Consider the following 230,686-nt stretch of genomic DNA (forward strand, 5'->3'; position numbering starts at 1 on the left):
AGAAAGAGGTCTAATAGTACAATTGGTTATTTGTCGCCATTGCAATTTGAACAGTTGTACTACGAAAGTGCAGCTTAGCTAAGTGGTGTCCACTTTCTTGACAGAAGAGCATATCGTCTCTTATTTGGTGCGATAGGACGGGTTAGACACAGATAGAAGCTTCTATGGACTCTTATTTCAGGTCAAAAGTGTGAATAGGGTTGGTTTCGGGGAAATAGAAGCCTGGAAAGACTCTTATTTGGAATGATTTAGCCAGTTTTGCAGAAATAGAGGCTCTTAAAGACTCTTATTCGATGCAAAGCCAAGGAGCTATATTGTGCAAAGTTAGCCTGCCAGTTGTTTTTCACAATTAGAAGTTTAGTTTAGGAAAGAGGTGCCCATCATGTTAGCCAAAAGAATTATACCTTGCCTAGACGTCAAGGATGGCAGGGTGGTCAAGGGCGTTAATTTCGTTAATCTGCGCGATGCAGGCGATCCGGTGGAGCTGGCAGCGATTTATGATAAAGAGGGCGCGGATGAACTGGTGTTCCTCGATATTTCGGCTTCGGTAGAGGGACGGGCGACGATGGTAGAGGTTGTCCGTCAAACGGCAGGAGAGATTACGATCCCTTTCACCGTTGGCGGCGGCATTTCCAGTGTGGACGATATGAAACGCCTGCTTCGCGCCGGAGCAGATAAAATCGGGATCAACACAGCGGCGGTTCGTAATCCTCAGCTCGTTTCGGATGGAGCGCGGAAGTTCGGTTCCCAATGTATTGTCGTTGCCATTGATGCGAAATTTAATGCAGAGTGGGGCGAGTGGGAAGTGTTCACGCATGGCGGACGCAACGCCACTGGCATTAAGACATTGGAGTGGGCGAAACGTATGGAAGAGCTTGGCGCAGGAGAAATCCTGCTTACTAGCATGGATGCGGACGGGACGAAGGACGGCTTTGATTTGAAGCTAACGCGTGCCGTGTCCGAGCTGCTCACGATTCCTGTGATTGCTTCCGGGGGAGCGGGCAGAGCGGAACATTTCTACGATGTATTCACTGAAGGCAAAGCCGATGCAGGGCTGGCGGCAACTATTTTTCATTATAAAGAGTTAACGATTCAAGGGGTCAAAGACGACCTTAAAGGTAAAGGGGTTGAAATCCGATGACATTTTCAATAGATCAGATTACTTATGATGCGCAGGGTCTTGTACCTGCCATCGTACAGGACGCAGTCAGCAAAGAAGTGCTTATGCTTGCTTACATGAATAGCGAGTCATTGCAGCGCACGATACAAACAGGTGATACTTGGTTCTGGAGTCGTTCCCGCGGGGAGCTGTGGAACAAAGGGGCAACTTCCGGTCATACGCAAAAGGTGAAATCACTGCGTTACGACTGCGATGCAGACACGCTTCTGGTTCTCGTGGAACAAGTGGGACCTGCTTGCCACAATGGTACTTATACGTGCTTCACAGCTAACATCCCTCTAGAAACACAAGGTTCTGCACAAGAAGATGCACCTACTGCCTCTGCTGGTGATCGTTTCGCGATCCTTGGCGAGTTGGAGGCTGTTATTGCTTCGCGTGACGCTGAGCGTCCTGAGGGCGCTTATACAACGTACCTTTTCGAAAAAGGTGTCGATAAGATTCTCAAAAAAGTCGGCGAAGAAACAGCCGAAGTGATTATCGCAGCCAAAAACAAAGATAACGATGAGCTTCGCTATGAAGCGAGTGATCTTATTTTCCACTTAATGGTCCTTTTACGTAATAATAAATTGCCTTTGGATGATATAATGAAAGAGCTGGCCAATCGTCACGTCAAAAAATAAATAAAAACGACCTGGAGTGAATTCACGATGTTGATTGATTATCATACACATCATGTGCGCTGCGGTCACGCCTCCGGGGAACTGGAGGAATACGTCAAACGCGGCATCGAGATCGGGCTCACACAGTTGGGGCTTTCGGATCATATGCCGCTTTTGCATGTGGACCCTGCGACTTATTGGCCGGAAATGGCCATGCCGATGGAAGAGCTGCCTCGCTATGTAGAGGAGTGTCTGCATCTTAAAGAGAAGTACAAAGATCAGATTGATATCCGTGTCGGGCTAGAAGGCGATTATATCGAAGGCTATGAGACGCAGATTGCCGCAATCATCCAAGCGTACCCATGGGACTATGTTATCGGTTCTGTCCATTTCCTTGGCGAGTGGGATATTTCTGATTTTAGGCAGCTAGCGGGTTGGGATGGCAAGGATATTTACGCCGTTTATACCCAATACTACGAGGCAGTGAAGAAAGCAGTCCGAACCGGACTGTATGACTATATCGGTCATATAGATATGATTAAACGATTTGGTTACGTCCCGGATCGTGATACATGGGAGCTTGAGAAGGCGGCACTGGACACTGTGAATGAATATGGGCTTGCCATCGAGCTGAATGCTTCTGGCTTGCGCCATCCGTGTAAAGAGATGTTCCCGAGCCGCCGAATGCTGGAATATTGTCATAAGGTGGGAATTCCACTCACGATAGGTTCGGATGCGCACCAGCCGGATCGGTTGTCCCAATATTTGGACGAAGCTAGGGAACTCTTGAAATCCGTTGGATTTAACGAAATAGCCACATTTTCTGCCCGAAAACGACATCTTGTGACTTTTTAATTTCGACATGTTTCATGTATAATGAGTAGGAACTGTATAATCTATTTAATGAACCTTCGGAGGTAACCATTAACCATGCATAGCGACAATGTTAAAATCTTTTCCGGATCTTCGAATCCGAAGCTTGCGGAACGTATTTGTAAAGAGCTCGGCCAGCCGCTTGGACAAATTAAGCTTTCCCGTTTTAAAAGCGGAGAAATTTACTGTCTTTACGAAGAAACGATTCGTAACTGTGACGTATTCCTGGTACAAACTTTTTCCCATCCAATTAATGAGCATATGATGGAACTTCTAGTCATGATGGATGCGGCGAAAAGAGCTTCTGCAAGAACGATCAACCTTGTCATCCCTTACTATGGTTACTCTCGTCAAGAACGTAAAGCTGCTCCCCGTGAGCCGATTTCTGCTAAATTAGTAGCTGACTTGTTCAGTGCAGCAGGTGCAACTCGTGTTGTAACGATTGACCTTCATGCACCTGCGATTCAAGGCTTCTTCAATATTCCGGTGGATCATCTGACAGCTCTCGATCTTATCAGTGATTGCATCAAGAAGAAAAACTTACCTAACCCGATCATCGTATCTCCAGATGCGGGACGTGCGACAACCGCTGAAAAAATGGCGAACATTCTCGATGCGCCATTCGCGATGATGATTAAAAAACGCCCAGAACACAATGAGTCTGTGATTACTCACGTCATTGGTGATGTTGTAGGACGTACGCCGATCATTATCGAGGATTTGATCGATACCGGCACGACGATTGTCAATGTTGTTGAGAGTCTGAAGGAAAGAGGAGCGCATGATGTATATATCTGTGCGACACACCCTGTATTCTCCGGACCTGCCTTGCAGCGTTTAGATCACCCTAGCATTAAGGAAGTCATCATCACGGACTCCATTGCGATTCCGGAAGGACATTCCGATAAATTCAATGTGCTTTCAGTAGCACCGCTATTGTCAGATGCGATTCGCATTATCAACGAAGGCGGATCCCTATCTTCCCTCTTCAAATACGGCGGCGTATAAGCGGAAGCTTAAAAAATCGCCTTTGAAAACGAAGGTTACTCTGGAAGTAGCTCGGCGTCGAATCTTGAACGAAATCCGGGAACTGTGGTACTCACGTAGGCTTACCTACGCTCCGTTCCTCGTTCCTCGGATTTCGTTCAACCTTCTCGGTTTTGAAAGCCGACTTTTAAAGCCACTATTGCACAAGGGTCTAGAGCGGAGATTAAGACCAGAACTATAGACCAGATCTTACCTTCGGATTATGTTTTTGGCTTCCAAGCGATCTATGGTATAATTTGAGTGTAATCAAATTGCCGGAGGTGTCTTGCTATGGAAAAGATTAAGCGTGTGTCCGAAGCGCCAAAGCCTAAAGTTATCTCAATTAACATGGATGCCGCATTCTTTTTCGAGAGAGCGGTTCAATCTTTGGATCGGTTTCATTATGATAAGGCATTGAAATATTTCCGGCGAGCTGCAGAGTATGAGCAGGATAACCCTGTGAATCACTGTAATCTCGCAGGAGTTCTCTCCGAAATGGGCAATTATGACGAGTCGAACCAAATTCTGCAGCATGTCCTTGATACGATCGATCCCGAGATGACGGAATGTCACTTTTATATGGCAAACAACTATGCCAACATGGAAAATTTCGAGCAGGCCGAACAAGCGTTGGTTCGATATTTGGAAACTGACCCAACAGGTCAATTCATGGATGAGTCCGAAGAAATGATGGAAATGCTGAGCTACGAGCTTGAACGTCCCGCCCCTCTCACTAGCATTAAGAGTCGAGAAGGGCTCTTCGAGCATGATAAAGCCCGTGCGCTTCTCGAAGAGGGGAAATTCGCTGAAGCTGTGAGGCAGTTAGAGAAATTGGTGAAGAATCAGCCTGATTTCACAGCTGCCCGCAACAATCTGGCCCTTGCTTATTACTATATGGGTCAGTTTGAGAAGGCGATGGAAACGATTCGTGCGGTGCTCGACATCGATGCCGGAAATCTGCATGCACTATGTAACATGGCCATTTTCCATCAGCATTTCGGTAACAAGGAGGAGTTAGCTGAGCTAACATCTCTATTGTGCAAGACGTTTCCTTTTCAGCAGGATCATGTGTTCAAGCTTGCTACAACAATGGGTATCCTTTCTGAGCATGAGAAGGCATACCACTTGTTTAAGCGACTGCTTAAAGCAGGAGACGGGACAGCAGACCCTTGCCTCTATCATTACGCAGCGGTAGCAGCCAGCCACATCGGTCGATTCGGCGAAGCTTACCGTTATTGGAAACAAGCCGAGAAGCTTGATCCTGGTGCCGAAATCTCCAAGTTTTATTTGGAGCAGCTGCGCTCACGCGAGAAGGTCGAAGGGCCGCTAACGTGGAGCTATCATTACCATCTGCCTTTCGAAGAGCAGTTTAGGGTATTGGAGAAATCCACGCAAGGAATCCCAGACCAATTGAAGAAAGATCCATTAGTGCGATCCTCCTTCTTCTGGGCTTTACGCCATGGTGATATCGAGACGAAGCTGCAGGTGATCCAAGCGTTCGGCTTAATTGCTGATAATGAAGTGAGAGATGCTTTGCAGGATTTCATCCTAGATCGTCAAGAGGATGACTATTTGAAACGAGTTGCTATTTTCGTGCTCCGCAGCATGGGGATCCGAGAGTCACTTCCAGCTTATCTTGAGAATCAAGAGATTACGGTGGAGGCCTCTCCATACTCGCCGCATTTGCCTATTTGGGATGCCAAATGGCAGAGTGTGATGGAAACGGCGCTATCGCATATGCACAAACGCTATGATATGGTTCAACAGTATGATTTGGAAATTCTATGGGTTGAATTTCTAACGAAGGTCTACCCGGGCGTGCCTAAGATTCATAAATCCGAGGGCTGGGCGGCAGCGTTAGAATATTTGATCGCCAAAATGCATCGCCGAGCTATTTCCTACCAGGAAGTATCTACACGCTATGGCGTTACAGTCTCGACAGTAAGCCGCAATGTAAAGTTGATTGATGACACGTGCGGTTTACGTGAGAAAATGGAAGCTATTTTCAACAAATTCACGAGTATTTGATAGCCAGTCTTTTGCCTTGTCAAAAGACTTGGCTTTCATACATAAATAAAGCGGCGGTTTCAACTGCTCGCATGGAAGCACAATAAAGCGGAGCATACGAAGGCTGTCTTGCTGAAGCAAAACACAGGCGATGCTTACGTAGATAGCTTTCCTGAGGAAAGCACCTAGGAGGGAAACCATATGTACAAATCAGTCGTTGTAGGAACAGGACCATCCGGTCTAACAGCAGCCATTTATTTAGCGCGAGCCAACCTTAGCCCACTCGTTATTGAGGGGCCAGAGCCAGGCGGACAGCTTACCACTACTACCGAAGTAGAGAACTTCCCCGGCTTCCCTGAAGGGATTATGGGTCCTGAATTAATGGAGAATATGCGTAAGCAAGCAGAACGTTTCGGCGCCGAATTCAAAACCGGTTGGGTGAACTCTGTTGAGCTGACGAATCGTCCGTTTAAACTGCAAGTTGAAGGTCTTGGCGAGATCGAGACAGAAACACTGATTATCTCCACAGGTGCTTCTGCCAGATTGCTGGGAATTACCAATGAAAGAGAAAACATCGGACGCGGCGTAAGTACTTGCGCAACGTGTGATGGCTTCTTCTTCCGCGGCAAAAAGATTGTTGTTGTTGGTGGCGGTGACTCCGCCATGGAAGAGGCGAATTTCCTTACTCGCTTTGCTTCGGAAGTTCGCTTAGTCCACCGTCGCGATGAACTTCGCGCTTCGAAGATTATGCAGGACCGTGCTCGCGGCAACGAAAAAGTGAAATGGGCACTGAATAATACACCGCTTGAAGTTGTAGCTGGTGAAAAAGGTGTAACAGGCCTGAAGGTCAAAAATAACGAAACCGGTGAAGATGAAATCATCGAAACGGATGGTATCTTTGTAGCTATCGGCCATACACCGAATACGAAGTTCTTAGGTGGACAAATCGATACGGATGAGCAAGGCTATATTATTGTGAAGCCAGGCACGACGGAGACGAATATCCCTGGTGTATTTGCTTGTGGTGACGTGCAAGACACGAAGTATCGTCAAGCGATTACAGCGGCAGGAAGTGGATGCGCAGCTGCCCTGGAAGCTGAGAAGTTCCTAGAAGGCAACATCGTACACGATTGGAGCCAGTCGCTGTAAGTGGTCTGAAGTCTTTACAGCAAACGTGGAGGGCTAAACTCTCCACGTTTTCTCATTTCTTTGGAGCTGTTGAATCTTGACCAGTTTACAGGCTTGACTTATAGTTGGAACAGGAGCATAAGTAAACCCCACAAAGTGACACTGTGACTCTTCGAAGCATATTCCATCCGCAGCGACGATAGCTCGCTCGGCGTTTAAACTTTCCGCTTAAAGCCGCTAAGCTTCTTCGACTTACTTCGATGGGAGTTTATACATTACTTTGCGGGGACCCCGGAAAATGTCCGAAAATTATATGAATATTCATGAGGTGACCTTGCAATGTCAGATCAGATTTATATCGGTGTAGATTTAGGCGGTACGAATATCAAAGTGGGTATCTGCGACGAGCAGGGGAAACTGCTGCAAACGTTTGAAGGCCCTACAGGCGCGGAGAATGGTTCTGATTTTGTAATTGAGCGAATTGCGCAGTATGTACGCCAAATTGTCGAAGAGTCTCCGTTTGATTGGGAGCAAGTGGCTGGTATTGGCGCAGGTTTAGCCGGATTCATGGATATTCCGGAAGGCTTCGTCAAATTCTCTCCAAATTTGCTATGGCACAATGTCCCTGCGAAGAAAATGCTGGAAGAATTTCTTGGTAAGACAGTTAAGATTGACAACGATGCCAATGTAGCTGCTCTAGGTGAAGCTTGGGCAGGCAGCGGAGCAGGAATTCCAAATGTGGTTTGCTATACACTTGGAACAGGTGTTGGCGGCGGGATTATTATTAACGGGAAAATTTATCAAGGTTCTACGGGTATGGCTGGAGAGCTGGGGCATATGTCCGTTGTGCCAGACATTGAAGCGATTCAGTGTGGATGTGGACAAATGGGTTGTCTAGAAACAGTTTCATCAGCGACAGGCATCGTTCGTATGGCTAATGAAGCGGTTGAACGCGGCGAGAAAACGTCATTAGCTCTTCATGAGAAGATTGAAGCGAAGCATGTCTTCGATGCAGCCAAGAGTGGAGATGAAGTATCCCTGCGCATCGTGAACCGTGCTGCATATTATATTGGACGTTCGATGGCTGCGATGGCTGTTATTATTAACCCGCAACGATTCATTATCGGTGGTGGTGTTTCTAAAGCAGGAGAAATTTTATTCCAACCGATTCGTGAAACCTTTAAGAAATACACGCCAGAGACAGCTTCTGAAGGTGTTGAGATCGTTCCTGCAACACTCGGTAACGACGCGGGCATTGTAGGCGCTGCTGGTTTGAATTTAAGATAGACGTAGTATGTACAGTTCGTATGGTTAGCGAATCTGAGTTGGCCTGCGAGAAGCACTCCAAAGGAAGGTGTCATTCATGGAAGAAAACCACCCTTTAGCGAAACTGGTCATAATTACAGGAATGTCAGGTGCAGGTAAGACGATTGCCGTACAGAGTCTAGAGGATCTAGGATTCTTCTGCGTCGATAATCTACCTCCTGTGCTGATTCCTAAATTTGCTGAGTTGATCGAGCAGTCGATGGGGAAAATCGGCAAAGTGGCACTGGTGATTGATTTGCGAGGGCGTGAATTTTTCACTGCACTTCAGGAGTCGCTTCGTTATATTCAAGAGAATTACACGCTTAGTTATGAAATTCTATTCCTAGATGCTACCGATGCGACGCTAGTACAGCGTTATAAGGAAAGTCGCCGCCGTCACCCGTTAGCTCCCGATGGAGCGCCGCTTGAAGGTATTGGTCTTGAGCGTAAACTGCTTGAAGAGCTGAAAGGCTTAGCCACACAGGTTATTGACACAAGCACGCTTAAGCCGGTGCAGCTTAAAGAAAGAATTATTTCCAGGTTTACCAATTTGGAAACAAACCGCATATCTATAAATGTAATCTCCTTCGGATTTAAGTATGGTGTCCCTATTGATGCTGATTTAATCTTCGATGTTCGCTTTTTACCGAATCCGCACTATGTGGAACAGCTTCGACCGCAGACAGGTCAAGATCCCGATGTGTATGACTACGTGATGAAGTGGAGCGAAACACAAGAGTTCCTGAATAAGCTGCTCGATATGCTGCATTTCTTAATGCCTCAATATAAGAAAGAAGGCAAGAGTCAGGTTGTTGTAGGCATAGGTTGCACTGGTGGTAAACATCGATCCGTCGCCATCACGGAATACCTCGGTAAGGTGATGGGGAACAGCGAAACCGAAACCGTGCGTTTGAGTCATCGAGACGCCGAGCGGGACCGTGTATAAGCAGTCCTACGATTAAGAGGGTGAAAGAAGTATGGAACATGTTGAATTACAACGCAAGCCCAGAATAGTCGTTATTGGCGGTGGAACAGGTCTTTCGGTTATGCTTAGAGGATTGAAGGAGAAGCCGGTTGATATTACAGCCATTGTGACGGTAGCGGATGATGGAGGAAGCTCAGGCATTCTCCGGAATGAATTGCAGATGCCGCCCCCAGGTGACATTCGCAGTGTGCTAACGGCCCTTGCTGATGTAGAGCCCTTGCTGTCGCTTATTCTGCAATACAGATTTCAAGTGGGTACAGGTTTAGCTGGACACAGTCTGGGAAATCTAATACTAGCAGCACTTACGGATATTACAGGTGACTTTGTAACTGCGGTTCAAGAGATGAACCGGGTATTTGCTGTCCGAGGTCGGGTGCTTCCCGCATCGAATCAAGCTATCGTGTTGAAAGCGATCATGGAAGATGGTACCTTAGTCGTAGGCGAGTCCAAGATTCCAAAAGCGGATGGACGCATCAAGCGTGTATTCATCGAGCCGGCTAATGTGACACCGCTAGCTGAAGCCGTTCAAGCTATACGCGAAGCAGATGCTATATTGTGCGGCCCCGGTAGTTTATATACCAGCTTGCTGCCAAATCTGCTTGTCCCAGGGATCGCGGAAGAGATTGTGAAATCGAATGCTGTAAAGTTGTTCATCTGCAATGTGATGACACAGCCAGGCGAAACCGACGATTACTCGGTCAGCGATCATCTGGATGCCATTTATGATCACCTAGGCCAACATTTGTTTGACTATGTGATTGTGAACAACGGGGAAATCCCTCCGCAAGTTCAGGCGAGATATGCGGAAAAGGGTTCGAAAGCGGTTCATTTGGACCTAGAAGAAGTCACGAAGAGAGGGTATCGGATTATTGCTGATCGACTCGTGCTATTTCGTACCTACCTTCGTCATGATGCAGAGAAATTGAGTGACCATATTTATCAGCTCGTCGAAAGCTGGATGTTAAGGAAGAAGTGAGTCCCTTGTCCTTTGCGGCAACAACCAAAAAAGAATTAACGCTAATTACAGATGCGGAAGCATGTTGTGAGAAAGCGGAGCTGTCGGCTTTGATTCGAATGAATGGATCTGTGCAGTTAACCAGCCAACGCGTCGTACTTGATATCTCCACCGAAAATGCAGCTATTGCTAGGCGGATATATACGCTAATCAAAAAGACGTACAAATTACACACGGAACTGCTCGTGCGTAAAAAAATGCGTTTGAAGAAGAATAACGTGTACATCGTTAGAGTTCCTGGTCAGGTTCAAGAGCTCCTCAGTGATCTGAAAATTGTTTCCGAAGGGTTCATCTTCACCACGGGAATTAACAAAGAGATCATTCGAGGCAACTGCTGCAAACGGGCCTATCTTCGTGGGGCATTCATGGCTGGAGGCTCGGTGAATAATCCCGAGGGTTCTTCTTATCATCTCGAGATTGCTTCGATTTACGAAGAGCATTGTAAGGCATTGTCACAGCTTGCGAACAAATTCGATTTGAATGCCCGCTGCATCGAGCGCAAAAAAGGTTTCGTCTTGTATATCAAGGAAGGCGAGAAGATCATCGAGTTTCTAAGTATCATTGGGGCACATCAAGCGCTTCTGCGCTTTGAGGATGTCCGGATCATGAAGGATATGCGTAACTCGGTGAATCGCATTGTCAATTGTGAAACAGCGAACCTCAACAAGACGATTGGTGCTGCTGTTAGACAGATCGAAAATATCCGCCTCCTGCAAAGGGAGGTTGGACTGGATAGCTTGCCTGAGAAGCTAAGAGAGGTTGCCGAAATAAGACTTCAGCATCCCGATCTGAATCTCAAGGAAGTTGGCGACATGCTTAAGGGCAGCGTAAGCAAATCCGGCGTCAATCATCGTCTGCGGAAAATCGACGAATTGGCTGAAAAACAGCGGAATTCGTAGATAAGAAGCCCCTGTACAGCGCATCTATAAGTTTTTCTCATTTTTTCTAGTGTACTTCGGGGAAAAATGCTATAATGTTAAAACATAGGGTATAGCACTGTTATCAATAGTAATTCATATAAGCTCCATATTAGGGGGAATTAGTTCCATGTCCAGACGTCCAGTCGTTGTGAAGTTGAGAACAGGACTTCATGCCAGACCTGCGGCATTGTTTGTTCAAGAGGCGAATAAATTTTCATCCGAGATCTTTGTTGAGAAGGATGAAAAGAAAGTGAATGCGAAAAGCATCATGGGAATTATGAGTCTTGCGATCAGTACAGGGACCGAAGTCTTCATAAGTGCAGAAGGTTCGGACGCCGAGCAGGCTGTAAACGCTTTAGTCACATTAGTTAGCAAGGAAGAATTGGAAAACCAATAATCCTTCAAAAGCTTCCTCTCGAGGAGGCTTTTTTGCGAGTGAAGTGGCCGTACAGTAGAGTAAAGTTTAATAAGTGTCAAATTTGTTAACAATTAGGGAAATTAGCAACCTTTTTCTCTTGTCGACGTCTAATGTACGTGGCTGGCGGAGGAAAGGGCTATTTGCCGTTTCTGCCGTGCTGCATTCAAATGTTAAAGGAGCCAGAGAAGAGAATGAAATTGAATTCGCTAAAAAAAGAGGTTACCCTCCTGCTTGCGTTCATCGTGTTTCTTGCTAGTACGATAACAGCGCCGGCAGCTTACGCGGTATCGACAAGCTCGTCCTTCATTTTACTTTATATCGATAAGTCAGAAGCTTTCGTGAATGAGGAGCAAATCCATTTGGAGTCTCCGTCTACGATAATCAATGGAAGTACATTTGTCCCTGCTAAGTTCCTTGGGGATACAATGGGTTTCAAGGTGGAATGGAATGATGCTTCGCGGACCATTCAGATGACCCCTCCGGGGTACAACATCGTTCTAGATGCTGATCATAAGACCGTTACGACCAATGGGGTAGATACGCCTTTTAACTCGGTTGCTGCGATCGTTAATGGAAAGCTTCTGGTGAAGCTAACATGGTTAGCAGACTATATGGGCGCGAAGTATAAATATAACAACGAACTTCGCCGAGTGGAAATCGTACACTTTAAGACGCCTGAAGGCATCTACATTGACCAGGATAGTAACTCCAGACCTGTAGCTAAGTTTACAACAGCAAAGCCTACATACCGTCTTGGAGAGCCTGTGAAGTATCTCGATCTTAGCTATGATCCCGATGCCGAAGGTATTGCGTCCTATGATTGGGCAGGTAATCAGGAAGCCTTTTTCAAACCAGGTAAATATCCGGTTACTTTGACGGTTAAAGATGGTCACGGACATGTAAGTAAATTGTTCAAAAGCTTTGTAACGGTGGTTAATGAACCTTATTTGACTGAAGTGGAATACCCGATTTATATGAAGCCGGTTGGTGGTTTCATCAAGTCAGACTGGGGCACGATTTGGGCTCATTTCAATGAGATGGCTCCTTTGCCTAAGAAAGTAACCGAAGTTCCAGGGCGTACGCTGCTAGTGAGTGACAGTCCGGAGGAATTTACAGAGAGTGGTATTCTGTACCGCGATAACATTAATGGTAAGGCGCGACTGTATGCCGATCACATCAACGGTACGAAGCAGAAGATGACCATGGCGATATTCGCAACGAATAACTCGGATAAACCAGTTAAGATCAAGACAACGAATAAAGGAGAGGTGTATCCCTCCGTTTATGCGAATTTGATCGGTAGCGAAGCGTCCGTAGACTTCCTTCTAGGCAATGTGTATACGGACGAACTGACGGTGCCTCCTCATGAGACTTACGTGTATGCAAAGCTTCCGGACTTCTATCCGGGACAGGGTGTGAACTTATTTTATGATGTAGAAACAGACGGTGAGCTGCAAATCTCATTCGGTGTGACGGATCGCATGCTGACGCCAACGATAGCGCAGGAGCTTCCGTTGTTGGGCTTCACAGGCCACGTACGCGGGACATTCCCGACATCGGAAATTAAATGGGATATAGACGCAACAAGCTTCACGAAAACGTCGGTACTAACGATTGGTGATAATAAGACGGATCCGTTCGTTAAAGGGTATGACGTGATGCGTAAGCAGAATGTGGAGAACGGCGGTAATTATGGCGTGGTCTATAAAATCCATGCGGATAAGCCGCGCAAAATGGCTGTTATGATTATGGCCAAAGGCGGTGTGTTCAAAGGACCATTCAAAATAAACGGTGAAATCATTCCGGTTCCTTATTCCGGTGTCATTACAGCATTTGACGGAATGGAAGTGCTAGCTCGTACAACAGGTACGGAAGACGCGTTGGAAATCGAGTTCACGCCTCCGGCAGGCTCGGCATTCCCGATTGACCTGATTTTCTATCCATTGGATGAGAAGAAATAAGATAAGTTTGAATAGATAAGAGCCTTTGGAGAATCCAGTGTTGCATAACACTAGTGTCTCTGGAGGCTCTTTTTTTCGAGCTTACGGCGGCGGTGAGAAGGGGAGAGTGGGGAGATCCAATAAAAAAACCAGCCGCACAACCGCTCATTTGAGCAGTCACTGCAGACTGGTTTTTATTTTACAAATTAGACGCGCTCGATGACTTTATCGATGAGTCCGTATTCGGCCGCTTCCGCAGCACTCATGAAGTTGTCGCGGTCTGTATCCTTTTCGATGCGCTCGAAAGTTTGACCCGTGCGCTCTGCTAGGATTTTGTTCAGGTTGTCTCTCATTTTCAAAATACGCTTAGCGCGGATTTCGATGTCTGAGGCTTGACCTTCAGCACCACCAAGTGGTTGGTGAATCATAACTTCGCTGTTAGGCAAAGCGTAACGTTTGCCTTTGGCACCTGCTGTGAGGAGGAATGCTCCCATAGAAGCAGCCATACCAACGCAGATCGTGGATACGTCTGGTTTAATGAACTGCATCGTGTCAAAGATGGCCATACCCGCTGTAATGGATCCGCCAGGGCTGTTGATGTAAAGCGAGATATCTTTATCAGGATCTTGTGCGGCCAAGAAAAGTAGCTGAGCAATGATGGAATTAGCCACAACATCGTTGACACCCGTGCCTAAGAAAATAATGCGGTCCTTCAGCAAGCGAGAGTAGATGTCATACCCTCTTTCACCGCGCGCGTCCTGTTCGACGACCATAGGAATAAAACTCATGAGAATGACCTCCTTGGGGTGGGTACATGGTTTAAAAGATGGATACGTGGAGTCAATGTGATCATAGAATAATGAAATTGATCTCCTTTGTACATACTGTTTACAGTATCTACAAGTATGATAACGAAAAAACCTCTGAAGGTCAAGAAAGGTCAAACTAACAATAAAAAAAATCAGCAAGGATGCTGATTTTGGCCAATCTTGTACTGATTCTGCTGTAATTCTTAGGAACGCGCCCGAAAGGAATCGAACCTTTATCTCAGGCTTCGGAGGCCTACGTCATATCCATTGGACCACGGGCGCATAAAAAGTTAAAAAGTGAAGCAAGGGTTATTATATGTCAGACGCCCAGAAAAAGCAAGACAGTAAGCCCTTTCAGCCCATATTAGTGAAAAATGTTTGAACAAATGTTGAATCTGGAAACAGAATTGGTTATAATGAAATAGTAAGCTATCAGAAAGCATTCACGCAGAACAATCTTCAGTGAATTCCTCTTTCTGATTTGGGAATTGGGTAAGGAACTTTTTTTTCGCCCGGGTGGGACACAAAATGTATACCCGGGACATAAAACGTCCATCGACGGATCAGGAGCGTTATAAGTCGTCATATGAGAGAAATTCTTGACATTCAGAAACAGCTCTTGCCGGATCTCATGGACATCATGAAGAAGCGGTACTCGATTCTACATCATATCTTAGTCTCCGGTGTTGTCGGACGCAGAACGTTAGCTTCTTCGCTCGATATGACCGAACGCGTGCTGCGCGGGGAAGTTGATTTCCTTAAGGAGCTTGGACTTCTCGAATCGGATGCAACAGGGATGAAGATTAGTGAATCGGGTCGTCAATTGCTTGAGGACATGCAGCCCATCATTAAGATGGCGTTTGGATTAACGGACTTGGAGGAAAGTATTGCTAAGTCATATGGCATCTCGCAAGTGATTGTTGTTCCTGGTGATTCTGACACTTCGGTATTTACGAAGAAGGAGCTAGGACGTGCAGGTGCAGCAGCACTCCGCAAGTACGTGTCCAAAGATGATATCATCGCTGTAACCGGCGGATCTACGATGGCGCAGATTGCCAATAACCTGGCGATATCCTCATCGATGAAAGGCAGCTGGTTCGTACCGGCTCGCGGTGGACTTGGTGAAAGTGTGGATATGCAGGCGAACACCATTGCTTCTATTATGGCCAAGAAAACAGGCGGTAAATACCGATTGCTGCATGTACCGGATCATCTCGGGGAGGAAGCGTATCAATCGCTTATCCAAGATCCGCAAATTCAAGAAGTTGTTGACGCTGTTCGCAGTTGTCGCATCGTTGTACACGGTATCGGGGATGCTATGGTCATGGCACGCAGACGTAAGGTCGACGCTGAGACGACACGCAGTCTGGAATCCGAGGGTGCTCTCGCAGAGGCGTTAGGATACTATTTTGACCGCCAAGGAAATGTGGTTCACAAGATGCCAACGGTAGGACTTCGTCTGGAGGATCTTCAGCGCATTGAAGTCGTCATTGGTGTAGCCGGCGGGAAGAGTAAAGGGGAAGCGATCGCTTCCGTGCTTCGTCACGGACAGGAAGATGTTCTTGTGACCGATGAGGCAGCAGCTTTGGAAATTATGAAACATGTTTAACGAAGACGAAAGACATCATAACGTATGCCTTCATCAGCAGCGTTTTGAAATATAATTATTTATTTAATCTTAGGAGGAATTGGCTATGACAACAAAAGTAGGTATTAACGGTTTCGGACGTATTGGTCGTAACGTATTTCGCGCAGCTTTGAACAATTCAGAAGTACAGATCGTTGCAGTAAACGATTTGACTGACGTTAAAACATTGGCTCATTTGCTCAAATATGACACAACTCACGGTAAACTAGACGCTACAGTTGAAGCTGGTGAAGGCGAATTGATCGTTAACGGTCGTTCCATCAAAGTTTTTGCTGAGCGTGACCCTGGGAACCTGCCTTGGGCATCTGTAGGCGCAGAAATCGTTATCGAATCTACTGGTATTTTCACAGCTAAAGAAAAAGCAGCCCTTCACTTGAAAGGCGGAGCTAAGAAAGTTATCATTTCCGCTCCAGCTTCCGACGAAGATATCACAATCGTACTTGGTGTGAACGAAGATAAATACGATCCAGCAGCTCACACAATTATCTCCAACGCTTCTTGTACAACAAACTGTCTGGCTCCTTTCGCGAAAGTTATCAACGATAGCTTCGGTATCGTAAAAGGTATGATGACAACTGTTCACTCTTACACAAATGACCAATCCGTGCTTGACGTTCCTCATAAAGACCTTCGTCGTGCTCGCGCAGCAGCTGAGAACATCATTCCTTCCAGCACTGGTGCAGCAAAAGCAATCGGTCTTGTTCTTCCTGAACTTAAAGGCAAATTGAACGGTATGGCTATGCGTGTTCCTACACCTAACGTATCCGTTACTGACTTGGTAGTTGAATTGAAAGTTAACGTAACAGTTGACGAAGTAAACGCAGCTCTGAAACAAGCTTCCGAAGGCCCTCTTAAAGGCATTTTGAATTACACGGAAGATCCGCTTGTATCCAGCGACTTCAATGGTGACCCAGCTTCCTCCACAATCGATGCTCTTTCCACAATGGTAGTTGGTGACAACATGCTGAAAGTGGTTTCCTGGTACGATAACGAGTGGGGCTACTCCAACCGTGTTGTTGACTTGGTAGCTTTCATCGCTAAAAAAGGTTTATAATTTACTAATCACAGATGTGAAAACACATGAAGGGGAGAAGAGATTCTCCTCTTTATGTGCGATTTACCCTAGAAAAGGTTGACAGGAAGTATACCCTACAAGGAGAGACTTTGAGCTCCGCTCAAAGATCCCTATATTACGTTCAGGAGGCTTTGACCTATGAGTAAGAAAAGTGTTCGCGATGTTGAAGTAGCTGGTAAAAGAGTATTTGTTCGCGTTGATTTCAACGTACCTGTAGAAAATGGTCAGATCACTGACGATACACGGATCAGAGAAACACTGCCTACGATTAAATTTTTAGTCGAAAAAGGTGCGAAAGTCATTCTTGCAAGTCACTTCGGACGTCCAAAAGGTCAAGTCGTTGAAGAATTGCGTTTAACACCTGTGGCTGCAAAATTGGCCGAATTGCTTGGTCAATCCGTGATTAAAGCGGATGTATCCGTTGGCGAAATCGTTAAAGCGCAAGTAGATGCTCTTGAAAATGGTGACGTTCTCTTGCTTGAAAACGTTCGTTTCAATGAAGGCGAAGAGAAGAATGATCCTGAATTGGCAAAAGCTTTTGCCGAGCTTGCAGACCTGTTCGTCAATGATGCATTTGGTGCAGCTCACCGTGCGCATGCTTCGACAGAAGGAATCGCACACTTCATTCCTGCGGTTTCCGGCTTATTGATGGAGAAAGAACTTGATGTTCTAGGTAAAGCATTGAACAACCCAGAGCGTCCTTTCACAGCCATCGTTGGCGGATCCAAAGTGAAAGACAAAATCGCTGTCATTAACAACCTCCTGAACATTGCAGATAACGTCCTTATTGGCGGCGGTCTGACATATACATTCCTGAAAGCACAAGGTCACGAAATCGGTAAATCTCTCGTGGATAACGAGAAACTCGACCTAGCGCTTAGCTTCATCGAGAAAGCCAAAGAAAAAGGCGTTAACTTCTTGATTCCAGTTGATATCGTAGTTGCTGATAAATTCGGCGCAGATGCGAACACACAAATCGTTGGCGTTGACGGCATTCCTGCTGATTGGGAAGGTATCGATATCGGACCGAAAACACGTGAACTATACGCAGACGTTATCGCGAAATCCAAACTAGTTGTTTGGAACGGACCGATGGGCGTTTTCGAAATCGAGCCTTTCTCCCATGGTACACGTGCCGTAGCGCAAGCTTGTGCAACTACTGAGGGTTACACCGTTATCGGTGGTGGCGATTCCGCTGCAGCAACTGAGAAATTCCACTTGGCTGAACAAATGAACCATATGTCCACAGGTGGCGGAGCTTCCTTGGAGTTTATGGAAGGTAAAGCATTGCCAGGCGTAGTAGCCTTGAACGATAAATAATGATTTTCACACAGTGAATGCTTACGATGCCAGTTATTCTGGCGAATAACTTTAAGGAGAGCCTATCCAATGAGTAGAAAACCGATTATCGCGGGTAACTGGAAAATGTTCAAAACCGTTTCCGAAGCTGTTAGCTTCGTGAACGAAGTAAAAGGCAGCACAGTGGAAGGCGTAGAAAGCGTAATTTGCTCTCCGTTCACGAACCTGCCAGCTCTAGTTGAAGCTGCAAAAGGTAGCGATGTTCATGTAGGCGCACAAAATCTGCATTTTGAAGACAATGGCGCGTTCACAGGTGAAATCAGCGGCGTTATGCTGAAAGATCTAGGCGTAGAGTACGTCATTATCGGTCACTCCGAGCGTAGAGCTTATTTCGCTGAGACAGACGAAATCGTGAACAAGAAAGTCGTAGCGGCTTTCAAACATGGCTTAACTCCAATCCTTTGCGTAGGCGAGAAGTTGGAAGAGCGCGAAGCGGGTCAAACGAAAGATGTTTGTAAAGTGCAAACAGAAGCAGCTTTTGCTGGTCTTAGCGCAGAGCAAGCAGCGCAAGTTGTTATTGCTTATGAGCCAATCTGGGCTATTGGTACAGGTAAATCTTCCACTGCTGAAGATGCACAAGATGTTATCGGCTACATTCGTCAGCTTGTGAGCGGTCTATACGGCGCGTCCGTAGCTGATGCGGTTCGCATTCAATACGGCGGCAGCGTGAAGCCGAACAACATTGCTGAGTATATGGCACAGCCTGACATTGACGGCGCACTTGTAGGCGGAGCGAGCTTAGAGCCAGCTTCCTACATCCAGCTTGTCCAGGGGGCGAAGTAACATGTCCAGACCGAAACCGGTAGCACTCATCATTCTCGATGGCTTCGGACTCCGCTCAGAAGAGCAGGGGAATGCGGTTGCTCATGCCAAAAAGCCTAACTACGACCGTTATTGGTCGAGTTATCCACATACAACACTTACCGCTAGCGGTGAGGCCGTAGGTTTGCCGGAAGGCCAGATGGGGAATTCTGAAGTGGGACACCTGAACATCGGCGCAGGCCGTATCGTTTATCAGGATCTGACGCGGATTTCCAAATCGATTCGTGATGGTGAATTTTACGATAATGAAACGATTCTAGGCGCATTTCATCATGCAAAAGAGAACGGAAAGAAACTGCACCTCTACGGACTGCTCTCCGATGGCGGGGTACATAGTCATATTCAGCATTTGTTCGCTTTGCTGGACTTGGCTAAAAAAGAACAATTTGATGATGTGTACATCCATGCTTTCTTAGATGGCCGCGACGTGGCTCCCGATTCTGCAAAGAGTTATATGGCCAGCCTGCAGCACAAAATCATGGAAGTCGGCGTAGGGCATATTGCGACCGTTCAAGGCCGCTATTATGCGATGGATCGCGATAAACGTTGGGAGCGGACGGAGAAATCCTACCGTGCCATGGTTTATGGCGAGGGCCCTGCTTACACAGATCCAATGAAAGCTATTGTTGAATCCTATGAGAAATCGATCTTCGACGAGTTCGTTATGCCAACGGTTATCGTTGGTGAGGACGGCAAGCCGGTAGGTCTTGTAGAATCAGGGGATGCTGTGATCTTCTTCAACTTCCGCCCTGACCGTGCGATTCAGCTATCGCAAGTCTTCACGAATGAAGATTTCCGCGGTTTTGACCGTGGTCCTAAAGCAGCTAAGAACCTGTACTACGTATGTCTGACACTGTTCAGTGAATCCGTAGACGGCTTCGTTGCCTACAAGCCTAAGGATCTGGACAATACCCTCGGAGAAGTGTTGGCTCAGAATGGTCTGAAGCAGCTTCGCGCAGCGGAAACTGAGAAATATCCGCACGTGACGTTCTTCTTCAGTGGTGGTCGGGATGCTGAATTGCCAGGTGAAACGCGTCTTCTCATTCCTTCGCCGAAAGTAGCTACGTACGATTTGCAACCAGAAATGAGTGCATATGAGTTGGCAGCTGCAGTAGTTAAGGAAGTCGAAGATGAGCGTCATGACGTGATCATTCTCAACTTCGCTAACCCTGACATGGTAGGTCACTCCGGTTTGCTGGAGCCTACGGTGAAAGCAATCGAAGCAACAGATGCTTGTCTAGGTCAAGTTGTAGAAGCGATCCTCGCCAAAGGCGGCGTGGTGTGCATTACAGCCGATCACGGGAATGCAGATGTTGTTACGAATGCAGATGGATCACGCAATACAGCACATACAACGAATCCTGTGCCTTTTATTGTTACGGACAAATCTGTTACACTAAGAGACGGCGGAATTTTGGCAGATATTGCCCCAACGATGTTAGACTTCTTAGAGGTTACACAACCGGAACAAATGACCGGGACAACCATCATAAAGCGCTAATTAAACCATAATATTAAAGGAGTGTTTTCTAACAATGACGATTATTTCTGATGTTTATGCACGCGAAGTATTGGATTCCCGCGGTAACCCGACAGTAGAGGTAGAAGTATATCTAGAGTCCGGCGCTTTCGGCCGCGCTATCGTACCTTCAGGCGCTTCCACAGGCGCATACGAGGCTGTTGAGCTTCGTGATGGTGACAAAGGCCGTTACCTAGGTAAAGGCGTTCTGAAAGCCGTTGAGAACGTAAACGAAATCATCGCTCCTGAAATCATCGGTCTAGATGCGCTTGATCAAGTTGGCATCGACCACAAAATGATCGAGCTTGACGGTACTCCTAACAAAGCAAAATTAGGCGCTAACGCAATCCTAGCTGTTTCCATGGCAGTAGCTCGCGCAGCTGCTGACGCTTTGGATGTTCCACTTTACGTATACCTTGGCGGATTCAACGCTAAGACGCTTCCAGTTCCTATGATGAACATCATCAACGGCGGGGCACATGCCGATAACAACGTTGACGTTCAAGAGTTCATGGTTCTCCCAGTAGGCGCGCCTACATTCAAAGAAGCTCTTCGCATTGGCGCTGAGATTTTCCATAGCTTGAAATCCGTATTGAAAGAAAAAGGCCTTAACACAGCTGTTGGCGACGAAGGCGGGTTCGCTCCTAACTTCACTTCCAACGAAGAAGCAATCACTACCATCCTTACAGCCATTGAAAAAGCTGGTTACAAACCAGGTGTTGATGTATTCTTGGGTATGGACGTAGCTTCCACTGAGTTCTTCAAAGATGGTAAATACCACCTTGAAGGCGAAGGCAAATCCTTCACATCCGCTGAGTGGGTTGACTTCCTTGCTGCATGGGTTGATAAATATCCAATCATCACAGTTGAAGATGGTTGTTCCGAAGACGATTGGGAAGGTTGGAAATTGCTTACTGAGAAATTGGGCAGCAAAGTACAACTGGTTGGTGACGATCTGTTCGTTACGAACACTGAGCGCCTTTCCACTGGTATCGAGCAAAACATCGGTAACTCCATCTTGGTTAAAGTTAACCAAATCGGTACACTTACTGAGACTTTTGATGCGATCGAAATGGCAAAACGCGCTGGTTATACAGCGGTTATCTCCCACCGTTCCGGTGAGAGCGAAGACAGCACAATCGCTGATATCGCTGTTGCTACAAATGCTGGTCAAATCAAAACAGGTGCTCCGTCCCGTACGGACCGTGTAGCGAAATACAATCAACTTCTTCGTATCGAAGACGAGTTGTTCACTGTAGCTCAATACGCTGGTAAAAAAGCATTCTACAACTTGAGAAACTTTAAATAATATAAATCGTAGTAAATAATTAAATAATTCCGGTGGGGGTCTGCTGTATGAGCAATTGGGTGAAAACTATTTTATTTCTGATAGGTTCCGCGTTGCTCACGCACTGGATCCCTTCTTCTTTTTTTCGCAACATCGACACGATGGTTCATGAGTTTGGGCACGCAGTAGTCACTTTGGCACTATCGGGAAAAGTGATGTACATTGAGCTCTATCAGGATCATAGCGGGGTTACTTATTCATCAATTACGAAGCAATGGGCAATCATCCCGGTAGCCTTAGCAGGTTATATAACCGCCTCGCTCTTTGCGTGGTTCCTGTTCTCAGCTTATTCGAGGGGCAAGCAGCGTTTAGGTTTGCAGGTTATGATTCTCCTATCTGGTCTCTCGTTAATATTGTTCGTGCGAAATGGTTTTGGAATCACGTTCTTAGTTGGCTTCATTGCTCTGACGATCATTATTTTGGCGCTTACGCCCAAATGGTTAAGTGATTTCTATTACTTATTGCTCGCTTTCTTATGCTTGGAAGAGTCTGTATTTGGCCCATTCTCTCTGATCATCTATGCATGGGGCAATGCACGGCAAGCGGGTGATGCCACGAATCTGGCACTGCATACCGGTATTCCGGCTATAATATGGGCCGTTGGCTTCACACTATTTGCTTTGTTGTGTGCGAAACAGGCCGTGCAAGCTTTTCTGGGACGTAACAAACGTGCTAGGAGCTCTAGCCGACAATCACCAACACCGTCCTACCGTGACTAGAAGGGGAATCACTAGGGTGCCTCTTTGTTGTATTCTAAGACGAACTGTGTTAAAATACTCATGCTAGTTGTATAAGGCAAAGAACAGGCAATTGGGGTGCTAATAACATGGTAATCTTTATGAAAATTTTGTTAATCATAGCTTCGGTTGGATTAATTGCGATTGTACTTTTACAAAAAGGTAAAAGCGCAGGTTTGTCCGGTGCCATTTCCGGTGGTGCAGAACACTTATTTGGTAAGCAAAAAGCACGCGGTTTGGATCTATTTTTGTCCCGTTTTACTATGGGGCTTGCTGCTGCATTTTTCATTCTATCCATTGTCGTAGCATACGTAGTGAAGGCCTAACACACATAAAACGATAACAGCAGGGGAAATCTACTCCTGCTGTTTTTTCATTTTAAACGGGTGTTAGGAGTAGGAGCTGGTTACCATCGAGAGCAGAATTTACAAGTCGACAGAACCATTCTTTTGGTCAGGAAGTGGAGATAATCAAGAGACAGGCATATTGATGATCCATGGATTCACGGGGTCGCCCTCGGAGTTTAGACGGATTGGATATGTGCTCAGAGATGAAGGTTACACCATCCAAGCTGTAAAGCTTCCAGGACACGGCACCTCACCCGAAGAAATGATACGAACCGGATGGACGGATTGGTATGGGCATGTGCTGGAGAGTTATGACGAGCTTGCAGCTAAATGCAAAAGCGTTATTGTTATGGGACATTCCATGGGCGGACTGCTCGCCTTGAAGCTGGCTGTGGAACGTCGTGCGGCTGGCGTTATTTCGCTGGCTACGCCTATTTTTCTGACATCAAGGAAGTCGGCGCTGGCCGTACTGCTGCAATATTTTATCAAATATGTAGCCAAGAAGCCCAAACAAGTCTCCACGTTATTAGATGAGTCATGTGCATATACCAAAACGCCGATTCGTTGCGTAGTAAGCCTGCGCAAGCTGTTAAAACAAGTGAAAAGCTTGCTGCCTCAAGTCGAAGCACCGATATGGATCGGTCAAGGAAGCAAGGATGGTGTGGTCCATCAGGAAAGCGCAGCGTTTTTACATAAGCGCATTAGTTCCCAAGTGAAAGAACTTCGTTATTACCCAGAGTCATCCCACGGAATGCTGCTGGATCAAGAGAGAGAGCTTATCTATGCCGATATTACTGCGTTTATCCTTTCTCTGAAAGTGGCATACTATGGAGTAAAGGAAGCAAGTACGGCGAATTAGAAAGCTAGGCTCAACAACAACAAGAAGGTGAAGAGAGTATGATCACAGATAAAGAAATCATAAGTTTGATGCAAGAAGAGGCTTATAAGCCTATGTCCTATAAAGAGCTTGAAAAGCATTTTGGGATTGAAAGTGCGAACGAGTTTAAGGATTTTATTAAATTGTTAAATCAATTAGAGGAAAGTGGGCACATTGTCAGAGGCGGAAATGACCGCTACGGCGTTCCTGAACGAATGAATTTGGTGAGAGGTAAGCTGCAAGCTCATGCCAAAGGCTTCGGTTTCTTAATTCCAGATGATCGGGATCACCCGGACGTATACATTAATGCGCATGATCTAAACACCGCGATGAATGGCGACATTGTTTTCGTGAAGATAACCGCAAGGAGTCAAGGCGGAGGCCGGCTTGAAGGGGAAGTCGTGCGAGTTATTACGCGTGCGAATACGCAAATTGTTGGCGTTTTTCAGAGTCAGGAGACGTTTGGGTTCGTGATTGCGGATGATAAGCGTGTGTCTCGGGATATTTTCATCCCTCAGCATGCCTTCATGGGAGCTGTTACGGGGCAAAAAGTCGTCGTCAAGATTGTTAACTATCCAGAGGGACGTTCTGCGGCTGAAGGGGAAGTTATCGAGATTCTTGGCCACAAAGATGATCCAGGCGTCGATATTTTAGCAATCGTACGCAAACACCAACTGCCAGAGGCTTTCCAAGAGGGCGTGTTGGCGGAGGCAGATGCGGCACCGGATTCCATTACGGAAGCAGAAATTATTGATCAAGGACGCCGCGATCTTCGTTCCAAGCGCATTGTAACGATTGATGGTGAAGATGCGAAGGACTTGGATGACGCGGTAAATGTGGAGCTACTGGAAAACGGGAATCTTCGTTTGGGCGTGCATATCGCCGATGTGAGTTATTATGTGCGGGAAGATACTGCGCTTGATATTGAAGCTTATAATCGCGGCTGCTCCGTGTATTTGACTGATCGTGTTATTCCAATGCTGCCCCATAGATTGTCAAACGGAATATGCTCGTTGAACCCTCGTGTAGATCGATTAACGATGTCTTGTGAGATGGAGTTCGATGAGGATTTGAAGCTGGTGAACCATGAAATTTTCACGAGTGTTATTAAAACTAGTGAACGTATGACATATACGAATGTGCGTAAACTTCTGACAGGTGAAGCGGAGCCAGAGATTGTCGAGAAATATGACTACTTGATGGAAGATTTCAAACGAATGGAAGAGCTGGCTGCAAGGCTGCGTTCCAGACGGATGAAGCGGGGGGCGATAGATTTTGACTTTGAGGAGTCTAAAATTATCGTCGATGCCGAAGGCAAGCCTACGGATATTGTGAAAAGAGAGCGTTCCGTCGCCGAAATGATGATCGAAGAGTTTATGTTAGCCGCCAATGAAACGGTTGCTGAGCATTTTTCATGGTTGAAAGTGCCTTTCCTTTACCGTGTCCATGAAGACCCGGATGCTGAAAAGTTGATGAATTTCATGGAGTTTGTGACGAACTTCGGGTACTCGGTTAAAGGTAAAGGGAATTCGGTACATCCACGGGCTTTGCAGGCGCTATTGGAAGAGATTAAAGGAACTCCTGAAGAGACGGTTCTTAGTAAAATTATGCTTCGCTCTATGAAACAAGCACGCTATGATGCGCAGAGTTTGGGGCATTTTGGTTTGGCGGCGGAATTTTATTCTCACTTTACATCGCCAATTCGTCGTTACCCCGATTTAATTATTCATCGGGTGATTCGCGAGGTGCTGGAAAGCGGCGGTACGTTATCCGATAAGCGTCATGAATATTTGTCTTCGCGGATGAGTGATATTGCGCAGCAATCCTCAGAACGTGAGCGAGTTGCCGTTGATGCTGAACGTGAGACGGAGGCGCTGAAGAAAGCTCAATACATGCTGGATAAAGTCGGCGAGGAATTCGAAGGTATTATCTCCAGTGTTACCGGTTTCGGTATGTTCGTTGAGCTCGACAATACGGTTGAAGGCCTGATTCGCCTTAGCGATTTGACCGACGATTATTACAATTTCCATGAGCGACAGTTTGCTCTCATAGGTGAACGTACGTCCAAGATCTATCGAATCGGCGATGAGATCAAGATTCGTGTTGCTCGTGTCAATATGGATGAGCATACGATTGATTTTGAACTGCTAGATATGAAACCTCGCAAAGAGGGCGGGTTTAATCGCGGCGGAGGAAGTTCAAACCGCGGTGGAAAAGCTCCATTTAAGGGCGCGGCTGGTTTTAAAGGTTTCCGCGGGGGGGCCGATAAAGGCAAACCTAGTAAAGGCGGATTTGCCGCTAAGGGTAAAGGCGGCTATGCGAAGGCTCAGGGCTCTGGTGCTGCTGGCGGAGAGCGCAAGGAAAGAACCGGAGGTTCGGTTGAAGGTAAGGAAAGAGCTGAAAGAGTAGGTCAAGGCAAGGAAAGAGCTGAAGGTCAAGGGCGCGGAGCGGGACGTGCTGCAGGCGGCGCAGCTCGTAGAATAGAAGCCGCAGCGCGTACTGAAGGTGGAGCAGGGCAAGGGCGCGGTGAAGGCGCTGGGCGCGTAGAAGGCGGAGCAGGACGTGCAGAGGGTGGAGCAGGACAAGGCAAAACCAGGCGCGGTAAGGCAGGGAGCACGCCGTGGAGCGAGAGGCGCGGCAAAGGTGGATCTGGCCGCGGCAAAGCGGGCGGTCCTAAGCTGAGCGAAGGCGGCAGCTTGAGCGCAAGGCTTGAATCTGTCGGCGCGGGGCGGACAGAGAGCGGTGTTGCCCGCGGCGAAAGCAAGCGCGGCCGCGGAGGGATTGCGCTTGGGGGCGAAGCCCAAGCGGGTGGCGGTTCGCCTGCTGCTGAGCGCAGCACAGGCGGCAGTGATTGGGCGAGCGGCGTGAACGCGCTCGCCAAGGGTGGTCGTCGTCGGAGTGACGACGGCGATGGCAGCAAGAAGCGGCGGAGATAACGCCGCTTCTTGCTTTTCCGCCTTGATCTTGCTACAATAGGATGCACATTGTAGCAGTATTTACCTGCATTGAACGTGCGGGAGGAGGATCTCACGTGGCAACGAAAAAGGCAGATGGCAAACTACTCGCCCAGAACAAAAAGGCTTCACACGACTACTTTATTGAAGAAACGTATGAATGCGGTCTTGTCCTGACCGGCACGGAGATCAAATCCTTACGGGCAGGTAAAGCAAACATAGGCGATAGCTTTTCGACTATTCGCAATGGCGAAGCATTTGTACACAATATGCACATCAGTCCTTTTGATCAAGGCAACCGAAGCAATCCGGAAGATCCAACACGGACGCGGAAGCTGCTCTTAAAAAAGGCGCAGATTGCCAAGATGCTAGGGCAGGCGAAGCAAGAAGGTTATACCCTCGTTCCACTGAAGGTATATATCCGGAATGGTTATGCTAAGCTTCTCGTTGGGATAGGCAAAGGGAAAAAGCAGTTCGACAAGCGTGAATCTGCAGCGAAAAAGGATGCACAGCGAGACATTCAACGTGCTCTGCGTGAGAAGCAGAAGATTGCCAGATAGGTGGTCTACCAATACTGGAAGGCAACTCCTCGACTTCCATGAACGTAGTCGTTCATTTTTCATCAGCATGTGTTATACTAATTTAGCAGCAAAGATTTGAAAGCAATTTGGCTCAAATGATTATCCTGCTTTTCTTTTACCTTCACCGTCTCTGACGGCAACGAAGGCAATCCGGGGGTGTTCTTGGATTCGACGGGGATAGTTTGGGCACGGGTTGCGGGTAGTGGGGCCGCGTCCACTATAAAACGCTAAAGCCTATTAAATGGCAAAACACAACAACCTTACGCTTTAGCAGCTTAATAACCTGTTAGCGTGCTCCTCCTCAGCATCGCCCATGTGACTGGGATAGGGGCTCAACTATAGTGGGATACGACGTTTGGTCTCCGCCTGGGGTCGGACGTAGGAAGACAATCAGGCTGACCCAACGCATAGCCGGTTACGGGGCGATGCTCGGGTGACATCAAAACTGTGACTACACCCGTAGATGCCTGTGTGGCGATATTTTCGGACAGGGGTTCGACTCCCCTCACCTCCATACAATGAAGAAGCACCCGAGAGGGTGCTTTTTTCATTGTACGGGATTCGGGAGGAGAACCCCTCGAGGGTTCAGTCCGCGTGGACTGGAGCGTGAGCGGAGGGAGCACGGCATTGAAATGTACCGCTAGGGTTGTCGTCGGTGAGTTGCTTCGGAGCAAATTAAATGGACATTTCAATCCGCGCGGAATGAGGTGCAGAAGAACATCTGCCAATAACTGTATCGACATTTTCTGAGAATATATGATATCATGTAGTTCTTGATAAAGTGGTAACGTGCTAAAGTCTTTGATACAAATGTTAAAGGTGGAGTTGGAGTTTATGAAACGATTGGCAACGATGGCATTAGTAATTACGGCGGCAATTTCTCTAATTACAGGATGTTCGAGTTCAAAGGGTAACGCAGGTGACGCGAAAAAGGTAGTGATCGGCATTGATGATAAATTTGCGCCGATGGGTTTCCGAGATGAGAAGAATGAAATCGTCGGTTTTGATATCGATTATGCGAAAGCAGCTGTTGAAAAAATGGGTACAACGGCAGTTTTTCAACCGATTGACTGGACAACCAAAGAATCAGAGCTGAACAGCGGCAGGATTGATCTCATTTGGAATGGATATACGATTACAGACGAGCGTAAAGGCAAAGTTCTTTTTACTAAACCTTATTTGAAAAATGCGCAGGTGGCTGTCACGCTGGCTAAATCCAATTTCGCCAAGCTGGATGATCTGAATGGTAAAGTTGTAGGGCTTCAATCCCTCTCTTCTGCAGCAGACGCATTGAACGGGAGTCCGTTAAAATCCAAAGTCAAGACCGTTACGGAGTATGCCGATAACGTACTAGCTCTAAACGATTTGAAGATTGGCCGCATTGATGCGGTGATCATTGATGAAGTTGTCATTAAGTACTACATGTCCAAAGAAAAAGGAAGCTTCAAGCTGCTTGGTGAATCGTTAGCTCCTGAAGAATACGGGATTGGCGTGAAGAAAGGCAACGAGGCACTGCTTCAAAAGCTGCAAAAAGCGCTTGACGAGATGAACCAAGACGGCACGGCTGCTAAAATTTCGCAAAAGTGGTTTGGTGAAGATAAAGTATTGAAGTAAACGTAATCGAAGAAGATAAGGCAAAATCGGATTTCTTTTGGGAAATCCCGTTTTTGTTTTTGGGGGTATGTTTTGATGTCAGCTGATTATTTCACTTCGATGGTCATCCCTATGCTGGAAGGGGCCCAAATGACGATCCTTTTGTTTTTAATTGCCATTGTGGTGTCCATCCCTTTGGGCTTTGTCCTTACATTGGCCGTGAAAAGCAATAACCGACCGATTGCGGGGCTCGCTAATACGTATATTTATATCATGCGCGGAACGCCGCTCTTGCTGCAATTGCTCGTGATATGCTTCGGACTTCCCATGCTGCCGGGGATCGGACAATATCTGGTGCTGGACCGATTTACCGCTGCTTGTTTAGGTTTTATTCTGAACTATGCGGCTTATTTTGCCGAAATTTTTAGAGGCGGTTTGCTTGCGATTGATAAAGGACAATATGAGGCTTCGCAGGTGCTAGGCTTTAGCAAGTGGCAAACCATGCTGCGAATCATCCTGCCTCAAATGTTTCGAGTCGTCTTGCCTGCAGTATCCAATGAGTCGATTACGCTGATTAAAGATACCGCGCTGCTTTATGCTGTTGCAGTTCCGGAGTTGCTTCATTTTGCCCAGACAGCGGTCAATCGTGACTTCTCCATCATGCCTTTCTTTATCGCGGGCATTATTTATTTGGTTATGACACTTCTGCTAACTGTGTTTTTTAAATGGCTGGAGCGAAGATTTAAATTTGAATAAAAGGGATGGCGCGTGTGGCAATCATTGAAGTAGCTAACCTCAGTAAGTCATATGGCGAGTTGAACGTGTTGAAGCAAATGACGTTTCAAGTGGAAAAGAAAGATGTTGTTGCAGTTATTGGTCCTTCGGGTTCCGGCAAAAGTACGATGCTCCGAAGTCTTATTCATCTTGAGCAGATTAATAGCGGCACGATTCACATAGCAGGAGAGGTATTGGTCAAAGATGGAATCTATGCCAAGCCCTCTGAAATCAAACGGATCACCCCCAAGATGGGGATGGTGTTCCAACATTTTAATTTGTTTCCTCATCTTACCGTGAGAGAAAATTTGGAGCTCGCTCCGCGAATTGTTAAAGGCGAGTCGATGACCGGATTTCGAAAACGAAGCTTGGAATTGTTGGAAAAGGTTGGACTCTCCGAGCGGGCATTGGATTATCCGGCTAAGCTTTCAGGGGGCCAGAAGCAGAGGGTTGCGATTGCCCGAGCATTAATGATGAACCCCGAAATCCTATTGTTCGATGAACCTACCTCCGCCCTCGACCCTGAATTGACGGGAGAGGTGATGCAGGTGATGAAGAACCTCGCAGAGGAACACATGACGATGATCGTTGTGACCCATGAAATGGGCTTCGCCAGAGAGGTAGCGAATCGGGTTATGTTTATGGATAAAGGAGAAATCGTTGAATCCGGCTATCCGCAGCAGCTTTTTACAAATCCGAAGTTTGATCGGACGAAGGCTTTCTTGAATGTTGGTTTGGCACAGCAGTGATGGTGGGAAAGGTTTAACGATTGAAAAAGCACCCGATGAGGGTGCTTTTTTCATTTTCAACATGCGTGGCTACTTGCGAGGGAATAGATATGGGGCCAATCCCATTGCAATTACTTGATGCCCCCGATCATTTGGATGGATAGGCAAAGATCCGCTAATTGCATCTTCAATCTTTCCTTTTTGATAACCATAAATAAGATCTGCTTGTTTTCCTTCAAACCACGTATGAACGGGAACGATAGTTGCATCGTAACTTTGGGCGAGCTCGTTCGTTAAATGATTTAATCGGGCTATCGACTCAACCGCAAGAGGACTGTTCGGAAATGGATTGTACTGCGTGCAGCAAATAATTCGGGCATGGCTGCCATTTTTTATTTGCGATAGAATAGCACATACATTTCGCTTATAGTTGGTTGCAATTTGTTTTACATTTAATGGTTGCTGGTTTCTAAATGAAAACAGTGCCGCGTTGGCTAAATCCACACCTCCGATCCATATAGAAACAACAGCAGATTGTCTAATCATTGAGGCACCTTGCCATATCACCGCATCTAATAGATCGTAACTGCTCCAACCAGGCCGGGCCAATACATACCCAGTTATCTTACGGGAGCGTGAATTTAAAGTAGATATGGTCAATTGGGGATAGGCCTTTACCAAAGAGGAGGCATTTTCCCCAAATGTAATGGAATCTCCAAGAGCTGTATAGATCAAAACCTATCACCAACCCCACTCATAATCATGCATACACCTGGAAATCGAGAAATGCTACTATACCAGCTTTTCAGACTTCAGCAGCATTTCTCGTAAAATGGTTGCGACTCGACTTTTGCTGTTCTTTGCTTTCTTTTTTATCCGTCGTAATGATTTTTTGTGTGCATGGGTATTATTTTGTTGAACGAACTGCATGGCTGAAATTTGCAGTGTTTTCTTTAACAACAGTGCTGACGAACGTGTTAACTTAGATCGAATTCCCCTGCGCAATACCCTTAGCGTATTTTTGTAGGCCTCGAAATCCTCCGATGGAGGTAATAGAGCGAATAAATTTAACGAGGAGTCATTGAATCCGTAGGTTTCAAACATGATTTTCAAATTTTCAGTATTTATAATATTTCCTCTGAAGTAGTTTGGATGTTCCTGGTGATATCCGACAACCTCCTTTATGCAATAAAAAGGGACCTTCAATTGATGCAGCCTGTAACCAAGGTCCCAGTCTTCGAGTCCATAGAGTACAAACCGTTCATTGAATCCTCCAATACGAGTCAATTGGCTGCGTCTGATCGACACACAACGAGTAACGAGTAACATCCAAGGAGCAACATCCGTTTTGGCAAATTGCTTTTTGACATTTGGGGGTACTCTTGTGGGGATAACCACTTTTGACAATGCATCCGTTTGATGAAGGATATCTTCTGGCGTTATTAGCGGAATAATTTCATTCGCTGCTTCAAAGTCCGCATTCCATAAGTTGGATTGTGTAACTCTGTTGCGAAAATGTTCTTTTTCCTCAGGGGAAAAGTCAGGGTAATAATGGGTATAAGCATCATCCCACGAGTGAGGAATGCCTGAAAGCACGGCCCTGGGATATTTGCGATGATAACGGCTCACAATTCTAATGAATTCAGGTAAAACCAAAAAGTCAGCATCACAAAAGATGATGTATAACCCTTTCGCATGGCGCAGCCCCAAGTTTCTAATGGCAGATCGGCCGCATTGTTCCTGATGGGATACATAGATAAGGGGGTAGGATGCTTGGAAGCCTTCGACCATTTCCTTCGTTCCATCTGTAGAACCGTCATCAGCAACAATCACTTCGAATTGATGCTTCGGATAAGTTTGTGTTTCAAATGAAACGAGCGTGAGCAAAAGCTGCTGGGCTCTATTAAAGGTTGGAATGATAATACTGTAGCGGATAGCCAATGTGATCTCCCCCGACCGTTTTTTAGAAAACCCTTAAATAAGATAAAATAATTACAATATATTCAATGACTTTAGCATGGTATAGACAAACATCCTTTAGGGTTCGAAAAAGGTTTGGATTATTAGGGAAACATTTGAAGAGACACTATACAAGTGTCTCTTTTGCATCTATAATAGACCAAAATTCCACTCAGGTAATTTTTGTAAATGAAATGAATCAAATGGCTGGGGTGAAATTTAGTTTAACAGTCAGGGGTTGAATTGAATGAACAAAATCCGTCTACTTAAACCTTCTATGGAATTCCGTGATCAGTATTTATCGTTCTATCAAGACTGGATCAGCAGTGGTGAAGATATCGTGCCTTGGGTTGTTGAAAAAGATCCCAGCGATTTCCATGCAATGTTAGAATTTCTCTATTCGGAAGACAGCGAAGAAAAATTAGTCACTTCTAATTGGGTGCCCCATTCAACCTACTGGTTATTAAATGAAGAGAACTTTCTAGTGGGGGCTGTAAACATTCGTCACCGATTGAACCAAAAGCTTCTAAATTGCGGTGGTCATATTGGTTATGGCATACGGCCCTCCTTTAGACGAAAAGGGTATGCGAGTGCCTTACTACACCAGACATTACAAATAGTGAACGCGATGGGCTTGGATAAAGTACTAGTGGTTTGCGATAAAGGCAACATAGGTTCTGAGAAAACAATTCTCAAGCAGGGTGGCGCCTTTGAATCGGAGTTTATCGAAGATGATGGAAATATTGTTAGGAGATTCTGGATTACATTAAGAGGGGAAATCGGCACTTAAAAAAATGAAGAAGCACCCAAGAGGGTGCTAAAAATGGAGTATTTGTTATTAAGGATTGGCTATGATTTTACCATTTTGCCACTCAAATTCATATTCAAATTGTTCGGTAGAGCTATAAAGTTCTGGTGAGTACGGACGGACAATATGATTCTCTGATGCTTTGACACCTAATGCAGATAGGGATAACATACAGGCAAACACAAGAATTATTTTTACTGTCATATTTTCGATGCCTCCGCCACAATAAGATAGCTCAATTGTAGGGTACATATGTAATTGGAGTATTATCACTAAGTAAATAACTTGTTTACAAAAAGGGAGAGGGGTCATGGTAGCGGTAAATAGAATCAACGTAGTATCCGGTATCATATAGTTAGATAATTAGGATTATCATGGAAATATCAGAGAGAATAATGGAGTTGTAGATATGAGAATAAAGTCATTAACGATTTTATATTTTTTATTAGTTTGTTGTGTAATTGCACTTAGTGGTTGCGAACAAACGCAGTCCAATGGCGTACCAAACGAGAAGCCAACGGAGACAAAATTGGACCTATGGACTCCAACCCATGTGGAGGCCTCACAGATTCCTGTAACTTTTACTTATACATCTAATAAGAAAGCAAGTTATGTTGTCGATTTACTTGTTAAACCGGAAGGTTCAACTGAGTATCGTAAGGCCACATTAGATGGGAATTCTTCTTTTGAAAGTAAAGAAGGAGAAAGTGAGTTCACTGTTTCATGGGCTAAGGAAAAAGATGCGATTAAGGCAGACCAATGGGTGGACCTCCGATTAACAACCACCGATAAAGATGGGCATACAACGAGTTCTGATCTTAATCGATTGCGTTTTGAATCGCGGGAGACCATGCGTAATCATGTTCAGAATTATTTGATTTATTATGGCAAATGGACTGAAGCGTTAATTGATCAAGCAAGGCAGAAGTATCAATTGGTTATTTTAGATACGCGCAGCGGCATTTCACCTAAGCAAATAGCCAAGATTCGAGCGGGAAAGGATCCGCATGATGCTTCGGATGATGTAATCGTCTTAGCTTATGTTTCAATAGGAGAAGATCTTCGGACAGCGGGAATGAGCCCAGATGACATGAAAAAGGATGCGAGATTCGTACTAGATGGATCTGGTCCATCTACGGATCCGCGAGCAGGAGCCCCTTTTCCCAAAGGCAGCGACGTTCCAAAGGATATTGATTTGAAGGGGAAAGCGATAAATGGAGGATTTGCTCCCTTTTATCTGAATGATAATTTCGTGACTTTCGGTACGATCGGGAAGGCGGGAACGCCAGACTTTAATACGAATTTCAAAGCTGCTTTTGTAAATCCCGGGCACCCGGAATGGTTTAAAGCGTTGCTCGACATGAAGCTTCAAACGGATAAGGTATCGGGAATCAAAGAACTTTTGACCCGTGATTCCAGTCAAGGTTATGGTTGTGACGGGTTGTTTTTGGACACTTTGGATACGGCGGCTCCAAACTCTTTTACCGATGCATCCAGTTCTAATCAAGGTCAATTTGAGTGGGTTGAGCCTGGGATGAAGCAATTAATTGCGAACATTCGAGAAGCGTATCCGAATCGGTTTCTGCTCGCGAACCGTGGGCTTTTTTTCTATAACCCTGATTTGACAGCCTATGCGTTCATATTGCGAGGATTAGTGGATTTTGTTTTATATGAAAGTTATCGGCTGGATAGCAGCCCGGCTCAGTGGTTTAACGAAGCTACTTTCAATGATAATAAGTATAATTATGTCCAAAAGCTCTTAGCCGAATCGGATCGTGCTGACGGATTTCGTGTTCTCAGCCTGGGTTATGCGGAAGGCCCGAACGGTGATTTAATGAAGAAAGCACTAGATGGGGAGCAGAATGAAGCATCAAAAATGTTACTTGCTGACGTTCAGGAAGCTAATGACTTAGGAATGGTTCACTATATATCCAATGCTCAGGTTGCAGCTATAGATACTTATGTTATTGATCATCGGGATGCTGCGGCTAAACCGCCAATGTGGGGAAATACGATGACACCTCCGTTCGGTAAACCTTACACTGAACCGAGAATAGGGATTCAAAATATAGATATCCGAGGAACAAATGTCTTTGTAGAGTGGGATGTGGCACATTCTCAGGCTCGTCCCATTTCGTACACGCTTTATGTGAAAGAAGGTCAAGATTTTGACTTTAAACAGGACATGAAGAATCAAGGGGTACAGGCCATCCCACTGCATTTGGGCATACCTTCGGACTATGCTGGACGAGGAGATCGGACCAAACGCTATCCCTACGAGGATAAGGTGGAAGGATTAACATCCGGGAAAACTTATTATTTTCTCATTAGGGCTCGTAATGCTGCCGATCAATTTGAAAACAACGAGAAATCAATGAAGATTATAGCCCCTTAATAGAAGGAACGGTGAGTTATAGTGGATCTATGAATGATCTTAACTGACTTGCTATAAACTAACAGGATGTAAACGACGTCTAGAATAAATATCAGAATGTACATTATATTTAATAAGATGGAATGCGGGTTTAGGGAATAGCACCAAATCGATGCACACAGAGTACCGACCATTTTAGAATAGGCGATGTAGATGGATTGGCCGTGTAAATCTTGTTTGAGCAGCATGTTTATAAATAGTATGGACATCATTAGATTGATTCCAAATGCGGAATAAATGCCTTTGGGATCTTGAAATTCGATAGCCATTCCGTAGTGAAGCAGCAGTGCAATGACAAGTAAGGAGAGGACTATAGGTTTTATAGGCCATTTTGGTGATAGGTTTTTTGAATAATAGAGAAATTGAAACAAGATGATGCAGTCTAATAAAAACCATAGTAGAGTTACGATTTGCTGGAGTGGGTGGAAAGGCATGACGAGGGAAAACAGAAATTCCCAAGTAATATTGGCACATAGGGCGACTATTGGCATTCCGCAGGTTCGATCCCGGAATCCTTTATAAATGATCCATATATAAGCAATTGTCCAAAAAAAGACGATGCCAAACTGCAGAATAAATTCTATTTGTAGTGGTAAAAGATGTTCCATATGTAGTACTTCGCATCCTTCCAGGGAATTCTCTTTCATAAATATGTACCATTTAGCTCGTCTATGCACGGATATGTAAATCAAAAAAGAAGCAAAGAGTGTAGTAAGATGATAGTTACTAGAAGACACCGTCTTAGGTGTCTTTTTGTGGTGTAATAAGATAGTATTAATCAATAATCGATAGAGAGGCAGGCGTGCATCAACTTGGTAAAGTCAGAGAAAACCATTTATTTCATCCTAGCTTTGGTGGTCATCTCATGGGGGTTAAATATTGTAATGGTAAAATACCTTACACAGTTTATCTCGCCCATGCTAGTAGCCGCAATTAGGATACCGCTCGCTGGAATTGTTTTGCTTCCGTTTGTACTTAAAAAATATGGATTCTATAAACCCAATGCAAAGCAGTGGGGGCTTCTTTTTCTAATTGGGCTAACATCGATCTTCTTTCATCAGTTATTTTTAGCTTATGGGGTTGTAACGACTACAGCTACAAATGCATCGCTGATCCTAGGATTAAATCCGCTAACTACCGCTCTGCTTGCATCCATTTTCATTGGGGAAAAATTCAGTATGAGATTAGGCCTCGGTATTCTGTTTGGATTCTCAGGGGTCGTTTTGGTCGTAACCTCCAAATCGGCAGATAGTTCGGTTGGTTTATCCGGATGGGGAGATGTCATCATGCTTCTATCCATGTTGGCTTATGTTGTTGGTGCATTGTTCATCAAGAAGTTGTCGACAACCTCCATGCCAACTTTAGTTGTCACTACCTATTCCACGTTAATTGGGGGAGTCATGTTAAATCTGGGTACGGTGACTTTCTTTGGGCCTTCGTCGTATGCTCAGATTCATTTGCCAGCCATGGCTTGGGCCGTTATGTTGATGTCCGCTTGGGGAGCGTCTTCACTGGGTACACTAGGGTGGAATCATGGTATAAAATTTCTAGGTGCCAACAAAACTGCCATGTTTCTAAACGGGCTGCCTTTTGCCAGTATGGTTGGGGGGATTATTTTTTTGGATGAAAAAATTGGTTGGATTCACGTTGTGGCCTTTCTTCTTACCACGGTTGGTATTGTGATAGGGACTTTAAAGAAAAGAGATAGCAGACTTCCCTCTGTAGGTGGAAAATCTGTTAATACTTAAGTGAAAGCGGAGGGAGCATACCTCCATACTAAATCAATAAGACACTATCCATTCATATGAATTGGGTAGTGTTTTTTAATTAAGCATAGCGGAATCATGATCGGGGGAAAATGTCCAAAGTGACTATATTTTGTAAGAAAGTTGTGTGAATATGTTGGAAAAGAAATATGTAAGAGAAACGCGGTGTTTTAAAATTTCTAGAGTTTTTCCAACGGATGTCAATAACCATAATACATTGTTTGGAGGCAAGCTAATGTCTTATATCGACGATATTGCCTCAATATCTGCTACCAAATTATGTCGTGTGACAGCGGTGACAGCTTCTACGGATTCTGTTGATTTCCTACACCCTATTCGGCCAACGGATTCTGTATCCTTAGAGTCTTTCGTTACATGGACGGGCAAGAGTTCGATAGAGGTTTTTGTGAAAGTGATCAGAGAAGATTTAAGAAGTGGTGAGAGGAAGATCGCCGCGACATCTTTTCTTACTTTTGTTGCTTTGGATGAGCAGAATAAGACGATACTTGTACCTCGCATCATACCTGAGACTGAAGAAGAAAAAAAGCTGCATGAAACGGCTGAACATAGAACGGAAATGAGGAAACACCGCCGAGAGGAAAGCAAGAAGTTCGCCGACTATTTGGTGACGGAGTATCCATGGGAGTAATTCGGACAAGGGCACTCGATTCCCTTACTTCATACGAGAAATACTTAATTAAAGCATGAAATAAAAATCAGGCAGATGGGTACTCTAATTAGCAAAAAGGAGCTGCCAGCATGAATATCATGGAAGTACTTAATGATGCGATTAAGCCTTTTCTGGATGGTGAAAAGGCGCCTTTAAACGTCGGAGAAGTCATGAATCTGTGGTTTTATTTGACCGCAACGGAACAAACCATGCGCGGCGAACAGGTGTCTTTTAATATTGTAGAGGATCTTGAACTTAAGGAGAAGCTGAAAGAAGTCATTAACGATGTTCATGGTCCCATATTTACAGAGTTAACTGAGTTTTTAAAAGTAGAAGGTGTCCCGATACCCGAGGCGTCGCCGAATAAACCGATAGGCGATTTTCAAAATATTCCGGAGGGCTCCAAACTGTCTGATGAGGAAGTGGCTAGTCTTTTGAGTTTCAATATTGTACTGGGTATAAATTATGCTTGCCGGGGCATGACAGAGGCAGTACGGCCAGATGTTGCGGCAATGTTCGCTAAATTTCAGATGAAGAAGTTTACATACGCGATAACGTTAAAAGATGTATTAATGAGAAAAGGGTGGTTAAAAGCACCTCCGTATTTCAAATCAGAAGTCTTGTAAGGTAGTTTAGGAAGCGTTAAACAGTACTTTGCTAGTATAAGCACAAAAAGCACCTGGGAGGGTGCTTTTTTCGATTTATATGGGTGTTAAAACGGGGGAAGATTATGAGCAGTTATTTGATAGTGATAGCAGAAATGCTTCCATTTGTTTTAAAGTCTTTCGTATAGGCTAACGTAGCTGTCGCAGTGAATGTACCGTTTGGTCCTGTTACGGTGATCGTTGGATTGGAAGAATAGCCTGCCCCTGGATTCGTAATGGTTACACCAGTCACAATGCCATTCGTAACTATTGCTGTTGCAGTAGCTTGCGTCTTTTGCCATGTATCACTTTTTCTTCCGTTATAACGGTAATAGTTGGACACCTCATCTAAGCGTTCATTCGTGATCCCATAGGGGGCCAGAACTTTAAGGAGAGCCGCTTTGTTTTGCTGAGCTTGTTCGGAGCTTGGGCCACTATCCAGTCCTGCAGGCGTTACGCCGCGAAATGCTTCTCTAAAAACCTCAGTGGGTACCCCAAGGGCCGCGGCAATAAGTACGACAGGTCTACCATGGTCTTGTGGATCTGTGTTAAAACCACCCGATATCACGACGGAATTAGCTGCTTGACCGGGATTGCTGCCATTCGTTGTGCTCGCAGATGGAGTTGGGCTTGTTGGGGGAGCTAGAACGGGATCGGGCTTACAATTTAGTCCCCCTTTGTTGCCTGCTTCTCTTGGAGGTGCATCCTTAACCGCTTTATTATTTGCTGCTATCACCGTGTTATTACTGCTAAATGCGATACCTCCACTTACTACAATTACAGCCACTAGCGTACTGGTGGTGATCATTTTCATGTTCATGTTCATCCTCATTCTTCCCTTCTTTTTATTAGATTGTGTGTTTCTTGAAACCTATGTTACTTGGACTTGGTGAAAGTATGGTGAAAGCACGAAAGCTTTCGGTTATACTTTTATGAAGATGGTAAAATCGGGAAATGGGGAAGAAAATGAAGATTCTATTGGCGGAAGATGATAGTCGTCTGGGTGAACTGACCGCGCATATGTTGAGAAAAAAGTCTGGATACACCGTAGATTGGGTGAAAACGGGCAGCAATGCGTTCGACTATGCGACAGCTTCCAGCTACGATGTTGTCGTGCTCGATTGGATGATGCCGGATGGGGATGGCCTCGAAACCTGTGCCAAACTTCGTAAAAGGGGCTATCTCGGTGCGATTCTGATGCTGACTGCGAAGGATGCTTTACAGGATCGCGTGGAAGGTCTCGATGCGGGAGCCGACGATTATTTGGTCAAGCCGTTCGAGATGGACGAACTGCTGGCACGTTTGCGAGCATTAATGCGCAGAAACTTCGTTCCCATTCAGGAGGAAGTCATCCGTATTCGTGATCTAGAGCTGCAGCGGATGAGTCAAGTCGTCATTCAAGGCGAACAAGAAATCCAATTATCCCCGCGGGAATTTCAAATTCTAGACCTGCTGCTGCAGAACAAAGGACGTACACTGACCCGCGAGGTCATCTTGGACAAAGTATGGGGTCTTGATGCGGAAGTAAATCTAAAGACGATCGACGCTACTGTGAAATTAATTCGAAAGAAGCTCGAGCCCTCCTACTCACGGGAGCTCATTCAGAGCGTGAGAGGCGTAGGTTATAAAATTGGAGATTAACTGGGGCTCTTTAAAAAAGCGGCTATCCGAAGGCGATTTATTCGATCGAACCCGCAATAAGTTGACGCTGCAATACAGCGGTGTACTTATTGCTTTTCTGAGTTTGTTCGTCATCATTGTTTATGTTCTACTCTATCTATTCATCTGGAACGATCAGCGAACGGGTCTGAATGAGCTTGCTGATAGTGAAATTCGCACCTTGCAAAAGTGGGCCGACCAAGACAGCGATCCGAATAGACGCCCCCCGCGCTCTGTTGAGGATGCTTTCTCGATCAGCACGGACCAATCGTTCTACTACTTGATTGCTGAGAATGGGAACATACAGTTAGGGGATGAGATTCAGCCGGAACTGCGTAATCAGGTGATGGAGGCCATCGCGGATGGACATTTCAAGGGGAAAGGGATAGAGAAAGTTACCTTGCAAACATTCGATAAGCCGCCTACAGACGACTTAGGACACCCGAAACTGGGCGAGAATGCCAAGTTTCTAGTTTCCGACCGTCAACTGCTATGGAATGGGGCGTGGATCGGAACCTTATACGTAGGGAAGGAAGTTACGTTCCAAAACGATTTATTCCGCCTGCTGCTCATTCTGCTGATTGGGTTGGCGCTGCTTTTCTTTGTTCTAGCCTTATGGTTCAGCCATCTGATGGCACGCAAAGCGATTATACCGATAGCCAAGGCGTATGCGAAACAACGTGAGTTCGTAGCCGATGCTTCCCATGAGCTGCGTACACCGCTGAGTGTCATGCTAACATCGATCGAAGCGCTTCAGCTTGAAGAAAGCATCGATAGCGACCCCTTCTCGAAGAACGTGCTTAACGGCATGAAGGAGGAGGTTAACTCCATAACGAAACTGGCCGGCGAATTGCTGCACCTAGCCCGCTCTGATTCTGGCGAATTCGAGCTGGATCGATCCATATTTAATCTAAGTGAAGCAGCCGCTAGAGCGATAAGTAAGCTTCAGCCATTAGCGCAAGCCAAGGACATCGACATTGAGCTGCATGCTCCTCATGAGCTGACGGTGAATTGGGACGCCGAGAAAGTGACGCAGCTGCTCATCCTGCTAATCGATAATGCGATTAAATATACGCCGGGCAAGGGAACCGTACATGTAGCGCTTGCTGAGGGCAAGGAAAAAGGCACTCGCAGTTTTATCATCGAAGTGAAGGATGATGGGATCGGCATTGCAGCCGAAGCGCTTCCTCGCATCTTCGACCGTTTTTACCGACAGGATAAGTCGCGAACGCGCCAAACTGGTGGCCATGGTCTTGGGCTTGCGATCGCCAAGAACATCGTGGACGCAGGCCGGGGTACTATTGAAGTTGAAAGCACGGTTGGTAAGGGTAGTATGTTCAAGGTTCGTATTCCTTTGTAGCGCCCGCCTTTTCAACAGTATGCTTACACAGAATAAATACAAAAGACACCCTTTTGGGTGTCTTTCGTATTATTCAATGGGCACTGAATGTTTCCTAATTATTTCAGCTACGTCATCGAAAGAATATCTGTGGTTAACCATGTCTACTGTCAAATCTTCCGCAGCCTTGTTGTCCATCGAGAAACGATAACCGTTGTAACGGAGAAAGATGACTAGTGCAGTAAAGGCTGTACGTTTATTCGCATTTTGAAAGGGGTGATTTTGTCCCAAGGATTCGAACAAAGCTGCTGCTTTTTGATAGATGTTTGGATAAGCATCATCACCAAATGCTGATGATTGCGGGCGCAATAATGCAGACTCCAACAAATGGCTATCTTTTACACCTATATGTTCGCCAGGACTATATTTTTGAATGACAGCAACATTAATTGCTATGGCTTCTTGTGTAGTCAAATAGCGAATCGAGTTCATTATCTATCTTTTAAACCCTTCAATGTTTCGTCGTACTCTTCCATGACTTGAGAGAGGGTGTCAAGAAAGTCGGGACTAATCCCAGTGGGAAGAGCAACTTTGTTTACTTTCTTGATGACGATTTCTCCATCGTTTTCTCGCACATCAATTTTCACGGTATCACCAACTTCAAGACCAATTTGCTTTAGAGCATCCGTCATCGTTATGCCGAGGCTATTGCCGAATTTCGAAACCTTACGTTCCATGTCCATCACCTTGCTCATGTATAATCAACTCCTTACTATCTTATTCAGTTGTTATAACAATTATACAATTATACAAATTACATTGGAATAGTCGTATGTGCAAAATATCAACAAATCCAACCTACGGGATTTGAGCCTTAATCGCGGTGAGTGCCTCACTTATCTTCGTTTCAAGCTTAAAGATGCTTTCTTTTTCTGCATTCATTTGACGGGACAGAGAAATCATGGAGGTGAGTGAGCTTTGAACAGCATTCGTATCTTCTTTTTTGGCTCCTTGTTTAAAAGCGGTCCATATCGGGGAGAGGCTGTTTTGGATCGTTTTGATAGCACCTTGCTTAGCTTTGATCTGTACGTTAATGGGGTCTATGTCATTCAGGCTGCTGCGAATTTTTTTCGTTGCCTTGGATGCTTTGTCTTTAGCGGCTTGGGAAGCTTTTACCTTGGCGCTGATATCGATGCGAGCTATTTGTACGGGGATTTTCATTGCAGCCGCTTGGATTCTTAGCAGGGCGCTTAAGCTTTTACTGTTCAGTAATCGGGCGGCTTCGATTTGCTTATTTAGCGCGGCATATTGAGATAATAATGGTTGATGCCGAGCTCTCGTTCGTGTGATCTCCTCTTCCAATTTCGCCAATTTGGCGGAATCAATTTCTTTGGCCTGTTTGCTCAGCTCTGCCGAAGTGTCCTTATTTCTGTTATGCAGTGTATTGATCTTGCTGTCCCAATCCTGTTCTTGTTTCTGAAGGGTGAGGAATTCGGTGTAAAGTGAATTGATTTTATTAGCTTGTGTTTGAGTCGCACCGGCAATCGTTTTATCGAGAGAGGATTGAATCGTGGCAGTGATTTCGATCGAAGCGGCTGAAGCCAATTCTGCTGGAACAGCTGAGGCGAGGGCTAAAGCGGTTAGCAAAGCAGTGAAATTTTTCAATAGACAACCTCCTTCAAATTTGAAAATGGGATGGGAATACAACAAAAAAAGCACCTGCAAGAAAGGCCATCGGCCATATCTTACGGGTGCTTCCGTCGTAAGTATTCATTTGATAGGAGTACTATACCAAGCCGCCACGGCAGGTGTCAATAAGAACACCAAATTTGCACCGAGTGATACATGTGAATTACACTAGCAAGGACTGGTAAAATAACCACGACCAAAGGATGGAAACAACTCATGATGAATCAACTTTCGATCAATGATTTAAAACGATTCAAGAACGAACTGACACGATTTATGATGACGTATAAGTTCGCACTGGATGAGATAGAGACCAGAATTGAAATTCTCGTACAGGAATTCGAAATGCTGCATGAATATAATCCTATTGAACATACCAAATCCCGCTTGAAGTCTCCGGAAAGTATCTTTCACAAGCTCAACAGAAAAGGAGGAGATGTTTCGTTCTCAGGGATTAAGGAGAGTATTAAAGACATCGCAGGTATGAGGATTACGTGTTCGTTTGTCTCTGATATATATGTCATAAGCCAGATGCTGAAGAGTCAAAGCGACCTTAAAGTGCTGGATGAGAAGGATTATATCAAGAATCCGAAGCCTAATGGCTACCAAAGTCTTCATTTGATCATCGAAGTGCCTGTGCATTTGTCGGATCGATTAGAAAGTGTGTGCATCGAAGTTCAGATTCGAACGATTGCGATGGACTTTTGGGCCAGTTTGGAGCATAAAATCTATTATAAGTTCAATCAAGGCAATCAAGCTGTACCAGCGCGGCTTCTGGATGAATTAAAGCAAGCGGCTGCAGCTGCGTCAGCTTTGGATCTGCAAATGGAACGCTTGCATGCCGAAATTGAAGTCATTAAAGAAGAACAATCGGAAACCATGGACGATAAGTTGAATCGAATTATCATTAACAATCAGCAATTTGCCTTACCACAAGCGTTGCTGGAGCTTTTAAATGATGAGGACGTGAAGTAGTATCCGCTAATTGGATGATGCCTCTTTTAATTTCTGTGGTATAATCAAGGTAACGGAATTAGAAGGGTGCGAGGAAATGAATACTTTTGAAGACTGGAATCAGAAAGTGAAGTCAACGTTCAACGCTACAAGTAATGAAGAAGTACTAACCGTTATGGAAGCGGGAGAATCGTTAGGTCTTTCTAAAGATCAGATGAAACTGTATGTGGACAAAAACAAGTTAACCAAGGTGCCAATTATGAGAAGTGTTCATCGCTATCTGTTATTAAAAAGTGAGATCGATGAAATCGTGGAGAAATTATGAGTAACGGTCATCAAAACTATGCGAATCATCATAGAATGCATCCGCTGTTTCACTTTGTTTACAGTGTACTGGCGCTGGGTTTAGTGATTTTATCACTAATCCAGCTCGTTAGGTCAGTGCAATCCGGGGCAGACGTGCTGCCCGCTGCTATTTTTCTGCTCATTTCTATTATTTTAATCGTTGTATTTCTCCTTGTACGGTCCTATCCGTTAAAAGCGCAGGATCGCGCGATACGGGCAGAAGAGAATCTCAGGCACTATGTGTTGACTCAGAAGTTGCTGGATAACAAGCTCACGATAGGGCAAATTGCCGCTTTGCGTTTTGCTTCCGATGAGGAGTTTCCTACACTTTGTAAGAAGGCTGCCGCGGAGCAGTTGTCACCTGACGCGATTAAGAAGTCGATCAGGAGCTGGAGAAGCGACAACTACCGAGTATAGTGCGGCTCTTTTAGGTTAGAAAAGTAGAAAATGGTGGTGCAAGGTTATTCTTGCTCCGCCATTTTTTTTTGCGATCGCATCGTTTACTCCCGGATTGAATATTCCGGATCAAGTTATACGGAGCTTTCTCACAGCTGGCTAATCAATTTTTTAGCTTCCAAATAAAGCACCTGAATAAACTTTTTTGTGTTTTGTCGGATGATACTCTGAGACTCATCTTCCTTATTCTCCAGTTCCCTCATTCTTTTGCGGACATCGCTTAGGTCAAAAAATTTATTCGAGTATTCCTCAAACTTCGGATTCGAATAATCAAGCAATCCAAGGGAGGCTAGGTTTGTTAGCGCTTGGTTCACAGTCCGCCGTACCCGCTGCTCGGCTGCCTTGACTTCTTTTCTCAAATCGCTGTCGGAGGCTGAAGGGGCTAATTTTTTTTCGGCGACTTTTTGAAAAATTTCATGAAGCGGCGGAAAGTTAAGCTCCAGCGGTTGTTTCATATCCGTACGATACAAATAATCAAGCATCTCCAATAAGTCCTTGCAGCCGGACTCGCCGATTAATCCAAGGTCGGATAAGACATAATTCCCGCTTGTTACTATCGTTTTTGCACTGGAAGACGAATCTTTCTCCGTAAGAACGCCGTTAATGCCGATGGCACTTAGTGATTTCTGAATGTTTCGTATGGATTGGTGCAGCCTAAGCAGCTCGGAAACCTTACGAATAACAGCGATCAATTCCAATCGGTTGATCGGTTTCGTGATGTAATACTCAATTCCGCAGGAATAAGCTAACCCAATCATTTCCTTCGACTCTACTTGAGAAATCATGATGATTTTGCCTTCGAAGTTACCGGAAATCTCACGAACGGTTTCTATGCCGTCACGATCAGGCATCAATAAATCGATAAGAACGATATCCACTTGCTTGAGGGCAAGCAGATCGCTGTCAATGTGTGCCCCATCTGCGGCCTCACCTACGATAGTTCCCAAATCCTCATCCTCGATAATATGCTCCAGCATGGAACGCACGGCCGGATCGTCATCGATAATAAAAAATCGCATCCTGTTATTCCTCCTTTCCGATCTGGCTCACTGGTAATGTGATGATGAAATTAGCACCAACCCCATCATTGCCGGTTTGAACCCGTATGGTCCCATGAAGCTGCTCGGTTTCTTGTTTCACGTAAGCGAGTCCTATCCCCGTGGAAGGGTTGCCGGATTCATCATATTTCGTAGTAAACCCTGGCATGAAGATCCGATCATGAAGCTTAGGCGCAATACCTGGACCGTTGTCAACTACACTGATAACGATATCATCTCCGTTTCGAATCACGCTAATCCTGATATAGCCTGACTCCAGAATGGCTTCAACGGCATTAGTCACTAGGTTATTAAGCAAGGACAAGGTGGCATACACGTGACATAATGGGAATTCACCATCGTTATTCAGCGAGAATGCAATCTTCTTGCCGAGGGATCTGGCATATTTCTCATTAGAACGTAAGACGATTCCGGCCAATTCATCCATGGGTAAGTAATCGCTATCATGTGAAATTAAACCGGACAACCCCGCGTAAATCCGTTGATTATCTTTTTTGATTTCATGAACCTGACCGGCAATTCGGAGCGCTTTTTGCGACAGGTCATCGATTCCCTGAAGATGCACATCCTTTAAAGACTGATATAGTTCATAACTAACCCGCGTTATATATTCCGCATTGTGCAGCGTTTTCTTCAACTGGACAGATTCTTCATACAGCTCGGAGATCAGCATGATCATCTTCTCGTTTTCTTTGCGCTGCTGCTCTTCGGCTGCCCTCGAATGGCGCAACTTCACGATATTGAAAATTCCTAGCACGAAGAAACTGCGAAAAAAAGCAATTAAGGCAATCTGATTCCAGGTGGTAAGAGAAGTCATCTCGGCGAAGGATGTATATCGAAACAGCAGTTCCGCCGACGTCGCGGCGATTTCAATCGATACACCGAGAAAGCCGACGATAAGCGGCCGATTATGATAACGGTTCATACGAACTGCCGTGAAGACGATTCCATAGGTCAAGTAGTAGAAGAATACCGGGTAATGATGATGAAAGGAAGCGGTCCAGCTCCAATCCGAGTCAAGGAACGCCTGAAGCCCCGTTCGAAAGAGCGCAACGGATATCCCGACAAGAAGACCTGAGACAAGAGGGGAAGGAGTCCGCAGCCACAACAGGAAAAGGAAGAAGGTTGGGGTGCCTAAACTAACCCGAAACTCATCTCGAAACGGATAGAAATTCAACTCGCCTGCGATCGGAACCGAAATGATCATGAGTATAAGCAGGAACCATTTTTCCTTCAAAGTGTCTTATTTCCCTCCTTCTCACATGAAGTAAAAGTCATTCGACATAGTTTGCGTTATTCCTTCTATACGTATAGCTTGCTTTTACACACGTATATTTTTTGAAAAAAATTATAAAGAGAATTTGTAGATTCGTCTAGCTTTCTGTAGATTGCCCTCTAAGATAGAAATCTATTAAAGCGTTACCAAAAGCTTTCGCGAAAAAGAAAGCGCTTAACAAAAGGGGGAATTATCATGAAAAAGTTCGGATTAGCATTTCAAATTTTGTTTGGTCTCATTTTGGGGATTATCGTAGGAGCTATATTTTTTGGAAACCCAACTGTTGAGAGCTACTTAAAGCCATTGGGCGATATTTTCATCCGTTTGATTAAAATGATTGTCGTTCCCATCGTCGTTTCTTCGCTTGTTGTCGGAGTAGCGGGCGTTGGGGATATGAAAAGGCTGGGCAAGCTTGGCGGAAAGACGATTCTTTATTTTGAAATCGTAACGACGATCGCCATTATTTTTGGATTAGTCGTGGCCAATCTATTGAAGCCTGGAGCAGGCGTCAATATGTCTGCGCTTGCAAAGACGGATATTAACAAGTACGTCGAAGCGACGGAGAAGATGACCAGCCACAGTTTCATTGATACGTTCGTCAATATCGTTCCGAAAAACGTGTTTGAATCTTTGGTTGCAGGTGATATGCTGGCCATTATTTTCTTCTCGGTATTTCTTGGCTTGGGTATTGCCGCAGTTGGTGAGAAAGGGAAGCCGGTTCTATCCTTCTTTCAGGGACTCTCAGAATCGATGTTTTGGGTGACCAACCAAATTATGAAATTCGCACCGCTTGGTGTTTTCGGATTGATTGGTGTGACGGTATCCAAATTCGGGGTAGGCTCTTTGGTTCCACTAGGTAAGCTGGTGTTTGCCGTGTACCTTGGGATGTTCCTGTTTGTGTTCGTCGTGCTCGGCTTGATCTCCAAGCTTTGCGGCACCAGTGTAATGACCATTATTCGCATTCTAAAAGACGAGCTGATCCTCGCTTTCTCTACAGCAAGCTCCGAAACGGCTATGCCTAAGATGATGGAGAAAATGGAGAAATTCGGTGTACCGAAGGCGATCACCTCTTTTGTTATTCCCACAGGTTATTCGTTCAACCTGGACGGCTCAACGCTATATCAAGCCATAGCAGCTCTATTTATTGCTCAAATGTATGGCATTGACATGTCGATCAGCGCTCAGATCACCTTGATGCTTGCTCTTATGCTGACATCCAAAGGAATTGCCGGTGTGCCGGGTGCCTCTTTTATCGTGCTGCTGGCTACGCTGGGATCGGTTGGGATTCCGCTCGAAGGACTTGCTTTTATCGCAGGAATTGACCGTATTCTGGATATGGCCCGTACGGCAGTCAATGTGGTCGGCAACTCCATTGCCGCGGTTGTTATGGCGAAGTGGGAAGGGCAGTACGATAAGAAAAAAGGCAAGCAATATGTAGAGTCTGTTAAGAAAGCTGCGTAATTGAAATCACTTGGGGGTTATAACAATGACAACAGCTCAATTAAGGGTGGAAAAAGATTTTCTTGGTTCAAAAGAAGTGCCCATAGATGCTTATTACGGGATTCAAACACTGCGTGCAGTCGAAAATTTCCCGATAACAGGTTACCGCATTCATGAAGAATTAATTCGTGCGATGGCGACTGTGAAAAAAGCGGCAGCAGTAGCGAACATGGAGATTAGGCAGTTGAACCCTCGTATCGGGAATGCTGTCGTTCAAGCAGCACAGGAAATTATAGATGGGAAATGGCACGATCAATTCATCGTCGATCCGATTCAAGGCGGAGCAGGAACGTCCATCAATATGAATGCCAACGAGGTTATCGCCAATCGGGCTATCGAGCTGCTCGGGGGTACGAAGGGAGATTATTTTGCAGTAAGTCCCAATACGCATGTGAATATGGCTCAGTCAACCAATGATGCGTTTCCGACAGCGATTCATATCGCCACACTCTCTCAGATTGAGAAGCTGCTTGTAACGATGGAAGAGCTGCTCGAGGCGTTTTGCATCAAAGCCGTTCAATTCGACGGTATTATCAAAATGGGCCGGACCCATCTGCAGGACGGCGTACCCATTCGACTGGGACAGGAGTTTGAGGCCTACAGTCGAGTGCTGGCTCGCGATATTAAGCGGATTAAGCAAACACGTGATCATTTATATGAAGTCAACATGGGTGCAACAGCCGTTGGAACTGGCCTAAATGCTGACCCGCGCTACATTAAACGGGTTGTGGAAGTGCTTGCTGAGCTGAGTGGATTGCCGCTTATCAATGCCGAGCATCTGGTGGATGCGACGCAGAATACGGATGCGTACACCGAAGTGTCGTCTGCATTGAAGGTGTGCATGATCAATATGTCCAAGATTGCCAACGACTTGCGATTGCTCGCTTCAGGACCTCGCGCCGGGCTCGGGGAGATTCAGCTGCCTGCGCGCCAACCGGGCTCTTCTATTATGCCGGGCAAGGTGAATCCAGTGATGGCGGAGGTCGTCAATCAAGTAGCCTTCCAGGTCATCGGCAACGACCACACGATTTGTCTGGCGTCCGAGGCGGGTCAGCTTGAACTTAATGTGATGGAGCCTGTGCTGGTGTTCAATTTATTGCAATCGCTTAGCATGATGAATCAAGTATTCCAAGCATTCCGCGTGCATTGTTTGGAAGGGATCGAAGCTAATGAGGAGCGCTGCAAACAATATGTGGAACAAAGTGTAGGCGTGATTACGGCGCTTAATCCACATCTCGGCTACGAAGTGGTGGCACGAATTGCGCGTGAAGCCATTTTAACAGGAAAGCCTGTTAGAGAGCTCTGTCTGATCTACAATGTTCTGACGGAAGAGGAACTGCAAATTATTCTCGATCCATATGAGATGACAAACCCGGGGATCGCGGGAGCTGAGCTGCTGGAAGGCAAGCAATAAAAGCTAGAGGGCAAGGCTCAATTGCAAAATTAAAGGGAGTGAACAGGAACATGTCAGTTCCAAGCGGTGCATCGACTTATATGATTTTTCGGCTTCAAATCGATAAAGAGTTAACCTCACTCGGCGATATCGCGGCTACCATAGAAAAGGCAGGAGGAGATGTCGTAGGCATAGACGTCATTTCTTCCAGTCGCATGAGTACCGTTCGCGATATTACTGTGAATGTTTTCGATCAAACACATAGTCAGCTTATCGGCGAGTCTCTTCAAAGTTTAAGCGGTGTAAAGGTGATTCACGTATCGGACCGGACCTTCCTTGTCCACTTAGGCGGGAAGATTGAGATCAATTCGAAAATTCCAGTCAAAAACCGAGATGATTTGTCCCGGGTGTACACCCCTGGGGTCGCTCAAATTTGTACCGCTATTGCGGAAGAGCCAAGCAAAGCCTATTTACTGACGATCAAACGGAATATGATCGCGGTGGTATCCGACGGTACGGCTGTACTTGGGCTTGGCGACATCGGACCGTTGGCCGCGATGCCGGTGATGGAAGGCAAGGCGATGCTGTTCAAACAATTCGCGGGCGTGGATGCATTCCCCATCTGCCTTGACACGAAGGACCCTGATGAAATCGTCAGCATCATCAAAGCGATAGCTCCGGCGTTCGGAGGCATCAATCTAGAGGACATCTCGTCGCCTCGCTGCTTTGAGATCGAAGAACGGCTGAAGCGTGAACTCGATATTCCCGTGTTTCATGATGATCAACACGGCACGGCGGTCGTGCTGCTGGCCGGTTTGTTGAATGCGTTGAAAATAACGGGCAAACAAATGTCGGATATTAAAGTTGTTGTTAACGGCATTGGGGCGGCAGGTATCGCTTGTTCTAAGATGCTGCTCGCTGCCGGAGTGCGTAACTTAATCGGGGTGGATCGCTATGGCGCTATTAACCGAAATACGCAGTACGACAATGCGCATTGGACCGATTTTGCCCAGATGACGAATCCGAACTTGGAAGCAGGGAGCTTGTCCGACGTTATCCAGCATGCGGATGTATTCATTGGCGTTTCAGCTCCTAACATTTTAACGGTAGATGATGTCCGATCCATGGCGAGGGACCCGATTGTCTTCGCGATGGCGAACCCAATGCCGGAGATCGATCCCGAGCTTGCCAAGCCGTATGTGAGAGTGATGGCTACAGGGAGATCTGATAAGCCGAATCAAATCAATAACGTTCTTTGCTTTCCCGGTATTTTCCGCGGTGCTTTGGATTGCAGGGCGAGTGAGATTAATGAGGAAATGAAGCTCGCGGCTGCTCAAGCTATTGCATCCGTAGTAACCGATGAAGAATTGAACGAGACTTATATCATTCCCAGTGTCTTTAACCAGAAAGTGGTGGAAAAGGTAAGGGAGGCTGTTGTAGAAGCTGCCTATCGTACAGGGGTGGCACGCAAGAGCATGAGAGATTCGAATAAGGAGTAGATGAGTCACCGAATAGGGCTAAGTTCTTCACCTTAAAGACATGATCTGAAAGGAAATAGTCATGGCATAGAACCGTTCCGGTGCTGGAGCGGTTTCTTTGCGTTTTTAGCCAATTGAAGTTGGTTATGCTTCGTAAAATCGTGACGAATTTTGTCTCTTTTTTTTGATAAATTAGTTATTTAATCCTAGGACTTCTGGTACAATTTCATTAGGCGTCTTTAAGCGTCGAATCTAAAATGAGGTGTATCATGAGCCGTATGATGTTTAGTAAAACCTATCAGTCCTTCTTACATAAATTCGCTGAAGATAAGCAAGAGTATGGAAAAGTTTTTCTCTTATTCGCTTATTTGTTTTGTGTCGTTTCAGCTTCGACCATCGGGAGAACCGCGGCAGATACGCTTTTTTTAAGCCGGTTTGATAATTCGTATTTATCCCTGATGTACTTGCCGCAGGCCCTGGTCATGATCATGGCAGGAGTTCTTTTTCAGCGATACTCACCGAAGGTTCGGTTGGAGAGTCTCATGAAGATCTTAATACCGCTTATCTCCGTACTGGTTCTAGTATCTAGGTTTGGTGTGGGGCTTGAGCTGCGGTGGGTGTTTCCCGTTATCTACATCGGCTATGACGTGTTTAATTTCCTAATGATTGTTTGTTTCTGGCAGTTCGCCACATCCGTGATGAATCAGAGGAAAGCGAAACAGATGATCGGAATCGTAGGGAGCGGGGGGATTACGGGGGGGATTTTAAGCGGTTTTGGGCTAAAAGCACTCGTTCCGCTCGTAGGCACGGCGAATCTGATTTACTTTTATGCGGGTTTACAGCTGCTTGGTTTGGTGGCCGTTTATTTGATATTAAGTTTCGCAAAGGAAACGATAGAAGCCAAGCCGGCACAGCCTAGGACAACAACGGCGAAGCAGGCCGTACAACGGAAATCAGGTTTATTCGCGAGCGTTCCTCATCTGAAATATGTCGCCGTTTTATCCGCAGCACTCGTGTTATCTCTCACATTAATCGATTATCAATTCAAGGTGATCCTGAGAGGGACTTTACAGAATGAGGCCTTGGCCGGATTTATGGGCAGCTTCTATGGGTTCTCCGGGCTGATTGCTTTATTCGTTCAGTTGTTTATATCCAGTCGCATTTTGACGCGATTCGGTGTGATGACCGCCTTGCTTGTCTTCCCGATTACCTTAATAGCCGGCAGTTTCGGCATTTTAGTGCTGCCTGTACTGGCTATGGCTGTCATCGTGAAGGGAAGCGATAAAGTTGTTGGAGATACGCTCTACTCGTCTGTGAGCCAATTAGTGATGTTTCCTGTTCCACCGGAATGGCGGGGCAGAGCGAAGAGCTTCCTAGACGGCATAGTCCGTAATGGGGCCAAAGGGCTGGCTGCCATTTGTTTACTTATCGTAACGCGGCTGCTTGCTCCTGAACAACTGAGTTATATTGTGCTGGTTTTGCTTGTGATTGGGATTGTTGCGGGGGTAAAGGTCAAGAAAGCCTATTTGCATACCCTCTTGTCCAATCTCAAAACAGGGGGAGACGATCTTCAGAAGGTTGAACTCAATCTAATGGATCCAGCCAGTCGGAAAATCCTGATAGATACGCTATCCAGCTCGGATAAGCAGCAAGCTTTGTATGCCTTTGGTCTTATGCGAGAGATGGACTCCTTCGACTTAACGCCTCATTTGGAGGGACTGCTGCATCATTCAATTCCTGAAATGTGTATAGAAGCATTGGCCTATGTGGAGCAAAAGGTACCGGAGGGACTCGAACCTATCCTGCAATCCTTGGTGGCAACCGAAGACAATCAGGTGAAAGCGAAAGCAATACTAGCGCTAGCAGCTTATGCGAAAGAGGAATATGTGGATGAAATAACCGTTCATCTAGAAGATCAGTCGGTGGAAGTTCAAGCTGCGGCCATCGCTGGATTGGTCAAATATTATAGCATTGAGGGTATGTTTCGAGCCGTCGGAAAACTGAAGCAAATGATGGAAAGCGGGCAGGAAGAAGAACGGATCGCGATGGCTGCTTTATTTGGGCAAATTCGGGTGAAAAACTTCTATAAACCGTTGATTTCTCTTTTAAAAGACAGCAGTCCTCAGGTTCGAATTCGCGCTTTAGAATCTGCGGCTATTCTTCATGTACCTCCGTTAATTGAACCGATTATTGCCATGTTAAAAGACAGCCAAACCCGTCGGTACGCCACCCAGGCCCTTGCTGCTTATGATGAACAAGATATTTTGCCGCAATTAGCGCCTTATTTAAACCAGAGAGAAATTGGCTTATATTTACCAGCCGTATTCGAACGAATCGCAACGCAGAGTGCCTTCGATATGTTGTTCGATTGTTACGAGGCTGCCAACTATGACATGCGTGATCGTATTTTGGAATCGCTGCTTCGTATGCATAAGAGACTGCCCTTTGTGGACAGCCAGAAAGTAGAGACTTATATTCTCCACGAGTTAAAGCTGTATGGACAGTTTGCTGAACATGGGGCGAGCATAGTTGGGATAGAGGGCTGCGCTGACATCGAGAATATCATTAGAGAAATTCGAACAGCGATCAGTAGACGCGTCTTCCAGTTGTTATCGCTTATCTATGAAGAGAAAACGATGCAGGCCGTCTATATCGACTGGTCCGAAGGGGATTCCAGGCAGCAGGCCAATGCGGAAGAAGTAATCGATCAAACGCTGCGAGGAAACCTACGCACGGAAATGACGACATTCATGTCAGGCTCAAGTGTGGTGGCGAGGAATGTAATAACGGACATGCCGCTCAGCGAACATTTGAACTGGTTATCCGCGCAAGGGGATGATTGGCTCAAGCAAGCGATACAGCATCTCAACGTGAGCAAGTTGGGAACTTCGCTAAATGAGGATCTCTCGGATCTGATGCATCGGGTGCATTTGCTCCGCCATGTGTCTCTGTTCCAAGGGATGACAAGCAGGGATCTATCTGTAATTGCACAGCGATTACATAAGCTGAGTGTTCAGAAGGGTGCAGTCATCATTCAGGAAGGGGATATTGGAGATTCTCTGATGATTATGGACGGAGGCCGAGCGGGTGTATACCGAAGCGGGCAGCTGCTAGGCGAGGTGAAGCGGGGAGATTGCTTCGGTGAAATGGCGATTCTGACTCAGGGAGCCCGAACAGCAACCATTCGAGCCGAGGAGGATGTTCTTCTGTGGCGGCTGGATTCCTCTGTATTCTATGATATGATGTTCGATCAGACCAGCATTGCGGTTGAAATGATGAAGCTTCTATCCCGCAGGCTGCGATCCGAATTGGAGCGGGGACAGTCAGCGAATAAGTCTGAGCTAGAGCAAGGGCATGCGGAAGTCGCAGCCGCCCTGCAAATACCTGAAACCAGGCCGACAGAAGGCTTAACGAAGGACGAAGTCATTTTACGGCGGATCCTTGTGCTGCAAAAAATAGATTTGTTCGTGCATCTAGCTCCGGAGGATTTCTTATGGCTCGCTCAAAGAGTTGAAGAAGTCGCCTACGAACCAGGAGAAGTCATTTGCCGCGCAGGTGATTTCGGAGATACGATGTATGGCATTATCGAAGGAAGCGTTCGTGTGCATAGAGGCAGGGAAGAGTACGCGGTTCTACAGGAAGGTGCGTTCTTCGGTGAGATGGCGATTATCGACAGCGGTCCTCGCTCGGCCGACTGTACAGCGAAGGAAGCTGCCGTCCTGCTGCAGCTTCATCGGGATCTGGTGCTGACCTTTTGCTTCCAGAATATTGATGTTCTGCGCAGCATGATGAGAGTTATTGCGGATCGTTTGCGTGGCATGGCTTAGGGGAGAAGGAATGGAAGGATAAACGGCTTACGCAATTTTTTGGGAAGAGAGTTAGTTTAAAGTAGATGCGTAACATGCTAAGAATGGAGAGGATAAATGGCTTATGCTGTCCATTTGGATGGGAGTGTAAGTCAAGATTGATGTGTAAATGCTTAGGATACCTTCTGGTCAAAGTGAAGTTGTATTTTGTACAACATTAGGCTGGCTAATCCGCGTCTTTCCTCGCGATTGTTGCAGAACATACAACAATTTTTCCCGAAATTAGCCCCATCGGATGAAATGCGGTTAAATTGTTGTACAACATACAACATTGACAGTTTTGTAGGAAGAAACCAGCGAAATTGTTGTATGTTAAGCGGAATAAGTTGATGAAAATTCATGATCAAGTCGTAGTCCTTCCTAATGAGCTTCTCTTCATTTGATAGTGACATAGATGTGTGTTTACAACAAGTTAGTAACATAAAAAAACGCCCAAGCGGGCGCTTTTTTAGTTTCCATGAAGGACGACGGAGTCGGTTATCACATGGCGTATACACTTTTGATAATAATTTCAGGTAATTCTGCACGTTGTGCTTCATATTGCTCAGGCGTAATACTGCCGCTGGACAGCCGTAAGTTTAATTGTTCGGTTAACTCGGCTAATTGAAGCTCAATGACTTTCTGAACATCAACTTTGTTGGCTTCGGCAATATCGGCAAGAGATAGCCCATTATACTGGGCAATGTAGATGTCCTCCTCTGAGGATAGCCCCAGTACATGCAGCAGATCTTCTTTTATAGGAACAGTATTCTGTTTATTTGCAATTGGACTAGCTCTTAAAGGATCAATCCATGTGGTTCCCCCCATGCTTAGGGTAAGGGCCATTGTACTGATCAGGAGCATTTGCTTCCGGTTCATTGTATCCTCTTTTCTACTGATTGAACATTTGGTCATCATGCTTAGCGCCGCACAAAGGTCATGTGCCAACTGTCTGAACGACTCAAGGATCTTGAGTTCTTGGCTTTATTTACGGCACTTACGAGTAGGAAGATAAGCAAATCCTCGCCAGTTGTATTATTAACTAACACTTTACGAGGTGTTAAATCACCAGCTCCGCCTCTGGCTATAAAGACTCCGGTCGAGGGTTCGGCCTCTATTTTGATAGCAAAAGCCTCGTTGTTAAACAAGAAGTTGATATCTCTCAAAATTAACTTTTGTTTACTTTTCACACGAATAAGTATTTGCTGCAGCAGTATCGTTTTCCCAGCGCCAACCGAGATTGGTGAGCTGCCGCCAACGATTCCATTAAGTTGAAGCACTATCTCCACCCCCAAAGATCTTGTGCTCTAGTATATTCGAGTGAATGCCAAGTGGAATGGGGGGATATACCTGAATAAACGATTTAGACGACTTTGAAACACTTTAGGAGGCAATAAAAAAGAGCATCTCCCGCGGAGGCGCTCTTGTGAGTCTATACCAAAGACATTAGGACTGCCAGGCTCCAATGATAATGCCAGCAATCAAGTAGGATACCAAGTGGTAGCCGATGGTGATGAAATACAACTGCAATTTGCTACTCTCAAACAAATAATTCATCCCGATTTTCAGCGAAATGCTTAGACCGATAAGTAGCCCAATCGTAAGCCCTGTCAACCAAGTTGTCTCACTGCCAAGTGTCAAGAGAAGTGCCAGGATAAAGGCGCCCCCTAATGCGGTTAGTGCCGTGAGGATGTAAGTGATGGGGCCTCCGCCTTTCATCTCTTCCATTTTCATATTTCGCAGCTTGACCCATGCGTTTCCGAATAAGACCGGTGAATACCACAGGAATCCAAGTATCATGGTGCTTATTGTCGCAACAAGTACGGCAAGGTAGTTTACTTCTAATAGATTCAAGATTCTAGCCCCCATTATAGTGAATTAGGTGTATAGGAGCATTGTATCGTGTAGCTTCTTGGTTGTAAAAGCTTATTTACTACATTTCATCTGGTACGAAAGTATACCATCGTACACTGCGAAAGTAGTAGGTATAAATTACTCTAAAGGACGAAGTCACGAATCGTATGGCGGGATACAATAGGTTTGTAAGCGAGATTAGAACAAGAAGGAGGCAGGGCAGCACGATGATTCGTTTGAAACGCAAAGTGATGATCGTTTCATTGGGCCTCTCGACTTTCCTCATTATGGGTACGGCTTACGCCTACTCTGATGTAAGTACGCCTCTGCAAAATTGGTACAAAGCAAGTTTCCAGCAGGGGACGAAAGAAATGAATGCTATGGTCCAACAAGGGTTGGACGAAGCATCTCAATCTTTTAGTGTATCAGCGAATGAATCGGTATCTAAGGCAAATGCCAACTTGAAGAAGATGGCGGATGACACTAGTCATAATGCAATCGATAGCATAGAAGCGGCTAGTCAATTCTATGGTAGTCAAATCGAAAGCGCGACAGGGCTTGCTAAGACTGGTGCTGCAATAGATTTCGACAAGTACGTAAGTGCTTCGAAAAGTGCAAATGACCGTGAAATCGATCAATGGGCTCAGGATACGATTCAAGGATTAACGTTGAAGCTGGGCAACTAGTCAGTCATGGTGAGTTATGGGTTCACTTCAGGTGAGCGCGATGAAACAATATACTATTTTAAGGGAGATTGATGAATGATGAAAGCATTGAAAAGTAAATTAGCAATTGGTGTTATTGCAACAGGTTTAGTAGCAGGTATGGGTACAGCTTTCGCAGCAACAGACGCTGGCGGCCAACTTCAAAGCTGGTACTCCTCAGCAACAAAAGCAACAAAAGCACTAGTTGCCGGTGATGTATACGGTTATGTAGAAAGCAACAAAGCTAAGCTTATATCCGACTACAACACCATTAATAACACAGCAGTTAATGACGTGAAAACAGCTGGAACAGCTGAAACAGCTCGTGTACAAGGTTCCATCAACGGTCAAGTTACCACATACTCGAATGCTATTGACAGTAAAAATACAAGCATCAAAGGCAGCATGCCTGGCGAGTACAACAATGTTGTAAACGAAGCAAACAATTTTAACAATGGTGTTGTATGGGGATTAGGCGAAGCTGGTAAATTTGACATCAAAAAAGATGTTAACGCTCAAGGAACTTCATCAGTGAAAAGCCTGGAAACTGCTGTAGGTACAACTCAAACTCAAGCAGCGACTACTTTGACTAAGAAAATCGAAGATACGAAAGCAGAACTGAACACTTTGCTTGCTGCTGAAAGAACAGCTGCATCCCAAGAAATTAAAGACAACTTGGCTGCTAAAATCGCAGCTAAATTAGCAGAACTTCAAACACTTGCTGATACTCTAGAAACAGCAAACAAAAAAGCAATTACGGATAAAGGCGCTTCCCTTGAAACTACTGGTTTAGCAGCATTGGAAAGTATCGTAATCAACGGATTGAAATAATAACATAGGCTAACAGGCCCCGGTGACGGGGCCTCAAGCTTACTTTTATATTCACTAAGAGGAGAAGGAGGAATTCATATGGTCACTAGAAATGAAAAGCAACGCAACCTGAAATCCAAACGGATTGTCGCAGCTGGAATTGTTTCTTTAACTGTTATACTTACGGCGTCGGTCGGAATTTCCTATGCGGATATTGATATTGCGGGCTCCATGGCAGCTTGGTTCAATAAGAAAACAGAGCAAGTTATCCAAGGCTTGGATCAATCGATGAAGTCAGAGACCGAAACGCAGAAGGAACTGTTGAAGAAAGAATTGCAGCTTCGACTCGAAGCATCTTCCAGAAGTTTGGAATCATTCACGGAGGAGCAGAAGCGAATTCGTCTTCAAGCTCTTGGACAGTATGCGCAATCTTTGCTCGCCAGTACGGATATCAAGACAGCACAAGATCGTCAGCAAATCTTGAATAAGCTCCAAGCGATTGTGGATAGCGCACAGGGGGCGATGGATACTTTAGCGAACAGCTATGTTCCGCCTGCACTCGTGTTCACACCTAGCCCGCCGGTTGTCTTAGTTCTGCCACCAGGGGCACCAGCACAGCTGCCTGCACCAGCAGGACCTATTCAACCACCAGTGCCAGTGCCTGTACCGCAGCCACCAACAGTAACGGATGATGTCTATGGACAGCAACCAAAACCAGCAACCGTGGTTCATGCCACGTACAATCAAGAATAATTAGACTTAAAAGATTGAGGTGAGAGCAGAAATGAAGGAAGAAATCTCGGAGCTTAGACAGCCTGCAATCAAGAAAAAAAGTGAAGTATGGGGTTGGATTCGATTCATTCTACTCCTGGCACTAGCCTTTATTTTGATTAATAACATGATTGGCCTTACGAAAGTTTCGGGTAATTCCATGAATCCTTCGTTACAGAACGGCAATGTGCTGCTGATGAATAAAATATCGTTATTCTTTTCAACGCCCAAATATGGAGATGTCGTCGTTATTAAGGATGAGCGACTAGGCTTTAGCATTATCAAACGCGTTATCGCTGTTCAAGGGGACCGGGTTCTCATTCGGGATGGTGTCATCTTCGTCAACGAAACACCGCTGCCTGAGCTATATACAGCTGGGAAGTCCGAAGATATGGCTATGCAGACGATTCCGAGCGGACACCTGTTCGTTGTCGGAGATAATCGGAATTTGGGTGAGAGCAAGGACAGTCGGGATCCTTCATTAGGGCCTGTTCATATCAAAGATGTGAAGGGTTATGCGGTCTTCTCATTACTTCCTATGCACAGGATCGCGGAACCGCTTGACCTATAAGGCAAAAAGATCCGGCGGGTTATCCCGACGGATCTTTCCTTGTATTTATCGCTGCATTTCGAATTGCACGAGTCCTTTGGTTAGGGCATATAAGGCGGCTTGTGTGCGATCAGCTAAAACTAATTTGGCTAACACCTGACTCACATGCTTTTTCACCGTAAATTCTGTAATGTACAGGGAGCTGGCGATTTCCTTATTAGAAAGTCCTTTGCCAAGAGACATAAGGACTTCTAGCTCTTTGGGGGTTAGTTCGGAGAGCTCCTGCTCTTCGCTGTGGGATTTATCGCTCATCATAGATCCCATTAGGACCGGATCATAGTATTTACGACCACGGGCAACGCTTTCGACTGCATATAGTAAGTCTTCGGGAAATGCTTCTTTCAAACAGATGCCTTCAACCTGCAAGGCTTGCGCTAATTGAAGCTCACTTCGAGTTACCGATGAGGTTAAAATAATATATTTGCAAGTATGTCCCGACCGCCTGGCCTCTCGAATCAAGTCCAGTCCATTTTCGTTCCCCAAATTTAAATCAACGAGTACAAGATCAGGCTTTGTCTGCTCAAGAAGCCGTAGAGCCTCCTTCGCATTCGCAGCTTCCCCAACAACATTCATCGATTGGCCGGATGATACAACCGTGCGAATTCCTTTGCGAACAAGCGGGTGATCATCAAGGATAATCATATTAATCAAGCGGGTTCCCTCCAAAAAGATCTCAGCTATGTTATACTAAAATAGTACCAAATACCTATTACTATTTACCTATGTTTATCAATTGGCTCCATTGTATAACAAAATATGCCAAAAGACCATTAAGAATTCATAAAGTTTAGGAGAATTTCGGCATGTCCTTACATAACAGAACGGGCTTATATTTATTTTTTGGCTGCAGATGGGCATTACTGTTGTCTGGGCTCATCCTTTATTCAAAAAATGGCGGTGTGTCGCCCGGACTGCTGTTAGCCGCGGTTCTTTTTCAGACGATATACAGCCTATTGCAGTTAAATAAAATGCGTAGAAAAGTGGCGATCATAGCCGCTATCGCGGATTTAGGCTTTGGGATTTATTTGCTTGGGCTGACGGGCGGCCTTTCCAGTCCGTTTTTAATCTATAGTTTTACAGGTCTCTGGATGGTCAAGTCATTTGTAAGCTGGAGACAGTACTATCCGATCATCTTGTTTTATGTAGCCGGTATCCCGATTCTATTTGCTATGACATCAGGTGTACTCATATATAAATATGTGGTGGCTCATTTTGATTACGGATTTATCGTATTCGCATTCTTTTGCCTAGTAAGTCTAGCGCACTTTGTCATGCGAAATGTACGCAAGCAATTCCGTAAGTTAGTCATGATTTATTCTTCTCGTCACATGACTGTACAGCCAATGAAGCAAGGAACGATTTCCTATATAGAGGACCTGCTTCAACATATTTTAGATGAGCGGGAAGTGATCCTTTGCGTGGAAAGTGCCGGTCGTTACGAAAAGGTTCAGAGTTGGAAGCATACTTATTTTACGAATTATATGAAACAGAATAGGCCGAATAGCCAGAAGATCTACACCCAATTACCATCGCCTACAGGTGAAGTTGTGCCATATTACATCCAAGTCCTTCTGGACCGTAGTGGGCAAAAATATGGTTGGCTGCTTGTTAAATCAGGCAAGAATGAATTATCTATTTTACACAAAATTTATATGCAATTTATCCTTATGAAGCTGGAAGCTTTCCAATTCGTCAACGAGGAATTGCTAGATGCTCAAGAAACGGCTGTCGCTCTCGAACGCGATGCTATTGCTCAAAATATTCACGATGGTATTGCTCAGGAGCTTTTCTTTATCTCTATTCAGCTGTTTCAATTGAAAAATGCGCTTCCCCCGGATGTTCGCGAGGAGACGCTTCCTTATGTGACGGAGATCGAGAAAAAAGTGAAAGAAAGTCATCGTGACATTCGTCAATTCATCATCGAGCTAAAGGATGAGAAGAGAAAATTCAATCTCCATAGTGCCATTGAGAAGCTGCTGCACCGTGTTACTGAACATACCGAGGTGGTGCCGATCTTTGAGAACATCGGTTGGGCAGCGCATGAGCAGCTTGATATCGAAGAAGCGATTTATCACTTGGTAGAGGAAGCTGCCAACAACGTCATTAAACATGCCAAAGCCAAACAGATCCATGTGAGGATTGAAGTCACGAGTGTACAATGGTCAATTATCATTAAGGATGATGGCATCGGAATGCAGATATCCGAGGTGTACGAGCAGGGGCGATTTGGGCTGAGGGGCATGGAGAATCGTATTAAAGCCTTGAATGGAGCGATTTCTTTTCAATCCGAAGCTGCCATGGGTACGACGGTTACAGCCTACATCCCACGTGAAAGGAGTATTGCCTATGTATAAAGTAGTCATTGCCGATGACCATTGTATCGTAAGAGAAGGTCTTCATATTTTGCTCAAAAGTTGTAGAGGTTACGAGGTTACGGGTGAAGCTACGAACGGAAATGAAGCTATTTCTCAATCCTTAGCGTTAGTGCCCGATCTTCTTTTAACGGATCTGAAGATGCCTGGCACTTCTATTATTGAAGGGGCTAAGACCCTTAAGCATTTGTATCCGCAGATGAAAATTATCATTTTAACGGCTGTTGATGAGAGTGAGGACATTTATCGGGCCTTCAACGCGGGGATTGACGGTTATTTGATGAAAGATACGAGTCCTGAAGTGATTCTATCCACCATTGAGAATGTCATGAAAGGTGCCTCTATTTTTCACCCGAAGGAAAATAACAGTGATCAAGGAGATACAAGAAGGAGTTCACTATGATGAATTTACTGCGATTCGGCCAACTGCCTGTCCATCAACTATTGATGGCTATCATTGGTAGTATGTCCTCTATCTGTACACTGAGTGGCTTGTCATACTGGTTAATTAGCGGTAACTCCGAATCTAGGTTGTATATGATGACCTCGTTTACGGTTTCCCTTTTTGCCTGGGGGATGTATGCGATTCAAAAAAGTATGTCGAAAGACAGTCCATATACGAATCTGATAACCCCATCATTATTATTCTTAGTGATTGTTGTTATTACTTTATACAACCCTGTGGCTTTGCAGCAGATGTGGGTTGCTCTCATTTTTTTTCCTGTTATGCTCAGTTTATTGGTGGAATTTAGGGTGTATGTAGTTGGTTCAATCATTTTTTCACTGTATTTCTTACTCTTTCAAATTTTTGGTCCCACGTATGGGAATGACGACGGGTTCTCACCCATTATTATGGCGACGACAAAAGGTGTATATGCATTAGGCTGCGTAATCTTAGGCGGGATTATTATTACTGCCTTTAATCAACATAAATTGCGCGTGGAGGCAGCCGCTTTCCAGCAGCAAAAACAGCAAGTGATTAACATCTTGCAATGTTTCATCCCAGTAGGAGAACGGAAAACACAAACGTCGCGTAAAGAAATCGGTGAAATGAGTGTTCTGCTCAAAGCACTTGTGAAAGAATACGAAAGCTTGCGTGTGCAGGATTGGGAGATTGATTTATTGTCACTTTTGCATTTTGTAAGCAGGGTCAAGCTTCCGGATTATATGTTTGAAAAAGAAGGGAAATTGACAGAGTTTGAGTTCGAAGTGGTACAGGAGCACTGCTTTATGGCGAAAGAATTATGCGAGGGCATCCCGGATTTTCAAGAGGTCGAGAAAGCGTTCCTTTATCATCATGAAAAAGTAGATGGCACTGGCTATCCATACCGTCTCGCTGGTGATCAGATACCGCTCCTTTCGCAGATGCTCGGCTTAGTGGAAGTGTTCCTCGCCATGACGACGCCGCGGTCATACCGACAAGCCACGTCACCGAGAGAAGCGTACGCTGAAATTCAGAAGCTAGTCGGACATGCTTTTCGAGCTGACATTGTGGACGCTTTTGGGAAAGTAATAGATTGAAAAAGAACACATAATCTCCGTCTAACATGTGGCATATTAGTATTAGTCTATGTTGACTGAACCAATCCACATAAGGCAAGGAGTGAATCTTCAACCGTGAAATACATGCGAATTCTGACGATTGTTCTCGCCATGCTGCTTGGGCAAGCGACGATAGCGTCTGCCGATGGCACTTATCACTTTGGGTTTAAGAAAAGCGTAAACGGGCAGCCCCCGTCGATTGATGAAGAAGGCTTCAAAGGTCTTTTGAAGCAGCGAGGGGCTATTTTTACAGGAGATCCAGCTGTCAAGGAATTGTATTTAACCTTCGATAATGGTTATGAGCAGGGCTATACCGGTAAGATTTTGGATGTACTGAAAGAGAAACAGGTACCTGCGATTTTCTTCGTGACGGGGCATTATATCAAGACGGAGCCTGAACTGCTGAAGCGGATGGCCCAGGAAGGTCACTTGATCGGCAACCATTCTTGGAGCCATCCGGATATGAGTCAAATATCGGCAGAACGCATCCAGAAAGAACTGAATCAAGTGAAAGATGAGGTCAGCGCCCTCACTGGACAAAAGGAAATGCGCTATCTTCGCGCGCCGCGGGGGATATTTAATAGCCAATCGTTAGCCGTTAGTCAGGGGCTTGGCTATACGAACGTATTTTGGTCCGTCGCTTACCGCGATTGGGAGCCAAAGCGTCAAAAGGGCTGGGAATATGCGTACAAAAATGTGATGGCGCAGCTGCATCCTGGTGCTGTCATTTTGCTCCATTCGGTGTCCAAGGATAACACGGAGGCACTGGCCAGAATCATTGACGATGCGAAGAGTAAGGGCTACCAGTTCAAGAGTCTTGATGAGATGCAAAGTCGGACGCCTTAAATAAGCTGCACGAAGTGAAAACTCCTTAGTCCAGATAGAACAAGGCTAAGGAGTTCTTTTTTATAAGCCGATATCATGGTAATGCGTTTTGGAAGGGGTTCAAGGTTAAGCTGCGAAAGCATTTGTCGCGGCTTTTTCTTGTTTTTAGGGATCGGAAAAAGATTTTAAACAATTTAAATTGTGTACAAATTAATTGTTGACAATGTTAAAAGGAATTGGTATGATTCATTCATAAAGTTGTTTCAAATTAAATTGCTATCAAATAAAAAAACATACAATTAACATGCAGCATCAAAGGAGGCGTTCCTATGCATCACAAAGCGATCATTATCGGAACTGGACCAGCGGGGTTAACCGCAGCGATTTACCTGGCAAGGGCGAACATGTCGCCTTTAGTCATAGAAGGTATACAGCCTGGAGGCCAATTAACTACGACCACAGAAGTAGACAACTTCCCAGGATTCCCAGATGGCATCACGGGACCAGAGTTGATGGACAATATGCGTAAACAGGCGTTGCGTTTTGGCGCTACGATTCAGTCAGGCCGGGTCACAGAAGTCGATATGTCCAAACGTCCATTTACCTTGTTCTTAGAGGATGGGGGTCAATTGACGGCGGATTCGCTGATCATTTCCACAGGAGCAACGGCCAAGAAACTGGGCATCGCCGGTGAATCCGACAATATTGGGAAAGGCGTTAGCACCTGTGCAACTTGTGATGGATTTTTCTTTAGAAATAAGAAGATTATCGTGATTGGCGGCGGGGATACAGCGATGGAAGAGGCGCAGTTCTTGACTCGATTCGCTTCCGAAGTGCGCGTTGTGCATCGTCGTGACGATCTGAAAGCATCGAAAATCATGCAGGATCACGCCCGCGGCAATCAAAAAGTGGCCTGGAGTCTCAATCGGACACCGCTTGAAGTCGTAGCTGGCCCTCTCGGAGTAACGGGACTTAAGGTGCTCAATAATATAACTGGCGAGGAAGAGCTGCTGGAGGCAGATGGTATTTTCCTAGCGATTGGGCATACACCGAATACTGGCTTCCTAGGCGGACAGCTGCCAACAGATGAGCTCGGATATTTGCAGGTCATTCCCGGAACTTCACAAACGACTGTCCCTGGCGTATTCGCTTGTGGGGATGTGCAGGATCGCATTTATCGCCAAGCGATTACTTCGGCGGGAAGCGGGTGTATGGCGGCGCTAGATTGTGAACGATTTCTTTCAGAACAGCATGCTTAATGCTTTTTAAAATAAAAGAAACTTTAGGAGGAATTAGCCATGTCAGTTAAACAAATTTCGGATGCCACTTTTAACAATGAAATTGAAGCGGGTATTGTACTCGTAGATTTTTGGGCCCCTTGGTGCGGACCTTGTAAAATAATCGCTCCCATCCTAGATGAACTATCAGCTGAGATCGGCGATGCGGCCAAAATCGTAAAAATCAACGTGGATGATAACCCAGAATCCGCTTCCAAATATAACGTCATGAGTATCCCTACACTGCTCGTATTCAAGGATGGTCAATTGGTTGATCAGATGGTTGGGGTACAACCCAAAGAGAAGCTGAAAGCGGTAATTGAGAAAGCATAAAGCAACGAATCTAATGTGTGAAAACATATAAAATCACAGGAGGAATACGAATATGACACAGGTACAAGAACGCACAGGGGTAGCAACAGTTGGAGGAAATCCAGTTACTTTGCTGGGACCGGAGATCAAGGTAGGGGATCAAGCGCCAGATTTTAAGGTAAATAAGGATTTGATGACAGAGGTAAGCCTATCCGATTATGCTGGCAAAGTGAAGCTGATTTCGGTCGTCCCTTCCGTGGACACAGGTACATGCGATGCACAGACGCGTCGGTTCAATGTGGAAGCAGATAAGCTAGGAGATAATGTCGTCATTTTGACAATCTCGGTGGATCTTCCTTTTGCGCTGAGTCGTTTCTGCGGGGCTGCAGGCATTGATAAAGTCGTAACCTTGTCTGATTATAAAAGCCGCGCATTCGGCCAAGCGTATGGCGTTTTGATTAAAGAGATTCAGCTCGATCAGCGTGCGATATTCATCTTGGATGAGAACAATACGGTTCGTTATGTGGAGTATTTAACAGAAATGAAGGAGCATCCGAATTATGATGCGGCTTTAGAGGCTTTGAAGGAACTTGTGTAACTGAAAAAAGAGCAGCATTCCCGCTAGGGATTGCTGCTCTTATTAAGTTAGGGGGTAAGGTGAGCTTACCCTCTATTTAGCATGTTTCGCTATGGATTTTGCTGAGCTGAGTTAGAATGTGGTATATGCATAATGATCGGGCTCAGTGAATGACTGGTTTTCCGAGAAATAGGAAGGCAAGTTGTATTACGTACAACAATTTCCTTGTTTTCTTCTGTGCAAGCTAAGGATTGTTGTATTTGGTACAACAATTTAGCCTATTTTCCTCTAATAGAGCTACTTTTTACAGAAATTGTTGTATTTTGTGCAACAATCGCGTGGAAAACGTGGATTAGCTTGATTAAAGTTGTACAACGTACAACTTTACACGAAATAGCAAGTGAATGTCTCAACATATTCATCTTGGATGTAGTTAACAAACATTCTCGCCTAAGTATGGCATAGCCTAGCTCAGCCAGCAAAACCAGCCTAGCTAAACAGATACGGGTGTATTCTACCTGCTTTAGAAGGCATGCAGCTATGCTCGGCTAACGAGTGAGCGTAACCATCCGGCTGCCCTTGACCATCGCTGCGCTGCACAAAGGGCACGCCTTCGCCGCAAGCTTCGCTTCCTGCGGCGAAGAGATGCGTGACCAGGCCTTGCAGCCGGCCTGCTCGCAGATCCACGCCGCGACCCGCTCAGTCGCGGCGGCGGGTTTCCCTGCAGTGGCCGGGCGCCGCGCCGCTGCAGAACCCACAGCCGCAGCCTGCTCGCGGCTGACAACAGGGTCCGCGCCAGGGAACGCGGACAGCAGGAAGCGGGAAGGCTCCGCCTTCTTCCCGCGATAAAACGCCGGCGAGCTGATCAGCAGCTCAGCCTTGGCGCGCGTGACGGCGACGTAGGCGAGTCGCCGTTCTTCCTCCAGCGCGGCGGTTCCCTTGTCGCGCCCCGTAACCCCAACCATCTTCACATCGTCCAGATGGCTGGCGTCGAGTGCCGAGCTATGCGGCATGTTGCCCTCAATCGCACAGAGCAAGTACACGATCGGGAACTCCAGTCCCTTCGATTTATGAATCGTCATGAGCGAAATTTTATTCGCAAATTGTTCTTTTTGGAGCCGACTCATTTCGGTGCGTTTTTCCGCGACCTCATGGATAAAATAAAGAAATTGCTCCACGCTATCGAACCGCTTGGCCGAAGATTCCAGCTCGTCCAGCGTTTCCTTCAGCATCTCTCTGTGACTGGTCAGCTTGCTGCGCTTGTTCGTATCTAGGAAAGCATCGTAGAAATCCTTGCGAATCGCCTGAACAGCAGCAAGCGGCTTCATCTCTGCAAGCGATTTAATGAGTCGGATGCGGCTTTTGAGCTTTTCTTTCTGGAAATCTTTCAGCTGAGGCAGACCGAGGAGGTGGATGAGGGGCCACTTTTTCGCCTGAATCGCTTCCTGATCTTGAATAATCCGCATGCCCTGGTCCCGTCCTATATATAATGAAGGGAGGACACCTTCTATAGCTTCGAAATTGCGCCGCTCATGGGCAAGCCTTAAGTGATCGATAATCGGCTTCACCATCCACTGATCATAGAAGGAGTCATTGCTTCCGTAATCCACAAAAGGCAAATTATGAAGAATCAACTGCTCGATAATCGCCCGACTGTTGCTGGCTGTCCGATACAAAATAGCGAAATCGCCATACTGGCTGCCGCCTTCAGCTACCTTGATCCGAATATCGTTAATTAACCAATCGGCCTCGTCATCACTATTCATGGGTTTCACATATTGCGGCTTCCGATCACTTTCCTTCGTCGCGAGGAGGGTCTTCGACTTCCGCTGCATGTTGTGTTTAATAATGGCATTCCCCAGACCGACGATGCTTGAAGTAGAACGGTAATTAATATCAAGAGTGACCGTCTTGGCAGCAGGATACTTCTCATGAAACTGTAGAATAAATTCATTTCGCGCACCATTAAACGAATAAATCGTCTGGTCATCATCACCAACGACCATCAAATTCTCGTGGTCTTTTGCAATCATTTGAATGATTTCGTATTGCACGGTATTCGTATCCTGAAACTCATCAACACTGATATAAGTGAACTTTCGCTGGAGCGAGCGCAGGACATCGGTGTTTTGCTGCAATAAGTGGTAGGCTTTGATCAAAATATCATCAAAATCAATCTTCTGCTGTTCCATTTTCCACTGCTCATACTGCATGAAAATTCGCTTTACTTCTTTATCTTCTTCCGTTCCTTCAGGAAGGTCTTCGACCTCGATCAACTGCATTTTATAAGAGGAAAGCAAGGAAATGAGCACTTCGGGTTGGTATGTATCCTGCAGTCCCATGCCCAGCATGATGCGTTTGAAGACAATTTGCTGATAGCGGCCATCACTCAGAATCTCTTGTTGTAACCCGTTCATTCGCAGTAATCTGAGGCAAAAAGCGTGAAATGTCCGTACTTGCATCGTATTGGTCATACTATGATCAAGGCCCGGCATGGACGTGAGGCGTTCCCGCATCTCTTCGGCGGCCTTTTTCGAAAAAGTAATCAACAATAAATTCGACGGATGGACCCGGTGGACACGTAGTAAATAAGCCACTCGGCACACCAGAACAGTTGTCTTCCCGGAACCGGCTCCCGCCAGGGTAAGTAAGGGACCTTTGAAATGGCGCACAGCCTGAACCTGCGCTTCATTCAGCAGAATCTGATGGCTTTCCAAATCGCGGAAAAAATAAGCGTCACGATCGCTATCTGACACAAAATTGGAACTATTCGTTAAAAGCGCCATACGAGCATGTGGGATAGGTCGCTCCGTTGTTTGTTTCGTACTTAATGGTGTAGGGTAAATAGAAAGAGAACTCAAAATCATCACCTGTTTCATAGCAATACTGGAGTACCTATTCTATCACATTTATAGACCGATGAAAGGACCTATATACATATGGGGATATCTTACTTTAAATTGCTTTGGAATCAGTTCGAAAAGCACGATGCCACAGGGCTTGCTGCCCAATGCGCCTACTATTTTCTGCTATCCCTGTTCCCCTTTCTGCTATTTATTCTGAGTTTATTGGGGTATTTGCCGTTCTCCTCGGATGATGTCATGGGGCTCATTAAAGAATATATACCGGGGGCTGTCGCTGGTTGGCTGGAGGAAACGCTTAGCAATCTGCTTGATGTGAAAAGAGGAGGCGCACTTTCCTTCGGGATCATATTGGCCTTGGTGAGTGCCAGCGCAGCGATGAATGCGATCGTCATTGCCGTTAATAAAGCATACGGGCTGCCAGAGCGCAAAAGCTTCATTCACTCTCGCTTGCTCGCTGTGATGCTGACGCTGGGCATGCTCATTGTCATCGCTTCAGCGCTGCTGCTCAGTGTGTTTGGTCATTGGATTGGGGATTGGACACTTGCCAACATATCAATTTCAGCGAAGCATGTAGGTTTGTGGAACAACCTGCGCTGGATTGTGAACTTTGTCATCGTGTTTGTAGTTTTCATCGGCATTTACTATATAGCACCCAATACTTGTCTAACCTGCAAAAGCGTCCTTCCCGGAGCGATATTCGCGGCAGCTGGGTGGCAATTAACATCCTTCGGTTTCTCCTTCTATGTCAATAACTTCACCAACTACAGCGCCACTTACGGCAGTGTCGGGGGGATCATCGTGCTCATGACGTGGTTCTATATTTCGGCGCTCATCATTATCATCGGCGGTGAAATTAATGCAATAAGGCATGTGAAGAGCCAAATTCATACAGTTCCGTTGGATAAAAAGGATACACCAACAAATAAAAACCGCTTCTGATATCCGGTCAGAAACGGTTTTTTGTTCTACCACGTCAAAACGCCGCCATCCACTCGCTTCACGCCGCGAATTTTTCCAAGCTGCTCCGCCAGCCGGAACAAGGCTAGATCCTTCATTTTGGCTTCAATCATGACGTCGATGCGGGGGAGGCCTGCCTCCTTGCAGCTTTTCAGAAAAGGGATGAGCTGATCGGGCTCAATGTAGTCAGAATGAGATCGGAACTCTTTCGCATCCTTTGGCGAGGAAACGTGAATTTTCATCGGAATGTCGCCCCAGGTCTTAGCAATGTCTGGCAGTAGTTCGATGGGGGAAGACGCGGATGGGTTGCACCAATCATGGTGCAAATCCAGCATGCAAGGGCGCTGCAGCCTTTTGCTCACGGCCAGTGTTTCCTCTAATGTGTAAGTTTTGTCGTCATTCTCAAATGTAAGACGCCGCATGGCCTGCTCGGGCACTTCAGAGATTTTAGTAAATAGCCGCTCCGTGGCGGCATCTTTATCCCCATACACACCGCCAACATGGATATTGATGATGGCTGACTCATCAAGTCCCATCCCATCCAAAATCGCCGCGTGATAGGACAAGTCTCTTATAGCGGCTTCTACGACTGAGTCACTCCCGTTTAGCAGCGTGAATTGATTCGGATGCATACTCAGGCGGATTCCCTGACTGTTGGCGAAATTGCCGAGCTTTCGAAGCTCATCTTTATATTCGATGGCCACATCAATCTGCACGTCCGGATGGGTGGCTAGCGGAATGAGCGACGATGATAGACGAAATAAGCGAATGCCATGAGCGGCATTATAGTAAAGAATCCGCTGAGTCGCCTCGAGATTTTTGCGTCCGATCTCGATGGCTCGCAGCATAGCTTCCTCACGCGGGCGCTGAGAGAAGAGCTTATATGTAAAAGTGGAGCTAGGGGTATTATTAAAAATCGCCATTGCTATAGACACAAATCCGAGTCGGATAATCATGGGGCCTCCGTTATTCAATCATCATTTAGCTTGATTAGTCTGCCCTAAAAGGGAGCAAGTATCGAGTGTGAAGGAGAGGATCAGAGAGTAAAAGGGTTAAGAAACAATAAGGCTCCGGCTGAAATCTTGGCTGGAACGCACCAAGTGGAGTTTGTGTAAACTAATTTGCTGCAAATTTACTGCAAAACCTACATCAAATTTCACGGTGGCTGGGCTTATCGGGTAGATTATCTGTATTTCCTACATCAAATTTTCCGGATTACGAGGGTTTTTAGCCTTTTGGGCGAAATTACCTGCACATTTTGCAAGTAATTCCCTCCGAAAGGGGTTAAACCCATAATTTTGATGTACGAAATGCAGGTAGTGTCACTTTAGCGCTCCCCATGATGGTCTAGGCAACCTTCGTCTCGTACACAATTTCGAGTTAAACACAAATTCCCAAGCCACCCAACAAAAAAAGACACCAGAGGTGTCTTTTTTTGAACATTTCGTATAAGTCTGGTGAAGGACACAGCAGACGGATATTTTAAAAAACTAAACCCGCTCAACCTTCAACAGGTTAGTCGTGCCTGATTTCCCTACTGGGATACCGGCGGAGACGACGGTGAGGTCGCCTTTCTTCACGTAGCCGAGCGTCTCAGCTTGCCCGATGGCAGAGCGAATCATCGCGTCAGTGGAGTCGCAGAATTCGCCAAGGATCGGGATAACGCCTTGCACCATGCTCAAGTAGTTGATCGCATATTCATTGGACGTCACCGCGATAATCGGCGCTTCCGGGCGGTACTTTGCGATCATCCGAGCGGTGAAGCCGCTCTCCGTTGGCGTCAAGATGGCTGCAGCGTGCAGCTTGTTAGCGGATGACACGACCGCTTGGCACAGCACCTCAGTCACTTCGTTGTTCGACTGAAGCTGCGCGTCGATCAAGGAGCTGCGCTCCATGGTTTGCTCTACGCGCTCGGCAATCGTCGCCATCATCGTCACGGACTCGATGGGATACTTGCCTGCGGCGGTCTCGCCGGAAAGCATGACCACGTCACTGCCGTCGAGCACCGCATTCGCTACGTCACTCACTTCCGCACGTGTTGGACGAGGGTTGCGCTGCATGGAATCCAACATCTGCGTCGCCGTAATAACAGGCTTGCCAGCTAAATTACAAGCGCGAATCATGTCTTTCTGCGCAATTGGAACTTCCTCCGTTGGAATCTCGACGCCGAGATCGCCCCGTGCAACCATGATGCCGTCGGAAGCTTCAAGGATCGAAGCGAAATTCGTCATGCCTTCTTCGTTCTCAATCTTCGAAATAATCGGCGTAAACGCTGCGCCGTGCTGTTCCAAAATGGCGCGAACTTCTCTAACATCGTTTCCGTTACGTACGAAAGACATCGCGACAATAGAAATATTTTCTTCGACTCCGAACTTAATATGCATCACATCGCGCTCAGTTACACCGGGCAGGGAGGTGCGTACGCCCGGTAAATTAACGCCTTTACGCTGCTTCAAAACACTTTGATTCAAGACGCTGCAAGTAACTTCTGTACCGTCAATCATTTCTACACGCAGCTCGATAGAGCCGTCATCGATAAGAATGAGGTTCCCCGGCTTAACATCTTGCGGAAGGCCAGGATAATTCACGGAAACACGTCTGGAATCGCCGATAATTTGTTCAGTCGTAAGCACAATGTGATCGCCGCTTTGCAAATCGTAGGAAGCATCCTTCAATTGACCGATGCGGATTTCCGGACCTTTAATATCCATCAGAATAGGGATGATGACACCAAGCTCCGCAGCTGCTTGACGTACACGCTGAATGCGTCCCCGATGCTCATCTAAATCGCCATGAGCCATATTTAATCTGGCGACGCTCATGCCCGAGCGAATTAATTCTTTAAGAGTAGGGACGGAATCACAAGCAGGTCCCATGGTACAAATGATTTTTGTTTTACGCATGGTGTTAGAACTTCCTTTCAATAGTAACGATTGAATTTTGGCTTCATTATATGCCTAAATGAGCCGAAGTTCTATGAACTATAGTATGATGTATGTACTATAGTATGTAGGAAGGTGCCATTGTGCAGGTGATAACCTTTACGTATGACAAGAGCAGTAATTGGTACAAGGAAGAGCTGGAGGGATGCCCCGCTTGGACGCTCGTTCTCGTTACCTATGGCCGATGTGTGTATTGGATCAATGAGAAGAAGCAGGTAGTTGAGAAAGGGCAATGGCTGCTCATTCCGAGCAAAGTCCCCTTTTATGGAAGAAGTGTACCAACCCAGATCCATGAAAAGTACGTCGTTCAATTCACCGGTGATGCAGCAGATGAACAGTTCCCACTTCTTCAGCTGCCGCATTATACTAGCCGATTAACGGGTAAATATGAGTTGATTGTCGATCGTTTGCGCCTTATCCATCAGCAGTGGCAAGACAAGCAATCCTATTACCAAACGCTGTGTGAAGCGCTGCTCAAAGAGCTGTTTGTCTATCTCCATAGAGAGTGGGATCAAGATACGACAACGACCGCCACTGCACAACTAGTGGAGCAGATGAAAGGCTACATTCAGAATCATTACCGCGAGCACGTGACCAAAGACGAGCTTGCCGCGTGCATAAGCCGATCTCCGAACTACACAGCGGCACTTTTTCGCAAAGTGACAGGTCAAACGATTAGCGAGTTCGTCCATGCCACAAGGATCAAAACAGGCATCTACATGCTTAGGCATTCAGCACTGTCAGTGACCGAGATCTCCGAGTTCATCGGGTACAATGATCCGTCTTATTTTTACCGTATATTCAGGCGTCTAACCGGCCTAGTGCCGACGGATTTAGTATCCGACCGTGAAACGATTCGCAAGTAGTATTAACTTACATCGTACCGCCGCCGCGGCGTACTTCGGAAGGGATCTGTTCAGGGCCTTTATCAATGTTCTGGTAGATGAACGTCCCCACACTTGCTTCATCAAACTTTGTTAGCTGCATCGTTTTGGTCCATGCTGTTACAACGACCTCCTGATCACTAGGTACATCTGGATTCGGTACAGCTAATACACCGGCGCCGGCTTTCTTGAAATGCGTCAAGTAGTCAAGGCGATCCAGCAATTCTTTAGGAGCATCAGGGTGGTAATGAATAATGATATCGCCATGCTCTAAATTATGAACAAGCATTTCATAGGAAGGTCTCTCCTTATAAAAGCCGAACTTTAAGTCATGCGGACTGTGTGTACCGGAGGTCGGAATTTTCATTTCATAGGATAGTGTCCCCTCTGCATGCCCTCGTCCATAATCTTTATCTGTCACGACCTGAATAGGAGCATTAAAATTCAGTTTTTCTACACTGTATTTGCTGGAATTTTGCTGAATAAGCGAGGTTCCCACACAGCATATCGCGATAATAACGAGAGTGTGAGAGAGAAGCAGCCAGGTCTTTTGCTTTTTTTTCAAAACCTGTTTCTCCACTTTTTTTAATCGACTTGTGTTTTGTTTGTGCGCTTTTGCGGCCAACACATAGCCTATAATCGACAAAACAAAAATAGCCAAGCCTATGTAGAGCAAAATTGCCATAAAATCAGGTCCGTGCTGCATGGTTGAATGGTCCATTATAAATGTCTCCTTTAGAATAAAATTTTAATTTATCAACACTACATATTGTAGTTTCACTATTAGCTAGAAGTCAATTTCTGTGTAAAGATCTCGCTCTTTATCATTTCAAATAGAGGATTATTAAGACCTCTGTTGAATGATGTAATAAAATGTCATTTGATGTAGAAAAAAAGGAGAGAATTTTTAGTGTCAGAACAACGATTAGAACTACACAGAAGAAATGGATTAATGGTCAAACTTTTATGGGGATGCTTGGTGCTTGGAATTGCGGCAGCCTATCAATCGCCGAAATTGATCATGACTTTGCTCTCTTACGGAGCACCGATTGCACTCTTATGTACCATTTTAACTTGGAAAAAAATCTGGGTACCTTACACGATGTATGTCATTGCTGTTGGTTTTAACATCATTTCTTACTTTTTTATGGCCCATGACCCCGCCCTGTCCAGTATTCTAATCTTGTTTCTCGGTTTGACCCTCGTTTCTTTATATATGAACTTTCGACCGCTGCTGCTTAATGCCGTGATTGGACTTATCAATTTGAACTATTTTTGCTCCACATTAGCCGGGGATTTCAGCCTAGTAACCATTAATGCTTTCTACTTGCTGACCATTTTGACATTGGTTGGGCAAGGCCAAATTGGAACTAGAATGCTTGCTAATGTAGTGAAAAGCGTGAAAGAGTCTGAGGTGTCGCGTGTGAAGTCAGAAGAAATTCTGACAGGCGTCCGTACAACAACCGAAGTGCTTGGAACATCCAGCAATACGCTTCAGGAAAATGCGTCGGTTACGGGCAGAATTACCGAAGAAGTCGTGGCTGCTTTTCAAGAAATCTCGATTGGCATTGAGTCGCAAGCAACTAGCATCACGGATATTACAACCGCTATTCAGGAAGTAAATGAGACAGTTGAAATGACCTCTTCCGCATCGAACACGATGAGCAGCAGATCCCGAGATACGGCCCGGATGACGAATGAAGGCAAGATTCAGATGGAAGATTTGTCGCTCAAAATCAATGATATTACCGTTATCGTGACCGAAACGTCAGAAATTATGAATGCGGTCAACGAAGAAAATGTGAAAATCGGAAATATTGTAACAACGATTGCCGACATAGCGAATCAAACGAATCTCTTGTCGTTAAATGCTTCCATCGAGGCTGCGCGCGCAGGTGAGCATGGTAAAGGCTTCTCCGTTGTTGCCAACGAAATTCGTAAGCTGGCGCAGAATGCGCATGTGGCTTCCACAGACATCTCGGAAATTCTAGGCTCTATTCAAGATAAAGTAGAGACAGCTGTAGAGAAAGTTGCCGTCGGCATTACCGCCGTAGAATCTGGTAAGAAATCAGCAGAGAGCGTCGATCAGCTGTTCGAAGTTATCAACAGTAACACGGCTGAAGTCATGGAACAAGCGGAGAACCTGCAGCGCATGAATGCTCAATTGCTAACATCATCGCAAAGAGTCGCTGAGGAAATGACGTCCGTTGCGGCGATTACCGAGCAATCCGCAGCTTCCGTGCAAGAGGTGCTTGCTAGTGCTGAAGTGCAGCAAAGGCGTGTTGAAGATATCGTAGACAGTATTCGCCAGCTGAACGGATTGACGCATGATCTGCAGCATTTGATTGAGAAATAGAGCGAATGTCCCAAAAAAAGGATTGCCAAAAAGTTGGCAATCCGCTACAGTTAAGCCAAATGAATAGCAACACGGGTGCTTGATGAAGTCAGGCTGAGATAGTGGCCACATGCCACTGACCGTTAATCTGATCTGGGTAATGCCAGCGTAGAGAATGAAGTGCCTTTTTGCACTAATTTTATGCCTGCCGCTACCCGGTGGGCTTTTTTTTCGTGTTCGCCTATCCATTTTACATATCTATATGAAAAGGAGTCGAACAAACAGATGGCACAAAAAGAAACAGCAGCAAAGGGTTTGAAATTGACTGATATCTTGATCACTATCGTGATCGCAGCGGTGTTTGGTGTGATTTATCGCGTATGGGGGCCAATGTACGATATTTTGAAACCGTTCGGTCTTCACGCAGAGCAGTTGAGCTATGGCATGTGGTTTATGGCTGCGACCTTCGCATTTCTGGTTATTCGCAAACCCGGCGTTGCGTTATTGGCTGAGGTAGCGGCGGCGACGATAGAGGCGCTTTTTGGCGGCTCATGGGGTGTCTCGACGCTTGTCTATGGGTTGCTGCAAGGGCTTGGCGCTGAACTCATTTTTGCTCTTTTCCTTTACCGCCGTGCAAATGTGGGCGTGACAATCCTAGCGTCCTTCGCATCCGCAGCTTTATCCTTGCTTGTGGATAATTACTATGGCTATATTGATCAACTCACATTCTGGAACTACTGTCTGTTTATTGGACTTCGTCTCTTGGGCAGCGCTTTGATCGCCGGCGTATTCGCTTACTACTTAGCGGGTGCACTGGCCCGTACCGGTGTGCTTAGCCTAGTTCGTCCTGTTTCGAAGAAAGATTACGACGCATTGGGGTAACGTGATGAGCGAAGGAATGAGCGTGACGAATCTAAGGTTAAAATATCCCGGAGAAAACGCCCCCCTGTTATTTCAGGGGGTTTCCTTTTCGATAGAACCTGGAGAGAAGGTCCTGCTTCTGGGGCCGAGCGGCTGCGGCAAATCAACCCTGCTTCAAGTGTTAAGCGGTATTGTGCCCGACATTGTAGAGATTCCGCTCAAGGCAGATGGCATTCACACTCCAAGCCGCTCAGGCTATGTCTTTCAAGATCCGGAGACACAGTTCTGCATGCCGTATGTGGATGAGGAAATTGCTTTCGTCTTGGAAAATTTACAAGTCCCTCGTGAGGAGATGCCTGCTCGTATCGCGTATTATCTGGAGTTGGTGGGGCTTCAACTAGAAGACACCCATACTTTGGTTGGGAATCTGTCGCAAGGGATGAAACAGCGGCTGGCTATTGCGAGTGTGCTCGCCCTAGAGCCGGAAGTGCTGTTCCTAGACGAGCCTACGGCGCTTCTAGATGAAGAAGGCACTGAGCAGGTATGGGAAACGATTCGAAGGATTAGTGCTGAGAAGACACTGGTTATCGTGGAGCATAAAATAAGCGGCATCCTAGGATTCATCGACCGCTTGATCGTCATGTCACCAGATGGAGGACTGCTAGCAGATGGCCCGCCTCATGAGGTGTTCGAAGCTTACAAACAGCAAATGATCGACTACGGGATCTGGTACCCTGGTGTTTGGGACGATAATGAGATGGAGTTAGCGACAAGGAACAAGACTGAGGAGAAATCTGAAGACAAAACAGAGGACAAAAAGGCCTCCGTCATTCAGACTGCGGCGCCGGTCATGACCCTTCGCGATTTTGTAGGGTTACGCGGAGGGCAGATCAAGACCTCTGTGGATAACTTGAGCGTCTATCCTGGCGACTGGATTACCGTTGTCGGTGCCAACGGCGCGGGCAAAAGCTCGCTGCTGCTAGCGATCATGCGGCTCATTCCGACCCACGGCAGCTGCTGGATCGAGGGGGTTAAGGGCAGCAAAGTCGAGCAGCTTGCGGAGCAAGTTGGCTTTGTGTTCCAGAACCCCGAATTCCAATTCGTGACGAATTCGGTAGAGGAAGAGCTGGCCTACTCCTTGCCGGAGGCGGAGCAGGGGCGGGATGTGCAGCGGTCGGCTATAGAGCGGCTGCTTAGGGAATACGACCTGCTCGCGCTGCGCAAGAGGCATCCGTTCCAGCTGTCGATGGGCCAGAAGCGGCGCTTAAGCGTGGCGTCCGCGATGGTGCGCGTCCCCCGCATTCTGCTGCTCGATGAGCCCACCTTCGGGCTTGATGCGCGCGGTACGCTGCGCATCTTGCAGCAGCTGGAGCGGCTGCGGGCGAGCGGAACTGTGATCGTGATGGTTACGCACGATCCGGAGATTGTGAAACGCTGCGCCACACGCGTTTGGCAGGTTGAAGAGGGGCATGTGAAGGAGTTGCCGGCTGGGAAGCTGCCGGCCTCCGCCGCACGTGCTGCGGAAGGAGCTGCGATGCTATGCAAATAACATTCGCGTATCGTGAAACCTGGCTGCACCGGGTGAATCCGGGTGTGAAGCTGATCCTGTCCATTCTTCTGTTTATTGTTGTCGTGTTCACACATAATCTGAATGCGATGATATATTTGACCTTGGGCGCTTTGATGCCGCTCTTCTTCTTCTCAGGCCATCAGATGAAGCGGCTGCTGTTGTATGCCTCGCCGTTCTTGCTAATCTTTCTATCCTCTTCCACGGGGATGATGATGTTCGGCAGCGGAGATACGCTTTGGTACCAGCTGGGCTTCATCCGAATCACCGAAGAAAGCTTCTATCGCGGGATCCATCTGGGCTTTCGGGGCCTTCAAGTTGCTGCGGTTGGACTGTTGTTTAGCTTGACCACACGGCCGGTCGCGCTGTTCTATGCCATGATGCAGCAGTGGAAGGTCGCGCCGAAATACGCCTACAGCTTCCTCGTCGCGCTGCGCATGCTGCCGCTCATGCTCGAAGAGTTCCAAACTCTTCGCTATGCACTGAAGGTGCGGGGCAAGAAGAAGCGTAATCGTAATCCCATCACCGGATGGTATACGACGCTGCGAATGTATGCCATTCCGCTGCTTGCCCAGAGCATACGCCGCGCCCACCGGACGGCTGTGGCGATGGAAGCGAAGCGTTTTTCCGCGCAAAAAAAACGGACTTATTATTACATATCTTCCTATTCGATGCTAGATGTTTATTATATCTTTTATTGGATTGTTCTCGTCATTCTAGCTAATTGGCTGGGGAAAATATGGCCATTGTTGAATGCAGCGGATGTCCGATAGGAACAATGAAGAGCAATCCAAGCCAACGAACATATTGGTTTCGATTGCTCTTTGTTTTTGTCATTTGCCCCATTTAAGGGACAATACTATTTCACAGCACTGTTTCTCCGGGACGCGAGGATCGATAGTGAAATGAACAACGCTTGGTGTAAATTTAGTCAGAATGATGGACTCAATGCCGAAAGTATGGATAATCCGATCCACTTCTTTCTGATTGCCTTTCTGGGCATTGCTCATCAATTGGCCGGCTATAGCTGGGTCTTCCAGCTTTTGGATTAAGAGAGAGGCGTCTCGAAGGAGGGTCTGAGAGGTTGCAGCCGAATGTGAGAGTATTTTCGTATCGACTGGAGGAAAATCACGATGCCAAGCCCAGTAAGCAGGGTAGAATGCAACAGGAATAGGATAACGATCATAGGGCAAATAAGGGTGTGTGTAATAGGAAGGAGGATAATTCATGGGTGATCTCCTTTAGAATTTTATGCCAGAAATACGCTACACCACTATATGTGGATGGGGGCTGATGTGGTTCCTGAAATTTATGTTTTCGTCAGGAGTCACAGCACAACGCCGAATTCATCGGCAAGTCCTTGCAGGCCTTCAGGGGTGACGCGCACAGCCCGGCTATCGGGCAGCCGTTCAATCCAGCGAAGTTCGAACAGCCGGCGTGTGAGCGCAGCGCCAAGCGTACCTGAGATATGATGGCGGCGCTCGCTCCAGTCGAGGCACTGCCGCGCATAATGGCGCCTGCGTTTGCGGTCTTCCTCGACCTCGACGCCGAATCGTTCCAACCGCTGCTTACCCGCAGGGCTGAGGATGAAATCCTTGCCCGCCTCCTGCAGCAGGCCTAACTCAAGAAGCCGGTCCGTCAGAGCTACGCCAATCTGGCCGGCTATATGATCATAGCAGGTGCGCGCATAGCGCAGCGCCCTTAGTTGATCTGATTCGCGCAGCGAGCGAATCGGCTTCGGGGAGGCGATCGCTTGCAGCGCCTCCAGGGCATAGGCCACCTCGGCGCTCGCCAGCCGGTAGTACTTGTGCCGTCCATACGACTCATGGACGAGCAGACCGCCCTCCACCATCTTCGATAGGTGGGAGCTTGCTGTCTGAGGCGTAATACGCGCGAATCGCGCGAGTTCGCTTGCGGGCAGCGATTTACCGCCGAGAAGATTCAGCAGAATTGTGATGCGTGATGGTTCGCCTATCAGTGAAGCCACTTCCACAATATTTGGATTCGTACACATCCATATCAGCCTCCGTTTCATACAATCATACTTCGATACAGAACGAAATCAATTCAGTTTATAATCGATATATACTATGGTTAGTATTACAGTCATACTTCGATAATAAACGAAATTTGAGTGTGAAGACAACAGTCATCCTGAACGTGGATGTAGCCTATGGGAGGATAATATGAATCGCTATTTATTTGGATTAATGGTTGTTGTCACAACATCACTGATGGGGTCTTCCTTCGCTGTCGGTAAAGTGGGTTTGGCCTATTTCTCACCTCTTCTGTTGGTAGGCTGTCGCTTTACGCTGGCGGGATTAATTATGGCTCTATTTGTGAGAAAAAGGCCGCGTCCAGGTGATCTTCGAGACTGGGGCAAAATCATGAGCGTGGGGCTGTTCCAAACAGCTGGCGTCATGGGCTGCATTTTTCTAAGCTTACGCACAATTACCGCTGGGGAGTCTTCGATTTTGACTTTCACCAATCCACTGCTCGTCATCGTGCTGGGAACACTGTTTCTAGGTGCAAAATACCGAATTTCCCAATGGATTGGAGTCATGATCGGCTGTGCTGGCGTGTTTATCACGCTGGGTGTTCATTTGCAGTTGCAAACGGGTACTCTGCTTGGGATGGGATCTGCGATTTCGTGGGCTATCTCCACACTGCTCGTTAAGAAATGGGGAGCCAGTTTCGATGTGTGGGTCCTAACCGCTTACCAAATGCTGTTCGGCGGTCTCCTTCTCCTTGTTATGAGTCTGACCATGGAAACTCCGAAGCTAATTCTAGGAGTATCCGCCGTGTTGATTCTATTGTGGCTTGCAATCATGGCCTCCATCGTGCAATTCGCTTCATGGTTCTTCTTATTGAAACAAGGGAATCCCGGTAAAACGAGCGCCTTCTTATTCCTCGCCCCGTTCTTCGGTGTTTTATCAGGGTGGCTGCTGCTTGGTGAAGTCATAGAATGGTTTGTGTATGTAGGGGGATCACTCATCCTTATTGGTATTTTTTTCGTGAATTGGACGTTTTCAGCCCGAACTTGGAGAAAAGCGAAAGTGACCTCATCATAGAAGCTTCTAAAAACCCACCCCTTTGAGGGTGGGTTTTTCATGCTCGGCAGTTTATTATGTTGTGACCATATATGACTATATGAAAGAAATTACCTCTGGAAAGCGCTTTACAAATAAATATCGATCACATATAATCATAAATGAGATTAAACAATCAAACGCATGACCGTATATGCGCAAAACTATGAAATGGAATAGGGGGGATCCTGATGCTGTTTGAGGAAGAACGTCAGCAGAAGATCGCCGATTATGTTCAAGTAAAAGAGCGTGCGTCCGTTCAAGAGCTGGCTCAGCATTTTCAGGTGTCTGAATCAACGGTCCGCAGAGATCTAAAGATCCTTGAGGAAGAAGGCAAGCTTCGCCGTACGCATGGAGGAGCTGTAGCTTTTGTCAGTGACAATTCAGAGCCTACTTTTGTGGAAAAAGAAGATCGCTATCGTTTACAAAAGGAGCTGATAGCCAAAGAAGCCGCTTCTATGGTTCGAGAAGGCGATTCCATCATACTCGATTCGGGAACTACAACGTATTATTTGGCTAAAGAATTGAAAACATTCAAAAAGCTTACGGTAGTAACCAATTCCGTTGCGGTAGCTCAAGAATTGTCTGCCAACACAGGAATCGATTTGATTCTCACGGGTGGCACCTTGCGTCATGAAACGTTGGCGATGGTAGGTCCGCTAGCTGAGAAAGCATTGGAATCCGTGCATGTTGATAAAGCCTTCGTGGCTATCAACGGTCTGGATCCTGTCATTGGATTAACAACACCGAATATGTTGGAGGCTTCGACCAAACGGGCTTTCTTCCGATCAACCAAGCAAGTGATTTTACTCATGGACCACAGCAAATACGGAAGAGTATCTTTTGCTAAGGTTGCGGTATTAACCGAAATTGACCAGCTTCTGACAGATGACGGTATATCGGACAATGCGCTGAAAGAGCTAGATACGGCTGGGGTTACCGTAACCGTCGTACAAACAGGTGGGAGGAAGTCATGAAGCTGCCTGTCCTAACGATTACATTAAATCCGGCCTTAGACAAAACGGTAACGGTAGAAGATTTTGTTCTTGGCGGGTTGAACCGGATTAAAGAATGGCGAATGGATGCTGGAGGAAAGGGCATCAATGTTGCCAAAGTACTGAAGAATTTTTCCATTGATGTGACGGCTTGGGGCCTGTGTGCAGGGCGCCAGGGGAATGTGCTGACGGATACACTTTCGAGTCTAGGCATCCCGAATTGGTTTGTTCAGGCCAAAGGTGAAACGAGAACGAACCTGAAGCTGTATGTGGAACATACCCGGGAAACAACGGAGTTGAATGAGCCAGGTTTTACGGTAGATGAAGACGTGTTAAGTCAATTTCTTGATCGTTTCAGAAACGATGTTAGTCACGTTGCGTTAGTTGTCTTGGGGGGCAGTTTGCCAAAGGGAATACCGAGCGATTTCTATAAGACACTTATCCAAATTGCCAATGAGGCAGGTGTACGGACCGTATTGGATGCGGATGGTGAGTCTTTCGTCCATGGTATTGAGGCTCTTCCCTACGCGATCAAACCGAACATTCATGAGCTGGAATCTTTCTTCGGAGAGTCCTTCCGGACGGATGAAGAGATTATCGATGCGGCAAGAAGATTAATCGTTAAAGGAATTGCTTACGTGGCCGTTTCTTTAGGTGGAGAGGGATCGATTCTTGTAACGGAGACGGAGGCCATCCGCGCCAAACCTGCTCCAATTACTCCCCTAAGTACAGTGGGGGCTGGGGACTCCATGGTAGCCGCGCTCATTTATTGCATGCTGCATGGCATGTCGCTGGAAGAAGCTGCGAGGTGGAGCTCAGCTGCAGGAACCGTAACAGCTTTGAAGCCAGGAACACAGGTTTGTACGCTTGCTGAAGTGGAAGAAAAACTGGTCAGTGTGAACATATGGTCTATTCCAAAAACAACAAATTCGAATTGAAGGCGGGGGCGTCTATGAAAAAGATTCTTGCAGTTACAGCTTGTCCAACCGGTGTTGCTCATACGTACATGGCTGCTGAATCCCTAGCAAAAGCAGCTAGAGAAAAGGGTATTCCAATTAAAGTAGAAACCAGAGGAGCTGTCGGCGTAGAAAATGAGTTTACCGAGCAAGAGATTGCCGAGGCTCATGCCATTATTGTAGCTGCGGATACGGATGTATTAGAATCCCGTTTCGCTGGAAAGCCTGTTGTTAAAGTCCCTGTAGCGCAGGCGATCAAAAATCCGGCAGGCCTTCTCGATGAAGCGTTGAACAAAGAAGCGGCCTCTGCGGGTGATTATCTGAAGCAAGTAGAGCAGTCGAAATCTCAGCGCAGCGCTTCACGAACCGGAGTCTATAAGCATCTGATGACAGGTGTTTCCAACATGCTGCCTTTGGTTGTCGCTGGCGGATTGCTAATTGCACTTTCTTTTATTTTTGGAATTGAGGCTTTTAAAGAACAGGGTACTTTTGCAGCAGCTTTAATGGACATCGGCGGCGGAGCAGCTTTTGCTTTGATGGTACCAATCTTGGCGGGATTCATCGCCTTCTCCATTGCGGAAAAGCCGGGCTTGGCGCCGGGTCTTGTTGGCGGGATGCTCGCTTCAAAAATGGGGGCAGGTTTCCTTGGCGGTATCATTGCCGGATTTCTAGCGGGTTATGTCGCGAAGCTGTTGAAAGATTATATCAAGATGCCTAAGAATTTTGAAGGCTTGAAACCTATTCTAATTATTCCTTTATTAGCTACCGGAATTACTGGACTTCTAATGATTTATGTGATTGGCGAGCCCGTAAAAGCAATTATGGATGGTTTGACAGTATGGCTCAAATCGCTCGGATCCACGAATGCCGTATTGCTAGGTGTTCTATTGGGAGCGATGATGGCGTTCGATATGGGCGGCCCTGTGAATAAAGCGGCGTATACGTTCGCTGTAGGGTTGTTGGCCAGCAGTGTATACGGCCCGATGGCAGCGGTGATGGCTGCTGGTATGACACCTCCACTAGGTTTGTGGCTGGCAACGATACTTGCTCCGAAGAAATTTACGAAGGAGGAGCGGGATGCCGGAAAAGCGGCTTCCGTTCTGGGAATATCGTTTATCACGGAAGGTGCCATTCCGTTTGCCGCAGGCGATCCGTTCCGCGTGATCCCATCGATCATGGTCGGCTCCGCTTTAACAGGCGCTTTATCCATGCTGTTCGGTGCTACTCTGCGCGCGCCTCATGGAGGGATTTTCGTCCTGCCGATCCCGAATGCTGTCGGTCACTTGGCCTTGTATGCTTTAGCTATCGTAGCAGGAACAGTTGCTACAGCGATCATGCTGAATATATTGAAGAAGCCTGTAAAAGACTAAATCTTTATACAAATTAAAACAAATCACACAGGGGGAATTTCTTCCCCCTTTATATTTAGGGAGGATACGATTATGAATATTCAAGAACTGCTGAATGAACAAAGCATTTTGATCCCATTGGAAGCAACAAGCAAAGAAGAATGCATGCAATCCATGATCGACGGACTTGCAGCCGCTGGCTGTATTTCGGATAAGGCAGCATACCTGGAGGCGGTTTTGAAGCGGGAAGAAACCGGCTCGACTGGTATTGGTTTTGGGGTGGCTATTCCTCACGGGAAGTCGAACGGAGTCAGCAAGCCTGGCGTTGCTTTTGCCAAGTTAACTGGGCCTCTGGATTGGAAATCACTAGATGACCAGCCTGTTAGGATCGTCTTCATGATCGCTGTACCAGAGGCGGCCGCAGGCAATGAGCATCTGCAAATTCTGATCGCGCTCTCCCGTAAGCTGATTAACGAGGAGTTTCGTGAAAGCTTGTTGAACGTGACCGAAGCGCAGCAATTGATATCTATTCTACAAACCATCTAATAGGAGAGAAAAAACATGATCTCGAAAGAACTTACGATCCGGAACGATTCCGGTTTTCATATTCGCCCTGCCCAACTATTTACGGAAAAAGCGGCATCTTTTCAATCAACTGTAAATCTTGAATATATAAATGAACCTAATACTGTGATCATAGACGGGAAAAGTATTCTCGGTCTTATGACGCTTGGTTTGGAGAAGGGCTCGGTTATTACCCTGACAACAGAAGGGCCAGATGAACAAGCGGCGATGGATGCTTTGGCCCAATTGGTGGAAAGCGGCTTTGGAGAAGTATAAGAGCTGCTTATAGCAGCTTGAGGGATAGGAGATGCTAGCATGACGGAGAGAGTACTGCAAGGACTAGGGGTATCTGCCGGCATTCGCACAGGTAAAGCATTCGTGTACGCTCCAGTGCGACTAACGGACGTAGAGAAAAAGAAAACGCAAGATATCGATACCGAGGTTGAACGGCTTCGGAAAGCCAAAACAGCGTGCGAGGCTGAACTGCAAGTTCTGATTGAGAAAGCGCAGCTTACACTTGGGGAAGAAAAGGCTGTGATTCTGAAAGGGCAGATCAGCTTTTTGCAAGATCCCACCTTTTATCCACCTATGGAGAAATTAATTGTAAGCGAGCAGTGGACAGCGGAAAGCGCGATACATCAAGTGGTTACGCAGATTGCTGCTCTGTTCGAAAGCATGAAGAATGAATATATGCGGGAGCGAGCGGCAGATGTCCGCGATGTAGGAAACCGGATGTTCGCACAGCTATGTGAACGCAAAGGAACACAGCTTTCCGATATCGGGGAGCCTATCATTCTCGTAGCGGATGATCTGACACCTTCTGATACGGTTCAGTTGGACAAAAAATGGGTGCTCGGGTTTGTCACCCGTATAGGCGGCAAGACTTCCCATACAGCTATTTTGGCCAATTCATTAGGGATCGCAGCGATCCTGGGATTGGGGGATGGGATGGATCGGGTGCACCATGGAGATGAGCTTCTTATAGATGGCTCGACCGGAAAGTGTATCTTAAACCCATCGGCATCAACCAAGGAATCCTACCATGCTCTCATGCAGCGGGATGAAGCCGAGAAGGCCGAGCTGCTGGCTTATGTTGATCGGGACGCTGTCACGAAGGATGGCTTCCGAGTCGAACTGGCAGCAAACATCGGTACGGTGGAAGAATCGGTAAGCCTGCTGGGCCAAGGGGCTGAAGCGGTTGGACTGTACCGGACAGAGTTTTTATTTATGGGGCAATCTCAGATGCCTGACGAGGAAACTCAATATAAGGCTTACCAGCAAGTAGCAGAAGCAATGAAGGGACGCCCTGTTGTTATTCGTACGCTCGATATTGGCGGCGATAAGGAGCTTCCTTATCTGGATTTGCCGAAGGAAATGAATCCATTTCTTGGATACCGAGCCATTCGACTTTGTCTAGACCGCAAGGAATTGCTTATAACCCAGCTTCGTGCGATTTTGCGGGCAGGGGTTCACGGCGATGTGAAAATCATGTTTCCGATGATTTCGGGCATGGAAGAATGGCGTCAGGCGAAAGAAATCTATGAGCAGACTCGCGAACAGCTAAGCCAAGAAGGAATCCCTTATGCAGATTCTGTAGAATTGGGAATTATGATTGAAATTCCGTCAGCAGCATTGCTCGCTTCCAGATTTGCCAAGGAAGTAGACTTCTTCAGCATCGGGACGAACGATCTTGTGCAATACACGGTTGCTGTTGATCGTATGAATGAGAAGGTAGCTTATTTATACGATTATTTCCATCCCGCAGTCATTCGACTGATCAAGACGGTCATCGATGCTTCTAATGCTGTAGGCAAATGGAGCGGAATGTGCGGTAGTATGGCAGGTGATCCGATTGCAGCACCGCTTTTGCTCGGCTTAGGTCTGCATGAATGGAGTATGGCGGCTTCATCGCTTTCCAAGGTGAAGAAAGTGATTACGGATTTGAACCGCAGCGATTGCGAGTCGTTAGTTGAAAGGATTTTGGAGATGGACACGGCTGCCGAGGTTAGAGAGGCATTGCTGGCGTTTAAGCCATAATTTTAAAAAACCGTCAGGGTGTCCCTGACGGTTTTTCGTTGGTTCTACATTTAGTTAAGCGTCACGTAGCTTGTTGCTTTTTTACCTGTTGAAGTTACAGCAGTTAATTCGAAGGAAGTCACATTACCAGTGACAGTAACGTTTCCAGCCGCGTCAACCGCTACGGTTCCTACAGGTGTGCCGGCAGTTCCCTTAATATCATTCGTGATGAAAAGGGTGCCTAGTGCGAAATTAAAATTATAGCCTTTAATGTCCGCACTTTTATACTTAATGCCGTAGTTATCTGTGATGGAAAGATCCATTTCCGTATAAGCATTGAAGGTATAAACACTGCCTGTTACCGTCTTCTCAATGGTAGTTTGTCCTGCTTTTATTTCCTTAGCAGTGATAGCGTCGCTTTTAACCGTGACAGTAACGTTTAATTGCTTTGCGTCGTCATTTCCAATTTGGACAATGACACTAATGTCTGCAGTTCCCGGCTTGTTGCCTAGAACGTAAGCATGATGGTCTGAGGTAAGACCGACTTTAGCAATGCTAGAGTCAGAGGAATGAACGGATTGAACCACCCCAGGGATAGCAATGGGATCGCCACTAGCTGATGTCACTTTAATTTCAATTTCTTTAGCTAATTTACTTTGTGTTGGATCTTCAGCTGTTGCTTTGTAAACGAGATCATTTAATCCTGTTGCTGCATCTGTTAGACCGCTATCGAGCACACTAGCTAATGTGTAGGTGCCGTTAATCGAAACGTTCCCTGTACTAGGGGCTGTAACGCTAAAGCTGCCTGTTGTCGTTTGGACAGTGGAAGCGTCGAGGCCGCCAAGCGTAACTGTGTAATCGCCTGCAGCAAGCGCAAGAGTAGTCGTTAATGTTGCCGATTGACCATCACTAGCCCATTCTGTTGTCGTAGGTACGACCGTTGAACCATTTTTCAAAGTGAGCGTTGCTTTGCTAGCATCTATACAACAATTTCCTTCATTTCTTCTAGGCAAGCTAAGGATTGTTGTATGTTGTACAACAATTTATCCGATTTAGAGGCAATCGAGCTACTTTTGGCTGAAATTGTTGTATTTTTTGCAACAATTGCGTGGGAAACGCCGATTTGCTTGCATAAAATTTCACATAGTACAACATTAGCATGTGGATGAGCAAGCGAATGAGTACCTTGACCGTGGCTTTCTTTGATGCGCGGATAATTGATGATATTTTTGTTTTCTGCTTTGGATGAAGGAAGGAATTAGGAAGGCAAGTTGTACGATGTACAACAATTTCCTTCATTTCTTCTAGCAAGCTAAGGATTGTTGTATGTAGTAGCATGGATGGATAAGCGCGTACGTAAACACATACGCAGTGGGGGTAGCTTGCTTTAAAATGAATATACGCCTTGGACGCAACCTTCTACGCAGGAACCTTTACAAAACTCTCGCACAAGGGCAACATAAGCCGTATTTTCAGTCGTTTTGAGGCACTCATGCAAGGAAGGAAGCTTGCCGAGGTCTTTGTGCGGAGTCCCATTGTAAAAAATAGGGTGAAAATCCAAGCTCACCTATGCTATACTCAACAAACAGGAGATGATCTGATGAATTCCAAAATGTCATTCCAGCCGCTAAATCGCCCTAAATTGGTTGACGATGTTGTTAATCAATTGCAAAAGAAAATATCAGAAGGCGAGATGAAGCCGGGCGACAAGATTCCAACGGAACCCGAGCTGATGCAGCAATTCGGTGTCGGACGTTCGACGATCCGTGAAGCGGTCAGAGTGCTTGTTCATGCAGGTCTGCTCGAAAAGAAGCAGGGTTTCGGAACTTTTTTGACGGCTAACACCGGTATGCAGGAGCCGCTTGATCGTAGGCTTCGCAGAGCCGAGATCCTGGAGGTCTATGAGGTAAGAAGGATGCTCGAACTTGAAATCTCCCGATTAGCCGCTGAGCGCCGCGATGATCATGATCTCGAGCAGATGCGCAGCGCACTGGATCAACGGTCGGAAGCACTGGAGAAAGGTGATACAAGTACCTATTTGAGCTCAGATGTAAAGTTCCATCTGTCCATCGCCATCGCTAGCAAGAACAGCGTTGCTATCGACTTATACCGGTCCTTCTCAACCGTGCTCCTAGAAACTTCTTACAAATTGGTGAGCGTCGAGAGTCCACATGATCCCCACAATCTCCAGCACGAAAATATGTATCAAGCGATTAAAGACAAGGATGTATCGGCTGCCGAGTACTGGACCAAGCAAAATCTAGATGAAACGGTCAGTCAGCTTAAAAAGTATCTTAACCAGGAGTAGCTTTATTCTCCTCTAATTTTAAACATCAGATGATATGATGAAAGGAGTTTGAGATCACATGTCCGTATCAAACAATGCCCGTAATAGTACCGTTTATGCTATTTTATTTTCCATAAGCTTGGTTCATTTGTTGAATGATGCGATTCAATCCGTTATCCCTGCAGTGTTCCCGATTCTTCATAATTCGTTACAGCTCAGTTTTACACAAATCGGGTGGATTGCCTTCACGTTGAATGTGACGGCCTCGATGTTTCAACCCTTGATTGGTCTGTACACAGACGCAAAACCGAAGCCATTTCTGCTGCCCGCAGGTGTGTTTTTCTCTCTTATAGGCGTGATTGTCTTGGCTGTAGCATCTTCGTTCGCGCAGGTTATTTTAGCCGTTATCCTAGTAGGTCTGGGTTCCTCTGTCCTTCATCCGGAAGCATCGCGTGTAGCTTATTTGGCTGCTGGGCCTCGCAGAGGACTGGCGCAGTCGATATTCCAAACAGGCGGCAACATCGGGCAGGCTTTGGCCCCTGTCTTTACAGCCCTTATTTTTGTACCTTTTGGTCAATTCGGTATCATCTGGTTTTCATTTGTAGCTGCGGCGGGGATTGTTGTTCAATTTTTCGTTGCCAAATGGTATCGAAAGGCGGGAAGCCGTCCATCCACATCCAACAAAACCGGGGGTATCAGAAAGAAACTCCCACGTAAAATGGTTGCGTATGCGATATTTATTCTCATCATGCTGTTATTTTCCAAGTTTGTTTATGTGGCCAGCATGACAGGGTTCTATGCCTTTTATTTGATTGAACATGACCATCTTTCGGTTGAAAGAGCGCAGCTCTTCATTTTCACCTTGCTAGCTGCCGGAGCTGTAGGTACGTTCATGGGTGGACCGTTGGCGGATCGTTTTGGGAGACGTAATATGATCTGGTTCTCTATTCTAGGCACTGCGCCGTTCTCGCTGCTTCTGCCATATGCCAATTTGTTCTGGGCAGGTGTTCTTTGTGCGTGTATCGGGTTTATTTTGTTATCCGGTTTTTCCGTCATTGTCGTTTATGCACAAGAGCTGCTGCCAGGCAAGGTGGGTACAGTTTCTGGATTGTTCTTCGGATTGGCCTTTGGTTTAGGCGGGATCGGATCAGCTGTGCTGGGAACGCTGGCTGATGCAACAAGCATCACCTTTGTAATTAAGCTCTGTGCCTTTTTACCGTTAATTGGTTTATTGGCAGCCTTCCTTCCGACAGATAAAAAGCTGAATTTGCACGATATTGAGCTGCCGCAAACGGCAGTGAAAGCATGATTCATTAAGCTACAAGGATAAGCTCATAGCTACTAGGACGATGCTTACGATGTAGGTTTGCAGTGGGAGCTTGGGTCGTGCAACAATAAGGAGAGAATAAGCCACAGGGAGAGGAGCGGGATTCATGGAAATAAAAGATGCAATTCGCCATCGCCGCAGTATCGGGAAGGTTAAACAGGATCCTGTCGACAAGCCGCTAATCGAAGAAATCCTTGAAGCAGGCACTTGGGCGCCTAACCATTGTCACACAGAGCCATGGAGGTTCTGGGTCATGACTGGAGAAGGCAGAGGATTGCTTGGTCGAGGCTACGCTGAGGTTGCCGCTGCTGAAGCGGATCCAACACTTTCTGAGGAGGAGTTATCCAAGCTGAAAAGCGCTCAGGAGAAGAAAGCATTCCGAGCTCCTGTCGTTATTGCCGTGGCCGTAACACCCTCAGTGAAGCCTGTAGTTCCGGAGATCGAGGAATATGCGGCAGCACACGCCGCAGTTCAGAATATGCTGCTTACAGCGCACGCACTAGGTCTAGGAGCGGTATGGCGGTCGGGTGCACCTACCTATCATTCGAAGATGCGTGAAGCGTTCAGTTTAGTGGGAAAAGAGGAGCTGGTCGGATTCATCTACATCGGCTATCCAGACATGGCTCCTCCTAAGGCGCAGCGGGTGCCGTTCGAACAGAAGACGACATGGGTAAGCGAGTAAGGTAAAGTTTTGTCGAACCTAAAAGAACCGTCAGGGGATATTCCCTGGCGGTTTTCTCTTTTTGTGTAAACAAATCGTCGAACCGGTTTCATGATTTGTCATCATAGCTAGCAAGAAAATGCTTGAATTTCCTTGATTTTTGATTAAAACGATCATCGAAAGCGCTTATTTCCTTTACAAATCATTAAGCTCTATTTAAAACTCTGTTGATAAAACCGGTTTAATATGAAAGAGAAGTGAGGCGAGCTCGTATGGCCAACATAGATGATGTTGCAAAAGTAGCTGGGGTTTCCAAGAGCACAGTGTCCAACGTATTTAGCAAAAAAAGGCCGATCAGCAAGGAAGTGTCGCAGCGTGTACTGGAGGCAGCTTTACATTTGAATTATAGACCCAATTACTGGGCTCGCAGTTTAGCTAATAAGAAAACGAATATCATCGGGTTAAATATGGCTGGCGAGCAAGTGAAATTCAGTCAGTTCCATCTTGGCCTCTTTAATGGTGTGTTGAGAGAGTGTTATAACCAGGGCTATCGTTTGCTGGTAAACACCCTGTCTGCCGAATTCTCCAGTCAAGTGGAGCATTTGTCTACAGACCCGGTAGATGGCGATATTCTTCTGGATCCCGCCTCCAATGATGAGAGAATTTCCGAGCGAATCAAGCGCAACGTGCCGCTAGTCGTGATAGGAAGACCACAGGAGGAGTTCGAATCCAGTGTCTCTTATGTGGATAACGACAATATTGGGATGGGACAGATCGTTACTGAGTACCTTTTGCAATTAGGTCACACTCATATCGCGTTCCTCAATGCGCCGAAGAAAAGAACGGTCGCTCAAGACCGCGAACATGGTTACTACAGAGCCTACAATAAAGCCGAGCTGTCCGTTGATGCAAAGCTCATTGTGTACAAAGACAGCAGTCTAACATCCACTGTCTACGGCTACCAGATGACCAAGAAGCTATTAGCATCTTATCCGCATATTACAGCCATCATTACGGATACAGATAAAGTGGCTTTAGGGGTTTACCAAGCGGCTGCGGAGCTTAATTTGCAAATACCGCAAGACCTTTCTGTCTTTGCTTTCAGCGATGATTCTATCTTCGCACCTGAATTCAAGCCACCTCTTACAGGGGTCAGGCTCAATGGGGAGGTACTGGGAAGCGAGGCAGCCAAGCTGCTCATCGAACAGTGCCGTCAGCCCAATGCCATTGCCAAACGCATATTGATTCCTGCCAGTTTAGTTTATAGAGGCTCATGTGCCCGAGCGAGAGTTAGTAAACCCGCAAAACCCCATAAATAGATAGACAAATAGGAGGCCATACCCATGTTCAATAAAAAAGCAGGAATGATCGCAGCCGTCGTGTTATCGACAAGTATATTAGCCACTGCGTGCAGTACGAATACCGATAAAACAGCCGCATCAAACGTTAGCAGCGAAACTGCGAAGCCGGCTAAACAAGAAACCCTACGTATCCTAAGTGGAGTTGCAGGGGGCAAGACACCGGAAGAGAATGTCCTGTTTGAGAAGGAAGTAGAACGATTGACTGGTATTAAGGTTACCATCGAGAAGCCAGCAGCTGACTATGATAAGAAACTATACGCAGCGATCTCTGCTGGCGAAAAGTATGACCTCATTTATATGGGCAAAGGTAATATGGATGTTCTTGTTGATCAAGGCGCGCTGATGCCGTTAAACGATAAGATCAAAGCTTCCAAGATTTTATCCGATCCTACAGTCATTCCTACCAAGGAATGGGACATGATCACTTACAAAAATGGTCAGATCTTCAGTGTATTTAATAAATCAGAAGGCGGCACGCTGCCTACCGTTCGTCAAGATTGGATGGACAAGCTGAAGCTGCAGCAGCCGAAATCCTTGGAGGATTTCTACCAAGTACTGAAGTCATTCAAGGAAAAAGATCCAGACGGCAACGGTAAGGACGATACTTATGGCTTGTCCACGGCTGGGTTATACGATATTCAAGGGTTTATGAGCGCAGCAGGTGTGAAATATAAATATGTGATTGATGCTAGTGGCAAGCGCTCGATTCCTTATGCAACAGAAGCAGCGGTTCCGATTTATGAGTGGTTTGCGAAGCTGTACAAGGAAGGGATTCTAGACCCGAACTTCGCGACCAACGATTCAGCCAAAATGAGAGAGCTCTTCTTGACGAATCGCGTTGGGATGGTCACATACTGGGATGCATGGGTAGGCTTGTTCAATAATATGAAGAAAACGGATGATCCTAACTTTAAAGCCAAAGCGATCGCTGGGGCCGTAGGTCCAGATGGCAAAATCATGCTTCGCCGCGGCGACCCAAGTGTTTGGGGAATTCCAGTGAATGCTGAGCATGCCGATACAGCGATGAAATTCTTAGAATTCTGGCACTCCGAGAAGGGTAACATCCTTAGTACATTAGGGATTGAAGGCGATGATTACACCGTTAAAGACGGGAAATACACGCTAACGGATGAGGGAGTTAAGCATGGTATGGATCATGGTGCTCCGTTCCCGAACAACACGAACTTTAAGAATCCGATTGGTACGCTGCCAGGTGCAATTGAAGGCCGTCAAGTTATTTTCGACAATCATGCAACGATTGAAAACTCCACGAAAGACTGGCCGAGCGCTGAAAAAATCGTTACCAATTATGCTTTCCAAGCGATGATGGGTAAACTGCCAGCAGCAGAGGCTGTGAAAAAAATGAATGATGAGCTAAAAGCAGCTAAACTAATTGACTAATGAGAGAGCGGAGGCGGGGAATAACTCCCTAGCCGCCGCTTTACTTTTCATGGATAAGGTGGGACGTCTAGTGACCGCATGGGCTCGGTATCGCGTAATGTATATCATGATGATTCCCGTTGTGATTTATTTTTTGATTTTCTCTTATTACCCGCTCATTAAGGGCTTACAAATCTCCATGCAAAACTTTCGGATTATTGGAAATCGTCCGTTCGTTGGTCTTCAGAATTACATCGTGGTTTGGAACGATCCGGTATTCTGGCGTGTTTTGGAGAACACCTTAATTATTGGAATAGGGATGCTGATTGTAGGTTTTTTTGCCCCAATTATAACGGCTCTGTCGTTAAATGAAGTGCTTAAAACGTGGTTTAAGAAGCTGACGCAAATGGTTATTTACTTGCCGCATCTTTTTTCTTGGGTTGTTGTAGGAGGCATCTGGATCATCATGCTGTCGCCGGATGGGGGATTTGTTAATGATTTGTTGAAGCTGCTGGGTGCTGCGAAACCGATACATTTTTTTGCGGAAGTCGACTATGCCCAATCTTTAATGATCTTAACGAACACTTGGAAGGAAATGGGTTTTACATGCATTCTTTATTTGGCCTCTATCGTGACCATTTCCCCTTCTTTGTATGAAGCCGCGCGTATGGATGGAGCTGGCCGCTGGCAGCAGATTCGCTATGTTACTTTGCCTCAACTCATTCCGACGATGAAGGTTGTGACTTTGCTGAATATGATCGGGATGCTCCGGATGTTCGACCAAATGATCATTTTAAGTAATCCTGTTATTGCCCGAAAAGTGGATGTCCTGATGACGTATACGTATCAAAAAGGAATTCTGGAGTTCAAAATGGGCGTCGCTTCAGCCGCTGGCTTTCTTGTTGTATTGGCAACGCTGATCTTAGTGTTCGCAACCCGCAAATTGATTCGTTATGACGAGGAGTGAAATCGTGTTATGAATAAATCGTTGATCAGCAGGGACTTGCCCTTTCATCTATTGAACAGCCTCTTCCTGCTGCTGCTTGTCGCGACGATGATCCTGCCCATATGGAACACCTTTGTCATCTCCATATCCTCTAATATCTCATCCATGCATGGCGGTATTCGGTTATGGCCTTCAGAGCCTAGCCTAGAAGGATACCGTACGGTGTGGCAGCGCATTGAGCTGTGGAGACCTTTCGGTTTGAATGTGCTGGTGACGTTGGTGGGTACATTTATCCACGTGCTGCTATGTGCAATGGCCGGGTATGTGCTGCTGCACAAGGGGTTGCCTGGGCGCAAGCTGATCATTAGCTTTATTTTGCTAACCATGATGGTTCCGAATGAAGCCGTGATGATCCCCCTTTACGTTGTAAATAAAGAGCTGGGTTTATTGAATTCCGTAAATGCTTTGATTTTATATAGTTTGGTGTCAGGTTTCAGTATTTTGCTAATGAGAAATTTCTTTGGAGCTGTTTCGTACGAAATGGCGGAATCCGCTAAAATCGACGGAGCCGGTGAGTTTCGCATTTTTTCCACCATGTATGTGCCGCTCGCTAAACCGGGATTGGCTACCGTAGCTTTGTTCGAATTCGTCTCCCGTTGGAATCAACTGACGCCTGGACTGCTCTATATCACCGATCAGAAAAAGTTCACTTTGCAGGTAGCGCTGCGCTCGCTCGTCATTCAGTCCGACTCAACCAGCAGCAACTTGTTTATGACGCCTAATGTTCGGATGGCCGGTGTCATGCTGGCCTTGATTCCATTGGTAGTTATTTATCCATTTGTGCAAAAATATTTCGTAACAGGCCTTATGGTCGGTGCTACGAAAGAATAGGGGGAGCCAATGAGCGTAACGATATCTCGTTTCATTAAAAGTGAGGAAGCTGATCGTTATTTAGAGGTTCCTTTTCAAGTAGCCTCAGGCATTGAACGTATTCACGTTAGCATAGAAGTGGAATCCCATGGACCAGGAGACTGCGTCATTGATCTTGGTTTAAAGGATACGGATCAAGTGAGAGGCTGGAGCGGGGGCGCGCGAACCGAATTTTATGTGGAGCTTGAAAAGGCGACTCCCGGATATGTACCTGGTTACTTGGTGGAGGGGGAGTGGTGTGTGCTGCTCGGTACGTACCGGATTCCACCGGCAGGATGCACCGTCATTGTAAAGGTTGCCTGCACCCCCAATGAAGGGCGTTGGCTGAAGGGCGATCTTCATATGCATACCGTCCACAGTGACGGAGCCCTGACATTATCCGAGAATGCTCGGATTATGGAAGAACTGGGCTGCGATTTTCTAGCGATGACGGATCATAATACGTACAGTCAAAACCTTGCTTATCCGCATGAAACGAGCGTTGTTTTAATTCCTGGTATGGAATTGACAACGAATCACGGCCATGCGAACTTCTTGGGTGTTGTTAAGCCAGTGGTAGATTTCCGTGCGACTAGCTCGGAGCAGGTGCAGGAACGTATACGTGAGGCAAGATCGAATGGCGCACGCGTCGTGCTGAACCATCCCCATTGTCCGAATTGCGGCTGGGAATGGGACTGGATGGTCGATTATGATTGGGTAGAGATTTGGAACGGGCCTTGGCGGGAAGCTAACCGCAAGACGCTCGACTGGTGGCATGGGCAGCTTTGCAGGGGCAAACGGCTCATCGCCGTAGGCGGCAGTGATATGCACCGGTTTGGAAGCTGCGTCAGTCACAGTTCGCCGACAACCTGGGTGTATGCATCCTCTCGAACCGTTGACGGCATACTGGATGGTATCGATACGGGGCGCGTTTTTCTAAGCTACTCCCCCGAAGGTCCGGTCATGGAGTTGAACGCAGGGAAGTATGATATGGGCGATGTAGTGCCTGTGGATGCACCGGAGCGTGAAGGAAATGTAAAGCTTGTAGTGTCAGGTTTGCTTGCAGGGGATGAGGTTAAGCTAATCTCGAATCAAGGTGTCGAGCGCTCATGTGTCGTTTACAATGAGCATTCGCTCGAGTTACTAGGTGAACTGGCAGGTCGAAGCTTTTATCGGGCTGAGGTGTGGCGGTATTTTGTCGAGGTGCATGAAATGCTTCTTGCATCTGTAAGTAATCCGCTGTATATGGCATAATGATGGCCATTTTAATCATTAAAAAACGAGCCGCCAGAACTTCTGGGGCTCGTTTTTATGATAAGTCGAGGTCAGATGGACTCGACTACTTGTTCTTAAGCGCAACCGCAACCTGCGCGGCCGTTTGCGCGTTGTGATAAACGAGCGCGATGTTCGTCTCCAAGCTGCGACCTTCGGTCAGCTGTTTGATGCGCGCTAGCAGGAAAGGCGTGACCTTCTTGCCGGTCACGTTTTGATCTTTGGCCTCAGCCAGCGCTTGCTGGATGACGCCTTCGATCTCGTTATGGTCCATCGCGGATTCCGCAGGGACCGGATTGGCGATGATGGCGCCGCCGGCAAGGCCCAGCTCCCACTTGGTGCGCAGCATGGCCGCAACCTCGGCTGCCTCATCGAGTCGGAAGTCAACGCCGTAGCCGCTTTCGCGGGCGTAGAAGGACGGGAATTCGCTCGTTTTGAAACCAACCACGGGTACGCCGTGGGTTTCCAAATACTCGAGCGTGCGGCCAATATCGAGGATCGACTTCACGCCTGCGCAGACGACAGCGACGTTCGTTTGGGCCAGCTCCGTTAAGTCAGCGGAGACGTCCATCGTCACTTCACCTTCGCGGTGAACACCGCCGATACCGCCGGTAGCGAACACTTCAATGCCGGCAAGCGCCGCGCCGATCATCGTTGCTGCTACAGTCGTTGCGCCGATTTTGCCGGACGATAGGATGTAAGGGAAGTCACGACGGCTAACTTTTTCTACATTGGCTGTTGTCGCGAAAGCCTCAAGCTCCTGCTCGTTCAAGCCGATTTTGATTTTGCCGTCCATAATGCCAATCGTTGCTGGAACAGCACCGTTGTCGCGGATGATTTGTTCCACTTTTTTGGCCATTTCAATGTTCTGCGGATAAGGCATCCCGTGGGAAATAATCGTTGTCTCCAAGGCAACAATGGGCTTATTGTTCGCGAGAGCATCTTTCACTTCGTCGGTAAATGTCAGGTAAGATGTGTTCATATTAGATTCAGTCTCCTTTAGTTATCGATTGTATAGTTTGTAGCAGTCGTTCTTCGGTTAGCTCACTAGCTACAGATTGATTGGTTTGAAGCGTAATATGTGCCGCAGCGAGCCCATAGGAGCATGCGTCCATATAGGTATGTTGATGCATCACACCATAAGCGATACCAGCGACGAGAGCATCGCCTGCGCCGGTTACTTCCACGACATGGGTAGGAATAGGAGGGAAAAGCTGCTCGCCTTCCTCGCCAGCATACATGACACCCGCGCTGCCGAGTGTAATGAATACGTGTTTCACACCCCGTGCCTGAATAGCTCTAGCCAGCTTGGCGGAATCTTGATCGGTTTCTACCGAGGAACCAGCAAGCAGACGAGCTTCTTCCAGGTTAGGGAAGATCGCTGTAATACCATGAAGCTCCTGCGGGAGCTTTTTCGCTTTTTCGGAAGAGACAGGGTCGATGAATAGCGTGATGCCTTCTTCTTTACAGCGCTTAATTAATTCTTGGAGCGTATCCGCAGGCAAATTCGTATCGGCAATGACCAGCTGGGAAGCCGCAATATGGGACCATTTGTCCATCAAAAGCTGGGGTGTACATTTATCGTAAATTTCCATGTTGGCAAAAGCCAAAAACATTTCGCCCGTGGCATCAAGCAGCGCCGTGTAAGTCCCCGTGTTCTCGCCCTGAAGGACAATCGTTTGGCTGACGTCGACACCGCGCTTTCGTGTTTCATCAAGCACCCACTGACCAGCCTTATCGTCACCGACAACGGTTACGAGGGCAGTCCGGCAGGATAAACCAGCTAGTGTATCCGCGATATTGCGAGCCACACCGCCGCAGGACTCGGTGACCGTTACCGGATTCGAGGAGGCCAGTCGAATGGCCTGCTTGCTGGCAGCTTTACTGTCGAGGTTCGCGCCGCCGATACACATGACGGTTTGGTCATCAGATGTGACATAGGCTCGGCCTCGGATCGTACCTTTCTTGGTCAACGCAGCGATATAGCCGGCAACAGCAGATCGGGAAATGCCTATGGCACTGGCTATTTCAATTTGGGAGATGAATGGATTTTGACGTATTAGTGCTAAAATTTGCTGTTCACGATCCATGAAAAGCTCCTTTCAAACGAATAACTGCCTTTAGTTTAACGCAATAAAAAACAAATGTCTATAATATAAACAAATGTCTATGAGCGATTTTGCGAAACAGAAAAAAGCCTTCCCCTAAACCGGGAACAAGGCCTCTTTAACCAACCTTCACATTTCACATTAAGAAGTCCGGGAACGTTTGCCGAGTCCGAGCAGTCCGATTAAACCAAGCAGTCCTAGGTAATTCCACCAAGGAGAAGCTTTGTCTTGCGCTTCGTTTGCTGCTTGGGCATGGACCTTTAAAGCCTTCATCGACGTAGGCGGTGTAAGCCCATATCCAGCCGCATGACTGTTCATACTGCCCGTTTTACGCAAATTAGCATCCGCGCCAGGCATGCCGAACGGATTCGTGTCAAAGAACGTCGGTGAGCCTTGTTTGGCGGCTTCCCAACTATCTACTTGCGAAATCATTTGCTGGTTAGGGGAATGCATACGATAGTGATGTGCCCCAAGGAGAGCCGAGATTGACAAAAAAGAAATCATACCCAGCTTCATAAATCTGGAAACCATGATCCATACCTCCAAGACTTGTTGAATTGGTACTGTAAGTGTAGGTATCGATATATTCCCCTAAGAGCAAGAACTTATGCTTTTTTCTGTAAAATGAGAAAAAACCGCTGTCCCCCAATTTGGGAAACAACGGTTTCATTGGTATTACTTCGTAACTGTTACTTGTACGGTCGTTCTCATGTTGGAATACGTGACCGTAATTCTAGCAGACCCTTTGCCGGTTGCTCGAATGATGCCATCCTTCACATCAGCAATCATGATGTTCGACGATGTCCATAGTGCAGGTTTGGTTACATCTTCTTCGGACCCGTCTGTGTAGGTAGCCAACGCCTCAATCTGAGCTGTTTTGCCTTCTTGCAGCTCGATCTTGACGACATCTGTTTTCAAATATTTCAGTGAATCAATTTCCACGGGAATAGCGACCATTTTGCCGCCGAAGGACCCGGTGATCGTTGTTTTTCCTGAACCAGTAGCTGTGAAAAGCCCATTCGTGACAGTTCCTAGTTTATAGGCCATGACTTTCCATGTTGCTGTTTCCGTGACATCTTTGGTAGTGCCGTCCGCTAAAGTAGCGGTTAATTTCACTTGTACTTGCTCGCCGCTTTTGGTGACAATGAAAGATTTATCAGCGACTAGTGTCTGAATCACGCCGATTTCAACCGGAATGGATACACTTTTACCGCCATAAGTTGCGGTTATGGTTGCTTTACCTCGGGAAACCGATGTTACAACACCTTTGGATACTGACGCGATGGTGGTGCTGCTTGATTTCCACTCAGCCTCATTGGTTACAGTGCGGGCTGTGCCGCTAGCATCTGTAGCCGTCAGTATGATAGATCTTGTTTCATTCAAGTCAAAAACTAGATTAGCGACATTCGCCGATAGATCGCTGGCCATATCGACTGTGACCGAGATTGTAACTGTCTTGCTATCCAGCTGCGCGGTCAGGGTCGTTTCTCCTGAAGCTACAGCTTTTACTTTACCTCCGTCAACAGTGGCTGCTTTGGGATTACTGCTTGTCCAGATGACATCTGAGGCTGCATTGCTATTTTTTGTATCATCGGTATATATAGCTTCTGCTGTTAAAGTAACGGAATCGCCTTTTTTCATAACTAGCTTCTCTTGACTGACCGTCAAACTTTTCAATACGCCAACCGATACTTGAATACTAGTTGTGCGTGTACCGTATTTCCCTGTAATCGTTGCAGTGCCGGTAGAAATCCCTGTGATTTCACCGCCCCGTACTTCGGCGATATCTTTGGAGCTGGTCGTCCATTCTGCCAGGGATGTAGCATCCAATTCTCTGTTATCTTTGAAATAAGCGGTTAACGTGACTTTGTCGGACCCGCCTTTTTGTAGATTTACAGCTTTTTTACTTGCTTTGATGCTCGTAGGGATATCGACTTCCACTTTGGTTGTCGTTGTTTTGCCGCCGTATTTAGCGGTTACCGTGGCTTCACCGGATTTATAAGCTTTAACTAAACCTTTACTGACAAATGCAACGGCGTCGTTATCCACGCTCCAAGTCGCGCTATCTGCGATGGTATTGTCGCTTGTACCATCGGCATAAGTAGCCGTCAGAGTAAGGGCGGGAAGCACTTGACCTACTTGCATAGAGAGCAGGTCGGTACTAACGACTAAACGGCGAGGAACTTCAACATCAACGTTAGCTGTAACTACTTTATCACCGTATTTGGCATAAATCGTCGCTTCACCAATGGATATGGCAGTCAGCTTACCTTTGGTAACTTGGACGATATCTTCATCACTTGAAGCCCATTCAGCGCGGTCTGTAAAGTTAACGGGTGTAGCGCTGTCGATGTAGGTAGCTTCTAATTTCAGATCTTTCATTGCATTTTTCTTCATTAAGACATTTGGTTGATCTAATGTGAGTTTCAACGTACTGTCCACATCAACTTTAACCGTTGTCGATTTAGTCCCGTATGTAGCAGTTAAATTAGCTGTACCTACACCGTAACCTTTAACGGAACCATTAATGACATCAGCAACGTTCGGTTTATCAGTGGTCCATACTGCTTTAGCGGATACATCAGCGTTTGTACCATCTGGATAGGTAGCGTTCAGTACGATTGGTTCTGTTCCATTAAGCAGTAAGGATATACTGGATTTCACAGCGTCAATACGTCTTACAATTTCAACATCGACTGGCAATGTCAGGGATTGATTCATATATTTAATCGTAATCGATGCACTGCCGGGATTCTGTCCCTTCACTAAACCATTCGTTACGGTCGCAATGGAGCTCGTATCGACGGTGTAATCAGCCTTGCTCGTTACATCTTCGGACGTGCCGTCATCGTAAAAGGCTGTAATCTTAACTTGATCAGTCGCATTAAGGCGAAGAGCCAGAGACTGTTTATCTTTGGTTAATGATTTTACCTTTTTGCTAACATCGACGTTAACGATTACGGTCTTACCCATATACGTGGCAGTTATCACGGCCTTGCCTTCTTTTTTGGCTGTTACCACACCCGCATAGACGGAGGCAATATCGGTCGAACCGGAATTCCAATCGGTTTTGACGGTTGCATTCTCGGTAGAACCGCTTACGAAGATGGCGGTTGCCGTCAGATTGGCTGTATCTCCGACTTGCAAAGCAAGTTCGTTTTTATTCAGGACGAGCTTAGAAATCTCATCAGCTGCAAAAGCGGTTCCTGTCACTAAGGATTGAGTAGCTAGAATAAAAATAAATACCAAGGATAACCACTTACTGTGTCTAGACTTCATTTCTCTCGTTCCCTCCATTGTTGTTCCTCTACGATTTATAAATTTGAAAATTATGGAACGCTACTATTATCGGAATATAGAGGGTTAAAATGAATAGTTGTCATAATAAATACCCAAATACATCCATCGAATCATAGTTTCAAGTTCCTTACTTGCCAGCAAGTTTGTGCCCCACGCCCTTCCCATTTGATGATCATAAGGATTACAGATGAATATAAGTTAAACCTATGTAATTGGTAAAAATTACTTAAGCTTAGACGGGAGGTTGTGAACAAAGGTTGCAGCAAGTTGGTATTCTTTACGAAGGCAGGCGAATTTTAGAAAAAGGAGGATCCGCCAAAGGATCCTCCTTTCTTTAATCTTATTTATTTGGGTTGGGAGTAAGGTCGAAATATCTGAACTTGAGAGATTTGATTGGATTATATCCAATGATGTCTCATGACATCGGCGGTTGGGGTTAGTTCCATTGGATTTATACAGTGGAATATGTGGAAATAGCTCAGAAAAGCTGGTTTTAGAGCATTCTATTGGATTAACTCCAATGAAAGCGAGTAAATAGGTTGAATGAGCCTGATTTGATTGTATTTTATCCAATGGAACAAACGAGGGGAGTTTGTTGATTATGCATCTACAGATATTAGCCGTAGGGAGATTGAAGGAGCGCTAAACTCGTGAACGGGATCGCGGAGTATGTGAGGCGCATTGGGCCGTAGCCAAGGTGCAGATGATAGAAGTGCCGGACAATAGGGCAGCGGAGAACATGTGCCCTGCTGAGGAACAGCAGCTGATGCGGTTGGTGCTGGTGGAGCAGGTTAACCGCATGATGCGGATAAATCGCGAGGAACCATACCATAAGTAAGGCAAATTGTTTGGATAAAATTGTATCGCAACAAGGATATGAATATAAGTAGATGCGCGTTAAACCTAAAAAGGACCGTCAGGAGGATCTTTCCTGACGGTTTTTCTTCATAAGTGCGTCATTTCCATCCGATGCTAAGATCGTTTCACGACTTTAAAATTTTCCTCAAGGAGCAGCCAGTTTTGCGGAAATTTAAGACCAAGCTTCCAGTAACTAATCCCGCGTAAGCCAAGCTCTTTCAATAAGCGGAATTTCGCTTGAATCGAGCGCGCGTCCTCGAACCAGACGGTGTGTTCCTTGCCAGCATCGTCCCAGTAGTTGAAATGCGGGGCTTGCGCCGTGTAATCGTATAGGATCTGCGCATTATACTTACGGGCCAGATCAATAGCCGCTTGCGGAGAGACAGCCTTAGCAAAGGCGCCGCCTTTAACATAGGGCAACGTCCAGTCGTAGCCGTACAGATTTTGACCCATCATGACTTTGGAAGCGGGCATCTCGCTGATGGCGTATTCCAGCACTTTGCGCACGGGTCCGATGGGGGAGACGGCCATAGGGGGGCCACCGCTATAGCCCCACTCGTACGTCATGATGACGACGAAATCGACGATCTGGCCATGCGCTCTGTAATCATGCGCAGAGTACCAGGCGCCGGCTTGAGCGGCGCTTGTTTTCGGCGCGAGTGCCGTAGACATCAAGTAGCCCTCTTGATGGAGTTGTGCCGCTGCTTTACGAAGAAAGCGATTGTAGGCATCACGATCATCGGGGAACAGATGCTCAATGTCGAAATGGATATCGCGGAATCCATATTGTTTGGCGGTGCTTTTAATAGTCTGAAGCAGACGATTCTGAACAGTGTCGTCGGTGAGGATAATATGTCCGAGCTCAGCGCTGAATTGGTCATTCTCAAGATTGGTCACAACCATCATCAAGGTGACGCCATGCTGTGAGGCAATTCCGCGAAGATCATCCAGCTGCGGAGCTTCGAGGGTGCCGTCCCGTTTAATACGGAAGCTGAATGGAGCTAAGTACGTAAGATGAGGGGCGGCTTCCTTGGCGGATTGAATAAGAACGGGCGATACGTCAGTCCCGCGAGGCTCTAAATAGGCATTCACTTCTGCCTGTTTGCGCGGGGTTGGCGGAATATAGAGGCGAAAGCCAACAGGTAAAGATTGATACATGGTTAGTCCATTGACAGAGGCAAGGGTCTGCAGGTCGATTCCGAGCTTACGGGCAATCAGATAGAGCCCTTCACCGGGCTGTACCCAGTAGAACGAGCCAACAATCGGAATGACCAATGCCTGTCCGATGACCAGGGATTGGCTGGGGGTCATTTCATTGGCTGATGCGATCGTATCTACCGACACTCCATACGTTTGCGAAATGCGGTATAACGTCTGTCCCTTCTGGACAACGTGGATTTGCATAGGGGTTCCTCCCATTCTTCGTAAGCAAAGGCGTTACATCCGAGCCTACTTTTTCCTTTACCTTATTCGAAGAGAAGGAGTTGGGTGTATGTCTATTGGAAAATGTCTGCTGGAAAAAAGCAAAGAACTCGATTGACATCATGCCTCCGCTGCGGCAGGAGAATCGAGTTCTAGCAGTAAAAACTATAGACCTTGCTGCCTCAGGAGCTGAGCGGTCAGCGCCGGATGCGAGATAGGGAAGTGGTGAGCAGCCGCTATCTCCACCGTGCGCGCGGAGCGAAAGCGCTCCGGCAGGCGGTACGTCCGATCCTGGGTTCCCCACAGGATCGACGCCTCATGCAGCCACGCACCGGGCTGCAGCTGTGCAAAGCTCTCTGCGCGCGTCAGCGCAGAGAGGGTCTCCGCAGTCGTCTTCCGCACACGCGGCGACTGCAGCTCGGCCAGGACATAAGTGACATACGCGGGCGGTATGTCACTTATGTCCGTGAAGCAGCTCTGCGCCAGCAGCTGCTTCTGTAAGCTTGCCGCGCGGAGGTACCGCAGCGCGGCTTCGTTGATTCGCGCGCTGCGGTACCTCCGCGCAGCGCTGTGCAGAGCAGGCTGCAGCAGATGCAGCCTGTGGATCTGTTCCGGTACGCGAGCGTAGGCGTGGGCGGCGAGCAGTCCGCCCAGCGAGTGCCCCACGAGCGTAACCGGGGTCTCGAAAGACCGAATCGCCTGGACAAGCGATTCGATATGCCCTTCTATCACGTCCGTACCGTGGTGATAGGGCGAACGGCCGAAGCCTGGGAGATCGACCAGGCAGACGGAAGACTCAGGGAATTGCTCGGCCAGCGGAAGCAAGCAGTCAGCTCCGCTTAAAGTGCCATGAACGAACAGGATCGGAGGCTTCCCCTTGTCTGATCCCACCCGTTCCAGTGTGGCCAAAGGCCCTCTTTTACGGCGTATATATCTCTCTGCCAGAGGGTGGGAATGAACGAGACGAAAGTCGAGATCCGAGATGGTATGGGGCATAATCGAGGTGTTAATCGCGTGCCCCAATCCGTACTTTCTCTGCATGTCTTGCGCGGCAGTTAGGGGATAGGTCTGATTTACATCCACGATGAAATCGAGGGATTCCTTAGGAATTCCGATTTTCCGTCCAAGAGGACTCCCCAGAATCTTTGACAACCATTTAGGGGAGATCGCTCCCCATGGTTTACTGACACGAAGTTCCTTGGCTATGCCCGACACGAGCTCTGTCATCGAGGAACTTTGCTTCTTCTCATCCAGTAAGTAGTAGGTTTGGCTAACGGGATTCGATTCCTTCGCCAGAGCGCTAATGAACTCAGCTGCGTGATCAACATGAAAGAGAGGCAGCCAATGGGAATTACCGCCGGGTGTGATACCCATCAACCTACGCGCGGTGGCCTGTACGAGAATACCGAGCCCGCCTGTTTGCGGGGTATCCCCATTTTCTGAGCTGCCAATAAGAACGCTTGGATGGACGACAGATAGAGGAAAGTTTAGCTGCTTCGCTCCTTGGCGAATGCGCAAATCAGCTAGAAATTTCATGAGCTCGTAAGGAGATTCTTTCTCTAAACTAGCGATGATAGGTGCTGGATTGTGGATATTATCAGCTGTAAAGGGACTTTTGAAGCCGACTAGATGGATGAAATGCTGCAGACCTTTGCGCCTTTGAATTTGCGATGTCAAACTTAGCAATTCCTCGGCGGCTTGCAGGAAAACCGCACGGGCCTCGGCCTCCCCGATCCGAATATCCATCGGTCCACCTGCGTGAATGATGACATCTGCCTTTAGCACGGATGCCATGTCAGGCGCGCTTAATCCAAGGCCGGGTAAGCTTAAATCTCCTATAACCGGGGAAATTCGCTCATTTCCCATGCTAGTTTCCCACTGACCATCACCGCTAAGCCCGCCTAATTGCTTGCGGATCTGCTCCCATCGAGCTTTGGAACGAACGAGCACCGAAATGGTATGATCCTCACGGGATAGCTGCTCTAATGTTTGTGTTCCTATGAACCCTGTACCTCCTGTGATGAAAATATGTGTCATCTTAATTGCCTGCCCTTCATTGTTATTTTAGTACTAATTAGTACTAGTTGTGGTTAAAAAAATTACTTTAGCAACAAGGCTAAAGTAGAAAGAGTTTGATCCAACATGGCTGGATCTTGGTTTGCATGCTGCAGGAACAGCCCGCCTTCAATCGTCGAAACGATCAATTGAGCCGTGGCTTTTGTCGGCAGAGTGGACGAAAACTCCTTGTTATGAACACCCTCGATGAGCAGGGCTTCCACCGTAAGTATTTGGTCCCGGAAAAAAACGCTCACTTTCTCTCGCAGTACATCTGCATCAAGCGGCATCTGTGTATAGAGCGTAAGAAACGGGCATCCGCCTAAGGAAGTCCGTTCAAGTCCTGTCAGCACTTGTAGGAGAGCAGTGAAACGCTCCTGCACACTTAACTCCGAATGTGACACGGTCTCCTGGATCATCTCGTTATAGGTGTGAATAAGTTGTTCGAGAATTGCGGTCAACAGGTCTTCTTTGCTTTTGAAATAATAATAAATATTTGTTTTGGACACTTTGCTCACTGCAACGATTTCGTCCATGCTGGTTGCTAAGTAGCCTTTGGTCAGGAACAAATCTGTTGCCACTTGAATCACGAGATCACGGTTGGTTAATTTTTTTTGCTTTTTCATAAATAGTACTATACGGTACTAAAAATCAATTGTCAAATCCGAAATGTATATCTTACAATCGAAAGAAGATAATAGCATTATTGGAAACTGATTCATAAGGATGCTGCACATGAGAACCAAGCCACGCCGTCAAATTGCTTCTGTCGGCTTATTAGGGATTACCCAATTACATTTGCGCAATCCACTCATTATTTTATGGTGGGCAGCTGCCTTTCCGGGTTTTGGTCATATCCTGTTATCCAAGTACTTTCGCGGCTTTATCCTCATTGGATGGGAGATGCTCATTAATACCCAGATGCATTTGAACGAAGCGATCGTATACACCTTCACGGGTCAATTCGAGCGAGTGGGTGAGGTGCTAAATATTCGCTGGATGTCACTTTATGCGCCTGTTTATTTATTTGCGATCTACGACAGCTATCGAACCTCCGTGGATATGAATCATCAGTTTATTTTGGCCAAGAGGGAAAATGCCCCGATGGATTGTTTCAAAATGGGCGGTATGGAAATTAACTATCTAGATAAACGCTCGCCATGGCTAGCGATGGTGTGGTCCTTATTAATGCCGGGAATGGGACAGCTTTACTCCCATCGGATTATCAATGCTTTTTTTATACTTGTGAACTGGATTTTGCTTTCCTATTTCTCTCATTTGCTTGAAGGAATTCACTATTTACTCATGTGGGATTTAAGACAGTCAGCTAGTGTGGTAAATATGCATTGGCTTTTATTTTTACCGTCTCTTTACGGTTTTTCCGTCTACGATGCTTATGTGAGTACGGTAGAATATAACAAACTGTTTGATCATGAGCAGGTTTGCATGCTGCAAAAGGACTATCAGCATCCCCAATTTCCATTTCCTAAATCTTCGCTTCGAAAATGAGGGTGACACCATGCATGTAATAGCATCATTTGAACATTCGATCTATTTGGAGCTGGCGATTACTGCTCTAGAAGAGACGGGTATTCCAAAGGAACACATTTATGCTGTTTCTTTACAGGAGAAACCTAACAAACCGAAGATGTTCGACACGATCCATCGCTCCGATGGCGTTAGTTTATTTGATGCTGGGACTGCTCTGGCAACGGCTCTCACGGTGGTTGGCTCTACCTATGGCTTTATTTTAAAAGGAGGGGCCATTCTTTGGGGCCTTATCGGCGCAGCTGTGGGGTTCATCATTGGGTTCATCATTGATATCGTTCATAAAAAAAAGAAGAAAGCGGATCTCCCATCCCGAGACAAAATAACGGAAGTTATTGTCCTCGTCGCTTGCGACAAAGAGGAAACCAAGCAAATTCAGGCTGTCTTCTGGGAGCATCATGCCTTTGGAGTAGCTATTTGTGATTGAATTTTGGCTGCGCAAAAGCGGATAGACTCGTTGCCGAGTTAATGCCTTCTCAACGAGCGCGTTATAGCACCGCCGCATGGCGGTGGTCAACCCCGTACGGGTTATTTTTGAAATAGTTGGATCAAAGGGGAGGTGAAAGCTTACCTCTATTTAGCATGTTTAGTTATGGATTTTGCTGAGTTGAGTGAGATTGTGGAGAGAATGCGTAATCATTTGGTAAGTGACTATGGGTTGGAGTTGTTTGTGGTTGAGTGTGATTGTGGATACGTTCATAAACACTCAGTAAGTGTCTATGCGTTCTTGGCACTGGTGGTTTGTTTAATTGTCTTGTCTTGTTCTTGTCTGGTCTGGTTTATCTAGGTTATGTGGTTATTTGTTTAATGTTTATTTAGTGGAAATAGAAAATTTGGAGGCAAGTTGCACAACGTACAACAATTTCCTTGATTTCTTCTGTAAAGGTTAAAGATGTTGTATCTCGTACAACAATTTATCCGTTTTATAGGCTATAAAGTCATTTTTTGCTGAAATTGCTGTATTTTCTGCAACATTAGCGTAGAAAACCTGAATTAACCTGCAAAATGTTGTACGGTGTACAACATTGCCCTACGAAACAAGCGAATACTTAAACAAATAGGCCTTGGGCGGCATAATATGGTTAACATCAACCTTTGCAGCACTCGCTTTCTCAACGTGCGAGAATCCTGGGCGCCGTTGTAGCACCGCCGGATGGCGGTGGTCAACCCCAATAAAGACGATGCAAGCCGTGTTTTAGTATGCAAGAGCATTTGGGTACTATTGGCAAATAGTACTATCTGGAATGGGAAGTTTCTCCTATACTAAGAACAAGAGCAAAACACTAAAGCGTTGCGGCAGCAACCACAGGGGGCTTTCTGAGATGATGGATCATCGGAGACGGAATACGACAGCATTTACTTTTATGGCATGGGCATCTTTCATTGGGGCGTTTCTGGCGATGTTCATCGGGATTTATACATTGGAAGAATCACTGAGTGTCAAAGGTTACTTCGCAGTTTGCGCGTTATTCCTCACGATGTCAGCTTTTGTCTTACAGAAGGTTATTCGTGATAATTTGGAGGATGGCTACGGTTCACGCAAACGCAATACAGCGGCTTTCACGTTCTTGGCATGGAGCTCATTTGCTCTAGCGCTTCTGGGTATGTTTATTGGGATTATTAACCTAGAGCAGTTGCTTTCTGTAAAAGGTTATTACGCTGTTACGGCCTTGTTCCTGACGATGTCTTCCTTTGTTCTCCAGAAAACGGTACGTGACAACAACGATGATGAGCTCCTGCAACCGATTGAAAATAAATTAGAAAATAAATTCGAAGAGCTGTAGCACACAGCGCTTTGCCAAGAAGTTTAGTTCATGATTGATGAACTAAGCTTTTTTCAATTTTTGCCTATATGACTAAAAGGATGGCAGGAACACGAAAGATGTTGCTATAATGGCGTCAAGGGATTGGCCACTCTAAGATATAGGGGTAAATGAGATGAGATCATGGAGTCGACTTTTACTAAGCATTAACCGCAGCTTCAGGGTAAAACTGATTCTCAGCTTATCCGTCATCATTTTGCTGACCTTCGGCATAACGGGTTATTTAACGTATCGCTATAACTTGACACTGTTTGAAGAGGAAATCAGTAAGCAGTTTTCGAGTACGAACGAAGAAGCACTGGCGAAGATGGATCTGAAAGTACAGGAGGTTGTACGGATCTCACAAACGGTTGTATTTAATCCTGAAATCGAAAAGGTCATCACGCTGATCAATTCGAGCGAAGATTCCGATCCTTTTAATCTGTACTACAATAAAAAGCAAATCGAAGATCAGATATTCCAGATCAAATCCGATGCGCCTTATATTACCGGCATGTACTTGTATGACCTCAAAGGGAATCCTTCTTATTTCAGCTATACCACCTCGGCCATTAACATGCCGAATGAGAGCGTATTCAGCACAATTCGTTCCAAAATCAACGACACCTATGGGGATCTCGTATGGATTAACATGCCATTGTCATCCTCCGTGGAGCCAAGCGGGTTCAGAAACACAATCATTGTGGCCCGATGGATGAAAAATAGCGCTTTGAACACGTATGGTGTGCTCGTGATGGCTTTTGACGAATCGTTCTTCTCAGGTTCTCTAAAGGAACTAACGAAGAATGGAGAGGGCGAAGTCTATTTGTTCAACAAGAATAATGAGCTGTTATTTAGTAATTCGCCGGAGAGCACGATAGATAAACAGGAACGCTTGAAAAATTTGAATCAAACTCAGATTATGGATCAGCATTTGTTCGTTCAAGGACAGTCGAAAGTGACTTCCTTCAAGCTAGTTAGCGGAACTTCGCTTACGGCTATTCAAAGCAAGAATCGGGATTTATTTCAGAAAATCGTATACTCTGGCCTGATCAGCATTCTTCTCACCAGTGTGTTGATCGTACTCTCCACGGGCAATCTGCTGCGGCCGCTCAAGGATTTGCTGCAGGGTCTGCGCAAAGTAAGATCTGGCGATTTCGATACGCGCATTGAGATTCGAACCAAAGATGAGCTGGCTTATATCGGAGAGAGCTTTAACGCAATGGCCGAACAAGTCGGAAGGCTGATCAAGGAAGTGTATTTGACGCAGTTAAGTGAGAAGGAAGCGGAGCTTAAAGCGCTGCAGGCCCAACTGAATCCACATTTTCTGCATAATATGTTTAACGAAATTTATTGGAAGCTTTATCTGCAAGACGAGATTGAAACAGCGGCCTTGATCGCGGCCATATCGGAGATGCTCAAGTACTCGTTGATGCCTGTGCGTACCCTAACCACTGTGAGAGAAGAACTTCAGCAGATTCGTAACTATTTGAAGGTACAGAAGGAGCTCTTTGAAACGGACTTGGAGACGATCATTCAAGCGGATGATGACGTTCAGAACGGCCAGGTTATGCGGTCTCTTCTCCAGCCATTGGTCGAAAATGTGTTTATGCATGCCTTTCGCAACAAAGTGTCGCATAAAGTGCTGTTGATTAAAGCGAGCCGTCGAGATGGGTTTCTGGAGATTGAAGTAACGGATAATGGGTGCGGTATGGACGAAGTGGCTATTTCGCAAATACTGGGCTTCGAGGGCTCCTCTTTGCCGCAGCGTTCAGATGGGCGAGAAAGTCTCGGGGTTCGCAGTGTTGTTAGGAGAATCGAGCTGGTGTATGGCTCACCTTATCGTTTGGAGATCAATAGTGTGATTGAAAGCGGTACCACCATGCGCCTTGTTTTGCCTTTTGTAAACAACGTTGAGACAGGGGGTTCAGCAGCATGAGAATCGGGAGAGTATTAATTGTAGAAGATCAGCCGAATTTTCGAAAAGGGCTCATGAAGATGTTAGAAGGCAGAGACCTAGGATGGGAAGTGGTTGGCGAAGCTAGCAACGGGCAAGATGCACTGGCGCTGCTGGATGAGCTTAAGCCTGATTTGGTGTTGACCGATATCCGAATGCCCATCATGGACGGGATCGAATTCGTAGGGCATTTACGGCAGAACTATCCCGACATGCTTGTCATCATTTTGACGGGCTACAAAAATTTTGAATATGCACAAGCGGCTGTTCGACATGGTGCGTTGGATTTTCTGACCAAACCATGCACGGAACAGGATGTTCGTCAGGTGATGAATAAGGCATCCGAGCGGTTCTATGTAAAATATGCCCAGCAGCAGAAACAGGAAGTGCAGCTGCGGCTCCAGCAAGATCAGGAGCTTCGATCGGCTTTGCTGGACTTGCCTTATGAGAAGAGCACAGCAGCAAGGCTAACCGATGCTCTGGCTGGCAAGGAGCTGTGGCTTCTGCAAATGAACAGCGAGGATTTGGCAATTAAGGCGTATGGGAAAAGCGACATGAGCCTGCTACAGTTTGCGTTCTCCAATATCGCCCAAGAGCTGCTGAATGGAGCGGGGGTTGAGGCGCAGCTGCTATTGGTGGAGCATGACAGCTTTGTACTGGTTTCGGCACAACATGGAGTCGAGGAGAGCTTGCAAGAAGCCATTCAAAATGCTTCCTTCGAGTATTTAAAAATTCGCTTGCATATGATTTCTATGGGGATCGGCCCTTCTGCTGCTGAGTTAGCGGATTTGTATAACTTGACCAAAGGGATTGTCTACGGACCTGTTGCCAGCCTTCCTGAGAGTGGAAGTGAAATAGGATCCGGGATTATGCTGTCGCTTAACCAGGCGAGGGTTAGAGAGATGGAAGTTCAACTGATGTCTGCCATTCTGGTCGGTCAGGAGGACAGTCTTCAGCTTCTTTTGGATCGGGTGCTTGCAGAGCTGCCTCTTTCGTCGCCGGAGGAAATGCGGATTGGGGCGTTATCACTCTCCATTGCTTTGCTTGGAACGATACAGAAGCAATTTGATCCCGATGATAACAATGCGCTAGCCAGGATTCCTAACGAAATGCCGCAAACGCACTGGACCTCTGAAGAAGTCCTTAATTGGGCTGCCGAGCAAGTGAAGAGCTTCCAGCAGCAATTTAACAACTGGCAGGCGGCCAAAAGTGACAATCTGATCGAGAGAGCCGTCAAGTACATTGAGGAGCACTACAACGAAGAGTGCCGCTTGACCGATGTGGCCTCGCATATTCATTTAAATCCAAGCTATTTCAGCGTTGTATTTAAGAAAGCAACAGGGGAAAGTTTTACGCGCTTCGTTACCCGTTTCCGTATGGATAAGGCGGCTTTGCTGCTCCGAAATACCGATATGAAAATATTCGAGATCGCTTCTACCATCGGGTTTGATGAGCCAAATTATTTTACGAATGTCTTCAAACAGCAGTTCCAAATGTCACCCAAGGAGTACAGGAATGGCAGAGTGACACCATAAGGTTAAAAGCTTCAGGATGTCACTATGCCATTGCCATTTCTTGGTCCAGGGATTTTTTTTGTAAAAGGCATTGCGGTCGAAAACAATATGTTGTACTATCGGATTAAGCGCTTAACCTTGTGAGATTAAGCGCTTAACCTTTATCGTGAAAGGAAGATGGTCATGAGTACGATTCGACTAACGATGGCACAAGCGCTGCTTCGTTTTCTGGACCAACAGTACGTGTCAGTGGATGGACAAGAGACCAAGTTTGTACGTGGTGTCATGGGGATTTTCGGTCATGGCAATGTGACAGGACTTGGAGAAGCTTTGGAACGGAGCGCAGGCGACCTTACTTATATACAAGGCAAGAATGAACAGGGGATGGTTCATGCCGCGGCGGCTTACGCTAAGCAGCAAAACCGTCGGCAAATCTATGCTTGCACCACATCGATTGGACCAGGTGCTCTGAATATGGTGACCGCCGCGGCAACAGCGACAGTCAACCGGATTCCGGTGCTGCTGCTGCCAGGAGACAATTTTGCCTCAAGACAACCGGATCCAGTGCTCCAGCAGCTTGAGGTTGTGGGTGATTATACAGTGTCAGCTACCGATCCTTTCAAGTCAGTCAGTAAATATTGGGACCGGATTGTTCGTCCAGAGCAGCTGATGAGCGCGGCTGTACAGGCGATGCGAGTGTTAACAGACCCTGCAGAAACGGGAGCGGTTACCCTAGCTTTACCCCAAGATGTGCAGGCTGAGGCGTACGATTATCCGGAAGCCTTTTTCGATAAGAAAGTCCACTATCTAGATAGACGTCCGCCAGCAAGAGAAGCGGTGAATCGCGCTGTGGCCTGCCTGGTAGGCAAACAGCGTCCGTTGATTATTGCCGGCGGCGGAGTCCTTTATGCCGATGCGACGAAGGAATTAATGGAATTTGCAGCTGCCTTTGGGATTCCTGTAGCAGAAACGCAAGCAGGTAAAAGCTCGTTGCCTTGGAACCATCCGCTGAATGTTGGCGCTATTGGTGTTACGGGCGCACTCGCAGCGAATGTGCTGGCGAAGCAAGCGGACCTGATTATCGGCGTAGGGACGCGGTATTCCGACTTTACAACAGCATCGAAATCGGCTTTTGCGAATCCGAAGGTGCAGTTTATTAATATAAATGTCAGTGGATTTGATTCTTCGAAAATGAGCGGGATCAGCATTACAGCTGATGCGAAGGAAGCTTTAAGCGCTCTGAAAGATGCTTTGACGGCGCAGCGCTATGTTAGCGGTTACGAGAACGGTTACATAGCTTCTTTGAAAGCAGAGTGGGATGGCGAGGTTGACCGCTTGTACAATGCGGAATGTGAAGAGGGCTTTGCCCAAACTCGCGCACTAGGGGTCATTAATCAAACGATTGATCCTTCAGCTGTCATTGTATGCGCGGCGGGGAGCCTCCCGGGGGATTTACACCGCTTATGGCGATCATCGGAGCCTAAAACCTATCATATGGAATACGGCTTCTCCTGCATGGGCTATGAAGTTAGCGGTGCTTTCGGGGCAGCGTTGGCTGAGCCGAATCGCGAGGTCTATGCCGTGGTCGGTGATGGAAGCTACCTGATGCTGCACTCTGAGATGGTCACAAGCCTACAAGAGGGCCGGAAATTCACGGTGCTGCTGTTCGATAATCATGGCTTCCAATGCATCCATAATCTGCAAAGGGGTCACGGCAGCGACGGCTTCGGGAATGAGTTCCGATATCGTGAAGCCGCTTCGGGTAAGTTAACAGGCGAATATATGCCTATCGATTTCGCAGCGCATGCGCGCAGCTTAGGCGCGAAGGCGTACAAAGCGAGCACACCGGAAGAACTTAAGGAAGCGCTGCTTAAAGCGAAGGAAGAGACGGTCACAACGCTGATCGAAATTCCCGTTGTTCCGGGAACGAACACACAGGGTTATGAATCCTGGTGGCAAGTAGGTGTTCCAGAAGTTTCCGAGAGCGAGAAAGTAATTGCAGCACACGAAGAAATGAAGAAAAACATACAAGCGGCGAGACCCATTTAACGATAAAGGGGAGAGAACATATCTATGAAAGATCTGCCATTTAAGCTAGGTATCCATCCAATTAATTGGGTGGGAGAAGACGTCAAAGAACATGGCGCGGATACCACATATGAGCAAATTTTAGATGATATCCAGGCGTTGGGGTTGAAAGGTACCGAGATGGGCCGCAAATATCCGACCGATATTGCCGTGTTGAAGCAGGAGCTGGCTAAGCGGGGGATAGGCCTCGTGTCACAGTGGAAATCCGTGCTATTCTCTGATCCAGCTTACAGGGACGAGGAGCTGAAAGCCTACAGGAAGCATGCTCAATTTCTCAAGGAAATGGGCAGTACGGTTATCAGCACAGCGGAAGTTGGGGGCTCGCTCCACTTCGACCCGCGCCGCTCCCCGAACGAGAAGGAAGTGCTGCGACTGGATGAAGCCGGCTGGCAAAGCTTAGCCGAAGGACTGAATCTTGCGGGAGCTATCGCGCAGGAGTACGGTCTGAAGCTGACGTATCACCACCATGGTGGAACGGTTGTTGAAAGTCCAGAGGAAATCGATAAGCTGATGGAGCTCACGGATCCATCGCTCGTATACCTGCTCTTTGATACCGGTCATGCCTATTACGGCGGGGCGGATCCACTCACTGTGCTGCGCAAGCACGAGAAGCGGATTGCTTATATCCACTTGAAAGATATTCGGCAAGCCGTGTTAGATGAAGCGCGCGCCGAGAAGGTCGACTTCGTGACTTGTATCCGCAAAGGCGTGTTCACCGTTCCTGGTGATGGCTGTATCGACTTCGCTCCTATTTTTGAGGAGCTGCTATCTCAAGGATATACGGGATGGGCGATGCTGGAAGGCGAGCAGGATCCGGCTGCACACAACCCTTACGAATATGCGAAGCAAGCACTTCTGTATATAGAATCCCTTATTCCACAAGAAAGAAGGTAATGATCCGATGACCTATGTTTCCTTTCCGCAGTCGAAGCCGCTGGATTTTGTAGCGATTGGTAGACTATGTATAGATTTGAATGCGAATGAAATTAATCGTCCCATGGAAGAGACCATGACTTTTACCAAATATGTAGGGGGTTCACCCGCAAACATTACGATTGGCATGGCAAGATTGGGTATGAAAACGGCCTTTATTGGCAAAATCGCCAACGATCAAATGGGACGTTTCATCGCTGATTATTTAGAGCGGAACAACATCGAAACCACGAATGTCGTGACGGATAATACCGGCGCGGTTACCGGACTGGCCTTTACAGAAATCAAAAGTCCAACGGAATGCAGCATCCTTATGTATCGCGACAATGTGGCTGACCTGCTGCTGACACCAGCTGAAGTGCAAGAATCGCTGATTGCTGAAGCGAAGGTATTGCTTATTTCTGGTACAGCACTTGCACAAAGCCCGTCCCGTGAAGCTGTCTTTCAGGCATTGGAGTACGCGAAGAAGCATGGGGTCGTCATCATTTTTGATCTGGATTACCGTCCATACACTTGGAAGACATCAGAAGAAACAGCTGTTTACTACAATCTGGCGGCTGAGAAATGTGACATTATTTTGGGTACCCGTGAAGAATTCGATATGATGGAACGCTTTGAGAACAATCCAGAGAAAAATGACCGTATCACGGCTGCTAAGTGGTTTGATTACTCGGCCAAGATTGTCATTATCAAGCATGGCAAGGAAGGCTCCATCGCTTATACGCCAGACGGTGTTGGTCATCGTGCCAAGAGCTTCCCGGCTAAAGTGATCAAGACGTTTGGTGCAGGGGATTCTTATGCCGCTGGCTTTATTTATGGCATTATGCAAGGTTGGACGATTGAAAAAAGTATGGAATACGGCAGTGCCGCAGCTTGTATCGTGATCTCCAGTCACAGCTGCTCCGATGCGATGCCGACAACTGATCAAGTCAACGACTATATCGAGCGCTGCAACCGCGGCGAAATTACAGCATCTTAATTTATTCGAACCATTAAAGGAGAGTCCACATATGACAACAACATTGAAAAACTGGATTGGCGGCGAATGGATCGCTTCAACATCTACACAAACAGAACCGGTATATAACCCTGCAACAGAAGAGATTCTTGCACATATTCCAATTTCTACGAAAGATGATGTGGATCATGCGGTTCGTACGGCACAAGAAGCTTTCCAAACTTGGAGCCGCACACCTGTACCACGTAGGGCTCGCGTATTATTCAAATACCAACAGCTTCTGGTGGAGCATTGGGAAGAGCTGGCGCGAATCGTTACACAAGAAAACGGAAAAAGCTACAACGAAGCTTACGGAGAAGTACTTCGCGGCATCGAGTGTGTAGAATTCGCCGCTGGCGCTCCATCGTTGATGATGGGAAAACAGCTTCCAGATATCGCGTCCAATATTGAATCCGGTATGTACCGTTATCCGATTGGTGTTATCGGTGGTATCACACCATTTAACTTCCCAATGATGGTTCCTTGCTGGATGTTCCCGCTTGCGATTGCCTGCGGCAATACCTTCGTGCTGAAGCCATCTGAACGCACACCTCATCTTGCAAACCGATTGGCTGAGTTGTTCCATGAAGCTGGCTTACCAGCTGGCGTGCTCAATATCGTTCATGGCGCGCATGACGTGGTCAATGGCCTTCTTGAACACAAAGAAGTTAAAGCTATTTCGTTCGTTGGCTCCCAGCCAGTTGCCGAATATATTTACAAAACTGCTTCTGCGAATGGGAAACGCGTTCAAGCACTCGCAGGCGCTAAAAACCACTCGATCGTTATGCCAGATGCCGATTTGAACATTGCTGTGAAAGAAATCGTCAATGCAGCCTTCGGTTCTGCAGGCGAGCGCTGTATGGCTTGTTCCGTTGTGGTAGCGGTTGGAGAAGTTGGCGATACGCTTGTAAGCAAGCTGCTTGAAGCTGCTGATCGGATTACGATTGGTAATGGATTGGAAGAAGGTATTTTCTTAGGACCTGTCATCCGCGGTCAGCATAAAGAAAGAACGCTTAAATATATTGAAATCGGCGAAACCGAAGGAGCGCTTCTGGTCCGTGACGGCCGTAAGGACGCTGCTTCTGAGGGGCAAGGTTATTTCGTGGGACCTACGATCTTTGACCAAGTTGAGTGTGGCATGAAAATTTGGGAAGACGAGATTTTTGCACCTGTTCTCTCTGTCATTAGAGTGGCTACTCTTGAGGAAGCGATCGAGCTCTCCAATCGTTCTGATTTTGCCAATGGCGCATGCCTCTTTACAAAGGATGGCAGCAATGTACGCCAATTCCGTGAAAATATCGATGCTGGTATGCTCGGCATTAACCTAGGCGTTCCCGCACCGATGGCTTTCTTCCCTTTCTCTGGCTGGAAAAAATCGTTCTATGGCGATCTGCATGCGAATGGGACGGACGGCGTGGAGTTCTATACGCGTAAGAAAATGGTCACAGCTCGCTGGTAACAGCGGGTTAGACCTTATCGACAGGAGAGGTGAACTTCATGACGCTCGTTTCAATGAAAGAGATGCTGCAGCAGGCTTTGGAAGGAAAATATGCTGTCGGGCAGTTTAATTTGAATAACTTAGAGTTTACACAAGCGATCTTACAAGCTGCTCAGCAGGAACAAGCGCCTGTTATTCTAGGCGTTAGTGAAGCTTATATCCCTTATATGGGCGGACTGCCCTGTATTGTAGGAATGGTGAAATCACTGATTGAGCACTATGGTGTAACGGTCCCAGTAGCTCTTCATCTAGACCACGGAACCAGCTATGACCTATGTATCCGTGCGATCCATGCCGGATTTACCTCTGTCATGATCGATGCTTCTCATCATTCGCTGGAGCATAATATCGAGGTCACTCGTCAGGTGACACAAGCCGCGCATGTGCTGGGTGTATCGGTGGAGTCGGAGCTGGGCCGGATTACCGGACGCGAGGATGACTTAGTCGTAGACGAAGCCGAAGGCATGTACGCTGTTGCCGAGGACTGCGTTCGTTTAGTGAGGGAGACGGGGGTCGATTGTTTAGCTCCTGCCCTTGGATCTGTTCACGGTCCTTATCGGGGACAGCCAAAGCTCGGTTTCGATCGAATGGAGGAAATTAGAACGCTGACTGGACTGCCGCTTGTGCTTCATGGCGGAAGCGGTCTGCCAGATGAAGAGATCCGTCAAGCGATCGCTTGCGGTACGGCCAAAATCAATGTGAATACAGATAATCAAATTGCTTGTACAGCCGCTATCCGTTCGTTCTTGAATGAGCATCCGGAAGCATACGATCCAAGGAACTATTTAGTGCCGGCACGGGAAGCGATCATCGCCTCCGTTAGAGCCAAAATTCAATTATTCGGTTCAACAGGCAAAGCGGGAGGGAACGCATGATGAAAAAAATTAAAATCGGCATTATCGGTGCGGGCAGAATTGGTAAAATCCACGCAGACAATCTGCTGCGAATACCTCAAGTTGAAATCATTGCAGTGAGTGATTTATTTGCAGGTCCTGAGTTAGAAGCATGGGCTGCTTCACGTCAAATTCAGACGGTTACAAAAGACAGCCATGAGCTTATTGATAACCCAGACATCGACGCCATCTTTATTTGCTCGTCCACGGATACGCATGTCCCGCTCATTCAACTCGCTGCACTGGCGGGTAAACATATTTTCTGCGAAAAGCCAATCAGCATGGATATCACCCAAACCGAAGCGGCCATTGCTGCCGTTAATCAGGCTGGTGTGAAGCTGCAAATCGGCTTCAATCGCAGATTTGACCACAACTTCAAGCGCGTTCGCGAGGTTGTTCAAGGAGGAACAATTGGCGATCCGCATATCGTGAAAATCACGTCCCGTGATCCGAATCCACCGCACGCTGATTACATCAAGGTGTCGGGCGGCATTTTCATGGATATGATGATCCATGATTTCGACATGGCCCGCTTTGTAGCGGGAAGCGAGGTTGAGGAAGTATATGCGCAGGGCAATGTGCTTATTAACCCGGTTTTCGCCGAGCACGGCGATGTCGATACCGCAATCGTAACGCTGAAGTTCCAGAACGGTGCTCTCGGTGTCATCGATAACAGCCGTCAAGCGGTATATGGCTATGACCAACGGGTTGAAGTGTTTGGCTCCAAAGGCAGTGTAGCTGTAGCCAACGATCACCCTAATACAGCCGTAGTTAGTACGGCGGATGCTATTGTTAGCGAAAAGCCGCTGCATTTCTTTCTGGAACGCTATCAAGCTGCCTATATGGAAGAAACACAAATTTTCATCGATTGTTTGTTGAATGATAAGCCTGTACCAGTGAGTGGCTATGACGGTATGCAGGCGGAGCGGATCGCTTTGGCTGCTAAGCTGTCTTCCCGTTTGGGCCGGCCGGTGAAAGTAAGCGAGGCGTTAGATTTGCTTAAACAGACCTCGGTATCTCAGTAAGAGAGGGAGACGTTAACATGAACAGGTCCAAACTGATTGTAACGCCTGCCTCCTCCCCGAATGAGGAAGGCAGCCTTTTAACAGTAACTCCGGAATCAGCTGGATGGAAGTATGTTGGTTTCGAAGTTGTACAGCTTGCAGTGGGGCAATCCTTGAGACGTGAGACAGCCGGGCTGGAAGTTTGTCTTGTCCTGCTTAGCGGGAAAGCCGATGTGGCTACCAAGCAAGCAGAGTGGACAAATATTGGGCAGCGGATGAGTGTATTTGAGAAAATACCGCCATATTCCGTCTATGTACCTAATGATGATCGCTACGAGGTTACTGCGCTGACTGCGGTGGAGCTTGCTATTTGCTCTGCTCCTGGTGCTGGCAACCATAAGGCACGTCTGATTGCACCTGATCAGGTAGGGGTAGAAACGCGTGGATATGGCAATATAGAGCGCCAAATTCATAACATTTTGCCAGAGCAGGAGCCAGCGGATAGCTTGCTAGTGGTTGAAGTCTTTACACCGAATGGGCACTGGTCGAGCTACCCGCCACATAAGCATGATCGCGATGCGCTTCCAGACGAATCGTTTCTGGAAGAAACGTATTATTATCGCGTCGATCCGGGCCATGGCTTTGCGGTTCAACGTGTGTACACGGACGATCGGTCGCTTGATGAGACGCTGATTGTTAAGAATGGGGAAACCGTGCTCGTTCCGCGTGGTTATCACCCTGTATCGGCGCCTCCAGGCTATGATGTGTACTACCTGAATGTTATGGCGGGACCTACTCGAACATGGAAGTTTCATAATGATCCGGAACATGCCTGGATCATGACGAAGCCGCGCGAAGCGTAAGCCGGTTTGCAAGTTCCCGTCAGCCCCTTCATAATGGAAGAAAAAAAGTATCCTTCAAGAAAAATGGGGTAGTAGGATGAAGGCAACCATCTATGATGTGGCTAGAGAGGCCGGTGTGTCCATTGCGGCGGTCTCGCAGGTCATGAACGGCAAAGGAAAAATAAGCGAAGAACGGCGCGGTGAAATCATAAAAATTATGGAGCGGCTCAATTATCAGCCTAGCGTTATCGCGTCAGCGCTGACTGGTAAAAAGACCTATACGTTAGGTCTGCTTGTGCCCGATATTTCCAATCCCTTTTTTGCGGAAATTGCTCGAGCTGTAGAGGATCAAGGCCATCATATGGGCTATAGTCTGGTCATTTGCAGCAGCGATAACAAAGATGAACGGGTGGAACGGTATCTGAATTTGCTCCAGCAAAAAAGTGTGGATGCCATGATCATTGGTACGGGGATGGACAATAAAGACATGCTGACTCCATTGATGGAGAGAGCGATCCCCATTGCTATGATCGCAAGGGAAATGCCTGATATCGACGTTCATACGGTCGTAGTTGATGACTTTGTGGGAGGTGCGTTGTCAGCAACGCATCTACTGGATTTGGGTCATCGGCGCATGGCCATTCTGGCGGAGCACTCGAAAGTAAGCAGCAGCCGCGAAAGGGTGCGAGGCTTCAAGAGCAAGCTGGAAGAAGCGGGAGTTGGGCTGCCGGAAAACAGCGTACGCAATTGCCACTACGTTGTAGCAGATGGAAAGCGTGAAGCGCTTGAACTGTTGGGACAATCAGGCTCTGATCGGCCGACCGCGCTGTTTTGTTGTAATGATTTGCTCGCTATTGGTGCGCTTCAAGCCGCTAAGCAGCTTGGTTTGCGCGTGCCAGAGGATCTGTCCGTGATCGGTTTCGATAACACGATTCTAGCTTCAGTAACAGATCCACCGCTTACGACTGTCGCTCAGCCGATCGAGCCGATGGGGAAGATGGTCGTCGATTTGTTGATTCAAGAATTGAAGAAAGAATCGAAAGCCAAGCAACGTGTTGTGATGCCTCCGGAGCTGATTGTTAGGCAATCCACTGCTGCTCCAATGGCTTTTGATTAATATATTTGTAGCTTATTAGGCTGCTTCCCTTTGGGGGAGGCAGCTTTTTTCGTGTTAAATTATGTTGGGTTAGGGGGTGAGATCGCGTGGAAAACGTGGATTAGCTCGCCTATTGTTGCACGAAATACAACATTACACGGATCAGCACGCGAATGTGTCTTGCGAATAGCCTCCGCAAATCTTGGGCACTCGTTTTCTCGTCTCATGGCGCTGGTCAAGCCCATGCGCGCAAATCCTGGGCGCGTGCTGAGTCGCCCATGGCGTGGTCAACACTCACAATACCAACGAAAGCAGCCTTTTCGTATTATCTGGTAACCAGATATATCTACTTTGCTGCCACTCCCCATCAATAACCACGTCTGAGCTAGCAGTGACACAGATCTCAGCAGAAGTTCCCAAATAAACTTCTGATTGAGTTATAAAAAAATATATTTAAATTAGATATACTATATTGTAATATATATTTCAAAAGATATATCATTATGGATGTGGCACTTATAAAATGAATAAGGGAGTGGGCACAACGATGACGAATGTTTTTTCGTTAGACAGCACTACGATCACGAGAATCGAAGAAAAAATGCGATTTAAACGGGAAGTGGCGCAAGCGAGGGAGAAGGAGCTTTTTGACATTTTTGAGAAGCCTATGAATGAAGAAGAAGCGTGGGCTCTTAAATTTTTATATGCATACATGCCGCTGAATGATTTGGCGGATTATGAGGGATGTCTCTTTTTAAGCCATGTGCGAACTACACTTGAAATCCGTGAAGACGTGCAATGGGGAAGAGGTGTGCCCGATCACGAGTTTCTGCATTTTGTGCTTCCATACCGAGTAAATAATGAAAACATTGAGGACAGCAGGGGATGGTTCTTCGGACAATTAGTTGATCGAGTCAAGAACCTTTCGATGGAACAGGCCATATTAGAAATCAATCACTGGTGCCATGAGAAAGCGACCTATGTCGGATGCGACCCGCGGACGGTTTCCCCGCTGACGATGGTCCGCAATACGCTGGGAAGGTGCGGAGAACAGTCGACTCTATTGGTGGCAGCACTTAGGAGTTTATGTATTCCTGCCCGCCAGTGTTATACACCGCGATGGGCGCATTGCGATTCCAATCATGCTTGGGTGGAGGCGTGGGCCGACGGAAAATGGTATTTTCTTGGCGCATGCGAGCCGGAGCCTCGGCTGAATGAGGGGTGGTTTCGGGGGCCGGCGAAGCGAGCTATGCTCGTCAATACTCGCGTTGCAGCCAACTATCCAGGTCCAGAGGAGCTTACATTAGCACATCCTTGGTACTCTGAAATCAATTTATTGAGCCCTTACGCCCCAAGCAAAAGGATTACGATCAGGGTCAAAGACGAAAAGGGAAATCCTGTGCCTGGGGCTACTGTCATTTTCCAAGTATACAACTATGCTGATTTTTCTCCCATTGCTACTATACCGGCAGACGAGCGAGGGGAAGCTTTCTTAACCGCAGGTCTTGGTGATTTGTTGATTCATTCAGTCTCGGGAAATCTTTGGGGGACGAAAAAGATTAGCGTGAAGGATGCCGATGTGTTCGACATTCAATTGTCCGATAAACTGCCGCAGAATGGGATCAGCGTCTTCGATATGGTTCCCCCGCAGGAACTGCCGGATAGAGCGGAAGACGCTATCACCGAAGCCGAAAAACAAGAGAACAACCGTCGTATTCAGGAGGGCGCAAGCATCAGGAAGAAATATGAAGCTTCATTCGTAGATACCCTTCAGGCTGAAGAAATGGCGAAAAAGTTGTCATTGCCCGCGAGCAGGGTCAGGGACATATTGGAGAAGGCGCGTGGTAACAGTCACGAAATCGCTGCTTTTTTACAAGAATATACGCCGAGATACGGCGAATGGACTTTGAAACTGCTAGAGAGTTTGAACGTTAAAGATTTGACGGATACCATCGGGTCAACGCTTGCAGAGCATCTTATCCAGTCGGCTGTGTTTAAAGAAAAGTTTGATGAAGAAACGTTTATGCATTACATTCTTTGTCCAAGAGTTCATTTTGAAATGATAAGGCCTTACAGGAAATTCTTTCTGGATCAATTCACAGATTCGGAGCAACGAAGTTTTCGGGACGATCCAGTCAAGTTGGTCGGTTGGCTCTCGGAGCACTTTGAGATTATGGAAGATTTGAATTATTATCAGGGAATGGCAACACCTATAGGGAGCTTCCGATTGCAAAAAGGCGACCGTTTGAGTCGCGATATTCTTTTCGTAGCGTTGGCACGAAGCTTAGGGGTCCCTGCGCGTCTTGAACCGAGCGAACGGAGTCCCCAATTTCGGGCTGGTGAGTCGTGGAAGGACGTTGTATTTTTACAACAGGGTGACCAAGAACAGACGGACTTGTCAGCTAACAAGGAAATAGGGAGCATCAGGTTCATTGCAAATGCTGCAGCCGATAATGACTTGGAATATTTCCGTAACTTTTCTTTAGCACGCTTTGAAAATGGCCAGTACAAGACGCTTCAATTCACAGCTGGCAAAAAGGACTTCTATGAGGAGCCGCTTATTGTGAAGCCCGGCAGTTACCGGTTAACGACAGGTACGCGATTGCCAGATGGGACAACTAGGGTGCAATTCGCGATGTTTACTGTATTGCCAGATAGAACAACGGAAATTGTACCGGCTTTTACCAAGGAATCCGTTCAAGCGCCTGTATTGGGATCGGTCGATCCAGATTTGTCTTTCTCATTTTTCAATGGTAAAAGAAGTGAGCTAGGCGAATTGGCTGAACATCGTGGCCTACTTATGGCTTGGATCGATCCGGATCGGGAACCTACGAAGCATTTGATCCGGGAACTCCGAGAGCTTTCTAAGGAGTATGATGATTGGGGCGGCTCCATTTGCCTGGTAGTTGAGGATGATAAAGTGACTGCTGCGTTTCAGCCGAACGCTTATGATGGCTTACCTGCCAAAACAGATTTTGCAAAAGACGTCTCCAGCAAAGGCCTGCAATCCGTGCTGACTGGTATCCAATCGGAGCTTCAATCTAATCTTCCGCTTGTATTTGTGTTGGATCGTGAATGCTGCATCCGGTATCTGTCCGCAGGTTATAAGTTGGGGATCGGTAAAGAGGCGCTGCAAGTTGTAAGGCAGTTGGATGAAGAATAAGTTTGGGCCCAATAAGCATGCTTGATAATTTGGTATATTTAATTTACAATGTTGGTATATATTTTTATATCAAATAGTCTGCGAGATGCATGGACAACTGGAAGTGATGTGTTGGAATTGGATAGTAAACCGCTGTATATGAAAATTTTGAGCGATTTGAAAGAAAAGATTAGATCCGGGGAGTATGTGCCTGAGCAGCAGCTTCCGACCGAAGTAGAGCTTGCGATGCAGTACGGCGTCAGCCGGATTACATCCAAACGGGCCCTGATCGAGTTGGAGCGGGAAGGCATGATCTACCGCAAACGCGGCAGCGGAAGCTACGTAAAATATCCGGAAGATGCCGTTGATACGCCTATTCCAAACGCAACGCACCCCATCATCGCAATGATTTTGCCTTATATGGCTACAAGTGAGCTTGACTATATCAAAGGAGCCCACGATTACTTGGACTCCAAAGGCTATTATTTGAGCATACACAATAGCAACTGGAAAAAAGAAAAAGAAAAAGAGATACTGGCCAAGGTGCCGAAAAGCGGCCTGAGCGGTATCATCGTGTATCCAATTAGCACAATCAGCAACATCGATGTGATCAATGCACTTTATTGGAACGATTATCCGATTGTGACGATCGATCAATATTTCGATAGCTTGCCTATCAGCAGTGTCGTATCCGATAACTTTGAAGGCGGGTATATGACTGCCAAAAGATTGATTGAACTCGGGCACGAACGGATCGCATTTGTTTCCAGCGTCAGCATTGAATACCGCAGTTCTGTTAGGGATAGGTATCTAGGTTATTGCAAAGCATTAAAAGACCATAAGATGTCAATCGATTCGGATCTCGTGCTGACGGATTTCTATCGTGAGTTGAATGGGGCAAACGCCAAAGCATTTTACAAATCGTTGATTTCGAAATTGAGGCATATGAAGGTTACCGCTCTTCAGGTTGAGCATGATCATCTTGCTGTCGAACTGCTCAAAGCCGCCTTGGAAATGGGGATTGGCGTTCCCGAACAGCTATCCATAGCGGGCTTTGACGACCATGAAATAGCCAGGCATGTCGAAGTTCCATTATCTTCGGTCGGCCAAGATTATTACTCGATTGGGCGCCAAGCGGCGGAAATCATCATTCGGAGAATTGAGAACGCCGATACCGAACAATACAAAATTAAGACGCCGGTACGATGGGTAGAACGCGAATCCACGGGGCCACGCCCGAATCCGTATACGACTGAGTTACCAGCCGTACAACTATAAACAACGAACCTTCCCAGGTGTTAGTCATGCCTATGGGAAGGTTTTATATTTATAGCCCGATTTTACGAGGCTAGTGGGTATGGTGGCGAAGCTTGCCTTACTTAGGACAGTTAGCTGCAGATTTTTGCAGCCTAAGGCAAGCATGCTCAAACCCGGACCGCTATCATCCAAGCTTCGGGAACATCATAGAGTGTAAATGAGATTGTGGATATGCATAAGCATTCGGTAAGTGAATATGGTTTCTTGGTGTTTTTTTTGTATTTGTTGGGGGAATGGTGAAATAGCAAGGCAAGCGTCCTGGATTCGCGAAGTTGTTGTACAAAGCACAACTTCACACGTTCAAGTAGGCATTACGTCTTTTGGGGCGCAGCTTGGCTTGCATCAACCAAGGAAGGCATAAGCTCTTTATTGTGCACGGGACAAATTGAGTATAACTAAAGTTATATATTTTAACAAAAGATATATTAACTATTTACAAAGATAGGTCATTTCGCTATAATCTTATTAAAGAACGAGGTTAAAGATATATCTAATTGTGTCGATTCTCCTGAATTAGGAGAATTAAACATCCGTCGAACGATTTTAGTTGGCATACATAACTCGGGTGTTACACAATGGGACTCAACTTGTTCTTGTAAAGAGATCATTTTGTAAGCGTTTTAATTTTTTCAAATCCAAAGGATAGTGAGGGGTTCGAATGAAAGCGTTTAAATTACTTGCAATTCCAGTAGCTCTTACGATGGTCGCAGGTGTAGTTGGTTGTTCTCAAGGTACGGCTAATAAGACATCACCGACCCCACAGCCAACTGCACAAGCAGCAGCGACGCCGCAGCAAAGTACGAAACCGGAAGAAAAGAAAGTTGATTTGAAAGGTCAAAGCATTAAAATTGGTGCCTGGTATGACGGAGCCGACCCAAGAACAGTGAAAGAGAAAGGTCCAGCAGAAGAAGCGCAAATCAAATTAATTGAAGCTGCTGAAAAGAAATACAACTGTAAAATCGAGTTTGTTAAATTCGGAGATTACGACAAATACGTGGAGAATTTCACGACCACTTCGCTTTCTGGACAGCCGTTCGCGGATATCGTTCGATTGGAATTATTCTGGTCGTTCCCGCAGCTTGTGAACAAGGGATTTGTTCAGCCGATCGACCAATGGATCAAAGCATCCGATCCGAAATATATCGATTGGATGAGGGTTGGCGGCAGCTACAATGGCCATCAATACGGATTGGTTGATTCCTCTCCGTCCCCGTACGGTATCTTCTATAATAAAACGTTAGTGCAGAAGCTTGGTTTGGAAGATCCGTATGAACTGCAGCAAAAAGGCCAATGGACTTGGGAGAAATTCCGCGAGTTCTCCAAAAAAGCGACACAGGACACGAATGGTGACGGTAAAACAGACGTATGGGGCATCACAGGAGCTTATGGCAAAGTGAAAGCTTTCACGGAGCAATTGGTTTACACGAACAAAGGGGCCGTGGATAAAGATGCAAGCGGAGCTATCAAGTTCTCTTTGAACAGTGAAAACTCCATCCAAGCGCTGCAATATGCATCTGATTTGTTCAACGTAGATAAATCGATTGAACAGCCGATACCAGAGGATGCAAGCAAAGAGTTTGTAGCGGGCAAAGGCGTTATGTACGCGGGCTTCAGCTGGGAACTCGGTGGTTTGAAGGATAATATGAAGGGCCAAGAACTAGGTTACGTTTTCTTCCCGAAAGGTCCGAAAGCCGACAAATATGTGTCCTACACGCCATTCGGCAACATGTGGATGGTATCCAAGTATTCGAAGAATGCGGAAGTTGCTCTACATATTATGGATGAAATCAGCTTGAACGAAGAAGGCAGAAAGCTTTCCGAGCAATCTTGGCAGCAGTCCTACCCGAACAAAGAGTCCATGGATACTCGTAAGCAAATGAGTAATAACATTAATTACATTTCTTACTATGGAATTCCTGATGGAGAGAAACTGTTCGAAGGTATTGTGAAGGACATTACCGAAGGTAAAGTATCTCCCGCAACAGCGGTAGACAAAGTGAAGCCGCAATTCGAAGCAAAGATCAGCAAACTGCTCGAGGATAGCAAATAAACATACATGATGCCATGCCCCTAATTCCATGCTAGCAGGGATTAGGGGCAAAGTTAAGAAAAGGGGGAAAACCCATGCGCCGAGCATACGCCAAAGTGTTCCTCATATTCGTTTTGTTTTTTGCAACCGGGTTCGTACCGTATCAGTGGCTCGGCGGCGGTTCCCGCCAAATTGCTTCAGCGGAAAAGCGTCCAATAAGCAGCACAGTGCTATCGGCTTTGGCAGATACATATAAAAAAGGCAGCTATGCGGAATATTTGGCCAAGTACAAACAATCGGCGCGCCCAAGCGCTGAAACTGTCATTCCCACCGAACAATTTCGTTCGGCCCAAGGCATGAACGTCTCTGTTTTAGACAATTATCAAGGGGAAAACGGGAAGTCTATTCTGACTTCGGATACGGGGTCCATTGAATGGCAATTTACAGTCGAGCAAGAAGGCATGTACAACATTGGCATCCAATACTACACGGTAAGCGGGAAAGATTCGGATATTGAAAGAGAATTGCGCATTGACGGTTCGGTCCCTTTTGCCGAGGCCAAAAGCATAACGTTTCAACGGATATGGAAAAACGATAAAAATGAGTTCGAGCGTGATGAGCAGGGCAACGATTTGGTTCCATCGCAAGTGGAAGAGCCGATGTGGCAGGCATCGTTATTAAAGGATGCCACTGGATTTAATGAGGATCCTTATCTGTTTTATTTTTCAAAAGGCAAGCACTCTATCATGTTTACTTCGGTAAGAGAACCGCTCATTATTCATTCACTTAATCTTTCAAACTCGGCAACAACGCCTTCGTATGATACTTTGGCGAGCACATATACGCAAAAAGGTTACCAGCTTGCGAAAGATGTGATGCTGCAAGTTCAAGGCGAACGCGCCTTATATAAATCTTCTCCAACACTTTTACCTTATAATGATCGTTCTAGTCCCGCGGTTGAGCCGTATCACGTATCTAAATTGCGGAACAATGCAATGGGCGGGTGGGCATGGCGGCTTCCTGGCCAATGGATCGAATGGGAAGTGGATGTGCCAGGCGACGGATTGTATCAAATAGCGGTGAAAAATCACCAAAACTATTTGCGCGGGATGGCTTCGCTTCGAACGATGTACATCGACGGCAAAATGCCCTTTCAGGAGCTTCAGCATGTCGGCTTTCCTTTCAATAGCGAATGGCAGACGACGGTGATCGGTCAAGATGCTGAGCATCCGTACTTGTTTTATTTCACGAAGGGCAAACACAAAGTCCGGCTCGAGGTGACATTGGGGGATTTGGCTCCGATTCTGAATGCGGTGGAAACGAGCATTTTGGACTTAAATGCGCTTTATCGTAAAATTATTAGCTTTACAGGAACGGTGCCCGATTCGTTCCGGGACTATCAGCTCGAGCAAAGAATTCCCGAGATGGCTGGGGAGTTTCGCAAACAAAGTGATTTGCTCTATAAAATTACGAAGTTGATTCAAGGACAGAATGGAAAGAACGACGAGCGTACCGCAATGTTGAATACGCTGGCTTACCAGCTCAGTGATATGGCAGATAGACCGGATACGGTGCCATCCCGGATTGATCAGTTCAAAACCAATGTAGGGGGACTCGGAGCGTGGCTGCTTTCGGTGAATGAACAACCGCTCGCCATCGATTATCTGACGCTAAGCTCGCCGAAAGCTAAGCTGCCGAATCCGGAAGCGACTGCGTGGCAGAAATTCAAAAGCAGTTCAGGAGCTTTCATTGCTTCCTTCTTTGAGAATTACGATCAGTTATCGAACGCAAAAGAGGGAGCCGATTCGGTTTCGGTATGGGTAACCTCAGCACGTGACCAAGCGCAGACCATCAAGAAATTAATTGACGAAACCTTCACACCAAAGACAGGAATAAAAATCAATTTGAAGTTGGTATCAGCAGATATTTTGCTGCCTTCTACGGTAGCAGGTAAAGGTCCGGACGTAGCGCTGCAAGCTCCCAACGATTTGCCTGTCAATTATGCAAGCCGCAACGCGATGCAGGATCTATCGGTGTTTCCAGATTTCAATAGCGTAAAATCACGCTTTAGCGAGAGTTCGATGGTTCCGTATGAGTTTTCAGGAAGCTATTACGCGCTGCCGGAAACGCAAACCTTCCCAGTTCTCTTTTATCGGAAAGATATATTGGAAGATGAACTGAAGATGAAGCCTCCGCAAACGTGGGAGGACGTCTACGATTTACTGCCTACCCTGCAGAAGCATAACTTGCAGTTCGGACTTCCGCAAAAACCGCTCAACACCTTCGGTAATGACTTGGAAACCAGGGATATCATTACGCTTCCGCCGAATCCGGCTTTAGCCATGTTTTTATACCAGCATGATGGACAGTTTTATAAAAAAGATGGAACATCCAGCGGTCTTGATTCGGAAACGGCGATCAAGGAGTTCAAACAATGGACCGATTTTTACGTGAATTATAAAATTCCGATCGCAGCGGACTTCGCTAACCGTTTCCGTACAGGCGAAATGCCAATTGGCATCGCCGACTACACAATGTACAACAAGTTGTCTGTCTTTGCCCCGGAAATTAAAGGGTTGTGGGAGTTTGCACCCGTTCCTGGTACGAAAAAGCCGGATGGATCCCTTCGTCGCGATGTCGGCAGTGGAGGATCGGGCGTTGTCATGTTCAAACGCACGAAAAACAAAGCTGCGGCGTGGAAGTTTATGGAATGGTGGACCAGCAAAGAGACCCAAATCGCGTTTGGACGTCAAATGGAAATTCGCATGGGATCTTCGGCTAGGTATCCGACGGCCAACATGGAAGCTTTAGCCGCTCTGCCTTGGCCTTCCAGAGATTTCGACAGATTGAAAGAGCAGATGAAATGGGTGAAAGGGATACCCGAGGTCCCGGGAGGTTATTTGACGGGACGCAACATTGATAACGCATTTCGTAGAGTCGTCGTTCAAGGCGATGATCCACGCGAAACGATGGATTATTACGTTCGTTATATCAACGACGAAATAGCTTTAAAACGGAAAGAGTTTAATCTTCCCTACGAGAAATGAGGGGGCGCCATGAAACAACAGCCTGCAGTGAACCCTAGCTTGCCACGTGATACTGGAACAACCGTGATGAAATCCAACTCGGCGTTCCGAGGTAAAATCGGCCGACTGGGCAGTGATGTCAAAAAACATAAGCATGCCTATATGTTAATAGCGCCATATTTTCTTATTTTCCTTACATTTACGGTATTTCCCGTATTAATGTCCGTCTGTTTAAGCTTCACGAGCTACAATATGCTGGAACCGCCTAAATGGGTTGGCTGGCAAAATTTCGCCAGACTGTTCGTACAGGATGACATCTTTTTGATCGCACTCAAAAATACGCTCCTGTTTGCATTAATTACCGGGCCGATCAGCTACATGGCTTGCTTCCTGTTCGCTTGGCTGATCAATGAGCTGCGGCCTAAGCTGCGCGCTGTGCTCACGCTAATCCTGTATGCACCTTCGATTTCAGGTAACACGTACTTGATCTGGCAGACTTTATTTGCCAGCGATTCATACGGATATGCCAATTCATTTCTGATCAAATGGGGGATGATCCTGGAGCCGATCCAGTGGCTGCAGGATCCAAGATTCGTTCTTGCGATTCTGATCCTCGTACAGCTGTGGCTCAGTTTAGGAACATCTTTTCTAGCCTTTATCGCTGGTCTGCAAAATGTAGATCGCACGCTGTATGAAGCCGGTGCCATCGATGGCGTGCGTAACCGTTGGCAGGAGCTATGGTTTATTACGCTGCCAGCCATGCGGCCACAGCTGCTGTTCGGCGCGGTTATTCAAATCACACTCGCTTTCTCTGTGGCTGAAATTTCTATCTACATGATTGGCTTCCCGAGTGTTGATTACGCTGCACATACGATTGTGACCCACTTAGTCGACTATGGTTCGATCCGTTTCGAGATGGGGTACGCCTCGGCAATCGCGACCGTCTTGTTTACCATCATGTTTGCAACAAACCTCTTGACGCGTAAGCTGCTAGGAAAAGTGGGTGAATGACCGGAATGAAGCTGACATTAAAGATGCCAAAGCGTTTGAACCGTTCTTGGGCGGTTGATATTTTACTGTTCCTGCTGCTTGGCGGCATAGCCTTCTTTATGGCACTGCCGCTGATTTTTACCATTAGCAATGCGTTTAAACCGATCGATGAAATATTCGTGTTTCCACCCAAGCTATTAGTGCGAAATCCGACATTCAAAAACTTTACAGATTTGGCGAACATTTTTTCCGATTCATGGGTGCCATTCTCGCGTTATGTGTTCAATACATTCTTAATTGCCATTGTCGGCACAGTGGGGCATGTCATCATCGCATCCGCCGCTGCTTATCCGTTGGCCAAAATCAGATTCCCAGGCAGGAACATCCTGTTCAATTTGGTCGTTATGTCGCTTATGTTTACGGCGTATGTCACACAGGTACCAAACTACATGACCATTTCTTGGCTTCATCTCATTAATACCTATTGGGCGATCATCTTGCCGTCCTTCGGCATGACACTCGGCTTGTATCTGATGAAACAGTTTATGGAGCAAGTCCCAGACTCTCTTCTGGAAGCAGCGAAAATCGATGGAGCCAGCGAATACCGGATTTTTTGGCAGATCGTCATGCCGATCGTTAAGCCTGCGTGGCTGACGCTGGTCATTTTTTCGCTGCAAAATTTGTGGACGAATGGTTCCGTGACGAGCCATAAATATATTTACAGTGAGCAGTTGAAGACCGTTGATTACGTGTTCGGGCAAATAGCAAGCGGTGGATTGGTGCGGACGGGACCGGTCTCAGCCGTTACCCTGCTAATGATGGCCGTGCCTATAACCGTGTTTATCGTGACACAAAGCAACATCATCCAAACCATGTCCACTTCTGGTCTGAAAGAGTAAACAGGGGGGAGCCACTTGAAAAGAATACTTATCATGATGTTCGCCGTTGTGCTTTTCATCGGTATGGCCGCTCCTGTATATGCCGCACCTAACAACGATACGTACAATTACAATTTTTGGGGACAAAGCGTCCCGGCTCCGAGTCCTTATGAGCTGGGGCAGGTCATGTATGGAACAGACTGGAAAACGGGCAATCTGTCGTCACCCCAGGATCTATTCATCGGCAGTGATCGCCGAATCTACATTGCGGACACCGGAAATGATCGAATCGTCGTATTGAATGATCAGTTTCGGGAAGTTCAGGTTATTTCCGGGTTCGAAAATAACGGAAGCAAGGAAACGTTCAGCAAGCCGGAAGGCGTGTTCTACAACGGAACCGACGGTCATCTTCTTATCGCGGATACGCAAAACAGAAGGCTGGTAGAATTGAACAGTCAGGGAGCGTTGGTACGTGTAATGGGGGAGCCGAAGTCTTCCCTGCTGCGCGAAGGGTTCCAATACATGCCAACCAAGCTGGTTGTCGACAAAGCGCAGCGGATCTATGTCATCAGTCGCGGATCCTATGAAGGAATCATGGAATTTGATACCGATGGTGAATTCAACGGGTTTATCGGTACGAATCGCGTGAAGTTCAATCCCGTTGATTTGTTCTGGAAGCGGATTTCGACGAAAGCGCAGCGCGAGCAAATGCAGCTGTTCATTCCGCTTGAATTTAATAATTTGGACATTGATGAAGATGGTTTTATTTATACGACCACTTCAGAGGAAAAATCGGATCGTCCGATCAAACGGCTGAACCCGTCTGGTGTGGATATTTTAAGGGATAAAGGATATTTCCCGCCTAAAGGGGATATTCGTACGCTAGAAGTTGGCAGCGCGCCTGGAAGCTCCATCTTCATCGATATTGCCAAGGATGAAGGCGGCATGTACAGTGCTATGGATTTGAAAAGGGGCCGCATTTTCACTTATGACAAAGACGGCAATCTGCTGTACGAATTCGGCGGACTTGGCAGCGAAAAGGGGAAATTCCGCACGCCTTCGGCGATTGCGATGCTCGGGGACAAGGTGCTGGTGCTCGATAAAGACAACAACCGTTTGTCTGTCTTCCAGCCTACACGTTACGGAAGCCTGATACGCGAAGCAGTAAAATCGCTCTACAATGGGAAAACAGATGCCTCTACCGCTTCATGGCGGCAAGTGCTTCAAATGAATGGAAACTTTGAGGTGGCTTACATCGGGATCGGTAAATCGTTATTGAAAAATGGCGACAACCGCGGGGCGATGAGCTATTTCAAATTGGGAAATAACCGTGACTATTATTCCGAAGCTTTCAAACGGTACCGGAAAGAAGTCGTATTCGCGCATTTCGGCACCATCGTACTAGGCTTTGCGCTTGTCTTCGGTCTTGGTTATACAGCTGTGAAGCTTGCTGGCAGAAGAATGCGTGGTAAGCATTACACGGAAATCGGTGTGTTGAAAAATCCTTTTTATACGATGGTGCATCCGTTCAACGGATTTTGGGAGATGAAGTACGAACAAAAAGGCAGGTTGAAGGTTGTTGTCATCTGCTTACTCCTCCTCGTGCTCTTCACCATTTTGAAACGACAGTACAGCGGGTTTGTCGTAAATATGAACAATCCGCTCGAGCTGAACAGTCTCAATGAGCTGAAATTTATCGTTCTTCCGTTTCTGCTTTGGTGTATGGCGAATTGGTCTTTGACCACTTTGATGGATGGGGAAGGCAAGTTTAAAGAAATCGTAATGGCAACTGGCTATGCGCTGATGCCGCTCATCCTGATCTATCTCCCGCAGACGCTTTACAGCAATGTGATTACGGGAAGCGAAAGCACGTTTTATTATTTGCTCGATGCGATTGCCTACATCTGGTTCATCTGGCTGCTGTTTGTAGGCACCATGACGGTTCATCAATATTCAGCTTCCAAAACGGTGGTCACCATGATTCTGACGCTTGTTGTTATTGGTATCATCATCTTCCTTGGGGTATTGTTCTTCAGCATGCTGCAGCAAATGATCAATTTCATTACATCCATTTACCGCGAACTCTCATTCAGATTTTAGCGGCACGATAGGTTTACTAAGATTAAGTTTACGAAGAAAGTTTTCCTTCGGAAAACGCTAAGGAGGGATGAAGGTGTCCAGCAAGATGAAAATATCCCTTGGCATCCTGAGCGCCGGTTTGGTGGCCTGCAGTCTGATCGTGATCTACTCGCAGGATCAATCCGTAAGCATGGCGGAAGCTCAATCCCAGGTCAAATCAATTCTTCCGGATCAAGCAGGTAAGGGAAATCCCGTAACTGCCGCAAGCGCGGAGGTTCGTGCTGCAAGTGGAACGGTTGCTGTATCGTCCAATACAGCGGAGGAACTGAGGGCTCTTCAAGCCATGGAGCTAGTGGCCCAGAATGAAATTCTGATGCTCTACGTCAAACGCGAGACGGCCGAGATTGCGGTCAAGGACAAAAGAGACGGCTATATCTGGTTTTCTAATCCAGTGGATCGAGAAAAAGATCCTAAAGCTTCTCCTTTGTATAAATCAGAACTATCGTCCCAATTGTTAGTTACCTACTACAACGAAAAAGGGCAGCTTAATACGTTCAATAGTTACGACGATAGCGTAAAAAAGAAGCAATTTAAAATCAGCAGCGTGGACAAAGGTATCAAAATCGTATACCAGCTCGGAAATATTCCGAAAGATTACGGCAATATTCCTAAGGTAATTGGTAAACAGCGGTTCGAGGAGCGTATTCTGGGGAAGCTGACGGACAAGGACACCCGTGAGGATGTCGCTTTCAAATTCCGATTGGACGAACAAAAGCAAGTATATGAAGTTCGGAAGCTGCAGGATTTTGTAGCGGAGGAGCTGTCCAAAAAACTAGAAGCAATCGGTTATACGAATGAAGAAGCCGCTAAGGACAATAAGGACAATGGGGCGGGAGGCAGCGCACAAGAGGAAGGTCCGAGGTTTACAGTACCGCTCGAGATCACCTTAGACGGAGAGCATCTTGTTGTGAAGACAGCTGGCAAGGAGCTTCAATATACGAATGCTTATCCGATTGCCATGCTGCAGCTGCTCAAATATTTCGGGGCTGCCGATGATAAAAAGGACGGTTACATGTTCGTCCCTGACGGGTCTGGCGCATTGATCCATTTGAATAACAACAAAAAGAATGCGGAGGCGTACAATCTTCCGGTCTACGGTTCAGATGGCACTTACGACGTCAAAGAAAAGATTCAAACGAACGAGACCACGAGACTGCCCGTCTTCGGCATAAAACAGAACGATCACGCTATGCTCGGTATAATTGAAGGCGGAGATGCGTTGGCCAATATCACGGCAGACATCTCCGGCAGAAACGATTCTTACAACACAGTTGGCGGGAAGTTTAGAGTCATGGATATGGACTTCTATACGTTAACGTCAGGAACCAAAAAGAGCTCCGTACCGATGTTCGGGCAAAAGCCGTTTCAAGGGGATTATCAGATTCGCTATGACTTTTTGTCCGGACCATCCTCTGACTACACGGCTATGGCTGGCAAGTATAGAGAGTATTTGGTGAATAAACATGGTCTGAAAAAGCTGGAGCCTGCTAAGGCAAGTCCTTTCCTGCTTGAGGTGGAGGGAGCATTCCAGAAACAAGCATCTTTTGTCGGTGTTCCGTATCAATCAACGGAAGCGCTGACTACCTTTGATGAAACGCAGTCGATGTTAACAGCTTTGAAAGAAAAAGGAGTCAAGGATATCGGGCTCCGCTATGTCGGCTGGTTTAATGACGGGATTCGGCATACGTCTCCATCGAACGTTGATGTGGTTAGTGAGTTAGGTGGTAAGAAGGGACTCAGCAAGCTAATCGATTATGTATCAAAGGAGAACATCCATCTATTCCCGGATGTAGCTTTTCTTGAAAAATATAAAGGAGCTTCAGACGCAGCTTCCTTTTTAGACAGACAGAAGGCCAAAATTTACAAGTATGACCCTGTCATGTATGTCAAAGATTCATCGAAATTTTCACATTACTTATTATCGCCGTCTGCGCTGGCAAAAACAGTGGACGGATTTGTCTCCGATTATGCGAAGTTTGGCCTTACAGGCTTGTCTCTTAGGGATTTAGGGAATGAAGTGAATTCAGACTTTAGCCCAGATCATCCGATTAACCGGCAGGATGCGCTAAACATTGCCGCTCTCGAAACCGAGAAGCTGAAGCAGCGAGCCAATAACCTCATGGTGAATGGCGGCAATGCCTACAGCTTGCCGTACGCCAATATTATTGTGAATGCTCCGACCAAAAGCAGTCGCCTGAATCTGACCGACGAAGACGTACCCTTTTATCAAATCGCGCTTCACGGTTTTTATGATCTCGCCGGAGAGCCGTTTAATATGCAGAGCGTAACCGATTCACGCGTTTCCCTGCTGAAAGCGCTGGAGACTGGCTCGGATATTTATTACCAGTGGTACTATAGCGATTCATCTGCGGTTAAGGATTCGGATTATAACGAGTTTTATGCGCTGCATTACAGGGATTGGCTGGATCAAGCAGCTGGTTTCTACAAAGAGGCTGGCACTGTGCTGAATGAGGTCAGGCCATATGTCATTACGGATCATCGTAAATTGGCAGAAGGTGTAGTTCAAACGACCTTCGAGAATGGGAAGAAGTTTATTATCAATTACAACAGCGCTGCGGTACAGGTGAATGATAAACAACTAGAGGCCAAGAGCTACTGGGTAGGAGGTGAGTGATTTGCGGAAAAAAAGATTATCGTTGGAACAGACGAAAGCGTGGTACGGCGTTTTGTTCGTATCTCCCCTCATCCTGGGGATGGTCATGCTTTTTCTGCTGCCGCTCATTCAATCGTTCCGGTTCAGTTTAAGTTCCATACAAATGGTAGAAGGCGGCTTTGCCGTACTGCCAAAAGGAATTAGCAACTACACCAGCTTATTTACCTCCAATCCGGATTATCCCCGATTATTGGCGGAAGGTGTCGTCAATATGGTTGTGAATGTGCCGATCATCATTATTTTCAGCTTGTTCGCTGCCGTTCTGTTGAATCAAAAATTCAAAGGGCGCGCCCTTGCGCGCGCGATCTTCTTTTTGCCGGTCATTCTGGCGTCGAGCGCCCTTGCTAATCTAGATATCAGCAGTTTCGTTGGAGGTTCTGCTCTCAGTGGAAGCGGGAGCGGAGACGGTTCTAATATGCTGCAAAGCTTTGAACTCAAAAAAATGCTGCTGGATTCGGGCATTGCTCCTATCATAGTCAATTACATCACTGGAGCGGTAGATCGAATTTATGAAATTATCAGTTCTTCTGGTGTACAAATTTTGATTTTCTTGGCAGGGCTTCAATCGATCTCCCCTTCCTTGTACGAGGCATCCAAAATCGAAGGGGCAACGGGATACGAGATTTTCTGGAAAGTGACGTTTCCGATGATGTCCCCGCTCATATTAACGAACCTGGTCTATTCCATTATTGATTCCTTCAGCAGAAATAAAATCAATACGCTCATTTCGCAAACGGCGTTCAAAACCTTTGATTTCGGTTTAAGTGCGGCAATGTCCTGGGTGTACTTCATTGTTGTGGCTATCATCCTTGTCATCTCCACTGCGCTTGTCTCAAGAAAAGTATTTTATTACGACTGATGGAGGGATAGGACTATGAAATCGCAGGCTGTACGTATGGACGGATGGATTAGCAGGCGCAATCCGCTGGAGAAGGCAAAAAATTGGACATGGCAGATCATACGCGCCATCTTGGTGCTTGGCTTTTGTTATATTATTTTGTTTCCCATATTTTTAAGACTATCGGTTGCCTTTCGTGACAGAATCGACATTTATGATCCAACTGTGCTGTGGATTCCCCGGCATTTTACACTCGAAAATTTAGAGATAGCAATCTCAGCAACAAACTATTTGTCAGCTTTGTGGAACACGTTCCTTATCTCGTCTACGACAACGTTGATTCAGGTTTGTTCTTGCGCGTTGGCGGGATACGCTTTTGCGAGATTGAAATTTAAAGGCAGCGGGCTGTTGTTTGGTCTGGTCATTTTCACCATCGTCGTGCCTCCTCAAACGATCATGATTCCGCTCTATTTAACATACCGGTATTTTGATCTTTTCGGATTAGTCGGGCTATTTTCAGGGAAGAGCAGTATCAATCTGATCGACACGTTCTGGCCGTTTCTTATCTCTTCTGCCACAGCAATGGGGCTGAAAAACGGGCTTTATATTTATATTTTCCGTCAGTTTTTCCGGGGGATTCCCAAGGAAATCGAAGAAGCCGCCCTCGCGGACGGAGCGGGAATTTTCAAAACCTTTTACCGAATTATGCTGCCTAACGCCATTCCTGCCGTTGTCACTGTCGTTTTGTTCTCGTTTGTATGGCAGTGGAACGATAGCTATTATGTATCGCTGTTTTTGAGTAAAGTGAAGGTGCTTTCGACACAGCTGACGGATATGGGGCCAGCTCTAGGCAAAGAGCCAGATCCGGTATACCAGTCTATGCTGCTCAACACAGGCGTACTGCTGATGATGGGACCTTTGATTGCGTTGTATTTGTTCGTTCAGCGTTATTTCGTGGAAAGCGTGGAACGTACCGGTTTAGTAGGTTAATAAAGATAAAGACAGGGTGGAGGAGAAACTGTGAATAAAGATGGATGGCAGCTGAAAGGATTCCATATGCGCTTCGGATCGCATGAGGATGTTGGGAATTTAAAGCGAGTGATCGAGGAAGCGTTAGCGCCTATGGGTGTAAATGTATTGATGCTAGAATGCAACACTTCGTTTCAGTTTCAATCTCATCCGGAAGTATCGGGTGGCAGCTTGACGAAGGAAGATGCGAGAGAGTTATCCGCCTTATGTAAGCGGCACGGCATCCGATTGATCCCTTTGTTTGATTGTTTGGGCCATCAAGGTTGGGGCGGAGGACGGAATTCGCTTCTGCGCGCATATCCGGAATTCGACGAAACCCCGCATGTGCCAGAGGATGCCAAGTGGCCAGAGTTTTATTGCCCGAGCTGGTGCCCTTCTCATCCGGACATTAATCCGCTCGTGTTCGATCTGATGGATGAGCTGATCGATGCTTTCGAAGCGGATGCGCTGCACGTCGGTATGGACGAAGTGTTCGCCATAGCGGATGATGGGTGCCCACGGTGTCGTGGGAAAAATAAGGCGGAACTGTTTGCAAAAGCGACGAATGATTATTACGAGCATTTGGTTCGCAAACGGAAGGTACAGATGCTCATGTGGGCGGACCGGTTGATTGACGCCAAGGGCATGGGGTATACAGAGTGGGACGGTGACATTTACGGCATTTGGCCGGCCGTGGATCTTATTCCGAAGGATATTATATTGTGTGATTGGCACTACGATAAATTGGATGCTTATCCATCCGTCGGGCATTTGCTCGATAAAGGATTTGAAGTGTGGCCCAGCTGCTGGAAAACACCGGAAGCGGCCCTTGATCTGCTCGAGCAGTCCATACGCCAAGCGGAAGAGCGGGGGGCGGTTGACCGCATGCCTGGCATGCTGGTGACCGGCTGGAATGCCAATGGTGCCAAACTGGTGACGGCGCTGCTGGGAGATGGTGACTTAGGCGAAGATACGGGCGATATTAAGGGCATTGCAGCTACGCTGAAGACGGTCATGGAGGAGCTCCGACTACGAACAGAGCATCTCGAAGCATAGAGATGATATTACATAGAAATGGAGACAACGCCATGACACAGTCCAAAACCGTACATATCATTTCGCATACACATTGGGACAGGGAATGGTATTTGCCCTATGAAAAGCATCACGTTTTGTTGATCAAGTTAATGGATACGCTAATTCAAACTCTCAGGAAAGATGACGGATACCGCAGCTTTCATCTGGACGGTCAAACGATTATCTTAGAGGATTACTTGCAGATACGCCCGGAAATGAAGGAGACGCTAGAGCAATTGATTCGCGGAGGGCGCATCCACATTGGCCCGTGGTATGTACTGCAGGATGAATTTTTAACGAGCAGCGAGGCAAATGTACGTAATTTGCTAATCGGCCACCGCGATGCTAAAGCTTATGGCGTCATTTCGAAGTTGGGTTATTTTCCGGATTCCTTCGGCAACATGGGGCAGGCGCCGCAGCTGCTGCGGCAAGCAGACATTGAGAACGCTGTGTTCGGACGCGGTGTGAAGCCGACGGGATTTAACAACGAAGTATCGGAATCTCAGGCTTATGAGTCACCGTATTCGGAGATGTTTTGGGAAGCGCCTGACGGCTCCAAGGTGTTGGGTATTTTATTTGCTAATTGGTACAGTAACGGGAATGAGATCCCTGTGAATCCAGAAGCGGCATCCAAGTATTGGGATCGAAAGCTAGCAGAGGTATCCCAATATGCTTCTACGCCTCATTGGTTGTTCATGAATGGGTGCGATCATCAGCCTGTACAGACTGATCTGATGGATGCTATCGGGACAGCTGAGAAGCTGTACCCAGACATTCGGTTCATCCACTCCAATTTTGAAGATTATTTAAGTGAAGTGAACCGGACGATCCCGAGTGACCTATCCGTCATTCGCGGAGAGCTTCGAAGCCAGCATACCGACGGCTGGTCTACGCTTGTAAATACGGCATCTTCACGAGTTTATATCAAGCAAAGAAATCAAGAAGGCCAGACACTCTTGGAAAAGGTGGCGGAGCCTTTGGCTGCCTTTGCTTATCAAGCAGGATGCCCTTACCCCCATCATCTGTTTACCTATGCCTGGAAAACATTAATGCAGAACCATCCGCATGACAGCATTTGCGGGTGCAGTGTCGATGAAGTGCATGCCGAAATGATGACGCGTTTTGAGAAAAGCAAGCATGTGGCCGAATCTATCGCCCACGATAGCCTGACTTGGTTGGCAGAACGGGTGGATACGTCTGTGTTTTCAGATTACGGCAAAGAGGCGACGCCTTTTCTGGTGACGAATACGACAGGGTGGGAACGCAGTGGCACCGTTACTGTGCAGCTGGAATTAAACAGGATCTACTTCCGTGATGGCAGGGATTTTCGGGATATGAGACAGGACGTAAAGATGAAGAGCTTGGACGATGTTGTGTTGGTTGATGTGGAGGGTAAACCTATTCCTTTTGGATTAGAGGATATGGGCATTCACTTTGGGTATGATTTACCTGACGACAAGTTCAGGCAGCCATATTTCGCACGTGCCGTCCGTGTGACCTTCGAAGCGGCTAATGTGCCTGCTTTGGGGTACAAAACGTATGCATTGACCCATGATACCTCATTAAAAAGGCTTCTTCTTTCGCCGACTTCTTTAATCGTTGGTACACACGCGATGGAAAACGAATATTTGAGTGTCCAAATCGCTGAAGACGGCTCGCTCACGGTAACGGAGAAGCTTGAGGGAACGGTCTACAAAGGCTTGGGCGTATATGAAAATACGGGAGATATCGGCAATGAGTATATGTATCGCCAAGCTTGCGGAGACACGGCTGTGACTACGCGTGGTATACCGGCATCTATTCGTATTCAGGAAGATACGCCTTACCGAGCTAGCATAGAGATCATTCATGAGTTGGAAATACCGGCATCTGCAGAGGAATTGCTGGAAATGGAAAGGAAGGAACTGGTCTGGTTTACTGGGCGCAAATCGGCGCGATCTGATGCAAAGATTGTTTTGAAAATCACGACCGTAGTATCCTTGGATAAAGACGGAAAACGCGTTGATATTGCGTCAACCTTTAACAATCAAGCCAAAGATCACCGTTTGCGGATGCTGTTTTCTACTGGATTAGAAGCAGAGACCCATTTTGCTGATTCCATCTTTGAAGTGCCGGAGAGGAGCAATACAACGACAGCTGAATGGAAAAATCCGAGCAACTGCCAACACCAGCAAGCATTCGTAACCGTGGCGGGGACGCGGCAGGGGCTTACTATTGCCAACCGCGGTTTGAACGAATACGAAATCGTTCGAGAAGATAGCGGCCAAACCATCGCAGTCACACTGCTTCGAGCTGTAGGGGAATTAGGCGACTGGGGCTACTTCCCAACGCCAGAAGCACAGTGTCTCGGCGAACACACCGTGCACCTATCCGTTATCCCTTATGCGGTGCCTGTCGAGACGGCTGATGAAGATCCGTTAGTTCATGGCTCCGGTGCCATACAGGCTGCCCATCAATATCAAATACCTTGGTCCGTAAGGCAAACTGAGGTTCATCACGGAGAACTGCCGCCGACTTACGCTTTTGGGGGCTGGGAAGGTCAAGCTATGGTCTTCTCCGCAATGAAAGTTTCCGAGGAGACAGGGGATATGATTGCGCGTTGGTATAACATCTCTGCACAGGAGAGAGTTCTGAAGATAGACCTCCCAGAGAAGTTCCATAATGCGTATAAGAGTGATATTCTGGAACGGCGTTTGGATCGTCTGCAGCAGGAGGGATCGGAGCGATTGTCCGTATCCGTTCGTCCAGCAGAAATCGTTACGATTAGTTTTGAACGATAAAGTAAAAGAAAAAAGACTGTTTCAGAAGCGGATGCCAAGTCCGTATATGAAATAGTCTTTTTTTAATGGATAAGAATTTATATGTTTTAGGCTTTGGAGTAATCTATGCAGTACATTATGCGGATAAGGCAACTGAAGTAGCTTATTTGTCTTAATGACCCGGCTATGATTGCATAAGCAAGCTAGGCTTTCTTATTGTTGGCTAATACACCCTGGAAGTCTCGCTTATCAGCTAATAAGCATGCGCTGTGGTCTTATTTGACGAGATGCTCTGATATTAGAATGAATAAGCAAGGTAAGCTTGCTTATTCATTTCTAGCTAAACTGCTATTCGTAGAAGGCGTGGGTTGTGCAAGGCAGCTTGTAAGAGCGAATGCGAGTTGTACCGGAAGCAGGTCGATTTACTATATTTTCCCAGTGTTTTGTTTTCTGGTTTTTGGGAAAATGATTAAGCCCATTTGTTCCGAAATGGCGACGACACATACCCAATGAATTTATAGATTTTCCTATAATTTTTTAAGGGTTTTTTGAATCAAAACTTTTATGATAGGTATATTACATTGAAGTAAGGAGTGAAGCAGCCTTGAACGGAAATATCAATGAAGCTCCTAGACTCCCCCTAACGACAAGTGAGCAAAAAGCTTTGCAGCTGAGACGAAGAAGAAGATTGAAACAAAACATTCCGCTTTTTATCATGCTTTTCCCTGTCATTGCTTACTACATTTTGTTCAAATACTGGCCTATGGGCGGACTTGTGATCGCTTTCAAAAATTATAATTTTGCTGATGGTATTTTGCACAGTCCATGGGTTGGCCTGAAAAATTTTAAAGTTTTATTTTCCAGCGCCAGTACGATCCAGATTATATGGAACACCTTTTGGCTCAGCTTTTTGAATTTGCTTGTCGGGTTCCCGGTACCTATCTTCCTCGCCATTCTGCTTAATGAAGTGAGGAAGACATGGTTCAAGAAATGGGTTCAAACGATCGTCTATTTGCCGCATTTTTTCTCTTGGGTCATCGTCGGAGGTCTCGTGTTATCCCTATTTGCAACGGATTACGGTTCGATCAACAAGGTACTCAAGCTATTCAATATTGAACCTATAACCTTTCTTTACGAGTCAAAATCCTGGGTTGCTGTATTCGTTGGTTCAGGGGTTTGGAAGGAGATGGGGTTTAGCACAATTATTTATTTGGCCGCTCTCACGAACATAGATCCTGCCCTTTACGAGTCAGCAGGTATGGACGGCGCTTCGAAGTGGCGGCAAATTTGGCACATTACGATTCCAGGCATTCGTCACACGATCATCCTGCTGCTCATTTTGGCTATGGGTCAATTGATGGAGGTCGGCTTTGATCAGATATATAACCTTCAGAATTCAGCAGTTGCTGACGTGTCAGAGGTCATAAGTACTTATATTTATAAAATAGGTTTGGGAAATGCGCAATTTAGCGTAACTACGGCGATGGGGCTGTTCGAATCCGTCATTGGCTGTGCGCTCGTACTGGTAGCTAACAGGATCGCCCGCAAATTCGACCAAGCTTTATTCTGATAACGAGGAGGGGCGTCCGCATGAAAGCGACAAAAGGTGAAAGAATTTTCTACGCTGTCAATTATTTTATGCTCGCGGCAATTGCCTTAACCTGTATACTGCCATTTATTCATATCATAGCGCTATCGATGAGTGAGCGTTCGGCCGTAGATTCGGGACATGTTTACTTCTGGCCGGTAGGCTTGGATTTTACGGCATATAAGGTTTTCTTCCTAACAACTCCGGCTCTCTCAGGATTTAAAAATAGCATTATCATTACGCTTGTCGGTGTTGCACTTAGTATGGCGGGGACGGTATTAGCGGCCTATCCGTTGTCGAGAAGCTATTTGATAGGACGACGCAAGTTTGTGCTTGCCATGGTGTTTACGATGTTGTTCTCAGGAGGGTTGATCCCTACTTATCTCGTCGTAAAGAACCTGTCTTTAATCGACTCCTATTGGTCTCTGTGGCTCACAGGGTTTATCAGTACCTACAATATGCTGCTCATGAAAAGTTACTTTGAGAATATTCCTCATGAAGTGGAAGAAGCAGCGCGAATTGACGGATGCAGCGACGTATCTCTCCTCATTCGAATCATATTGCCGCTATCGCTTCCGATGCTGGCCACTTTAGCCCTGTTCTATGGGATTAACTATTGGAATGCATTTATGAGCGTTCTGATGTACATCAATAAGAGTGACATGCAGAATTTGACGGTCATTGTCCAAGCGATGCTGCAAAAAAACGATATCCTGAATTCACCTTCCCTGGCACCAGAGGAGCAGCTAATGGTTGCTACTGAAATGGTCAAATCTGTCGGTGTTGTCGTTATGGTGGTTCCGATGCTGATCGTTTATCCGTTTCTGCAAAAATATTTTGTCAAAGGCGTTATGCTTGGTTCTGTTAAGGGTTAAACCAAATGGTGCTCTACGTTTACCAAAACTTTTCAATATAAACAGGAGGGTTTGCGCATGAAAAGAAAGTTGTGGATGGGCATGACAATAGGGGTCGTAGCATTAGGGGCAACGCTAGTTGGTTGCAGCAGCGACAAGAAAGAAGGAGCAGCAGCCGGTACTACGGCTACGAATGCTCCGAAGGAGTCAGCGCCAGCCAAACGAGGAAATGTTACCGTTTCCATGTATGATCGGGGTGGTGTACCTGCGTCGGAGGGGAACTACGAAGAAAATCGTTGGACCAAGTGGATCAATCAAAACGGTCCTGTGAATGTGAAATACATTCCTGTCCTCCGAGGCGAGTCTACGAAAAAATTGAATGTTCTTTTTGCCTCCGGTTCTGCGCCTGATATTGTAAACGAGTACAACACGCCTTTCCGTAACAGTCTGTACGATCAAAAGCAGCTGCTTCCCATTGACGACATCTTAAAATACATGCCTGAATACCAGAAGCTGCTGGACCAGTATCCTCAGTTGAAGAAAGCGGGAACGAAGCCGGACGGCAAGCTGTATGAAGTCGGTAAAGTAAAAGAAGCAGTCATACAGCACATGTTAATAATTCGTACCGACTGGTTGAAAAAGCTGAATTTAAGCATGCCGACAACAACGGAAGAGCTAATGAAAGTAGCCAAGGCATTTGCTGAACAAGATCCTGACGGCAATGGTAAGAAAGATACGTACGGGATGAACATGAGCTACTATTCTGAACAAGCCATCAACGAGATTTTCGGTGAAAATTCGTCCAAGGATTTGATTGCCTGGGGAACTAAGGATGGAAAAATAATCCCCCTGTGGGACAATCAGCTGGCCTCCCTGACCTTCAAGAAAAAGCTCTATGACGATGGCATTATCGATAAAGATTACATCAATGATAAAGACGGCGCAAAGGCAAAACAAGACTTTCTGAATGGTAGAGTCGGCATTTACGTTAAATTTTCCGGCGGCATGTATGACTTTATTATGAACGACTTTGCTACGCTGAAGAAAAATGTGGCAGGCGCGGAAATTGCCCCCTTAGGCTATCCGAAATCGCCGCTGGGGACATTTACCGGTGGTGTAGATAATCCTGTACAAATGACGACTGTTGTGAACGCCAAGGCGAAGGAGCCGGAAGCTGTCGGTCGCTATCTTGACTTCATGATGAAACCGGAAACCGCTTTGAAGGTTATTAACGGGGACGAAGGGACACATTGGAAGAAGAGCGCCAATGGCTGCCGTGAGACCATCGATCCATTGAAATCGAAAAATGAAGTTGGCTACGCTTTAGACTATGAAATGTTCTACTCTTCAGGAACAGATAAGTGCAACTTTACGATAAACGGATTTAATACTGCAGCACCGGAACAGAAAGCCGGTTCGGACATGTATAAAGAACTTCAGAAAATTTATTTCGATCCGCAAAGACAATACCCTGGATTGACCCATGGGGAACATATGCCGGTCTATCCTGCTGATCTCCAAACGATTAACGCAACAATTCTTAAAGAGCAAACCGACATTTTTGTTAAGGCCACCATCAGCGGTGCGAAATACAGCCCGGAACAAGCCATTAAAGACGCACAAGCGGCATGGGATAAAGGCGGCGGCAAGCAACTTGAAGACTTTATGAACAAATGGTATGCGGAAAATAAAGATAAAGCGTTCCTTGCCAAGGATATTTTGACAATTGCTAGACAGCAAATGGAGCAAGTGAAGTAACTGATTTTGAAGGAGGAGCTGGACATGGATATGCGTTTGCCTGCCATGCAGACAACGTATGGATGTCCAGCTTCATTCATTATTACATATCATCGGATCGTTGATTACATCATGGGGGGAAATAGAAGTGAACAAGGTAAAGGTCGCCATCATTGGCTGCGGCGGTATAGCAACAGGTAAGCACTTACCCAGCCTAGCAAAGATAGAGCAAGTCGAAATTATTGGTTTTTTTGATATCGTGATTGAACGCGCTCAGCAAGCGGCAGAGAAGTTTGGTGCTCCCGGAGCGAAGGTGTTTGAGAACTATTATGAGCTTCTTGCTGATTCTTCGATTGACGTCGTTCATATCTGTACCCCCAATGATTCGCATGCAGAGATTTCTATCGCAGCTATGGAAGCAGGCAAACACGTCATGTGTGAAAAGCCGATGGCCAAAACAGCCGCCGATGCTAGGCGTATGGTTGAAGCTGCCAAACGTACAGGTAAGAAGCTGACCATTGGCTACAATAATCGCTTCCGAGCGGATAGTCAGTATTTGAAGAAAGTGGTTGAAGACGGCGATCTAGGCGACATTTATTTTGCTAAAGCGCATGCTGTTCGCAGACGTGGGGTTCCCACTTGGGGTGTTTTTTTGGATGAAGACAAACAAGGCGGAGGCCCGCTGATCGACATCGGCACACATGCTCTCGATTTAACGCTGTGGATGATGAATAACTATGAACCTAAGGTGGTGCTTGGCACCGCTTATCATAAGCTTTCTCGGAAAGAAAATGCCGCAAATTCATGGGGTCCTTGGGATCCTGAGAAATTCAAAGTGGAAGACTCCGCATTTGCGATGATCGTGATGAAAAACGGTGCGACCGTGATGGTGGAGGCGAGTTGGGCTTTAAATACATTGGATACGAAGGAAGCGAAATGTACGCTTTGCGGTACAGAAGGCGGAGCCGACATGCAGGATGGCTTACGCATAAATGGTGAAAATCACAGTCGTTTGTACGTCAATCAACTGCAGTTCGATGCCAAAGGTGCAGACTTCTACGAGGGTAAAAAAGAGAGCATGTCGGATAAAGAAATCCGTACATGGATTGATGCTGTAATGAACGATAAGCAGCCTATTGTAACGCCAGAGCAATCGTGTGTGGTTTCCGAAATACTTGAGGCTATCTACGAATCCAATAGAACGGGAAAAGCGGTCTATTTTGACTAAAATAACCCGAAATGAGGCCATTCTTTCATGATTAGAGTAGCGATGTTGAGCTTTTGGCATGTGCATGCAAAGGATTATGCACGTCTAGCCGCCGAGCACCCGGGTACTGAAATCGTGGCCGTATGGGATGAAGATCCCGAACGAGGAAGGCAAAAGGCAGAGGAGCATGGTGTTAGCTTTTATGCCGATCTGCATGTGCTTTTGGCCAATCCGGATATCGATGCCGTTATTGTGGATACGCCGACGAATCGGCACCGGGACGTCATCATCGCAGCAGCCAAAGCGGGTAAGCATATCTTTACTGAAAAAGTTATAGCTACCACGACGAAGGAATGTAAAGAGATATTGGCTGCGGTTGATGCGGCTGGGGTCAAGTTAACGGTTTCTCTACCTAGGCTATATACCTGGTTTACACAAGCTGCACATAACTTCATTCAGGAAGGTCAGCTTGGCACTGTAACAACGGTTCGTATACGGCTTGCTCATAACGGCGCATTGCGAACAATGAAAAATCCGAATGGCTCACTCCCCTCCCATTTCTTCAACTTAGAGGAGTGCGGGGGAGGGGCATTGATGGATCTTGGCTGCCATCCGATGTACTTGACACGCCTATTCCTGGGTTTACCGGAAAGTGTTAGTGCAAGCTTCGGCTATATCACGGAGCGAGAGGTAGAGGATAGTGCGGTAGCGACTTTGCGTTATTCCTATGGGGCAATAGGCATTGTTGAAGCGGGATTCATGAATAACTACTCTCAGTTTGATATTGAGGTGCAAGGAACGGAAGGCAGCCTCATGTATAGCAGAACCGATGACAAACTGTTAGTCCGAAGCCACAAGCTGGAAGGTGAAGCAGCAACAGGGTGGCAAGTGGTCACGAAACTGCCTGAGAATCTCCCTTCTCCTTTTGAACAATGGGTGTCACATATTCGAAATGGAACGACAGCTTCTGAAAATATACAAATAGCCGTTGATTTGACCCGTTTAATGGAAGCTTCGACTTTATCGGCACGCTCAGGTGCTGTATGTAGGCTGAGTGACCTGTCGGAATAAAGAAGCTTCCTTGTGGAAAGGCCAGATCATTCCCTGCAAAGAAATAAGGGTAATCTGGCTTTTCTTTACCACATAAGAAAGTATAAGTTTTCGGTTCCCGAAAACCCGCTTTCTTATTGGCGATAAAACCTACCTCTAAACGCGGTCGCTCACCTTTGAATGGCTTCGATAGAGGTTTTCTCATTTGAGGAAATGATGACAACAAAGCTCTGAGGAGGAACAAACATGTTGGACAAAGGGGAATACTCATTTTCTACCTGCTGGAATATTAAAAAGCATACGATTGGAAGGAACATGATAGAGGAGATCAAGGAGCTCGGTTTTCGTCAGGTGGAATTGAACTATAACGTGACGGAAGAAATGATGAAGACGATTGAGCCGATGATCGAAAAAGGGGAAATTGGTGTATCCAGTGTACACAATGTGTTCCCTTTCATTAATGATAAGGATTACGATACAGATTCTGTCATGCTTGGTTTCGATGACGAGGTGAAGCGCAAGCGATCCGTGGAGCTGTTGATTAGGTCTATGGAATATGCGAACCGTTATGGAGCGAAGGCTGTTGTCGTGCATCCAGGCGAAGTGCCTTTCGAATATAACATTGATTTGGATTTGAAAAAGCTTTACAGAGATCACGGGAAGGATTCACCGGAATATCAAAAGCTTTGGGAGATCATGTCCGAAAGGCGGGAGCGGTTGAGTCCGCTCTATACCAAGCGGATCCAAGAGAGTCTGGAGGAAGTGAGCGAGCATGCTGCCAAACAAGGATGGTCTGTAGCCATTGGCATCGAAACACGCTCAAGGTCGTATCAGATGCCGACCTTAATGGAGGCAAAGACCATTTGCGAGAACCTGAAAGGCAGCCCGGTTTACTTATGGTACGACATTGGCCATGCCATGATGATGGATCGGATGGGCTTGTATGACAACTTGAAGGAGCTGCAGGAAGTGAAACGCTATATTTATGGCGTACACATCCATGAAACACTAGAGCTGTCCGATCACTGGTGTCCTTATGTACATAGTAAAGATCTGCATTATTTTGATCATTTTCTAGAAGCGATTGATTTTGCCAAAGTCAAAGTGTATGAGTTGAAGGCTTTATGCCAGCCGGACGAGATCGATGAAAGCCACAGGCTTATTACAAGTAAAATTTCAGCTATGAAAGGTTAAAAGGTGATCAGCATGGACGCTACTTATAAACGGTTGGTACACATTTATGACGAACATACAGCAGCTATGCTGCAGCGGCAGGTGCTTGATCCTACATCGAAATATGTTGGCGGTATTATTGATGAAACGGGCATTGCTCGTGTCAATCATCTCAGCACGCCGAGCGTTTTGGCCGTATGGGCGTCGGCTATCGTTAATCCAGATTCACGTTACTATCACGATGAGACACTCTTGGCCGCTTTCGACAAAGCAGCGGATTTTATTTTGAACCGCCAGCATGTCGACGGTACGATCTCTTTAGGTTCAACCAATTATAATTCCCCTCCAGATACAGCCTTTGTTGTAGGCGGGATTACGCAAATCTATCAACTGCTTGAGGCGCATGACTGGGCGGCTGTGAAGCCTGCCTCTGTAAAGCTGAAGCTCTTCCTGGAGCGTACGATCCCTGCTATGCTGACAGGCGGATGTCATACACCGAACCATCGCTGGGTTATTACAGCGGCACTTTCGCTGCTGTATGAGATTTTTCAAATGCCTGAGCTGATAACTAGAGCGGATGAATGGTTGGCAGAAGGTATGGATATCACACATGATGGCGAATGGACAGAGCGCAGCAACGGCATCTATAATGCTGTAAGCGATATTGCTTTATACCATACGGGGCGTGTGTTAAACCGTCCAGAATTACTAGAATGTGTGCGTCGCAATCTGCGCATGATGGTGTATTTGATCCATCCATCCGGTGAGGTGGTAACCGACTATTCGGGACGCCAGGATTTCGGGCAAACGTTTAATATGGCGACTTACTTCCTCATTTATCGCTTAATGGCTGCTCACGATAAAGATCCTTTATTCGCTGCAATGTCGGACTACGCAGGTACCTTTATCAAGCATACGGAAGCGGTAAATAACAATGCGCTTTTGGGTTTATTGCTGTATCCCGAAGCAGATATTTCCGATTTGGAGCGGACTTCGCTTCCCGATCGATATGTCCAAGTTATCAATGAGCATCATCCGATCAATGAGCATCTGGCGCAAATCGATGGCGTGGGCCATCATATGAAAATTGAACACAGCAGCATGCACTTAGCCTTCGGCGCTCCGCTTGTGCGTATTCGGGAGCTGGATCAGAGCGTGACGATTATGCCGCAAACACCGTCATTCTTCTCCCTTCGCCATGGAAAAGTTAGGCTGCTGGGCATTAAGTTGTCTACATCCTTCTCACCTGGAATTGTGAAGTTCGCGCATCTCACTGCGGAGGAAGGCGTTTATAAGCTAGGAATCGTATTGGAAAAAGGATATAACGGACCGATCCCGCGACAATTTCTGCCGGAGTCCGCGGAGAGATCGACACTCAGTCCTTGGTACTTGCTTCCGCATCAGCATCGGCCGATGACACATCTGCAAACTCTAGAGTTTCAAGCGGAAATTACACAAGGAGATGGGGAATGGACGATTCGTATCCTTTCCGATGAGCGAGAGGATGTATTCACGCAGTTATCCTTTATTTTAGGAGATGAGGGTACGGTTAGCGGCAGTGATCTCGCCCAAGCCGAGGCAGGGAAATATTTCTTGAAAAACGGATCCATGACATATGCGGTGGATGAAGATGCGATTGAGATTTCAACAGGCGCCTACGAGCATTTGCTGCCTGTGCTTCGTGAAGACCAACATCCGGCTGGCTGCAAATACGTCCATGTGAACCTGGTGACGCCGTTCGACCGGACATTTACGGTTCGCCTACTGTAGAAAGGAAGGCCGAGATGACGACTTATTTTAATGAGCAAGAGAGTATACAGTCCCGCTTAGGAGACGATGATAACCGAACATTGAAGGTGCTTGCGGACCGCTACATTGGGGCTAATCCGCCCGTCCCATTCGCTTTCAGGGCCTTTTACCGATCTGGCGTTTTGCAAAACGAGGATGGGATGTTTGATTTAAATCTGGGACGGAGATTTCCCGAAGCAAGACCCGGTCAATTTTCATATGCCTATGGTTTAGTATGGAGTGATGGTGAACGAAACCTGGATGTGTTGTTCCGCTGTTTGGGGCCAATTGAGTTCTTTTTCAATGATGAACGTGCCTATCGTTCCAACGTAATCGATGAAATTAAGCCAGATGCCAGCGTTAAGCTTAATCTGAACTTTGTGAAAGGTTGGAACCGACTTTTTATCAAAGCTAAGCATACAGCTGCGGGCTTCGGCTGCTTGTTCGGATCTGATGAAGCCAAGGTACGGATTCTGAATGTGCTTACTCCGTTTGCCGAAAGACAAGGACAGGCAGGATGGGTATACTCTGCTCCGGTCGACACGGATCTATTCGAGGGCAGTCCACTGCCGGATGGTTTGGCGTCCGAGAAAGAGTACGGGCTGCGCTGGCTGCCGACCTGTGAGTGGAGTGAGAGCGAGCTTGCGAAGCCTGTCTGCGAGCGCTTATTCGGCTTACAACCTGGTAAGCAAGCGTACGCGTGGACGAAGCTGAACAAAGTAAGCTCAGGTGAAGAAGCTTGCCTGCTGAAGGGCCATGCGGCAGGACCGTTAAACGTTTGGCTGGATGGGAAACAGGTATTGGAGCTTGCTAAAGAAGGCAGCTTTCAGGTGGAAGTGCCGCTATCTTTTGGCAAACATGATCTGTTAATCCGTAGCATTTGTGGAAATAATGCATGGGGCTTCACACTTCATGCCTCTGTTAGGGGAGAGGTTGTCCGCTTAAGCGCTCCTCAGAAGGTTCACGGGTCAGCTGAGCCGTGGTTATATGTGGGGCCACTGGATTCCAGTGTTGAGTTAGCGTATGAGGAATTAATAAGAACCGATCGCATTTATGCTAAAAGTTCAAAGTCAGATGCTGCAGGTGACAAGACGTACTGGCAGTTAGACCGTCCAGACGCTTGGATACGTCCTTATTATGAGAATGCCATGCTGAGCAATAAGTGGACCGTCGGCAACGTCACGAATTATGCCCGCTGGGATTATCCGCTAGGCGTTACCATTTATGGGCTGTTGCAAGCTGGTCGGTTGCTGGAGCGGTCTGATATTATCGGGTACGCCCTCGATCATGTTCAAAGCTGCACCGACATGTTCGAATACTCCTTATGGGATCGAGAGAAGTACGGGTTCCCGGCGATCAATCAACAATTAGTCATGATGAAAATGCTGGATAACTGCGGTTCCTTTGGCTCCGCGATGCTGGAAGCTTATCAGGATGACAAGGATTCGGGCTTCTTGCCGATAGCGCAGCGAATTGCCGACTTCATGCTCAATCGGCTGGAGCGTAAAGAAGATGGGGCATTTTATCGGATATGTCAGGATGAATATTCGGAGAATACGATGTGGGCCGATGACCTCTACATGAGCACGCCGTTTCTCTGCCGCTATGCGGGGATAACCGGTAACAGTGAGGCGCTGGATGAGGCAGCGAAGCAATTTCTGTTATTCCGCAAGTATTTATACATGCCGGATCAGCGCATCATGTCGCATGTCTTTGATTTCAAATACGGCATGGCAACCGGCATTCCTTGGGGACGTGGGAATGGATGGACACTCTTCTCGCTGACAGAGGTGCTGGAGGTTCTACCCGCAGACTATGAAGCTCGCCCGGAGTTAGTTCATTTCTTTAACGAGCTGTGCGCAGGATATGCCGATCTGCAAGCTGAAAGCGGGCTGTGGCATCAGGTGTTGAACGATCCCGATGCCTATCAGGAAGCTTCGTGTACCGCGATGTTCGCCTATGCCTTTGCGAGAGGCGTGCGATTCGGCTGGCTCAAGGAACCAGATCGCTTCATCCATGCTTCGCTGAAGGCATGGGACGGTTTGACCCGTCTCGCCATCGACGCTCAGGGCAACGTGCATGGCGTTTGCAGCGGCTCGCGGTATGCTTTTACCGCTGATTATTATAAAAAGGACCTGCTCACCGTAACCAATGACAACCACGGGGTTGGCATTATGATGCTGGCTGGGGCAGAAGTCGTGAAGCTGAAGCGATGGCTGTAGCAGCCGCTTGAAGTGATGCATAAATGACGGCTGTAAGCAGTGTATGGCAAATTAGTCATTTTGATTTAATCGTAAGAATGGTGTTGGCGGTCGTTCTGGGCGGTTTGATCGGTCTTGAACGGGAATTGAACAATCACGCAGCGGGCTTTCGTACGCATATTTTAGTTTGTTTAGGCTCCGCCACCATCATGCTGCTGTCGGAGTATGGATTCTCTGACTTTGTAGATGAACCCAACGTCCGTATAGATCCGTCCCGCTTGGCTGCACAGGTTGTCAGCGGCATCGGCTTTCTTGGCGCAGGCGCGATATTCCGAAACGGCAGTGTTATTAAAGGCTTGACTACCGCAGCTTCCGTTTGGTTGGTGGCGGCTATCGGTTTGAGCGTGGGTGCAGGCTTTATTACCGGGGCGTTGGTATGCACCTTTTTAGTACTCATCAGTTTGTATCTCCTGAATAAGTGGGAGAAGCATTTCCTAAGGCACCGCCGAACTCACGAAATAGAGATCATGATCAATGAGCATCCCGGCTTCCTCAACTTGGTTACCTCCCGTTTTGGGGAGCAGGGTATCCTAGTCACCAATCTAAAGATGATGCCAGGAAGCGAATCTTCCCTCATATCAGGGAATACCGGAAATACCCCAATGATGCACTTGATCTTCAGCTTAAGATGTCCGAAGCACGAGAAGCTTCTTGCCGCATACGAACAAATTGCGGCTCTGGACATCGTCGTTAGGATGGAAGCTGCGAACTTCATTTTTCATAAAAAGGTGGCCTAAGAAAAGGTAGGCATGTGGTTCAAGTTTTTTGAATCTCTGATCTCTGATCTCTTCGATCAGAGATCTTTTCTATTTTTCGAGGGATAATCGGAAGTTAGCGATTACCAATGTTGTAAATTCTACAACAATTGACGCGCTCAAGGGCTATTTTGCGAGTTGAAGTTGATCACTAGATTTTAGCGGAACGTAGAAGCCTTATTTTGCTCAAAACCGCGTATTTCACGTTTTCGCGGAACGAGGAGCCTCTATTTCCCGCTATCGAGGTGTAAAAACCGGTAAAACGCCAAAATAGCGCCCCCACGTTCCGCGTACCGGTCCGGCATCGGCATAATCACCGAAATAGCGGCTGCTCGTTCCCTATGATCCGCAGATTAGCAGCTTATATGTCCGAAATCACTCCACAGAGTTGGATTTGACCAGCTGTTTTTCAGTATTTGAACAGATTTCTATTTTCTATTTACCTGCCCTCGCACCAAACTTTTCTGCTATACACTCCGATAACGGAGCACGTCATATGGTTTACAACAGGTCGAATAATTAATGTTCACGCACCAGTGAACCTATTCTTGATTATCTACCTGCCCTCGCATTCAACTTTTATACAAAAATAAAAAACGTAAGAGAACATTATTTTCATTCTTGGGGGTGGCGTCGTAGGCGTCGTGATTGTTTTTACAACAGTCCCCGGCGTATTGGCCTATGGGATGTGCAGGATCGCATTTTGACGATGGGTCCTGATTTAAGACAATACCATGTAGAACTAGATTGGATGAATGAATCGACGGTCTCCGTTATTTAAGTACTGGGCAAATGGTGGTTTCGAGGGAATTATGGTTGATAAGAAATTATTGGCCTGAGCGGGCATTTTGCATATTAAGATGAGAGTTCCTGATATCGCTAAGGAGGCAAATTTCCACGTTGTCCATCAGATAGCGATGGAAAACATCGTTACAGAGAGAAGAGGTGTTTTCTGCACAAGCCACCAGACAAACAAAAAAATCCCGCTCACGCCTAACGGCTGGAGCGGGATTTTTGACAATTAGGAGTTAATCAGATACTGGTTAACCGTCGCCTTAATCAATTCCAAACGGCCGGATTGGTTCACGATGTTGTTGCTGTTCTCTAGCGCGTAAGCTTCAAGCGTCTTGAAATCCGCTTTGCCGGAAACGATGTCGGCACCGATGCCGGATTTGAAGGAAGCATAGCGCGTGTCGAGGATGTTATCGAATACGCGGTCTTCGATCAATTTGGCAGCGACTTCTAAGCCGCGAGCGAAGGCGTCCATACCTGCGATGTGGGCGTAGACGACATCGATAGGCTCGAAGGAAGTACGGCGAACCTTGGCGTCGAAGTTCACGCCGCCGCGGCCGATGCCGCCTTCGTTCAGGAGGATTTCGTACATCGCGAGTGTCGTCGAGTACAAGTCTGTCGGGAACTCGTCGGTATCCCAGCCGAGCAGCAGGTCGCCTTGGTTCGCATCGATGGAACCAAGAACGCCGTTGATGCGCGCGACGCGAAGCTCGTGCTCAAAGGTATGACCGGCAAGCGTGGCATGGTTCGCTTCCAGGTTTAATTTGAAATACGGCAGCAAGTCGTATTTTTGCAAGAAAGATAGTGTCGTAGCCGCATCGAAGTCGTATTGGTGCTTGGATGGCTCTTTTGGCTTAGGCTCGATCAGGAATTGACCGTCGTAGCCGATTTCTTTGGCATAATCAACCGCCATGTGAAGGAAGCGAGCAAGGTTATCAAGCTCCAGGCCGAGGTCCGTGTTCAGCAGAGTCTCGTAGCCTTCGCGTCCGCCCCAGAAAACGTAGTTTTCGGAGCCGAGCTCTTTGGCATGATCTAATGCTTTTTTCACTTGGGCAGCAGCGTAAGCAAATACGTCTGCATTATTCGTTGTAGCAGCGCCATGAACGAAGCGCGGGTTGGTGAACATATTGGCTGTATTCCAGAGCAGCTTCTTGCCGCTGGATTTCATTTTATCTTTGATCAGAGCAACGATCTCGTCTAGGTTCTTGTTCGTTTCTTGAAGCGTGCTGCCCTCAGGCGCGATATCACGGTCATGGAAAGCGAAGTAGTCGACATCCAGAATGTTCAGCAGCTCAAAGCAAGCGTCAACACGAGCTTTGGCCAGCTCAAGGCCGGAATATTGATCCCAAGCGCGAATGGCTGTGCCGCTGCCGAATGGATCGGAGCCATTAGCGGAAAAAGAATGCCAGTAAGCGATTGCAAAACGCATATGCTCACGCATCGTTTTGCCTAAAATAATTTGATCAGGATTATAAAATTTAAAAGAAAGCGGGTTCGTCGATGTGCGGCCTTCGTACTTAATCGGTTGAATGTTGTCAAAGTAGCTCATGAATTCAGCCTCCATAAATTAAGGAATAAATGCTTATGCAGTCATCATAGCATCAATTGAATAGTTTGTAAATTCATTAAACAAACTTAGTTGGTGCGTGAAAATGTCTTTCATGTTAAAATCAGTTCATTAGAAAAGTGCGACAAGCAATTAGAGCAATGTGGGGGCAAACATGAAGCAAACAGGCGATTTGAATCTCGTAAAAAAAATAAATAAATCCATCGTACTACACCATATTCGCACGAATTCGCCAATATCCCGAGCACGGATTGCAGAAATTACAGGGCTGACAAAGGCTACAGTGTCGAGTCTTGTTAACGAATTGATCGAGAGCAGTGTCGTCGAAGAAATAGGCGTTGGTGAATCAAGCGGCGGGCGCAAGCCGATGATGCTGCTTTTTAATGGAACGGCTGGTTATGCCGTCGGAGTAGACCTAGGGGTTACTGATATTCTCGCGGTGCTGACGGATTTAAGCGGTAAGATCATCCGCGAGGTAAGAGTGCAGCATGACAATGCTTCTGTCGAAAAGGTCGTCCAGCTGTTGAAAACGACCATCCGCGGACTGATCGAAAACGCGCCCGAAAGCGTCTACGGCATTATCGGCATCGGCATCGGAGTGCCGGGTATTTGCGATGAGAGCGGCAATCTGCTGTTCGCGCCGAATCTGGGCTGGGAGAACGTGCCTTTGCAGCAGCAAATCGAGGAGACGTTCAACATTCCGGTTGTTATTGATAACGAAGCGAACGCAGGAGCTGTGGGGGAGAAACAGTTCGGAGCCGGTAAAGACACGGCGAATCTGGTATATGTGTCGATCGGCATCGGGATCGGTGCCGGGATCATCATTAAGGGCGAGCTGTACCGCGGGGCGACCGGCTTCTCTGGTGAGATCGGGCACATCTCGATCCAGCACGACGGGCCCAAATGCAGCTGCGGCAGCTTGGGCTGCTGGGAGCTGTATGCGTCGGAGCATGCGCTCCTCACGCAGGCGCGCCGCGAGCTTAACGATGACGCTGCGGATCTGGAGGTTTTGCTGAGCAAAGCCGAAGCAGGAGATCCGACGGTGATCGCGCTTTTTGAGCGCCTTGGTTATTATCTAGGTGTAGGCGTAGTTAATATTATCAACGGATACAATCCCGAATATATTATTCTCGGCGGCCGCTTAGCAAGCAGCGAAAGATGGCTGATGAAGCCGCTGCTGGCTCTGCTCGAGAAGCGTTCCCTGCCGCATCCGCGCAAGCAGCTGAAAGTGGCGTTCAGCGAGCTGCGCGATCGGTCTACAGTGCTCGGGGCGGCATCTTTTGCAGTGGCTACATTTTTCGTGGAGACAACGGTTTCGGTTGATCGGAACTAAGCTAGTAGTAATTCCTGCCATTTGGTTGACCGAAGGATGGTCACTTTTGTACAATGAGAAAAGTGCCAAAAATTCGAGAACAAAGGACGGGAACCAACGATGTTTCTACGTTCACTAGTGATGTGCTGCTACCTCATGGGAGCATATTGGGCATCCTACCATTTCCCATCAATGAAGATGGTGTTTTATCCGACGCTTGGGGCATTCTGCTTTCTTTTTATGCACCGGGTAGACCAAATTAAGGATATTGGACGCATCACGATGGGTGCCATCATAGCCGTGATATTAGGCAGCACCATGTATGCGATAAGCCACGGCGCCATATCTTTTTTCATAACAGCTATACTTACCATCTTTCTCATTCAATGGTTCAAATGGAACGCGGCCCCGATTTTGTCCGTTTCGTTCATTCCCTATTTTGCGCATTCAGTCTCATTCTGGGCACTGCCTGCAGCCGTCTTCGTTTCTCTTCTGGGGCTGATAGGATCGATTTGGCTCATCGGCAAGTTGGAGCAGTTGAATTGGTTTGCCAGATTGACACTGGCACTTACGCCGCTTCGCACGAAGCTGGAGCCGTTAAAAAAAGAGATGTAGCTGGTTAGCAGCTAGCAATCATAAACAAAAAAGCGATCAGCAGATGAATGCTGTCGCTTTTTTTCATAAATGAAGGAGAATGGAAATGAAACTGCACAAAGGAGAAATCCTATTCCGCCAAGGAGACACGGGTCCACTGTACCAACTCCAAACCGGTCTGTTGAAAATTGTCCGTGCTCATGAGGATGGGAATACGACACTCGTGAATATCATTGTGCCTGGCGAGACCATTCCACATCATTCGCTCATTAGCCCAAGTCCTTACTACGGTACTGCGATAGCGCTTGTCACTTGTGACATAGAGGTGCTTCCTGCTGCCCAGTGGTACGAACAGCTGGAGCGCAGTCCGGAGCATTTCCGCACGATTGCCCGACAATTACAGGATAAACTGCGCATGATGCAGCAGCGAATTGATCAACTGACCGAAATGGCTCCCGCTGTTAAGCTGAAGAAGCTGGGAAATTGGTTCCAAAACTACCTGGGAACGTCGAAGCTGACAGACATACTGACGCAGGAGGAAATCGGTCAGTTCATCGGGCTTCGCCGGGAGACCGTGAATCGTCTACTGAGGGAGAACGTAAAACCATAGTACAGGCGAAATCAGATCGCCAATCCTTTACAGAGTGCCCGCAGGACCAAAAAATTCATAGTGGCGATCCGAGTCGGGAACACCCCATTCGCGGAGCGCTTGGTTCACTGCTTTCATAAACGGTACGGGTCCGCAGAAATAAAAGCTAGCTTCCACAGTCGGTACAATGCTTTGGAGCCATGGCAAATCGATATATCCTGTTTTCTGAAAAGCTTGCTCAGCTGCATCGGCTTCCGTCGGTTGCTCATAGCACCAGGCAACAGTCACTTGCGGATGCTGCATGGCGAGCTCTTCAACTTCCCTGCGCAGCGCGTGATGCTGACCGTTCTGAGCGGCATGGATAAAAGTAACCTGACGATTCGGCGACGTGGTTGCAAGGGTATGAAGCATGCTGACCATTGGTGTCAGCCCAACACCGCCGCTGATAAGTACGATAGGCCGAGTATCCTTTTGATCCAATGTAAAATCGCCAGCAGGCGCGGATAACCACAGCACATCGCCCTCCTGCACCTGGTTGTGCAGATAGACCGAAGCTTTGCCAGCAGGAATAGCAGGATTGTGATCTTCGCGTTTTACAGAGATGCGATAGTAAATCTCCCCGGGTGCATGCGAGAGGCTGTACTGTCGAATATGGGTATGTTCTTCCCCTGGAATCTGAATTCGGATACTCACATACTGCCCCGGTTCAAATGCTGCGAGTGCGCCTCCATCTTGGGGTGCCAGGTAGAAGGAAGTGATGACGTCGCTTTCTTTGTTTTTGCGTTCGACTCGGAACGCTCTGAAATCCTTCCAGCCTCCGGGTTGTTGTGCAGATGTATCATACATCTCAGCTTCAATACTGATGAAAGCATCCGCTATGACCCCATAGGCTTCAGCCCAAGCTTGAAGAATTTCATCGGTTGCTGCATCGCCCAACACTTCTTTGATAGCTGCAAGCAAATGTTGGCCGACAATCGGATAATGCTCCGCCTTGACTCCTAGGCTGCGATGTTTATGGGCAATTTGTTTCACAGCAGGTAAAATGGCTTCGAGCCGATCAATATGGAGGGCTGCTGCATACACAGCATTGGCTAGAGCGGTTTGCTGCCGGCCTTGTTTTTGATTCGCATGATTGAATATATTCAGCAGCTCGGGATGTGCCGTGAATAATCGGTCATAGAAACGTTTGGTTATCGCTACACCGTGAACTTCCAGTACGGGAACTGTGGATTTAATAACGCGGATAGTTTGCTCGTTTAACATAAAGGAACGCCTCACTTCACATAGATTAACTTGATACCCTTAGTATAGTGAACAAGACGATGGAGGCGGTGTGATTTTAATCACAGGGAATAGCAACAATCTGTGACGTAGGCATGGCGCCTAATCCGCGGTATACTGGATAAAATAAACAAATACAGGAGTACTTATCGATGCCTGATTGGTCTTATCACGCGATATTTCGTCCATTGCTATTTCGACTGCCGGGGCGCATCGCCCGGAACTTGACCCTTCATGCGATAGGCGGATTAAGCCGTGTCCCAGGCGGAACATTCGTGATCAAAACAATGGGTCACATGGAGTTGTCGCCGATCCTCGAGGATGAATTGGCGGGGGTGCCGATTCAATGTCCTATCGGCCTGAGCGGCACGCTTGATCTTCACGGGACCGCGCACAAAGCACTGGCCCAGTTCGGGTTCGGCTTCATCGAGCTCGGACCAGTGACTGTCCGAGCAGTACATGATGACGCGCCGATCGATCGCGACGTAGTATGTGGGGCCATCGTGTATCCCGATGGCTATGTCAACGACGGCGTGGACGCGATCGTCCAGCGCCTGCGCAAGGGCACGGGGCATCGCCTGCCGCACTTCGTGCGGCTGCGGCCGATGCCGGGCAGTTCGCCGCGCGAGGCGCTGCTTGAGCAGCAGGAGCTGCTCTCGAAGCTGGCGCCGTACGCGGCGGGGTTCTACATCGATGGCCTTGCCGAAGGCTGGCCATCGGATGAAGCCTTAGCGTACCTCCGCGAGGTACGCCTTATAGCTGAAGCAGCGGCCCCAGGGAAGCCGCTGCTTCTCTACCTGCCGCAGCCAACTCCCATCGGGATGCTGCGTGAACTTACCGACACCGCCGCGAGCTTCAGCGGTGTCGTCGTCGGCGAAGCGCTGCGCGCGCCGAGCACCCGCCGCGAACGCGTCGGCGGCGGTGCGGAGGCGCTGGGGGCGCAGCTGAGCCAGGTCCGGCTGCTCCGCGAGTCGCTTGGCGAGCGGAGCACGATTGTTGCGGCGGGCGGCGTTCATCAGCCGCAGGATGCTCTAGAGCTGTTGGCAGCTGGAGCGAATAGCGTCCAGCTGCACAGCGGTCTGGTGTACGCGGGGCCAGGGCTGCCCAAGCGAATCAATGAAGCGATCCTTCATGAGCGCATCAAGCAAACAGCTGAGCCCCAGCCGCCTTCGTTTTGGGCCAACTGGGGCTGGATGAGCCTGCTGGGTATCGGCATGATGATTGGCGGTGTACTCGCATGGCTTATTGCGTCCACAAGCGTTCTCCTGCCTTACGACGAAACTTTTCTTGGCGTGAGCCGAAGTGTCATAAATCGTTTTAATGGGCATATTATACATTTCATGTCCCATGACCGCATTACTTTAGCGGGGACGATGATTTCAATAGGTATCTTTTATTATCAACTGGCTCGTCATGGCTTGCGTTACGGGCTTCACTGGGCGCGAACTGCGGTAGTTGCTTCGAGTGCGGTGGGGTTTAGCAGCTTTTTCCTTTATCTCGGCTATGGCTATTTTGATCCTCTTCATGCCGCAGTTGCGGCCGTGCTCCTTCCGATGCTGCTGCTGACCTTGCGCGGATTGAAAGATCATCCTTCCCGTAAGAAGCCAGGCGTGCTGAATGATTCGGTTTGGCTCAGAGCGCAGTGGGGTCAATGCTGCTTCGTTGTACTCGGATTTGGTTTAGCAATTGGAGGCTTGACGATATCTTTCGTAGGTATCACTACCGTGTTCGTACCGACAGATTTAGCCTATCTTGGCCTGACAGTCCAGCAGCTTGCTGCTTGGAACGATCACATCATTCCGCTCATTGCTCATGACCGGGCAGGATTCGGCGGAGCGCTCTTTTCATTAGCGGTAGCGATTACAGCCTCCGCTTTATGGGGGGTCAACCAAGGCGAAAGCTGGTTGTGGTGGACGTTTCTCTGGGGCGGTCTTCCCGGATTTGCGGCCGGGCTTCTGGTGCATGTTCACATTGGCTATATGGACTTCATTCATTTGTTGCCTGTTTATATAGCCGTTCTGCTGTATGTCGTTGGATTGTATCTGATGTATCCGTTTTTGGTTGGCAGAGCGGGCAGGAGAGAAGCATCCATTTCGCGTAACGAAAAATATTAACATAAAGGCAGGTGGGTCGATGGAGAAACTAGCCATTATTTCAGATATCCATGGTAATATGCCTGCATTCGAAGCGGTTATGAAGGATATTCAGCATCGACATGTTACGGAGATCATTTGTCTAGGGGATTTAGTAGGGAAGGGACCGCATTCGGATCTCGTTGTTGATCACGTGCGGGAGGTTTGCCATAAGGTTATTATGGGAAACTGGGATGATTTCATCGGTAATCCTACCGAAGATCCGGTTTTGCTTTGGCAGCAGACTAGGCTTGGGCGCGAGCGGTTGACTTATTTGAAAGGGCTGCCTTTTTGCTATGAGTTTTGGATGAGCGGGAAGTTCGTGAGGTTATTTCATGCTTCGCCAAGAAGCGTATATGAACGTATTCAGCCGTGGGACCAGATGGAAAGCCGTATGTCGATGTTTGAGTCCTCGGAAGTGTGCGGGGAGCCTTTGCAAGCTGACGTGGCAGGCTATGGTGATGTTCACAACGCCTATTTGCAGGTACTTAGGGGTAAAATGCTTTTCAATACAGGAAGTGTAGGGAATCCACTGGATTTGACACAAGCTTCTTATGTCCTTCTTGAGGGGAATTACCACAGCAAACAGCCCGCAGCCTTCAATCTACAGCATGTACGAGTGCCTTACGACATTGAGCTCGCTGTCCAGCACGCAAAGGATGAGCAGATGCCGGATTCGGACGCCTATATCTTGGAATTGCGAACGGGTCAATATCGCGGGAGAAAGACGAAATAGGTACAAGGGCTGTTTCAAAAGTAGTATCTGCTTTCGGGCAGCCACTTTTATTCATAGGTGACTAAAAAACTACGAGCCACTAATTAAGTGGCTCCGCTTCTTTTACCTTGGTAAAACAACGGCACAACCTTTGCTCACAAAGCGGTACTGAATGGAAGACACTGAATTTCTATGTAGTTTTGTCTCTTTGAACTGACCGCAAAGGGTACAAGCTTCACTTGTAACAAAAGTGGCTATCCAAAAAGTAGTCGAAGATGTCTGAGAGACAGGCCGTACACGCAGAGTTTGCCGAACTGTGACGCAATGATGAAAAGTATCGTTACAGCATGTAAACGATGATTGAGCTCCCTTGCAACAATGTAAAACATCGTTCCATCAATCTTTTTATGGGCCGTTATACGCCCAATCGCCCTCCTAACGATGTAAAACATCAATGCAGCAATCGCAATGCGACCTCAACTTTAATCTAACGATGAAATACATCATTGCAGCAAAAGTGGCTGTGCAAAAAGTCGCCGAAGATGACTGCGAGAGATACTGTGCGACAAAACAAAGGGCTGTCCCAAAAGTCATAAATGACTGAGGGGCAGCCTCTCGTTTTTTGGTAAAATGGAGGTACCACCCAACCACTTACGAAAGGAACGATTTTTTTGTACATTCCATATACCATGGATCAAATTGACTTGTCAAAGTGTGCATGGTATGCGAAGAAGGCAGCGCGCTAGCGGCCGACGTATGATCGAGCCGGAGCCAGTGTTTGGTGATACGAAGAACAGTCGTGGATTCAAAAGGTTCCTGCTTCGAGGCTTACCCAAAGTAAGTCTAGAGGTCGGGTGGCTTTCGCTAGCCACAGCTTACTGAAGAAAGCGGCGGTAGACGTCAAAAACAAAGGAGCTAAGCACATTCAAGCCGCTTAGCTCCTTTTTCATTCAAATATTCACTATTTTAAACAATTAGATCTGTCCCACACATCTATCATGTTACTTTTGAGACGACCTCTTTTATCATTTGTTAGAACGTCTTAGCTAATGCTTGCGCACGGCTAATCGCATCCTCTTTAATTTGCGGAGCTTTGTCGGGTGACTGAGCCATGCCCTCAACAAAAATTCCTTGGAAATCCGTAATGCCGAAGAATGACATGATGACACTTAAGTAACGATGTCCCATTTCCATAGCGGCAGCAGGTCCTTCCGAATAAACGCCGCCGCTTGCTTGGATATGCAGCGCTTTTTTGTCAGGCAACAAGCCAACAGGGCCAGTTTCTGTGTACTTAAACGTTTTGCCAGCGATACAAATAGCATCGATATAGGCTTTCATAAGCGGTGGGAAAGAAAAGTTCCACATTGGCGTTACGAATACGTATTTATCCGCTGCTACAAACTGATCCGTTATTTCGCCAAGTCGGCCTACTTTTGTTTGTTCTTCCTTACTCAAATCTGAGAATTGTTGACCGCCTCTTAATTTCCCCCACCCGCTGAATACGTCGGCATCAATGTGAGGCAATTGAATGCTGTATAAGTCCAGATGGATGACTTCATCATTGGGGTTGGCTTCCCGATAGGTATCAATAAAAGCTTTTCCTACAGCCATACTGAATGATGTTTGGTGGTCATGGGGATGTGCTGAAATGTGTAAAACAGTTGCCAATGTGATCCGCCCTTTCATTTCGTTGCATGTTAAAGCCATATATAATGTTCATTAAAAGCAAACAAAATATGCATAGCAGAGCAATTTGGCTTTAAACGATTGCTAAATTTGTAAACCTATGTACATTGAGCCTAAGCTCCTTTTGGTATATGATGAAAGACGGTGCATTTGACTTCAAAATTTGCCCTTCATATGGCTGCCAACAAATTTATATAAAGTGAGATGGATGAGATGAAACCTAAGGATTTACACTATAGAATGCCAGCAGAGTGGACAACACACGAACGTACCTTTATTTCTTGGCCCGTTCAATCTTCGATGGTTTATCCGGAGGATCACGCGATTGTATCAAAAGGCTATGCAGATTTGGCCAAGGCCATTGCTGAGTTCGAGCCAGTGACAGTGATTGTGAACCCGGCGGATGCTGAGCAAGTAAAGGCTATGTTCGACGAGAAGAACGTAGATTTTCTGATCATTCCGCATAACGATGCTTGGTTCCGTGATAACGGCCCAACATTCTTGTTAAATGAACAGCAGGAAATCGCAGCTGTTAATTGGAAATTCAACGCGTGGGGCGGCAAATATGCGCCGTGGGATCTTGATGATAATGTGGCTCCGCAAATTTTGGAGCATCACGGTGTGAAGCGTTTTGACGCTCCGCTCGTCATGGAAGGCGGCTCCATTCATGTGGATGGAGAAGGTACGCTTTTGACTACTGAGGAATGTCTTCTGAACACGAACCGCAATCCGGACCTAAGCCGCGAACAAATTGAAGAGTATGTGAAAAACTTCGTCAACGTCGAGAAGATCATCTGGCTGAATAAAGGGCTGGACGGCGATGAAACGGACGGTCATGTCGACAATATTGCTTGCTTCGCGGCTCCAGGCAAAATCATTTTACAGGTCTGCAACGACCCAGCGGATGCGAACTATGCGATTACACAGGAGAATTTAGAAATTCTGCGCAATGCGACGGATGCTAAGGGACGTTCTTTTGAAATTATCCAGATCGAGCAGCCTCCTTTAACGTTTTTTGAAGAGCAGCGTCTGACACTGAGCTATTTGAACTTTTATTTCGTAAACGGCGGCATTATTTTGCCGGTGTTTGGCGGAACTGCGGAAGAGACGGATCGTAAGGCGGCAGAGGTGCTAAGCGCAGCTTTCCCAGATCGCAGAATCCGCACCATTAACGGCATGTCCATCATCAAAGAAGGCGGCAACGTCCACTGTACGACACAGCAAATGCCAGCAAGCAAGAAAGGGTGATTCCATTGAGAAATGTCACAGTAGCAGCAACACAAATGAGCTGTTCCGATAATATAGAAGAAAATATTCGCAAAGCAGAGACTTTGGTTCGTCAAGCAGCCGCGAAGGGCGCTCAAATTATTTTGATCCAAGAGCTGTTTGAGACACCGTATTTCTGCCAAAAAGAGAAGTCCGACTACTATCATTACGCGACGGAGCTGGAGAACAACAAAGCGATCAAACATTTCCGCGAAATTGCTAAGGAGCTTAAGGTCGTACTGCCGATAAGCTTTTATGAGAAAAAGAATTATGCACGCTACAACTCGTTAGCTGTCATTGATGCAGATGGTGAAGTGCTTGGCCTTTATCGCAAAAGTCATATCCCTGACGGTCCGGGGTATGAGGAGAAGTTCTATTTTAACCCTGGCGATACCGGGTTCAAGGTTTGGAAAACACGCTATGCCAAAATCGGCGTAGGCGTATGTTGGGATCAATGGTACCCAGAAGCTGCAAGGGTTATGGCATTGATGGGTGCAGAGCTGCTGTTCTACCCGACCGCTATCGGCTCCGAGCCGCAGGATGGTTCGATCGATTCTAAGGATCACTGGCAAATGTGCATGCGCGGCCACGCCGCGGCGAACTTGATGCCGGTTATCGCGTCGAATCGCATCGGTAAGGAAGAAGATGAGGAATCCAGCATCAACTTCTATGGTTCGTCTTTCATCGCAGGCCCGCAGGGCAATATGATTGAGGAAGCTGGCCGCAGTGAGGAAACGGTGCTTGTTGCTGAATTTGACCTCGATCAGCTGGAAGTTCAGCGTATCGAGTGGGGCATTTTCCGTGACCGCCGTCCGGATCTGTATAAGAAGATTGCTACGTATGATGGTGAGCAAGTACTGTAATCAAGATGCTCATTCCGTTGTTGAAAGGAATTGTACTAGGGCTCTCGATCGCTGCACCGGTCGGGCCCATCGGTATTTTATGTATACGAAGAACGATCACATTAGGCAGACTGCATGGCTTTTTGTCAGGATTGGGAGCTGCGTCGGCTGACGCTTTCTACGGCTTCATCGCCGGTTTCGGTCTCACGCTGATAACCAGCTTCCTGCTTGACCAAAAGGTGCTGCTGCAAGCGGTCGGTGGCTTGTTCTTATGTTATTTGGGCGTGCGGACCTTCCGCTCTAAGCCTGCTGCCGAGGCAGCCAAAGCCTCAGGTAATACACTTTTCAGATCGTACGCCTCCACACTGATGCTGACCATTACGAATCCGATGACTATTATGTCTTTTCTTGGCGCTTTTGCTGGTTTGGGAATGGGCGGCTCACAGACAGGCATTGCTTCAGCTGTTGCCCTGGTGATCGGCGTTTTCGTAGGCTCCGCCTTATGGTGGCTTGCGCTAAGTACTGTGATTGGCATGCTTCGAGATCGCATTCATGTTTCGGCTTTTCGTTGGATCAACCGAATATCGGGTGTCATATTAACCGTGTTTGGCTTGGTAGCCATCATAGGGCTGCTCCTTGGGGAGTAGCCCTTTTTTTTGACTAGATTTTATGCCAAACCGGAAGCTTGACTCTGATTTCATTGTCGAACAAAAGCTGTGGCGATGGTGGGAACCGCTCATTTTAGGCAACGCCTGCAGGGTTCGGAAGCAGCAAACGGAACTACGATGCCCTTATTTACCCAATATCCAGCTTTTTTGAGCGTAAAGGGAACATGGAGGCGCTATTTTGCCATTTTTGATTGAAATACCTCTTTCGGAGGAGAAATAAGGTCCTGTCGTTCCGTTTAACTAGTTAAATAGCGATTTTCTGCAAAATAGCGCTTCTACGTTCCCTTTCATGAGGTTTGTGGATTGGGGAATGGCATCCAGTGCCCAATTTGGCCCCTGCGCCTTCCCCACGAGCTTGCCCAGCACCTGCCCTGCCAGCCTGCCCCGCCATCAGTCAAGCCTACCACCTGCACCGGCCACCCGCACCCGCCCCCCGAAGAACAGGCACATAACAAGGTTATTTTGAACTTACGAGGAATTGGATTTAGTGATTGATGCTAAATAAAGAAAAATAGCGAGCATCTATAAAAATCAACAATTGTAAATTCTCAATACTCATTCCTGAAAATCGAAATTTACTTTTCGCTATGCCTATTTTATGATCAAAAACATCACAAATAGGAATGGGGAGAAGGTACATTGACACTTTCTTTGCGTAACGAAGTAAAGTCCTCCAAGCAGCTGTTAGAGGACTTTAACAAGAAAGCTTACGGTGCGGAAAAGCTTGTTTTCGCAGGCGTTGGCGAGAAGGATGTATACAATATTGCGGCTCCTTTTATGGACGGTGGCGAGATGGTTCTTGCTGGTCGTGTGGAGTCCCGTGATTCAGAGCGTTCAGAGGTTATGTTTTTCGTGAATCGCGGCGGTACATGGATACCGAGGGCAGAGACCGTATCCTTTGGTTTACAGGACCCCTTTTTCACGTTTATCTCCGGGGAGTTAGTTTTCGGTGGTGTAGAGGTCGTCTTTGATACGGAGAATCCTAAGCATGTCGTAACATGGCGCACCTTGTTCTATAAGGGGACTGATATACAAGATTTAACTTACTTTGCCTGCGGTCCTGATCACATGAAAGATATCCGACTAATAGAGTATGCAAACGGTCGAATAGGTGTATTTACACGGCCATTTGGTGTTGAAGGAGCCCGGGCTGTTATTGGTTATACAGAAATTGAAAAGCTCGAAGATTTGAATGAAGCCGTGATCGATGAAGCTCCTGTATTCACGGATCAGTTTATGAAGGATGAATGGGGAGGCGTGAATGAAGTACACTTGTTAAAGAACGGACTCGCGGGTGTACTTGGTCACATCTCTTACATGGAAGAAGGCGAGATTCGCCACTACCATGCCATGACGTTTGCTTTCGATCCGAAGAGTTCGGAAAGAAGTCCCATTAAGATCATCGCAACGCGTGATCAATTTCCGCTAGGACCTGCCAAGAGAAATGATCTCATCGATGTGATTTTCAGCGGGGGTCTTCATCGCTTGGAGGATGGAAAGGCAATGCTGTATGCAGGTGTAAGCGATGCAGAAGCACATAGACTGCTTATTGATGATCCATTCGAGGAATACGAAAAATAGGTAAGAACATGGCTCCTCCTGATTGTCGATCAGGTGGGGCTTTTTGCTGATTTTTAAAATAGAGTCAGCTTTTTCAAGGATGCTATAATGTAGGGGGATGAGTTATGATGGAGTCAAGGGGGACTACATCATGGGATTTTTAAAGCGTATTCAACACTATCGCGTATATAGAAGACTAATATTGTCCTACTTGTTCTTAATTATGGTGACCATCGGTCTATTATGCACCATTTTATATTCGATGTTTTCAAATAGAGCAGTCAAGGAAATTGATCTCTCTTCGCGAGAAATGCTTTCGCAAGTAAGTTATACGGCGAATGTGGTTTTTGAACAAGTGCAAAACATTACGAACCAATTGATGAGTGATAACCAGATTATCACCTTCATGTATGCCAATGATGATGATAAAGTCGCGAATTATAATGCTAATCTTCTATTATCGAAGATGCAAAGCGTTTATCCTTTCTTAGCCAATATCAGCATTTATAATTTCACCAATAAGGCTTATGTTGATGTTGCTTCTCTGCCTCCAGACCCGCAAATGGGGGAAAGAAGACAAACCGGTTATCTTGGCTTTTATCCTCGTAAAGTTCTAGATGGAAATGGCCATCCGTTACAATTACTAACGTTCAAAATTATTCCTGAACCTGTCTTCTCTGGGGCAACCAAGTCGGCCATCGTACTCGATTTAAAAGAGACATATATTCAGAATACGATGAGCAGTATTAGCCGTTCGTCCAGCAATACAAGTACCTTTGTTATGGATTCAAAAGGCACCGTGATCTCTCATTCGAATGCTGAGCAATTTATGAAAAACTTCTCGGATAACGATTATGTTCAACGTATTTTATCAGAGGAGGGAAGTCATGGCAGCTTTGTTCAATCACTTGAACATCATAAATTTCTCATTACTTATGTGAAGTCGGAAAAATTGGATTGGGTGTTTGTTAGCGCTCGCCCTTATGATCAATTGCTTTCGAACATTTATGAGCTTCGTAATTGGACGCTCCTTATTGCGCTATTTCTTTTCATTACAGGGGCTTGTATCTCATTAATTGTAACTGGTAACCTGTATAACCCAATCAAAGCACTAGTAGACAAGGTAACGGAGAGTGGAACTTCTGAAGGCAAATCACTTCTCCGGTTGGATGAGTACAAGTTGTTATCAGAGGCATTCTCTAACTCCATACAGGTGACTAAATCGATGGAAGTGATGCTGTCACGCTCTTCTGATTTACTGAAGAACGGCTATATGTATAACATGCTGAAGGGACATTTACAGTCATCTGGCTATAAAGGGGATATTGAACAGCAGTTGCTTTCTCGTATGCAAGGTCCTTATTTTGCCGTTATTCAGTTTCAAATTGATCAATACCCTAGTTTTAAGAACACGTTCAGCGCTCTTGACAGGGAACTCATTCGTTTCGCCATAAGCAATATTGCACAAGAGATGCTCGGCAAGATCTATCGAACGGATCAGGTTATTCTCGAAGAAAATGAAATAACGATGATTATTCAATTGGAGCAGTCTTCACCGGATATGCAGTTATATTACATTCTGAATGAAATTCAAGCGACTGTTAAAGACTATTACAAGACATCTATATCGGTAAGTATTGGTGATACAGTGTCGGCTATTGGAGACATAGAGCGCTCGTATCGATCTACACAAAGGTATATGTCATTGAAGCTGTTTTGGGGATATGGCAGCTTGCTTGATGCGATGAAATCTATCGTTCCTGGCGAATCTATTCGTTACCCAGCAGCAATGGAACGCAAAATCATTGATGCCATCAAGCTTTGTCAGCCCAAAACCATTCAAAAAGAGATCGCGGAATGGACCTCCCTATTATCCCGCAGCGGTTCTCCGTCACTAACGTTACAGTATGCAAGCTTTTTACATCTGGCTATCACGCGAGAATTTGAAAGTATTGTGGAATGGTGGGATGCTGATCCCAAGGAGCTATATTTGGCTTTGAATGAACTTCCACAGGCGGAAACGTTGGATGAAATTCAAAACATGATGAAGCTTTTTTGCTTTCGAATTGTAGATATGATCGAAGAAAATAAAACGAGTTTGGCCGCTTTGAAGAACTCCAAGGTGATTGAAGAGGTTAAGCTATATTTACAGCAGCACTACCACGACCCTAATCTCTCACTTGAGATCGTATCGGATCAGGTAGGACTAACTTCGGGTTACATTGGTAAAATGTTCAAAAGTATGGTGGGCACATCTTTTAATGATCATGTTACACATATTCGCATGGAGCAGGCAAAAACACTGTTGGCAGGAACGAGCGATAGCGTTGCTCAAATTGGCGAGCAAGTCGGAATTTACAATGTTTCTTATTTTTCAACGCTATTTAAGAAAAAATACGGCGTTACGCCCTCACGCTATCGTGAACAACATCAACAAAATACGTAAAAAATAGGACGATTGGGGCTCTAACCGGCACTCAATCGTCTTTTTTGATAGCATATCTTATTTTTAATAAGCCGAAACACGAATTATTGAAAAGAGTACGAATACTCGAAATTTACAACGCTGGTGCAATCTCCTATGCTGTAGTCAACCCGAAAGTGAGAGGTGCTGTATGCAGACACGAACATCCATGAAAAAAAAGAGCGTTTCCACAATCAAAAAGAAAACTGGAGTACTGCAAGAACTTTTCATCAATCGGTTCTCCTACTTATTAATTGTCCCTGCCCTCCTATATGTTTTTATTTTCTCGTATGCCACTTATCCCTACCTCTTGATAGCCTTTCAACATTTTAATTACCAGAAGGGTGTGTTTGGCAGTGAGTGGATCGGCTTCAAAAATTTCGAATTTTTCTTTAAGACAAGCGATGCGATGCTGATTACCATAAATACGGTGAAGTTAAATGTCATGTTTCTTATCGCCGGCACCATTAGCGCAGTATTCATCGCGATCTTATTTAACGAAATAAGAAGCCGCTTGTTTCAACGATTCGCACAAACAACGATGATATTTCCGAATTTTCTTTCATGGATTATTGTCAGCTACATGATGTACGGACTTTTTTCCACAGATTTTGGAATGATCAATCAGATGCTTACTTTCTTCGGGATGGAAACCGTGAACTGGTACACGAAAGCGGAGGCCTGGCCATGGATTCTCGTGGTTATGAAGATTTGGAAAGAAGCGGGAATGGGCTCGATCATTTATTTGGCAGCGATCACTGGCATCGATCATTCGCTTTATGAATCTGCTGAAATCGATGGAGCTACAAGATGGGACAAAATTTGGAGGATTACAATGCCTCTCTTGGCACCGACAATTGCGATATTGACCTTACTAAACTTAGGCAAAATCTTCTATGGGGACTTCGGCATGATCTATGCCATCATCGGCGATAATGGTGTGTTGTATCCAACGACAGATGTTATTGATACGTATGTGTTTCGATCGCTTCGTCAAATAGGAGATCCATCTAATGCAGCGGCTGTAGGCTTGTTCCAATCAACAGTAGGTTTAGTGCTTGTTTTCGTCGCGAATTGGTTTACCCGTAGATATTTCAAGGAAGGGGCGCTTTATTAAGATGAAGACAATGAAACGCTTCGACACGGCGGGGATGTTGATCTATATTGTGCTAGCCATCTATGCGCTCCTATGTATTCTGCCTATGTTTCTTACGGTGATGGTATCCATATCGGATGAAAACAGCATTATTCGGCACGGTTATCAGCTGATTCCAGAGCATTTTTCATTAGAAGCTTATCGCACTTTACTCAACAATAAAACCGTATTGCTCAAGAGCTATCTGGTGACGATTACGGTAACCGTGGTCGGCAGCCTGATCGCTGTGATTATCACGGCCATGGCTGCTTATACGCTCTCCAATCCGAAGGTGAAATATCGCGCAGGACTTAATTTATACTTTTTTATTACACTGCTTTTTAACGGCGGTTTGGTTCCATGGTATATCATGTGTAAAAAGTTAGGGCTGGTAGATAATCTATTTGCTCTTATTGTTCCTATGCTGCTATTCAATGCATTCAATATGTTTCTAGTACGCAACTTTATGGAAGCACTGCCAGGTGCGCTTAGGGAATCAGCCTATATGGATGGAGCTAATGATGTACGAATTGCTTTTCAGATTTACTTGCCCTTATGCGTTCCCGTACTAGCGACCATTCTTCTTTTCTATGCGCTCGCCTACTGGAACGATTGGTTTAATGCGATCATGTTAGTCGATGATAAGAGCTTATACCCTCTGCAGTATGTTTTATTTAAAATCCGATCCAACATTGAAATGCTCAGCATGATTCCGGTAGGCGCAAGCAGTCAGTATACCGCTCCAGCGGAATCCGCCAAGATGGCAACAGTCGTGATAACACTTGGCCCTATCGTGTTTTTATACCCATTTCTTCAACGATATTTTGTCAAAGGACTTATCGTAGGTTCAGTTAAAGGTTGATATTTTCCTCGGAAGAGGTTTATATAAGATTAACTCAAAGGGAGAGGGTCAAATGAAAAAGCTATCCATGGTGTCAATATCTAGTCTGTTGGCAGTATCCTTTATGGCAGGCTGCGGAGCAACAAGTGAAAAGCCTGAAGCTTCTGCATCGGCAAAAACAGAAGACAAGAGTGTCAAAGAATCGGCAAAACCAGCAGAAGTCGTCACTTTGAAATATGTGTTACCCGGAAATGAACCCAAAGAGTGGGCTGCCGTAAAAGACGCTGTAGATAAGAAGCTGCAAGCAGACGGTGTAAATGTGAAAATCGTCAAAGAATATATTGACTGGGGAGCTTGGGAACAAAAGCTGAACCTCAAGCTTTCAACTGGTGAAGATTTTGATATGTTCCACGTCATGAATGACTGGATTTCTTTGGCCAATTATATTGGTCGCGGAGCTGTCAAAGATGTTGGACCCGAGGTTGCCAAATATGGGCCGGAGTTAAAGAAAGCTATACCTGATTCCGTTTGGAGCGGTGTACAAAAAGACGGAAAAACGTTCGGTATTCCATCCTATTGGTATGAACCTGCCGTTGACGGTTCCTTTACGGCGAATCGCATCTTGTTGAATCAAGCTGGTGTCACGGATGTTCCTAAGACCCAGGAAGAAATGCTTGCAGCTATGGAAAAAGTAATGGCAACAGATCATGGCGCTTCCAAGCCGTATCTTCCTATTCGCGGCGGACTACGTGATGCATCCGATGTGCTGCACCGAGCGTATGACTCATATCCGTTTGCAGTGAAAGATAAAATTGCTTTCATTGATAAAGACGGCAAAGTTAAGAGCTGGGCTGAAACAGAAGAATTTAAAAAGGATTCGGCTTTCTTCCGTACAGCTTACCAGAAAAAGCTTACAAACCCAGATATTCTCGTTGTTAAGCAAGAGCAAATCGATAAGCAAATCAATAGCGCCATATATCCATTTTTATTCGGTACACCAAATAACGTTAACGAAATGAAAAAGACATATCCAAACATGAAAGACGATGATTTTACACTTCAACGGTTAAATCCGGATAAACCGCATTACAGAATGTTTAACGCGAAGAACGTTAATGCTGTAGCTGCGAACAGCAAACATCCGGAAGCTGCTGTACAGTTCTTGAATTGGTTATATACCTCCCAGGAAAATTATGATTTGTTCATGTATGGGATTGAAGGCAAAACATACAAAAAAGTCGGCGATCGCGGCATTGAAAACCTGAAGGATGCTGACGGTAAGACGAATCTCTATTTGCAGGAAGACTGGATGATCGGGAACCTAAAGTATATTCGTATCGATCCCAATACGTTAAGCGCTAACAAAGCTTTGTTCGTCGCAGATCCGAATGCGAAAACATTCTTCGCAGCAGACTTCTTCTTCGATCCGACTGCGGTTAAATCTGAGATGTCTAATATTCAGGCTGTTTATACATCGGATATTATGCCTATCTACGATGGGGTGATCGACTATGATCAGAAGAGCAAAGCAGCTATTGATAAGCTAAAAGCAGCAGGTATTGATAAAGTAATAGCTGAGTATCAAAAACAATTAGATGCTTATAAAGCGTCCAAAAAATAATGAACTACGGTGGGCTACTCCAAAAAGAAAAACTGGAGTAGCCTCATCTATGAATGAAGGGAATATAAACATGTATCGAGATGGTAAGTGGGAATGGGATTTTATTTAGAATTTTGTTGGAACTAGGTCGGAGAGAAGTCACTCTTCGGTCTAGTTCTTTTTTCTTCATGGACTCCTTGCATATGTGCTCAATTCTGTGACAAAATCAACATAGACTCACTAAGTGAGGAGCAAGCTTAGAAACGGGAGTTTCTTGGCGTAGGGCTGAGCACATTAACGGCATAGCACATATGAGTATCATCAGGGGATGCTTGATTTCTGTTTTATATGGGTTATATATATATATAAATGATTGGAGTGATCGTGCGATGGACTCTTCCAAATATCAGAAATATTTCTCACCTGACGGCTTCTGGTGGAAATTGAAAAAGGGTGCCAAAAAGGCAGGCAGCAAAGTCATTTACAGCGGACTGCTGCTCTTCTACGCATTAGAAAGTCCGAAAACACCGCTAAGAGCAAAGGTTCAAATCTACGGCGCACTGGGATATCTCATTTTGCCGCTGGATATCTTGCCTGATTTGCTGCCGATTGTTGGATATGTAGATGATTTAAGCGCTATGGGGTTAGCGCTGGCATCAGTCGCAAGGAGTATCGATGACGATGTGAAGCGCAAAGCGAAGAAAAAGCTAAGGGATCTTCTCGGTGATGATGTGATGAACAGCAAGGATATTATCGATATTGATGGGCAGCTCGTTGAGCAGAAAGAGAAGGAATCAGAGCGTGATGAGCAGTCAGCCAAATAGGTCACTACTCTGACTGTCCCTGAACTGTTCGCACACACATGTATGGCAAAGCGTTAGCTGCTCCAAGTAATCTAAAGGCCTAAGGAGCTACTATATAGCCTCCACATGAAAAAAGACACCCGCGAGGTGTCTTTTTTGCTAATCTCAACTCAGGACGGCGTAAATTGATTTCTTTGCAGGATGCGTCTAACAAGAAATCGTCCACCCGTAAGAATCCTCCATCCTTCCGTATTGAATCTCGGTAATTGTATCGTAAAGCCGACGAACCAGATCACCAATGTTTCCTTGGTTAATCACCATAGGCGTACCTTTCCACAGGAGACTGCCAATAGGGGACACGACGGCAGCCGTACCGGTACCGAAGGCCTCCTCCAGGGTTCCGTTCTCGTAGGCTAGAACAATCTCATCGATCGAGATTTTCCGCTCTGTAACTGGAATCCCCCATTCCTTTAGTAGGTGAATGATGCTGTTTCGCGTGATACCATCCAGAATACTGCCGCTAAGACTTGGGGTCACAACTTCCCCGTTGATTTTGAAAAAGACATTCATGCTGCCGGCTTCTTCTATATAAATCTTTTCGATGGCATCCAGCCAGAGCACTTGCGCGCAGTTGTGTTCTTTGGCGAGGGCTTGTGCTTTGAGGGTTGCAGCGTAATTGCCAGCTGTTTTGGCATTGCCCGTACCACCTTGAACGGCCCTGGCATATTGGCTTTCTACAAGGATGTTGATAGGCTGAAGCCCTTCCTCATAATAGGAGTCTACCGGCGACATAATGATTACGAACGAATAGCGCGATGAGGCACGTACGCCTAGGCCTGCTTCGGTAGCTATTACAAAAGGACGAATATATAAAGAGGACCCCTTTTTTCGGGGCACCCATTCGGCATCCACACGAACGAGGGTTTGAATGGCGCCTACGACGAAATTCTCATCCATTTGCGGCATTTGCAGCCGGTCGCTGGAACGGTTTAGTCGCTGTGCATTTTGGTCGGGTCGAAATAAAACAATCGCATCCTTTTCCGTGCGAAAAGCCTTTAACCCCTCGAACACGGCTTGCCCATAATGAAAAACCATCGCTGAAGGGTCATGGGAAATAGGCCCATAAGGAATAATACGCGGATCATGCCAGCCCTTTCCTTCCTCGAAATCCATCATAAACATATGATCAGTAAAATGACGTCCAAATCCTAAGTCCTCTTCAAAACGGGGCTTTGCTTTACAACTCAGGTTTTGTTCGATTCGAATCTGTCCATACATCGCCATCAACCACCTTTTCGAATGTGCTTGCTTGTTATCGTTACTATAGTTAAATAACAATCATTGATCAATTGCGAATAATCAATTACCATCATAGTTAATAACTATGATCGGAGGCATACCAAGATGGAGCATCGGTTGTTGGAATACTTTTTAGCGGTATGCGAAGAACTTCACTTCACGAAGGCAGCGGAAAAGCTTGGCATCAGCCAACCCACACTTAGCCAACAGATTCGTCTTTTGGAGCATCGGGTAGGATCACCTCTTTTTCAGCGAATCGGAAAAAAGATTTACGTCACAGAAGCGGGAGAGATCCTTCATAAACACAGCAGGAACATGTTCCATGAGTTGAATCAAGCTCAGGCGGCCATTAATGAGATCCAAGGTATGCAGCGGGGACGGCTGCGTATTGGCTGCTCTGGTAATCATTTACTCACCGCGACGATTATTGCTTTCCATGCTCTTTACCCGAAAATTGAGCTATCTGTGACAGAACTCGCTACCGAGGAGACGAAAGAGCGACTGCTGAGCAACCAGCTTGACATTGGTGTTGTTTTCCTGCCTGATGAAGATGAACAGTTTCATTACATCCCGTTGTACAAGGAACAGCTGCGGCTTGTTATTTCGGACAAGCATCCGCTTGCTCAGGCGAAAACTATTCGTTTGGCGGATTTAGTCCAGCTTCCAGTCGCTATGCTCCAGAAAAAGTTTTATGTTCGTCAAATGATGGATGATTGCTGTGAGCAGTCTGGTTTTGTATGGAAGCCAGCGATAGAGCTCTCGACTCTGGAGTCACTGCTTCAGATGGCTAAAAACAATGTAGAAGGCGGAGCTATATTGCCGAGGTCGTATGTGGACAGTATCCGCAAAGGCGGCATTCGAAGCATCCCGATTATTGACCCGATTCCCCAGAAGGATGTCGGCCTTGTGTATCGTAAGGATATGTTCCTATGTAAGACAACGGATATGTTTATGAAGCAGTTGATGCAGCAGTTTTTGTAGCTGTTTGGCGTTAGGTGCCGGGAAAACGGAAATTTAAAGGCAAAACTGATTAGGCATTTAACATGTAAAATGAGGGATGAAGCATGGAACATATATACGTATACGCCTGCCACGAAGACGAGCAGGCGCTGTGTCAGTTAGAGCTGCGCACCTTACTGGGCGCAGAGACAGTGCTTGGCGCGCGCTACGCGGTTAGCGCGCGTCGTGTGGAGCCGAGCCGCAGCCCGTTTCTAAAGCTGCGGCTGGATGTGTTGCTCGAGGCCGGCAGCTTGCCGGAGCTGGCCTCGTTGGTGGCAACGTTGACCGTGCAGGGGTCAACGTTCAAGGTTGCGTTCGCGGAGACAGACGCTGCGGTCAGCTCTGACCGCCAGCGCGAGGTCGCTCGCGAGATAGGCCGGCATCTTCGCGGCAAAGCCGAGATGCGACGGCCGGAGCAATGGTTCGCCGTAACGGAGCTGGGAGGCCGATGGTTGTTCGGCCACTGCAGCTACGGCGAAGCCGTGTGGCTTCAGCATCAGCAGAAGCCGCAGAACTACTCCACCGCCCTGAGTACGCGCGTAGCGCGGGCGGTGGTGAACATTGCCGTGCCCATTGTTGCGGGCACGAAGGCCATTGACCCGTGCTGCGGCATCGGCACGGTGCTGGTGGAGGCGATGTCGATGGGGATCGACATCGTGGGCTATGACATTAACCCGCTGGCAGTGCGCGGCGCGCGGGTGAATCTCGACCACTTCGGCATGCCGAACGTGGTAAGCATCGCAGATATGCTGACCCTAGGCTTGGTAGGTGAGGTGGTTTCGTCACCGACCAGCCCTGGACGCATAGGCGAGCAGGTGACTGAGTCACCGACCAGCCCGCTGGTCCGCTATGATGCGCTCATCCTAGACATGCCGTATAATCTCTGCTCGAAGCTGCCAGAGGACGAGCAATTGCAAATGCTCCAAAGCGCCCGACAATTAGCGAAGCGCGCGGTTATCGTTACAACGGAGCAGATCGATCCGCTCATCGTGCAAGCAGGATTTCGCATTGCAGAGCGCTGCACCGTCAATAAAGGTAACTTCAGCAGACAAATTATCGTCTGCGTCTAGCACTAATAAAGCATTTTACCAAGCGGACCATCTTCAGCGATGATATCCTGGATGGCATACACAGAAATAGGGAAATACAAAAATCCGTAGACATAAGCGGCTAGCTCATACACTTGAAAATAAACGACCAATGCCTTATCGGCAATATAAAAATCCTGATCTGGTCTAATACTATTAAATTCTACCAACAAAGGAATATCCCGTGTTTTAAGCTCAGCTTTAATTATGGCACTAAGCCTGGTAACGTAATCGCTGCCGGGCTTAAACAGATCTTTAAGCGCATAGGCTTTGCCTGATTCCGTGTTGAAGGTCAGTGCATTTTGGATCGTTAGTCCATGGGCTCCGCCCGAAAAAGCATAATTCCATAAGGTCAAGCTAAGGATGCCGCGTTCATTCGTCTTAAGCTCATAATGGGCCGTCACGTCTGTCTGCGGATTTTGCGGATAGCCTTGCTCACGAAGCTGCTTATTAACCGCGTTAACAATCGCTGTGTTCATTGCAAGCTCTGCCGTGTAAGGCGTATGCTTCACAACAGCTGGGTAGAGCAGGTTTAATTTATCACGAAGCACTTTGTACGTCTGTATACTAACAGGTTCATCTAATCCGTTCATTTTCATCATCCATCCATACGTTTTTGCTACAATTTATTCCGTGGGTGGGCGTTTGGTTCAATGTTCTCGGGAATGTTGGGGAATAAGAGTCTCCAAAGGCTCCTATTTCAGAATAAAATACAACAAACACAAGAATAGAAGCCTCCAAAGACTTCTATTTCCCCCCACATACCCACCCAAATCCCCTTTTTTCGAAAATAAGAGTCTCGAAAAGCTTCTATTTTGATCAAAAGGGATGAAAATAGAGAAATAGCAGTCTCTGGAGGCTCTTATTTCGCCGAGCGTGATACGGTGGAGTAAAGAATTAGAAAAGCGGAGAAATTGGATGGTACAAGAGGAAATGGAGAAGTAGAAGGATGGAGGGATGTAGCTGTACTAGAGAAGTGGAAAAGTAGTTGTGTGCAGAAATGAGTAGCTGCAGTGTGGGTTAGAGAAGTAGAAGAGTGGGCAATAGGCGGTACAAGAGGGAGTAGAGCTGTAGAAGGATGGAGGAGTGTAGCGGTATTAGTGAAGTTGAGAAATAGGGGTGCAGAAGTGAGTAGTTCAATGTAGAGAAGTAAAAGTGTGGAGGAATGGGCGGTATTGAGGAAGTAAGGAAGTAAGGAAGTAAAAGAGCGGAAGAATGTAGCTGTACTAGAAAAGTGGAAAAGTTGTTGTGTGTGGAAGTGAGTAGAGCATAGTGGAGTAGAGCAGCGAAGTTTGGAAAAGTGGTGCTTAACAAGGTGGAGTACAGAAGTAAAAGAGTAAGAGAATGGGCTGCACAAGTGTGGAAAATGGAGTAGCTAAAGCACTTTAGTGGTCGAAGCTTACAGAATAGGTTACTCAGCCTCCCAATCATTCTCTAAACCCAAAAAAAGAGCTCTTCCTCGGTCTCATAGACCATCAGGAAAAGCTCTTTTTGCAGTGCTTTATGGTTATCTAACGTTGTTAATTCTTAATCATCTAAAATGATTTGCAGCTGATTACTCCTGTGAGGACGTTTCTTCATTGGCGCTGGAGTTTGTTGCTGTACCTTGAAGCAAGGAGTTTAATTCCTCCACTTTTTGTTTAGATTCGCTATCTTCCGCGTTGGCCTGTGCGGCATTAATGCCATGGCTTACCACATCATCACTGCTGTTGGTCGTTGACATTTGAAATCACCTCCTCTAAGTTTCAGTTGATTAGTAAGTATAAGTTAACGTTGAACTTAAACTTAACGCATCAACCCTGATAAACGCACTCGTCCTAAAGGACAGCGTAAGCCGTTTATCTTTGACTAACTAAGTATGTCTCTATTTTCCAGTAAACATACAGGCTATTTATTTGATATTAGAATACAGTAGCTATATATCATAGGTAAAGACTATAAAGAATGTCTATTTTAACTATTTCACAAATATCGTAAGGGAGAGCATAATAGAAGAAAATGGAAAGGCGATGATTTGCGTATGGGGAAATCATTCGAAGCGCTGCTGCCGGAGCATGAAGCATTTATCGCGAAGCAGCATATCTTCTTTGTGGGGTCGGCACCGCTATCGGCGGAAGGGCATGTTAATCTTTCTCCGAAGGGTCATGATGTGCTGCGTATTTTATCAGCGAATGAAGTGGCCTATTTGGACTTAACCGGGAGCGGGAATGAGACAAGTGCGCATCTGGAGGAGAATGGGCGAATTACGTTGATGTTCACGGCCGTGGAAGGACCTCCGATGATACTGCGCCTGTATGGGAAGGGGCAGGTTGTTTTACCGGGGACCCCAGAGTGGGAGAAACTGTCTCCGCATTTTACGCTGCTGCCTGGAGCTCGACAAATTATCGTCGCCCAGATCCATGAGGTCAAAACATCATGCGGCTACAGCGTTCCCTTTTATAGCTATGAAGGAGAGCGGAATACCCTGCAGAATTGGGCGACGAAACAAGGCGAGCAAGGGCTGAATGACTATTGGCAACAAAAAAACGTGACAAGCATGGACGGACTGCTGACAACAATCGGTCAAAAGTTATCCACAGACACTGTGTAAGATCGCATTTTTTTATTCAAAATGTTTCCGCAACGCCTCCGGCGCTTCTCGGCTTTTACGTGTCGCGCTATCCATCGTTACGCTGGTGACAAGGGCGTCAGCACATAGCTCGCCTTGCTTGTTGAAAATCTCTTGCTTCAGCACGAAGCTGGAGCGTCCCATTTTATCAGGGCGGCAGGTAACCGTTAGTTGATCTCCCTGTTTGCATTCTTTTTTATAATTGATGGTGATGTTCACGGTAACGGTTTGAATCCCCATCGCACCAAAGGTTTCATAGGATAGCTGGGACTGCTCATACCATTCTTCGCGCCCCCATTCTAGGTACTCCAAATATTTGGCATTATTGACGTGTCCATTCACATCAATTTCCGTTGATCTGACGATGATATCAAGTTTGGATTCCATGAAAATGTGCTCCTTCTTTTACACCTGACATGGGCAGGTGTTTTTGTTCATTATAGCTCTCCTACGGGTGTGAAAACCAGTAAAAGGCTCATACTGCTCCATAATGTGGGCAAACTATGCCTTGCGTGTTTGATGATGTCACTAGATGGGTTAACTTATTTTGTTGCATATAAAGCTAGGTCCAGGAGGCGGTACATAATGGCGCAAGATTATCGCGTTGAGAAAGATACGATGGGTGAAATCAGAGTACCTGTGGATAAGTTATGGGGGGCTCAGACGCAGCGCAGCTATGAGAATTTTAAGATTGGCACGGAACGGATGCCGGTGCGGTTGATTGGGGCTTTTGCTTTGTTGAAAAAGGCCGCCGCGCAGGTGAACCGCGAGCTAGCCGGGTTAACTCCCGAGAAGGCGGAGGCGATTGCGCAGGCTGCTGATGAAATCGTGGAGGGCCGCTGGAACGACGAGTTCCCGCTCGTCGTCTGGCAGACGGGCAGCGGGACGCAGTCGAACATGAACGTCAATGAGGTGATTGCTCATCGAGGCAGCGAATTGCTGGGGGATGGGGGGGAACGCATTCATCCCAACGATGATGTGAATCGTTCGCAGAGCTCGAATGATACGTTCCCAACCGCGATGCATGTCGCTGGCGTCATCGCGGTGGAGGAGGAGCTTTTGCCTGCGATGGAGCTTCTGCAGGCTACGCTCCAGAGCAAGATGACGGCCTTCGCCGACATCGTGAAGATCGGCCGCACCCACCTGCAGGACGCCACCCCGCTCACGCTGGGGCAGGAGATTAGCGGCTGGTGGGCGATGCTGGAGCAGACGGCGCGCATGGTGCGCAGCAGCATCGATACGATGCGCGAGCTGGCTATTGGCGGCACCGCCGTCGGCACCGGGCTGAACGCGCATCCCGAGTTCGGCGCGCGCGTCGCCGAAGCTTTGTCTCGCGAGACGGGCACGCGCTTCGTCTCGGCCGCGAACAAGTATCATGCGCTGACCAGCCATGATCAGATCGTGTACGCCCACGGCGCGCTGAAGGCGCTGGCGGCGAACTTGATGAAGATAGCCAACGATGTGCGGTGGCTATCGAGCGGTCCCCGCTGCGGGATCGGTGAAATCACGATCCCGGAGAACGAGCCCGGCAGCTCGATTATGCCGGGCAAGGTCAACCCCACGCAGAGCGAAGCGATGACGATGGTCGTTTGCCAAGTGATGGGCAACGATGCGGCCATCGGCTTCGCCGCCAGCCAGGGCAACTTCGAGCTGAACGTGTTCAAGCCCGTGATCATACACAACTTCCTGCAGTCCGTGCGGCTGCTGGCTGATAGTATGCGCTCGTTCAACGACAACTGTCTCGTTGGCATGGAGCCGAATCGCGAGGTCATTCAGCGCAACCTCGAGCAATCCCTTATGCTGGTTACAGCGCTCAACCCGTATATCGGGTATGAGAAAGCGGCCAGCATCGCGAAGCAAGCCCACAAAGAAGGGCTGACGCTGAAGGAGTCAGCCGTGCGCAGCGGCTACTTAACAGCTGAGCAGTTTGACAGCTACGTGCGTCCGGAAGACATGGTGCATCCGAAGGTAACTTGAATAGTTACGGGGAGACGTTTTCAACAAAAGAGGTTGGGCCGCAGTTTAAGACTGCAGCTCAACCTCTTTTTGCGCACGTTCCAAGCCATGTCGTTTCATCTCGCCGATGGGGGGCCTTTACCAATGCAGTTGATGTGAATTTCTGTAAAACCCTGAACCATTGAAGCCACTGGAAGATAAGTATCCATGATCCGAATGGGCATTCTTAGTTCCTGAGGTGCTTAGGCTTTACCCTAACGGACACAGAAGCCTTATTCGGTGAATTTTAGGAGCAAATCGCTTTCTAACGGACACAGTAGCACTTATTTGCCCGTAATGGCGTCAAATTGGAAGAATATGATGAAATAAGGTCCACTGTGTCCGTAAGAATTGAGAAACAGCGGTTAATCAGCTAATAAGGTCTCTAGTGTCCGTTACATGCAGTAACAACCTTTTTTAGTGATTCCGAAGAAAAAGCCGCTCGAAATGAATGGGAGAATTCCAAAGCTTGCCTTGGGGGCAGCTTTTTTTTTATCTTTTCACAAAATATACCGCTTCCAGAGGAAGGTTGCCTTATGGTTAATAGAAGGTCGCTGCGCCACCCGAGCAGACGCTGATTTGGGCAGCAAATCATTTTTTATCTTGATGCAAAAAGTGCATCAAATTCAGCAAATGTGGTCGGATTAATCTAAGTTTGCAATGTACCATATTTAGGATGCAGCAAAAATCAGAAAGGGCGTGCAGTTATCTCCCCACCTTTTCCCTTCACATGTAGTTATGCATGTTTAATTTTCGTTATATAACGGACTATAAGAATCAAGTACTCTTAGATATGTAAGCACATACATTTCAGATTACCTGGGAGGTCACATATCAGATGAAAAAATCATTGAAACAATGGGTCGGTGTTGGCACGACAGTTATTATGGCAGCAACGGTTGTTGCAGGATGCGGGAGCACGCCGGAGGCGGCGAAACAACCAGCAGCTTCACCAGGAGCAACCGCAGCTAATGCAAAGCCTTTTGCAGGAAAGACGATCTCTTTGGTGGCAGCGAACCATCCTTGGGCTGAGGCGATCAAGCCTTTGCTTCCAGACTTCGAGAAGGAAACGGGCATCAAGGTCAACGTTGAGAGCTTCTTCGAGGATCAGCTGACACAAAAATTAACGGTACAATTTACATCCGGTTCTGCAACACCAGACGTTTTCATGTATCGTCCGCTTCAAGAGGGCAAATTATTCTATAAAAACGGTTGGCTTCAACCGCTCGATGATTACGCACAAAAAGCAAAGAACTATGACTTTGCCGACTTTGCTAAATCAGCAGTTGGCTCCACAACGGTAGATGCGAAGCTAGCTGGTATTCCGATTATCACGGAACAAGAAATTTTGTACTATCGCAAAGATTTGCTGCAAAAAGCCGGCATTGCTGTACCTAAAACTTTAGATGAACTGCAAGCTGCGGTGAAGAAGCTGCATGATCCTAAGAGCGAAATGTACGGCTTTGTGGCAAGGGGCCAACGTTCACCGCTAGTTACGCAAGTATCTTCCTACCTATATTCAGAAGGTGCTGACTTCACGAATGGCGATAAAGCGACGATTAACACGCCAGAAGCGATTAAAGCATTTACAACGTACGGCACGCTACTTAAAGATTATGCGCCTCCAGGCGTACTCAATATGTCTTGGCCGCAAGCTTTCGGTATTTTCGCTCAAGGGAAAGTTGCTTTCTTAACGGATGCAAACTCACTGTACCAGAATGCGATAGATCCAGCGAAGTCGCAAGTTGCCGATAAAGTTGGTTTTGCTGTTATGCCAGGCGGTAAAGCAGGTTCTAAGCCTTACAGTATTACGTCTTGGGGACTTGCGATGAATGCCAAATCGGGTAACAAAGATGCGACTTGGGCATTCATTGAATGGGCAACAAGCAAAGATATCGTGATGAAAACGCAGCAAAAAGGGAACCCAGGCGCTCGTACATCGGTATGGGATAAGCCAGAAGGTACGACAGGCTTCCCAGCTGATCTTGTTCCTATCATTAAAGAAAGCTCCAAAAACGGTGTTGACCACGACCGTCCGACGGTAATTAGTGTGGGTGAAGCTCGTGATGCCGTTGGTGAAATCGTACAAAAATTAATGACCGGTGAAACGAACATTCAGCCGGTAGCAGACAAAGCGAATGCAGCTTTGCAAGCGATTATGGATAAAGATAAAACGAAATAAATACAGCGTGAAAGCAACAAAATGAGGGTCATCTCAAGTGGCCCTCTTCACCCTTTGCATAAGGGTACAATTTCATCAGGAAGGGTGAATGAAGTCATGCAATACAGTTGGTTTAACCGCAATCTCAAATGGATTTATACGCTTCCGGCGGTCATCTTCGTCTTGTTGATGATGTTGTTTCCAATCATCTATACATTCCGAATTAGCTTCTATGAGTGGAGCATGTCCGCAACAACTCCGCCACTCTTTGTAGGGTTGTCAAATTATATCGCCTTATTCAAAGATGAGCGCTTTTGGCATGCAACAGGATCAACGTTCTACTTCACGATCATGGCCCTTGGGCTTGAAATTATTCTGGGGATCGCGATTGCCCTGCTGCTGTCGAGGGAATTCAAAGGCAAAAACCTCGTAAAAACGGTATTCCTGCTGCCCATGGTAGCAACACCGGTAGCTATGGGCTTGGTGTGGATGCTCATCTATGAGCCGACCATCGGGATAGCGAATATGATGCTCAAATCGATGGGCTTAAAGCCCTTATTATGGCTAGCTTCACCTAATCAGGTTATACCTTCCCTTGTTATTGTAGATGTCTGGCAATGGACACCGATGATTGCTCTCATTATTATGGCAGGCTTAGCTACACTGCCAACGGATCCTTATGAGGCAGCAGATGTGGACGGAGCAACGGCATGGCGAAAATTCGTTTCCATTACACTGCCCTTGCTGAAACCAACGATCATCGTAGCGGCGATGCTGCGCTTAATCGATGTGCTCAAGACGTTTGATATTATTTATGCGACAACACAAGGCGGACCGAATTTTGCTTCAGAAACATTGAACTTGTACGGATATGTGCTCGGTTTCCAATACTTTAAGCTAGGTATGGCTTCATCGTTACTTGTAATCTTCTTTGCTCTGGTGATGGGACTGACTTTATTTATGATATGGATGCGCAAACGATTGGAGGGAACCTCATCATGAAGCCAAAGAAGGGCTTAAAATTTATACTAACGCTGCTAACGTTCCTAGTCCTAATCGCCTTTGGTTTTCCATTTATCTGGATGTTATTGGCTTCTTTTAAGACACAATCACAGATTTTATCGACGGGCAATATCTTCTTTTTCAAACCGACTTTTCATAACTATGTCAGTGTATTCAAAGAGTACAATTTCCTGAAGTTTATTTGGAATAGTTTCCTTGTTGCAGCTGGTTCAACGCTTTTGTCACTTATCCTAGGTCTTCCTGCAGCATATGCCATTGCAAGACATCACCTTCACAAGCTGGGGCTTCTCATCTTAGTTGCGAGAATTATTCCGGGAATCACATTCTTGATTCCTTGGTTCATCCTGTTCTCCAAGATCCATTTGGTAGACACGTATACAGCGTTAATTCTTAGTCATATGCTCGTTGGATTACCGTTTATTATTTGGATTATGATTTCCTTTTTTGAGGCGCTTCCTACGGAAATTGAAGAATCTGGTCTTATCGATGGATGTACGCATCATCAAGTGTTTCTACGCATTATTTTGCCTATCTCAGGGCCAGGTGTCATCACTGCATCGCTGCTCTCCTTCATATTTTCGTGGAACAATTTTATGTTCTCCGTTATTTTGGCAGGGGACAAAACAAAAACATTGCCGATCGCTGTGTTTAACTTTATGTCCTATTCCGAAATCAACTGGGGCGCGTTGATGGCTGCGGCCTGCATCATTACACTTCCAGTTCTGATCATTGCTTTAGTGTCCCAACGCTATGTGGTAAGCGGACTTTCTGCTGGTGCAGTTAAAGGCTAATAACGAAGACATAACGATACGAGGGTAGTCGTCGCCTTTTCTTTGGATGACTTCTCTCGTATAGTTAACTCTAAGTTAGAAAGCTTAGCAGAAGCATGGAAGGTGAATCCAGCGTGCCGTATAAACTTAATATTTTCAGCAAAATTCTCATCCTATTGATCCTACTTCTTATCCCTATCGTGCTGCTCTACAGCTATACGAATCGGATAACGAATAACGTTGTTCAAGACCAGATTCAGTCATCGAATTTAAATCAGCTGTCTTTCTTCATGCATCAACTGGATGTGGACGTGGAGCGATTAGCAATGTCACCGGTCATTCTCGGCAGCGATCCTTACATAAGGGAGTTTATCGACAGGAATGAGTCGCCCGATTATGACATGCTGAAAGAACAGTCGCGTATTATACAAAAGCTTAGCCTCCAAAGTGTCTCCAGCGGATGGGTGAATGAACTGACTATTGCCATTCCACATGGGAAGCAAGTGTTATCTTCCAGTATTTTTGTGAATGGGACGGATGCTTGGCCTTGGGACAGCCCGATTAAGCGAACATGGACGTATGAGGAACGCAAGGGCGACAATGGGATAGGGTCGTTCGTTAGGGAAATCAGTGAGCCGATTCGTGCCCAAATTGCCAGTCAAGCTAATGTGCTGTATCAAGTAAGGTTCAGCGTGCAGAATATGATTCAACTGTTGGATGTGTACAAGCAAGATAAACGAAGCGATCCTTTTTTAATTGATGGACAGAATAGGGCGATTTTCAACAGCTCGTCTGATCCGTCGATTACGCATACAATCCATGAAAGATTGGCTGGTCAAGGCTTACCGCTTACCGGCCAAGTTCAATTTGATATCGCGAATCAGCAATATTTGATCAGCATTGTCAAATCGGAACAGTTGGATTGGTACTTGGTTGATTATGTACCTGTGCAGAAGATACTTTCTCCTATTACGATGACGCGTAAATTGTTTTACGTTTCTATTGGTCTGCTGCTTGTGATGAGTATTCTGGCTTCTTTCTTGTTATATCGCAACGTGCAAATTCCGATTGGCAAGATGATTCAAAGTGTACAGCAAGTGAAGCGAGGCGATTTATCGGCTCGGATCGCGTATAGAGCCAAAAATGAATTTGATTTCCTCATCCAGCGATTTAATGAGATGGCCGAGCAAATTCAAGTGCTTGTAGAGGATGTTTATGCGGAGAAAATACGTTCACGTGAAGCGACTTTGAAGCAGCTGCAATCGCAGATTCACCCGCATTTTCTGTATAATTCCTTGTTCTTCATTATCAATTCAGCAGAGATGGAAGACAAAGAATCGGTCGTAGCGATGTCGCAAAATTTAGCTGAGTTTTACCGTTACACCACTAGAGTGGAAAAACAAAGCGTACGGTTGCGAGAAGAACTGGATTTGGTAGGCCATTATTTAACGATTCAGAATCTCCGTATACACCGGTTAAAATACGAGATATCTGTGCCGGAAGAGATGCTCAGCGAATGGGTTCCCCGACTTATTTTACAGCCGTTAGTAGAGAATGCCATTGTCCATGGGATTGAGCGCAGCGCAGAAGGTGATCGAATTACGATTACCGGTGAGCAAAAAGACGGCTGGAACCGACTGATTGTTGAGGATAACGGCGGAGGGTTGGATGAAGCGGGATTAGATAAGCTGCTAAAACAGCTGGAGGCTCCAATGTCCGATGAGATTGGCTGTGGAACATGGAATGTCCACCACCGTTTGTATTATCAATTCGGGGAAGGCTCCGGACTTACTTTTGAGCGATTAATTAACGGCGGTTTAAGGGCAGTGCTGACTTGGAAACATAATTCGCAGGAGAGTGATCTAGCCACAGAGGTGATAAAACGATGATTCAACTGTTGATTGTCGATGACGAAGCGCATGTCGTGGATCGGCTTCAGTCTACGATTGACTGGGCATCTATTGGGATTGAGCAGGTTTTTAAGGCTTATTCGGGTAAAGAAGCGCTGGAGCTGCTCGAGCAAATGTCGATTGATATCGTGATTACGGACATTCAGATGCCAGGGATCTCCGGCTTACAATTAATTGCCGAGATCAACCGTCGTTGGGCGAAGACCAAGTGTATTCTTTTGTCCGGGTACTCCGATTTCAACTATGCCAAAGAAGCGATTCTACAGGGCTCGGAGGATTATTTGCTGAAGCCTGTCACTGAACAAGCTCTACTGGCTACTGTCAGCCGTGTGATGGAGAAGCTGCAGAAGGAATGGGAGGCCGTCATCTCTACGCAGCGTCTTACGTATACATTCAAGGAAAACCTCCCTTTACTTCGAGGGAACTTATTAAATGATTTACTTCAAGGGCACAAAATATCGGAGCAGTCACTTCGAGAAAAAATGCAGATTCTGGAGCTCCCTGATTATCATGAGCATGCATGCGTATTGATGATGGTTCGGTTGGAATCGAATTTCCTGGAATATGATACCGGTCATTTATCGTTAATGGAATATGCGATTAGTAATATGGCCCACGAACTATTTTCTGAAAAATTCGATAGCTGGCATACGAAGGACGCTCACGATTATTTGGTATTTGTGATGAAGCATAAGCAGGAAACACCTGACAAGGAAGATGCTGCTTGGCTGGAACGTACGGCTTCTGTGCTTCAATCGGCCGTGAAGAATTATTTGAAAGGCAAGATATCCATCCTCCTGAGCAGTTGGGGCGAGTTCCCGACCGAAATCAATGCGCTCTACAATAGCTCGCTTAGTGCCTTTCGCAAACGCATCGGGAGTGAGCACGAGCTGTTCATGCGGCTTGGTGATGAATTTGTTCAGGCCGAACTGTCAGCCCTGCAAAGGCTATATGAACCGCCAACGCTCAATCATTTGCTGGAAGCAGCAAGATGGGAAGATACGGAGGAGAAGCTGTCTCGTATTTTTGATGAAATGGAAGTCAGATTTTCCGAATCTCAGGAACATCTATTAGAGGTTTATTTCTCGATCGCATCCGCTTTTGCTTACATTGCACATAAGAATGGCAGGCAGCTGCATCAGCTCATTGGCGGTGATTATGACCGGATGATGGAAGGTATACCGTTTCGTACGGTGAACCAGCTGCGCGAATGGTCGATCCGTTCTTTGAGGCGCATGAAGGAAGATATGGATCAAGAAAGGCAAGATAGCCGTGCAACGCTGATCAAGGATATCCGGTCTTTCATCGATCAGCATCTGGCTAGCGACGTCTCCTTACAATCGATTGCCGATCATGTGTACATGCATCCGGTGTATGTATCGAAGATCTACAAACTTGAAACGGGTGAAAATTTAAGCGACTACGTCAATCATGCACGTATGGATAAAGCCGCTTATTTGCTGAAGAATGGTCAGGATAAGATTTATGAAATCGCGACACAGCTTGGCTATCAACGTCCACATTCCTTTAACCATGCGTTCAAGAAGCATTATGGCATGACTCCGCAAGAGTACCGAGATCAATATTCGTAGAGAACAAATTAACCGCTGACGGGTGAGAGGAGTTTGGTCTTGCCCAGCGAATTCAACATGGGATAGAGGAGGACGATGATCATGAAAATTACGAAATTGGAACTGTTTAAGGTGCCGCCAAGATGGTTATTTCTGAAAATCGAAACGGATGAAGGCATTACGGGTTGGGGAGAGCCAGTTGTAGAGGGCAAGGCGGATACCGTTGCAGCCGCGGTGATGGAAATGAGCGATCATATCATTGGCAGGGATCCGATGCGGATCGAGGATATGTTCCAAATGCTGTACCGCGGCGGCTTCTACCGCGGAGGACCGATCTTAACCAGCGCAATCTCAGGCATTGAGCAAGCGCTCTGGGACATTAAGGGCAAATTCTACAATGCGCCCGTCTATGATCTGCTTGGCGGCGCTTGCCGCGACAAGACGCGTGTCTATTCGTGGATCGGCGGGGACCGCCCGAGCGACGTAGGTCAAGCGGCCAAACAACAGGTCGCAGCTGGATTTACAGCGGTGAAAATGAACGCCACCGAGGAAATGCACTACATCGACTCCATCAGCAAAGTCGATGAAGCTATTGCGCGTATTGCCGCGGTACGCGAAGCCGTCGGCAAAGACGTGGGCATCGGCATCGATTTCCACGGCCGCGTCCACAAGTCGATGGCCAAAATCATCGTCAAGGAACTAGAGCCGTACCGGCCAATGTTCATTGAAGAGCCTGTTTTGCCTGAAAATAATGAAGCGCTTAAAGAGATCGCTCGCTACACCTCGTGTCCGATTGCGACTGGTGAGCGGATGTACACGCGCTGGGGCTTCAAAGAGCTGCTGGCCCAAGGCATCGTGGACATTATCCAACCCGATCTTTCCCATGCTGGAGGCATCTTGGAAACACGCAAAATCGCCGCGATGGCGGAAGCTTACGATATTGCGATTGCGCCGCACTGTCCGTTAGGCCCTATTGCTTTGGCAGCTTGCCTACAGCTGGATACGTGCTCTCCGAATGCCTTCATTCAGGAGCAGAGTCTCGGCATTCACTATAATCAAGGCAGTGATTTGCTCGATTATTTGAAAGATCCTTCTGTGTTTAAGTATGAAGAGGGCTTCGTAGCCAATCTAACTGCGCCTGGTCTTGGCATCGAGATCAATGAAGATAAAGTAAGAGAGATGGCAGCTATTGGTCATAATTGGAAAAATCCCGTTTGGCGTCAAGCTGATGGTACCGTAGCCGAGTGGTAAATGAAATAGCAGGAAAGAGCAAGAAAGAGCAAAAAAGAGCCTCAACTCCATTTTCATGGAATTGAGGCTCTTTTTTTGTTTTTGTGTAGGAATTTAACAGGTTGAGGGCGCTTAATCTGCATGGACGCGCGGGATGATCTGTCTGAGAAGTCGATTTCCGACTTCTCAGAGTCAGTTAGCGGTCTTCGGCTCGCATAGCTTCGGCTGTAAGCGCGGAAAACGCGCTTATTTGCTCTGGCGCTCCAGATTAAGCGCGTTTTCCGCGCTCTTTCGTTTATCCTTTAGTTACTGAATCGGATCAGGAATCATATTCTTTTCCAGCAGTTCGCTATTGGTCTTCATATATTTCATTTCATTACCCAGCTTCTTCATTTCATCCATATCCTGTGCCATGGAGCCATTGTTGGCTTCTGCCAAGGTTTTGCTCGCTGAACCGTTACAGATCCGCTCTAATTCAATTAGTTTGTCCAACGCCGTCCGGCGAACTTGCAGAGGAACGAATTCGTTCTCTTGAAAGTCGGCTTCATGGAAATGAACGGTTGTATTCCCATGCTCAGAGGTGTATGTGGTTAATGTAAGCGGATAGGCGGCTGATGTGGCATCGTGATAAATATCGAATTTATAGACCGATTTCTCTGTGTATTCGATACGATCTAACCCCAAATCGGTTAACTGTTGATGCAGAGTGCTTTTATCCATTGTAATTCCTCCATTCAAGCATACGACCAATCGTACGAAGTCCTTACGAATCTATGTGATACCTTAATGTTGATTGTTTTGGTAATTCGTTTTGGCCTGCAAAGATTCAGCTACAAGCTGTTTGCTTTCTTTGGCCTTATCAGCGGCTTCTGAAGCTTGATGGCTAACGGAGTTCGCCATATCCTTTGTTTTCTCACTGACGGCTGAAGCAACTTCCTGAGTCTTCTCACTAACAGCTGATGCGATATCCTGTGTTTTGTCGCTTACGGTCGAGACAATATCCTGTGTTTTCTGACCTACAGCGGAAGCTAATTGGCTTGTTTTATCATTGAATGTGCGATACGTATTCGACAGGTCTTCACGCAGCTCCGACCCGGCTTTAGGGGCTAATAACAATGAGGTTATCGCGCCAACAGCGCCGCCGATTACTAAACCTAACAATAGTCCGCCTTTGTTATTTGTTCCGACTGCTTCACTCATGAGTCATCTCTCCTTTAGTTTGGGTGTTGTGGTGTTGCCATGCTTCATACTAGGATGTAACCTTCTTTCTTTCATTTGAAACACCAAAAGCTCCTTTTTATTTCCGTTTCATTATATAAGCAAGGTGGCCAAGCATCTTAGTGATTGAATTTTTTTCAAATGGGTAGTAGATAAAATAAACGATCAACATGTTTGAGAATAAATTATGGTAAACTACGTTGAGGGTTTCCGTAAACTTTTACCCGAAAGGGGTTTGAGCAATGAGTATTGTCATAGTAGACGATAACGCGACAAATTTACTTATTATTGAAAAAATCCTGCTGAAAGCCGGTTACACCGATTTAGTCATGGTGTCCTCTGCCCGAGAGCTGTATCAATTATTAGATATGGATTCACCAAGCACGGTTGAAGTGCCGGTTGATTTGATTCTCATGGATATGATGATGCCGGAAATTGATGGGGTGGAAGCTTGTCGAACAGTTCAAGCCGACGAAAGGTTCCGGGATATTCCGATTATTTTCGTGACGGCGATGGGGGATTCCAATAAGCTGGCTGAAGCATTGGATGCCGGGGCACTCGATTATGTGATGAAGCCGATTAATAAGGTGGAGCTGCTTGCGCGTATTCGTTCTACGCTCCGCTTGAAATATGAGAAGGATTGGCACAAAGAGCGGGACAAGCGGATTAAGTATGAGCTTGATTTGGCCAAACAAGTACAGCTTAGTGTACTGAGCAGCCCCATTAAGGATGAGCATATTCAGATTTCAGCAGTCTATAAACCCTCTTCTGAGCTCGCGGGTGACTTCTATGCCTGGTATCCGATTGGACCGAATCGGCATGGGATTATTTTGCTGGATATGATGGGACACGGCATTTCGTCTTCGCTTGTCTGCATGTACATTTATTCGGCTTTGAAGGATACCATCACGAACATTTGTGATCCGGAAGGCGTGATGCGTGAGCTGAACGGACGGATGAATCAGCTACATCAATCAGATAATCTGATTAATTATTATTTTACGGCGATTTATATGGTTTTGGACACGGAACAGCGCACGATTGAGTATGTGAATGCCGGACATCCCGCTGGCATCGCCCTTCTGGATGGTGAAGTGAAATTGCTGACAGAAGGATGTTGTGCACTCGGCTTTTTTGAGGGGATTGAGATTACCAAAGGTGTGATCCCCTATGAGAAGGAAGCCCGGATTGTCTTGTTCACAGACGGCCTGTCGGAGTGGCTCGATGATGAACAGGAGGACGGCATCACCAAAATCATGGGAAGCTTGAAGGAGACGACGACGCACGATCCCGATGGCTTGGTTGAGCGTATTTATCCTTATGTCAAAACAGGTTCTCCGCAAGACGATATGTGCTTGGTTATGATTACGACGTAGTCGTTAGCGATGAAAAACATCGTCTCAGCCAGGAGATAGGCGACGAGTAGGTTTATAGCAGTAACGAACGCACAAGTTTTATCCCAAATGGCGAATAAAACTTGTGCGTTTTTTGTTTCAATAGACCCGAAGGCGTGTAATAAGAAGTATCAGTCCAACACGTTGGGAGGAATTGGGATGACGACATTGGCATCGGAAGCCAGTTCAGACGCTTTATATTTGTTACATGAAGGTACACAGTATCAAAGTTACCATTTTCTGGGTTCCCATGTGGAAGAGCGCAGTGGTCAGATGGGGGTTAACTTTGCAGTTTGGGCGCCAAATGCCAAGCAGGTTAACGTTTCAGGCAGCTTCAATGGATGGAATGGCAGCAATCACCAGATGTCGTTAGCAGATGGCGTATGGACGCTGTTCATTCCGGAACTCGGTGAAGGCACGCTATATAAATATGAAATCGTCACTTTGGACGATGAATGCTATCTAAAGTCAGATCCTTATGCGTTTCATTCCGAGCTTCGACCCGGAACCGCTTCGATTGTTACCTCATTGGAAGGTTATGAATGGCGGGACGAGGATTGGCTGACGAATAACACGTCAAATCAATTTCTACAACAGCCGCTCCTTATCTACGAGGTGCATTTGGGCAGTTGGAAGCGCAAGGATGACGGCGGATTCTACAGTTATGTGGAATTAGCTGACGAGCTGGTCGATTATGTACACGAACGCGGCTATACGCATATTGAGCTGATGCCGTTAGAGGAACATCCTTTGGATGCGTCTTGGGGCTATCAGGTAACCAGCTATTTCTCAGTGACTAGTCGTTTTGGATCGCCGAAGGACTTCATGTACTTCGTAGACCGCTGCCACCAGAAGGGGATTGGCGTCATTATGGATTGGGTGCCCGCACATTTCTGCAAAGATGCTCACGGCTTGACCCGATTCGATGGGACACCGCTTTATGAATATGCAGACAGCCGAAAGGGTGAACATCCTACTTGGGGGACACAGGTATTCGATTATGCGAAACCGGAGGTTCTTAGTTTCTTAATCTCCAATGCCCTATTTTGGATGGATGTTTATCATATTGATGGGTTAAGAGTGGATGCGGTTTATAGCATATTATCGCTGAATTTTGATCGAGAAGAAGAGGACCGTATTGTGAATGAACAGGGCGGCGATGAGAATCTCGAAGGCATTGCCTTCCTCCAGAAATTGAATGCCGTCGTATTCTCTAGGTATCCCAATGCTCTGATGATGGCGGAGGATACGAGCTCTTATCCAGGCGTAACTGCTCCCGTCGAGAATGGCGGACTAGGCTTTAATTACAAATGGAACTTAGGCTTTACGTGGAACACACTTGAGTATATGAAGAAAAATCAGGAAGAACGCAGCAGTCAGGAAGATCAATTGACGAATTCGCTGCTAAAGGCTTGGGATGAGAATTATATTCTCCCCTATGCGCATGATGAAGTGGTTCATTCCAGCAAATCCCTTCTCGGTAAAATGTCAGGTGACGACAACTGGCAGCGTTTCGCTAATTTGCGAGTGCTGTACGCCTATATGATGGGACATCCGGGCAAAAAGCTGCTTTTTATGGGGAATGAATTCGGTCAGATCGATGATTGGAATTCGGAAGCTTCGCTGGAATGGGAGTTAATGAAATTCGAAGAACATCAGCAATTTGAGCATTTTGTGAGAACGATGAATCACTTCTACATAGCGGAGAGAGCCTTATGGGAGTTGGATTATGACCCGAGCGGCTTCGAACCGATTAACGCGGAGGATAAAAGCGATGGTCTGGTGACTTTCATTCGGAACTCGGAAAATGGCGATGAACAGCTCATCATCCTCTGTAATTTCAAGCCTGAGGCTCATGAGGGGTATCGACTAGGGGTGATGAGGCCCGGGCGTTATCAGGAGGTTTTTAATAGCGATAAGCAAGAATTCGGCGGATCCGGCGTGACGAACGACAGTACGCTAGTCTCTGAAGAGTGGACATGCCAAGATTGTCCACACAGCATAACGGTATCAATACCTCCCCTTGCAGCAATCGTAATTAAATATATTCCAAAGGAAGGATGAGATGACTATGAAAAAACAGGAATGTGTAGCCATGCTATTAGCTGGCGGTCAAGGTACTAGATTGGGTCCTTTAACTAAAAATATCGCTAAACCAGCTGTTCATTTTGGCGGAAAATATAGAATCATCGACTTTACCTTGAGCAATTGCCGTAATTCTGGGATTGATACAGTTGGTGTGCTCACGCAGTACAAACCTGCTGTTTTGCATACTCATATTGGCAATGGGGAAGCCTGGGACATGGCGAGCGAAAGCGGCGGTATCTCCATTCTGGAAAGGCAGGTTGGCGCGCCTGATGCTTATTCGGGGACAGCGGATGCCATTTATCAAAATATATCCTACCTTCGTTCGTATGATCCAAGCTACGTGTTAATTATTTCTGGCGATCATATTTATAATATGGATTACAGAGCTATGCTCGAGCATCATAAAGCTTCTGGAGCTGATGCAACGCTTTCGGTTATTCCAGTGAGATGGGAAGAGGCAAGCCGGTTCGGCATTATGAATACGGACGAGCATCACCGGATTACCGGATTTGCTGAGAAACCGCTCAAACCTGTTAGCAATCTGGCTTCCATGGGCGTGTATATATTTAATTGGAAAGTGTTGAAGGCATGCCTCGAACAAGATGCGAAAGATATGACGTCTAGTCATGATTTTGGTCATGATATTATTCCTGGACTGCTGGCGGCAGGGGCCCATTTATCCGCTTATCCTTTTGAAGGGTATTGGAAAGATGTCGGTACGATTGAAAGCCTATGGGAATCCCATATGGATTTACTTGGTTATACGCCAAGGCTGCAATTGGATCACGATACATGGCCTGTGCTAACCCAAGAGCGTGATCTTCCGAAAAGCCATGTCTCACTAAGTGCCAGAGTGAACAATGCGGTGATAGGAGACGGCGCAGCCATTCATGGTAATGTAAGTCATTCTGTTCTATTTGATGGCGTTAGGGTTGGAGAAAATAGTAGAGTCCTGAACAGTGTCATCATGCCGGGTGTTCAGATTGGAAAAAATGCACTTATTCTTAATGCCGTTATTGGAGAAGGATCTATTATTAAAGATGGAGCTATTGTAGGTAAGCCAGGAGGTACAGAGATTACTGCCGTAGGTGAGAAAACAGTGGTAGGACGCCATTATCCAGCTGTGATACCTGCTAAGCTGACGGATACGAGGCTGAATTTCGGTTAATCGAGGTAGTAAATGCTTACGAAGCTAGTTTTGCTAACGCAAAACTCAGTTAATGCTTACGATGCAAGTCTTGCTAACGCAAAACTTCGAGGAGGAGTGTATGATGAAAAATGTTCTTGGCATGATCAATCTCATGAATGAACAGGATGATTTATCAACGCTTACACGCAATCGTTGTGTCGCTGCTGTGCCTTTTGCCGGTCGGTATCGACTGGTCGATTTCGCGCTTTCCAATATGAGCAATTCGGGCATTCAGAAAGTCGTCGTTCTGGCCAATTCGAAGGCGGATTCGCTGCTTGAACATGTGGGTGACGGGCATCACTGGGGTTTAGATGCTTCGGAAGAAGGAGGGGTCTCTATTCTCCCGCCTTTCTCCCTATGGATTGATCCTGCGAGTGATACGCGAACTGTCGGCCATGGCGACCTCCTACATTTGTACAGTCATCTCGATTACCTAAAGTCATGCACTGAAACCTATATTTTGCTTGCGCCTAGCAGCGTTATTTATCGCTCTAATTTTGAAAATATGGTCGACTATCACCTCAGCAGCGGTGCGGAAATTACGGTTCTTTTTAAACATTTGACAGAGATTGACCGTCATGCTCATATTGGTCACGCTTACAACTTGGAGATGAATGATCAAGGCCGCGTGATCAGCGCCTCTCCCACCTATCATGCTCTGCCGTGCTTAACACCGCAGAATATCGATTTGGACACAATGGTTATGGAGCGGAAACTACTAATTGATCTCATTGAGAGAAGCTTGAGGCACGGGAGCGAGATCTATCTGAAAGAGGTTATCTGGGCTCATCTCGCAGATATTCATGTACAAGGCTATGCCAATCATGGGTATATGGCGATTATGGATTCCGTAGACAGTTACTATGTGCACAGTATGGATCTCCTGCAACCGCAAGGCTGGCGGCAATTCATGATTAATCAAGAGTTTGTCTATACGCGGAAAGAGGAAGAACAAGAAACGGCTTGTAACCATGACGCGCTGATCCGCAATTCGTTCGTCGCTCATGGCTGCCGGATTGAAGGCTATGTGGAGAACAGTATCTTGTTTCCAGGTGTGACCGTCAGTAAAGGCGCCAGTGTTAAGAATAGTGTCATCATGCATGATTGTGCAATTGAAGCGAGCGTGTATTTGGACCGTGTTATTTTGGACAAGCAGGTCGTAGTAGAGCAAGGGGCCGTGTTATGCGGTCAGTACGCACATCCGTTTGTGGCGGAGAAAAGTGAAGTGATCTAATCCAAAGGTGAGAGTAGGAGGATCGGTTATGAACGTAATGTTACGTGGTAAAGGTGCGAAGCTGCTAACACACATGACGGGCTACCGCACCCGTGTCTATAAGCTAGCTATGTTCTTTCTAGTCGTAATGCTAGCGATGATTATCGTCAGGTGGACAACTTCTGAACAAATCGGTGAACCAGAGATCATCCTTACACCGGGGATCATCACTCTGAATCCGGAAGGATCCGATAACACTTTCCTACCCGTTCTGCCGCCTACTCTTGCCGCTGTCCAAGCGGAATCGATCAGTAATAGTAGTGATAGTAGTGCTAGTTTGCAGGCAGCAGATGCTAACTCATTGGTCCCGACACTTCATAGCCTAGAGGGAATCTCACTTAATGATGATACAGAGTCAGTCATTGCCAAGAAAGGGAACCCGCTAACGTTTGTCCAGGATCCCCAATTTGTAGAAGCCTTTACGTATGAATACCCAGATATGAATATTGGTTTCGAAGATGGTATCGTGACATTTGTTCAAATTCCAGCCAAGGTGGGGCACGTTCAAATCAATGATCAACGGATTCCGTTGACGATAACCGACGTGAAGCGGCTGCTAGGAGAACCCGATTATGTGGCGGAAGATGGAATCGTCTTTCAGCGGAGGGAAGGACTAATTAAGCTTTTTATTGAATCGGAAACACAAGAATTGATATCCATCGATTATTATCATCTTTCAAGCACCTAATGTCTGCAGCTGGCCTCTATGGTCAGCTTGAAGGCATGTGCGGGAGATCTTCCTATTTTAGGCAAAGCTTGTATAAAAGGTAGAGGCTTGTTACTATTTAGAGAAAGAATAACGCAAGGGAGTGTGGCTAATGTCAGCAGAGAAGTTCCAAGTTGATCAAGAAGAATTGGAGAAATCTATACAGCTTCATATCAGTGGGGAGCTCGATTTGGCTGCGGCCTTAACGTTTCGGCATGCGCTCGAAGCAGTTGTACATCGGGCGGATAAGGCGTTAATCCTCGATGTGGGGCAGTTGCGGTATATTGATAGCACAGGGATCGGTATTGTGGTCTCAGCCTTGAAAATTCGGGATGAGCTGAAAGCTCCGTTCACGGTCCGCAATATCCCGGCCGGCATCAAACGGCTGTTTGATCTTACGGGAATCTCAGGATTCCTGAACGAAGGGATCGAAGGAAGCGCATGAATGTCATTCGTTTACAAATACCCGCAGCAGCGGAATACTTGGATATCGTAAGACTCAGTCTGTATGGGGTTGCTACCAAGTTAGGTTTCTCTTATGAAGATATCGAGGACATGAAGGTAGCGGTGTCGGAGGCTTGCAACAATGCTGTACTTCACGGGGAACCGCAGAGTGGCAGTGGGCAAATCGAAATTAGCTATGAGCCCGGAGACGACAGATTGACAGTGAAAGTGAAAGATGATGGCACAGGCTTTAATTATCAAGAACGCGACGAGCATACGGTGCCTTTGTCCGGGGCATCGCCCAGCGAGTTACAGTCTGGAGGCCTTGGCATTTATCTCATGCAAGCGCTGATGGATGAGGTTATCGTGAACACAGACGGGGGAACCGAAGTCACGCTCGTCAAATATGTCCAAAACAAAACCACGGATTGACGGGGAAACCGCCAGTCCGTGGTTTTTTGCTGATTAGAGTTAAGCAGAGCTTGCTCCTATTAAGGATGGTTAGTTAGGGATTTTGCTAAGCTAAGTGAGATTGTGGATACATCATCTTCGGTAAGCCTGTGTTTTTCTAGATTTTTGTTTTCTGGTTCTTGGAAATTGGATTATTAGCAAGGCAAGTTGTAAAACGTACAACAATTTCCTTGATTTCTTATTAAAAAGCTAAGGATGTTGTATGCTATACAACAATTTAGCCCTTTTGTAGGCTATAGAGCTACTTTAGGCTGGAATTGTTGTATGTTTTACAACAATCGCGTGAAAAACGCGGATTAGCTCGCTTATTGTTGTACGAAGTACAACATGCAACGAGTTCGCTTAATGTTGTACGAAGAACAACATGTACACGGGTTAGCCTGCTTATTGTTGTACAAAGAACAACATGTACACGTCAGCCTGCCTTTAGGCGGCATAACCCGCTCGTCCAAGGACAGCGTAAGCCGTTTAGTTTTTTGTTTTTACAAACTATTTGCCAAGGTACGCATCCAGCATCCAGCTGTGCTTCTCTAGCGATGAGCGAATCCCGATGAGCAGGTCAGCTGTCGGTTGATCCTTTTGCTCTTCAGCAAGTTCAATTCCCTCTGTCAGCTCCGAGCAGATGCGGGTGAAATCACTTACCAGCTGCTTCACCATTTGCTCAGCCGTCTCCTCATTTTTAGCTTCCTTAATGGACGCTATTGCCAAATGTTCCTGCAAGGTTGCTGTCGGAATCGTACGAAGTGATAGCATTCTCTCTGCGATAACGTCTAGATGCAAGGCGGCCTCTGTATACAATTCTTCGAATTTGATATGTAGGGTAAAGAAATTTTCGCCTTTCACATACCAATGATAGTTATGCAGCTTCATATAAAGAACCGAAAAGTTAGCGACCTGCTTGTCGAGAATCTCTGTAATCGGACTTGCTTTCGTTGCAGTTTTAACCATTGTGAAATCCCTCCACTTAATTAGTATGGTTGTGCATACGTATAAGTACCCTGCCAGATTCCGCTTGAAACAGAAAGGAAAGAAAATCGAAAATTTCTGCCTACATTGTTTCAGATGCCAAGAACAGGGGTAAGCAATAAGTAATTAAGCAGATAGGGGTGATTGAAATGTTAGTACAAATTAGTGCGATCATAGCAGCCGTTGCGTTTGTGTTCCTTGTCTTCTATTTGATTCAAACTTTGAAATCACTGAAAACTTCATTAGATGAGATCACATTAACGATGGGTCAAATGAAGAATGAAGTCACACAGATCAGTTCGGAAGTACAGGACGTTATTCTCAATACCAATGAGATGGCCATAGATGTGCGTGTGAAGCTGTCCAAGCTTAATCATCTGTTCAGCTCGGTTAATGATGTAGGACAAGTGATTCACGAGTTAACATCGTCGGTGAAACAATCAGCCACGAGTTTAATCTCAGCCGTTAAACAAACGAATCTAACCCAACACAATCAGCCGCTTAGTACGAAATGGAAGACGATCTTGCAAGGAGCTGCCATCTCATATGAGTTGTTGCAAAAAATGAAATCTAAGAAATCACCGCAAGCCGGTGTTACGAAATAGAAAGGGGTCATCTTGTGAACGCTATACGTAAATTTACTGTCTACAAACAATCGAATGGGAAAGAAAATATCATATACTTAAGTGGGGAACTTGATTTATCTGCTGCATCGGAGCTAGCCACCGCGCTTGACTCGGTCGTTCATAAAGGAAATGAGATTCTAACGTTGGATTTAAAAGAGTTGCGTTATATTGACAGTACCGGAATTGGTATGATTGTCTCCGTGCTTAAAGTGAGAGCTGCGATGAAGGCAGCCTTCCGTATACATCACATCCCTGCCAAAATCCAGCGACTATTCGAACTAACTGGCATAGCCCGCTATTTGGTAGGTCATGAAGACCAAAGTCAAAACAAAGGTGTAACAGAAAGGAAAGAAGAAATCATATGAGCCCATACATTGGCCTTACGATACCGGCAAAGGCGGAATATCTAGATATTGTTCGACTCACTTTATATGGCGTTGCCACCAAAGCGGGCTTTTCCTTCGAAGATATTGAAGATATGAAGGTTGCTGTAGCAGAAGCTTGCAACAATGCGATCCTTCATGCATACTCTCATGACCAGTCAGGAACCGTGGAGGTTCAATTTGAACACAGCAGCGGCTTTTTGAGAATTTCTGTGAAGGATGAAGGCAATAGCTTTAATTATGTTCAAACAGATGCCGACGCAGCCTCGCTGCACCATAAATCCATCAGTGAAGCGACGGTGGGGGGACTAGGTTTGTTCCTGATGCAAGCTTTAATGGATGATGTACAAGTACTCACGCATAGCGGTAAAGGAACCGAGGTTATTCTGACGAAGCAACTGGCAAGCCAGCTGAATAGAAAAGAGGAAATGGTATGAATGCGAATGCATCATCCTCGAAACCGTTATATGAAATGTACTCGAAAATGAAGATCTATAAGGAAACCGCATGTCAAGAGACGGCTACGGCGCTGCTGCTGCATTATGAACCCATTGTTCGTATGGCAGTAGGCAAGATGTCGCGGAGCCGTCCTGATTTATATGAGGATTTATTTCAAGTTGGACAGATGTCGATGCTGCGGCTTTTTGTACAGTATGACAGCACCATGGAGATTCCGTTTGAAGCCTATGCCATGAAAAGCTTAATTGGTCATCTGAAAAATTATTTGCGTGACAAGTCATGGTACATCCAGGTTCCAAGACGAATTAAGGAGAAAGGTTCACTTGTCCAGCGTGCCCTGGATGAACTGACCATGAAGTTGGAACGTTCGCCGAGTATCGATGAGATTGCGGCTTATTTAGAGCTCAGTCCGGAAGAAACGATTGAAATTCTGGCAGGCCGCGATTATTATAATTACACTTCGCTCGATACTCCGCTCACGAGTGATGGGGATAGTGCGACGATTGGCGATATGATCGCTGGTCCAACGGATGACTATCAAACCCTTGAGAGACGTATGGATCTGGAAGAGGCGATGACTTGTTTGAAAGAAGAAGAACGTACGGTTATTGGTCTCATCTATCATGAAGGACAATCGCAACGGCACATTGCTGACCAATTAGGGATTTCTCAGATGAGTGTATCCCGGATTCAGAAGCGGGCGATTGATAAGCTGAAGACTGTCTTAAACCAGAGCACGTAAGGAGGCTACCCGATGCCGGGCAACCATTTTCAATTGGAATATGGGAAGAAAGTACGCTTAGAAAGCATTGATCCTAATGAAACCGGAGCCCTTCACGATCGGGAAGAGGCCGAGCCGAATATAGAGCGTCTGAGTGAACGATTAGAAGCCTTGCAAAATATCCTGTACGCCGAGAAAAAGCAGTCTGTTCTTTTTGTGATTCAGGGCATGGATTGCAGCGGCAAAGACGGCGTGGTTAAGCGTGCACTCGGAAGACTGCATCCACAGGGCTTTCAAGTAAGCAGCTTCAGAACGCCTACCGAAGAGGAAGCCGCTCATGATTTCTTGTGGCGCGCTCATAAGGTTGTGCCTGCGAAAGGAATGATCGGAGCCTTCATTCGGTCTTATTATGAAGATGTGCTGATAACCCGAGTGCACAACTCGATTAGTGATTCAGAAGCGAAGAAACGATTCAAACACATTAACCGATTTGAGAAATTGCTGGAGAGCAGCGGTGTGAAAATCGTTAAGATTTTCCTGCATATTTCGAAGGATTTCCAACTTGCAAAGCTGCGGAATCGGCTAACGGATCCAACGAAACGTTGGAAATTCGATAAGAATGATCTCGTGGAGCGAGAATCTTGGGACGAATACCAGAGGGCTTATGAAGATGTGTTTAAGCAGTGCAGCTCGGCTTCCGCTCCGTGGTATGTCGTGCCTGCTAATCATCGCTGGTATCGGGATTGGGCCGTTCTGCAAATTGCTGTAGAAGCGTTGGAAAGCATGGATTTAGCCTATCCAGAATCCGATCCAGAGCTCGATCAATTGCTTGATCAATTATAGAGGCAAGCTCAAACTATCTCTCTAGCTCTCTTAATGTGGTATAGTGAGAATAGTAGAATGTTAACATAACATTCTCTACGAACTGTACTAGGAGGCAAACATGTTTAAAACTATTCCTGTCAACATAAAGGCTAAAATTACGTTAGGATATGTCTGTATTATTCTATGTTTAGGAGCAGCCCTCTTAGTTGTGAGTGATCGAATAACCTCTCTTCAGAAGGAAGTAGATTACATATCATCGCATGATATTGAAGTGCGAGATCTCCTTAATGCTATACAGAAAAATATGATCGATATGGAAACGGGGATGCGAGGCTACGTCATTACAGGGGATGAGCAGTACCTGGATCCCTATGAGGTCGGCAGCCGAACATGGCTCGATAATTATAATAAGCTTCATCTTTTGATAAATGATAATCCTGCACAGCAGAAAAGTTTGGAGCAGATCAAGCCAACCATTCAGAACTGGATTAAGAATGCTGGCGATAACGTTGTTAAGTTGAAAAAAGAAAACAATACAGCAGCCATAAATGATTTTTTTAAACAAAATTCAGGAAGAAAATTGATGGATCAGCTGCGCACGCAGTTTGATTCCTTTCTTAGGGTTGAACAGCAGTTAACGGCTGCAAGAGTCGATCAGTTAGCAAAAAGCAACTATAATCTGAGAGTTGTTCTTTTTAGCGTTTTGGGCATTACATCAATTTTTGCTGTTCTGGTGGCTTTATTTTTGTCCAATTCGATTACTAGCACGATTAATCGAGTCATTAAGACAATTCGAGATATTACAGCTGCTGAAGGAAATCTTGATGCAAGAATTGAAGTGAGAACCAATGACGAGATAAGAGTGCTGGCAGAAGCAACGAATGATTTGCTGGCAAGCTTAGACAAGCAAAACTGGATACAAACCAATATAACCGAAGTTTCAACCTTGTATCAGGGGATTAGCGATATCACGGAATTGAGTGAAATCTTTGTGAGTAAGTTAGCTCCTATGCTGGATGCTGTCTATGGTGTTGTATACCTCCGTAATAACGTTGGGGGCGAGATTCGGTATGTGAAAATAGCAGGATATGCGGCATCCGGGGTGGATCCCTCATCTGCTAGCTTTCGTTTAGGGGAAGGCTTAGTCGGGCAATGTGCCGTAGATAAACGGATTTTCCTGATGGATAATCTTCCGGAGAATCATGTGAAATTAACGTCAGGTTTAGGCGTCTCCTCACCACGAAGCTTACTTGTTGCTCCTATCATGGTGAATGGCAAAGCAGAGGCTGTTATTGAGTTAGCTTCCCTTCTGCCTTTTCAATCGAAGCATCTTACGCTAGTCGATTCGCTGCAAGAGAAATTCGGAACGGCGATTACGAGTGTTCGAAGCCGAATGGAAGTAGAGCGTCTGCTTTCAGAGTCACAGATGTTGACGGAAGAGCTGCAGTCACAATCGGAAGAGCTGCAGACACAGTCTGAAGAACTCCAGATGCAGCAAGAACAGCTGCGGATGACGAATGAGTTCCTAGAGGAACAAAACCATTTCGCGGAGCAGAAAGCATCAGAATTGAAGAAAGCCAAAGATGAGCTGGAAGAGTTCTCGCTGAAGCTTCAGACGAGTTCGCGGTACAAATCCGATTTTCTGGCGAACATGTCCCATGAGCTGCGAACACCGCTCAATAGCATTATGATTTTGTCGCAAATGCTTGCGGAAAATAACGGTGACATGCAAATGTCGGAGGTTGTGGATTATTCACGTGTCGTGTATGCCGCAGGCAATGATCTGCTTGCACTAATTGACGATATTCTTGATTTATCCAAAGTAGAAGCGGGTAAAATAGAAATTATGACGGAAGAGGTCAACGTGACCGAAATTCCGCAATTAATGAAGCTGATGTTTGATCCCGTAGCGGATAAGAAGGGGCTGGATTTCGAGGTCATTTTGGAGCCGAATGTGCCTAATGTGATTTTGACAGATGGCCAACGCATGCAGCAAATCGTGAAAAATCTGTTGTCTAACGCTTTTAAATTTACCGAGCAAGGCTCTGTAATCATGAAAATTGCGCTCGCTGATCCTTCTCGAGTCAAAGAGCTCCTTCATAGAGATCCGGAAGAAACCGTACTGGCTATTTCGATTACGGATACCGGAATAGGTATCCCGATCGATAAGCAGCAGGTTATTTTCGAAGCCTTCCAGCAGGTGGACGGTACAACGAATCGTCAATACGGCGGAACAGGACTGGGTCTATCGATATGCCGCGAATTTACGCGTTTGCTTGGTGGTTCCATTGTCGTAAAAAGCGAGCTCCATAAGGGCAGCACGTTCACCCTCTATATACCTAATGCGCGTGAATTGGAGCCTGAGGTACAAGCAAACGATCAATCGCGGGGGGAAATTGCGGCAGCTAGTGAAGAAGTGAAACTAGATACCACGGTAACAGTTTCGACGGAATCTAGTGCCTTCATTGCGGAGCAGCAAATGGCTGAGCCCGTAAGCTCAGACACGCAATTGTTTCACGGTAAAAGAGTGCTTCTCGTAGACGATGATGCGCGCAATGTTTTCGCGCTTGTCACGGCGCTTGAGACAAAAGGAGTTACCGTGGAGATTGCTGATCACGGCAAGCATGCCTTGGAGCTTTTATCCGTAGATGCCGACTACGACCTTGTGTTAATGGACATTATGATGCCGGTCATGGGAGGCTATGATGCGATGAAAGCGATTCGCGGTCAGCTGCAGCTGCACGATTTACCTATCATTGCGTTAACGGCGAAAGCAATGAAGAGTGAGAAAGAGAAATGTCTGGAGTCCGGCGCTTCCGACTATATCACCAAGCCGCTGAATATGGATCAACTATTCTCGCTTATGCGGGTGTGGTTGACGAAGCAGGTGAAGAAACATTGATTCGCCAGCCCTTAGATCATTACTCCGAATTAGAGGAACTGCCCTACGATGAGCTGCAAAATATCGAGATTAATCTGCTCTTGGAAGGCTTATATCAAATGTATGGGTTCGATTTCCGCCATTATGTGCGCTCATCCTTACGCAGGCGAATTCTCAATCGCATGAAAGCAGAGAAATTGCCATCCATTACAGCGCTGCTAGAAAAAGTTCTGCACAAACCCGGTTTCGTGGAACAATTACTGAACGACATGTCGATCCGAGTGACAGAAATGTTCAGAGATCCCAGCTTTTTCAGCGCTTTTCGTAATCAGGTAGTTCCCCAGCTTAGGAAGTATCCTGAGATTCGGATTTGGCATGCAGGTTGTGCCACCGGAGAAGAAGTGTACGCGATGGCGATCCTGATGCAGGAAGAAGGCTTGGCTGAGAGGACGAAGATTTACGCGACGGATATGAATGAGAAAGCGATTGAGAGCGCGCAAAAAGGCGCTTTCCCCTTGAAGCAGATGCAAGTCTACACGAAGAACTACTTGGAATCTGGCGGGACCAAAGCCTTCTCCGAATACTATACAACAGACCATCAATATGCTTATTTTCAGCCTCTGATGAAAGAAAATCTGATGTTTGCTCAGCACAATCTCGTAACGGACGGCTCCTTTAATGAATTCCACGTCATCCTGTGCCGTAATGTCATGATCTATTTCGATACGAAGCTGCAGCAGCAAGTGCACAGCCTATTTCATGGAAGTTTAATTCCAGGTGGATATCTAGGCTTAGGAAAAAAAGAATCCATCCTTTTCGTGCCCGAAGGGGTGCAATATGACGACTTCGTACCGCAGGAACGAATTTATCGTAAAAGATAAAATTGCTGAACACTCTCCGTTGGAGAGTGTTTTTTGTTTGAATGGGAGGAGAGGAGGAGTCTACTCTACGCGAGCTAATATCGGGGGAATCTGCGTTGAGTACAACTAGATAGATTAGTTTGCTGTGTTTTATGCAGCTTTCTGTTCGGCAACAATTGCGTAAGATACAATGCCCGTACTTGTAATCGCCTAGCCCAACGCTTGCAGAACGTAGATACCTTATTCTGCTCGAAACCGTTTATTTTTTGGTTTCGCGGAATGAGGAGCCTCTATTTTACGCTTCGGGAGGTGAAAGACTGCAAAAAAACCAAAATAGCGTACATACGTTCCGATTATGAGCCCAATATCGACATATTAACCGAAATAGCGTCGCCTCGTTCCCCGCGAGCCTCAGATCAGCAAGTTAGTACGAAACTTTGAGGTTGTTTCATCAGCAGCGAGGAACGTTTAAATACAAAGTAGGAATGTACTTTAGACACAGAAAGAAGGGAAACGCATGGAAGATGAATTCAATGAGAACAAATCCACAGACGAATGCACGCCTGAGAAATTGTTTCAGGAACTGGATAACGATCCAAGTACCAAGCTGGACAACGATCAGTTAGATCGCATAACGGCCATGGTGAACGAATATCAAGGGAATATTAAGTCCCATTTGATTGAGCAGCAGGAGAAGAAGTCTTCAAGGGCTGATCGCCTTGCTGATCATATTGCCTCTTTTGGCGGCAGCTGGACATTTATTGTGCTGTTTTGCACGTTTTTGGGGATTTGGATGGTCATTAATCTGATGAGCTTTGCATTTGATAAACCGCCATTTATCCTGCTTAATTTGATTCTATCTTGTGTTTCGGCCCTGCAGGCCCCGGTTATTCTGATGAGTCAGAATCGTCAAGCGGCGCGAGATAAGCAGGAGGCGATCCTTGATTTCGCGATTAATTACCGAGCTGAGCAAGAGAATATGGAGCTAAAGGCATTACTCGAACGCCTAGATAAAAGGCTGGAAAGAATTGAAAAGCGAGGCTTAGCACGGCAAGCTGAAAGATTAGATAACAATGGTTGAAAACATGTTTTTCAGCTGAAAAGTGTTTCATTACTAGGCGATGTGGTTAATAAATAACATAGCAAGAACAACTAATAATCGATGATAAGAGAGGGTGTTTCCTATGTTAGGTTGGGCAATTATGTTTCTGATCATTGCGCTTGTAGCCGGTGTTTTTGGATTTTTCGGGATTGTCTCGGCAGCGGTAGGGATTGCCAAAGTCTTATTCTTCGTATTCCTGATTATGTTCGTCGTATCCTTGATTTTCGGAAGACGAAAAGGCTTTTAGCAAAAGTTTAATACAGCACGAACCCAATAAATAATAGCCAAAGAGGAGGATTACCATGAATACTTATACCAGAGTGAGTGTCACATCGAATCTTCAAGAGGCACAAAGTAAAGTGCAGCAATTGTACAGAGAAGGCTTTGAGCGAGAGCATATTTATGTGCTGACTCACAGTGCTGAGGGTACTGATTACGTTGCTAATTATACGGGCGCTGAACAGATCACCATGGCGGAAGAGGGTGTGCTGACGTCGATCGCTAATCTGTTCCGTTCTCGCGGCGATGAGCTGCGGGCGAAAATGAGAGCACTCGGTGTGCCTGAAGTGGAGGCCAGTCGTTTGGAAAGCGAGCTGGATAAAGGGAAAATCCTTGTTCTGGCTACCCCTTCAACCGAGGTTAGGGAATATAGTGGTCAAGACTTTCAACGTACTATTTTATGACAAAACGTTAATAGAGGCCATTGAACGATAAGGAATGAAAAGGGGACTCCTTCATGGAGTCTCTTTTCTATCTGTTATCTGCTCCGCATTTTTCTTTGTAATAGGAGAGTCCGTTCAAGTTAAAATAAATTTATTGACTAGTATACAAGTATGCTAGTATTATCTTCATAAAGCGTTTACATTAGAAATCAGGTGAGAATTTGGATTTGCCAAACATTATAACGAAGCGAGAAACATTATCTGATAACGCCTATCAAGTGATTAGAGACGCCATTGTCTCATTGCGCTTGGAGCCAGGACAGATGGTATATGAAGCTGAATTAGGCAGCACATTGGGGGTGAGCCGTACACCAATTCGGGAAGCATTCCGAAAGTTGATGGCCGAGGAATTAATTGAGGTTCAACCGCAGCGCGGTGCCCGAATCGCCTATATGTCAAAGAAGAAAATCGATGAGGCCCGCTTTGTCAGAATAAGTTTAGAGGCTAACGCTTTCAAGGAAGTTGCCAAACTGTGGAACCCGGAAGAAGCAAGGTTTCAAAGACTTTATACGCAAGTGAGGGGAATATTGAATGACCAGAAGAAAATGGTAGATGAGCAAAATTTCGATACCTTCTTCCAGTTGGACGAAAAATTTCACTATACCTTGCTTGAAACTTTAGGAAATGTCACTTTGATATCCATAATTAATCAAATGAGGGGCCATTTGAACCGCATGCGATATTTGGAGCTTCAGGAAACGAAACATATGAGACGACTCGTGGCTGATCATGAGGGTATCTTTGATGCGATCATATCGAACAACGTAGAATTAACAGAACGTTTGCTGAGCGAACATATCCTCTTGCTTGAGGGAAGTATGAACGATCTTATTAAGAAATATAGCCATTATTTCCGATTGTAATGTAATTTTTTTAGTAGTGATGCGCCTTCTCATCGCTTTGCGCTAGAGGAAATTCATCAAACGATTAAGCTTATTGAAACAAGTCCAAAAGAGGTCCGTAAAGTAGTTCTGGAAGTCGGAGGGATGCAGAAGTGAGAATGGTATTCCGTTGGTATGGGGAAGGGAACGACCCGATTCCCCCGCGGCACATTAAGCAAATTCCAGGCGTTGAAGGCATCGTTTGGGCTCTGCACGATCTCCCGGCGGGAGAAGTATGGCCGGTAGATAGAATTCGCGAGGTGAAGAAGCAGGCCGACCAGTATGGCTTTCACATTGAGGTCGTAGAGAGTGTAAATATTCATGAGGATATTAAGCAAGGGCTCCCTACGAGAGACCGTTACATTGAAAATTATAAACAAACGATAAGAAATCTAGCTGAAGTTGGCGTGAAGGTGATTTGCTATAATTTCATGCCTGTGTTCGATTGGGTACGAACGGATCTGTACAAAGAATTAGAGGACGGTTCAACAGCTCTTTTCTTTGAAAAGGCCAAAGTAGACGATATGGACCCTATGGAGCTTGTTTCTAAAATTGCGGGAAATCCAAACTTCACGATGCCTGGATGGGAACCGGAGAGATTACAGTATCTTTCAGAGCTTTTTGAAGCCTATAAAGGGATAGATGAGGAGAAGTTGTGGGAGAATCTCCAGTACTTCTTGGAGCAAATCATTCCAGTGGCGGAAGATTATGATATCAAAATGGCCATTCACCCGGATGATCCGCCGTGGTCTATTTTTGGATTGCCGAGAATTATGACGAATGCTAATAATTTTCGAAGGCTGCTTAGAATGGTGGATAGTCCGTATAACGGGCTTACGCTTTGCAGCGGTTCTTTGGGAGCGAACCCGGCCAACAATATACCTGCGATGGTCAGAGAATTCGGAGACCGCATTCCTTTTGCACATATAAGGAACGTAAGAGTTTACGAGAATGGAGATTTCATTGAAACGTCCCACCGAGCGCAGGACGGGACCGTAGACATTTGCGAAATTGTGAGAGCTTATCACGAAATTGGCTTTACGGGGTATGCGCGACCGGATCATGGAAGACATATTTTCGACGAAGCATGCAGACCGGGCTACGGGTTATACGATAGAGCACTCGGTATCATGTACTTGTGGGGAATCTGGGATTCTTTGAAGCGGTCTAGACGGGAGGCAGCGCATGTTAACGATTAATGAGAACTTAAAAGGTAAGGTAGCCGTTGTCACTGGCGGAGGCGGAGTCCTTTGCGGAGCAATGGCTGTAGAGCTTGGAAGGCAAGGGGTAAAGGTAGCCATCCTGAATCGAACGGCGGAAAAGGGAGAAGCGGTCGCTGACAAGATCAGAAACATGGGCGGTGAAGCAATAGCTATCGCTTGCGATGTTCTTCATGCTGACAATGTCAAAGCTGCGGAGAAGATCGTCTCCGAAACGTTCGGAACATGCGATATCCTAATCAACGGTGCGGGTGGAAATCATCCGAAAGGAATCACAACGAACGAAACGTTTAAAATGGATGATCTTACAAACAAAGAAATAACAACCTTTTTTGATTTGACGGAAGAAGGTTTCAACTATGTGTTTAACCTAAACATCCTGGGTACGCTTATCCCGACACAGGTGTTCACCAAAAAGATGCTAGGCAAAGAAGGAGCCATTGTCATAAACATGTCTTCTATGAGTGCGCCAAGTCCGATGACAAAGGTTCCCGCTTACAGTTCGGCAAAGGCGGGTATTGAAAATTTCACCCAATGGCTGGCCGTGCATATGGCGGAGGCAGGTATTCGGGTAAATGCGATTGCTCCAGGTTTTTTTCTGACCGAGCAAAACAGACGTTTGTTAACAAATGAAGACGGCTCCCTAACGGAAAGATCACAAAAGATATTATCTCATACCCCTATGAGGAGATTCGGCAAATCCGAGGACCTCCTCGGAACCTTGCTTTGGTTAGCAGATGAAAATATGTCAGGCTTTGTTACTGGAATCACGATTCCGGTAGATGGCGGATTTATGTCTTATTCTGGAGTATGATGACAACAAAAAACCCTAAGCGTCTCCATACGGAGCCGCCAGGGTTCTCGTGAAATCAATTGCTACCTTCTTGCATTCATCGCCTGCTGCTTGTGTTCGATAAGGTGGGGAGCATCTTTAAATCCTTGACCATGGATGAATTGCAAATTGGACATGCAGGACTATCAGCGAATGAAAAATTATCTCTCATCCAGCATGAGCACTGTTCTGTGCTGCAGGTCCAGATGCTAGTTTGCTCCTCGGGGACAGGTTCCAACGATTTCTTTGAAAAGTACAATCGAACTCCTCCTTGTCATAGTAGACTCAGACTCGCAAGCAGTTAAAGCAATATGTGGTGAAGGACTACAGCTTGACTACATTTTCAGCTTGCGGTCCGCGGTTACCTTGAACAACTTCAAACTGTACGCTTTGGCCTTCATCCAAGCTTTTGAAGCCTTCCCCAGTAATAGCGCTGAAGTGAACGAAGACATCTTTGCCGCCTTCCATTTCAATGAAACCAAAACCTTTTTCTGCATTAAACCATTTAACCGTGCCTGTTTCCATGTATACAAAAACCTCCAACAATAATTTGTGCCTGCGCTCCTGTTTCCGAAGATCACGTAGATCCCGATAGCTTGTTAACGCAGCTTTGATAATATATCCATTTATAGGGGAGCTTATTCCATTTTTACTAAAAATTCATTTATCGAAAAATTTATCATAAAGTCGTTTGGTCAATAAGTATTGACTAACCGCCATTCTCCGCTCTATACTGGTGCTAATTGTAAGCTGCAAGACACAACTTTATAGTTCGTATAACCTCGATAATTCGGTTCGGGGGCTCTACTGGGAACCTAAATCCTAACTACGAACACAATATATGCTCATATATTGTGTTTGTTGTTAGGATTTTTTTGGTTTCCTCATTTACGTTGAGGAGGAAGAAAAGAATGGGTTCATTGTTGATTCGCAATGCCAAAGCAATTGTAACAGTGGATGCGGAGGATCGTGTGCTGGAACAGGCGAATATCCTGATTGAAGACAATCGGATCGTGAAGATGGGGAAGGACTTGTGTGAGGCTGACCAGGTTATTGATGCGTCTCAGATGTTCGTATATCCCGGACTCATTAACGTGCATCATCATTTGTATCAAACTTTCACGCGCAATCTGCCGCAGGTGCAGAAGCTGGAGCTATTCGACTGGCTGCGTTATCTCTACGAAATTTGGAAAGGGATTACACCGGACGCCGTGTACCATAGCTCGCTTACAGGGATCGCTGATCTGATGAAGAATGGCTGTACGACGGTTTTCGATCATCATTATGTATTTCCGCAGCAAAATAGTGCCCATTTTATAGATAAACAGTTCGAAGCAGCGGAGCGACTTGGTATCCGATTCGTTGCTTCGAGAGGATCCATGACGCTTGGCAAGGATCAGGGAGGGCTTCCTCCCATGAGCGTTGTTCAGGACATAGATACGATTCTAGCCGATAGTGAAAGGCTAATTGATCTTTACCACGATGCCAGTGTAGGCTCCATGCGGCAGGTAGTGCTCGCTCCGTGTTCACCGTTCACCGTTCAGCGTATCCGCGGATATCATGCTGGAATCGGCGAAGCTAGCCAGGTCCAAGGGTGTGCGGCTGCACACACATCTAGCTGAGACGAAGAACGAGGAAGCCTACACGCTCGAACGTTTCGGAATGAGGCCTTTGGCCTACATGGAAAGTCTCGGCTGGTTAGGTCCCGATGTGTGGTATGCGCATGGTATACATTTTAACGATGACGAAATGAAGCTGCTTGCACATACCAAGACAGGAATCGCACATTGCCCGATATCGAACATGAAGCTTTCGTCCGGCATAGCCAGGGTGCCCGAGATGCTTGCGATGGGGATTCCCGTAGGCTTAGCCGTTGATGGGAGCGCCTCTAATGATGGCTCGAACCTGCTAGAGGAGCTCCGAGTCTCGTATCTCTTGCACAGGCTTCAGTCAAGCGGTAAGGCTCCGACTGGCTATGATCTCTTGAAGGTAGCAACCAGCGGCGGTGCAGCAATACTAGGAAGAGGCGACATCGGGTCGCTGGAGATTGGTAAGACAGCAGATTTATTCATGGTGCGTGTAGATCAAATTGATGCTGTGGGGACTCTGACGGATCCAAAGTCGTGGCTAGGTACGGTAGGACTCAAGCGTCCGGTAGATTATACAATTGTGAATGGGAAGGTTGTTGTCGAGAACGGCAGACTGGTTGGAGCTGATGAGGAGAAATTAGCTAGGGAATGTCAGGATTCGTACGAAAGATTCATCCAGCAATAAGAAAAGCTCGCTCCACACCGGTCATATAGACCGAATGAGAGCGAGCTTTTGGTTTAGGAGCAGGCTATTCTCTTGTAATGGTTACACTACCTGTTTTATTGTCGAAACCAACCTTACAGCCAAGCTGCTCGGCGATAAAACGAAGCGGTACGAAAGTGGAGCCATTCTTCATGATCGGAGCGCTCTCCAATTGAACAGGGGATCCGTTAACACTTGTTGTTTTACTATTAAGGGTCAGAATAATCGTCTTGTCGTTAAGTTCGTCTTTCACAATGATTTCCTTTGATGCAGCGTTCCACTTCACTTGCGCGCCAAGCCTCTCCGAAATGAATCGAACGGGCACCATAGACACTTGATCCTCATTGATAAAAGGATGGGAGGAATCGAACTCGTAGTCGTCATCGCTTCCCTGACTCATCAGCAAGTGAATGTCTTTTTTGGCTATTTTCAAATCATCTCTCAGAAATGAATAGAACGTAGATTCCTTATTGAAGTATTTTAGAAAGGAATCGTTGTTGGTTGATATCTCGCTCAGGTTAAATACCCCGCCGGAGGTATCAATTACACTCGCTGTAACAGGCTTATTGATATTCCATATTTCACTGGTGTAAGTAAATTTAAGCGCGCTGACTCCAGCACTAACCTCTGTGATGGGGAGTGTAAGCTCTGCAATTACTTTGCGAATCTGTTTATCGGTATCGATGAAAAAGTCGGTCTTAAGTACGGTTTTATCACTCAGTAATGCCTTCACTTGGGAGTCGGATACGGAAGAAAGTGTGTCCTCCATGTTCTTATCCCACTCGTCGAGAGCTTTCTTAAGAAATTGCTGAATGGTTGTGTAAACAAACTCAACAGCTAGTGTCTTGTTATCAAGGTAAGCCATCATCAGGTCTGGCAATTCAGAACTTAACCCACTCTTAGAAGGGGAAGCTTTCATTTCTTCTTTAATAATAGGCACCAATGCATCATAGAGCTGACCAAGCAATTCCTTCATTCCCTTTTCATCAGCGAGGATGTTCGTTAGGAATGCTTTCAGAAGGCCTACGAGCTCATTACCTTTAATCTCTATGTGGGCCTTTTGCATGGAAAGTGTTTCACTATTCACAGGCTCGGATACGGAAGATACGGCGAAATGTTCCGGGTTTGGAGCATTCGTTAAGAAGAATTTGAGCAATGCAGGCCATAATTCTTCTGCTTTCTTGAGTAACTGCTGCTGCAAGTCGGAAGATAGCGCTGCAGAAGATGAGCCAGCTAAGCCAGACTGCGCTGCCATCAGATCAAAGAAAAGCGGTTTCTTAGCACCTTCGATATGTATAGTGAGTTTCGTCCCATTTACGCCCAGCTGGAAGGGGATAGATCCCTTGCTGTAAACAGTAAGAGCACCGTCTACAGAGATGTGCTGCTTATCTTGCATTTTAACGCTCTTCAGCTCTAATTTCACATGATTCAAGACGTCAATCATCCGTTTCTCGTCAGCCGACAAGCCATCAGTGTTACCTGTGATAATGTCCATTTGCAGTGACCCTTTGGATTCGGCGGATTGAATGGAGGCACTATTTTGAATAGCTTGCCCCAAATCTAGCCCTTGAACAGCCTGACACCCCGTTAACGCCAAAAGCATAATAACTAATGCAGTGGAAATCCACCAAGTAAATCTCTTTCTTTGCATCTACGAATCTACTCCTTAGATATAATAGCTAGTAAAAAATAGCAGTGATAGATTATACGCGCAAAAAGAGGGAAAGGTGCGCTTTTATTAGAAAAATTTTACAACGTTTTAACATACACCTAATAGAAAAGCTCGTTCTTAGAGGCCATAACGACCTGAAGAGAACGAGCTTTGTCTTAGGCAAGCAGTACAATAACCAATAGTTCGAAGAGGACAAGCGTCAAGATTTGGTTGTATTGAGCTGGCGTATAGATGGGTCTATGCTGACCATGTGGATGCCCATGCGGATTCACTTGAAGGTAAGCATGGTGTCCATCTACGTTAACCAATACACCTTCATGTGTATGTCCTTCTAACGTTGTGACACGAATGGTGCGACCGATATACGGGTGGAGTGCACCTAAGATCGTATCTCTTTTCTGCCTGAGCATGTGCTGCCAATTTGGATCTGCCTGGAAGAGAACATGAGGCCCTTGATGTCCAGGATGACTAGGATGAACAGGATGACTAGGGTGATGCGATGGATTCGTATACATATGATATCGCTCCTTTTTCGTGCGGCTGCGCTTAGCAGCAGGCTTTGTGCCTAGGTTCACTACTAGACTATTCAGCCGCCCAGAAAAGGTGCTATCGACCACTTGCGTCTAATTCATGGCTAGTCGCGTTTAATCGTAACTACACGTGTATTGTCATTGAAGGAAACTTTGCCTCCGAGCTGCTCTGCGATGAATCGAATCGGCACGAAGGTGGATCCGTTATGGAGTGTAGCCGCACTTTCCAACTCGACAGAAGCGCCGTTCACACTGGCGATCTTACTGTCTAGCTTCAGGACAAGCGTCGCACCTGTTAACAAATCCTTGATGGTTACTTGCTGAAGATCTCCGTTCCAGCCAACCTCAGCGCCAAGCTTTTCAGAAATAAATCTTACAGGCACCATCGTTTTGTTATCTGAATTAATAAAAGGCTGCGGGGTATCGGATTCAGCACCGGAAGCACTTTCGTTCAGCTTCAGATTGATTTCTTTTTTCGTCACTTTCAAATCTTCCTTGAGAAGCTTGTAAAAGAGAGACTGCTTATCTAGATTATTCAATAAGCTGTAGATAGATGAAGCTTCCATACCTATATTTAGCGCACCGCCAGAAATGTCGATGGTATTTGCCGTGACCGGCTTATTGATATTCCACGTCTCACTTACATAAGACAGCTTGAGAGCGGCAACGCCTGAGCTCGTATTCGTTAGAGGAACATTCAAAGCAAGGCTTTGCTTACGAACTTGCTTATCAGCGTCTGTGTAAATATCTGCTTGAAGGGCTGATTTGCTGTTAAATAAATCCTGAATCGGCAGAATGCCCGGCTCGCCCAAAGCATCTCCGGCAATCATTTTATCCAAGGACGCAGCCGTTTTCTTCAGGAAATCTTGAACAGGTGGATAGACAAGTCCAACAGCTAACTGTTTATTGCTTAAAATCTTTAGAGAAAAGTCGGTAGATCCGCCCTTGATTTGCTCCTCAATAATAGGTGAGAGGGCATCGTACAGTTGGCTGATCAGTTCTTTCAATCCAGCTTCATCAGCGAGAACATTACTCAGCAGCTTTTTGAGTAGGGAAGCCAGTTCCGTGCCGCTAAGCTCGATATGTGCTTTTTGCAGAGAAAGGGACTCGCCATTCACTTTGTCCGTAACAGGTGTGACGGATATGTTCGACGGGTTAGGCGTATTAGCTAAAATAAGTCCAATAATCGCGGATTTAATATCTGCAATTTTGTTGCCGAACTGTTCTTGCACGGCTGTGGGTAACAGCTTCGTAAACGATAAATTAGAACTTCCTAAGACATCGAAAACAATCGGTTTCTTCGCGCCCTCGACACTCAAAATAAACTTGGTGCCCTCAGTTGCAAGTTTGAAAGGAATTGTGCCTTTACTGTATGTAATCGTACCATCTGCCGAAAGGTGCTGTGCATCTTGTGTTTTCACATTGGTGAGATCGATTTTCACGTTTTGCAGAGCAGTTAGCGCCTTCTGCTCCTCAGTGGATAGCTTGGAAGTGTCGCCGGGCACAAACTCAAGCTGCAGGGTGCCTTTGGATTCTGAGGACTTCACGGCCCAGTCATTCTGAATAGCCCCAGCAAGGTCCAATCCTTGCACAGCCTGGCAGCCTGATAAAGTAAACATCAATAGAACCATTGCGGCGGAGATCCACCAAGTCAATTTCTTTTTGTACATGTGATAATCTACTCCTTAGGTTTAATAAAAATAGTAAAAGACGTCCAATGATTATACGCGAAATAAAGCCGAAGGATTCGCTGTTAGGCGTATATTTTTTTGAGCGAAACCTTTTATTACCAAATTCGTCTATATTTATAAGACGTAATGTGTACAAGGTAAAATTTTGCTAAAAGCAAAACTCGTAGGAGGTAATTGTCTATGATGACGTTGTTTGCCATATGTTTCTTTGTAGGCCTTGTACTCACGGTACTTGTTACGTTTTTTGGCGGCGATTTCTTTGAGTTTCATGCGGATCACGGGGCTGCTCATGCCCATGGTGGACCGTCTTTTTTTAACTTATCTTCCATTTTAGCTAGTTTGACGGTGTTTGGCGGCATGGGGTATATGCTGAATAAAGTTGGGATTACAAGTAGTTTGCTCATTCTGCTTATCGCGATTGGTGCCGGTCTCTTCGTAGGATGGCTCTTCTTCCTTCTCTATGCCAAGGTTATTTATAAGCACGACCACAGCATGAAAGAGAGCGATTTTGATCTGAGTGGTCAGTTAGGGAAGCTGTCTGTGCCGATTAATGGGAAGGGGATGGGCGAAATGATGTTTGTGATGCATGGCACTACGCGTTCCATCAGTGTTCGTTCTGAGAATGGGGAATCCATTCCGAAAGGGACGAAGGTCGTCGTTCTGCACATGAATAAAGGGATTGCGACGGTAACGAGGTTTAACCAATAATAGCAGCTGCAATTAACTACTGGGAGGTTATGCGTTTATGTTGGGAATTTTGTATACGGTTGTTGCGATTGTTGTTGTCGTTTTTATCTTACTGGCTTCCATTGTGAGAGCGTACAAGAAAGTACCGCCGAATGAAGCGATGATTGTGTATGGTTTAGGTGGTAAAAGGGTCGTACAAGGCGGAGGGACGTTCGTCATCCCTGGTTTTCAAAGCTTTAAAACGATCTCCATGATGCTCATGAGTTTCGATGTGAAGCCGGATCAACCTATGTTTTCTCAACAGGGCATACGGCTCAAGATTGAGGCGGTGGCTCAAATCAAGATTCAAAGTGATCCAGTAGCGATAGGCACAGCCTCCGAGCAGTTTCTTGACCACACGCTGCTAGAGCGGGAGATGATGATTTTGCATTCGGTAGAAGGGCATCTTCGTGGGTTGGTTGGGCAGCTGCCGGTTGAATCTATTCTCAAAAATCCGGATGAGCTGAACAGCAAGATGAGGGAAACGTGCTCGGAGGATTTGGATAAAATGGGGCTGAGCCTCATCTCCTTTGTGCTCAAACGAGTGGCCGATGATCAAGGATACATTGAGAACCTGGGCGTGCCGGAAGTGGAGCGTATCCGCAAAAGTGCTAGTATTGCCAGAGCTGAAGTGGAGCGGGATATCCAAATTCGTCAGGCAGATACGGAGAAGGAATCCGCGATTCGTCGAGCGGAAGCCCATCAGTTAAAGATTGAGGCGGAGAGCGCCGCTTCGGCGAAGGAAGCGCAGTACCGCAAAGAGCTCAGCATGAAGGAAGCGGAGTTCAAGCAGGAAACGACGAGCCGGCAGGCGGAAGCAGACTTGGCTTATGAATTGAAGCAGAAGCAGATTCAGCAGTCGCTCGTGACGGAACAGGTGAAGATCCGGCAGATGGAAGCGGAGGCGAATAAGACAGTTCGCCAGATTGAAGTCGAACTGAAGGAGAAGGAGCTCGAAGCGTCGGTCATTAAGCCGGCTGAAGCGGAGAAGCTCGCAGCCATTATGCGCGCCGAGGTCAATAAGCAGAGGCAAATTCTCGAAGCTGAGGCGGATGCGGAGTCGACGCGAAAACGCGGCGAAGCGACGGCAGAAGCGGAGCTCGCCAAAGGGAAGGCGAACGCGGAAGTCGTCCGCCTGGCGGGTCTTGCAGAGGCTGAAGCGCTGGAGAAGAAAGCGGAGGCTTACAAGCAGTATACGCAGGCGGCAGTTACGGTGGAGATTCTTCGCATACTTCCGGAATTGGCTGAGAAAATTGCGGCTCCGCTGAGCAATGTAGATAAAATTACGGTGATTTCACAAGATGGAACGACATCAGGCGTGAATCGGATTACAGGCGATATTGCTAAAATGATCGCGCAAGTGCCGGAAATTACACAGACGCTAACGGGTAAAAGCGTGACAGATCTTGCACGTGCATTTCTAGGCAAGGATAATGAACTTATTTTAAATAAAGAATCAGAATAACATGAATGAATCATGTATATGAACAATGAGCAAGTCCTTAGCTTCCAGGCTGAGGACTTTTTTTGTATAGGAATTATGCAAGCTGCTGATCTATGGATAAGCGGTGTAAGAGGAGCTGAGGGATGGGAAGATGAATAAGTGAACGTGAATGCAGAGCAGAAGATGAGAGATGCCAAAGGAGCGGCGAAATACATAGGATGATACTTGGCAAGACCAGTCATAGCGGAATACAGAACCGTGAGTTATGACGGGGCGAAAGTGCATTTCTGGTTAGGGATCATGAGACGGGGAATCGACTGGATGCGGTTGTTCCGGTATTTCGGTTTCAGTATGATTTGTTGAAGCATATCCCAATAAAGAATTTCCTAATTAAGGGTATATTTGGGTATATTCAGGTTATTCAGTCGAAGTAAAACAAAGAGGCACAAAAATCGTAGAAGTATGGAATTTCATGAAAGCTAGACAGACGGAGCAGGTGGAGTTTACATTCGAGATGATAAAAGAGAGGCGAAGAAAGAAGAGTTACCGTGAACGATGTTAGAAGTGATTGACCGCGATCCCCTGGAGTGTCCTCCTTGCAAGCAAAGAATGCTACTGGTGGTTTGGCATGCCCAGAATGTAATGGAACGATGGTAAGAAAGGTAAAGCTGAGGGTTAGATGAACCTTCGGCTAGAAGTGTTTATTCATCCGAAGGGAGATTCTGTACTTTCCAGAACAGCTTGGAGGCCTCGCGTTTGCTTGATCCATTGGATTTTATCCACTGATTTTCATAGTTAGGCCTAACAATGACATCTAACATTGGATTATTTCCAATCGAATTGCCTCAAAATGCTAATATTCATGGAAAATGTTAGTTTCTATTGGATTTTCTCCAATGAAAGTCGGATATCCAAAGCCCGAATTGATATTTTATTGGATTTTCTCCAATGTAATTCAGAGACCACATAGCTTGTGAGATCCAGTTTGTCTTAAAATGTTTTAGATTTAAAGCGCAAATGGTTGAATTGCTATACAATGATAAAAATACTAGAATTCAGTGCAATGATCGATAGCTTTAAATGAAATGAGGACCCTACATCGTGCAGATATACAGAAAGTTTCTACGGAATTTATTGTTGAATTATATAATCGGCTCTGGGATCGCTGTTGTTGTTGTAGGTGGAGTCATCATATCTACAACGCTATCGATTTCGAATACGGAAATGGTTCGCATATTCTTCATTATGATTACCTCGCTATGCGTGATGATACTTGCTGAAATCACGGTGTTTCGTAGGCACATGAAGCCGATTCGCGAGATGCTGGAGCAGGAGACTCCAGATCTGTCAATCATCCGAGAAGCCTATTTGCAAACGCACCGATTTCCGGCGCTTTCTGTGATGCGGATCATGGGACCGCACTTTCTTGGCTTATCGCTCCCTGCTATGACGATGGCCAGCATCGGGATTGCGCGAGGTTGGTTATCTCTTCCGGTTTTTTACATTGGACTTGCCGGTATTGGCGCAGTCCTAGTGGCGAGCATGCATGCTTTACTTGAGTTCTTCACGACAGCTCAGGCCATCAGGCCGGTACTCATACATATTCGGGAATTGGGACAGCGCCTATATGGTGAAGATGTTTCCTTGGATGGACGAGTCATCGTTTCGATTCAACGAAAGTTTCAGCTAAGTGCTTTCCTAATTGGAACTATGCCGCTCTTTCTGTTTAGTCTAGCAACTCAAATTCGTTTGATATCGCAGTCCTCGGATATGACGGTCGATTATTGGAAATGGGCGGGTATCATTCTACTGCTTGGAGTCGGTTTTTCCTCCTTAGGAGCGCGTATGCTGGCAAGAGACATCCAGCAGCCAATTGGAGATTTATATAGGGCAATGAAAGAAGTTCAATCCGGCGACCTGCAGGTAAGAGCCTCAGATTTATATTCAGATGAATTTTCACGGCTTATCGCTGGTTTCAACCACATGGTAAAGGGTCTTGAAACGCGTGAGAAAATGAACAACCAACTGCTGCAGAGCTACTATTCCACACTAGCTGCTGCACTCGATGCTCGTGACGCTTATACAGCAGGTCATTCGACGCGTGTCGCCAAGTATTCTTTGTTGATTGGAAGAGCCGTAGATTTGAACGAGCAGGAGCTTGATCTATTGAACAAGACTGCCTTGCTGCATGATATCGGCAAAATTGGTGTGCGCGACGATGTGCTGCTGAAGGAAAGCCGGCTCACCGACGAAGAGTTCGAGCTCATCAAGCTCCACCCCGTGCTAGGCGAATCGATTTTGAAGCAAATCGAGCCGGCTGAGGCTATGGCGCCTCTGCTTCCAGGCGTGCGCTCTCATCATGAGCGCTATGATGGCGGCGGGTATCCGGATGGCCTGAAGGGCTTGGATATCCCCGAGTTCGGCCGCATCATTGCGGTAGCCGATGCCTTCGATGCTATGACCTCCGATCGTCCTTATCGGAAAGGGATGCCGATCGAGAAGGCATTGACCATTCTCGCTGAAGGAAAGGGGACCCAATGGGATCCCCGGTTCGCTCAAAGGTTCATTGATGTTTATAAGGTTTAAAACGTATGAAGGGAAGGTCTCACAGCCGCAGGAACTGCGGGTTGTGAGGCTTTTTTTTATGTAAGATTGGTTGGGGTAAGTGAAGCATACCTATTTGAGAGTGGGGAATTAGGAAACCTGTGTGCGAGTCTTTAAACAGCTTATATGAGAGTAAGTTGCATAACGTACATCAATTACAGCGGTTTTATCTCAATTAAACGAAGATGTTGTACGAGGTGCAACAATTTAACCTTATTTCTTTCTGTGAAGCTAATATTGGGATGAATTATTGTATTTTTTGCAACATTCGCGAGGATATCGCGGTTTAACATGCGTAAATGGTGTACAAAATACAACTTGTCTTGGACCTAACATCACGTGGAACCAACGATACTTCAAGTCTTTTATCGAAACAATAGCCGTTACCGTCTATCAGACTTTTACATATATAAATAAATATATAAATATATCATTCAATTGAAAGAAGGGATCATAGATGGCTAGTGAAGGGAATGGAAGTATAGCTAGCGGTTTTGCTGCCCATGCAGAAGGCTTGAGCACAACTGCCAGCGGGACGGCAGCCCATTCTGAAGGTTATTTAACTGTGGCCAGTGGTGAAACAGCGCATGCAGAAGGGAATACAACAACAGCATCAGGTTCGGCATCACACACAGAAGGGTATCTTACGAATGCAACGATCGACACTGCGCATGCAGAAGGAGATTCAACAACGGCAAGTGGAGTTGCAGCTCACGCCGAAGGTTACAATACGGTTGCAAGCGG

The 230,686-nt window shown here is 46.5% G+C and carries 201 protein-coding genes, 1 tRNA gene, 1 other RNA gene, 2 pseudogenes and 1 riboswitch (1 of these 206 cut by a window edge); of the genes and pseudogenes, 160 read left to right on the forward strand and 45 right to left on the reverse strand.

The genetic code is table 11. The annotated features are described in order from the left end of the window. The first annotated feature begins 382 nt into the window (after positions 1 to 382). From hisF to AC58U0_RS18470, 12 genes are all read left to right on the forward strand, one after another. On the forward strand, positions 383 to 1,141 hold the full coding sequence (gene hisF / locus AC58U0_RS18415; protein ID WP_497380429.1) for an imidazole glycerol phosphate synthase subunit HisF: 759 nt from the start codon (positions 383 to 385) through the stop codon (positions 1,139 to 1,141). Continuing rightward, positions 1,138 to 1,800, forward strand: a complete 663-nt coding sequence (gene hisIE / locus AC58U0_RS18420; protein WP_497380430.1) for a bifunctional phosphoribosyl-AMP cyclohydrolase/phosphoribosyl-ATP diphosphatase HisIE — start codon at positions 1,138 to 1,140, stop codon at positions 1,798 to 1,800. Before hisF ends, hisIE begins: the two co-directional genes overlap by 4 nt. Before the next feature lie 27 nt (positions 1,801 to 1,827). After that, entirely contained in the window at positions 1,828 to 2,634 is an 807-nt protein-coding gene (gene hisJ, locus AC58U0_RS18425) for a histidinol-phosphatase HisJ (RefSeq protein ID WP_497380431.1), read from the forward strand. A 75-nt stretch (positions 2,635 to 2,709) separates the two neighbouring features. After that, positions 2,710 to 3,660 (forward strand): ribose-phosphate diphosphokinase, encoded by a 951-nt coding sequence (locus AC58U0_RS18430; RefSeq protein WP_057302624.1) that lies wholly within the window; start codon positions 2,710 to 2,712, stop codon positions 3,658 to 3,660. 309 nt (positions 3,661 to 3,969) lie between these two features. Further along, complete coding sequence (locus AC58U0_RS18435; RefSeq protein WP_497380432.1) at positions 3,970 to 5,706, forward strand: tetratricopeptide repeat protein; 1,737 nt, start codon at positions 3,970 to 3,972, stop codon at positions 5,704 to 5,706. Between the two features lie 180 nt (positions 5,707 to 5,886). Beyond that, positions 5,887 to 6,834 (forward strand): thioredoxin-disulfide reductase, encoded by a 948-nt coding sequence (gene trxB, locus AC58U0_RS18440; protein WP_057302622.1) that lies wholly within the window; start codon positions 5,887 to 5,889, stop codon positions 6,832 to 6,834. Positions 6,835 to 7,152: 318 nt separating this feature from the next. Continuing rightward, positions 7,153 to 8,100, forward strand: coding sequence for an ROK family glucokinase (locus AC58U0_RS18445; RefSeq protein WP_497380433.1), 948 nt, complete (start codon positions 7,153 to 7,155; stop codon positions 8,098 to 8,100). 76 nt (positions 8,101 to 8,176) lie between these two features. After that, positions 8,177 to 9,064 (forward strand): RNase adapter RapZ, encoded by an 888-nt coding sequence (gene rapZ / locus AC58U0_RS18450; protein ID WP_056833528.1) that lies wholly within the window; start codon positions 8,177 to 8,179, stop codon positions 9,062 to 9,064. A 31-nt stretch (positions 9,065 to 9,095) separates the two neighbouring features. Next, positions 9,096 to 10,079: a gluconeogenesis factor YvcK family protein gene (locus AC58U0_RS18455; protein WP_057302620.1), complete on the forward strand. Its 984-nt coding sequence runs from the start codon at positions 9,096 to 9,098 to the stop codon at positions 10,077 to 10,079. A gap of 5 nt (positions 10,080 to 10,084) precedes the next feature. After that, positions 10,085 to 11,017: a DNA-binding protein WhiA gene (gene whiA, locus AC58U0_RS18460; RefSeq protein WP_029195994.1), complete on the forward strand. Its 933-nt coding sequence runs from the start codon at positions 10,085 to 10,087 to the stop codon at positions 11,015 to 11,017. Positions 11,018 to 11,165: 148 nt separating this feature from the next. Further along, entirely contained in the window at positions 11,166 to 11,435 is a 270-nt protein-coding gene (locus tag AC58U0_RS18465) for an HPr family phosphocarrier protein (protein WP_028555561.1), read from the forward strand. A gap of 212 nt (positions 11,436 to 11,647) precedes the next feature. After that, positions 11,648 to 13,417 carry a stalk domain-containing protein gene (locus AC58U0_RS18470; protein WP_497380434.1) on the forward strand — a complete coding sequence of 590 codons (1,770 nt, stop codon included), beginning with the start codon at positions 11,648 to 11,650 and terminating at the stop codon, positions 13,415 to 13,417. Between the two features lie 185 nt (positions 13,418 to 13,602). On the opposite strand, the gene clpP is transcribed toward AC58U0_RS18470, so the two are convergent. Together clpP and AC58U0_RS18480 are read right to left on the reverse strand one after the other, a co-directional pair. Next, the gene (gene clpP, locus AC58U0_RS18475; RefSeq protein ID WP_029195996.1) at positions 13,603 to 14,184 is read right to left on the reverse strand and encodes an ATP-dependent Clp endopeptidase proteolytic subunit ClpP; all 582 of its coding nucleotides are present in this window, start codon (positions 14,182 to 14,184) and stop codon (positions 13,603 to 13,605) included. 231 nt (positions 14,185 to 14,415) lie between these two features. Beyond that, positions 14,416 to 14,487: transfer RNA gene (locus tag AC58U0_RS18480), tRNA-Arg, on the reverse strand. Between the two features lie 304 nt (positions 14,488 to 14,791). Here AC58U0_RS18480 and AC58U0_RS18485 point away from each other — a divergent pair. The 15 genes from AC58U0_RS18485 (at position 14,792) to AC58U0_RS18555 (ending at position 30,588) form a co-directional block, all read left to right on the forward strand. After that, a complete protein-coding gene (locus AC58U0_RS18485; protein WP_497380436.1) occupies positions 14,792 to 15,814 on the forward strand; it encodes a sugar-binding transcriptional regulator in 1,023 nt (340 codons plus the stop codon). Positions 15,815 to 15,899: 85 nt separating this feature from the next. Then, positions 15,900 to 16,907, forward strand: a complete 1,008-nt coding sequence (gap, locus tag AC58U0_RS18490; RefSeq protein ID WP_057302617.1) for a type I glyceraldehyde-3-phosphate dehydrogenase — start codon at positions 15,900 to 15,902, stop codon at positions 16,905 to 16,907. A 159-nt stretch (positions 16,908 to 17,066) separates the two neighbouring features. Then, the gene (locus tag AC58U0_RS18495; protein ID WP_497380437.1) at positions 17,067 to 18,248 is read left to right on the forward strand and encodes a phosphoglycerate kinase; all 1,182 of its coding nucleotides are present in this window, start codon (positions 17,067 to 17,069) and stop codon (positions 18,246 to 18,248) included. Positions 18,249 to 18,317: 69 nt separating this feature from the next. Continuing rightward, positions 18,318 to 19,070: a triose-phosphate isomerase gene (gene tpiA, locus AC58U0_RS18500; RefSeq protein ID WP_497380438.1), complete on the forward strand. Its 753-nt coding sequence runs from the start codon at positions 18,318 to 18,320 to the stop codon at positions 19,068 to 19,070. Position 19,071: 1 nt separating this feature from the next. Beyond that, positions 19,072 to 20,610, forward strand: a complete 1,539-nt coding sequence (gene gpmI / locus AC58U0_RS18505) for a 2,3-bisphosphoglycerate-independent phosphoglycerate mutase (protein ID WP_497380439.1) — start codon at positions 19,072 to 19,074, stop codon at positions 20,608 to 20,610. Between the two features lie 34 nt (positions 20,611 to 20,644). Then, positions 20,645 to 21,937: a phosphopyruvate hydratase gene (gene eno / locus AC58U0_RS18510; RefSeq protein WP_047678993.1), complete on the forward strand. Its 1,293-nt coding sequence runs from the start codon at positions 20,645 to 20,647 to the stop codon at positions 21,935 to 21,937. A 47-nt stretch (positions 21,938 to 21,984) separates the two neighbouring features. Then, positions 21,985 to 22,695 carry a M50 family metallopeptidase gene (locus tag AC58U0_RS18515; RefSeq protein ID WP_497380440.1) on the forward strand — a complete coding sequence of 237 codons (711 nt, stop codon included), beginning with the start codon at positions 21,985 to 21,987 and terminating at the stop codon, positions 22,693 to 22,695. A gap of 107 nt (positions 22,696 to 22,802) precedes the next feature. Continuing rightward, on the forward strand, positions 22,803 to 23,039 hold the full coding sequence (secG, locus tag AC58U0_RS18520) for a preprotein translocase subunit SecG (RefSeq protein WP_057302612.1): 237 nt from the start codon (positions 22,803 to 22,805) through the stop codon (positions 23,037 to 23,039). Between the two features lie 163 nt (positions 23,040 to 23,202). Beyond that, positions 23,203 to 23,919 (forward strand): alpha/beta hydrolase, encoded by a 717-nt coding sequence (locus AC58U0_RS18525; RefSeq protein ID WP_497380640.1) that lies wholly within the window; start codon positions 23,203 to 23,205, stop codon positions 23,917 to 23,919. Positions 23,920 to 23,957: 38 nt separating this feature from the next. Next, the gene (gene rnr / locus AC58U0_RS18530; protein WP_497380441.1) at positions 23,958 to 26,873 is read left to right on the forward strand and encodes a ribonuclease R; all 2,916 of its coding nucleotides are present in this window, start codon (positions 23,958 to 23,960) and stop codon (positions 26,871 to 26,873) included. 95 nt (positions 26,874 to 26,968) lie between these two features. Beyond that, positions 26,969 to 27,451 carry an SsrA-binding protein SmpB gene (smpB, locus tag AC58U0_RS18535; RefSeq protein ID WP_047679001.1) on the forward strand — a complete coding sequence of 161 codons (483 nt, stop codon included), beginning with the start codon at positions 26,969 to 26,971 and terminating at the stop codon, positions 27,449 to 27,451. 173 nt (positions 27,452 to 27,624) lie between these two features. Then, positions 27,625 to 27,989: a transfer-messenger RNA gene (gene ssrA / locus AC58U0_RS18540) on the forward strand. A 317-nt stretch (positions 27,990 to 28,306) separates the two neighbouring features. Beyond that, entirely contained in the window at positions 28,307 to 29,086 is a 780-nt protein-coding gene (locus AC58U0_RS18545) for an amino acid ABC transporter substrate-binding protein (RefSeq protein ID WP_497380442.1), read from the forward strand. A gap of 75 nt (positions 29,087 to 29,161) precedes the next feature. Next, positions 29,162 to 29,821: an amino acid ABC transporter permease gene (locus AC58U0_RS18550; RefSeq protein ID WP_497380443.1), complete on the forward strand. Its 660-nt coding sequence runs from the start codon at positions 29,162 to 29,164 to the stop codon at positions 29,819 to 29,821. Positions 29,822 to 29,835: 14 nt separating this feature from the next. After that, entirely contained in the window at positions 29,836 to 30,588 is a 753-nt protein-coding gene (locus AC58U0_RS18555) for an amino acid ABC transporter ATP-binding protein (RefSeq protein ID WP_497380444.1), read from the forward strand. Between the two features lie 69 nt (positions 30,589 to 30,657). Here AC58U0_RS18555 and AC58U0_RS18560 read toward each other — a convergent pair whose 3' ends face one another. Together AC58U0_RS18560 and AC58U0_RS18565 are read right to left on the reverse strand one after the other, a co-directional pair. Next, positions 30,658 to 31,302, reverse strand: coding sequence for an SGNH/GDSL hydrolase family protein (locus AC58U0_RS18560; RefSeq protein WP_497380445.1), 645 nt, complete (start codon positions 31,300 to 31,302; stop codon positions 30,658 to 30,660). Between the two features lie 57 nt (positions 31,303 to 31,359). Continuing rightward, positions 31,360 to 32,508: a glycosyltransferase family 2 protein gene (locus AC58U0_RS18565; RefSeq protein WP_497380446.1), complete on the reverse strand. Its 1,149-nt coding sequence runs from the start codon at positions 32,506 to 32,508 to the stop codon at positions 31,360 to 31,362. 265 nt (positions 32,509 to 32,773) lie between these two features. Between AC58U0_RS18565 and AC58U0_RS18570 the strand changes: the two genes are divergently transcribed. Beyond that, positions 32,774 to 33,316 carry a GNAT family N-acetyltransferase gene (locus tag AC58U0_RS18570; RefSeq protein WP_497380447.1) on the forward strand — a complete coding sequence of 181 codons (543 nt, stop codon included), beginning with the start codon at positions 32,774 to 32,776 and terminating at the stop codon, positions 33,314 to 33,316. Between the two features lie 48 nt (positions 33,317 to 33,364). Here the strand turns inward: AC58U0_RS18570 and AC58U0_RS18575 are convergent, their stop codons facing one another. Continuing rightward, positions 33,365 to 33,538, reverse strand: coding sequence for a hypothetical protein (locus AC58U0_RS18575; protein ID WP_497380448.1), 174 nt, complete (start codon positions 33,536 to 33,538; stop codon positions 33,365 to 33,367). A gap of 205 nt (positions 33,539 to 33,743) precedes the next feature. Here AC58U0_RS18575 and AC58U0_RS18580 point away from each other — a divergent pair, with 205 nt between their 5' ends. Next, positions 33,744 to 35,729, forward strand: a complete 1,986-nt coding sequence (locus AC58U0_RS18580) for a hypothetical protein (RefSeq protein ID WP_497380449.1) — start codon at positions 33,744 to 33,746, stop codon at positions 35,727 to 35,729. Here the strand turns inward: AC58U0_RS18580 and AC58U0_RS18585 are convergent. Continuing rightward, positions 35,726 to 36,415, reverse strand: a complete 690-nt coding sequence (locus tag AC58U0_RS18585) for a transmembrane-type terpene cyclase (protein WP_497380450.1) — start codon at positions 36,413 to 36,415, stop codon at positions 35,726 to 35,728. The two genes, AC58U0_RS18580 and AC58U0_RS18585, sit on opposite strands and share 4 nt — an antisense overlap. Positions 36,416 to 36,580: 165 nt before the next feature. On the opposite strand from AC58U0_RS18585, the gene AC58U0_RS18590 reads away from it, so the two are divergent. The 3 genes from AC58U0_RS18590 to AC58U0_RS18600 all read left to right on the forward strand — a co-directional run bounded on the left by AC58U0_RS18590 (position 36,581) and on the right by AC58U0_RS18600 (position 38,830). Continuing rightward, positions 36,581 to 37,516 carry a DMT family transporter gene (locus AC58U0_RS18590; RefSeq protein ID WP_497380451.1) on the forward strand — a complete coding sequence of 312 codons (936 nt, stop codon included), beginning with the start codon at positions 36,581 to 36,583 and terminating at the stop codon, positions 37,514 to 37,516. A gap of 154 nt (positions 37,517 to 37,670) precedes the next feature. Beyond that, a complete protein-coding gene (locus tag AC58U0_RS18595; protein ID WP_497380642.1) occupies positions 37,671 to 38,183 on the forward strand; it encodes an acyl-CoA thioesterase in 513 nt (170 codons plus the stop codon). 110 nt (positions 38,184 to 38,293) lie between these two features. Next, positions 38,294 to 38,830 carry a DUF3231 family protein gene (locus AC58U0_RS18600; RefSeq protein WP_497380452.1) on the forward strand — a complete coding sequence of 179 codons (537 nt, stop codon included), beginning with the start codon at positions 38,294 to 38,296 and terminating at the stop codon, positions 38,828 to 38,830. Between the two features lie 112 nt (positions 38,831 to 38,942). On the opposite strand, the gene AC58U0_RS18605 is transcribed toward AC58U0_RS18600, so the two are convergent. After that, complete coding sequence (locus tag AC58U0_RS18605) at positions 38,943 to 39,662, reverse strand: hypothetical protein (RefSeq protein ID WP_497380453.1); 720 nt, start codon at positions 39,660 to 39,662, stop codon at positions 38,943 to 38,945. A gap of 152 nt (positions 39,663 to 39,814) precedes the next feature. On the opposite strand from AC58U0_RS18605, the gene AC58U0_RS18610 reads away from it, so the two are divergent. Then, positions 39,815 to 40,489, forward strand: a complete 675-nt coding sequence (locus AC58U0_RS18610; RefSeq protein WP_497380454.1) for a response regulator transcription factor — start codon at positions 39,815 to 39,817, stop codon at positions 40,487 to 40,489. Then, complete coding sequence (locus tag AC58U0_RS18615; protein ID WP_497380455.1) at positions 40,479 to 41,867, forward strand: sensor histidine kinase; 1,389 nt, start codon at positions 40,479 to 40,481, stop codon at positions 41,865 to 41,867. The genes AC58U0_RS18610 and AC58U0_RS18615 overlap by 11 nt, the downstream gene beginning before the upstream one ends. A gap of 69 nt (positions 41,868 to 41,936) precedes the next feature. Here the strand turns inward: AC58U0_RS18615 and AC58U0_RS18620 are convergent, their stop codons facing one another. From AC58U0_RS18620 to AC58U0_RS18630, 3 genes are all read right to left on the reverse strand, one after another. After that, on the reverse strand, positions 41,937 to 42,338 hold the full coding sequence (locus tag AC58U0_RS18620; protein ID WP_497380456.1) for a type II toxin-antitoxin system death-on-curing family toxin: 402 nt from the start codon (positions 42,336 to 42,338) through the stop codon (positions 41,937 to 41,939). Beyond that, complete coding sequence (locus AC58U0_RS18625; protein ID WP_307436084.1) at positions 42,338 to 42,601, reverse strand: AbrB/MazE/SpoVT family DNA-binding domain-containing protein; 264 nt, start codon at positions 42,599 to 42,601, stop codon at positions 42,338 to 42,340. The genes AC58U0_RS18620 and AC58U0_RS18625 overlap by 1 nt, the downstream gene beginning before the upstream one ends. A 103-nt stretch (positions 42,602 to 42,704) precedes the next feature. Further along, positions 42,705 to 43,511 carry a hypothetical protein gene (locus tag AC58U0_RS18630; RefSeq protein ID WP_497380457.1) on the reverse strand — a complete coding sequence of 269 codons (807 nt, stop codon included), beginning with the start codon at positions 43,509 to 43,511 and terminating at the stop codon, positions 42,705 to 42,707. A 243-nt stretch (positions 43,512 to 43,754) separates the two neighbouring features. Between AC58U0_RS18630 and AC58U0_RS18635 the strand changes: the two genes are divergently transcribed. The 3 genes from AC58U0_RS18635 to AC58U0_RS18645 all read left to right on the forward strand — a co-directional run bounded on the left by AC58U0_RS18635 (position 43,755) and on the right by AC58U0_RS18645 (position 45,251). Next, positions 43,755 to 44,510, forward strand: a complete 756-nt coding sequence (locus AC58U0_RS18635; RefSeq protein ID WP_497380643.1) for a GTP pyrophosphokinase — start codon at positions 43,755 to 43,757, stop codon at positions 44,508 to 44,510. 76 nt (positions 44,511 to 44,586) lie between these two features. Beyond that, entirely contained in the window at positions 44,587 to 44,814 is a 228-nt protein-coding gene (locus AC58U0_RS18640) for a hypothetical protein (RefSeq protein WP_060646304.1), read from the forward strand. After that, positions 44,811 to 45,251 carry a DUF6526 family protein gene (locus AC58U0_RS18645; RefSeq protein WP_497380459.1) on the forward strand — a complete coding sequence of 147 codons (441 nt, stop codon included), beginning with the start codon at positions 44,811 to 44,813 and terminating at the stop codon, positions 45,249 to 45,251. Before AC58U0_RS18640 ends, AC58U0_RS18645 begins: the two co-directional genes overlap by 4 nt. A gap of 128 nt (positions 45,252 to 45,379) precedes the next feature. On the opposite strand, the gene AC58U0_RS18650 is transcribed toward AC58U0_RS18645, so the two are convergent. Together AC58U0_RS18650 and AC58U0_RS18655 are read right to left on the reverse strand one after the other, a co-directional pair. After that, the gene (locus tag AC58U0_RS18650) at positions 45,380 to 46,309 is read right to left on the reverse strand and encodes a DNA-binding domain-containing protein (protein ID WP_497380460.1); all 930 of its coding nucleotides are present in this window, start codon (positions 46,307 to 46,309) and stop codon (positions 45,380 to 45,382) included. A 4-nt stretch (positions 46,310 to 46,313) separates the two neighbouring features. Further along, positions 46,314 to 47,585: a sensor histidine kinase gene (locus tag AC58U0_RS18655; protein WP_497380461.1), complete on the reverse strand. Its 1,272-nt coding sequence runs from the start codon at positions 47,583 to 47,585 to the stop codon at positions 46,314 to 46,316. A gap of 234 nt (positions 47,586 to 47,819) precedes the next feature. Here AC58U0_RS18655 and AC58U0_RS18660 point away from each other — a divergent pair, with 234 nt between their 5' ends. The 4 genes from AC58U0_RS18660 (at position 47,820) to AC58U0_RS18675 (ending at position 55,822) form a co-directional block, all read left to right on the forward strand. Then, the gene (locus AC58U0_RS18660) at positions 47,820 to 49,085 is read left to right on the forward strand and encodes a cation:dicarboxylate symporter family transporter (protein WP_497380462.1); all 1,266 of its coding nucleotides are present in this window, start codon (positions 47,820 to 47,822) and stop codon (positions 49,083 to 49,085) included. Positions 49,086 to 49,110: 25 nt separating this feature from the next. Then, positions 49,111 to 50,538, forward strand: a complete 1,428-nt coding sequence (aspA, locus tag AC58U0_RS18665; protein ID WP_497380464.1) for an aspartate ammonia-lyase — start codon at positions 49,111 to 49,113, stop codon at positions 50,536 to 50,538. Between the two features lie 50 nt (positions 50,539 to 50,588). Continuing rightward, a complete protein-coding gene (locus tag AC58U0_RS18670; protein ID WP_497380465.1) occupies positions 50,589 to 52,016 on the forward strand; it encodes an NAD-dependent malic enzyme in 1,428 nt (475 codons plus the stop codon). 248 nt (positions 52,017 to 52,264) lie between these two features. After that, positions 52,265 to 55,822, forward strand: coding sequence for an Npt1/Npt2 family nucleotide transporter (locus AC58U0_RS18675; protein ID WP_497380466.1), 3,558 nt, complete (start codon positions 52,265 to 52,267; stop codon positions 55,820 to 55,822). A 519-nt stretch (positions 55,823 to 56,341) separates the two neighbouring features. On the opposite strand, the gene AC58U0_RS18680 is transcribed toward AC58U0_RS18675, so the two are convergent. From AC58U0_RS18680 to AC58U0_RS18690, 3 genes are all read right to left on the reverse strand, one after another. Next, positions 56,342 to 56,719: a hypothetical protein gene (locus AC58U0_RS18680; RefSeq protein ID WP_057302589.1), complete on the reverse strand. Its 378-nt coding sequence runs from the start codon at positions 56,717 to 56,719 to the stop codon at positions 56,342 to 56,344. Between the two features lie 41 nt (positions 56,720 to 56,760). Beyond that, a complete protein-coding gene (locus tag AC58U0_RS18685) occupies positions 56,761 to 57,120 on the reverse strand; it encodes a hypothetical protein (RefSeq protein ID WP_497380467.1) in 360 nt (119 codons plus the stop codon). A 166-nt stretch (positions 57,121 to 57,286) separates the two neighbouring features. Then, complete coding sequence (locus AC58U0_RS18690; RefSeq protein WP_497380468.1) at positions 57,287 to 57,694, reverse strand: DUF1761 domain-containing protein; 408 nt, start codon at positions 57,692 to 57,694, stop codon at positions 57,287 to 57,289. A 227-nt stretch (positions 57,695 to 57,921) separates the two neighbouring features. Here AC58U0_RS18690 and AC58U0_RS18695 point away from each other — a divergent pair, with 227 nt between their 5' ends. From AC58U0_RS18695 to lepB, 4 genes are all read left to right on the forward strand, one after another. After that, positions 57,922 to 58,380: a hypothetical protein gene (locus tag AC58U0_RS18695; protein WP_497380469.1), complete on the forward strand. Its 459-nt coding sequence runs from the start codon at positions 57,922 to 57,924 to the stop codon at positions 58,378 to 58,380. Between the two features lie 75 nt (positions 58,381 to 58,455). Beyond that, the gene (locus AC58U0_RS18700) at positions 58,456 to 59,229 is read left to right on the forward strand and encodes a hypothetical protein (protein WP_497380471.1); all 774 of its coding nucleotides are present in this window, start codon (positions 58,456 to 58,458) and stop codon (positions 59,227 to 59,229) included. A gap of 78 nt (positions 59,230 to 59,307) precedes the next feature. Further along, entirely contained in the window at positions 59,308 to 59,961 is a 654-nt protein-coding gene (locus AC58U0_RS18705; RefSeq protein WP_497380473.1) for a hypothetical protein, read from the forward strand. Between the two features lie 31 nt (positions 59,962 to 59,992). After that, the gene (gene lepB / locus AC58U0_RS18710; protein ID WP_497380475.1) at positions 59,993 to 60,550 is read left to right on the forward strand and encodes a signal peptidase I; all 558 of its coding nucleotides are present in this window, start codon (positions 59,993 to 59,995) and stop codon (positions 60,548 to 60,550) included. A gap of 45 nt (positions 60,551 to 60,595) precedes the next feature. Here the strand turns inward: lepB and AC58U0_RS18715 are convergent, their stop codons facing one another. Continuing rightward, positions 60,596 to 61,231: a response regulator gene (locus AC58U0_RS18715; protein ID WP_497380644.1), complete on the reverse strand. Its 636-nt coding sequence runs from the start codon at positions 61,229 to 61,231 to the stop codon at positions 60,596 to 60,598. Between the two features lie 161 nt (positions 61,232 to 61,392). Between AC58U0_RS18715 and AC58U0_RS18720 the strand changes: the two genes are divergently transcribed. The 7 genes from AC58U0_RS18720 (at position 61,393) to tpx (ending at position 67,515) form a co-directional block, all read left to right on the forward strand. Further along, the gene (locus AC58U0_RS18720; protein ID WP_497380476.1) at positions 61,393 to 62,943 is read left to right on the forward strand and encodes a sensor histidine kinase; all 1,551 of its coding nucleotides are present in this window, start codon (positions 61,393 to 61,395) and stop codon (positions 62,941 to 62,943) included. Further along, positions 62,936 to 63,364: a response regulator gene (locus tag AC58U0_RS18725; protein ID WP_497380477.1), complete on the forward strand. Its 429-nt coding sequence runs from the start codon at positions 62,936 to 62,938 to the stop codon at positions 63,362 to 63,364. The genes AC58U0_RS18720 and AC58U0_RS18725 overlap by 8 nt, the downstream gene beginning before the upstream one ends. Then, positions 63,361 to 64,482 (forward strand): HD-GYP domain-containing protein, encoded by a 1,122-nt coding sequence (locus AC58U0_RS18730; RefSeq protein ID WP_497380478.1) that lies wholly within the window; start codon positions 63,361 to 63,363, stop codon positions 64,480 to 64,482. Before AC58U0_RS18725 ends, AC58U0_RS18730 begins: the two co-directional genes overlap by 4 nt. Positions 64,483 to 64,614: 132 nt before the next feature. After that, positions 64,615 to 65,349, forward strand: coding sequence for a delta-lactam-biosynthetic de-N-acetylase (pdaA, locus tag AC58U0_RS18735; RefSeq protein ID WP_497380645.1), 735 nt, complete (start codon positions 64,615 to 64,617; stop codon positions 65,347 to 65,349). A gap of 308 nt (positions 65,350 to 65,657) precedes the next feature. Then, a complete protein-coding gene (gene trxB / locus AC58U0_RS18740) occupies positions 65,658 to 66,587 on the forward strand; it encodes a thioredoxin-disulfide reductase (RefSeq protein ID WP_497380479.1) in 930 nt (309 codons plus the stop codon). Positions 66,588 to 66,626: 39 nt separating this feature from the next. Continuing rightward, positions 66,627 to 66,938 carry a thioredoxin gene (gene trxA / locus AC58U0_RS18745; RefSeq protein WP_057302578.1) on the forward strand — a complete coding sequence of 104 codons (312 nt, stop codon included), beginning with the start codon at positions 66,627 to 66,629 and terminating at the stop codon, positions 66,936 to 66,938. 52 nt (positions 66,939 to 66,990) lie between these two features. Further along, complete coding sequence (gene tpx, locus AC58U0_RS18750; RefSeq protein ID WP_060646289.1) at positions 66,991 to 67,515, forward strand: thiol peroxidase; 525 nt, start codon at positions 66,991 to 66,993, stop codon at positions 67,513 to 67,515. 527 nt (positions 67,516 to 68,042) lie between these two features. Here tpx and AC58U0_RS18755 read toward each other — a convergent pair. Beyond that, entirely contained in the window at positions 68,043 to 70,361 is a 2,319-nt protein-coding gene (locus AC58U0_RS18755) for a UvrD-helicase domain-containing protein (RefSeq protein ID WP_497380646.1), read from the reverse strand. Positions 70,362 to 70,433: 72 nt separating this feature from the next. On the opposite strand from AC58U0_RS18755, the gene AC58U0_RS18760 reads away from it, so the two are divergent. Next, on the forward strand, positions 70,434 to 71,297 hold the full coding sequence (locus AC58U0_RS18760; RefSeq protein ID WP_497380480.1) for a YihY/virulence factor BrkB family protein: 864 nt from the start codon (positions 70,434 to 70,436) through the stop codon (positions 71,295 to 71,297). Positions 71,298 to 71,323: 26 nt separating this feature from the next. Here AC58U0_RS18760 and uvsE read toward each other — a convergent pair whose 3' ends face one another. Further along, on the reverse strand, positions 71,324 to 72,271 hold the full coding sequence (uvsE, locus tag AC58U0_RS18765; RefSeq protein ID WP_497380482.1) for a UV DNA damage repair endonuclease UvsE: 948 nt from the start codon (positions 72,269 to 72,271) through the stop codon (positions 71,324 to 71,326). A 534-nt stretch (positions 72,272 to 72,805) separates the two neighbouring features. After that, the gene (gene pyk / locus AC58U0_RS18770; protein ID WP_497380483.1) at positions 72,806 to 74,218 is read right to left on the reverse strand and encodes a pyruvate kinase; all 1,413 of its coding nucleotides are present in this window, start codon (positions 74,216 to 74,218) and stop codon (positions 72,806 to 72,808) included. 122 nt (positions 74,219 to 74,340) lie between these two features. Between pyk and AC58U0_RS18775 the strand changes: the two genes are divergently transcribed. Then, positions 74,341 to 75,123: an AraC family transcriptional regulator gene (locus AC58U0_RS18775; RefSeq protein ID WP_497380485.1), complete on the forward strand. Its 783-nt coding sequence runs from the start codon at positions 74,341 to 74,343 to the stop codon at positions 75,121 to 75,123. Positions 75,124 to 75,130: 7 nt separating this feature from the next. On the opposite strand, the gene AC58U0_RS18780 is transcribed toward AC58U0_RS18775, so the two are convergent. Beyond that, positions 75,131 to 75,862 carry a DUF3105 domain-containing protein gene (locus AC58U0_RS18780; RefSeq protein ID WP_497380486.1) on the reverse strand — a complete coding sequence of 244 codons (732 nt, stop codon included), beginning with the start codon at positions 75,860 to 75,862 and terminating at the stop codon, positions 75,131 to 75,133. Positions 75,863 to 76,051: 189 nt separating this feature from the next. Between AC58U0_RS18780 and AC58U0_RS18785 the strand changes: the two genes are divergently transcribed. The 4 genes from AC58U0_RS18785 to AC58U0_RS18800 all read left to right on the forward strand — a co-directional run bounded on the left by AC58U0_RS18785 (position 76,052) and on the right by AC58U0_RS18800 (position 80,677). Then, positions 76,052 to 77,497 carry a methyl-accepting chemotaxis protein gene (locus AC58U0_RS18785; protein ID WP_497380488.1) on the forward strand — a complete coding sequence of 482 codons (1,446 nt, stop codon included), beginning with the start codon at positions 76,052 to 76,054 and terminating at the stop codon, positions 77,495 to 77,497. Between the two features lie 264 nt (positions 77,498 to 77,761). Next, the gene (locus AC58U0_RS18790; protein WP_497380489.1) at positions 77,762 to 78,358 is read left to right on the forward strand and encodes an ECF transporter S component; all 597 of its coding nucleotides are present in this window, start codon (positions 77,762 to 77,764) and stop codon (positions 78,356 to 78,358) included. A gap of 4 nt (positions 78,359 to 78,362) precedes the next feature. Beyond that, positions 78,363 to 79,886, forward strand: a complete 1,524-nt coding sequence (locus AC58U0_RS18795; protein WP_497380491.1) for an ABC transporter ATP-binding protein — start codon at positions 78,363 to 78,365, stop codon at positions 79,884 to 79,886. Next, positions 79,877 to 80,677, forward strand: a complete 801-nt coding sequence (locus AC58U0_RS18800; protein WP_497380492.1) for an energy-coupling factor transporter transmembrane component T family protein — start codon at positions 79,877 to 79,879, stop codon at positions 80,675 to 80,677. The genes AC58U0_RS18795 and AC58U0_RS18800 overlap by 10 nt, the downstream gene beginning before the upstream one ends. Positions 80,678 to 80,737: 60 nt before the next feature. Here AC58U0_RS18800 and AC58U0_RS18805 read toward each other — a convergent pair whose 3' ends face one another. Together AC58U0_RS18805 and AC58U0_RS18810 are read right to left on the reverse strand one after the other, a co-directional pair. Further along, positions 80,738 to 81,133, reverse strand: coding sequence for a YuzC family spore coat inner layer protein (locus AC58U0_RS18805; RefSeq protein ID WP_497380493.1), 396 nt, complete (start codon positions 81,131 to 81,133; stop codon positions 80,738 to 80,740). A 98-nt stretch (positions 81,134 to 81,231) separates the two neighbouring features. Then, on the reverse strand, positions 81,232 to 81,918 hold the full coding sequence (locus tag AC58U0_RS18810; RefSeq protein WP_497380495.1) for an ArsR/SmtB family transcription factor: 687 nt from the start codon (positions 81,916 to 81,918) through the stop codon (positions 81,232 to 81,234). Positions 81,919 to 82,090: 172 nt separating this feature from the next. On the opposite strand from AC58U0_RS18810, the gene AC58U0_RS18815 reads away from it, so the two are divergent. The 7 genes from AC58U0_RS18815 (at position 82,091) to ptsP (ending at position 88,894) form a co-directional block, all read left to right on the forward strand. Beyond that, complete coding sequence (locus AC58U0_RS18815) at positions 82,091 to 82,975, forward strand: DMT family transporter (RefSeq protein WP_497380496.1); 885 nt, start codon at positions 82,091 to 82,093, stop codon at positions 82,973 to 82,975. Between the two features lie 209 nt (positions 82,976 to 83,184). After that, a complete protein-coding gene (locus AC58U0_RS18820) occupies positions 83,185 to 83,970 on the forward strand; it encodes a DeoR/GlpR family DNA-binding transcription regulator (protein ID WP_497380497.1) in 786 nt (261 codons plus the stop codon). Continuing rightward, positions 83,967 to 84,926, forward strand: a complete 960-nt coding sequence (pfkB, locus tag AC58U0_RS18825; protein WP_497380498.1) for a 1-phosphofructokinase — start codon at positions 83,967 to 83,969, stop codon at positions 84,924 to 84,926. The genes AC58U0_RS18820 and pfkB overlap by 4 nt, the downstream gene beginning before the upstream one ends. A 14-nt stretch (positions 84,927 to 84,940) precedes the next feature. Further along, positions 84,941 to 86,314, forward strand: coding sequence for a PTS fructose transporter subunit IIC (locus AC58U0_RS18830; RefSeq protein ID WP_497380499.1), 1,374 nt, complete (start codon positions 84,941 to 84,943; stop codon positions 86,312 to 86,314). Between the two features lie 72 nt (positions 86,315 to 86,386). After that, complete coding sequence (locus tag AC58U0_RS18835) at positions 86,387 to 86,839, forward strand: PTS sugar transporter subunit IIA (protein ID WP_497380500.1); 453 nt, start codon at positions 86,387 to 86,389, stop codon at positions 86,837 to 86,839. A 15-nt stretch (positions 86,840 to 86,854) separates the two neighbouring features. Beyond that, a complete protein-coding gene (locus AC58U0_RS18840) occupies positions 86,855 to 87,133 on the forward strand; it encodes an HPr family phosphocarrier protein (RefSeq protein WP_497380501.1) in 279 nt (92 codons plus the stop codon). 39 nt (positions 87,134 to 87,172) lie between these two features. Then, positions 87,173 to 88,894 carry a phosphoenolpyruvate--protein phosphotransferase gene (gene ptsP / locus AC58U0_RS18845; RefSeq protein WP_497380502.1) on the forward strand — a complete coding sequence of 574 codons (1,722 nt, stop codon included), beginning with the start codon at positions 87,173 to 87,175 and terminating at the stop codon, positions 88,892 to 88,894. 50 nt (positions 88,895 to 88,944) lie between these two features. Here ptsP and AC58U0_RS18850 read toward each other — a convergent pair whose 3' ends face one another. Next, positions 88,945 to 89,829, reverse strand: coding sequence for a pilus assembly protein N-terminal domain-containing protein (locus tag AC58U0_RS18850; protein ID WP_497380503.1), 885 nt, complete (start codon positions 89,827 to 89,829; stop codon positions 88,945 to 88,947). A 644-nt stretch (positions 89,830 to 90,473) separates the two neighbouring features. Here AC58U0_RS18850 and AC58U0_RS18855 point away from each other — a divergent pair. The 8 genes from AC58U0_RS18855 (at position 90,474) to AC58U0_RS18890 (ending at position 98,998) form a co-directional block, all read left to right on the forward strand. Further along, complete coding sequence (locus AC58U0_RS18855) at positions 90,474 to 91,181, forward strand: FadR/GntR family transcriptional regulator (RefSeq protein ID WP_497380504.1); 708 nt, start codon at positions 90,474 to 90,476, stop codon at positions 91,179 to 91,181. A 58-nt stretch (positions 91,182 to 91,239) separates the two neighbouring features. Then, a complete protein-coding gene (locus tag AC58U0_RS18860; protein ID WP_497380505.1) occupies positions 91,240 to 92,469 on the forward strand; it encodes an MFS transporter in 1,230 nt (409 codons plus the stop codon). Positions 92,470 to 92,593: 124 nt separating this feature from the next. Next, positions 92,594 to 93,169, forward strand: coding sequence for a nitroreductase family protein (locus AC58U0_RS18865; RefSeq protein WP_497380506.1), 576 nt, complete (start codon positions 92,594 to 92,596; stop codon positions 93,167 to 93,169). Positions 93,170 to 93,405: 236 nt separating this feature from the next. Beyond that, the gene (locus AC58U0_RS18870) at positions 93,406 to 94,467 is read left to right on the forward strand and encodes a LacI family DNA-binding transcriptional regulator (RefSeq protein WP_497380508.1); all 1,062 of its coding nucleotides are present in this window, start codon (positions 93,406 to 93,408) and stop codon (positions 94,465 to 94,467) included. Between the two features lie 24 nt (positions 94,468 to 94,491). Next, positions 94,492 to 95,910 (forward strand): extracellular solute-binding protein, encoded by a 1,419-nt coding sequence (locus AC58U0_RS18875; protein WP_497380509.1) that lies wholly within the window; start codon positions 94,492 to 94,494, stop codon positions 95,908 to 95,910. Beyond that, complete coding sequence (locus tag AC58U0_RS18880; protein WP_497380511.1) at positions 95,903 to 96,856, forward strand: ABC transporter permease subunit; 954 nt, start codon at positions 95,903 to 95,905, stop codon at positions 96,854 to 96,856. Before AC58U0_RS18875 ends, AC58U0_RS18880 begins: the two co-directional genes overlap by 8 nt. 9 nt (positions 96,857 to 96,865) lie before the next feature. Continuing rightward, positions 96,866 to 97,726, forward strand: a complete 861-nt coding sequence (locus AC58U0_RS18885) for a carbohydrate ABC transporter permease (RefSeq protein ID WP_497380512.1) — start codon at positions 96,866 to 96,868, stop codon at positions 97,724 to 97,726. Positions 97,727 to 97,735: 9 nt separating this feature from the next. Beyond that, positions 97,736 to 98,998 (forward strand): CehA/McbA family metallohydrolase, encoded by a 1,263-nt coding sequence (locus AC58U0_RS18890; RefSeq protein WP_497380513.1) that lies wholly within the window; start codon positions 97,736 to 97,738, stop codon positions 98,996 to 98,998. Positions 98,999 to 99,083: 85 nt separating this feature from the next. On the opposite strand, the gene AC58U0_RS18895 is transcribed toward AC58U0_RS18890, so the two are convergent. From AC58U0_RS18895 to AC58U0_RS18925, 7 genes are all read right to left on the reverse strand, one after another. Continuing rightward, positions 99,084 to 99,998, reverse strand: a complete 915-nt coding sequence (locus AC58U0_RS18895; protein ID WP_497380514.1) for a pseudouridine-5'-phosphate glycosidase — start codon at positions 99,996 to 99,998, stop codon at positions 99,084 to 99,086. Positions 99,999 to 100,005: 7 nt separating this feature from the next. Beyond that, positions 100,006 to 101,106 carry a carbohydrate kinase gene (locus AC58U0_RS18900; protein WP_497380515.1) on the reverse strand — a complete coding sequence of 367 codons (1,101 nt, stop codon included), beginning with the start codon at positions 101,104 to 101,106 and terminating at the stop codon, positions 100,006 to 100,008. Positions 101,107 to 101,265: 159 nt separating this feature from the next. Further along, positions 101,266 to 101,655: a hypothetical protein gene (locus AC58U0_RS18905; RefSeq protein ID WP_497380516.1), complete on the reverse strand. Its 390-nt coding sequence runs from the start codon at positions 101,653 to 101,655 to the stop codon at positions 101,266 to 101,268. Positions 101,656 to 101,799: 144 nt separating this feature from the next. Then, positions 101,800 to 104,403: an Ig-like domain-containing protein gene (locus AC58U0_RS18910; RefSeq protein ID WP_497380517.1), complete on the reverse strand. Its 2,604-nt coding sequence runs from the start codon at positions 104,401 to 104,403 to the stop codon at positions 101,800 to 101,802. A 993-nt stretch (positions 104,404 to 105,396) separates the two neighbouring features. Next, positions 105,397 to 106,686: a glycosyl hydrolase family 18 protein gene (locus AC58U0_RS18915; protein WP_497380518.1), complete on the reverse strand. Its 1,290-nt coding sequence runs from the start codon at positions 106,684 to 106,686 to the stop codon at positions 105,397 to 105,399. A 183-nt stretch (positions 106,687 to 106,869) separates the two neighbouring features. Then, positions 106,870 to 108,741: an alpha/beta fold hydrolase gene (locus AC58U0_RS18920; RefSeq protein WP_497380519.1), complete on the reverse strand. Its 1,872-nt coding sequence runs from the start codon at positions 108,739 to 108,741 to the stop codon at positions 106,870 to 106,872. A 62-nt stretch (positions 108,742 to 108,803) separates the two neighbouring features. Beyond that, on the reverse strand, positions 108,804 to 109,385 hold the full coding sequence (locus tag AC58U0_RS18925; protein ID WP_497380520.1) for a TetR/AcrR family transcriptional regulator: 582 nt from the start codon (positions 109,383 to 109,385) through the stop codon (positions 108,804 to 108,806). A gap of 109 nt (positions 109,386 to 109,494) precedes the next feature. Between AC58U0_RS18925 and AC58U0_RS18930 the strand changes: the two genes are divergently transcribed. The 36 genes and pseudogenes from AC58U0_RS18930 to AC58U0_RS19105 all read left to right on the forward strand — a co-directional run bounded on the left by AC58U0_RS18930 (position 109,495) and on the right by AC58U0_RS19105 (position 159,203). Next, positions 109,495 to 110,268, forward strand: a complete 774-nt coding sequence (locus tag AC58U0_RS18930; protein WP_497380522.1) for a hypothetical protein — start codon at positions 109,495 to 109,497, stop codon at positions 110,266 to 110,268. A gap of 10 nt (positions 110,269 to 110,278) precedes the next feature. Beyond that, positions 110,279 to 110,734: a hypothetical protein gene (locus tag AC58U0_RS18935; protein WP_497380523.1), complete on the forward strand. Its 456-nt coding sequence runs from the start codon at positions 110,279 to 110,281 to the stop codon at positions 110,732 to 110,734. 898 nt (positions 110,735 to 111,632) lie between these two features. Beyond that, positions 111,633 to 111,833: pseudogene (locus AC58U0_RS18940) on the forward strand (YiaA/YiaB family inner membrane protein); the annotation flags it as partial. 42 nt (positions 111,834 to 111,875) lie between these two features. Then, the gene (locus AC58U0_RS18945) at positions 111,876 to 112,091 is read left to right on the forward strand and encodes a YiaA/YiaB family inner membrane protein (protein ID WP_497380647.1); all 216 of its coding nucleotides are present in this window, start codon (positions 111,876 to 111,878) and stop codon (positions 112,089 to 112,091) included. A 154-nt stretch (positions 112,092 to 112,245) separates the two neighbouring features. Then, complete coding sequence (locus AC58U0_RS18950) at positions 112,246 to 114,048, forward strand: sensor histidine kinase (protein ID WP_497380524.1); 1,803 nt, start codon at positions 112,246 to 112,248, stop codon at positions 114,046 to 114,048. After that, on the forward strand, positions 114,045 to 115,601 hold the full coding sequence (locus tag AC58U0_RS18955) for a response regulator transcription factor (RefSeq protein WP_497380525.1): 1,557 nt from the start codon (positions 114,045 to 114,047) through the stop codon (positions 115,599 to 115,601). The genes AC58U0_RS18950 and AC58U0_RS18955 overlap by 4 nt, the downstream gene beginning before the upstream one ends. Before the next feature lie 162 nt (positions 115,602 to 115,763). Beyond that, on the forward strand, positions 115,764 to 117,629 hold the full coding sequence (iolD, locus tag AC58U0_RS18960; protein WP_497380526.1) for a 3D-(3,5/4)-trihydroxycyclohexane-1,2-dione acylhydrolase (decyclizing): 1,866 nt from the start codon (positions 115,764 to 115,766) through the stop codon (positions 117,627 to 117,629). Between the two features lie 24 nt (positions 117,630 to 117,653). Further along, a complete protein-coding gene (iolE, locus tag AC58U0_RS18965) occupies positions 117,654 to 118,562 on the forward strand; it encodes a myo-inosose-2 dehydratase (protein ID WP_497380527.1) in 909 nt (302 codons plus the stop codon). Positions 118,563 to 118,569: 7 nt separating this feature from the next. Then, entirely contained in the window at positions 118,570 to 119,580 is a 1,011-nt protein-coding gene (gene iolC / locus AC58U0_RS18970) for a 5-dehydro-2-deoxygluconokinase (RefSeq protein WP_497380528.1), read from the forward strand. A 31-nt stretch (positions 119,581 to 119,611) separates the two neighbouring features. After that, positions 119,612 to 121,057 (forward strand): CoA-acylating methylmalonate-semialdehyde dehydrogenase, encoded by a 1,446-nt coding sequence (locus AC58U0_RS18975; protein WP_497380529.1) that lies wholly within the window; start codon positions 119,612 to 119,614, stop codon positions 121,055 to 121,057. Between the two features lie 38 nt (positions 121,058 to 121,095). After that, positions 121,096 to 121,971 carry a class II fructose-1,6-bisphosphate aldolase gene (gene fba / locus AC58U0_RS18980; protein ID WP_497380530.1) on the forward strand — a complete coding sequence of 292 codons (876 nt, stop codon included), beginning with the start codon at positions 121,096 to 121,098 and terminating at the stop codon, positions 121,969 to 121,971. Beyond that, the gene (gene iolG, locus AC58U0_RS18985) at positions 121,971 to 123,014 is read left to right on the forward strand and encodes an inositol 2-dehydrogenase (RefSeq protein WP_497380531.1); all 1,044 of its coding nucleotides are present in this window, start codon (positions 121,971 to 121,973) and stop codon (positions 123,012 to 123,014) included. Before fba ends, iolG begins: the two co-directional genes overlap by 1 nt. A gap of 17 nt (positions 123,015 to 123,031) precedes the next feature. Further along, positions 123,032 to 123,856, forward strand: coding sequence for a 5-deoxy-glucuronate isomerase (gene iolB / locus AC58U0_RS18990; protein ID WP_497380532.1), 825 nt, complete (start codon positions 123,032 to 123,034; stop codon positions 123,854 to 123,856). 76 nt (positions 123,857 to 123,932) lie between these two features. Next, a complete protein-coding gene (locus tag AC58U0_RS18995; RefSeq protein ID WP_497380533.1) occupies positions 123,933 to 124,952 on the forward strand; it encodes a LacI family DNA-binding transcriptional regulator in 1,020 nt (339 codons plus the stop codon). A 526-nt stretch (positions 124,953 to 125,478) separates the two neighbouring features. Next, complete coding sequence (locus AC58U0_RS19000) at positions 125,479 to 128,094, forward strand: transglutaminase domain-containing protein (RefSeq protein WP_497380534.1); 2,616 nt, start codon at positions 125,479 to 125,481, stop codon at positions 128,092 to 128,094. A gap of 108 nt (positions 128,095 to 128,202) precedes the next feature. Further along, positions 128,203 to 129,351: a GntR family transcriptional regulator gene (locus tag AC58U0_RS19005; RefSeq protein ID WP_497380535.1), complete on the forward strand. Its 1,149-nt coding sequence runs from the start codon at positions 128,203 to 128,205 to the stop codon at positions 129,349 to 129,351. A 697-nt stretch (positions 129,352 to 130,048) separates the two neighbouring features. Next, positions 130,049 to 131,440 (forward strand): ABC transporter substrate-binding protein, encoded by a 1,392-nt coding sequence (locus AC58U0_RS19010; RefSeq protein WP_497380536.1) that lies wholly within the window; start codon positions 130,049 to 130,051, stop codon positions 131,438 to 131,440. Positions 131,441 to 131,514: 74 nt separating this feature from the next. Then, positions 131,515 to 134,466 carry an extracellular solute-binding protein gene (locus AC58U0_RS19015; protein WP_497380537.1) on the forward strand — a complete coding sequence of 984 codons (2,952 nt, stop codon included), beginning with the start codon at positions 131,515 to 131,517 and terminating at the stop codon, positions 134,464 to 134,466. 66 nt (positions 134,467 to 134,532) lie between these two features. Then, positions 134,533 to 135,456, forward strand: a complete 924-nt coding sequence (locus AC58U0_RS19020; RefSeq protein WP_057304329.1) for a carbohydrate ABC transporter permease — start codon at positions 134,533 to 134,535, stop codon at positions 135,454 to 135,456. A gap of 5 nt (positions 135,457 to 135,461) precedes the next feature. After that, positions 135,462 to 136,334, forward strand: coding sequence for a carbohydrate ABC transporter permease (locus AC58U0_RS19025; RefSeq protein ID WP_057304328.1), 873 nt, complete (start codon positions 135,462 to 135,464; stop codon positions 136,332 to 136,334). Positions 136,335 to 136,349: 15 nt separating this feature from the next. After that, positions 136,350 to 138,413: a YIP1 family protein gene (locus AC58U0_RS19030; RefSeq protein WP_497380538.1), complete on the forward strand. Its 2,064-nt coding sequence runs from the start codon at positions 136,350 to 136,352 to the stop codon at positions 138,411 to 138,413. Positions 138,414 to 138,486: 73 nt separating this feature from the next. Continuing rightward, complete coding sequence (locus AC58U0_RS19035; RefSeq protein ID WP_497380539.1) at positions 138,487 to 141,087, forward strand: DUF5696 domain-containing protein; 2,601 nt, start codon at positions 138,487 to 138,489, stop codon at positions 141,085 to 141,087. Between the two features lies 1 nt (position 141,088). Next, positions 141,089 to 141,985, forward strand: a complete 897-nt coding sequence (locus tag AC58U0_RS19040; RefSeq protein ID WP_497380540.1) for a carbohydrate ABC transporter permease — start codon at positions 141,089 to 141,091, stop codon at positions 141,983 to 141,985. Between the two features lie 15 nt (positions 141,986 to 142,000). Then, positions 142,001 to 142,954 (forward strand): carbohydrate ABC transporter permease, encoded by a 954-nt coding sequence (locus AC58U0_RS19045; protein ID WP_497380541.1) that lies wholly within the window; start codon positions 142,001 to 142,003, stop codon positions 142,952 to 142,954. A 30-nt stretch (positions 142,955 to 142,984) separates the two neighbouring features. Further along, on the forward strand, positions 142,985 to 144,028 hold the full coding sequence (locus tag AC58U0_RS19050; RefSeq protein WP_497380542.1) for a family 20 glycosylhydrolase: 1,044 nt from the start codon (positions 142,985 to 142,987) through the stop codon (positions 144,026 to 144,028). A 32-nt stretch (positions 144,029 to 144,060) separates the two neighbouring features. Continuing rightward, a complete protein-coding gene (locus AC58U0_RS19055; protein WP_497380543.1) occupies positions 144,061 to 146,829 on the forward strand; it encodes an alpha-mannosidase in 2,769 nt (922 codons plus the stop codon). A 694-nt stretch (positions 146,830 to 147,523) separates the two neighbouring features. Next, on the forward strand, positions 147,524 to 148,378 hold the full coding sequence (locus AC58U0_RS19060; RefSeq protein WP_497380649.1) for an ABC transporter permease: 855 nt from the start codon (positions 147,524 to 147,526) through the stop codon (positions 148,376 to 148,378). 20 nt (positions 148,379 to 148,398) lie between these two features. After that, positions 148,399 to 149,271: a carbohydrate ABC transporter permease gene (locus AC58U0_RS19065; RefSeq protein WP_497380545.1), complete on the forward strand. Its 873-nt coding sequence runs from the start codon at positions 148,399 to 148,401 to the stop codon at positions 149,269 to 149,271. A gap of 57 nt (positions 149,272 to 149,328) precedes the next feature. Beyond that, positions 149,329 to 151,008 carry a type 2 periplasmic-binding domain-containing protein gene (locus tag AC58U0_RS19070; RefSeq protein WP_497380546.1) on the forward strand — a complete coding sequence of 560 codons (1,680 nt, stop codon included), beginning with the start codon at positions 149,329 to 149,331 and terminating at the stop codon, positions 151,006 to 151,008. Between the two features lie 24 nt (positions 151,009 to 151,032). Continuing rightward, positions 151,033 to 151,188, forward strand: coding sequence for a hypothetical protein (locus AC58U0_RS19075; RefSeq protein WP_497380547.1), 156 nt, complete (start codon positions 151,033 to 151,035; stop codon positions 151,186 to 151,188). After that, positions 151,136 to 152,215: a Gfo/Idh/MocA family protein gene (locus AC58U0_RS19080; protein WP_497380548.1), complete on the forward strand. Its 1,080-nt coding sequence runs from the start codon at positions 151,136 to 151,138 to the stop codon at positions 152,213 to 152,215. The genes AC58U0_RS19075 and AC58U0_RS19080 overlap by 53 nt, the downstream gene beginning before the upstream one ends. 27 nt (positions 152,216 to 152,242) lie before the next feature. Then, positions 152,243 to 153,265 (forward strand): Gfo/Idh/MocA family protein, encoded by a 1,023-nt coding sequence (locus AC58U0_RS19085; RefSeq protein ID WP_497380549.1) that lies wholly within the window; start codon positions 152,243 to 152,245, stop codon positions 153,263 to 153,265. Between the two features lie 225 nt (positions 153,266 to 153,490). Next, the gene (locus tag AC58U0_RS19090) at positions 153,491 to 154,438 is read left to right on the forward strand and encodes a sugar phosphate isomerase/epimerase family protein (RefSeq protein ID WP_497380550.1); all 948 of its coding nucleotides are present in this window, start codon (positions 153,491 to 153,493) and stop codon (positions 154,436 to 154,438) included. Positions 154,439 to 154,450: 12 nt separating this feature from the next. Further along, positions 154,451 to 156,187: a hypothetical protein gene (locus AC58U0_RS19095; RefSeq protein WP_497380551.1), complete on the forward strand. Its 1,737-nt coding sequence runs from the start codon at positions 154,451 to 154,453 to the stop codon at positions 156,185 to 156,187. A 14-nt stretch (positions 156,188 to 156,201) separates the two neighbouring features. After that, positions 156,202 to 158,427, forward strand: coding sequence for a glycoside hydrolase family 88/105 protein (locus tag AC58U0_RS19100; protein WP_497380552.1), 2,226 nt, complete (start codon positions 156,202 to 156,204; stop codon positions 158,425 to 158,427). 23 nt (positions 158,428 to 158,450) lie between these two features. Beyond that, entirely contained in the window at positions 158,451 to 159,203 is a 753-nt protein-coding gene (locus AC58U0_RS19105) for an MgtC/SapB family protein (RefSeq protein WP_497380554.1), read from the forward strand. 1,039 nt (positions 159,204 to 160,242) lie between these two features. Here the strand turns inward: AC58U0_RS19105 and xylA are convergent. Next, the gene (gene xylA, locus AC58U0_RS19110) at positions 160,243 to 161,562 is read right to left on the reverse strand and encodes a xylose isomerase (protein ID WP_497380555.1); all 1,320 of its coding nucleotides are present in this window, start codon (positions 161,560 to 161,562) and stop codon (positions 160,243 to 160,245) included. A 172-nt stretch (positions 161,563 to 161,734) separates the two neighbouring features. Between xylA and AC58U0_RS19115 the strand changes: the two genes are divergently transcribed. The 3 genes from AC58U0_RS19115 (at position 161,735) to AC58U0_RS19125 (ending at position 164,096) form a co-directional block, all read left to right on the forward strand. Beyond that, positions 161,735 to 162,913: an ROK family protein gene (locus tag AC58U0_RS19115; RefSeq protein WP_497380556.1), complete on the forward strand. Its 1,179-nt coding sequence runs from the start codon at positions 161,735 to 161,737 to the stop codon at positions 162,911 to 162,913. A 135-nt stretch (positions 162,914 to 163,048) separates the two neighbouring features. Continuing rightward, the gene (locus AC58U0_RS19120; protein WP_497380557.1) at positions 163,049 to 163,507 is read left to right on the forward strand and encodes a hypothetical protein; all 459 of its coding nucleotides are present in this window, start codon (positions 163,049 to 163,051) and stop codon (positions 163,505 to 163,507) included. An 85-nt stretch (positions 163,508 to 163,592) separates the two neighbouring features. After that, positions 163,593 to 164,096: a Crp/Fnr family transcriptional regulator gene (locus tag AC58U0_RS19125; RefSeq protein ID WP_497380558.1), complete on the forward strand. Its 504-nt coding sequence runs from the start codon at positions 163,593 to 163,595 to the stop codon at positions 164,094 to 164,096. 27 nt (positions 164,097 to 164,123) lie between these two features. On the opposite strand, the gene hmpA is transcribed toward AC58U0_RS19125, so the two are convergent. Next, complete coding sequence (gene hmpA, locus AC58U0_RS19130) at positions 164,124 to 165,338, reverse strand: NO-inducible flavohemoprotein (RefSeq protein WP_497380560.1); 1,215 nt, start codon at positions 165,336 to 165,338, stop codon at positions 164,124 to 164,126. Positions 165,339 to 165,961: 623 nt separating this feature from the next. On the opposite strand from hmpA, the gene AC58U0_RS19135 reads away from it, so the two are divergent. From AC58U0_RS19135 to AC58U0_RS19145, 3 genes and pseudogenes are all read left to right on the forward strand, one after another. After that, a complete protein-coding gene (locus AC58U0_RS19135; RefSeq protein ID WP_497380561.1) occupies positions 165,962 to 167,470 on the forward strand; it encodes a dihydroorotate dehydrogenase in 1,509 nt (502 codons plus the stop codon). Between the two features lie 19 nt (positions 167,471 to 167,489). Beyond that, positions 167,490 to 168,224 (forward strand): metallophosphoesterase family protein, encoded by a 735-nt coding sequence (locus tag AC58U0_RS19140; protein ID WP_497380563.1) that lies wholly within the window; start codon positions 167,490 to 167,492, stop codon positions 168,222 to 168,224. Between the two features lie 723 nt (positions 168,225 to 168,947). Further along, positions 168,948 to 169,141 (forward strand): annotated as a pseudogene (locus AC58U0_RS19145) (transposase); the annotation flags it as partial. A gap of 94 nt (positions 169,142 to 169,235) precedes the next feature. On the opposite strand, the gene AC58U0_RS19150 reads toward AC58U0_RS19145, so the two are convergent. Next, positions 169,236 to 169,871: an FMN-dependent NADH-azoreductase gene (locus AC58U0_RS19150; protein ID WP_497380564.1), complete on the reverse strand. Its 636-nt coding sequence runs from the start codon at positions 169,869 to 169,871 to the stop codon at positions 169,236 to 169,238. 231 nt (positions 169,872 to 170,102) lie between these two features. Between AC58U0_RS19150 and AC58U0_RS19155 the strand changes: the two genes are divergently transcribed. The 9 genes from AC58U0_RS19155 (at position 170,103) to AC58U0_RS19195 (ending at position 181,089) form a co-directional block, all read left to right on the forward strand. Next, complete coding sequence (locus AC58U0_RS19155) at positions 170,103 to 171,137, forward strand: agmatine deiminase family protein (protein WP_497380565.1); 1,035 nt, start codon at positions 170,103 to 170,105, stop codon at positions 171,135 to 171,137. Between the two features lie 5 nt (positions 171,138 to 171,142). Then, complete coding sequence (aguB, locus tag AC58U0_RS19160) at positions 171,143 to 172,018, forward strand: N-carbamoylputrescine amidase (RefSeq protein ID WP_497380566.1); 876 nt, start codon at positions 171,143 to 171,145, stop codon at positions 172,016 to 172,018. 17 nt (positions 172,019 to 172,035) lie between these two features. Further along, positions 172,036 to 172,644, forward strand: a complete 609-nt coding sequence (locus tag AC58U0_RS19165; protein ID WP_497380567.1) for a LysE/ArgO family amino acid transporter — start codon at positions 172,036 to 172,038, stop codon at positions 172,642 to 172,644. 660 nt (positions 172,645 to 173,304) lie between these two features. After that, positions 173,305 to 174,246 carry a DUF1861 family protein gene (locus tag AC58U0_RS19170; RefSeq protein ID WP_497380568.1) on the forward strand — a complete coding sequence of 314 codons (942 nt, stop codon included), beginning with the start codon at positions 173,305 to 173,307 and terminating at the stop codon, positions 174,244 to 174,246. 130 nt (positions 174,247 to 174,376) lie between these two features. Further along, complete coding sequence (locus AC58U0_RS19175) at positions 174,377 to 176,671, forward strand: AraC family transcriptional regulator (protein WP_497380569.1); 2,295 nt, start codon at positions 174,377 to 174,379, stop codon at positions 176,669 to 176,671. A gap of 169 nt (positions 176,672 to 176,840) precedes the next feature. Further along, entirely contained in the window at positions 176,841 to 177,806 is a 966-nt protein-coding gene (locus AC58U0_RS19180) for an ABC transporter permease (RefSeq protein WP_497380570.1), read from the forward strand. A gap of 1 nt (position 177,807) precedes the next feature. Then, entirely contained in the window at positions 177,808 to 178,686 is an 879-nt protein-coding gene (locus tag AC58U0_RS19185; RefSeq protein WP_497380571.1) for a carbohydrate ABC transporter permease, read from the forward strand. Positions 178,687 to 178,738: 52 nt separating this feature from the next. Further along, positions 178,739 to 180,286: an extracellular solute-binding protein gene (locus AC58U0_RS19190; RefSeq protein ID WP_497380572.1), complete on the forward strand. Its 1,548-nt coding sequence runs from the start codon at positions 178,739 to 178,741 to the stop codon at positions 180,284 to 180,286. 368 nt (positions 180,287 to 180,654) lie between these two features. Continuing rightward, positions 180,655 to 181,089 carry a YkvA family protein gene (locus tag AC58U0_RS19195; protein WP_497380573.1) on the forward strand — a complete coding sequence of 145 codons (435 nt, stop codon included), beginning with the start codon at positions 180,655 to 180,657 and terminating at the stop codon, positions 181,087 to 181,089. Positions 181,090 to 181,275: 186 nt separating this feature from the next. Here the strand turns inward: AC58U0_RS19195 and AC58U0_RS19200 are convergent, their stop codons facing one another. Further along, the gene (locus AC58U0_RS19200; RefSeq protein WP_497380575.1) at positions 181,276 to 182,346 is read right to left on the reverse strand and encodes a branched-chain amino acid aminotransferase; all 1,071 of its coding nucleotides are present in this window, start codon (positions 182,344 to 182,346) and stop codon (positions 181,276 to 181,278) included. 126 nt (positions 182,347 to 182,472) lie between these two features. Here AC58U0_RS19200 and AC58U0_RS19205 point away from each other — a divergent pair, with 126 nt between their 5' ends. Both AC58U0_RS19205 and AC58U0_RS19210 read left to right on the forward strand, forming a co-directional pair. Beyond that, entirely contained in the window at positions 182,473 to 183,348 is an 876-nt protein-coding gene (locus AC58U0_RS19205; protein ID WP_497380577.1) for a LysR family transcriptional regulator, read from the forward strand. 83 nt (positions 183,349 to 183,431) lie between these two features. Next, complete coding sequence (locus AC58U0_RS19210; RefSeq protein WP_497380578.1) at positions 183,432 to 184,436, forward strand: TRM11 family SAM-dependent methyltransferase; 1,005 nt, start codon at positions 183,432 to 183,434, stop codon at positions 184,434 to 184,436. Between the two features lie 2 nt (positions 184,437 to 184,438). On the opposite strand, the gene AC58U0_RS19215 is transcribed toward AC58U0_RS19210, so the two are convergent. Next, a complete protein-coding gene (locus tag AC58U0_RS19215) occupies positions 184,439 to 185,047 on the reverse strand; it encodes a DUF3298 and DUF4163 domain-containing protein (protein WP_497380579.1) in 609 nt (202 codons plus the stop codon). Between the two features lie 962 nt (positions 185,048 to 186,009). Beyond that, positions 186,010 to 186,177: a hypothetical protein gene (locus tag AC58U0_RS19220; protein WP_156390057.1), complete on the reverse strand. Its 168-nt coding sequence runs from the start codon at positions 186,175 to 186,177 to the stop codon at positions 186,010 to 186,012. Between the two features lie 297 nt (positions 186,178 to 186,474). Here AC58U0_RS19220 and AC58U0_RS19225 point away from each other — a divergent pair, with 297 nt between their 5' ends. Continuing rightward, positions 186,475 to 187,044 (forward strand): pyridoxamine 5'-phosphate oxidase family protein, encoded by a 570-nt coding sequence (locus AC58U0_RS19225; RefSeq protein ID WP_497380580.1) that lies wholly within the window; start codon positions 186,475 to 186,477, stop codon positions 187,042 to 187,044. A gap of 12 nt (positions 187,045 to 187,056) precedes the next feature. Here AC58U0_RS19225 and AC58U0_RS19230 read toward each other — a convergent pair whose 3' ends face one another. After that, complete coding sequence (locus AC58U0_RS19230; RefSeq protein ID WP_497380581.1) at positions 187,057 to 187,449, reverse strand: acyl-CoA thioesterase; 393 nt, start codon at positions 187,447 to 187,449, stop codon at positions 187,057 to 187,059. Between the two features lie 198 nt (positions 187,450 to 187,647). Here AC58U0_RS19230 and fumC point away from each other — a divergent pair, with 198 nt between their 5' ends. From fumC to dgoD, 7 genes are all read left to right on the forward strand, one after another. After that, on the forward strand, positions 187,648 to 189,039 hold the full coding sequence (gene fumC, locus AC58U0_RS19235; protein WP_497380582.1) for a class II fumarate hydratase: 1,392 nt from the start codon (positions 187,648 to 187,650) through the stop codon (positions 189,037 to 189,039). 856 nt (positions 189,040 to 189,895) lie between these two features. Continuing rightward, the gene (locus AC58U0_RS19240; protein ID WP_497380583.1) at positions 189,896 to 191,239 is read left to right on the forward strand and encodes an ABC transporter substrate-binding protein; all 1,344 of its coding nucleotides are present in this window, start codon (positions 189,896 to 189,898) and stop codon (positions 191,237 to 191,239) included. Positions 191,240 to 191,335: 96 nt separating this feature from the next. After that, positions 191,336 to 192,220, forward strand: a complete 885-nt coding sequence (locus tag AC58U0_RS19245) for a carbohydrate ABC transporter permease (protein ID WP_057304450.1) — start codon at positions 191,336 to 191,338, stop codon at positions 192,218 to 192,220. After that, positions 192,217 to 193,032, forward strand: a complete 816-nt coding sequence (locus AC58U0_RS19250) for a carbohydrate ABC transporter permease (protein ID WP_029196223.1) — start codon at positions 192,217 to 192,219, stop codon at positions 193,030 to 193,032. The genes AC58U0_RS19245 and AC58U0_RS19250 overlap by 4 nt, the downstream gene beginning before the upstream one ends. Positions 193,033 to 193,145: 113 nt before the next feature. Beyond that, positions 193,146 to 194,900 (forward strand): sensor histidine kinase, encoded by a 1,755-nt coding sequence (locus AC58U0_RS19255; protein ID WP_497380584.1) that lies wholly within the window; start codon positions 193,146 to 193,148, stop codon positions 194,898 to 194,900. Further along, entirely contained in the window at positions 194,897 to 196,513 is a 1,617-nt protein-coding gene (locus AC58U0_RS19260) for a response regulator (protein WP_497380585.1), read from the forward strand. The genes AC58U0_RS19255 and AC58U0_RS19260 overlap by 4 nt, the downstream gene beginning before the upstream one ends. A gap of 81 nt (positions 196,514 to 196,594) precedes the next feature. Beyond that, on the forward strand, positions 196,595 to 197,743 hold the full coding sequence (gene dgoD, locus AC58U0_RS19265) for a galactonate dehydratase (protein WP_497380587.1): 1,149 nt from the start codon (positions 196,595 to 196,597) through the stop codon (positions 197,741 to 197,743). A gap of 285 nt (positions 197,744 to 198,028) precedes the next feature. Here the strand turns inward: dgoD and AC58U0_RS19270 are convergent, their stop codons facing one another. Together AC58U0_RS19270 and AC58U0_RS19275 are read right to left on the reverse strand one after the other, a co-directional pair. Continuing rightward, complete coding sequence (locus AC58U0_RS19270) at positions 198,029 to 198,442, reverse strand: hypothetical protein (RefSeq protein WP_497380588.1); 414 nt, start codon at positions 198,440 to 198,442, stop codon at positions 198,029 to 198,031. Between the two features lie 63 nt (positions 198,443 to 198,505). Then, on the reverse strand, positions 198,506 to 198,922 hold the full coding sequence (locus AC58U0_RS19275; RefSeq protein WP_497380589.1) for a YtxH domain-containing protein: 417 nt from the start codon (positions 198,920 to 198,922) through the stop codon (positions 198,506 to 198,508). A gap of 260 nt (positions 198,923 to 199,182) precedes the next feature. On the opposite strand from AC58U0_RS19275, the gene AC58U0_RS19280 reads away from it, so the two are divergent. The 7 genes from AC58U0_RS19280 to rsbW (AC58U0_RS19310) all read left to right on the forward strand — a co-directional run bounded on the left by AC58U0_RS19280 (position 199,183) and on the right by rsbW (AC58U0_RS19310) (position 206,466). Beyond that, positions 199,183 to 200,316 (forward strand): PP2C family protein-serine/threonine phosphatase, encoded by a 1,134-nt coding sequence (locus tag AC58U0_RS19280; RefSeq protein WP_497380590.1) that lies wholly within the window; start codon positions 199,183 to 199,185, stop codon positions 200,314 to 200,316. A gap of 177 nt (positions 200,317 to 200,493) precedes the next feature. Beyond that, complete coding sequence (glgB, locus tag AC58U0_RS19285; protein WP_497380591.1) at positions 200,494 to 202,398, forward strand: 1,4-alpha-glucan branching protein GlgB; 1,905 nt, start codon at positions 200,494 to 200,496, stop codon at positions 202,396 to 202,398. A gap of 7 nt (positions 202,399 to 202,405) precedes the next feature. Next, positions 202,406 to 203,590 carry a glucose-1-phosphate adenylyltransferase gene (locus AC58U0_RS19290; RefSeq protein WP_497380651.1) on the forward strand — a complete coding sequence of 395 codons (1,185 nt, stop codon included), beginning with the start codon at positions 202,406 to 202,408 and terminating at the stop codon, positions 203,588 to 203,590. A gap of 103 nt (positions 203,591 to 203,693) precedes the next feature. Then, complete coding sequence (gene glgD / locus AC58U0_RS19295; RefSeq protein ID WP_497380592.1) at positions 203,694 to 204,845, forward strand: glucose-1-phosphate adenylyltransferase subunit GlgD; 1,152 nt, start codon at positions 203,694 to 203,696, stop codon at positions 204,843 to 204,845. Positions 204,846 to 204,873: 28 nt separating this feature from the next. Continuing rightward, positions 204,874 to 205,572, forward strand: a complete 699-nt coding sequence (locus AC58U0_RS19300; protein WP_497380593.1) for a hypothetical protein — start codon at positions 204,874 to 204,876, stop codon at positions 205,570 to 205,572. A gap of 130 nt (positions 205,573 to 205,702) precedes the next feature. Next, positions 205,703 to 206,035 (forward strand): STAS domain-containing protein, encoded by a 333-nt coding sequence (locus AC58U0_RS19305; RefSeq protein WP_497380594.1) that lies wholly within the window; start codon positions 205,703 to 205,705, stop codon positions 206,033 to 206,035. After that, positions 206,032 to 206,466, forward strand: coding sequence for an anti-sigma B factor RsbW (gene rsbW, locus AC58U0_RS19310; RefSeq protein WP_497380595.1), 435 nt, complete (start codon positions 206,032 to 206,034; stop codon positions 206,464 to 206,466). Before AC58U0_RS19305 ends, rsbW (AC58U0_RS19310) begins: the two co-directional genes overlap by 4 nt. 528 nt (positions 206,467 to 206,994) lie before the next feature. Here rsbW (AC58U0_RS19310) and AC58U0_RS19315 read toward each other — a convergent pair. Then, positions 206,995 to 207,453: a Dps family protein gene (locus tag AC58U0_RS19315; protein WP_497380596.1), complete on the reverse strand. Its 459-nt coding sequence runs from the start codon at positions 207,451 to 207,453 to the stop codon at positions 206,995 to 206,997. Between the two features lie 167 nt (positions 207,454 to 207,620). Between AC58U0_RS19315 and AC58U0_RS19320 the strand changes: the two genes are divergently transcribed. The 13 genes from AC58U0_RS19320 to AC58U0_RS19380 all read left to right on the forward strand — a co-directional run bounded on the left by AC58U0_RS19320 (position 207,621) and on the right by AC58U0_RS19380 (position 218,965). Continuing rightward, entirely contained in the window at positions 207,621 to 208,076 is a 456-nt protein-coding gene (locus tag AC58U0_RS19320) for a DUF948 domain-containing protein (RefSeq protein ID WP_497380598.1), read from the forward strand. A 14-nt stretch (positions 208,077 to 208,090) separates the two neighbouring features. After that, a complete protein-coding gene (locus tag AC58U0_RS19325; RefSeq protein ID WP_497380599.1) occupies positions 208,091 to 208,462 on the forward strand; it encodes an STAS domain-containing protein in 372 nt (123 codons plus the stop codon). Further along, entirely contained in the window at positions 208,459 to 208,917 is a 459-nt protein-coding gene (gene rsbW / locus AC58U0_RS19330; RefSeq protein WP_057304435.1) for an anti-sigma B factor RsbW, read from the forward strand. The genes AC58U0_RS19325 and rsbW (AC58U0_RS19330) overlap by 4 nt, the downstream gene beginning before the upstream one ends. Next, the gene (locus AC58U0_RS19335) at positions 208,914 to 209,681 is read left to right on the forward strand and encodes a sigma-70 family RNA polymerase sigma factor (protein WP_497380600.1); all 768 of its coding nucleotides are present in this window, start codon (positions 208,914 to 208,916) and stop codon (positions 209,679 to 209,681) included. Before rsbW (AC58U0_RS19330) ends, AC58U0_RS19335 begins: the two co-directional genes overlap by 4 nt. 12 nt (positions 209,682 to 209,693) lie before the next feature. Beyond that, on the forward strand, positions 209,694 to 210,503 hold the full coding sequence (locus AC58U0_RS19340) for a PPK2 family polyphosphate kinase (protein ID WP_497380601.1): 810 nt from the start codon (positions 209,694 to 209,696) through the stop codon (positions 210,501 to 210,503). A gap of 100 nt (positions 210,504 to 210,603) precedes the next feature. Then, positions 210,604 to 213,387 carry a CHASE3 domain-containing protein gene (locus AC58U0_RS19345; RefSeq protein WP_497380602.1) on the forward strand — a complete coding sequence of 928 codons (2,784 nt, stop codon included), beginning with the start codon at positions 210,604 to 210,606 and terminating at the stop codon, positions 213,385 to 213,387. Beyond that, positions 213,282 to 214,247: a CheR family methyltransferase gene (locus tag AC58U0_RS19350; RefSeq protein WP_497380603.1), complete on the forward strand. Its 966-nt coding sequence runs from the start codon at positions 213,282 to 213,284 to the stop codon at positions 214,245 to 214,247. Before AC58U0_RS19345 ends, AC58U0_RS19350 begins: the two co-directional genes overlap by 106 nt. 496 nt (positions 214,248 to 214,743) lie before the next feature. After that, entirely contained in the window at positions 214,744 to 215,307 is a 564-nt protein-coding gene (locus tag AC58U0_RS19355) for a DUF1003 domain-containing protein (protein WP_497380604.1), read from the forward strand. A 103-nt stretch (positions 215,308 to 215,410) separates the two neighbouring features. Then, entirely contained in the window at positions 215,411 to 215,575 is a 165-nt protein-coding gene (locus AC58U0_RS19360; protein ID WP_082562263.1) for a DUF1328 domain-containing protein, read from the forward strand. A gap of 55 nt (positions 215,576 to 215,630) precedes the next feature. Continuing rightward, positions 215,631 to 216,011, forward strand: a complete 381-nt coding sequence (locus AC58U0_RS19365) for a YflT domain-containing protein (protein ID WP_497380605.1) — start codon at positions 215,631 to 215,633, stop codon at positions 216,009 to 216,011. A gap of 206 nt (positions 216,012 to 216,217) precedes the next feature. Continuing rightward, positions 216,218 to 216,913 (forward strand): GntR family transcriptional regulator, encoded by a 696-nt coding sequence (locus tag AC58U0_RS19370; protein ID WP_497380606.1) that lies wholly within the window; start codon positions 216,218 to 216,220, stop codon positions 216,911 to 216,913. 131 nt (positions 216,914 to 217,044) lie between these two features. Then, complete coding sequence (uxuA, locus tag AC58U0_RS19375) at positions 217,045 to 218,130, forward strand: mannonate dehydratase (RefSeq protein ID WP_497380607.1); 1,086 nt, start codon at positions 217,045 to 217,047, stop codon at positions 218,128 to 218,130. Further along, entirely contained in the window at positions 218,117 to 218,965 is an 849-nt protein-coding gene (locus AC58U0_RS19380; protein WP_497380608.1) for an SDR family oxidoreductase, read from the forward strand. The genes uxuA and AC58U0_RS19380 overlap by 14 nt, the downstream gene beginning before the upstream one ends. A gap of 76 nt (positions 218,966 to 219,041) precedes the next feature. On the opposite strand, the gene AC58U0_RS19385 is transcribed toward AC58U0_RS19380, so the two are convergent. Then, entirely contained in the window at positions 219,042 to 219,242 is a 201-nt protein-coding gene (locus tag AC58U0_RS19385) for a cold-shock protein (protein WP_082562262.1), read from the reverse strand. A 65-nt stretch (positions 219,243 to 219,307) separates the two neighbouring features. Further along, positions 219,308 to 219,508 (reverse strand): cold-shock protein, encoded by a 201-nt coding sequence (locus AC58U0_RS19390; protein WP_029196201.1) that lies wholly within the window; start codon positions 219,506 to 219,508, stop codon positions 219,308 to 219,310. Positions 219,509 to 219,735: 227 nt separating this feature from the next. Next, positions 219,736 to 219,832, forward strand: a riboswitch (purine riboswitch). Positions 219,833 to 219,894: 62 nt separating this feature from the next. Between AC58U0_RS19390 and AC58U0_RS19395 the strand changes: the two genes are divergently transcribed. Together AC58U0_RS19395 and AC58U0_RS19400 are read left to right on the forward strand one after the other, a co-directional pair. Continuing rightward, the gene (locus AC58U0_RS19395) at positions 219,895 to 220,605 is read left to right on the forward strand and encodes an amidohydrolase family protein (RefSeq protein ID WP_497380609.1); all 711 of its coding nucleotides are present in this window, start codon (positions 219,895 to 219,897) and stop codon (positions 220,603 to 220,605) included. Further along, on the forward strand, positions 220,544 to 221,257 hold the full coding sequence (locus AC58U0_RS19400) for an amidohydrolase family protein (RefSeq protein WP_497380610.1): 714 nt from the start codon (positions 220,544 to 220,546) through the stop codon (positions 221,255 to 221,257). Before AC58U0_RS19395 ends, AC58U0_RS19400 begins: the two co-directional genes overlap by 62 nt. 64 nt (positions 221,258 to 221,321) lie before the next feature. On the opposite strand, the gene AC58U0_RS19405 is transcribed toward AC58U0_RS19400, so the two are convergent. The 3 genes from AC58U0_RS19405 to AC58U0_RS19415 form a co-directional block, all read right to left on the reverse strand. After that, on the reverse strand, positions 221,322 to 222,926 hold the full coding sequence (locus tag AC58U0_RS19405; protein ID WP_497380611.1) for a copper amine oxidase N-terminal domain-containing protein: 1,605 nt from the start codon (positions 222,924 to 222,926) through the stop codon (positions 221,322 to 221,324). Positions 222,927 to 223,102: 176 nt separating this feature from the next. After that, on the reverse strand, positions 223,103 to 223,462 hold the full coding sequence (locus AC58U0_RS19410) for a hypothetical protein (protein ID WP_497380613.1): 360 nt from the start codon (positions 223,460 to 223,462) through the stop codon (positions 223,103 to 223,105). A gap of 119 nt (positions 223,463 to 223,581) precedes the next feature. Further along, positions 223,582 to 225,147, reverse strand: coding sequence for a copper amine oxidase N-terminal domain-containing protein (locus tag AC58U0_RS19415; RefSeq protein WP_497380614.1), 1,566 nt, complete (start codon positions 225,145 to 225,147; stop codon positions 223,582 to 223,584). A 201-nt stretch (positions 225,148 to 225,348) separates the two neighbouring features. Here AC58U0_RS19415 and AC58U0_RS19420 point away from each other — a divergent pair, with 201 nt between their 5' ends. The 4 genes from AC58U0_RS19420 to AC58U0_RS19435 form a co-directional block, all read left to right on the forward strand. Next, positions 225,349 to 225,876: an NfeD family protein gene (locus AC58U0_RS19420; RefSeq protein WP_497380615.1), complete on the forward strand. Its 528-nt coding sequence runs from the start codon at positions 225,349 to 225,351 to the stop codon at positions 225,874 to 225,876. A 37-nt stretch (positions 225,877 to 225,913) separates the two neighbouring features. Beyond that, the gene (locus AC58U0_RS19425) at positions 225,914 to 227,359 is read left to right on the forward strand and encodes a flotillin family protein (protein ID WP_307435720.1); all 1,446 of its coding nucleotides are present in this window, start codon (positions 225,914 to 225,916) and stop codon (positions 227,357 to 227,359) included. A 1,080-nt stretch (positions 227,360 to 228,439) separates the two neighbouring features. Continuing rightward, positions 228,440 to 229,924 (forward strand): HD domain-containing phosphohydrolase, encoded by a 1,485-nt coding sequence (locus AC58U0_RS19430; RefSeq protein WP_497380616.1) that lies wholly within the window; start codon positions 228,440 to 228,442, stop codon positions 229,922 to 229,924. 475 nt (positions 229,925 to 230,399) lie between these two features. After that, positions 230,400 to 230,686, forward strand: the start of a protein-coding gene (locus AC58U0_RS19435) for a peptidase G2 autoproteolytic cleavage domain-containing protein (protein WP_497380617.1). The gene runs 2,152 nt beyond the window's last position; 287 of the gene's 2,439 nt are visible here — the first part of the coding sequence; it begins with the start codon at positions 230,400 to 230,402; its stop codon lies beyond the right edge, outside the window.

It is taken from the genome of Paenibacillus sp. J31P190, assembly GCF_059692075.1.

What these genes read in the sequence shown, in the direction of transcription:
- AC58U0_RS18575 (WP_497380448.1), bottom strand. Translation starts at nt 33,538, where the DNA reads ATGACAGTAAAAATAATTCTTGTGTTTGCCTGTATGTTATCCCTATCT.
- AC58U0_RS18715 (WP_497380644.1), bottom strand. Translation starts at nt 61,231, where the DNA reads ATGATTATCCTTGATGATCACCCGCTTGTTCGCAAAGGAATTCGCACG.
- AC58U0_RS19315 (WP_497380596.1), bottom strand. Translation starts at nt 207,453, where the DNA reads ATGGTTAAAACTGCAACGAAAGCAAGTCCGATTACAGAGATTCTCGAC.
- AC58U0_RS18645 (WP_497380459.1), top strand. Translation starts at nt 44,811, where the DNA reads ATGAGTAACGGTCATCAAAACTATGCGAATCATCATAGAATGCATCCG.
- AC58U0_RS18730 (WP_497380478.1), top strand. Translation starts at nt 63,361, where the DNA reads ATGATGAATTTACTGCGATTCGGCCAACTGCCTGTCCATCAACTATTG.
- AC58U0_RS18695 (WP_497380469.1), top strand. Translation starts at nt 57,922, where the DNA reads ATGATTCGTTTGAAACGCAAAGTGATGATCGTTTCATTGGGCCTCTCG.
- AC58U0_RS19175 (WP_497380569.1), top strand. Translation starts at nt 174,377, where the DNA reads ATGGGATTTTTAAAGCGTATTCAACACTATCGCGTATATAGAAGACTA.
- AC58U0_RS18755 (WP_497380646.1), bottom strand. Translation starts at nt 70,361, where the DNA reads ATGATTTTGAGTTCTCTTTCTATTTACCCTACACCATTAAGTACGAAA.
- hmpA (WP_497380560.1), bottom strand. Translation starts at nt 165,338, where the DNA reads ATGTTAAACGAGCAAACTATCCGCGTTATTAAATCCACAGTTCCCGTA.
- trxA (WP_057302578.1), top strand. Translation starts at nt 66,627, where the DNA reads ATGTCAGTTAAACAAATTTCGGATGCCACTTTTAACAATGAAATTGAA.
- AC58U0_RS18805 (WP_497380493.1), bottom strand. Translation starts at nt 81,133, where the DNA reads ATGAATTATCCTCCTTCCTATTACACACACCCTTATTTGCCCTATGAT.
- AC58U0_RS18920 (WP_497380519.1), bottom strand. Translation starts at nt 108,741, where the DNA reads ATGACACATATTTTCATCACAGGAGGTACAGGGTTCATAGGAACACAA.
- tpiA (WP_497380438.1), top strand. Translation starts at nt 18,318, where the DNA reads ATGAGTAGAAAACCGATTATCGCGGGTAACTGGAAAATGTTCAAAACC.
- AC58U0_RS18580 (WP_497380449.1), top strand. Translation starts at nt 33,744, where the DNA reads ATGAGAATAAAGTCATTAACGATTTTATATTTTTTATTAGTTTGTTGT.
- AC58U0_RS19395 (WP_497380609.1), top strand. Translation starts at nt 219,895, where the DNA reads ATGGGTTCATTGTTGATTCGCAATGCCAAAGCAATTGTAACAGTGGAT.
- hisJ (WP_497380431.1), top strand. Translation starts at nt 1,828, where the DNA reads ATGTTGATTGATTATCATACACATCATGTGCGCTGCGGTCACGCCTCC.
- AC58U0_RS18905 (WP_497380516.1), bottom strand. Translation starts at nt 101,655, where the DNA reads ATGGTTTCCAGATTTATGAAGCTGGGTATGATTTCTTTTTTGTCAATC.
- AC58U0_RS19210 (WP_497380578.1), top strand. Translation starts at nt 183,432, where the DNA reads ATGGAACATATATACGTATACGCCTGCCACGAAGACGAGCAGGCGCTG.
- AC58U0_RS18875 (WP_497380509.1), top strand. Translation starts at nt 94,492, where the DNA reads ATGTTCAATAAAAAAGCAGGAATGATCGCAGCCGTCGTGTTATCGACA.
- AC58U0_RS19190 (WP_497380572.1), top strand. Translation starts at nt 178,739, where the DNA reads ATGAAAAAGCTATCCATGGTGTCAATATCTAGTCTGTTGGCAGTATCC.
- AC58U0_RS19100 (WP_497380552.1), top strand. Translation starts at nt 156,202, where the DNA reads ATGACGACTTATTTTAATGAGCAAGAGAGTATACAGTCCCGCTTAGGA.
- AC58U0_RS18640 (WP_060646304.1), top strand. Translation starts at nt 44,587, where the DNA reads ATGAATACTTTTGAAGACTGGAATCAGAAAGTGAAGTCAACGTTCAAC.
- AC58U0_RS19195 (WP_497380573.1), top strand. Translation starts at nt 180,655, where the DNA reads ATGGACTCTTCCAAATATCAGAAATATTTCTCACCTGACGGCTTCTGG.
- AC58U0_RS18800 (WP_497380492.1), top strand. Translation starts at nt 79,877, where the DNA reads ATGCAAATAACATTCGCGTATCGTGAAACCTGGCTGCACCGGGTGAAT.
- clpP (WP_029195996.1), bottom strand. Translation starts at nt 14,184, where the DNA reads ATGAGTTTTATTCCTATGGTCGTCGAACAGGACGCGCGCGGTGAAAGA.
- AC58U0_RS19095 (WP_497380551.1), top strand. Translation starts at nt 154,451, where the DNA reads ATGGACGCTACTTATAAACGGTTGGTACACATTTATGACGAACATACA.
- pfkB (WP_497380498.1), top strand. Translation starts at nt 83,967, where the DNA reads ATGAAGCTGCCTGTCCTAACGATTACATTAAATCCGGCCTTAGACAAA.
- glgB (WP_497380591.1), top strand. Translation starts at nt 200,494, where the DNA reads ATGACGACATTGGCATCGGAAGCCAGTTCAGACGCTTTATATTTGTTA.
- AC58U0_RS19245 (WP_057304450.1), top strand. Translation starts at nt 191,336, where the DNA reads ATGCAATACAGTTGGTTTAACCGCAATCTCAAATGGATTTATACGCTT.
- AC58U0_RS19355 (WP_497380604.1), top strand. Translation starts at nt 214,744, where the DNA reads ATGGAAGATGAATTCAATGAGAACAAATCCACAGACGAATGCACGCCT.
- AC58U0_RS18545 (WP_497380442.1), top strand. Translation starts at nt 28,307, where the DNA reads ATGAAACGATTGGCAACGATGGCATTAGTAATTACGGCGGCAATTTCT.
- AC58U0_RS19010 (WP_497380536.1), top strand. Translation starts at nt 130,049, where the DNA reads ATGAAAGCGTTTAAATTACTTGCAATTCCAGTAGCTCTTACGATGGTC.
- AC58U0_RS18660 (WP_497380462.1), top strand. Translation starts at nt 47,820, where the DNA reads ATGAAAAAGTTCGGATTAGCATTTCAAATTTTGTTTGGTCTCATTTTG.
- iolE (WP_497380527.1), top strand. Translation starts at nt 117,654, where the DNA reads ATGAAAGATCTGCCATTTAAGCTAGGTATCCATCCAATTAATTGGGTG.
- hisIE (WP_497380430.1), top strand. Translation starts at nt 1,138, where the DNA reads ATGACATTTTCAATAGATCAGATTACTTATGATGCGCAGGGTCTTGTA.
- AC58U0_RS19220 (WP_156390057.1), bottom strand. Translation starts at nt 186,177, where the DNA reads ATGTCAACGACCAACAGCAGTGATGATGTGGTAAGCCATGGCATTAAT.
- AC58U0_RS18525 (WP_497380640.1), top strand. Translation starts at nt 23,203, where the DNA reads ATGATCCATGGATTCACGGGGTCGCCCTCGGAGTTTAGACGGATTGGA.
- AC58U0_RS18855 (WP_497380504.1), top strand. Translation starts at nt 90,474, where the DNA reads ATGAATTCCAAAATGTCATTCCAGCCGCTAAATCGCCCTAAATTGGTT.
- AC58U0_RS18950 (WP_497380524.1), top strand. Translation starts at nt 112,246, where the DNA reads ATGAGATCATGGAGTCGACTTTTACTAAGCATTAACCGCAGCTTCAGG.
- AC58U0_RS19420 (WP_497380615.1), top strand. Translation starts at nt 225,349, where the DNA reads ATGATGACGTTGTTTGCCATATGTTTCTTTGTAGGCCTTGTACTCACG.
- AC58U0_RS19225 (WP_497380580.1), top strand. Translation starts at nt 186,475, where the DNA reads ATGGGGAAATCATTCGAAGCGCTGCTGCCGGAGCATGAAGCATTTATC.
- AC58U0_RS19340 (WP_497380601.1), top strand. Translation starts at nt 209,694, where the DNA reads ATGCCGGGCAACCATTTTCAATTGGAATATGGGAAGAAAGTACGCTTA.
- AC58U0_RS18610 (WP_497380454.1), top strand. Translation starts at nt 39,815, where the DNA reads ATGAAGATTCTATTGGCGGAAGATGATAGTCGTCTGGGTGAACTGACC.
- AC58U0_RS19015 (WP_497380537.1), top strand. Translation starts at nt 131,515, where the DNA reads ATGCGCCGAGCATACGCCAAAGTGTTCCTCATATTCGTTTTGTTTTTT.
- AC58U0_RS18725 (WP_497380477.1), top strand. Translation starts at nt 62,936, where the DNA reads ATGTATAAAGTAGTCATTGCCGATGACCATTGTATCGTAAGAGAAGGT.
- AC58U0_RS19390 (WP_029196201.1), bottom strand. Translation starts at nt 219,508, where the DNA reads ATGGAAACAGGCACGGTTAAATGGTTTAATGCAGAAAAAGGTTTTGGT.
- AC58U0_RS18455 (WP_057302620.1), top strand. Translation starts at nt 9,096, where the DNA reads ATGGAACATGTTGAATTACAACGCAAGCCCAGAATAGTCGTTATTGGC.
- fumC (WP_497380582.1), top strand. Translation starts at nt 187,648, where the DNA reads ATGGCGCAAGATTATCGCGTTGAGAAAGATACGATGGGTGAAATCAGA.
- AC58U0_RS19085 (WP_497380549.1), top strand. Translation starts at nt 152,243, where the DNA reads ATGATTAGAGTAGCGATGTTGAGCTTTTGGCATGTGCATGCAAAGGAT.
- gap (WP_057302617.1), top strand. Translation starts at nt 15,900, where the DNA reads ATGACAACAAAAGTAGGTATTAACGGTTTCGGACGTATTGGTCGTAAC.
- AC58U0_RS19115 (WP_497380556.1), top strand. Translation starts at nt 161,735, where the DNA reads ATGAAGCAAACAGGCGATTTGAATCTCGTAAAAAAAATAAATAAATCC.
- AC58U0_RS19200 (WP_497380575.1), bottom strand. Translation starts at nt 182,346, where the DNA reads ATGTATGGACAGATTCGAATCGAACAAAACCTGAGTTGTAAAGCAAAG.
- AC58U0_RS18860 (WP_497380505.1), top strand. Translation starts at nt 91,240, where the DNA reads ATGTCCGTATCAAACAATGCCCGTAATAGTACCGTTTATGCTATTTTA.
- AC58U0_RS19000 (WP_497380534.1), top strand. Translation starts at nt 125,479, where the DNA reads ATGACGAATGTTTTTTCGTTAGACAGCACTACGATCACGAGAATCGAA.
- rsbW (WP_057304435.1), top strand. Translation starts at nt 208,459, where the DNA reads ATGAGCCCATACATTGGCCTTACGATACCGGCAAAGGCGGAATATCTA.
- AC58U0_RS18670 (WP_497380465.1), top strand. Translation starts at nt 50,589, where the DNA reads ATGTCAGTTCCAAGCGGTGCATCGACTTATATGATTTTTCGGCTTCAA.
- AC58U0_RS19305 (WP_497380594.1), top strand. Translation starts at nt 205,703, where the DNA reads ATGTCAGCAGAGAAGTTCCAAGTTGATCAAGAAGAATTGGAGAAATCT.
- AC58U0_RS18955 (WP_497380525.1), top strand. Translation starts at nt 114,045, where the DNA reads ATGAGAATCGGGAGAGTATTAATTGTAGAAGATCAGCCGAATTTTCGA.
- AC58U0_RS19205 (WP_497380577.1), top strand. Translation starts at nt 182,473, where the DNA reads ATGGAGCATCGGTTGTTGGAATACTTTTTAGCGGTATGCGAAGAACTT.
- AC58U0_RS18815 (WP_497380496.1), top strand. Translation starts at nt 82,091, where the DNA reads ATGAATCGCTATTTATTTGGATTAATGGTTGTTGTCACAACATCACTG.
- AC58U0_RS18930 (WP_497380522.1), top strand. Translation starts at nt 109,495, where the DNA reads ATGAGAACCAAGCCACGCCGTCAAATTGCTTCTGTCGGCTTATTAGGG.
- AC58U0_RS18650 (WP_497380460.1), bottom strand. Translation starts at nt 46,309, where the DNA reads ATGCGATTTTTTATTATCGATGACGATCCGGCCGTGCGTTCCATGCTG.
- iolG (WP_497380531.1), top strand. Translation starts at nt 121,971, where the DNA reads ATGAAAAAAATTAAAATCGGCATTATCGGTGCGGGCAGAATTGGTAAA.
- AC58U0_RS19215 (WP_497380579.1), bottom strand. Translation starts at nt 185,047, where the DNA reads ATGAACGGATTAGATGAACCTGTTAGTATACAGACGTACAAAGTGCTT.
- AC58U0_RS18435 (WP_497380432.1), top strand. Translation starts at nt 3,970, where the DNA reads ATGGAAAAGATTAAGCGTGTGTCCGAAGCGCCAAAGCCTAAAGTTATC.
- AC58U0_RS18485 (WP_497380436.1), top strand. Translation starts at nt 14,792, where the DNA reads ATGAGAGAAATTCTTGACATTCAGAAACAGCTCTTGCCGGATCTCATG.
- AC58U0_RS19320 (WP_497380598.1), top strand. Translation starts at nt 207,621, where the DNA reads ATGTTAGTACAAATTAGTGCGATCATAGCAGCCGTTGCGTTTGTGTTC.
- AC58U0_RS19055 (WP_497380543.1), top strand. Translation starts at nt 144,061, where the DNA reads ATGACACAGTCCAAAACCGTACATATCATTTCGCATACACATTGGGAC.
- AC58U0_RS19250 (WP_029196223.1), top strand. Translation starts at nt 192,217, where the DNA reads ATGAAGCCAAAGAAGGGCTTAAAATTTATACTAACGCTGCTAACGTTC.
- rapZ (WP_056833528.1), top strand. Translation starts at nt 8,177, where the DNA reads ATGGAAGAAAACCACCCTTTAGCGAAACTGGTCATAATTACAGGAATG.
- AC58U0_RS19260 (WP_497380585.1), top strand. Translation starts at nt 194,897, where the DNA reads ATGATTCAACTGTTGATTGTCGATGACGAAGCGCATGTCGTGGATCGG.
- xylA (WP_497380555.1), bottom strand. Translation starts at nt 161,562, where the DNA reads ATGAGCTACTTTGACAACATTCAACCGATTAAGTACGAAGGCCGCACA.
- AC58U0_RS18515 (WP_497380440.1), top strand. Translation starts at nt 21,985, where the DNA reads ATGAGCAATTGGGTGAAAACTATTTTATTTCTGATAGGTTCCGCGTTG.
- pyk (WP_497380483.1), bottom strand. Translation starts at nt 74,218, where the DNA reads ATGCGTAAAACAAAAATCATTTGTACCATGGGACCTGCTTGTGATTCC.
- AC58U0_RS19410 (WP_497380613.1), bottom strand. Translation starts at nt 223,462, where the DNA reads ATGTATACGAATCCATCGCATCACCCTAGTCATCCTGTTCATCCTAGT.
- AC58U0_RS19045 (WP_497380541.1), top strand. Translation starts at nt 142,001, where the DNA reads ATGAAATCGCAGGCTGTACGTATGGACGGATGGATTAGCAGGCGCAAT.
- fba (WP_497380530.1), top strand. Translation starts at nt 121,096, where the DNA reads ATGACGCTCGTTTCAATGAAAGAGATGCTGCAGCAGGCTTTGGAAGGA.
- AC58U0_RS18780 (WP_497380486.1), bottom strand. Translation starts at nt 75,862, where the DNA reads ATGGACCATTCAACCATGCAGCACGGACCTGATTTTATGGCAATTTTG.
- rsbW (WP_497380595.1), top strand. Translation starts at nt 206,032, where the DNA reads ATGAATGTCATTCGTTTACAAATACCCGCAGCAGCGGAATACTTGGAT.
- AC58U0_RS18600 (WP_497380452.1), top strand. Translation starts at nt 38,294, where the DNA reads ATGAATATCATGGAAGTACTTAATGATGCGATTAAGCCTTTTCTGGAT.
- AC58U0_RS18910 (WP_497380517.1), bottom strand. Translation starts at nt 104,403, where the DNA reads ATGAAGTCTAGACACAGTAAGTGGTTATCCTTGGTATTTATTTTTATT.
- AC58U0_RS19025 (WP_057304328.1), top strand. Translation starts at nt 135,462, where the DNA reads ATGAAGCTGACATTAAAGATGCCAAAGCGTTTGAACCGTTCTTGGGCG.
- AC58U0_RS18820 (WP_497380497.1), top strand. Translation starts at nt 83,185, where the DNA reads ATGCTGTTTGAGGAAGAACGTCAGCAGAAGATCGCCGATTATGTTCAA.
- AC58U0_RS19380 (WP_497380608.1), top strand. Translation starts at nt 218,117, where the DNA reads ATGTTAACGATTAATGAGAACTTAAAAGGTAAGGTAGCCGTTGTCACT.
- iolB (WP_497380532.1), top strand. Translation starts at nt 123,032, where the DNA reads ATGAACAGGTCCAAACTGATTGTAACGCCTGCCTCCTCCCCGAATGAG.
- AC58U0_RS19360 (WP_082562263.1), top strand. Translation starts at nt 215,411, where the DNA reads ATGTTAGGTTGGGCAATTATGTTTCTGATCATTGCGCTTGTAGCCGGT.
- AC58U0_RS18925 (WP_497380520.1), bottom strand. Translation starts at nt 109,385, where the DNA reads ATGAAAAAGCAAAAAAAATTAACCAACCGTGATCTCGTGATTCAAGTG.
- AC58U0_RS19405 (WP_497380611.1), bottom strand. Translation starts at nt 222,926, where the DNA reads ATGCAAAGAAAGAGATTTACTTGGTGGATTTCCACTGCATTAGTTATT.
- AC58U0_RS19240 (WP_497380583.1), top strand. Translation starts at nt 189,896, where the DNA reads ATGAAAAAATCATTGAAACAATGGGTCGGTGTTGGCACGACAGTTATT.
- glgD (WP_497380592.1), top strand. Translation starts at nt 203,694, where the DNA reads ATGAAAAATGTTCTTGGCATGATCAATCTCATGAATGAACAGGATGAT.
- gpmI (WP_497380439.1), top strand. Translation starts at nt 19,072, where the DNA reads ATGTCCAGACCGAAACCGGTAGCACTCATCATTCTCGATGGCTTCGGA.
- AC58U0_RS18705 (WP_497380473.1), top strand. Translation starts at nt 59,308, where the DNA reads ATGGTCACTAGAAATGAAAAGCAACGCAACCTGAAATCCAAACGGATT.
- AC58U0_RS19125 (WP_497380558.1), top strand. Translation starts at nt 163,593, where the DNA reads ATGAAACTGCACAAAGGAGAAATCCTATTCCGCCAAGGAGACACGGGT.
- aspA (WP_497380464.1), top strand. Translation starts at nt 49,111, where the DNA reads ATGACAACAGCTCAATTAAGGGTGGAAAAAGATTTTCTTGGTTCAAAA.
- AC58U0_RS19415 (WP_497380614.1), bottom strand. Translation starts at nt 225,147, where the DNA reads ATGTACAAAAAGAAATTGACTTGGTGGATCTCCGCCGCAATGGTTCTA.
- AC58U0_RS19065 (WP_497380545.1), top strand. Translation starts at nt 148,399, where the DNA reads ATGAAAGCGACAAAAGGTGAAAGAATTTTCTACGCTGTCAATTATTTT.
- AC58U0_RS18935 (WP_497380523.1), top strand. Translation starts at nt 110,279, where the DNA reads ATGCATGTAATAGCATCATTTGAACATTCGATCTATTTGGAGCTGGCG.
- AC58U0_RS18445 (WP_497380433.1), top strand. Translation starts at nt 7,153, where the DNA reads ATGTCAGATCAGATTTATATCGGTGTAGATTTAGGCGGTACGAATATC.
- AC58U0_RS18680 (WP_057302589.1), bottom strand. Translation starts at nt 56,719, where the DNA reads ATGAACCGGAAGCAAATGCTCCTGATCAGTACAATGGCCCTTACCCTA.
- AC58U0_RS19365 (WP_497380605.1), top strand. Translation starts at nt 215,631, where the DNA reads ATGAATACTTATACCAGAGTGAGTGTCACATCGAATCTTCAAGAGGCA.
- AC58U0_RS18975 (WP_497380529.1), top strand. Translation starts at nt 119,612, where the DNA reads ATGACAACAACATTGAAAAACTGGATTGGCGGCGAATGGATCGCTTCA.
- trxB (WP_497380479.1), top strand. Translation starts at nt 65,658, where the DNA reads ATGCATCACAAAGCGATCATTATCGGAACTGGACCAGCGGGGTTAACC.
- AC58U0_RS18465 (WP_028555561.1), top strand. Translation starts at nt 11,166, where the DNA reads ATGTCCAGACGTCCAGTCGTTGTGAAGTTGAGAACAGGACTTCATGCC.
- AC58U0_RS18470 (WP_497380434.1), top strand. Translation starts at nt 11,648, where the DNA reads ATGAAATTGAATTCGCTAAAAAAAGAGGTTACCCTCCTGCTTGCGTTC.
- AC58U0_RS18885 (WP_497380512.1), top strand. Translation starts at nt 96,866, where the DNA reads ATGAATAAATCGTTGATCAGCAGGGACTTGCCCTTTCATCTATTGAAC.
- AC58U0_RS18900 (WP_497380515.1), bottom strand. Translation starts at nt 101,106, where the DNA reads ATGGATCGTGAACAGCAAATTTTAGCACTAATACGTCAAAATCCATTC.
- AC58U0_RS18835 (WP_497380500.1), top strand. Translation starts at nt 86,387, where the DNA reads ATGAATATTCAAGAACTGCTGAATGAACAAAGCATTTTGATCCCATTG.
- AC58U0_RS18865 (WP_497380506.1), top strand. Translation starts at nt 92,594, where the DNA reads ATGGAAATAAAAGATGCAATTCGCCATCGCCGCAGTATCGGGAAGGTT.
- AC58U0_RS18605 (WP_497380453.1), bottom strand. Translation starts at nt 39,662, where the DNA reads ATGAAAATGATCACCACCAGTACGCTAGTGGCTGTAATTGTAGTAAGT.
- secG (WP_057302612.1), top strand. Translation starts at nt 22,803, where the DNA reads ATGGTAATCTTTATGAAAATTTTGTTAATCATAGCTTCGGTTGGATTA.
- AC58U0_RS18995 (WP_497380533.1), top strand. Translation starts at nt 123,933, where the DNA reads ATGAAGGCAACCATCTATGATGTGGCTAGAGAGGCCGGTGTGTCCATT.
- AC58U0_RS18840 (WP_497380501.1), top strand. Translation starts at nt 86,855, where the DNA reads ATGATCTCGAAAGAACTTACGATCCGGAACGATTCCGGTTTTCATATT.
- AC58U0_RS19345 (WP_497380602.1), top strand. Translation starts at nt 210,604, where the DNA reads ATGTTTAAAACTATTCCTGTCAACATAAAGGCTAAAATTACGTTAGGA.
- AC58U0_RS19120 (WP_497380557.1), top strand. Translation starts at nt 163,049, where the DNA reads ATGGGAGCATATTGGGCATCCTACCATTTCCCATCAATGAAGATGGTG.
- AC58U0_RS18625 (WP_307436084.1), bottom strand. Translation starts at nt 42,601, where the DNA reads ATGAGCAAGGTGATGGACATGGAACGTAAGGTTTCGAAATTCGGCAAT.
- eno (WP_047678993.1), top strand. Translation starts at nt 20,645, where the DNA reads ATGACGATTATTTCTGATGTTTATGCACGCGAAGTATTGGATTCCCGC.
- AC58U0_RS19105 (WP_497380554.1), top strand. Translation starts at nt 158,451, where the DNA reads ATGACGGCTGTAAGCAGTGTATGGCAAATTAGTCATTTTGATTTAATC.
- dgoD (WP_497380587.1), top strand. Translation starts at nt 196,595, where the DNA reads ATGAAAATTACGAAATTGGAACTGTTTAAGGTGCCGCCAAGATGGTTA.
- AC58U0_RS18890 (WP_497380513.1), top strand. Translation starts at nt 97,736, where the DNA reads ATGAGCGTAACGATATCTCGTTTCATTAAAAGTGAGGAAGCTGATCGT.
- trxB (WP_057302622.1), top strand. Translation starts at nt 5,887, where the DNA reads ATGTACAAATCAGTCGTTGTAGGAACAGGACCATCCGGTCTAACAGCA.
- iolD (WP_497380526.1), top strand. Translation starts at nt 115,764, where the DNA reads ATGAGTACGATTCGACTAACGATGGCACAAGCGCTGCTTCGTTTTCTG.
- AC58U0_RS19280 (WP_497380590.1), top strand. Translation starts at nt 199,183, where the DNA reads ATGAGTATTGTCATAGTAGACGATAACGCGACAAATTTACTTATTATT.
- AC58U0_RS18895 (WP_497380514.1), bottom strand. Translation starts at nt 99,998, where the DNA reads ATGAACACATCTTACCTGACATTTACCGACGAAGTGAAAGATGCTCTC.
- AC58U0_RS19090 (WP_497380550.1), top strand. Translation starts at nt 153,491, where the DNA reads ATGTTGGACAAAGGGGAATACTCATTTTCTACCTGCTGGAATATTAAA.
- AC58U0_RS19135 (WP_497380561.1), top strand. Translation starts at nt 165,962, where the DNA reads ATGCCGGGCAGTTCGCCGCGCGAGGCGCTGCTTGAGCAGCAGGAGCTG.
- AC58U0_RS19400 (WP_497380610.1), top strand. Translation starts at nt 220,544, where the DNA reads ATGCTGGAATCGGCGAAGCTAGCCAGGTCCAAGGGTGTGCGGCTGCAC.
- AC58U0_RS18915 (WP_497380518.1), bottom strand. Translation starts at nt 106,686, where the DNA reads ATGCAAATCCACGTTGTCCAGAAGGGACAGACGTTATACCGCATTTCG.
- AC58U0_RS19270 (WP_497380588.1), bottom strand. Translation starts at nt 198,442, where the DNA reads ATGGATAAAAGCACTCTGCATCAACAGTTAACCGATTTGGGGTTAGAT.
- AC58U0_RS19070 (WP_497380546.1), top strand. Translation starts at nt 149,329, where the DNA reads ATGAAAAGAAAGTTGTGGATGGGCATGACAATAGGGGTCGTAGCATTA.
- AC58U0_RS18720 (WP_497380476.1), top strand. Translation starts at nt 61,393, where the DNA reads ATGTCCTTACATAACAGAACGGGCTTATATTTATTTTTTGGCTGCAGA.
- AC58U0_RS19335 (WP_497380600.1), top strand. Translation starts at nt 208,914, where the DNA reads ATGAATGCGAATGCATCATCCTCGAAACCGTTATATGAAATGTACTCG.
- AC58U0_RS19300 (WP_497380593.1), top strand. Translation starts at nt 204,874, where the DNA reads ATGAACGTAATGTTACGTGGTAAAGGTGCGAAGCTGCTAACACACATG.
- uvsE (WP_497380482.1), bottom strand. Translation starts at nt 72,271, where the DNA reads ATGATTATCCGACTCGGATTTGTGTCTATAGCAATGGCGATTTTTAAT.
- AC58U0_RS18635 (WP_497380643.1), top strand. Translation starts at nt 43,755, where the DNA reads ATGAATCAACTTTCGATCAATGATTTAAAACGATTCAAGAACGAACTG.
- iolC (WP_497380528.1), top strand. Translation starts at nt 118,570, where the DNA reads ATGACCTATGTTTCCTTTCCGCAGTCGAAGCCGCTGGATTTTGTAGCG.
- AC58U0_RS19185 (WP_497380571.1), top strand. Translation starts at nt 177,808, where the DNA reads ATGAAGACAATGAAACGCTTCGACACGGCGGGGATGTTGATCTATATT.
- AC58U0_RS19275 (WP_497380589.1), bottom strand. Translation starts at nt 198,922, where the DNA reads ATGAGTGAAGCAGTCGGAACAAATAACAAAGGCGGACTATTGTTAGGT.
- AC58U0_RS18620 (WP_497380456.1), bottom strand. Translation starts at nt 42,338, where the DNA reads ATGAACTCGATTCGCTATTTGACTACACAAGAAGCCATAGCAATTAAT.
- AC58U0_RS18495 (WP_497380437.1), top strand. Translation starts at nt 17,067, where the DNA reads ATGAGTAAGAAAAGTGTTCGCGATGTTGAAGTAGCTGGTAAAAGAGTA.
- AC58U0_RS18795 (WP_497380491.1), top strand. Translation starts at nt 78,363, where the DNA reads ATGAGCGAAGGAATGAGCGTGACGAATCTAAGGTTAAAATATCCCGGA.
- AC58U0_RS18790 (WP_497380489.1), top strand. Translation starts at nt 77,762, where the DNA reads ATGGCACAAAAAGAAACAGCAGCAAAGGGTTTGAAATTGACTGATATC.
- AC58U0_RS19230 (WP_497380581.1), bottom strand. Translation starts at nt 187,449, where the DNA reads ATGGAATCCAAACTTGATATCATCGTCAGATCAACGGAAATTGATGTG.
- AC58U0_RS19060 (WP_497380649.1), top strand. Translation starts at nt 147,524, where the DNA reads ATGCTTTTCCCTGTCATTGCTTACTACATTTTGTTCAAATACTGGCCT.
- AC58U0_RS19075 (WP_497380547.1), top strand. Translation starts at nt 151,033, where the DNA reads ATGGATATGCGTTTGCCTGCCATGCAGACAACGTATGGATGTCCAGCT.
- AC58U0_RS18830 (WP_497380499.1), top strand. Translation starts at nt 84,941, where the DNA reads ATGAAAAAGATTCTTGCAGTTACAGCTTGTCCAACCGGTGTTGCTCAT.
- lepB (WP_497380475.1), top strand. Translation starts at nt 59,993, where the DNA reads ATGAAGGAAGAAATCTCGGAGCTTAGACAGCCTGCAATCAAGAAAAAA.
- AC58U0_RS18760 (WP_497380480.1), top strand. Translation starts at nt 70,434, where the DNA reads ATGGGGATATCTTACTTTAAATTGCTTTGGAATCAGTTCGAAAAGCAC.
- hisF (WP_497380429.1), top strand. Translation starts at nt 383, where the DNA reads ATGTTAGCCAAAAGAATTATACCTTGCCTAGACGTCAAGGATGGCAGG.
- tpx (WP_060646289.1), top strand. Translation starts at nt 66,991, where the DNA reads ATGACACAGGTACAAGAACGCACAGGGGTAGCAACAGTTGGAGGAAAT.
- AC58U0_RS18810 (WP_497380495.1), bottom strand. Translation starts at nt 81,918, where the DNA reads ATGTGTACGAATCCAAATATTGTGGAAGTGGCTTCACTGATAGGCGAA.
- AC58U0_RS18430 (WP_057302624.1), top strand. Translation starts at nt 2,710, where the DNA reads ATGCATAGCGACAATGTTAAAATCTTTTCCGGATCTTCGAATCCGAAG.
- AC58U0_RS19020 (WP_057304329.1), top strand. Translation starts at nt 134,533, where the DNA reads ATGAAATCCAACTCGGCGTTCCGAGGTAAAATCGGCCGACTGGGCAGT.
- pdaA (WP_497380645.1), top strand. Translation starts at nt 64,615, where the DNA reads ATGCTGCTTGGGCAAGCGACGATAGCGTCTGCCGATGGCACTTATCAC.
- AC58U0_RS19140 (WP_497380563.1), top strand. Translation starts at nt 167,490, where the DNA reads ATGGAGAAACTAGCCATTATTTCAGATATCCATGGTAATATGCCTGCA.
- AC58U0_RS18675 (WP_497380466.1), top strand. Translation starts at nt 52,265, where the DNA reads ATGAGCCGTATGATGTTTAGTAAAACCTATCAGTCCTTCTTACATAAA.
- AC58U0_RS19155 (WP_497380565.1), top strand. Translation starts at nt 170,103, where the DNA reads ATGAAACCTAAGGATTTACACTATAGAATGCCAGCAGAGTGGACAACA.
- AC58U0_RS19290 (WP_497380651.1), top strand. Translation starts at nt 202,406, where the DNA reads ATGAAAAAACAGGAATGTGTAGCCATGCTATTAGCTGGCGGTCAAGGT.
- AC58U0_RS18700 (WP_497380471.1), top strand. Translation starts at nt 58,456, where the DNA reads ATGATGAAAGCATTGAAAAGTAAATTAGCAATTGGTGTTATTGCAACA.
- AC58U0_RS19350 (WP_497380603.1), top strand. Translation starts at nt 213,282, where the DNA reads ATGTCTGGAGTCCGGCGCTTCCGACTATATCACCAAGCCGCTGAATAT.
- AC58U0_RS18550 (WP_497380443.1), top strand. Translation starts at nt 29,162, where the DNA reads ATGTCAGCTGATTATTTCACTTCGATGGTCATCCCTATGCTGGAAGGG.
- AC58U0_RS18570 (WP_497380447.1), top strand. Translation starts at nt 32,774, where the DNA reads ATGAACAAAATCCGTCTACTTAAACCTTCTATGGAATTCCGTGATCAG.
- rnr (WP_497380441.1), top strand. Translation starts at nt 23,958, where the DNA reads ATGATCACAGATAAAGAAATCATAAGTTTGATGCAAGAAGAGGCTTAT.
- AC58U0_RS19180 (WP_497380570.1), top strand. Translation starts at nt 176,841, where the DNA reads ATGCAGACACGAACATCCATGAAAAAAAAGAGCGTTTCCACAATCAAA.
- ptsP (WP_497380502.1), top strand. Translation starts at nt 87,173, where the DNA reads ATGACGGAGAGAGTACTGCAAGGACTAGGGGTATCTGCCGGCATTCGC.
- AC58U0_RS19425 (WP_307435720.1), top strand. Translation starts at nt 225,914, where the DNA reads ATGTTGGGAATTTTGTATACGGTTGTTGCGATTGTTGTTGTCGTTTTT.
- AC58U0_RS18585 (WP_497380450.1), bottom strand. Translation starts at nt 36,415, where the DNA reads ATGAAAGAGAATTCCCTGGAAGGATGCGAAGTACTACATATGGAACAT.